Origin of the sequence: Gordonia gummivorans, from assembly GCF_022513585.1 — a bacterium.
Taxonomy (GTDB): domain Bacteria; phylum Actinomycetota; class Actinomycetes; order Mycobacteriales; family Mycobacteriaceae; genus Gordonia.
In genome coordinates, this window is sequence record NZ_JAKWBF010000005.1 from 1 (window position 1) to 198,981 (window position 198,981).

Sequence of the window (198,981 nt, forward strand, 5' to 3'; positions counted from 1 at the left end):
GTTTGCGGGGAGGACACCAAGGTTAGGGGAAGAGTTTCTTCCCCTACCTTCTTCGAGACGCTCCGGTGGATCGATGGTTCGTCTGCCGGGTCGGATCGCCGGGACGATCGGCCTCGTCTGAAACGGTCTTCCTGGCGTGCATCCGAGGGAAATGTGCCCTCGGTGGCTCCTCACGGAGACCGTTCCGGACGGCCTCACTCTTCCCGCCTCCACGATCGCCGACGACGTCGGCGGGTGGGTCGATGTTGCAACCAGGGCGATTTCAAGGGTGGGCAGCGCAATGATGTGGTCCGACACTACTCGTCGGACCACATCCGCGGGGGTTGGCGATCGCCTGCGCCCCGACCACATGAAAGGCACCTGGTGTCACTGCAATTCCACTGGTTCCTGCCCACGTACGGAGACTCGCGCAATCTGATCGCCGGTGGTCACGGCAGTCAGATGTCGGGAGACCGGCGGGCGGATCTCCGCTATCTCAAGCAGTTGGCGGGAGCGGCCGAGATCAACGGCTTCGAGGCCGTGCTCACCCCGGCCGGATTGTGGTGTGAGGACGCGTGGCTCACGACGGCGGCCTTGATCGACGCGACCGAGACACTCAAGTTCCTGGTGGCCTTCCGGCCGGGACTGCTCAGTCCGACGCTGGCCGCGCAGATGGCAGCGACGTTCCAGTGGCAGTCGGAGGGTCGCCTGCTGGTGAACGTCGTGACCGGTGGTGAGGCGAGTGAGCAGCGGGCGTTCGGCGACTTCCTCACCAAGAACGCGCGTTACGAGCGGTGCGGCGAGTTCCTCGACATCGTCCGCAAGCTGTGGACGTCACCCGAGCCGGTCGACGTCGTCGGGAAATACCTGCGGGTCGAGAACGCTCAGCTCGGCCGGCAACCCGATCCGGCGCCGGAGGTGTTCTTCGGTGGGTCGTCGCCTGCGGCAGGCGATGTGGCGGCCAAGTTCGCCGACGTCTACCTGACCTGGGGTGAGCGGCCAGATGCAGTGGCCGACAAGATCTCCTGGATCGACGGCCTCGCCGCGGCACAGGAACGACGCGTCCGGCATGGCATCCGGTTCCATGTGATCGCACGGGAGACCACTGAGCAGGCGTGGGCCGAGGCGGAGCGGTTGCTCACCGCGCTCGACCCGGAAACCGTCGCCAATGCGCAGCGCAATCTCGCGCAGTCGGAGTCCGAGGGTCAGCGTCGTATGTCCGAATTGCACGGTCGGGGATCGAATTTCGACGGATCCCGCGATCCGCGGTCGCTCCAGATTCATCCCGGCGTGTGGTCGGGTGTCGGCTTGGTCCGTGGAGGTGCGGGTACTGCGCTCGTCGGGTCGTACGCGGAGGTCGCCGATCTCATCGCGGAGTATGCAAATCTCGGACTCGAACACTTTGTGCTGTCCGGATATCCGCATCTCGAAGAGGCCTACCACTTCGGTGAAGGTGTGCGTCCTGCTCTTGCCCGTCTGGGGCTCATCGAGTCCGACGATCGTGGCCGCGAGGCCGTTCGCGGCGCATTCCTGCCGACCCTGCAAGCCGCTTCTTCCTGATCACAGCTGTTCTGCCCCAAGCTCTTCTGAACCAGCGCCAACCGAGAGGTAAATCATGTCCACCGAATCGATCGCCGACGAGATCAAGTTCGCCTACTGGGTACCCAACGTCAGTGGCGGCCTGGTCACCAGCACCATCGAACAGCGCACCAGCTGGGACTATGACTACAACGTGAAGCTCGCGCAGACCGCGGAGAACAACGGCTTCGAGTACGCACTGTCGCAGGTGCGCTACGAGGCGAGCTACGGTGCGGAATTCCAGCACGAATCAACGAGTTTCAGTCTTGCCTTGCTGTTGGCGACGCAGCGACTGAAGGTGATTGCCGCCGTGCACCCGGGTCTCTGGCATCCGGCGGTACTGGCCAAGCTCGGCGCCACCGCAGACCACCTGTCGAATGGCCGGTTTGCCATCAACGTGGTGTCGGGCTGGTTCAAAGACGAATTCACCCACCTCGGTGAGCCGTGGCTCGAACACGACGAACGTTACCGTCGCAGTGCGGAATTCCTCGAGGTGATCCGCAAGATCTGGACCGAGGACAACGTCGACTTCCGCGGCGACTTCTACCGCATCCACGACTTCACGCTCAAGCCCAAGCCGCTCAACACCCCCGAACGGCCCAATCCTGAACTTTTCCAGGGTGGTAACTCGACGGCGGCCCGTAGCAACGGTGGACGTTTCTCCGACTGGTACTTCTCCAACGGCAAAGATTTCGACGGCGTCACCGAGCAACTCGACGACCTGCGTGCGGTCGCTCGGGCGCACAGTCGCGAGGTGAAGTTCGGACTCAACGGCTTCATCATCGCCCGCGACACCGAAGCCGAGGCTCGGGACACCCTGCGGGAGATCGTCGAGAAGGCGAATCGTCCTGCGGTGGAGGGCTTCCGCGATGCCGTGCAGCAGGCCGGCAACTCGACCGGAAACAAGACGGGAATGTGGGCGGACTCGACCTTCGAGGATCTCGTCCAGTACAACGACGGTTTCCGCACCCAGTTGATCGGTACGCCAGAGCAGGTGGCCGAGCGGATCGTCGCCTACAAGCGTCTCGGCGTAGACCTGATCCTGGGTGGATTCCTGCACTTCCAGGAGGAGATCGAGTACTTCGGTGAGCGGGTGCTTCCGCTGGTCCGCGAACTGGAGGCAGCGCAGGAGCCCGCGGGGGTCGCGTGACCCGGGTGAGTTCGGCAGCCCGGATCGCCACGGCACGCGAGGCCGTGGCGATCGCGCGGGAGCTGGCAACCGAGTTCTCGGCAGGTGCCGCGCAACGGGATGCGCAGCGCCGGTTGCCTTTCGAGGAGATCGAGCAACTGTCATCGACGGGCCTGCTCGCGGTGACAGTGCCGCATCGCTTCGGTGGCGCCGACCTCCCACCCAGCGTCGTGGCAGAGCTGACCGCGATCATCGCGGCCGCCGACCCGAGCATCGCGCAGATCCCGCACAGTCACTTCGTGTATCTGAATCTGCTCCGTCTTGGTGCGTCCGACGATCTGCAGAAGCGGATCTTCGGCACGGTGCTCGACGGCGGCCGGGTGGCCAACGCGCAGTCCGAACGTGGCGGCAGGACCATCGCCGACATCTCGACGCGCCTGACGCCCACCGGCGGAGGGTTCTCACTCGACGGGGACAAGTTCTACGCAACCGGATCGCTGTTCGCCGACACCCTCGCCGTGCTGGCCCGTCTCGAGGTTGAGACCGACGATCATGCGCCGGGCGAATACGTGGCGTTCATTCCGGCGGACGCGGACGGGGTGGAACTCGTCGACGACTGGAATGGCATGGGGCAGCGCACCACCGGCTCCGGCACGGTGCGGCTGCGCGGTGTTCACGTCGGCGCCGACGATCTCGTGGCCCGGGCTCCCGCGGTGTCGGGGGCGACGGGCTATGGCGCCTTCGCGCAGTTGCTGCACGTCGCAATCGACACCGGAATCGCCCGCGGTGCGCTCGACGCGGCGGCCGAATTCGTTCGCAGCACGTCGCGTCCGTGGTTCGAGGCAGGAGTCGAACGCGCCGTCGATGATCCGCTCCTGGTGCAGCGGTTCGGCGAACTCGGCGTCGACGTTGCGAGTGCCGAGGCGACGCTCGCCGCAGCCGGCCGGAGCGTCGACCGCGCAACAGGATTCGGGGATCCCGACGACATCGAACCCGACGCGGATCCGGTGGCGGAGGCGTCGATCGCCGTCGCGGCCGCGAAGGTGGTTGCCGACCGGGTTGCGAACAGCGTGACGTCGGCTCTGTTCGAGGTGAGTGGTACACGCAGTGCGGGTGCGGACCTCAACCTGAATCGGTTCTGGCGTGACGCCCGTACTCACACCCTGCATGACCCGGTGCGGTGGAAATACCAGCACATCGGCCGATACGTGCTGCGCGACGAGAAACCACCGCTGCACGGCGTCATCTGAGGCCTGGTCATCCAAGCGTAGGACGGGGCCGAAGCCAATCGGTCGAGGGACAGACGGTGTCGGTGCCGGCGCTTATGCTTCTCGATATGGCAGAGAGTCGGGTGGACACCCAGTTCGGGCCGTATCGGCTCGATGAACTGCTCGGCCGTGGCGGCATGGGTGAGGTGTATCGCGCCTACGACACGTCCAAGGACCGGGTCGTCGCGCTCAAGCTGCTGAAATCCGGTCTGGCGCATGACGGCGTCTATCAGGAGCGGTTCCGGCGCGAATCGCATGCCGCGGCAAAGCTCGGTGAGCCCCACGTCATCCCGATCCACGACTGGGGCGAGATCGACGGGGTCCTGTTCATCGACATGCGCCTGGTGGAGGGCGAGGATCTTCGCGCCCTGCTACGTCGTGAAGGGGAGCTGTCGCCGGAGCGCTCGGTCCAGATCATCGAACAGGTCGCTGCGGCGCTCGACGCCGCGCACCGGCACGGACTCGTCCACCGCGACATCAAACCCGAGAACATCCTGATCGCGGAGAACGACTTCGCCTACCTGGTCGATTTCGGCATCGCCCACGCCGCCGAGGACACGCATCTCACGCAGGCCGGCACGGCGATCGGATCGATCGCCTACATGGCCCCGGAGCTCTTCGACGCGAGTTCGGTCAGCGCATCCAGCGACATCTACGGACTGACGTGCGTGCTGTTCGAATGCCTCACGGGTCGGGTGCCGCATCCCGCCAACACGGTCAGTGCCGCCATCAAAGCTGCCGTCCTGTCGCCACCACCGTCGCCCAGCGCGGTCAACGGCGCCGTCCCGCAGGCGTTCGACGCGGTCATCAGCCGAGGTCTCGACCCCGACCCGGACCGACGGTATCCGACGGCCAAAGAGCTGGCGGCCGCGGCGCGTGCCGCGTTGACCGGTGGCGACGTCGAGGCCACTGTGACTCCGAACGGCGAGAGTGAGACCAACATCATCCGCCGCGCCCCCAAGACGGTGATCGGCGCGCCGGTCAACCTGGCGAAGCCGGCCGATTACCCGCCCACCCAGGTGTCGAGCACCGGCCCGCAGGGGCCTGACGGAACCCGGAATCTCGGTGGTCCCCCACAGTTCTCGGGACCCCAGCAACATTCGGGACCACAGCAGTATTCAGGCCCCCAGCAGTACTCAGAGCCGCAATACTATTCGGGTCCCCAGCAGTACTCGGCTCCACCACCGAATTACCCTCCGCCGCAGGTCTATCCGGCCGGCTACCCGCCGTCGGAGCAACGCTCGACCGCCATTCCCGTGTTGATCGGCGTGATCGCCGCCGTCCTCATCGGCCTGCTGGCGCTCGGTGGGTATTGGCTGGCGACCCAGGGCAACGATTCGTCGTCGAAGAACGCGGACGCCGAGCGGTCCACGGTCACCCAGACAGTGTCGGCGCCGGAGACGCAGGAGACGACCACTGCGCCCACGACGACGGGACCGGCAGCGCCACCACCGGGGTCGGCTCCCTGCGACGCGACGGTCGGTATCGAAGCGGGAACGCCGACTACGTGTGGGTTCGCGTTCAACGTGCGAGACGCGTACCTTGCGTCGGGCCCAAAGGGGACCGGGAGAGTGGTCATTGCGTCCAGCCCGACGACGGGGCTGACGTATTCGATGTCCTGTGTGCCGGAATCGGGCATCGTCGTCTGCCGGGGTGGCAACAATGCGGTGGTGCACATCTACTGATGGCGATTCTCAGGCACACCCGTTTCGCACCCGTCGTCGCGCTGTTTGCTGCCACCGCGCTGGTGGCCGGCTGCGCCACATCGTCGGACTCCGCTGACCAGGCACCGGTCACCGTGACGGTCACCTCGACGGGCAAGGCGTACCCCGGCGGGTACGGCAAGTCGTCGTCGGCAGCGCCGCCGACCGTGTCCCGAGCCGGCAACTACCGCGCGCTGGCAGCCGGTTTCGCACGGGTCGCCGGGCAGACGGGTAACACGGTCGGGATCGCCATCGCCCCGGTCGGCGGAAAGGCCGTCACAGCGCTCACACTCGGTGACAAACACTCGCGCGTTGCCTGGTCGACCATCAAGGTGCCGCTGGCCGTCGCGGCAGAGCGCGAGAACGGCCAGAGCGCGGCCGAGACCGCGGCGATCGTCAACTCGGACAACGCGTCGGCCGAAGCGCTGTGGGCATCCCTGGGTTCGTCGACCGAAGCCGCCCGCGCCGTCACCGGTGTTCTGCGGGAGGGTGGCGACACCACGACTGTGGTGCCCTCGGAGCAGCGTCGCGCCGGGTTCACGATCTTCGGCCAGACCGTGTGGCCCTTACCGGCAGCGGCCACGTTCACCGCGCACCTGCCATGCATGCCCGGGACCGAACATGTGGTCTCGCTGATGGGTCAGGTTGCGGGCAACCAGCAGTGGGGTGTCGAGATCATGCGCACGCCGACGTCCACCGCTGTCAAAGGCGGATGGGGGCCGGGGGAGAGCGGCGGGTACCTCGTGCGTCAGATCGGTCTGATCACCCACCGCGACGGCACACAGACGGCGGTCGCGATGAGCGCGGTCGGGTCGTCGATGGGGGACGGAATCGCTGCGCTGAACTCGATCGGTAACTGGCTGAACCGCAATGTGGCGCGGCTACCGCGGGGCCGATGCGCAGGCTGATTCGAGCGGTGGCGGTCGCCGGTTTGGTGGTGGTGATCGGGGCGTGCAGCACGACCGACCCACCCGGTCCGACGAGCCCGCCGTACCGTGCCACCTCGGCGTATGCTTCCGCGAGCGCATCCTCGACGCCGTCCGCCGCGCCCTGCGACCGTACCGTCGTCGCGCTCGACCCGGGCCACAATCCGGTCACGGTCGACGGCTTCGATCCGGTGACCGGCGTCCGGCAGGTCGACTACCCGAACGGAGCCGAGGATCGGGATGTGTTCCTGGTGGCGCAGCGGGTGCGTGCCGCGCTGAGCGGCGTCGGATATCGCGTGGTCCTGCTCAAGCGCTCGGTCCGCGAGAACGTCACCTACCGGCAGCGGGTCGAGCGAGCGCAGGCGGCCGGTGCCGACATCGCCGTGAGTATCCACACCAGTCCGGGCGTCAATGCGGTGTTCCCGCAACGCGTCGGGCTCTATCGCGAGGGAACCGGCGCCGACGGTGAGCATCTGCGGGTGGTGTTCACCAACCGCGCCACCGCCGTGCGGTCCCAGCGATACGCGCGGCTGATCGCGGCCCGCCGAACCGCGATAGAAGGCCACCCGGTTGCGGTGACGGACAACGACTTCGGTGGACGCGCACCGTTGTGGTCGGGCAACATCCCGGTGATAGCCCTGATCGCCGACGACACACCGTGGGTCTACAACGAATTCGGCACAGCGGGTGCCGGCGGGTCCATCGCAGTCCCGAGGAGCCGTCTCGAGGACTACGCGCGTGGCCTGACCGCCGGGGTTCGGGCTGCCGTGCCGGTCTGCGCGGTGTCGCGATGAGGTCCCGATTGGGTCTCGCCGGGTGGCGAAACCCTGGATAGCCACTACTCTCATGTGTCTGCTGTGGCTAAAGGGGCTCATGTGATTAGAGTGAAACGTCTGTTCATCACGACCACCGTCGTCGCCTCATGTCTGATGGCCGGCGCGGGCTCGGCCTTCGCGGCGCCGGGCATCGCCGGTCTGCCTCTGCCGGAGCCGCTTGCGCGACTCCTCGCCCCGCCCGTGCCCGTCGAGAAGAAGCTGTCGAAGGGCTTTGGCGGCCTGCAGAAGTCGATGCGAAAGACGATGCCGGGACAGATCGGAATCGCGGTCGTCCCGGTCGGTAGCGACAAGGCAATCTCGTTGGGGCCGTTGAAGACCGGTCGCGCGTGGTCGACGTTGAAGGTGCCGGTGTCGCTGGCGGCGCAGCGGCAGAACGGAACCGCGGTCGCTGCCATGGAGAACAAGGCGATCACCTTCTCCGACAACGACGCCGCCGGGAAACTGTGGGGATCGCTCGGCGGTGGAGTTGCCTCCGTGAAGGCCGTCACCGGCATCCTTCGGGAAGGCCATGATCTGCGTACCCGCGTCTCGTCGGAGGCCGACGCCCCGCCGTCGTACCCCGGCTACACCCAGTGGGCCCTGGTCGACCAGGCGCGGTTCGGCGCCCACCTGCCCTGCATGGCGGGCAGCGAGCAGATCATCCGGTTGATGAGCTCGGTCGCACCGAATCAGCAGTGGGGGGTCGCGAAGGTGGGCCGATCGGCCGGTGCAGTGAGCGCGGTCAAGGGTGGCTGGGGGCCTGCCACCTCCAAGTCGCCCGGCTACCTGGTGCGTCAACTCGGCATCATCTCGACCACCCGGGGGCAGTTCGCCGTTTCGTTGGCCGCCGTACCCAAGAGCGGCAAGTTCAGTGACGGCGCCAAGATGCTCAACCGGATGGGCGCGTGGTTGGGCAAGTACCTTGCCGAACTACCTGCGGGTCGGTGCTGACCTGAAGAGTTCGGGACAACCCGCTGGCCGTTGGAAATCTGTACCTGTGAGGCCGGCCAAGTACACAGTGCACTTGGTGGGGTTGGCAGGTACATCTTTCCAACGGGTCGGGAGCGTCGGTTGGTAAGACGGCAATGTCGTCGCACCAGGGCTAATGGGGGCTGTCGCGGCTAAGCCGGCGGGAGGGGCCGCTCGTACCCCAGCTGGCGGGAAGTGGACTCTTTTCATCGACAGCTCACTCCGGCAGTGAATGGCGTCCGGTGGGGCGGGGTGCCGGTGGTGGCGTCGGTCGCGGTGCTGACGTCGGGGTCGCTCGCGGCTTCGCCGTAGGCCGCGACGGTGCCGGCGTCGGAGACTGGGCAGCCGACCCCATCGGACGGACGAGTGCGGCTGCGATCGCCGTGGTGAGCGGCACCGACAAGGCAATCGCGATACCGCCGACGAACGACCGTGCGAGTTCGACGGCGACGACGTCGGTGGTCAGCAGAGACCCGAGCGGCTGCTGTGCCACCGAGAACAACAGCAGGAGTGGGAGCGCGCTGCCCGCGTACGCGAAGACCAGGGTGTAGACGGTGCTGGCGATGTGATCGCGCCCGACGCGCATCGCCGCGCGGAAGGTGGCCAGCCGTGTCGGCTCGCCGGCGGCCGCCAACTCGAACGCCGCCGACGCCTGGGTGATGGTGACGTCGTTGAGCACACCGAGAGTGCCGATGATGAAGCCGGCGAGCAACAGACCACTGATCGAGATGCCGCCCTGATAGACCTGCAGGTTGGTGGTCTGGTCTCCCGAGAGGCCGGTCAGGTTCATCGTCCTGATTGCCAGCCAGCTCAGCACCCCGGCCAGGACCAGCGACGTCAGCGTGCCGAGCAGCGCCGAAGATGTGCGCAGACTCACGCCGTGCGCGAGGTAGAGCACGACGAACAGGATCGCCGCCGACGACACGACCGCCACCGCGACCGGCGAAGACCCGGCGAGGATCGCAGGCAACGTGAACACTCCGAGCACGAGGAACGCGAACGCGAGCCCTAACACCGACCGGAACCCACGCCACGCGGCGACCAGCACGATCGCGGCGACGAACAGCAGCGCCCAGATCAGCGTCGCACGTCCGCGTTGGAAGTCGAAGAAGGTGTAGCGGTCACCGCCGTCGGGTCCGGGGACCGTGGACAGCCGGATGTCGTCGCCGTCGTGCAGCGTCGGCTGACCGGCTTGCGGATCATCGAGCGCACCGGGAGCGACCGCCACCGAGTCGGGTCCCGAACCGGTCTGTGCACGGTTCGTCGGCACCTCCAGGACGGTGTACTTCCCCTTGTCGGAGCCGGAATCGAGCCGGACGGTGTGCAGGATGCACGGGCCGTTCTCGACCGGGTTCACCGGAACATCGGCGGTGTCGAGGACCGTGCCGGCCACCGAATTCAGACAATCCGCACGGATGTGATCGACGACCTCGCCGTCGACTGTATGGATGGATCCGCCGTCGGCCGCCCGGAACTGCGGAGGAATCGGATGTGCTGAATCCGAGGGCCACAGCACGACCGTGCCGATCACGACGGCCAGCCCGATGACGCCCAGCGCCCCGATCACCAGCCACTTGGCGTACGGCGACAAGACATGCGAGATGTCGGAGAGGTGACCGTGGCCGTGCGAATGTCCGATATGCGAATGCCCGGTACCGCTCGAGGCGGTACCGGGCTTCGCGGCTGTCGCGGGTGCAACTGCGCCGTCGTTGTCCGAGTTGCTACTCGATCTCGACCATTTCACTTCGACACCCTATGCGCATGGCGGTATCGAGTTCCATAGGGCGGGATTTCTACAGCGGCAGCAGAATGTTCTTGACCGAGGGATCGGTGCGCAGGAAGTCCTGGACGGCAGGATCTTTGAACGCCGCGACGAGCTTCTTGATGTTCTCGGTGTCCTTCCACTTGGTGCCGATGGTGAGCTGACCGGCAAACTCGTCCGGGGCGGGCGGCGCGAAGATCTGCTTGTTGATGTCGATGTCTGCCGCCAGGTAGTACTCGGTGTATCCGACGGCCGCGTCGAGGTCGGCGAGTGACCGCGACTGTGCCGCGAAATCGAGCAGTTTGAACTGCAGGCCGCGCGGATTGTTCGCGATGTCGTCCTGCGTGGCCTGCCACTTGTTGATGCCCGGCTTCAGTGTGATCAAACCGGCCCGCTCGAGCAGCCACAGACCCTGCGCCTCGTTGGCCGGGTCGGAGTAGAGCGACACGGTCGCGCCCTGCGGCAGATCGGCCGGACTGCGGTAACGGTCCGACCAGATGCCGAAGCCCCAACGGAACACCGGAGTGGCTGCCTCCAACCCGAAGTCGGGGTTGGCGGCCAGCACCTGACCCAGCCACAGCTTGTGCTGATAGATGGTGCCGGCGACCTCCCCGTCGCTGACGGCTCGGTTGAGCGTGGTGGAGTCCGACAGCCCCTTGAACGCCACCTTGATGCCGTACTTCGGCGCGACGTTGGTGGCAATGTAGTTGACGAGCGCCTCTTCGGCGGCGTTGCCCTCGGCGGTGACCACAATCAGTGTGGCGCCGGCAGTTTCGTTGGCGGACGTCTCTTCTGGGCCAAAGAATCGCCACCCGATGACACCGAGAACGACCACCGCGACCACCACCAACGCGGTGATCAGCGGCCAGCGACGACGCTTGGCGATCTCGATATCCGACCCGCCGGGCGGTGCGGGCGTAGGGGTTTCTATCCCGGAGTCGGTTGAACTGGACATGGGGGTGCCTTTCGAGGGAGGGGGGTTGAATCGATTGCCGCTCAGCGATTGACGCGGCGGGACTTCTCCGGCGTGAGGCTGCGCACCAGCGCGTCGCCGACGATCTGGATGAGTGCGACGGTGATGACCAGGACGATGATCGTGGCGACCATGACGGCGTGGTCGAATCGTTGGTAGCCGTAGGTGACGGCGACATAGCCGAGACCGCCGGCGCCAATCGTGCCGGCGATGGTGGAGTACTCGATCATCGCGATCGTGTTGATCGTCAGGCCGCCGATGATGTTGGGCAGGGCTTCGGGAATCTGTGCGGTCCAGATGATCTGGGTGTTGGACCCGCCGGATGCCTTGGCGACGTCGACCACCGACGACGGCACCGCCCGCAGCGAGTTCTCCACGATCCTGGTGAAGAACGCGATCCCCGCGATCGACATCGGAACGACGGCCGCGGCGATCCCGATGTTGGTACCGGTGACGAATCGTGTGAACGGGATGATCGCGGTCATCAGCACGAGGAACGGCAGCGACCGTCCGATGCTGATCACCCACGACAGCGGTGTGTGCAGTCCACGATTCTCGAAAAGCCCGCCGGGGGCGAGGTTGTGGATGAGAGCTCCGAGTGGAACCCCGACCACGAGCACGACGATCATCACGATGCTGACCATCAGGACGGTGTCGACGAACGCGGGGATCAGTAGATCGGGAATCTCGTTGACCGGGACCGTGATTGCGGCGAGATCGAGGCGCGTCACGCAGCGACCTCCACCTGATGCCGATCGAGCACGCGCGCGGTGATGCCGAGTTCCTGGGCGGATCCGACGAACGATGCGGCGTGACCGATGGGAACCGACACGGTCAGGTCGCCGAAGGACACACCGTCGACGGTCTGAACCGACGCACCGAGTACGGCGATCGGAATGCCGAGGTTTCCGCCTATTCGGGTGAGCCAGTCGGCGGGCACGGTGGCAGAGTTGTAGATCACCGAGATCGCCGACTGTCCCGACGCCGTGTCGGCGCTCGGTCCACGTGGTCGAAGTGATTGTCCGAGTGGAGATTCGGGATCGAGAACGAGGTCGGCGACGCGACCGCGCTCGACGAGACTGCCACCATCGAGACGCCCCACCGTGTCGGCGACGCGGACGATGGTGTCCATCTCGTGGGTGATGAACACTACCGCGAGACCGAGGTCGTCGCGGACCTCGGTGAGCAGCCGGAGGAAGGTGTCGGTGGCAGCCGGATCCAGACCAGAGGTCGCCTCGTCGGACAGGAGGACCGATGGTTTCAGCGCGAGTGCGCGGGCGATGCCGACTCGTTGGCGCTGACCGCCGGACAACTGATGGGGATAGAGTCCGGCCTTGTCGGCGAGCCCGACGCGATCGAGCAGTTCGGCAACGCGTTGCTTGGTGGAAACCTTGGTGGCCCCGAGGTATTCGAGTGGCAGTGCGACGTTGTCGGCCGCGGTGCGTCGCGAGAGCAGGCTGGCCGACTGAAACACTGTGCCGATACGACGCCGGGCGTCGCGCAACTGCGTCGACCCCAGCGACGACAGATCTTCGCCGTTGACGATGACCTGCCCCGAGGTCGGCCGTTCGAGCAGGTTCAAACAACGGGCGAGGGTGCTCTTGCCTGCACCGGACGGTCCGACGACCGCAAAGATCTCGCCCTGTTCGACCCGGAAGTCGACCCGGTCGAGCACGGTGCTCGGATTCGTCGACCCGACGCCGAACACCTTGGTGAGCTCGACCGCCTCGATCATCGGACGCCCCCGGTCACGAGACGGGCGGCCGTGCGTGCCGAGTCGTCGATCGTCGAACCCGTACCACCCGGCCGGAAGGTTGAGCCGCGATGGTTGTCGGGGAGCAGATCACCGCGCCCGAACAGCTTGTGCCGCAGGGTTCCTGGAACGTACGCGCGGTCGTACACGCCGCGTCGCTCCAGTGCGGGTACCACGTGGGTGACGATGTCCTCGAACGAGCCCGGCGTGACCGCGTAGGCGACGTTGAACCCGTCGACGTCGGTCTCGTCGACCCAATCCTGCAGTGCTTGCGCCACTTCGTCGCCCGAGCCGATCAGGACCGGACCCATCCCGCCGATGCCACCCCAGGCCGCGATGTCGCGGACCCGCCATTCCTCGCCGCTGTCGGTGGCCTGGCTGAATGCGGCGACGGCAGACTGGATGGCGTTGCTGTGGACGTTGCCGATCGGTTCGTCGATGTCGTAGGTGGACAGATCGATTCCCATCCAGCCGGACATGAACACCAGCGAACCCTCCTCGCTCGCATACGACTGGTACTCCTGCGCCTTCACGCGCGCGGCTTCCGGGGTCGAGTCGGTGATGATCGTCAGCAGTGTGTAGATGCGGGCGTCGTACGGGTCGCGTCCCGCGCGCACGAGTTCTTCGCGCACTTTGGCCACGGTGTCGCGCAGAATCGCCTTGGTGGGGGCCGCCACGAATATGGCCTCGGCGTTCTCGGCAGCAAAGCGTCGGCCGCGTGGCGATGCGCCGGCCTGGTAGATGACCGGGGAGCCCTGCGGTGACGGCTCGGCGAGGTGAATGCCGGGAACCGTGAAATGTGTTCCGCGATGGCCGATGTGGTGGACCTTGTCCGGGTCGGCGAAGATGCCGTTCGCTCGGTCGCGCCGGACGGCGTCGCGCTCCCAGGAGCCTTCCCACAGCTTGTACAGCACAGTGAGGTACTCGTCGGCCTGGTCGTAGCGGCTGTCGTGTTCGGGCTGGTCGTCGGCGCCCATGTTGCGTGCCGCGGCGGGCAGATATCCGGTGACGACGTTCCAGCCGATCCGGCCCCTGGTGAGGTGGTCGAGGGTCGAGAGTCGACGCGCGAACGGGTACGGGTGCTCGAAGCCGGTTCCGGTGGTGATGCCGAATCCGAGGTGCTCGGTGGCATGCGCCATCGCCGAGACCAGCAGGAGTGGATCGTTGACCGGGATCTGCGCACCCTGGCGGATGGCAGCCTCGTCGGTGCCCGCGTACGCGTCGTACGTCCCGAGCACGTCGGCGATGAACAGGCCGTCGAATCCGCCGCCCTCGAGGAGCTGGGCCAGGTTCACCCAGTAGTCGATGGTGTTGTACTCCCAGGACCGATCGGCCGGGTGACGCCACAGTCCGGGTGACTGGTGCGCAACGCAATTCATGTCGAAGGCGTTGAGACGGATCGGGCGTGGTGATATCGGTGCAGGCACTCGGACGATGATGCAGACCGATGTCGGCGGCGGCCATCGTTGTACGCAGCGCGAGCGTAAATCGTCCGCCCGCGTGAGGCCGATCCGAGTCCGTGCTGGTGGGAATCCGGCTAGCCTCGACGTATGCGCTCCGCGGACATACTCCTTGATTCACTGAGCCGAGTCGCCGAGAACGTGCACGCCGTCGTCGACGACATCGCCGTCGATGTGCTCAATCGCGCGCCCGGCGACGATGCCAACACGATCGCCTGGCTGGTCTGGCACCTCACGCGAGTCCAAGACGCACAGGTCGCCGATGTCGCCGGCACCGACGAGGTCTGGGTGGCCGACGGTTGGGCCGACAGGTTCGCGTTGCCGTTCCCCGTCGGCGAGACCGGTTACGGCCAGTCGGCGGCCGACGTCGCACGCGTGGTGGTCGACGACCCGTCATTGCTCACCGGCTATTACGACGCCACCCACCGCGCATCCGCGGATTATCTTGCGGGCCTGTCGGATTCCGATCTCGATCGGGTTGTCGACACCAACTGGGAGCCGCCGGTGACCCTGGGCGTCCGGTTGGTGAGCGTCATCGACGACGACGCACAGCACATCGGACAGGCCGCGTATCTGAAGGGCTTGTTCTCCTGACCAGTGCGCTCGGCCTGGGTGTCCCTCCGCTCCCTGTGCCACCCACCGCTCCCTTGGGTCCCCTCCGCTCCCTGAGGTGCGAGGAGCGCAGCGACGAGCCTCGAAGGGCCCGCTCATGAGAGGATCGGATGTGTGACGGATGAGCAGCAGAAGCGCGAATCGCGGACGGCGATCTGATGGTCACCGTCGTCATCGCCTTCGCGATGAACATCCTCGTCGCCGTTGCCAAATCGATTGCCGCAGTGCTCACGGGCTCGGCGTCGATGGTGGCCGAGGCCGCACATTCGTGGGCGGACGCGGGTAACGAGATCTTCCTGCTCATCGCCGAGCGACGAGGCGCCCGCGGGCGCGACCGTAAGCATCCCTTCGGGCACGGTCGAGAGACCTACATCTGGGCGATGTTCGCGGCGTTCGGTTTGTTCACCGTCGGCGCGGTGGTCTCGATCATGCACGGCATCACGTCGCTCGCCGATCCAGAGCCCGACACCGATTACCTCGTCGGCTATATCGTGCTGGCGATTTCTGCTGTGCTGGAGGGGGTTTCGTTTGCGCAGTCGGTCCGCCAGGCGAAGGCTGGCGGCAACCGCTTCTCGATGTCGCCGTTGCGGTTTCTCAACCGGACCTCCGACACGACGTTGCGCGCGGTGTTCGCCGAAGATGCGGCCGCCCTCGTCGGCCTGGCGATCGCCGCTCTCGGCATGGCCTTGCACGAGATCACCGGATCTGCGGTCTGGGATGCGTTGGGTTCCATCCTCGTCGGATGCCTCCTGGCCTACATTGCGGTGTTCTTGATCAGGCGAAACAGCGAGTTCCTGGTGGGGCAGGTGGCGTTGCCGTCGGTGCGCGACGACATGTTGCGGCGCCTGCGCGAGCACGCCGCCATCGATCGCATCACCTACTTGCATGCCGAATACGTGGGTCCGATGCAGTTCTATCTGGTTGCTGCCGTCGACATCGTCGGCGACATGGCCGAGCACGAACTGGCCGTCGCGCTGCGCAGCCTCGAGGCTGAGCTCGAGCAAGACGAGGTCATCGTCGAAGCGGTCCTGACGCTGTCCACGCCCGACGAACAGTCGTTGTAGGCCACCACCACTGCCGACGAGCGTAGGTTGAAGTCGTGGACCTCCGCATCTTCACCGAACCCCAGCAAGGCGCGACCTACGACGATCTTCTTCGCGTGGCACGCGCGACCGAGGAACTCGGCTTCGACGCCTTCTTCCGTTCCGACCACTACCTGGCCATGGGCTCCGACGGGCTGCCGGGACCGACCGATGCGTGGCTGACGTTGGCCGGACTGGCCCGTGAGACGTCGCGAATCCGGCTCGGCACCCTGGTCTCCTCGGCCACGTTCCGTCATCCCGGCCAGTTGGCGATCGAGGTCGCGCAGGTCGACCAGATGAGCGAGGGCAGAGTCGAATTGGGTTTGGGTGCAGGCTGGTTCGAGCGGGAGCATGCTGCCTACGGCATTCCCTTCCCATCGATGGGGGACCGCTTCGACCGTCTCGAGGAGAGCTTCGAGATAGTCACCGGACTGTGGGAAACCCCCGAGGGACGCACCTTCGATTACGAGGGCGCGCACTACCGGCTGACGAACTCGCCTGCACTGCCCAAACCGGTGCAGCGGCCGCGGCCCCCGATCATCGTCGGCGGCAGCGGCAAACGCCGAACTCCCGCCCTGGCCGCTCGCTTCGCCGACGAGTTCAATGTGGTCTTCGCGCCGGTCGACGAGGCGAACGCGCAGATCGGCCGGGTGCGCGCCGCCTGCGCGAAGTCGGGGCGACGGCCGGAGACTATCCGATTCTCCGCTGCGCTCGTGCTGTGCTGCGGAGCCGACGACGCGGAGTTCGGGCGCCGTGCCGATGCCATTGGACGCGCCCCCGATGAGCTCCGCGAGAACGGTGCCGCCGGCACTCCCGACGAGGTCGTCGCGACCATCGAACGGTATCGGGAGCTGGGCGTCGACCGGGTCTACCTGCAGACTCTCGATCTCGACGACCTCGACCATCTCGAACTGGTGGCGGCCAAGGTCGCCCCGCAGTTGGGCTGACGGGAGGCGCGCTCAGCGGTCGAAGGCGGCGTGCATCTCCCAGAACAGGATCTCCGCACCGGCATCGGTGCCGACCGTGAGTGGGCCTTCGTCGGTGGTGCGCACCGCGTCGCCCTCGTCGAGGGTAGCGCCGTCGGGCAGCTCCACGGCACCGCGCGCAACGTAGAGGTGACCGTACTCGGCCGCGGGTAGCACACACGACGTGCCCGCATGAAGACGGGCAACATGAAGTACCACAAAGGGATTGGCGATCGATAGGGCAGGACCGGACGCGTCGGTGGCGAGGCCGGACACCACCGTCACGAGGTCTCCGGATGCCAGGTCGGCGCTGAAATCCTTTTCGGCGTAACCGGGTTCGAGGCCGGCGCGTTCCGGGGCGACCCACATCTGGACGACCCGTAACGGCGCATCTTCCGACCTCGACGCCGGATTGCCCTCGGCGTGACTGATCCCGCGACCCGCCGTCATCCGCTGCACCACTCCGGGCGTCAGATCGCCTTCGTTGCCCGTTGAATCGCGGTGGTGCAGTGTGCCGTCGAGCACCCACGTGACGATCTCGGTGTCGCGATGGTGGTGAACGTCCAATCCCTCGCCGGCGTCGACGCGGTCGTCGTTGTGGACCATCAGAACCCCGTGCGCATTGCCCACGAGGTCGAAGTTCCCGGTCGCCGGGAACGACTGCCACGACTCGAGCCACTCGTTGCGCCAGTGATGGCGGTCCGCCGCTCGGACGACCTTGCGCGTCATGGATCTCCTCATTCACCTGGTGTCGCGTGCCACGTAGTTCGTCGACTCGGTCTCGTGTCCCATCGTTGATGGATAGTGTCCAATCATGGCCGATAGAGGTACACAGGATTCGACGACCCGCCAGCCGGAACGCCAGCGCATCCGCAAGCTTGCGCAGGCGGCGCTGAATGCGGACGTCACCGTCGAACAGCTCACCACGATCATCGACGACATGGGCGAGACCATCGACGGCATCGGCGACACGATGACGGGGATGAACTCCACCATCGAGAAACTCGACGCCACGTTGACCCGGATGTCGGGGACCCTCGATCAGGTCGACGCCACCGTCGATCGGATGGCGGATGTGGTTGCGCGGCTCGAGAGCATCGTTGCCCGTGTGGAGGCGATCGTCGAGATCGGGGAGATCGCCGCTCGGCCGCTCGGCGCGATCGAATCGGCCGGACGCTCGGTGATCTCGCGCCTCGGGCTAGGGTGATCGACATGGAGACAAGGACATTCACGGGTGGTCACGGCGAGCTGATCCAGTACGACCTGTACCGGCCGGACGGTGATGCGCGTGGCACGTTGGTCATTGCGCACGGCCTGGCCGAGCATGGTGCCCGATATACGCACGTCGTCGACCGACTCGTCGCGGCCGGTTTCGTGGTCGCCGTGCCCGACCATGTCGGGCACGGCCGGTCGGGCGGCAAGCGCCTGCGGGTGCGCGGGTTCGCCGACTTCACCGACGATCTGGACACGGTGATCGACCAGGTGACGACGCCCGACGCGCCCACTTTCCTCCTCGGGCACAGCATGGGTGGCGCCATCGCGCTCGACTACGCCCTCGACCACCAGGACAAACTCGACGGGCTCGTGCTCTCCGGTGCTGCCGTGGTTCCCGGCGACGACCTGGCGCCCGCGGCGATCAAGGTGGCAAAGATACTGGGGCGCGTCGCGCCGTGGATGCCGACCACCGCGCTCGACTCGGCGAGCATCTCGAAGGACCCCGCGGTGGTTGCCGCCTACGATGCGGATCCGCTGGTTCCTCGTGGCCGTATCCCGGCAGGTCTCGCCGGCGCCCTGCTGTCGACGATGCAGACCTTCCCGGATCGTCTACCGTCGCTTCATCTTCCACTATTGGTGTTGCACGGCAGTGCCGATGCGCTGACCGCGCCGGCCGGCAGCGAGATGGTCGACCGTCTGGCGGGATCGGCCGACAAGAAACTCGTCATCTACGACGGCCTCTACCACGAGATCTTCAACGAGCCGGAGCAGGACATCGTGATCGGCGACGTGGTCGAGTGGCTCGAGGCGCGAGCGCCGATCGCATCCCCACCCGCCGACACCGCTCCGTGATTCGGCGTTTCCTCCCCGCCGCTGAGGCGCCCACCGCTCCCTGACGTGCGAGGAGCGCAAGCGAGCCCCCCCCCTCCGCTCCCTGAGGTGCGAGGAGCGCAAGCGAGCCCCCCTCCGCTCCCTGAGGTGCGAGCGAAGCGAGCCTCGAAGGGTCCTGGTGAGACGACAATGTCATCTCACCAGGCCTTCGAGGCTCTCGGCTGGCGCCTCGAGCACCTCAGGCAGCGGCTCTGATGTAGGGGTGGCAGAGGTAGGCGTCAGTTCAGCGGCGGCGGAGGCGGCGTCGTCTCGGTGGTGGTCGGCGCCTCGGTCGCCGACGGCGTGTCGAGCGGCTCGGGCGTCGGGTCGACGGCTTCCGGTTGCGTCTCCACGGCCTCCGGCGTCTGCGTGGTCTCGGCGGTCGCCGGGGGTTGCGTGCTGGTCTCGACCGGGGTCGGGACCTCGGTGCCGGCGACCTCGTTCGGTGTCACGACACCGTCCGGGGTCCGCGCGCCGGGGGTTGCCGCTCCCGGATCGTCGGTGGTGCTCTCCGGCGAGTCCTCGGTCGTGGCGGCGTCGGTGGTCTCCGATTCAGCGGCCGCGAGGATGGCGGGATCGAGAACCGGTGGCGTCGCCGCCGCCCGCTTTGCCGCGACCGTCGCCTGGGCAGTGCCTTCCGGCTCGGGGGTGCCCTGCGCCGACACCAACTGGGTCTTGGCGGTGACCGGCGGGTTGTTGCGCAGCGCCTCGAGAACGTGCGGTTTGCCGTCGGCGAGCGCCCGACCCCAGTTCTCCCACGTGTGACCACCATAGTTGGGCAGCGAGATCACCGACGCGCCGCTCTGCGAGGCCTGCATCTGGAAGAGCACCGTGGACACCGCGGACAGGATCTCCAGGGCGATCGCGCTGATCTGGTCCTGCTGCGAGAGTTTCCGCATCTCACTGTTGGTCAGGAAGCCGTTGCCTGACGAGATGATCAGGACCTGACCGTTCTCCTTGAGCTTGCCGATGTTCTTGGACGGATCGTTCTCCGCCCACCGCTGGCTACCGGGTGTGCCCCACATGTTGAGGATGCCGTTGGTGTAGTTGGACACCATGGTCTGGGAGGCGAGGACGCCGGCGTAACCGATCGGGTTGTCGGTCTGGTAGTAGCCGGACATCGCCTGGACGACCTTGAACTGTTCGGGGTGCTTCTCGGCCAGCGTGACGGCCGGACCGCCAGACATCGAAAGTCCCACGATCGCATTGTTGTTGGGGCTGACCCCGAAGTTCTCCTGCAGGTAGGCAGGCAGTTCGTCGGTGAGGAAGGTTTCCTGCTTGATGGTCTTGTTCTCGTTGCCCGCACCGGCATCCCAGTCGGTGTAGAACGACGACGCGCCGCCGACCGGCATGACCAGGGTGGTGTCGGTGCTGCGGTCGTAGACCTTGGCCGCCTGGACGTCGGTCGTCCACGCCGAGCGCTGCTCGTTGGCACGCATGCCGTCGAGCAGGTAGATGCCCTGGTTGCTGCCGTTGGAGGCGCGGATCTGCACGATGACGTACTTGTTCTGCGACTTCGACCAGACCTTGCAGTTCTGCACGTAGTTGCCGGACTTGTCCCACGTGCATCCGGGCCGAAGAACCTCGGGATGCCCCGAGAGCGCGCGGGCCGGATTGCTCGCGGCAAACAGGCCGCTGGCCGCGAAGAGCGCCATGGTGACGATTGCGACCGCCGACACCCCACTGATCAGTCGCTGGCGCGGAGTCAGGCGGGGTCGTCGGCTGGTGGATCCCGAACCTTCCGACGCGGCGTCGGCCGGGGCGTCGTCGACGGAAATGAAGTCATCGGTGTTGTCGAGATGGGACGACATGGAACTCCTGTCATACGCAGCACCGAGAAGCGTGCCGGGATGACTGGAATGTCGTTCGATGGGTATACGGACGTTACAGCGCCCCGGTCGGATGACCGGGGCGCTGCAATCGGGGGAGGGCGATCAGGCGCTGTAGCCCAGCAACGACTTCACTTCGAGGAACTCGTCGAAGGCGTAGTCGCCCCACTCACGGCCGTTTCCGCTCTTCTTGTAGCCGCCGAACGGGGCGACCGGGTCGACCTGGGCGCCGTTGAGTGAGATCGATCCGGCGCGGATCTGCGAACCGATACGACGCACCTCGTCGACGTCGGCACCGGACACGTAGCCGGCGAGTCCGTACTCGGTGTCGTTGGCGATCTTGAGCGCTTCGTCGATCGAGTCGTAGCCGATGACCACCAGAACCGGACCGAACACCTCGGTGCGGGCGATCTCCATGTCGTTGGTGACGTTGGTGAACACCGTCGGCTGCACGTAGTAACCGGTCGGCAGGCCCTCGGGACGGCCGGGACCACCGATGGCGGGCTCGGCGCCGTCGGCGATGGCGCGCTCGATCAGACCCTGGATCTTGTCGAACTGGGCTTCGGAGACCACTGGGCCGAGCATCACGCCGCCGGTGGGGTCGCCGACGGTGAAGTTGGGTGCGGCCGCCTTGGCGATCTCGGTGACCTCGGCGACGCGGGCCGACGGAACGAGCATGCGGCTCGGCGCATTACACGACTGGCCGGAGTTCAGGAACATGGTGGCGATGCCGCCGGCAACGTTCTCGGCGAACTTGTCGTCGTCGAGGATGATGTTGGGGCTCTTGCCGCCGAGTTCCTGCGCCACCCGCTTGACCGACGGTGCGGCGCTCTTGGCGACCTCGATGCCGGCCCGGGTGGACCCGGTGAACGAGATCATGTCGATGCCCGGGTGACTGGCCAGCGCGGTGCCCACGCCGGGGCCGTCGCCGTTCACCAGGTTGAAGACACCGGCGGGAACGCCTGCGGCGTCGAAGATCTCGGCGACGATCGCGGCACTGAACGGCGCCACCTCCGAGGGCTTGAGCACCATGGTGCAGCCCGTGGCCAACGCCGGTGCGACCTTGCACATCACCTGGTTGAGCGGCCAGTTCCACGGGGTGATGAACCCGCACACCCCGACCGGCTCCTTGACGATGCGGTGCGCACCGCGTTCGGCGCTGAACGCGAACTCGGGGAGCGCAGCAGCCGCGGTCATCAGGTGGCCGAGCCCGATCGGCACCTGGGCAGCGTTGGTCAGACCGGTCGGCGATCCCATCTCCTCGGTCACGGCTGCGGCGAGGTCACCCATCCGGTTCTGGTATTCGGCGATGATCGCGTTCAGCACGTCCACACGCTCGTCGACGGTGGACTGGCCCCACGTGACAAAGGCACGTCGTGCGGCGTCGACCGCCGCGTCGACGTCGGCGGCACTGCCGAGCGCGACGTGTCCGGCCGCCTTCTCGGTCGCGGGGTTGATGACGTCGATGATGTTGAGCTCCGCCGGCTCGACCCACTGACCGTCGATGTAGAACTTGGTGATTTCCCGCATGGTGCCTCCGTGTTGATTGGCGCATTTGCGCATGACGTAGTGCGCAAAGTGGTGACAGATGTTGTCTGTTTCACAGTCTAGCCATCTTGGCCGTTGCGGATTCTCATATCGCGACGAGCGGGTGACCGAGGCTGTTCTACAGTCGGGGGATGATCCTCATCGTCGTGAAATGGCCCATCAAACCCGAGCACGCGGATCGCTGGCCGGAACTGTCGGCGGAGTTCACCGCCGCGACCCGAGCCGAACCGGGCAACAAATGGTTCGACTGGTCACGCAGCCTCGACGACCCGACCACCTACGTCCTGGTCGAAGCTTTCGAGGACGACGCCGCCGAGGCACACGTGACCTCCGACCACTTCCGCAAGGCGCAGGCCGACCTGCCCCAATACCTGGTGCGCACACCCGACATCATCAACGCGACGATCGACGCCGACGAGTGGTCGACGCTGGGGGAGTTTCCCGTCGAGTAGCGTCTCAGGCCTTGGTCGACACGACCGCGTCGCCCGAGTCTGTTCTCGCGTCGGTCGCAGGGGATTCCGCGATGCCGAGTGCCTCGCCCTCGACGTCGACGTTGGGCAGAATCCGGTCCAGCCAGCGCGGCAGCCACCAGGCCTTGTCGCCGAGCAGCGTCAGCACGGCCGGCATCAGCGTCATCCGCACGACGAACGCGTCGAAGAAAACCGCGGCGGCAAGCGCGAAGCCCATCACCTTGATGAACGCCATGTCCTGGAGCATGAACGCGGCGAAGACCGAGATCATGATCGCCGCGGCGGCACCGACCACACGCGCGCCATGCCGATAGCCGACGATTACGGCCTGTTTCGCATCGGCGCCATGGACATAGGCCTCGCGCATACGTGTCACCAGGAACACCTGGTAGTCCATGGCCAGGCCGAACACGATGCCGATCATGATGATGGGCAGAAACGACACCACGGGCTGCGGGTTGTTGATGATCCCCAGCGCGCCGTCGGTGAACAGCGCCACCGTGACGCCGAAGGTGGCGGCGACACTGAGCAAGAATCCGAGCGCAGCGGTGAGCGGTACCAGGATCGAGCGGAACACGATGATCAACAGGATGAACGCGAGTCCGACGACGACGAGGAGGTAGGGCACCAAGGACTCGGACAGTCGGTCGGACACGTCGAGTTCGATCGCGGTCTGCCCGGTGACGCCGTAGCTGATCCCGGTGGTGCGCTGGACGGTCGATTCCATGGAACGTAGCGTCCCGACCAGGTCGTGGGTCGCCTCATCGTCGGATGCGTGGGTCGGTAGGACGCTGATGACCGCGGTGTCGCGGGACTGGTTGAGACCGTCGGCGCCGATCCAGACGTTCGAGACTCCGTCGACCTTCTTGAGGTCCTCGACGAGGCTGTTGAACGTGCGCACGCGCTCGGTCTGGTCCTCGATGTTGCGGCCGTCGGCGACCACCACGAGCGGTCCGTTGTATCCGGGGCCGAACTTCTCCGACACCAGGTCGTAGGCCTGACGCTGCGTGGTGGACGGGTCGGCGGTGCCGTTGTTGGGCAACGCGAGTTTCAGTCCGGCCATCGGGATGGCCAGGAGCAGCATGACGACGACGATCCCGCCGGTGACCAGGCGCGGATGGTCGACGACGCGACGCACCCATCGCTGACCGTTGTGTACGCGCGCAGGGTCGTGCGGCCCCACATCGGGGGCGTTGAGGAACGGTAGTTGTCCCGCAAAGGCTTTGGAGCCGAACAGTCCGAGGATGGCCGGGAGCAACGTCAGCGCGACCAGCACGGCGACGACCACGGTTCCGGCCGCCGCGATACCCATGGCGGTCAGGAACGGGATGTTGACGATGGCGAGTGCCGCCAGTGCGATCACCACCGTGCTGCCGGCGAAGACGACGGCCGAGCCGGCGGTGCCCACCGCTCGACCGGCTGCGTCGGCTCGGTCCACGGTGCGATGCATTTCGTGACGGTAGCGGGACACGATGAACAGCGCGTAGTCGATTCCGACGGCGAGCCCGATCATCGTGGCCAGCATCGGGGTCTCTTTGCTGAGGTCGAAGAAATACGTACCGACCGAAACCCCGAGCATGCCGATGGCGACGCCGACGATCGCGGTCACGATGGGCATGCCCCACGCGACCAGCGACGCGAAGGTGAGGATGAGAATGATTGCGCCAACCGCGATTCCGATGAGTTCGGACGTCATGCCGAGCTCGTGCGATTCGATCGCCGAACCCGACATCTCGACGGTGAGTCCGCTCTTGCGGGCGTCGTCGGCGACCTTCTCGATCGCGTCCTTGGTCGCCGGGGTGAGGTCGTCGGCGGTGTCGACGGCGAAGGATGCGCCGAACTGTGCGGCCGTCGCGTCGGCGGTGATCGGTGAGGTCGCCTGCGCGTCGGCGGCGGCCTGCTCGGCGGACTTTCCGAACACCTGCTGCTCGAACCCCTCGATCATGGTGCGTGCCTTGCCAGGATCTTGCGCGGTGCCGAACGTCACGAACGGACTCTGCACCGAATCCGGGTTCTTCACCTGCTCCATACCGCGCAGCGAGGTCACCATCTGATTGATGGCTTCCTGGTACCGCGCCTCAGTGAGGGTCGAACCCTGCGGCGCGGCAACCACATACGTGACGTCGACGCCCTCGCCGAACTTGGGTTTGTCCGGGAACCGCTCGACCATCAGGTTCTGTGCGCGCTCCGACGGGATACCCGGGATGGAGAACGACTCCGACGTCGGCTTGGCGAGGAGATTGGCGCCGATGCCGAAGGCGATGAGGACCAGGATCCAGATCGCGATGGTCTTGAACCGGTTGGCGTACGACCATCGCCCCACCTTGTAAAGAAAGGTTGCCACGTTCCTAGAGCTCCTTCGGTCGGGAAATCATCGGGCGGGAAATCGGTTGGGCCATACCGGCTTGCACCTGATCCAGTGCAGCGTCGAGCACTGTGCGGACTTTGTCGGGATCGTTGACGTCGTCGCCCTGGGCGCGCGCCACCCAAAACTCGAGAGCTACTCGGGTTGTCGCGATCGCGTTGTGCAGCACCAGATGTGGGTACAGCTCGTTGCCATCTTGTCCGCGCTGGGTGAACAGCGCCTCGACGCGCGCGTCGATCTGGCCGATGAGGTCGACGTGCTGCGAGTGCGCGGCAACGATCGGTTCGGAGTCCAGCAACCGGAGCAGCGTCACGAACTCGGCGGGCTTTCCGAGGTCGGGGGAGGTGGCGACGTCCACCAGCGCACTGCGAACGGCACTCCAGAACGACTCGTCGAGCGGCTGCGACTCGATGCGGTCGACGATGGAATCGAACAACGCCGCAGCAAAGAAGACCAGAGCGTCTTCCTTGCCGCTGAAGTAGTTGTGAAAGGTGCGCACCGACACGCCGGCCTCGGCTGCGACGGTGTCGATGGTGACGCGGTCGATCCCGTCACGGGTGGCCAGGCGAAGTACCGCGCTGGCGAGGGCGAGCCGAGTAGCCGCCTTCTTCGTTTCGCGCAGGCCTGTCGAGTGCATAGAGCCCACGGTACTGAAGTTGCAGATCTCTGCAAGATTGCAGACGAATGCAAGTTTGCGATTCTGGTCACAGTTGCCCATGGAGGGTGACCGGTGCGACGCACCTGAGTACTCGCTTATCCGAAGCGTTCGGTGACCAGCCTTCTGACCTGGGTAAACACGGTACTGTGCCCGCAAAATCTCGGGGAAGAAGTTTCTTCCCCGAGGTTCACAGTCGTCCCCTACAAATTTCTGGGGGAAGACACCAAGGGTCGGGGACGAAGTTTCTTCCCCGACTTTTGTGGGCGCATGTTCCTGGCGTCGCCGGTCGGCGGAACGCGGCGACCGGCAATCGGTGACTGAGATCGGGCCCGTCAGCGTCCGCTTCCGGGACATGCCCGGAGGACCATCGTCAGGGGCCCGATCCTGGCCACCGGCCCGACCTCCAACACTGGCCGGCGGCTTGCGATCCTCCTCGCTCGGCCAGGGCGAGGTCCACCACAGAAGGCCGACGCGGTTGAGAGTTCAGTGCACGCTGCTGAGAATGGCGAGTACGACACCGACGATGGTGAGGATGCCGACGATCACGGCCATCGCGATCGCCAGGCGACGACGTCCGTGCCTCGCCGCATTGATACCCACGCCGATGCAGATGAGGATCACGGCGGAGTAGAGCGAGATGCTCAGGGTGAGCAGGGCGGCGGAGGAACTGGATGAGTCGGCCTGGGCGAGAACGGTGCCGGTGATCATCCTTCGAGTACATCACCTCGACGTATCTGGCCGTTTCCTGGGTGGATTGTCAGCAGATTGGTGGTCTTGGTCTTGGTCTGCTCTCAGTGTTCGAGATCACTGTGGACGCGGTGAACACCGAGAACTGGCACTCCGATGGCTATCCCGCACAGCCACATTCCCCGCAGCCGCACTCGTCCGGGTGGTACCCGGGCTCGCAAGCACCTGGCGGATACGCGCCCACTTATGCCCAGCCGCAACCAGAACCGCAGCCCGGGCCACCGACGCGTCGTCGACGAACCGTGACCGCTCCGATCATGGCGACGGCACTCATCGCCGGGCTGCTCGGCGGCGCTGTCGGCGTCGGGGGCAGTCTGCTCGTCGACCGGTCGGACAACGTTGCGGCACCGCTGCTCACCTCCGTGCCGGCCGGCAACAACCCGGCCGACCAGCAACCGGGATCGACAACCTATGCGGCGCAAGTGGCTTCGAAGTTCACCGCCGACATCAAGGTCGCCGGAAGCCAGGGGACCGCCGTCGGCAGCGGGGTCGCAAGACGGTCATGTGCTGACCAACAATCACGTCGTCGATGGTGTCGGGAACAGCGGACGCATCCAGGTGACCACGTCGGACGGTAAGACGTTCGCGGCGTCGGTGACGGGAACGTCTCCGTCCTACGACCTTGCGGTGATCAAGCTGCAGGACGCAAGCGGGTTGACGCCTGCCGCTCTGGGCGAGTCCTCGGGCGTGAAGGTCGGCCAACAAGTTGTCGCCGTCGGATCGCCGGAGAACCTCTCCAACACCGTGACGTCGGGGATCGTCAGTGCGTTGTCGCGCACCGTGACAGCCGGTGACGGCAGTGGCGGCCCGGTCGCGGTCTACAACGGTCTGCAGACCGACACCGCGATCAACCCCGGCAATTCCGGTGGACCACTGGTGAATCTGAGCGGCCAGGTGATCGGCGTGAACTCGGCCGTCAACACCGGTCAGGCGGCATCGGGCGGCGTGCAGGCCTTTGGACTCGGCTTTGCAATACCGGTGGACGTTGCCAAGCGAGTCGCGAACGAGATTCTGCAGCAGGGACACTCGACCAAGCCGGTGCTCGGTGTGTCGGGCTCGATCGGCGGCGACTCCTCGGACCAGGGGGCGCGAGTGGCCTCCGTCCAGTCCGGCGGCCCGGCTGACTCGGCAGGCATTCGGCAGGGCGACGTCGTGACCAAGATCGGTGACGCCACCATCGGTGGCTATGCAGATCTGATGGCCCAGACGTTGACGCACACACCCGGCGATACAGTGCCGGTGACCGTCGAATCGAACGGTCGCACCCGGACCGTGAACGTCACACTGGGTTCGGTGGTCGATCAGGAACAGACCGTCGTGCGCGAATCCGATGATGGCTCAGGTGAATAGGGGATCGTCGACTGCCGAACAGAAACCGTACATGCGGCCAGAAACCGCGGTCCTGGTCGGAAACCCCTGGTGCGCAGCGGGTTTCTAGCCAGACACGCGGCTTCTGGGTTCGCGACTCGCTGGCGCGCACTCGGACGAGGGCGGTCGTCCGGCCACCCCAGGTCGGAGTGTCGCTCACCGACCTCCTCGGATCAGCGACCCACCCGCCGACGTCGTCGGCAATCGTGGAGGCGGGAAGAGTGAGGCCGTCCGGAACGGTCTCCGTGAGGAGCCACCGAGGGCACATTTCCCTCGGAGGCACTTCAGCACGACCGTTTCGGACACGAGGTCGACCGGCCGGCCATCTGGCCCGCCAGGAGCGCCGATCGATCCGCCGGCGCGCACAGATGGCAGCATCGTTGGGGACGAAAAACGCTGTAGCAGAAGGTGCCCGCCAGGCGACACCTTCTGCTACGACGTTGGCTGGGCGGCCCGACACCTGGCGCGGACAAGCACCGACAGAGGTTTCAGCTTGCTCCGTTATCCGACGCAAATTGAAACGCTTCGGTGCGAGTGTTCACCCACTGGCCGGACGCTGCGGACATGGCGATCGCATTTGCCCAGGTCGGCGGCCCGGTCACGTAGCTCTTCGAGTCAGCGACTCACCGTCGGCGTTGCCGACGATCATGGAGGCGGGAAGAGCGCGGCCTCGTCGCAGAAACCGCATTGGTCGCCAGAAACCGCTGGTGCGCCTCGGGTTTCTGACCAGACACGCGGTTTCTGAAACCACGACGCGCCTCGGGTCGGTGAAGCGGCCGCCACGGACCACCCATCACAGGGACCTCACTTGTGGTCAGGGACCGTCGGCAGTTCCGAAGGTCTCTGACCAGATATGAGGTCCCTGTCGACGCGCGGTCCTCGCGGCCGCGACGCCACGTAACCCCAGGTCACGACGCTGGTCACTTAACTCTTCGGATCAGCCACCGAACAACAGGTACAACCCACCGAAGGTGTAGGCGACCATCACGACGATGAGTCCGAGCTGGCCGGTCAGTTGGTGTCCCTTGGGGAGGATGCGCAACGAGCGGTCATGCGCGGCAATGACACCCAATACATGGCCGCACAGGACGAACAGCACCTTCATGGTCGCCAACGCGCCCTGATGTTCCGAAAGAACGTAGGACACGGTGAGATTGGAGATACCCAGAACGTTCCAGCCCGCGTCGGCCGGGTCGGCGAGCAGGATCAGGGTGGCCTGTCCCTTCTCGACCAGATACGACAGGTAGTGAGCGAAGATGTAGCCGACCACGATCGGCACGATCGAATGGATCAGCTGCCCGGGCAACAGGCGCCGCTGCGCCCGGGTCATACCGCCGACCATCTGCGTGGAAACCCAATAGCTCAGCGCCACGATCAACACAGCGCACGCGAGGCCGACGGTCCGCCACAACTGGGGTGCACCGCTGTCCTCGACGAACCTGCCCCATCCCGGGAAGGCGTTGAAACTGTCGAAGGCAGTGGAGCCCAGCAAGACTGCCACAACCGTCACGATGCCGGGTCCGGGGACGAGGCCGCCGAGCGCATCGAGCGGATTGCGCCAGGCCAGGCGGCCGTCGGGCCCGCGCCCGACGATGGCCAGGTGGGAGATCAGCGTGCTGTACACCTCGAACGGGTCGGCGGCTGCACACCATTCGCGCCCGAAGACCACGGCACCGACGAGAACCACGGCGACATAACACAGCAGCCATGCGCGTACGGCCCACACCTCGCCGTTGCTGCTGCATGCCAGCTCCAGCCAGGCGAACGCGAACAGGCCCAGTGCGCCGGGCCACACCCCGACCCACGCGGGTAGCCGGACCAGCGGAGACCGATCCCGAAACACCCAGCGGTGCAACGTTCGCCACGGTGACAGGACCCGCCAGAACGGACCCAACAGCAGGGATGCGGGAACCAGACCCACCCACACGAGCACGTAGAGAAAACCGGATAGCGGATTGCGACTCGGCTCCGACGATCCGGCGAAGGCCGCGATCGCCACCCAGCCGACCAGCGCGACGGCCAGCATCCGCAGGACACCTCGGACACGCGCATCGTCCGACACCGCGGCAAGCACCGCGGGTAGCCGTGATCCGACGCGCTCCGGGTCGAGGCGTGGGGTCTTCCACACCAGAATCGTGATGACGAACGAAAACGTCAGTGCCCACGCGCCGCCGATGAGCGCGTACGTGAACGGAATGGGCAGGTCCGTCGAACCGCCGATCCCGTGGGCGACAACAAGATTCACTGGCGCGGCCACCAAGGTCCGGTCAGCGGACCTGCAGAGTTGCGACGGTCACGTCGGCCTCGTGCAGTTCGATCGCCACCGACCCCGGCACGGTGACGGTGAACTCGAAGCGCTCACGCTGCGCTCCCGCCGTCACCTCGAAGCTGTGCTCGGGCGTCGAATGAACGTGAACCTCGTCGGCGGCGTCACTGGTGACGTACAGAACGATGGGTGTGCCGACCGTCGCTTCGATCCGGGCATTGCGCGGGGTGACCGTGCCGTTGGCGATCGTGATGTCGATGGTTGTCGCGGTGTCCGCGGACGGCGGAGGTGACACCATCGACACCCCGGACGGCGTAGCGGCGGTACTGCTCGCGCCTGCACTCTCGTCGGTGCCACCGCATCCGGCCAGGCCGACGGCAACGACCGCCGCACCCAAGGCTGCGGTCCACCGAATCATCCTGTGCGACATCGCGTCGTGCGTCATGAATCTCCTTTGGTCACATCGTCGTCATCGGGATTGCCTTCGGATGCCTGGCCGTTTTCCGGTGTGGTGGATTCGTCTTCCAGTGCCTCATGTGCCATCGCTTCCTCCAGCGCCTCGGCGCGGCGGTCGCGGATCACGATGACCAGGATGACGATGACGATGATCGCCACCGGCAGAAGTGCCGGAATCGCCAGCAGGACCGAGTGATCGGCCAGATAGATCGTTTGTGCGGCCGACGTCACCGGGTGTGTCCGGTGGTGTGCCGGGCGCGGGGCGCCGACTGGCCCCCGTCGTCGGCACGCGGGTCGGCCGACTCGCCGTCGACCTCGGCCATCTGCTCGCGCCGTGCCCGGTTGACGCGCACCGCGCCCCAACCCAGCAACCAGATGAAGGCGAGCGTGCAGGCGAGCACCACAAGCGACGCCATGCCGAACGCCAGAGCCGACGCGTCGGCCTTGCGCTCGCGCTGCAGAATCGAGAGTTCCTGCTGGAAGGGATAGGGCTGTCCGGACGCTGCCACGACCTCGGTGGCGTCGATGCCAGGATCCGCGGGCAGGAAGAGTGGTACCGCACCCATCTCCTTGCCATTCTGGACCCGCAGCAACGTCTTCCACGTTCCGCCGACGGGGAATGGTTTGGTGGTCTCGTAGGTGGTCGGACCCACCTTGCGCAGGGTGTCGATGTGCAGACCACGCAATTCGCTTTCACCGCCCTGCCATGCCATGACCTGTACCCACTCGGCGTCGTCGGGGATCTCGCGACTGAGCTCGATGGTGGCGGTGCGCATGGTGTTGCCGTCGTCCTCGGCGGCATCGGCAAAGGTGACAGTGGCTGTGAGATCCGGTGTGTGATAGGTCAATCCGTTGGCTGTCACGATGGCGGCGATCGCCACGAAGCCGACCATGATGCCGCGTCGGATCGCGGGACGGGGGAGTTCTTCTCCGCGGACCGCCACCACGAACAATGCGGCGACCAGGCCGGAAATGGTGGCCGACGGAATTGCCATCAACAGTGCCTCGGTGTTGAAACCGTGATTCCACGGAATCGGGAACACGGCATTGACCCAGATGCGCTCGAGGAAGAAGCCGAGGGTTCCGGCCAGCACGCCGGCGACGGTTCCGAACAGCAGGCGCCGATGCACGAGCGGTGTGAGAGCGAGGATCTCGACGATGATGGCGATTCCGAGATACAGCGGGAACACGCTGTGTGGTGCTTCCGCGGGTACCCAGACGATCCAGGCGATGACCTCGCGGATGATCGCGGCGGCGAGCACTGCGAAGAGTGCTGCGCCCCGTCCGGCGAGCAGTCGGGCGATCACGAGTGCGAAGACGCCGGCGGCCAGCATCAGGGTGGGATGGAAGACGGCCCGGAACTGCTGGACACCGAAGTCGAACTCCACCTGGTACACCGACATGCCGATGACGAGGCCCGCGGCCATCATCGCCCGCCCGAACCAGACCATGAAGCTGCCGCGGCCGGGTGGTCGGCCGTCTTCCCCGACGAGTTCGCCGTCGGCGTCGCGGTGGAGCTTGGGTGCCGCTGCGCCTTCCCAGTCCAGGATGATGATCGCGAGCAGCGACAGTCCGGCGCCGCCGATGAGCATGAGATGCGTCGGGCCCCAGAGCGTGACGTCCTGGCCGAAGATGCGATGCCAGACGTCATCGAGCGGGAAGCCGATGAGCGCGTAGAGGCCTGCGGTGGCAATCAGAATGCCGCCGGTGGGCGCGTACCAGGTGCGGGTGATCTTGACCGGGATGCGCCCCGACTGTGAGCCGGGCGGAGTCCCTTCTTCTTCGCGCGGCAGGATCATCGCGAGTACGCCGCCGATGAAGAGGAAGAACAGGCCGAACAGGATGAAGTAGTGCGCGGGGTTCGCGAGCGGACCCGAGTCGCGCCCGCGTCCGATGTGAAGACTGACATCCCAGATGAACCCGAACATCGCGGTGATGATCGTCGTGGTGAACAGCAGGCTCGGCAGGGCCACCCACGGGGGCCGCCGGAACAGGCGCCCGGCGAATTCGGCAAAGGTCTGTAGCCACGTGATCTTGCGGGTGCGGTGCAGATAGGCGATGAGGCCGAGGCCGGCCGAGATGACGCCGGCGATGGCGGTCATGAGTGCAACTTGATCGAGCGCCGCGCCGCCGCCCTCATCCGCGGCGAGCAGGAGTCCCGGATGCACGACGACAGTGTCCATCAGGTCACAATGCCTGGTTCACCCATATTGTGTCAATAGTCGTTGATATGGTTTCTGGTGCTCAGGTCGCCCGTGTCAACGCGACCACTGCGATCGTCCTGGTGACCTTGTCCTGGTAGGTCTGATAGTCGAAGACATCGTCGATGAGTTTGCGCCAGACGGCATCGCGCTCGGCGCCGGTGATCTCGGCGCCGGTGACCGGAATCGTGTTGCCGTCCAGGGTGATCGACGCCGGAGTAGCCGCCTTGAGGTTCAGCCACCAGCCGGGCTGCCAGTCGGCGCCACCGTTGGAGGCGACGACGATCCATCGCTCACCGTCGACCATGTACATCAGGGGAGTGATCCGGGTCTTGCCGCTCTTGCGTCCGGTGGTGGTGAGCAGGAGCAGATCGGCGCCGCGGAATCGCTTGGGGCGAAGCTTGGTCACGACAGCGTTGACCGCGCGATTGAGGGTGACGAACAGCCGCCGTTTCATGCCGGAAGGATAGTCCGCGCGCGCGATGCGTGGTTCAGCTGACCGATACCGCGGTGTGCGACGCCGCGTCCGCCAGGATCTTGTGGAGATTCCAGACCGGTCGGTGCGACTCGAACTGGGTCTCGTAGGGAACCTTCATGGTGGCGACGAGGTTGCCGAATCGGTTGTTCACCCAATCCTGGTAGCGGGGCAGGAGTTCGGTGGTCACGTAACGCCAGCGCAGGTCGAACTTCGACCAATCCCAATTGGCGATAGGGGTTTTCACGCTCAGCGTGCGGCCGTCGGCCATCTTTGCCCGGTAGGTGAACGGGATGAAGTTCCGCAGAGCGGGCACACCCGCGATCGACGGTGAGCCGGCGAGCGTCATGGCATAGGTCAATGCCGCGCCGACACCATCGGCCTTGCGGTAGTTGCGGACGTTGTCGAATTGCCAACCGACGACGTTGAATTGCTCACGTCGCAGCAGGGTGGCATTGCCCTGGGAGACCAGCTTCGGATTGCCCGAGGCGATGTCGCGCCAGGCGTTGAGGACGCCGGCGTCGATGAGTCCCGCGTTGTAGAACTCGGTGACACCCTTTAGGCCGTCGCGAGTGAACGCAACGTGCAGAGGCATCAGGTCGGAGAAGATGGCCTTCTGCATGACCAGGATCTGCTTGGAGAACCACTGCAGGTCGTTGGGGGTGATCTTGTCGGCGCCGTAGGCCAGCGTCTGCAGGCCCTTCGGGAAGATCCCGATGAACTGCTTGCCTGCGACCGACGTCGTCGCCTCGATGATCTGCGCAGCCAGCGGCTGCAGGCCTCGGATGGCATAGATGTCGCCCATCATGACGACGTCGGCGATGCCGCCACCGAAGTCCGCCCCGACGAGTCCGGCCATACCCGACCACTGCAGGTTGCGGTGCGCGATCTGGAAGTTCTCGTAGTACCGGTAGGACTTGATCATGTTGCCGCGCATGGCGTGGAAGCCCTTGTCGGGGTCCCAGGTTGCGAGGTCGATCCCGGCCGTGGAGGTGGCCTGTACGAGCCGGTACTGGAACAGCAACGCCCCATAACGCTGCGGCGCAACGCCACTGGCCCGAGCCTCGCCGACGAGACGGGTCAGCTGCGCGAGATCGGTGGGCAGTGCCTTGTTGACCCCGCCGGCGTCGTGGTCGGCGAACCGGTTGGTCAGCGGGAGGTCGAGATAGCGCTCGAAGGTCGACGCCGTCGCCGGCGCTGAGCTCAGAGCGAGGCCACTGATCGCGCACACGAATGCAACAGCCAGGCCAAGGAGTCGGGTGCGCACGTGAATACCTCGGTTTCTCGGAAGTACGAGGAAACGTGCGGCGACGAGACGCGAATCGCTTTCCGCGACACAGCCCCCCGACTGTCTTGTCGTCAGGTGCTCCTCGAGGAACATTTGACGGGTTTGAAAGCTACCGTCGGGTCAGGAGCTCGTCAAAAGGCGACGGAGTGCGCGGAGTATCCATGTTCGAGCAGGTGGGGGGCTGTTTTCGGGTCGATGGCCGCGCGTGCGGCAGGAAAATGTGATGAGACGCACACGCTTATTCGTCTCATTGGTCGGATTGTGGAGGTTCCGCGGCCCGGGCGGGTCGTGCGCGCTCGGGAGGTGCCGCGCCGTGGGAGATGGCCGATGCGGCGTGAACGCCGGCCGCGGCGTCGACCAAGATCTGAACAGCGGTGCTATCTCGCACTCGGGCAATGGCTTTGGAGGCCGTTGAAGGATTCATGGTTCCACTGTCCAGCCACTGCGCCCCGAACAACAGTGGCACCAATGCCTACTATCGATAAGATAGTGACATGCATGATGTGGCGATCCTCGCCTACGGCGGCATGTCTGGTTTCGAGGCCGGTATCGCGGCCGAGATCTTTGGTATGGCGGAGCTCTCCCGACCGTTCGCGGAGGGGATTCCAAGACCCTGGTATCGCGCCTTCTTCTGTGCGGCCGAAGGGCAGGTCGACATGATCGGGGGTGCCACGCTCACGGTGAGTCACGGTCTCGATGACCTGTCGCGGGCCGACACGATCGTCGTGCCGAGCGTGGCCGACGTCTTCGCATCGCCCTCAGGCGATGCGGTCGAGGCCGTGCGCGCGGCCGCCGAGAACGGTGCACGGCTCGTGTCCATCTGCTCTGGCGCGTTCCTGCTGGCCGAGGCCGGTGTGCTCGACGGGCGGCAGGCGACGACGCACTGGATCTACGCCGAGGAACTCGGTCGCCGATACCCGCGCGTCGATGTGGACCCGCGGCCGCTGTACGTCGACGCCGGAAACGTGTTCACCAGTGCGGGCTGTGCCGCGGGCCTTGATCTCTGTGTCCATATCGTGCGGCTCGATCGAGGTCCTCGGGTGGCGAATGATGTGGCACGACGCCTGGTCATCGCGCCGCATCGTTCGGGTGGGCAAGCCCAGTACGTCGAGACGCCGACCGGCGTCGCCGAGCGCGACGGCGTGATCGCCGCCAGCATGGCGTGGGCGCTGGACAACCTGGACCGGCCGATCGGTCTCGATGAACTCGCCGGCGTCGCGCATCTCTCTCGGCGTAGCTACCTTCGGCAGTTCGCCGCGGAAACGGGTACCACTCCCATCAGATGGCTTATCGGGCAGCGAATCTCGGCCAGTCTTGCGCTCCTCGAGGACGGTGGCACGCCGATCGAGGAGATCGCCACGAGCGTCGGGTTCGGTTCGGCGGTGACGTTCCGTCACCACTTCACGAGAACCATGCACACGACGCCGAGCGAGTATCGGGCGTCGTTTCGCATGGTGTGACGGCAGGAAGTGGAAAACCTACCGCATGGTTTGTAAAAACCTACCGGATGGTTTATTCTTGCGAAGTGAGTCCTGCCGAGCCGTCCACCGCCAAAGGCGCCGCGACGCGTGCGCACCTGCTGACCGTCGCTGCGTCCGAGTTCGCGGAAAACGGCTACGAGGCAACCAAATTCAGTGCTCTGATCGCGGCTTCAGGGCTCACCAAAGGTGCGTTCTACTTCTATTTCTCGTCCAAGGCGGAACTCGCTCGCGCGGTGATCGACCACCAGGAGCAACTGTGGATCGACGTGGTCGAGCGTCGCGTGCTGGCTCAAGAGACACCGATCGCCCAACTCATGGAGGTGCTGCCTGCCATGCTCGAACACCTCGAGAGTGATCCTGGGGCGTGGAGTGTGATTCGACTGGTGCGTGAACTCGGCGACTCGGGAAGTCCCCATAAGCCGATCGAAACGTGGATCACGCTGATCGCCAACATCATCCGCGATGGACAGACCGCCGGACAGATGCGTGCCGACATCGACGCGACCGCATTGGCGACTGTCCTGGTGGGCGCGTTCGACGGCATCAAGACACTTGTGGACGCCGGCGCGACCGAGCAGCGCGACCACGACCTTGCCCACTACACCGAAGTTCTCATGTCGTTGGCCGCAGGCGGGCTCGACATCAACCTCGACGACATCAACCCGACAGGACCGAACCATGAATCATCGTGACTCCACCGTTCTCATCACCGGCGCCAGCTCCGGCATCGGCAAGGACTTCGCCGAGACCCTCGCGGCCCAGGGGGCCAACCTGATTCTGACCGCGCGCAGTGTGGACAAGCTCGACGCCCTGGCGGGCGATCTGCGTGCCCGGCACAGTATCCGGACCGACGTGATCGGCGCTGACCTGTCCGTACCGGGCGCGGCGGCCGAACTCGTCGGGGAGATCGACAAGCGCGGTCTCGACGTCGACTTCCTCATCAACAACGCGGGATTCGGCACTCACGGTGATCTTGCCGATGCCGACCCAACCCGAATCAGCAGCGAGGTCGCGCTCAACGTCGCCGCACTGACCGACCTCACGACCGCCTATCTGCAGCTGATGACTGCGCGAGGTTCGGGCGCGATCATCAACGTCGCGAGTACGGCCGCATTTCAGCCGGTGCCGCACATGGCCGTCTACGCCGCGACAAAGGCTTACGTCCTCTCCTTGAGCGAGGCGCTGTGGTGGGAAGCCCGCCGCAATGGTGTGCGGGTGCTCGCGCTCTGCCCGGGTGCCACGGACACCGAGTTCTTCGACGTCGTCGGCTCCGACGATGCCGCGGTCGGCGCCCGACGCACCACTCGTCAGGTCGTCGACACGGCCCTCGATGCGCTCGCTGCGGGGAAGCCGAGCGTGGTCGATGGGCTGCTGAACAAGGTGAGCGCCAATTCTCCCCGATTCGCACCCCGGCGAATGGTGCTCGCGATCGCCGAGCGAGCGGTACGTCCGCGCGGGTAGGCCGCTCGGCGCGGCTTGACGCGCAAGTGTGCCCCCAGTCGGACTCGAACCGACACTGTGCCGATTTTAAGTCGGCTGCCTCTGCCTATTGGGCTATGGGGGCTCGCCGTACAGCATGTCATCTGTTCGACGGAAACTCGTTGACCGGTCTAACTTACTGCTGATAACTTAACGCCGGAAAGTGTCCGACAACTCTCGGGGGAGTTCTATGTTGGTCCGGATGACCAGATCGATCATCGCAATGCCACGGCGCGTCCTGCTGGTGGCGGTGGTGTTGCTCGCGCTGTGTGGCGTCTACGGCATCGGGGCTGCGCAGCATCTGCTTTCCGGTGGGTACAGCGATCCCAATTCGGAATCCACGCAGGCGGAAAAGGTTCTCGACGAGACGTTCAATCGGGGTGGCGTGCAGGTCGTCGTCAAGCTCGACGGTCCGGCCGGGATGAACATGGCGACCGATCCCGCAGCGCGGGCGGTCGGCGGCGACATCGTCCGCGAGCTTTCGGCCACAGAGTATGTGCAGCAACCGATTCTGGCGGTGTGGACGAGTCCGAGCTTGTCGTCGTCGCTGGTGAGTCGGGACGGGTCGTCGGCGCTGATCATCGCAACGCTCAGTGGCGGTGAGGAACTGGCGCCCGCCCATGCGGAGGAGATCGAAGCCAAGCTTTCCGGTGAGCGGCAGGGGATTTCGATCCGGGTCGGTGGCCAGGGGTTGGTCTTCAGCCAGGTCAACGAGCAGACGTCCAAGGACCTCGCGGTTGCCGAGGGGATCGCGATCCCGATCAGTTTCCTCGTGCTCATCGTGATCTTCGGCGGAGCGGTCGCCGCCGCGCTCCCGGTGATCATCGGCATCGTGTCCATCGTTGCGACCTTCGCATTGCTGCGGTTCATCGCGGTGTTCGCCGACGTATCCATCTTCGCGCTGAACCTCACCACCGCACTGGGTCTCGCGCTCGCGATCGACTACACCCTGCTCTTGGTGACCCGATATCGGGAAGAGGTCGCCGGAGGAATGAATCGCGACGACGCGATCATCCGCACGTTTGCGACCGCCGGGCGCACGGTCGCGTTCTCCGCTGTGACGGTGGCGCTGTCGCTGTCGGCACTGGCGATCTTCCCGATGTACTTCCTACGTTCCTTCGCCTACGCCGGGCTCGGGGTGGTCTTGGTGGCGGTGCTGGCGGCCCTGGTGTTGACACCGGCGATCCTCATGCTGCTCGGCGATCGGATCGATGCGGCCGACGTTCGGAAACCGTTGCGGCGCTTGTTCGGTCGGCCGGAACCCGTGATCAAGGCCGCCGAGGACACCTGGTGGTATCGCGCGGTGCAATGGGTGCTGCGGCACGCGTTGCCCGTGGCGGCGGTGACCACGGCGTTCCTCCTGGTTCTCGGCGCGCCCTTCCTGTCCATCAGTTTCGGGTTTCCCGACGACCGCGTGCTGCCGCCGAGCGCCAGCGCGCACGCGATCCAGCAAGAGATCCGTGAGGACTTCGAACACGACCTTTCCTCGACGGTCACCATCGTCGCTTCCGGTGCGGTCGATCCTGCTCAACTCGGCGATTACACCCGTACGCTCTCGACCGTCGACGACGTCGGTTCGGCATCGTCGTCGGCCGGCACCTTCATCGAGGGCAAACAGGTGAGTCCGGGGAACCCCGCAGACACCAAGGGTGACGTGCACATCGTGACCGTTGCCACCGATCGTGAGCCGATGTCCGACGCCGGTCTCGACCAACTCGAAAGCCTGCGCGACGTGCCGGTGCCCGCGGGCGTCGAGGTCAAGTTCGCCGGCGTTGCCGCCGCAAACGACGACACGGTGAGTTCGATCTACGCGCACTTACCCTGGGTTCTCGCGGTGATCGCGATCGCGACGTTCATCCTGCTGTTCCTGTTCACCGGCAGCGTGGTCATGCCACTGAAGGCATTGGTGCTCAACATCTTGTCGCTGTCGGCGACGTTCGGTGCGATGGTGTGGTTCTTCCAGGACGGGCATCTCGACGCGCTGGGCACCACCGCGACCGGCTATCTGGTCGCCACGATGCCGGTCCTGATGTTCTGCATCGCCTTCGGCCTGTCGATGGACTACGAGGTATTCCTTCTCGGCCGTATTCGTGAGGAGTGGTTACGGTCCGACGGAACCCGCGCCGCCAACGACCACGCAGTTGCCCTCGGCCTGGCCAAGACCGGTCGCGTGATCACCGCCGCCGCGCTGCTGATGAGCATCGTGTTCGCCGGGATCGCGGCCTCCGAGGTGTCGTTCATGCGTATGTTCGGAGTGGGTTTGACGCTGGCCGTACTGATGGACGCGACTTTGATCCGCATGTTGCTCGTGCCGGCATTCATGCGGCTGCTCGGCCGGGCGAACTGGTGGGCTCCCGGCCCGTTGCGGCGACTCCACGATCGGTTTGGGCTATCGGAGGAATCTCCCGTCGGTGATGATTCGGAGGTGTCCAGTGACCACACGGCGAGCCCGGTCACCCCGCGGATCCGGTGAGATCCTCGCCGAGGAGATCATCGAGGCCGCCAGCGATCTCCTCGTCGAACACGACGACGAGACGGCAGTGTCGATCCGCGCGGTGGCGAACCGGGTCGGTGTCACACCACCGTCGATCTACCTGCACTTTGCCGACAAGGACGCACTGCTCGACGCCGTCTGCGCACGCTATTTCGAGCACCTCGACGCCGAGATGGCGGTCGCCTCCGAGGGCATCGCCGATCCACTCGAGAACGCGCTTGCGCAGGGGTTGGCGTACGTGCGGTTCGCGCTGGCGACGCCCGTGCTGTACCGGGTTGCGTTCCGCAGGCCTCCGGACAGTGGCGAACGCCTCAAGGTCGACGACGTCCTCGCCGCGTCGGCCTACGCGCGATTTCGGAGCACGGTGGCGGCGATGGCCGACGAAGGCATTTGTGCCGCGGCCGACATCGACAACGTCGTCCTCGAACTCTGGGCCGTGGCCCACGGTATCGCGTCGCTGATGATCGCCAAACCCGGTCTGCCGTGGGGCCGTGATCTCCGGCATGCCGAGAACGTCCTGCGTTCGGTGGGTCTGGGTCGGGCGACGCTGACCAGGCTCGGCGAACGCGCCGACCACGACACCGCGCGGGCGTGGTTTGCGGCTCGGGACGTCCGGAGCGAGTCGTCGAACGACAACATGGTCAAGAGAAGGTAAAGTCGCGGGGGAACGGTGCTCGTTTGCGGAACCCGCACGCAGTCGCCGTCGTTGTCACCACAGATATCCGCAACGAATCAGATATCCGTAACGTAAGGAGCGCTTCGTGCGAGAGAGTAGCAATCCGGTGATGCGCGGGGTGGTCCGCGACAATCAGACCGGGTACGCGGGCTTCGGGACCGGCATGGCCGGCGCCGGACAGGCCGCGATGTTCAACCAGTACGGACAGCAGGTCGATCAGCAAGGACGGCCGGTCGACCCGTACACCCAGCCGGCGCCGCCGAGCACTCGCCAGCTCACCATCGACGACGTCGTCACCAAGACCGCCATCACCCTGGCAGTGCTGACGATCTCGGCGATCGCCACGTACTTCCTCGTCGACCAGAACACCGCACTCGCGACGCCCATGATGGCGCTCGGCGGGATCGTCGGCTTCGTTCTCGTACTGGTCGCATCGTTCGGGCGCAAGCAGGACAACCCGGCGATCGTGCTGGCCTACGCCGTCTTCGAAGGCCTCTTCGTCGGTGCCATCTCGTTCGTGTTCGCCGAATTCATGGTTGGGGATTCCGTCTCGGCGGGTGCGCTGATCGGGCAGGCCGTGCTCGGCACCTTCGGTGTCTTCTTCGGAATGCTCGTCGTCTACAAGGTCGGCGCCATCCGCGTCACTCCAAGGTTCACGCGCATGCTGTTCGCCGGAATGATCGGCGTGATCGTGCTGATGCTCGGCAACCTCGTGATCGGCCTGTTCAACGGTGGTGAGGGTTTTGGTCTCCGTAACGGTGGCCCGCTGGCGATCGTCTTCTCGCTCGTCTGCATCGCGCTCGCGGCGTTCAGCTTCCTGCTCGACTTCGACGCCGCCGATCGCCTCATCCGCGCCGGTGCGCCGTCGCGCGCCGCGTGGGGTGTGGCACTGGGCCTCACCGTCACCCTGGTCTGGCTCTACATCGAGATCCTGCGCCTGCTGAGTTACTTCAACTCCGACTAGTCGCAGCAATGACCACGACGAGGGCCTCGCACCAATGGGTGCGAGGCCTTCGTCGTTGGTGCGGCGGACACTTCCCGCTCAAGGGGGTGCTGGTGACATCTGCTCGCGTGTCTCCCACCTGCGCGCGATGCATTGCGAGGAAATGGGAGAAACGCGAGCACCTGCGTCGTCGAGCCCGCGACCATCGATCGGCGCGTTCCGCGGAACGCGCCACGCGCTCGTGGCGCCCGCAGAAAATAGGGGAAGAAACTTCGTCCCCTACTCTCAGAGTCCTCCCCTAGAAACTTCTGGGGGAGGACTCTGAACCTAGGGGAGGAAAACTCTTCCCCTAGATTCTGCGAGCACGACGCTGACGTATTTGCCCAGGTCAGCGGGCTAATCTCCGAATCTTCGGGTCAGCTGAGCCGCTCGAGCACCATCGCCATGCCCTGTCCGCCACCGACGCACATCGACTCGATGCCGAAGGTCTTGTCGTGGGTCTGCAGGTTGTTGAGCAGGGTCGTGGTGATGCGGGCGCCGGTCATGCCGAACGGGTGGCCGAGGGCGATGGCACCGCCGGAGACATTGAGCTTGTCGTGGTCGATGCCGAGTGCGTCGGCCGAGCCGAGCACCTGCACGGCGAACGCCTCATTGATCTCGACGAGATCGATGTCGGAGATCGACATGCCCGAGACGCGCAGCACCTTGCGGATCGCCTCGATCGGTCCGAGGCCCATGATCTCCGGAGACAGGCCGGTGGCCGCTGTGGCGACGACTCGCGCGAGGGGCGTCAGACCGAGTTCCTTGGCCTTGGTGTCACTCATGATCACCAGTGCGGCGGCGCCGTCGTTGAGCGGGCATGCGTTTCCGGCGGTAATGGTGCCATCCGGACGGAAGACCGGCTTGAGCTGCGACACCTTCTCGTAGGTGGTGCCCGCGCGCGGACCGTCGTCGGTGGTCACGAGCGTGCCGTCGGGCAGGGTGACCGCGTCGATCTCGCGCTCGAAGAAGCCCGCCGTGATGGCGTCCTCCGCGCGGTTCTGACTGAGCACGCCCCAGCGGTCCTGGTCTTCGCGAGAGATGCCCGTGGAACTCGCCACATTCTCGGCGGTCTGGCCCATCGCGATGTAGACATCGGGGATCAGGCCGTCCGCGCGCGGGTCGGTCCACGCCGGAGCGCCACCCTCGGCGGCTTTCGCAGTCCGGGCCTGCGCCTCGTCGAACACCGGGTTCTTGGAGTTCGGTGCGCCGTCGGCGCCGCCCGAGATCCCGAAGCTCGAGACGCTCTCCACGCCGCCGGAGATCAGCACGTCGGCCTCGCCGGCCTTGATGGCATGTAGAGCCATGCGCGTGGTCTGCAACGACGACGAACAGTAGCGGTTCACGCTGACACCGGGGATGTGGTCGTAGCCGAGTTCGACGGCGATCACACGGGCGATGTTGTACCCGCCCTGGCCGCCGGGTTGTCCGATGCCCCAATGGATGTCCTCGATGTCGGCAGGGTCGAGTTCGGGGACCTTGGCGAGCGCGGCGGCGACCATCTGGCGGGAGAGTTCGTCGGGGCGGACGTCCTTGAGCGACCCCTTCCCGGCGCGGCCGATCGGGGAGCGGGCATGGGCAACGATCACGGCTTCAGGCATGAGCCCAAGCTACACCTGCCTACCAAGCGGGTGCTTGGTCAGGGCTGCTCAAGAGACACCGATAGCGCGCCGCACCCGATTGATGAGTCGATTCTGCTCGGCGGCCTCCGACACCTCCGGAGGTTCGGGCAGCGGAGCCGGCCCCCATTCGCCGATGGCGGCCAGCACCTCGGGCAACAGGATGTCGGCGGCCAGCGCGTAACCCGCTGCGGACGGGTGATATTGGTCGGGGGAGAACATGTGCTCCGGTTTGGCGAGGAACTCCTTGGCCATGACGTCGGCCATGGGTACCGGACGGCCTCCCGCCGAACGCACGGCACCGCGCTGGGCGGCCGCCAACCGCAGACCCCACCGGCGCAACACCGTGCGAAGCGGCTGGGGTATCGCGGTGATGACGCCGAAGTCGGGGCAGGTCCCCACGACCACCGCGGCGCCGCCGGCGACGAGCATCCGTACCGCCTCGCCGAGCCGCTGGGCCGACGAGCGGATGCCGTTGGTCGCGGTCACGTCGTTGGCGCCCACGAGGATGACCGCGATATCCGGCCGGTCGCCGGCGATGTGCATCGCCTCCACCTGCGCGGCAAGCCCGCGCGACGTGGCGCCGACGATCGCCTTGTTGCTGTACCGGATCGTTCGCCCGGTCTCCGCCGAGACCCGGCGGGCGAGGATCACGCCAGGTGTTTCGTCGGCGGTGTCGGCGCCGAGTCCTGCCGCTGTGGAGTCACCGAAGACGGTGAGGTGGAGGTCGACGGGGTGGTCGCGCCGATAGGGCACGGGCCCGGTGCCGTCGGGGTAGTAGATCCCGTCGCCGTCGGGTGCATTGTCGGTGCGGTGCGGAATGGTCGTCCGGGCGGCGGCAGCCTGATAGTGCAGAAAGTTGTAGAACGCCCATGACGCACCGGCGCTCGCTGCCGCGGCGGCCACGGTGGCGCCGATGTCACGGAGTCGGTTGTCGGTCGCACCATCACCCACGTCGGACACGGCCCACAGTCTAATCGTCGGGCATGGGACGATGGACGCATGCGCATTGCCAATCACGTCGTTGATCTGGTGGGCAACACCCCGCTGGTCAAACTCAACTCGGTGACCACGCCCGGATCGGGTCTCGTCGCCGCCAAGGTCGAGTACCTCAATCCCGGTGGAAGCAGCAAGGATCGCATCGCCGTCCGCATGGTCGACGCGGCCGAGCGCTCCGGCGAGCTGAAGCCCGGCGGGACCATCGTGGAGCCGACGTCGGGTAACACCGGTGTCGGACTCGCCCTGGTGGCGCAACAGCGCGGCTACAAGTGCGTGTTCGTGTGCCCCGACAAGGTCGGCGAGGACAAGCGCAACGTCCTGCGCGCGTACGGCGCCGAGGTCGTGGTCTGCCCGACCGCCGTCGAGCCGTCACACCCCGACAGCTACTACAGCGTCTCAGACCGCCTGACTCGCGAGATCGAGGGCGCATGGAAGCCCAACCAGTACGCGAATCCGGCGGGTCCGCAGAGTCACTACGAGACCACCGGCCCGGAGATCTGGAACGACACCGACGGCAAGATCACCCACTTTGTGGCGGGGGTCGGAACCGGCGGGACCATCACGGGCACCGGTCGCTACCTCAAAGAGGTGTCGGGCGGCGCGGTGAAGGTGGTGGGCGTCGACCCGGAGGGTTCGGTGTACTCGGGTGGAACCGGTCGCCCGTACCTCGTCGAAGGCGTCGGTGAGGACTTCTGGCCGGACGCTTACGACCCGAGCGTGCCCGACGAGATCATCGCGGTGAGTGACGCCGACTCCTTCGACATGACGCGCCGACTCGCCCGCGAGGAGGGACTGCTGGTGGGCGGGTCCTGCGGGATGGCCGCGGTGGCCGCCCTGCAGGTGGCGCAGCGCGAGGGGCCCGACGCGGTGGTCGTGGTGCTGCTGCCCGACGGCGGCCGTGGCTACATGGCCAAGATCTTCAACGACGAGTGGATGAGCAGCTACGGATTCCTGCGCACGCCCCTCGACGGGAAGACCAAGGAGTCGCTGGTGGGCGACGTCCTGCGGGGCAAGACCGGCGCGCTACCGGACCTCGTGCACACCCACCCGCAGGAGACACTGCGCGACGCCATCGAGATCCTGCGCGAGTACGGCGTCTCCCAGATGCCGGTGGTCGGGGCCGAGCCGCCGGTGATGGCGGGCGAGGTTGCCGGTGCGGTCACCGAACGGGATCTGCTCAGCGCGGTGTTCGAAGGACGAGCGAGCCTCGCCGACCCGGTGTCGGCGCACATGGGCGAACCGTTCCCGTTGATCGGGTCCGGCGAGCCGGTGTCGGCGGCGACCAAGGCGCTGAGCGAATCCGACGCCCTCATGGTGGTCGAAGAAGGCAAACCCATCGGCGTCATCACCCGCCACGACCTGCTGGCCTTTGTCAGCACCCACCCCATCGTCGGTTAGGAGCATCGAGTGAGTGAGAAGCGCAGCGCTGCGGATTCTGTTCGCTGGCAAGGCTTTTCGACCAGAGCAATCCACGCCGGGTACGACCCGGATCCGCAGACCGGCGCGGTCAACGTGCCGATCTACGCGAGTTCGACCTTCGCCCAGGACGGGGTCGGCGGGCTGCGCGACGGATTCGAATACGGCCGCACCGGCAACCCCACCAGGCGTGCTCTCGAAGCCAATCTCGCGGCGCTCGAACATGGAACCTACGGTCGCGCTTTCGGATCCGGCATGGCGGCCACCGATACACTGCTCCGCTCGACGCTGCGTCCCGGTGACCATCTCGTCATCCCGAACGATGCGTACGGCGGAACGTTCCGACTCATCGACAAGGTGTTCAGCCAGTGGGGGATCAGCTATTCGGTTGCCCCGGTCACCGACGTCGACGCGGTGCGCGCGGCGGTCCGACCGGAAACCAAACTCGTCTGGACCGAGACCCCGACCAACCCGCTGCTGAACGTGGGCGACATCGAGGCGCTGGCCGGGGTGGCGCACGACGCGGGCGCGAAACTGGTGGTGGACAACACGTTTGCCTCGCCCTACCTGCAGCAGCCGTTGTTGCTGGGTGCCGACGTCGTACTCCATTCCACCACCAAGTACCTCGGCGGACACTCCGACGTGGTCGGGGGTGCCCTGATCACGGACTCCGAGGAACTCGACGAGGCGTTCGCGTTCCTGCAGAACGGCGCCGGTGCGGTACCCGGCCCGTTCGACGGATACCTGACCATGCGCGGCATCAAAACCCTTGCGGTGCGTATGGATCGGCACTGCGACAACGCCGAGAAGGTCGTCGACTACCTGTCGTCGCACGACAAGATCGAGAGCGTCCTCTATCCGGGGCTGTCGACACACCCCGGCCACGGGGCCGCGAGTAAGCAGATGAAGCGTTACGGCGGCATGGTGTCGGTGCTCGTGAAGGGCGGCATCGAGCCGGCCAAGGAGTTCTGCGCGCGCACCGAGGTTTTCACGCTTGCCGAATCGCTCGGCGGGATCGAGTCGCTGATCGAGCATCCGGGTGCGATGACGCACGCATCGACCGCGGGCTCGCTGCTCGAGGTGCCGGCGAATCTGGTTCGCCTGTCGGTGGGCATCGAGGACATCGACGACATCCTCGGTGATCTCGACAACGCACTGGCCTGAAATCCGAAGGCGCCGATGCTGATCACCCGCACTGACATCGACGACGCGGTGGCGGCGCTCGCCCCGGTGATGCGTCGAACCCCGTTGGTCGCCTCGCGGGTGCTCTCGGAGCGCTCGGGCTGCGAGGTGTGGCTCAAGTGCGAGAATCTGCAGCGCACCGGCTCCTTCAAACCACGCGGCGCCTACTTGCGGATCTCGCGACTCGCGCCCGACGAGCGGGCCCGTGGTGTGGTCGCGGCCAGTGCGGGCAACCACGCGCAGGGTGTTGCGTGGTCGGCGACGGAACTCGGCATCCCGTCGCGCGTCTACATGCCGACCGGCGCGTCACTACCCAAGATCGCGGCCACCAAAGCCTATGGCGCCGAGGTGGTTCTGGAGGGTTCGACCGTCGACGAGGCGCTCGTCGCGGCCAAGCGGTATGCCCAGGAGACCGGCGCCGCGCTGATCCACCCGTTCGACCACCCCGACATCGTCACCGGGCAGGCGACCGTGGGTGCGGAGATCCTGCAACAGATGCCCGATGTGTCGGCGGTGGTGGTGCCGCTCGGCGGTGGCGGGCTGCTCGCCGGAGTGGCCGCGGCCATCAAAGTGCAGCGTCCCGAGGTGAAGGTGATCGGGGTGCAGGCGGCGGACGCCGCGGCATGGCCCCGATCGATCCAGCAGAATCGTCCGGTCGCGGCGGAGTCGATGAACACGATGGCCGACGGTATCGCCGTCGCGATGCCCGGAGAGGTGCCGTTCGAGCACGTGACGGCGTACGTGGACTCGGTCGTCACGGTCAGCGAGGACATGCTGAGCACGGCACTCCTCACGATTCTCGAACGTGCCAAACTCGTCGTCGAACCCGCGGGTGCAGCAGGTGTCGCGGCGATGATGGCACCGGAGTTGGCCGACCTCTCCGGGAAGGTCTGTGTCGTCGTGTCCGGCGGCAACATCGACCCGCTCCTGCTCACCCACGTGACCACGCACGGACTCACCGCGGCTGGGCGCTACCTGACGGTCACCGCGACCATCTCCGACCGTCCCGGCGGGCTGATCGCCTTCCTGGAGTTGCTGCGCGACCATGGGGCCAGCGTGCTCGACGTCGTGCACTCCCGCGTCGCCGACGATCTGTATCTCGACGAGGTGCAGGTGACGGTCAGCGTCGAGACACGCGGGCACGACCATCAGCGCGAGTTGCGAGCGGCGCTGGCCGACGCCGGTTTCCTACGAGGGTGAACCGTCGGGTCCGTTTGGGGCCGGGGGCTTGCGGGTCGGATTAGTCTGGATTGGTAGCCCGGGTCGAAGGTCCCGGGCCGACCGAGGGACACCGATGGTCGAGTTCGATCCGCTGTCGACACAGCGCGACGTCAGCCCCGACGCCGCCGCAGAGTTGATTGCGGCCGGATTCGGCGACCCGATGCTGATCGGCCGCGGCGGATTCGGCGCCGTATACCGCGCGGAGCAGCCGGGACTCGAGCGCACCGTCGCGATCAAGATCCTCACCGATCACCTCGACGAGGCGAGTCTGGAACGCTTCTTCCGCGAGCAGCGGGCGATGGGGCGGCTGTCGGGGCATCCGAACATCGTGAACATCCTCGAGATCGGTTCGACGCCGAGCGGCATGCCGTTCATCGTGATGCCGTATCACCCGCACGATTCGCTCGACGCGCACATCCGCAAACATGGCCCGCTCGCCTGGCCGGATGTGATGCGTCTCGGAATCAAGATCGCGGGCGCCCTCGAGACGGCGCATCGGGCCGACATTCTGCACCGCGACATCAAGCCCGGCAACATCTTGCTCACCGAGTACGGCGAACCGCAGCTGACCGACTTCGGTATCGCTCGGATCGTGGGCGGGTTCGAGACCGGCGCCGACATGGTCACCGGGTCGCCCGCGTTCACCTCACCCGAATTGCTGGTCGGCGATGCGCCGAGCGTCGCGTCGGATCTGTACGGCCTCGGCGCGACCCTCTTCTGCGCGCTCACCGGACATGCCGCGTTCGAGCGGCGCAGCGGTGAACGGGTGGTGGCGCAGTTCCTGCGGATCGCCAGTGAACCGGTGCCCGATCTCCGTGGCGGCGACATTCCCGACGAGGTGTCGCGCGCCGTCGAACACGCGATGGAGCGCGAGCCGGCCGAACGTCCCGAGAGCGCGGCAGCCTACGGCGAGGAACTGCAGGACATCGTGACGCGGTGCGGTCAGGCGCCCGTCGAGATGGCGCTGCCCACCCGTAAGCCCGCGGAAACGCTCGGCGGGACGCCGGGGCGACGATCGGGGGCGACGACCGCGCCGCCCACCCCGGCGACCAAGTTCCGGCCGCCGTTGCGGCCGCGCGCGCAGGTGGCGCGAGAACGCCTGATGGACATCCTGAGCGCCGGCGAACGCCGCCGCCTCATCCTGATCCACGGCCCGGCCGGGTATGGGAAGACGACCGTCGCCGCACAGTGGGCGGAACGGCGTCACGGTGAGGGCGTGCACGTGGCGTGGCTGACCGTCGACGACGACGACAACAATTCGTCGTGGTTCACCACCCACCTGATCGAGGCGATCCGGCGGGTCGATCCCGAGGTCACCGCCGACCTCGACGACGTGCTCGAAGACCACCGGGAGCGTGCCGATCTCCACGCCCTGACCACCCTGATCGACACCATCCACGAGCGGGGCGAGGTGATCCTCGTCGTCGTCGACGACTGGCATCGGGTCACCGATCCGGCCGCTCTTGCCGCAATGGAGTTCCTGCTCGACCACGGATGCCATCATCTTCAACTGCTCATCACCAGCAGATCGAGGACGGGTCTGCCGATCAGCCGCATGCGGGTTTCCGACGAACTCGTCGAGATCGACATCGCGGAACTGTGTTTCGACGCCGACGAGGCGCGCACCTTCCTGGTCGATGTGGCCGGACTGGACCTCGAGAGCCGCGACATCACCGAGTTGTGGAATTCCACCGACGGCTGGGTCGCGGCGCTGCAGCTGGCGTGTCTGTCGTTGCGCGGCAACGATTCACCGGCCGAACTGATCGCCAACATCTCCGGTCGCCATCGGGCGATCGGTGACTTCCTTGCCGAAAACGTCTTGGGCACACTGCCGCCCGATATCCTGCGGTTCCTCCTGACGACGTCGGTGCCCGACCACATCTGCGCCGGCTTGGCGTCGGCCCTGTCCGGACAAACCCGCGGGCAGGCCCTCCTCGAGGACATCGAGTCGCGAGACCTGTTCCTGCGCAGGACAGATCCCGACGGCGACTGGTTCCGCTACCACCCGCTGTTCCTGGAGTTCCTGCGCCGTCGACTCGAGCGCGACGATCCGGATGCGGTGACCGGTCTGCATGTCCGTGCGTCGGAGTGGTTCGGCGATCACGACATGCTCGCCGAAGCCGTCGATCACGCTCTGTCGGCAGGGGATACCCGGCGCGCGGTGGAACTCGTCGAAGCCGATGGCCGGACCCTGCTGGAGCATTCGCAGATGTCGACGGTGCTCGGTCTCATCGACAAACTGCCACCGAGTGTGGTGGTCACCAGTCCGCGGCTGCAACTGACGGTTGCGTGGTCGAATGTGCTTCTGCACCACACTGATCGGGCGCGCGCGGCCATCGACCGGGTCAATGCGGGGCTTGATGCCGTTGCCGATGATCAGCCCCGAATGGCCCGAATGCGGATCGAGGCCGACGTCGCACTCGCGTGTACCGACGCCACCGCAGATCGCGTCGACCGCATCGACGGCCTGATCGCCGAGTGCCTGTCCCGGCCGGAATCGTTGCCTCCCTTCGTGGTGTCGTCGGCCGCCGACGTGGCGACGATGACCGCGACGCTGCGCCTCGACTTCGACGAGGCGCATCGGATGCAGGCATGGGCTGCGCCGTTTCATGAGCAGAACACGGGAGCATATGCCGTGATGTACGGTCATGCGCTCGACGGCCTCGCCTTCATCGAGGAACTCGAACTCGACTTTGCGGAGCGAAGCCTGCGCAGCGCACTGCAGGTGTCGTTGCGTCCGGGCGTCGGTCGAACGCAGGCGTATCGTCTGGCCGCTGGACTGCTGGCCCAATTGCTCTATCAGAGAGGCGCTTCCGAGGAAGCGAGCGGGCTGCTGGAAGAGAGTCTCATCTTGGAGCCGGACGAGGGGATCATCGACATGATCCGAGCGCGGTACGTCACCGCCGCGCGACTTGCCGTTGCGCAAGGCGACCTCGACGCCGGGGCCCGATTCCTCGAGGACGCCGGTGCGGTTGCCGATCGTCTCGGTGCCCGACGACTCCGCGCCTACGTCGAGAGTGAACTGGTCGCGCTCGAGGTGCCAACCCGGCGTGCTCTGGCACCACGCGTCGACTTCGAGCATCGCGACTCCACTGCCACCGGCTGGTTTCAGATCGTCGCGCAAGCCGAGGAAGAGGCAGCGATCCGCCTGCTGCTCAAGGACTCCCGTGATCCCGAGCTCGCGTGCCGGTGGGCCGAGAGTGGGTCGAGCGCCTCACCGGCACTCGGCGTCGACGCGCTCTCTTGCAGGCCAGGCGACTACTGGCTCTCTGCCTCGCCGCCGCAGAACGCTCCGACGACGCCGCTCACGAGGTGGCCCTCGTGTTGCGAACCTGCGACGACGCCGGGATGGTCCGGTTTGCCGCCGACGGTGGCGGCGGGATCGCCGAGGTGGTCGACGCCGCGCGGTCGGCCGCCGGCGGGCACCTGTAGTCGCTTCCGCTCGCTCACGTGCAGCCTCGAAGCCCCTCCCGCTGCTGAGGTGCAGCCTCGAAGCCCCCTCCCGCTGCTGAGGTGCAGCCTCGAAGCCCCCTCCCGCTGGCTGAGGTGTGAGGAGCGCAAGCGACGAGCCTCGAAGACTGGTGAGACGACATCGCTGTCTCACCATGCCCCTTCGAGGCTCGCAAGCTCGCACCTCAGGGAGCGGTGGGAGGCTCGCAAGCTCGCACTTCAGCAGGGAGCGGTGGGAGTGATGAGCCGGAAACTCAGGTCTGCGGGGAAAGGTTCGCGAAGTGCCGGAGCGTGTCCGTTTCGACCGTCTTGAACACCTTCGACGCGGTCGGTCCGGAGAATGCGTTCACCAGCTTCGCCGAGCTGCCCAGCTCTATGCCGAACAGCCACACGAGGCGAGCGCCGACGTCGGCCGGAGCGACCTGGGTGAGTTCGCCGAATCGTCGCACCCCGGGCGCCGACATGGTCGTGGCGTAGAAGGCGTTGCGGTAATTGCCCGTTGACGCATCCTCGTCCCACACGAAGAAGTGTTCGGACAGCCCGGCTCCGGGAAGGGCTGCCTTGCGGGTGGTTCCGACACCGTAGGGAGCGGGCGACGTGAACTCGATCGACTTGATCGCCCGGCACCAGTCGAGAGTGTTCTGCCGGGTGAGCTCCGACCACGCTCGGGCGGGCGTCACCGGCAGATTGACGTCGATGCGGTAGGTGATCGGCGCGTCGTCGAAGAATGCGACGTCGGCGACGGGCTCGAGTTGATAGCTGCGCGGCATGCGTCCATTCATACACGCCAGGGCGGGGGAGGTTCCGCGTTGGCGCTAATCTTGCTGGGTGTATCCGACCACCAGCCACACAGTGATCGGCCTGCTCGGGCCGGTCGCTGTGGGTGCGGTGGATGGCGGTCCCGAGGGCTTGGCGCCGGTCCCTGGTGTTCGCGCACGCCGACTGCTGGTCGCCCTGGCGTTGGCCGGCGGTCGCATCCGTTCCGCGGAACGGTTGATAGCCGATGTCTGGGGCGACAAACCGCCCAAATCGCCGGTGTCGGCGCTGCACACGCAGATCTCTCGGTTGCGGCCACTCTTGGGCGACGGCCGGTTGGAAGGTGTCGGCAACGGGTACCGCATCGCCGATTGCCGTGCCGATCTCGACATCGTCGCCGAGCTCGCGCAGTCACCCGACCCGGCGGATCTCGATGCGGCACTGGCGTGGTGGCGGGGCGTTCCCGGCGACGATCTGGGCGACGACGGCGAGGCGGACCTCGATGCCGAGCTGCGGACACGGGCCGGCCGGGTCCGCGATGTGCTCGAGCAGCGTCGGACCACGTTGGCGTTGGCCGACGGTGATTACGCACTGGCACGCGAGCTGGCCGACAAGCGTTGCGCCGCTGACTCGTTGGATGAACCCGCGCACGTCGATCTGATGCGCGCGCTGGCCGGTGAGGGGCGGGTACCCGAAGCGCTCGCCGTCTTCGCGAGACTGCGTCGGGCACTGTCCGAGCAACTCGGTGTGGACCCCGGACCCGAGATCGCCACGCTGAACGCGGAACTGGTCGCGGCCGAGACCCCCGCCCCGAAGCCACTGCGCCGTGGCCGCAGCGTCGGGCTGAGCACCGAGGTATCGGAACTCATCGGGCGCGACGACGACATCGCCACCATCGTCGGGCTGCTCGGCCGGTATCGACTCGTCACCGTTCAAGGCCCGGGTGGAGTCGGCAAAACCCGTGTCGCCCAACGGGTCGGCCGCACCGTGGCCGAGGGGGGCCGTCCCGTCTTCTACGTGCCGCTCGCCCCGATCCGCAACGACGACGACGTGGTCGCGGCGATCGCGACCACCCTGGGCGTGGGAGAGACCGAGCTCGGCGGTGGCGGCCGTCCGCGGCTGGCTGTGGGTGATCTGGCCGGCCGGCTCGTCGACGCGGTACGCGGCCAGCGGGCGGTGGTGATCCTCGACAACTGTGAACAGGTCATCGACGCTTGTGCCCGCGTCGTCGCCGATCTCCTTGCCGCAGAACCGGAACTGTCGATACTGACCACCAGTCGCTCGCCGCTGATGCTGGCGGCCGAGCGGATCTATCTCCTCCCCGTGCTCGATGTCGGGGAGGGCGGATCCGCCGTCGAACTCTTCGAGCGTCGGGCTCAGGCCATTCGTCCGGACGCGCGGCTGTCCCGACGCGACGTGTCCGAATTGTGCGGACATCTCGACGGATTGCCGCTCGCAATCGAACTCGCCGCTGCCCGTGTGCGGACGATGAGCGTTTCCGAGATATCGGAAGGCCTCACCGAACGTTTCGCCCTGTTGCGAGGTACGGACCGAACCGCGCCCGACCGGCACCGCACTCTCTACGCCGTCATCGAGTGGAGCTGGGATCTCCTGGATTCCGACGCGCAGTCGGCGATGCGTCGTCTGTGCCGGCTCCCCGGCGGATTCACCGTGGATACGGCGTCAACAATGCTGCGGCAGGACGGTTTTCGCCTGGTCGACGTGCTGGCCGCACTGGTGAACCAATCACTGCTGACGGTGGTCGAAACCGATGGGAACATCCGCTACCGGATGCTGGAGATGGTGCGCGAATTCGGGGAGCAGAAGCTTGTCGCGGCCGAATCGGATGCCGTGGATCGCTCGATGTGGCGCTGGGCGCGCCGCTTTGCGGTCGAGGTGGAGAAACTGCACGCGCGTCGCGTCGACGAGCAACTGTTCGACCGGATCGCCGCCGACGTCGAGAACCTCGTCTGGGTGTTGCGCGGCTGTGCCGAAGCGGTTCACGCTGGGCCGCCTGATCGGGCCGCCGAGGCGGTGGACACCATGGTCACGGTCTTCCCGGTGCTCGGCGGATTCTGGATGGCGCGCGGCTTGCACGGTGAGGTGATGACCTGGGGTGGGCGGCTGATGGCCGTGTTGCCACCTCCACCAACCGATCCCGACGACGACACGCGTCGCAGGTGGCAGGCCACGGTGCTCGCCTCGATGGCGCATCTGATGATGCGGCGTAACCTGCGCGGCGTGGCCACCGGCCGCTACTATCTGCGCCGGCTGCATCGGCCGCAGCGCAACTACGAGGAGCCGACCGAACTGATGTCGGCGTGGGTGCTGAGCCCCAATATGTTTGCGGCCGTGCGCTATATGGTCCGGGCGGCGCGATCTGAGACGGATCAGGTGCGGGTCGTCGCGTTGTCGGCGCTGATGAACGGACACGAGAACTTCGGTGATCTCGGCCGTGCACTGTCTGACGGACTCGCGCTGCGTGAACTCGCAAAGGGACAACACAACACCTGGATGTCGGCGATGACGCAGACCTCGATCGCCGGCATCTACGCGCAGCAGGCATTGTGGTCGTCGGGAATCCCTTTTTATCGCGAGGCGATCGAGGCGCTGTCGCGACTGGGGGCCCGCGACGACGAGTTGCAGGCACGATCGGCGCTGGTGGCCGCCCTGGTCGCGGATGGGCGTCTCGACGAAGCCGCCGCCGAACTTGCAGTCGTCGCCGATGGTTGGCGACCGGGCGATCCCGACCCGCAGGGCAATCCGGAGGTCGTCGGCGGAATGATGATCGGTGCGGCGGAACTCGAATTGGCGCGCGGCAACGTCGAATCCGCACGAGTCGCCTACGCGCAGGCTGTCCGGCTGATCGACCGTGACCACCCGTTCGGCGCGGAGGATCCCGGCATGGTGATGCTCATCGGGGCCGCGATGATCGGACTGATGCGTGCCGGTGACGGCCAATGTGCAGGCGAGTATGTGAGTGTGCTCGCCGACGGTCTGCACTCGATGTACGGCCCGCTGGGCTGGTTCGACCGGCCGCAGGCCGGTGCGTCGGCCATGGCCATCGGGTACGTGCTTGCTCGCACGGAGCCCACGTCGGCCGACGGTCCGCGACTGCTCGCGCTCTCGGCGGTTCTCGGTGCGCGACAAGACTATGCGTCGCTGCACCACGTGCACACACAGCTGGCCGAGGTCTCCGGACTGTCGTCGGATCAGTGGGCCGACCTGTCGGACGAGATACGAACGATGTCGCGACGCCAGGCGCTGGACGAGGTCCGAGCGATCCTGGCGTCGCGACGGAGTGCGCAAGCCCGATCAGATCAGGTGTTGCGCATGTAGGCACGCACGGCCAGCGGCGCGAACACCGCGGTGATCACGGCAGCACCGACGAGCGCCCACACCACGTGCATACCGGCATGACCGGTGGCGGTGAGTTCGCGGACAGCGGTCACGATGTGGCTGATCGGGTTGATGTTCACAAACGTCTGCAACCAGCCGGGCATGGTGTCCACCGGCACGAAGGCGTTGGACATGAAGGTGAGCGGGAACAGGATCAGCATCGAGATTCCCTGTACGGCAGAGGCTTTGCTCATCACGCAGCCCATGAGGGCGAAGATCCAGGAGATCGCGAAGCTGCACACGATCACCAGCACAGCTGCAGCGATGGTGCCCCAGAAGTCGGGCCGCCAGCCCATGATGATGCCCATGACGATGGTCAGTGTGGTGGCGATCAGGTAGCGGATCATGTCCGCCAGCAGCGCCCCGGCCAGTGGGCTGATCCGGGCAATCGGTAGCGAGCGGAAGCGGTCGAACACGCCCTTGTCCATGTCTTCGCGCAACTGGGTGCCGGTCACGATCGAGGTGGTGATCACGGTCTGCACGAGGATGCCGGGAATGATGACGGGCAGATAGTCGTGGACGCTACCGCTGATGGCGCCACCGAAGATGTAGGTGAACATCAGGGTGAAGATGATCGGCTGCAGCGTGACGTCGAACAGTTGCTCTGGATTGTGGCGGATCTTCAGGACTCCGCGATAGGCCATCGAAAGTGATTGGCGCACAGCCTCGGTGAGGCTGACCGAGGTCTTGGTCTCGGTGCGTGCGGGTCGCGTGGTGATCGCGCGGGGCGCGGGCGAGCGGGTGATCGTGGTCATCGGGCCACCTCATCGGAATCGTCGGTGTCGGCCGGCTGGCCGGTGATGGTGAGGAACACCTCGTCGAGACTCGGCTTCTGCACCGTGATCTCGTCGATGGCGATGTTGTTCTCGCGCAGGGCGATCAGGACGTCGGGCACCAGGTCGGAACGATGCAGCCCGACGGTGATGCGGGCTGCCTCCGGGGACAGTGTGGGTTGTTCACCGAGAACCTGCTCGGTGATCTCACAGACCCGTGCCGCGTCGGACTTGTCGACGGGGGTGAGTTGCAGCGTGCTCGCGCCGATCGATTGCTTGAGTTCGTCGGCAGTGCCGTCGGCGATCACGACGCCGTGGTCGATGACCGCGATGCGATCGGCGAGCTGGTCTGCCTCGTCGAGGTACTGGGTGGTGAGCAACACGGTGGACCCGCGAGCGACGAGGTCGCGGATGGTGTCCCACATCTGGGCGCGTGTTCGGGGATCGAGGCCGGTGGTGGGCTCGTCGAGGAACAGCAGTGGGGGAGTGTCGATGAGGCTGGCGGCCAGATCGAGGCGTCGTCGCATGCCGCCGGAGAAGTTCTTCAATGGCCGGTCGGCTGCCTCGGTGAGCGCGAACTGTTCGAGCAGTTCCTCGGATCGCGCACGAGCCGCGGGGCGGGAGAAGCCGAGCAGCCGGGCGAAGAGGACGAGGTTCTGCGTCGCGGTGAGGTCTTCGTCGACCGACGCATACTGCCCGGTGACGCCGACGAGCGAACGCACCGCGACGGGTTCGCGGACGATGTCGTGGCCGAAGACCGTGGCCGTGCCGGCATCCGGTCGTAGGAGGGTGGCGAGCATGCTCACCGTGGTGGTCTTCCCGGCTCCGTTGGGGCCGAGCACGCCGTACACCGATCCGGTGGGTACGGCCAGATCCACGCCGTTGACGGCGCGGGTCGATCCGAAGTGCTTGACCAGGCCGTGTGCGTCGATCGCCAGGTCACCGGAGGTGCCGGCCGACGTCTGCACAGGCAGGTCGGTACTCGTGGTTGTTGTCATGCCACCACGATGACCGATGCCGCTGTCGTGGCGCTTGCGTCGCCTTGCGTCGGCTGTCAGCAGCTGTATTGCCTGATCAGGCGGCTACGGTTCCCGACGGTGCGCTGTGTGGGAGGTCGGCGGCGTAACGGACGACAGCGGCAACCGTGCCGAGTCGTTGTTCGGTGATCGCGATGGCTTCGGCGAGCTGGTTGGGGTCGTCGACGTCGGCGACCAGCGCGACGGTGTATCCGTTGTTGCCGAGCATGAACGGAACCACTTGCGAGTAGTGGGCGCTGACGACGGCCAGCGGGGCTTGCGCGGCGAACAGCGTGCGCGCGTGGTCGGCGACGGAGGCATCGTCGTCGAGGACCACCAGTGTCACATCGGGGCGGGGGTTGCGGATTCTTCTCATGTTCCGAGGATGAACCCGCAGGTTACGGACGGTCTTGGGCGAGGCTGTGCATTCGCTGTGGGTGGCGCGAGCGTGCCTGTGGAATTTGCGGCGGCGTCAGGCCGACGCCGACCTACGGTTGCGCGCATGGGAAACCGACATAGCGCACGATCGCATTCGACTCGACGGTCACGTCTGTGGCTGGCCGGCGCCCTGCCGCGGATACATGACGAGCTGGGCGAGGCGTACTTTGCGTTAGCCTACGAGTACTTGCAGTACCTGCACATTCTCGAGCAACGCCTCTTCGATCTGGAATTCGAGATCGAGGACCTCGAGGATTCCGGCTCGGGCCCGGGTGACAGCGAGTTCGACAGGGCGGTGCAGAAACACGCCGACGACGAGGATCTCCAGCGGCTGCTCAGCGGCACCTTTGTGCATGCCCTCCGTGCGGTGGACGTGTTGAAGGACTTGGCGCCGGTCTGGGTGCCCGCCGCAGTGAATGACGTACTCGCCTCCCTCGAGGTCGACGCCGACGATGCACGGGGCCTGGCACAGGTCGGTGCGACAGGAATGGTCGTCTTCGACAAGTCCCCGATGAGGATGCGCGAGGTGTTGCCGTCGGGTCCGCAGATGCCGGAGGTCGACGTCGACGGCGTGCTGTGGTGGACCAAGCGGGCCGCCACCGACGTCGTGCCTGCCAGGTTGGTGCTGGCGCCGCTCACTCGTAGTCGCGATCTGCAATGGTTGCGCGGCGACGGTTGGAAGCCCTCGACCTTGACGGAAGTGACCTGCTTCGACGTCACCGCATCCGCCGAGGCAGGCGTCGACGCCAACCTGCTGCCCTGTGTCGCATTGCTGGCCAAGATCGGACTCGCGCAGCAGCACAACGCGATTCGTGTCGTTGACGGGTCGATGCGCATTTCCCACGCCGCGTAGTCGGACTCGGAATAGACTCGCTGACATCGTCGACGTCGGGAGGCACGATGCGTTCAGCGAGGGTCCGTCACGTGATCGTGGTGATATCCGCGATGGTATTGCCGCTGGTGGGTGGAGCGGTCGCGGTGACTCCGACGTCGGCACAGGCCGCGGTCCGCACGCCGGCCGCCGGCTACGGCTTCTCGCAAGGTGCGGCAACGCTGTTTCTCGGTGCTGCCGATCTCGAGCGTGAATTGGCAGCGGTGTCGAAGACCGACGCGCAGTGGCTGCGGGTGATGGTCGACTGGCGGACCGTCGAACGGGTCCGCGGCCGCTACGACTGGACCATGCCGGATCGGGTCATCGGTGCCGCGCGGCGACACCATCTGAAGGTGCTGTCCATCGTGCTGACCGTGCCGACGTGGGCACGCCAGGGCGGCGCGCTCGGGTCCATCTACGCTCCACCGTCGAATCCGGCGAGACTCGGCGACTTCATGAAGGCGTTCATCAAGCGCTATCCCGACGTCACACGGCACGAGATCTGGAACGAACCGAACCTCCCGATCTTCTGGGGGCTCCAACCCGCGAACCCCGCGCAATACACGGCACTGCTCAAGGCCGCTTACCGGGCGATCAAGTCGGTTCAGCCGTCGTCGACGGTGGTGGCCGCAGGATTGAGTCCGGCCGCTGGTGCCGTCGACTTCGTTCGCCGGATGTATGCGGCAGGTGCCAGAGGCTATTTCGACGCTGCCGCGATGCATCCCTATGTGTTCCCGAAGGGCATCGGGGCCGCACCGAACGGGTGGACTGAGACGCGCCAGATTCGTGCGGTGATGGTCGCGAACGGCGACGGCGCCAAGAAGATCTGGCTGACCGAGATGGGCGCCCCCACCAAGCCGGTTGCTCTCGGGTCGCGGACGCCGCCACCCGGATTCGGATCGAATGAGATGGTCTCCCAACGCGAGCAGGCCACCCAGATCGTCGACGTGCTCCGGGCGGCCGCGGTGTCGGGCTATTGCGGTCCGGCGTTCATCTACTCGGTCCGGGACTCGGGAACCTCGACCAACAACCGTGAAGACAACTTCGGTGCACTGCTGACCAACAACTGGCGGCCCAAGTACACGGCGTCCGTGCTGGCGCGGTGAGCGAGTGAGGTATACCGGAATCCCCTCGGCGCTCGAGTATCTGGGGCTCTGAACGACGAGGGGATCCGATGCGTCCGGGCTACTTGTCCTTCTTCTTCGGCTGGTTGAGTAGCTGGATGAACGGTCCTGCGTTGGCAATTGCTGCGCCGATGCCGCCGATCGCGGTTCCGGCCAGTGATGCGCCGGCTCCGAGTAGCAGCGCGCCGCCGATGCAACCGGCCAGCGGTCCGGCGCCGAACAGTAGTACAGCGGGAGCCGACACCACCCCGGCCGCGACGGCGCCCAGTATGCAGCCGACGGTCAAACCCGAAGCCGCACCGATGTATCCACCGATGGCGGCGCTCAAGGTGATGTTGTCGCGAACCCCGGACACGGCTGCCTGTAGATCGGCCTTGTGCTTCACGGGCTGGAAGCGAGAAAGTGCTGGGCTCGTGTCGAGCCGAAGGGTTGCGTTCTTGGCGGTGACCTGTGCGACGACCGGATGTGCATAGTCGTCGACCGCCACGATCAGTGGAACGGTCTCGACGACGCGTCCGGACCGGTTGTGCAGGCGCAGTTGGCCATTCGACTGCGACAGCGTCCCGTTGTCGGTGGCGACCACGACATTCTGGCCGTGACGTGTGACATTCCAGTGCGTGGCATCCTCCGTTCTTGGTGCTGCGTGCGTGGTCCCGCTGGCGACGCCCATGGCTGCGATCACCAAGGTGGCAATGGCCACGAATCTGTTGAGCTTCATCGGATGTGTTTTCCCCCTGAGCTTTCCGGCCGAGTGGCGCGATTGTGGTGGCGCTCAAGTTAGGGCGGGAATCCCAGCGGCGGCAAGGGGGAAAATGGCACGGGCGTTCGGAGTGCGGAAACTTCCGATCACCGAGGTTCAGATGTCACCGCGCAGGCACCCGGTGATCTCGTCGACCTTGGCTCCCGTGGTGGGCGCGAACTGTGTGTCGTCGAATCGTGGCTCACCGTCGACCGTGAGATCGTATTGCGCCAGCTGATCGCGCACAGGGGATTTCATCTCGGCGAAGACAAGGGTGATGTTGTTGCTGCGAAGATAATCATCGAGTTCGACGAGCTCGTCGACCGCGGTGGCGTCGATCTCGGTGATCGGTTCGGCCGCGAGGATCACGGTGTGTACCTCACGCCCTTCCTGTTGGCTCTGCACCACCTCGGAGCGCACGTAATCGTCGAACATGCCGCCGTTGGCGAAGAACAGCGGTGCGTCGAACCGGAGGATCAGCACGCCGGGAATGCGTTGCGCCGTCGGGTTGCGGGTGACGTCGTGGTAGCCACGCAGACCGGGCACCCGGCCGAGTTCGGTGCGATAGGGGCGCCACGCGAGGTTGACGAAGGCGATGAAGGACAGGCCGATCGCGACCAGGATACCGTCGAGCACACCGAGGGCGGCGACACCGACGAAGGCTGCCACGGACAGGATTCCCTCGACCCGGTTGACCCGGAACAGGTAAACAACCCCGCGAATGTCGATGAGCGAGAACACCGCCGAGATCACCACGGCGGCAAGAGCAGATGATGGCAGGTATGCGGTCACGCCTGGTGCCGCGAGGATGAACGCCACGATCAGCAGTGCGCCGAACAGTGGTGCGACCTGACTCTTGGCGCCCGCCTGCTCGGCGACCGGCGTCCTCGACGACGACGCGGAGATCGCGAAGCCGCTCAGGAATCCGCTGGCCACGTTGGCCACACCGATCGCGGCCATCTCCTGACTACCGTTCACGTTCTGTCCGGCCCGGGCCGCGAAAGTCCTTGACAGGACACTGGTGTCGGCGAACGCGATCAGGGCGATTCCGACCGCGGGCACGATGAGGTCGACGACGTCGTTCAGCGTGATTCCGCCGAGAGCCGGTGTCGGCAGTCCGCGCGGCATGGCGCCGGCCACCGACAGGTCGTCTTCCCAGCCGAAGGCCCACACCGCGATGATCGCCCCGACCACCGCGATGAGCACACCCGGAATTGTCTTGCGCCACTGTTTGAGTCCCAAGATGACGGCGAGGCAGATGACGCCGATCGCGGTGGCCAGCCAGTCGATCTCGCCGTTCGCGATGCCCTTCACGATGTTCACGGCCTCGTCGACGATCGATTCTCCGTCGACGCTGAAGCCGAGCAGCTTGGGTAGCTGACTGAGCAGAACGACGAGGGCGATGCCGTTGAGGTAGCCGATCCGGATGGGTTTGGACAGCAGGTCGGTGACGAAGCCGAGCTTCAGCAGGCCGCCGATGATGAGGATGACGCCGACCTCGATGGCCAGCACTCCGGCCAGTGCGATGCGCTCGGAGTCGAGGGCGGCAAGCGGGATGATCGCGGCCGCGATGATCGGGGCGAGCGACGAGTCGGGTCCGAGGACGAGGATGCGCGAGGGTCCGACGATCGCGTAGGCGATCAGCGGGATGATCGTCGCATAGAGGCCGGTCACGGGCGGGAGTCCTGCGACCTCCGCGTAGCCCATGCCGGCAGGGATCAGCAGCGCGGTGAGAACCGCTCCGGCAACAAGATCGCCCCGCAGGTAGCCGCGTTCATAAGTGAGCAGGGTCTGCACCCCGGGGAGCAGCGAGAGCTTGCCGCCGATGCGAGCTGTGTCGGGCATGCAGGGATTATGCCAACAAGGCAGTGGCCGTCGTGGGAGGACCTGTTCCGACACCGCACACAGAGAACTCCCACATACACATGAGATCTCGTGTGTATGTGGGAGTTCTGTGTGTCTTGCCGTGACCCGTGTCGACGGGTCAGCGATCAGCCGTGGTAGGGCTCCGCGCTGACGAGGGTCACCTTGATGGTCGCGCCGGACGGCACGGTGTACTCGCGCGTCTCGCCGACCTTGGCGTCGATGAGCGCCGAACCCAGCGGCGAGCTGGGCGAGTAGGTTTCCAGGTTGCCGCCCTGTGCACCTTCTTCGCGGGTGGCGATGAGGAAGGTCTCGGTGTCCTTCTCGTCACCGTCGTAGTAGACGGTCACGACGGAGCCGGGGAGCGCGACACCCGACTGGGTCGGGGCCTCGCCCACCTTGGCGTTGTTCAGTAGTTCTTGCAGCTGGCGGATGCGGGCCTCTTGCTGGCCCTGCTCTTCGCGAGCGGCGTGGTAGCCGCCGTTCTCCTTGAGGTCGCCTTCTTCGCGACGCTCGTTGATCTCTGCGGCAATGACCGGACGGTTGGCGATCAAAGAGTCGAGCTCGCTCTTGAGGCGGTCGTGCGACTCTTGGGTCAGCCAGGTCACCTGGGTGTCGGTCATCGGTCACTCCTTATGTGTTGTCCGCGCCCGGGCTCGATTCTCGACCCGGGCATGTGGACTGCTCGGCGCGCGTGGAGCACGCTCTAAATGCAGCAACACGACCCCTCGCGGAGCCGTGTATCAGTACAGGGTACCAGCCGATGAGAGCTAAGGCACATCGTCACCGTCGGCCGACGCCGATCGGAGCGCTTCTTGATAGGTCGGCTCGGCCCGTTTCAGCCACCCGACAACGAGGTAGGTCACCGGCATCACGATCAGCTCGACCAGGGTCTTCCAGAGGAATCCGATGACCGTGTAGTTGATGAAATCGCCCCAGGTCGAAATGCCCAGGGCCGACGCCGCGATCGAACAGAACACCAGCGTGTCGGCGAACTCGCCGACCACCGTCGAGCCGATCAGACGAGCCCAGAGACGGCGTTCACCTGCGCGTTCCTTCATCTTGACCAGTACGAACGAGTTCAGGAACTCGCCGACCACGTACCCGGCCAGACCCGCGAGCAAGAACTGGGGGACCACCCCGGCCACTCGCTCGAAGGCTTCCTGGCCGTCGTAGAAACCGGCCGCGGGCAGGTGAATGGTCAGCCAGAAGCACAGGGAGGCGAGGATCAGCACGGCGAAACCGGCGAAGATGGTGCGACGCATCGCCCGGAATCCGTAGACCTCGCTGATCACGTCGCCGAGGACGTAGGCGAGCGGGAAAAGGAAGAACGCGCCGTCGGTGACCAGGCCATTCAGGTGAATGGGACCGAGATCGAAATGCAACCAGTCCTCGAACAGCAGTACACCTTTGGTGCCGGTGATGTTGCTGATCAGCATGACGCCGACGAACAGCGCGACGAGCAGTGGGTAGTACGGGCTCGAGATCGACGCGAACGCCGCGCGCCCACGTGACTGCGGCCGATCGTCGGTCGTCATGCGTCCGTCTCGGACAGGTATGCCGGGATGTCGGTGGTGCAGCCGAAGACCTCGCCGATGACGGGTGGCGCAGAAGTCTTCACCTCAACACGTACGCCCTGCTGCTTGTCGGTGCCGGGGCCGATGAGAACCTCGCGTCGGCCGGTCTCGCTGCCGTCCTTGGATCGCCCGCGCACCACGCAGGCGGCCGGACGACTGGGATCGGACCTGGTCAGCGTGAACTGGACCGCAACAGTGGAGGAGTCGAGGAGCTCGTAGCCGGTGCCCTCGCCCTTGACCTCTTCGTCGGCGAACTTTGTGTAGCCGAGGGCAGCGAGACCGACTCCGGCCACGACGACGAGAACAGATAGTCCGATGAACCAACGCCGGCGGCTCCGGGGGTCGCCGGAGGGCTCCGGGTAGGTGGCGCGAGGTCCGCTCCGCGGAGTCTGCGCGGTGCCCCCGTCCGAACTGTTCACGCGTCAATACCTACCATGGGTGGAGTAGCGACCCGAAGGTGAGGAACCGTGACCGAATCCCAGCCAGGCGGCCCCGGCGCCGGGGCGTTCCGTCTGATGGCGGTCCATGCGCACCCGGACGACGAGTCCAGCAAGGGTGCGGCGACGACGGCGCGGTATGCGGCCGAAGGCAACGAGGTGTTGGTTGTCACACTCACCGGCGGCGAACGCGGCGACATCCTCAATCCGGCGATGGATCGTCCGGGCATCAAGGAACGGATGACCGAGGTCCGCCGCGAGGAGATGGCGAAGGCCGCTGCGGCGCTCGGCGTCGAACAGACATGGCTCGGGTTCGTCGACTCGGGTCTGCCCGAGGGCGATCCGCCCCCGCCCGTGCCGGAAGGGTCGTTCGCGGCCATTCCACTCGAGGTCGGCACCGAGGCGCTCGTCCGTGTGGTCCGCGAGTTCCGCCCGCACGTCATGATCACCTACGACGAGCACGGCGGCTATCCGCACCCCGACCACATCCGATGTCACGAGGTGTCGGTCGCGGCGTACGAGCAATCCGGGGACCCCGACGCGTTCCCGGGTACCGGCGCGCCGTGGACGGTCTCGAAGCTGTACTACACACACGGATTCATCCGCGACCGGATGGTGTTGTTCTCCGACGAGTTCGAGCGGCACGGCCAGGAGAGCCCGTTCACGGAGTGGCTCAGCAAATGGGATCGGCGTCGCGGTGACCTCATGGGCCGGGTCACCACCCAGGTGGAATGCGGCAAGTACTTCCCGCAGCGCGACGACGCCCTGCGTGCGCACGCGACACAGATCGACCCCAACGGTGTGTTCTTCGCCGTGCCACTGGAGTGGCAGCAACGGCTGTGGCCGACCGAGGAGTTCGAACTCGCGCAGACCAGAGTGAAGACCTCGATCCCCGAGACAGACCTCTTCACCGGAATCGAGACGGCATGAGTGTGATGACGACGGTGACTGTGCTTGCAGCGCAGCAAGAGCCGCAAGGTCCCGAGTTCGGCAAGGCGTCCCCGCTCGGACTCCTGATCATCCTCGTGCTGCTCATCGCCACCGCTTTCCTGATCTGGTCGATGAACAAGCAACTCAAGAAGCTGCCGAAGACCTTCGACACCGAACATCCCGAGGCCGACCAGGCCTTCGACGAGGGGACGGACACGCGTTCGGCAGTCGTGACGGACATCGAAACCCATTCCGACACCGCTGCGGCTGCCGATGAACGGAAATCCGCCGACACCTGACGGCGCGCGCAACCGGCTGAGCGCGTCGTCGAGTCCGTACCTCCGTCAGCACGCGAACAACCCTGTCCACTGGTTCGAGTGGGACGACGCCGCGCTCGACGAAGCCCGTCGGCGCGACGTCCCGATCCTGTTGTCGGTCGGATACGCGGCATGCCACTGGTGTCACGTGATGGCGCATGAGTCCTTCGAGGACGACGCCACCGCAACCCAGATGAACGCCGAGTTCGTGTGTGTCAAGGTCGACCGCGAGGAACGCCCCGACATCGACGCCATCTACATGAGCGCTACCGTCGCGATGACCGGTCAGGGCGGCTGGCCGATGACGTGTTTCCTGACGCCGGCCGGCGAACCCTTCTACGCCGGGACGTATTTCCCTTCGGCGCCGCGGTCGGGTATGCCGTCGTTCCGTCAGGTGATGGCCGCGGTCACCGAGGCCTGGACGGATCGGCGCGCCGAGATCGACGCGATGGCCGACAAGGTGCGCGAGCACGTCGAGGCCAACGCAGGAGCGCTGCCGCCGGGAACACTGCCGATAGATGAGCGGCTGCTGGCGCATGCCGTGACCGCGGTGCTCGACGACGAGGACCGTGCGGCAGGCGGTTTCGGCGGTGCGCCGAAGTTTCCGCCGTCGGCGTTGCTCGAGGGGCTGATCCGGCACAGCGAGCACACCGGAGATTCGGTGGCCATCGACGCGGCGGTCCGGACCTGTGCCGCGATGGCTCGCGGAGGTATCTACGACCAGATCGCCGGTGGATTCGCCCGATACGCTGTCGACAAGGACTGGGTGATACCGCATTTCGAGAAGATGCTGTACGACAACGCGCAGTTGCTGCGTGCCTATGCACATCTCGCGCGTCGCACAAGTGACCCGTTCATGCGGCGAGTGACCGCTGAGATCGTCGACTTCTTGGACCAGGACCTGCGTGTCGGTGGCGGCTTCGCGTCGTCGCTGGACGCCGATACCGCTGGGGTGGAGGGTTCGACGTATGTGTGGACGCCCAGCCAGCTCGTCGAAGTCCTCGGCGAGGACGATGGACGCTGGGCCGCAGAGCTTTTCGTGGTCACCGAAGCCGGCACCTTCGAACACGGGACCTCGACGCTGCAGCTGCCGTCCGAACCCGACGACCTCGACAGGTTCGATTCTGTCCGTCAACGGCTTCGGGTGGCCCGCGCGGCTCGCACGCAGCCGGCGCGCGACGACAAGGTGGTCACCGCCTGGAACGCGATGGCGATCACGGCTCTCGCCGAGGCCGGTGCCGGGCTCGGCGAACGGCAGTGGATCGACCATGCCGTCTGGTGTGCGGAACAGATTGTCGCCACCCATGTGGTCGACGGCGCCGTCCGTCGGTCGTCGCTCGGAGGGGTGGTCGGGGTGCCGTCGGGTGGTCTCGACGACCATGCCGCATTGGCCACCGCGCTGCTGACCCTGTTCACGGTGACGGGCGATCAGCGTTGGCGCACAACCGGTCTGACCATTCTGGACCGAGCGGTCGACGTCTTTGCCGATCCGGCGGAGCCCGGTTCCTGGTTCGACGCGGCGGGGGAGGGGCTGATCACTCGGCCGCGCGATCCGGTCGACGGCGCCACGCCGTCGGGTGCGTCGCTGATGGCGGAGGCGTTGCAGATCGCAGTGCCGCTGGCCGACGCCGGCGATGCCGGTCGTTACGCCGAGTTGCTCGAGCACACGCTGTCGCGGGGCGCCATCTTGCTCGTGAAACTGCCCCGGTCGGCCGGACATTGGCTCGCCGTGGCACAGGCGCGGGTCGCCGGTCCGATCCAGATCGCGGTCGCGCAGGTGCGCGACTCGGACGGGCGGATGACGCGACGAGCCCGTGAGATTGCTCCCGGTGGTGCGGTGATCGTTGCCGGACAGCGTGATTCGCAGACGCTACTGCAGGATCGCGGACCGGTCGACGGCCACGACGCGGCTTACGTGTGCCGTGGGCAGGTGTGCGGACTGCCGCTGACCGAACCGGAAGCGTTGACGGAGAACGTGATCAGAGGGCGGTAGTCGAGAGGCTCGCGCCCTCGGGTCCGACGAGGTGTGTCATGCGTCGGTCCCCGGCGACGTCGGCCAGCATCGCCGTGCCGGCCGGCCGAAGATCGATGTTGGCGCCCTGGGCGATCGGCCAACCCAGGAAGCGGCAGATGAACGATCGCGAGAGGTGTCCGTGCGACACGATCACCACATCGGAGGTCTCGAGCCGCGCGTCGACCACCCGCACGGCCTCGTCGACACGCTGCGTCATCTGTTGCACCGATTCACCTTGTGGCGCACCACTTGTCCAGATCGCCCAGCCGGGATCGTGGTCGGCGTGGATCTGGACGCGCGTCAGCCCCTCGTAGTCTCCGTAGTCCCACTCGGCCACCAGATCGGACACCTCGTCGGCCACCAGACCCGCGAGTTCCGCGGTGCGCTGCGCACGTCGTCGTGGCGAGACGATGACGTAGGGATCGAACATCCCGAGCCGGTCGGTGACACCCTGCAGCGCCGCGGCATCATGTTCGCCCTTCGCCGTGAGCGCGATGTCGGTCCGTCCGGTGTGGCGGTCGCTCAGTGACCATTCGGTCTGGCCGTGCCGGATCAGCAGGACGCGACGGTGGGTACGTGTGGACGCGGTCATTTCGTCAGCGTAGTCCCGGTTCAGCGGCGGCTCAGTACCTCGCCGAAACGATCGGCCATCCAGTCGATCTCTTCGTGGGTGATGACCAACGGCGGTGCCAGACGCAGCGTCGAGCCGTGGGTGTCCTTGGCGAGCACACCGCGTTGCGCCAGGTTGAGGCAGAACTCCTTGCCGCTGCCCAACTCCGGGTCGATGTCGATCCCGGCCCACAGACCGAGTCCGCGGACGGTAATCACCCCGTGGCCGATGAACGCGCGAAGCCGAGTGTGCATGTGGTCGCCGAGTTCGGCGGCGCGGGCCTGCCAGCTGCCATCGGCGAGCATGTCGACCACGGTGTGACCGACCGCGGCGGCGAGCGGGTTGCCGCCGAACGTCGAACCGTGCTGGCCCGGGTGCAGGACGCCGAGGATGTCGCGGTCGGCGACCACGGCCGACACCGGCAGCACGCCGCCGCCGAGAGCCTTGCCGAGGGTGTAGACGTCGGGGACCACACCCCAGTGCTCGCACGCGAAGGTGGTGCCGGTGCGTCCGAGTCCGGACTGGATCTCGTCGGCGATCATCAAGACGTTGCGGTCGGTGCACAGGGCGCGCACGCGGGGCAGGTAGTCGGCGGGCGGCACGATGATGCCGGCCTCGCCCTGGATCGGTTCGACGAGCACGGCGACCGTGTCGTCGGTGATCGCGGCCGCCAGTGACTCCACGTCACCGAACGGCACCCGCACGAATCCTGGTGTGTAGGGACCGAATCCGGCGCGCGCCTCCTCGTCGTCGCTGAAGCTGATGATGGTGGTGGTGCGACCGTGGAAGTTGCCGCCCGCGACGATGATCTGCGCACGACCGTCGGCGACGCCCTTGACGTCGTAACCCCACTTGCGGGCCACCTTGATCGCGGATTCCACCGCCTCCGCACCGGTGTTCATCGGCAGCACCATCTCTTTGCCGCAGAGGTCGGCGAGGGCGGCGCAGAACGGCTCGAGTTGGTCGGACATGAAGGCGCGGCTGGTGAGTGTCACGCGGCTGAGTTGGTCGATGGCAGACGCGACGATCCGGGGATGACGGTGTCCGAAATTGACTGCCGAGTACGCACCGAGGCAGTCGAGGTAGCGGCGTCCGTCGACGTCGGTGATCCACGCACCTTCGGCCGTCGCCGCGGTGACGGGCAGCGGCGAATAGTTGTGCGCCACGTGCGGTTCGGCGCCGTGGGGTTCGGGGGAGTGGGGTTTGGGGGCGGTGGTCTCTTTCATGGCTCTCAATTCCAGTGTGCAGCATTTGACCCCGCCGCCACCCTTGAGCAACTCGGAAAGGTCGAGAGTGATCGGTTCGTAACCGGCTTGACGCAGTTGCGATTCCAGCTGCGGTGCCCGATCGGTCATGATCACGTGCTTGCCGTCGGAGACGAGGTTGAGCCCGAGGACCTCGGCGTCGGCTGCGGTCGCGATGATCGCGTCCGGGAAGAGTTCGTCGAGCAGGGCGCGCGACGCGTCGGAGAAGGCGCCGGGGTAGTAGGCGATGGTGTTCTCGTCGAGCACCCCGAGTGCGGTGTCGAGGTGATAGAACCGCGGATCGACGAGGTCGAGGGTGATCACGGGCAGCCCGGTGACCGCGGCGACCTCGGCGTGGGTGTCGCGGTGCGTGCGGAACCCGGTGCCGGCGAGGATACGGTCGCCGACGACGAGGAAGTCGCCCTCGCCCTCCTGGATGCCGTCGGTGCGGTGGACCGGGCCGAATCCGGCGGTGTGGAACCAGTCGGCGTAGTGGTCGCCTTCGGCTGCACGTTCAGGGAAGGCGAAGCGTGCGGCGATCGCCTTGCCGTCGATGACGAGACCGCCGTTGGCGGCGTAGACCATGTCCGGCAGGCCGGGTTGCGGCTCGACCAGATGCACGGTGTGGCCCAGGGCTTGGTAGGTGTCGAGCAACGTCTGCCACTGCGCGAGCGCGCGCTGGGCGTCGACCGGAACGCTGGGATCCATCCACGGGTTGATCGCGTAACTGACCTCGAAGTGTGCGGGCGGGGTCATCGCATAGGTGCGGGTGCGGTGGGCTCGTACGAACGGCGCGGCGAAGGAAGGGGTCGTCAACGTCATTTTTCGAGGGTATCGTCGGGTGCTGACGCAATCAATCGCCATAGATTGCTCTCATGTTTAACGAATAGCCGAACCAACAGTGTAGAGGATCGATACATTGCGTGCGCTCGATGATTTGGACGACAAGGTGCTCGCTTGCCTCGCGCGGGACGCGCGGGCGACCTACGCGGAGGTGGGTGCCGAGGTCGGCTTGTCGGCCCCCGCGGTGAAGCGACGGGTGGACCGACTCCTCGACGACGGCGTCATCAAAGGCTTCACCACGGTGATCGATCCAGCGGCGATGCAGTGGACAACCGAGGCCTACGTGCAGGTGTTCTGTCGCGGGAACATCTCGCCCGATGACCTGCGCGCGGCCTGGGAGCCGATCCATGAGGTGGTGAGTGCCGCGACCATCACCGGCACGGCCGACGCGATCCTGCGCATCATGGCGCGCGACGTCCACCACCTCGAGCAAGCGTTGGAGCGCATCCGGCAGGCCAGTCCGGTCGATCGGACCGAGTCGATCATCGTCCTGAGTCAGTTACTCGAACGAGGGCATCCGTAGGGGTGGTGTTCGGTGTGCTAGCGTGGTCGCCGTGATCAGCAACGTGCGCGCCTATTGGCGCTTCTTTATCGAGGCTCCGGTCGAGCCTGCGATGAAGCGCTGATTGCTGCACGCACACAACACCGGAGCCCCGAGCAGTGACCGAGAGGTCGCTGCTTTTGTCATTTCAGGGGTTCCGGCCACATCTGGGCGTGCCCCGCAGAAATCGCAGGGCATGACCATGAAAGGCACATCGAAGTGACCACACTCCCGGAACTCACCCCGGTCGGCGAATCGACTTCCGACCGGCGCATCACCGCATTCCGGCCGATTCCTTCACCGGACACCATCCGCACCGAACTGCCGCTGACCGCGCGGCGGGCGATCGCGGTCCAGCGCGACCGCGACGAGATCGCCGACATTCTCGCCGGCCGCGACGACCGACTGCTCGTCGTCGTCGGACCGTGCTCGGTGCACGATCCGATCGCCGCCATCGACTACGCACGCCGGCTTGCCCCACTCGCCGACGCCTACGCCGACCGCCTCAAGATCGTGATGCGCGTGTACTTCGAGAAGCCGCGCACCACCGTCGGCTGGAAGGGTCTCATCAACGACCCCGGCATGGACGGGTCGTTCGACGTGGAGCGCGGGCTGCGCACGGCACGATCGTTGCTGCTCGACATCATCGATCTCGGGTTGCCCGTCGGCTGCGAATTCCTCGAGCCCACCAGCCCGCAGTACATCGCCGACGCGGTGGCCTGGGGCGCGATCGGCGCCCGGACCACCGAGTCGCAGGTGCACCGTCAGCTCGCATCCGGGCTGTCGATGCCCATCGGCTTCAAGAACGGCACCGACGGCAACGTCCAGGTCGCCATCGACGGTGTGAAAGCCGCTGCGGCACAGCATGTCTTCTTCGGCGTCGACGACTTCGGCAACGGTGCGGTGGTGGAGACCGCAGGCAACGAGGACTGCCACATCATCCTGCGCGGCGGCACCGGTGGACCGAACTTCGACACCGACTCCATCGCCACGGCAACCACAGCACTGGAGAAGGCGGGACTGCCCGCACGCGTGATGATCGACTGCAGCCACGCCAATTCGGGCAAAGACCATGTCCGTCAGGCGGAGGTGGCGACCGAGATCGCCGCGTCGGTCCGCGCCAGGCGGGAGCAGGGGTTGGGGTCGCAGATCAGCGGCGTGATGCTGGAGAGCTTCCTGGAGCCGGGTGCACAGTCGCCGGACGCGCGGCCGCTCACCTACGGCCAGTCGGTCACCGACAAGTGCATGGGCTGGGAGGCCAGCGCCGACGTGCTGGCGGCGTTCGCGCGGGTCTGAGCTCCATCCGCTACCTGAGTCTGGGATCCGTGGAAGCACCTTGAGGGGTGCGCCCCAGCAACCCACGCCGGCCCATCTCCGCTCCCTGAGGTGCTCGAGGCTCGTCGCCAGCGCTCCTCGCTCAGGCAGCGGAGGGAGGGGCTTCGGGGCTCGCAGGCTCAGCCAGCGACGGTGGGCTCGCAGCCCGGCGGGAGGGTGGCCTCCGAAGAACTCAGACCACGTCGACGTCGGACCTGCGCGTCGGAATGGTGATGAGCGCGCGACGATACAGACGTGCACCCGGATCGGCGACGGTGTCGGTCACGCGCATCTCGCATTCCCAGCGGTCGGGCCGGACTCGGTTCAGCAGGTAGCCGCGCTGTGCGTTGCCGAACCGAACATGTGGTGAGGCCGCCTTGAGGCGCCGATCATTGTCGTCGCTGTCCTCGCCGTCGCCGCCCGACGAGATAGACGTGCCCGCGAGCTCGACACCGACGACCGGTGACTCGGTGCGATAGTCGGACCGCAGATCGGCGACGACGTTGCGATGGATGTCGCCGGCCAGCGACACGAGACCGGTGACGTCGCGTCGGTGCGCGCCGTCGAGGATGCGCGTCCGGGCGGGTTCGTATCCGCTCCAGCCGTCCATGCTGACTGCGCGCGTGGTGCCATCGAGCCGGGCTAGGTCTGCCATCGGAAGTTGTTGTGCGATCACGTTCCATCGGCGCCGAGGTTGCGCGAGACCGTCGAGCAGCCACTGTTCCTGTGCGGAACCGAGCATGGTGCGTGTCGGGTCGGCGGTGCGAGCGTCCTGTGCCGTGTCGCGATCGCCGTTGACCTGGTCGCTGCGATGGCTGCGGGTGTCGAGCAGATGGAACTGCGCGAGATCGCCAAAGGTGAAGCGGCGGTAGGCGCGCATGTCGACACCGGGCCGGCGGGCCGAGATGCGCGTCGGGGTGTTCTCCCACCATGCGCGCAATCCGGCCGCCCGCCGAATCACGAAGTCGCGCATCGCTGTTCCGTCGGCTGGGACGTCGCCCGCCCAGTTGTCGGCCACCTCGTGGTCGTCGAATCCCATGATGAACGGCGAAACCCGGTGGGCCTCCTGCAGATCGGCGTCGGCGCGGTACAGCGCGTAACGATCTCGGTAGTCGTCGATCGACGTCGCGGCGCGAAACGCCGAGCGTGGGCGTGGATCACCACGACGCGGTCCGCGGGCCGGTGGTGGCGTCTCGTATATGTAGTCACCAAGGTGGAAGACCACGTCCGGAGCGTGCGCGGCGAGGTCTCGGTAGGCGACGAAGTAGCCCTCACCCCAGTTCTGGCAGGACGCGACGGCCACCGTGAGAAGACGGGGCTGCGCGCTGGCCGCAGGAGCCGTGCGAGTGCGTCCGATCACCGAGATGTCGCCCAACGCCCGGAACCGGTAGAAGTACTCGGTCGAGGGTTGGAGCCCACGCAGATCGATGTGCACGGAGTGGCCACCGTCGGCTGTTGCAATCGTGGTGCCGCGCCGAATGACTCGACGCATCGTCTCGTCGGTGGCGACCTCCCAGTCGACGTTCACCGGTACACCGCACATGCCGCCGCCGCGAGCCATCGGGTCGACGGCAAGACGCGTCCACAGCACGACCCCGTCCGGCAGCGGGTCGCCGGACGCAACACCCAGGGTGAACAGCGCATCGTCGGGTCCGGGAGGGGGTCGCATGGAGTCCGCTTCGGCCGAACACAGACTCGAGCTGAACGCGAGGCCGACGGCGAGGGCCGACCAGTTGAGGAACCGTCGGCGCGTCAGTCCGTCGATGTGCGCGTCGCGAAGCGGAGGTCCGGCCACGCGCACAGAACAGCAGGCCAGCCTGTCCAGACATTGACCTCAGATGGACGCGTCGGTGAGAACGAGGTGAACCGGGCAGTGATTCCGTCCGCGGATGATCGTTCAGGCGAAAATAACCAGCCAGACGGCGATGTAGTGCAGTAGTGCGGCGACTGCCGTGCAGACGTGGAACACCTCGTGATGGCCGAAGGTCGAGGGCCACGGGTTGGGCCAGCGGAGGGCGTAGAGGATGCCGCCGATGCTGTAGAGCGCCCCGCCTACTGCCAGCAGGACGATGATCGCGACACCACACTGCGCGATCAGCGCCGGTGCGACGGCGATGATCACCCATCCGAGCAGGATGTAGAGCGTCACTCCCAGCCAGCGCGGCGACGACGGCCAGAGCAGTTTGAGCACCACCCCGGCAACGGCACCCGTCCACACGATGCCCAGAACCCACCAGCGTGCGGGGGACGGCAGGCCCATCGCGCAGAAGGGTGTGTAGGTACCCGCGATGAACAGGAAGATCATCGAGTGATCGGCGCGTTTCATGCGGATTTGCGCGCGCACGGTCTTCCACGGGATGCGGTGATAGGACGCACTCACCGCGAACACGCCGAACACCGTGATCGCGTACACCGCGCAGGCCGCAGCCGCGACCGCACCGCGCGCCATGGCGGCACCGATGACGACGGCGATGCCCGCGACCGCGGCGACGTAGGCCGAGTAGTGATGGATCACGCCTCGGAGTCGGGGCCGGTCGGGGATCGACGGCAACGGTGGGATGATGGTGCTCACGCAACCTACGGTAGCGTAAGTTACTGGCGAGATCGAGGCGCGTAAGGTGTGCCACGTGACACCGAGGACCCGACGATGAAGCTGCTGCCGGACCGGTTGCGGCGCCCGGTGCTCAGCGTCTATGAACGCCGGCTGATCCAGTTGATGGATGGGACGCGCATCCCTCATCATGTGGCGATCATCTGCGACGGAAACCGTCGGTGGGCCCGGGAGGCGGGTTTCGAGGACGTCAGCCACGGCCATCGGGTGGGTGCGCAGCGCATCGCCGACATGCTCGGATGGTGCGCGGACCTCGGCATCGGAGCAGTCACCATCTATCTCTTGTCCACCGAGAATCTGAGTCGAGCATCCGAGGAGCTCGACGCACTGATGGAGATCGTGCCCGACATCGTCGACGAGATCTCCGCCCCGGACGGCCAGTGGCGGGTCCGCATCGTCGGCACCCTGGATCAGTTGCCCGCGCCGGTGGCCGACCGTCTGCGCGCGGCGTCGGATCGGACTGCCGGACGTGACGGCATGAATGTCAATGTCGCGGTCGGGTACGGGGGCCGGCAGGAGATCGTCGACGCGGTGCGTGCGCTCCTCGAGGAACGGCTCGAGCAGGGCGCCTCGCCGGCCGAGATGATCGACGCGGTCACCGTGGAGGCTATCGACGCGAACCTCTACACCAAGGGGCAGCCGGATCCGGATCTGGTGATCCGGACCTCTGGTGAGCAGCGGCTGTCGGGCTTTCTGCTGTGGCAGAGCGCCTATTCGGAGATCTGGTTCACCGACGCGTACTGGCCGGAGTTCCGTCGGGTCGACTTCTTGCGAGCCCTGCGCGACTTCTCCGCACGGAACCGTCGCTTCGGCAAATAGTGTCGGGCGCCAGACACCAGTGCTAAATTAGAACACGTTCTAATTTGCGCCGCGTCGAAGGAGTCCGTTGATGCACACCCAGATCTGCGACGAACTCGGAATCGAGTTCCCGATCTTCGCATTTACCCATTGCCGAGACGTGGTGGTCGCGGTCAGCAAGGCAGGCGGATTCGGCGTCCTGGGGGCTGTCGGTTTCACGCCGGAACAACTCGAGATCGAACTCAACTGGATCGACGAGCACATCGGCGACCATCCCTACGGCGTCGACATCGTCATCCCCAACAAATACGAGGGCATGGACGCCGAGATGTCGGCCGACGATCTCACCACGATGCTCCAGTCGATGGTGCCGGAGCAGACGCTCGACTTCGGTCGAAAGTTGTTGCGCGACCACGGTGTTCCACTCGACGAGGACAACGACAACTCGCTGCAGTTGCTCGGCTGGACCGAGGCCACCGCGACCCCGCAGGTGGAGATCGCGCTGCAGCATCCCAAGGTGAGTCTGATCGCCAACGCGCTCGGCACGCCTCCGGTGGACATGATCGGCAAGATCCACGACGCCGGACGCAAGGTGGCCGCGCTGTGCGGCTCGCCGAAGCAGGCGCGTAAGCACGCCGACGCCGGGGTGGACATCATCATCGCGCAGGGCGGCGAGGGTGGTGGCCACTGCGGAGAGGTCGGGTCGATCGTGCTGTGGCCGCAGGTGGTCAAAGAGGTTGCGCCCGTGCCGGTTCTGGCCGCCGGTGGGATCGGCAGCGGTCAGCAGATCGCCGCGGCGCTTGCCCTCGGTGCGCAGGGCGCGTGGAGCGGATCGCAGTGGCTGATGGTCGAAGAGGCCGAGAACACGCCGGTCCAGCAGGCGGCCTACATCAACGCCGGCAGTCGCGACACCGTGCGCAGTCGGTCGTTCACCGGCAAGCCGTGCCGAATGCTTCGCAACGACTGGACCGAGGCCTGGGAGAACCCGGAGAATCCGGATCCGCTCGGAATGCCGTTGCAGTACATGGTCTCCGGCATGGCGGTGGCCGCCACGCACAAGTACCCGGACGAGAGCATCGACGTCGCCTTCAACCCGGTCGGCCAGGTCGTCGGACAGTTCCAGAAGGTGGAGCGGACGGCGGCGGTCATCGAGCGGTGGGTGCAGGAATACATCGACGCGACAAGCGCTTTGGAGACGCTCGCCAGTTCGGTGTGAGCGAGGGGCCCTCGAACCTCAGCTCAGGGACTGGCTGGGACTGGTCGGATCAGGCGCGTCAACGCATCGAGGCCGGCGTCGAAGGCCGATGCCGCGGGGGTGCCGAAGCCCACGGCGATGCCGCCCTGTGGTAGCGGCTCCGCGTCGGCGTGGCGAAACAGGTCGAGTCCGAACACGGCGATGCCGTCGGCGTGTGCCCGCGCAACCACGGTGGGCTCGTCATCCCGCGGCACCGGAATGAGGACGTGCAATCCTGCTGCGATACCCGGGATCTCGATGCCGATGGACGCCAGTCGATCGGTCAGCTGGTCGCGTCGTCGTCGATGAACCTGTCGGCTTCGTCGGATGTGGCGATCGTAGGTTCCCGACGTGATCATCTCGGCGAGCACGAGTTGATCGACGATGCTCGCGTCGGGCTCGCGGGCGCCCTTGGCCGTGGTCACCGGATCGATCAGGTGCGACGGCAGGACCAGCCACCCGGCTCGCACCGCGGGCGAGAGGCTCTTGGAGACCGACCCGGTGTAGATGACGACGTCAGGAGCCAGGCCCTGTAGGGCGCCGACCGGGTCACGGTCGTACCGGAGTTCGCCGTCGTAGTCGTCTTCGACGATCAGTGCACCGGTGCGTCGCGCCCACTCCACCAACCGCATTCGGCGTTCGGGGTGCAGGGCGACCCCGGTCGGGTATTGATGGCTCGGCGTCACCAGAACGGCGGTGGGGGCCGCGCGCTCCACATCGTCGACCAGCAGTCCGTTGTCGTCGATCCTGATCGGGACGATGTCGGCACCCCCACGCACCAATGCGTCACGGTGGAACGGAAGTCCATAGGCCTCCACGGCCACACGTGGTCCGAGTACGGTGCGCGCCAACAGTTCCAGCGATGCCTGGACGGCGGTCATCAACACGATCGACTCCGCTGTTGTGCGGACCCCGCGAGCGCGAGCGAGATACGTGCGCAGCGCTTCCCGCAGTTCGGGTCGTCCGCCGGGATGAGACGGTGCGAAGGCGCTGTCGGGCGCTCTGGTCAGGGCGTGTCGGGTCGCGTTGATCCAGTCGGCACGCGGAAACAGCCCGGCGTTGGGTTGGCCCATCGAGAAGTCGTGGCGTACCTGGGCCATGGCCTGCGCTTGCGGCGCTCGTGGCTCTACGCCCGGAAGTCCTTCTGCGACAACGCCGGATGCCACTCGTGTGCCCGACCCTCGACGGGCGGTGAGCCATCCCTCGGCGATGAGTTCGGTGTACACGGCGGACACGGTGTTGCGGGCCAACCCCAGGTCCGCGGCCAGGGATCGGTAGGGCGGCAGCAGGGAACCGGGTGGTAACTGCCCGGTCGAGATAGCGTGGCGCAGTGCTGCGGCCAGCGTGTGCCGTCGCTGCGAGCCGCGGCCGCGAGGATTCCCGTCCGGGTCGGGCTGAAGGTCGAGGTACAGGTCGGTTCCCAGGCGACGCGCGACCGAATCCCACGGATCGGTGTCGGGAGAGTTCTCAGAATTGACCCGCATATCTGCCATCGAATTGCACCACCTTTCTGGTGCAATTCTGCCCTACTGTGGACGTTGTCGAACCACCACGAACGGAGATGAGATGAAGGCAGTTGTGTTCGGGGCGACGGGCACGCTCGGCTCGGCGCTCACGCAACGATTGAGCGACAACGGTGTCGACGTGGTGTCGGCGTCGCGGGCATCTGGCGTGGATGCCTATCGCGGAGAAGGATTGGACGCGGCGATTGCGGGAGCAGACGTGGTGGTGGACTGCCTCAACGTCACGACCATGAAGGCGAAAGAGGCTGTCGACTTCTTCACGACCGCTGCGGGCAACGTGGGTCGCGCAGCAGCGGCAGCGGGAGCGCCCGTTGTGTGCCTGTCGATCGTCAACGCGTCCGACCCGGCGGTGAATCGCAAGTTCGGTTACTACCAGGGGAAAGCCGCGCAGGAGGAGGCCTACGCCAGCGTCGTGGCGCCCGAGAACCTGACCATCGTGAAATCGGTGCAATGGTACGAACTCGCCGAACAGTTGCTGGGCATGATGCGGCTCGGGCCGATCGCTGCGGTGCCGCACATGCGCGCTCGGCCGGCCGCCGCCGCCGATGTCGCGTCGGTACTCGCCGACGTCGTCGCGGCAGCGCAGCACAAGCCCGCCGATGGCGTAATCGAGGTGGCCGGTCCGCAGGTTCTCGACCTGGTCGATGTCGCGAAAGCCATTGCGCGACAGAAGGGGTCACCCAAGTGGGTGGTCGGGATCCGCTTCGGTGGTGCCGCCATCCGGGACGGTGGGCTGGTGCCGTCCGCGCCGGACATCGTGACACCGACCGGCCTCGACGACTGGCTGGCCGAAAGATCCGGTCCTGCCGCGACCGTGGAGAACCGGCGATGAGCACCGCCACGCGGCCGGCGACCCGGATGTGGATTCCGCCGGGCTCGACGAGCGTTCGCCGGACCGGCGCGGGTCACAGCTTCCGCAGCCGCACCCGATTGATCGAATGATCGACGTCCTTGCGCAGCACCAGGGATGCCCGGGGTCGGGTCGGGAGGATGTTCTCGATCAGATTGGGGCGGTTGATGGAAAGCCAGAGATCGCGTGCGGCCGCCGTCGCCTGGTCGTCGGTGAGGGACGCGTAGGCGTGGAAATGTGAGTTGGGATCGGCGAACGACGTGGTTCGCATCTTCAGGAATCTCGACACGTACCACTGTTCGATGTCGTCCATCTTGGCGTCGACGTAGATGGAGAAGTCGAACAGGTCCGACACCATCAGCGTGGGACCGGTCTGTAAGACGTTGAGTCCCTCCAGGATCAGGATGTCGGGCTGGCGCACGTAGTGGTAGACGTCGGGCACGATGTCGTAGGCGATGTGGGAATAGACGGGAGCGGTCACCTCGCGTGCGCCGGACTTCACCTCGGTGACGAACCGCAGCAGTGCACGCCGATCGTAGGATTCTGGAAAACCCTTGCGATGCATGATTCCTCGGCGTTCCAGAACCGACGTCGGCAACAGGAAGCCGTCGGTGGTCACCAAGTCCACCTTGGGGTGGGAATCCCATCGGGCGAGCAGGGCGGCGAGGACGCGGGCGGTGGTCGATTTGCCGACCGCCACGCTGCCCGCGATGCCGATCACGAAGGGGACCTGCCGGGAGTGCTGCCGTTCGCCGAGGAACGTCGACGTGGCGGCGAACAACCGCTGCCGGGCGGCGATCTGTAGGTGGATGAGACGCGAGAGCGGTAGATAGACGTCGGCGACCTCGTCGAGGTCGATCTGTTCACCGAGGCCGACGAGTTCGGCGAGCTCGTACTCGTTGAGCACCATCGGCATCGATTGCCGCAGGTCACGCCACTGCTTGCGATCGAGTTCCAGATACAGACTGGGATCGCGATCGGAGGTGTGGCGCGCCATCAGAAGCGACTTCCGGTCACCGTGGGGGGCTCGGACCTGGTCGTCATGCGCTACAGCCTATTAGTGTCACCTCACGGTCGCGTAGCCTGCCTCCCATGTCCTCATTGGTCGCCGACTACCTGCGCTTGGGCCTGGCTTTCGACCGCCTCGAAGAGGGATTCGTCGACGCCTACACCGGCGACCCCGCGATCCTTGCCGAGGTGGCGGGTGCGCCGACGCCCGAGCCTGCGGCGCTGGCACGGCGCGCACGTGACCTGCGTGCTGAGTTGCCCGCCGGCCTCGACTCCGATCGGGCTGCCTTTGTCGGTGCTCATCTGCGGGCGCTCGAGTGCTCGGCTCGCACATTCGCGGGCGAGCAGATCGGGTTCGTCGACGAGGTCCGTGCCTACTTCGACGTCGACATCGCGATGGGCGACGAGGAGACCTACCGTCGCGCACACGTCGAGCTCGGCGAGGCGCTCGGTGTCGCCGATGCCGAGGGCGACCGACTCACCGGCGCGTACACGGCTTATCGCAAGGCCGACGAGATCGGCCCAGAGAAGGTCGACGAGTGCGTGCGGGCGTTCAGCGGAGCGTTGCGGGAGAAGGTGCGTGATGCATATCCGTTGCCGGACAACGAGATCGTCGAGTTCGAGGTGGTCACCGACAAGCCGTGGTCGGGGTTCAACTACTACCTCGGCGACTATCGCTCCCGGGTGGCCATCAATGTCGATCTCACCCAGCACATGTCGAACCTGCCGCACCTGATCGCGCACGAGGCCTATCCCGGCCACCACACCGAGCATTGCCGGAAGGAACAGTTCCTCGTCGAGCAGAGCGGTCAGAACGAGCAGTGCATCTTCCTGGTCAACACACCGCAATGCCTGATGGCCGAGGGCCTCGCCGACCACGCTCTCGGAGCCATCGTCGGTCCGGACTGGGGGATGTGGGCGCAGGAGATCTACGCCGATCTGGGTCTGCGATTCGACGGTGAACGTGCGCAACGGGTTTCGCGGGCAGCGGGCGGCCTGCTCGGGGTTCGGCAGGACGCGGCCCTGCTGCTGCATGATCGGCACGCCGACCACGACAGCGTCGTCGCGTATCTGCGGCGATGGCTGCTCGCCCCCGAGGAACGGGCGCGCCAGATGCTGCGGTTCCTCACTTCACCGCTGTGGCGTGCCTACATCTCCACCTACGTCGAGGGCTATCGGCTGCTCGACCAATGGCTCGACGCCGATCCGGCCGGCGACCGCGCTGCCCGTTTCGGCCGGCTCCTCGACGAACCCCTGATCCCGGCGTCCTTGCGCGCGGAACTGACCCAATAGACTGTCCGGCATGACCGCGAACTCTGAGTCCGTGAACTCCCAATCGCTCGCCGATCTCGACCCCGACGTGGCCGCCGCCATGAACGGTGAGCTGAGTCGCCAGCGCGACACCCTGGAGATGATCGCGTCGGAGAATTTCGTGCCGCGTGCCGTGTTGCAGGCGCAGGGCAGTGTGCTGACCAACAAGTACGCCGAGGGTTACCCGGGTCGCCGCTACTACGGCGGGTGTGAGTACGTCGACGTGGTCGAGGACATCGCCCGCAACCGCGCCAAGGAGCTGTTCGGCGCCGACTTCGCGAATGTGCAGCCGCATTCGGGCGCGCAGGCCAACGCCGCCGTGCTGGCCGCGTTGATGGAACCGGGGGAGACGCTGCTCGGCCTCGACCTCGCGCACGGCGGGCACCTCACCCACGGCATGCGGCTGAACTTCTCGGGCAAGCTCTACGAGAACGCCTTCTACGGCGTCAGCAAAGAGGACTTCCGCGTCGACATGGACGAGGTGCGCAAGATCGCCCTCGACACCCGGCCCAAGGTGATCGTCGCCGGCTGGTCGGCGTATCCGCGCACCCTCGACTTCGAGGCGTTCCGCTCGATCGCCGACGAGGTCGGCGCCTACCTCTGGACCGATATGGCGCACTTCGCCGGACTGGTGGCCGCCGGCCTGCATCCGTCTCCGGTCCCGCACTCCGACGTCGTGTCCTCGACCGTCCACAAGACACTCGGCGGGCCGCGGTCGGGCATCATCCTGGCCAAGCAGGAGTGGGCCAAGAAGCTCAACTCGGCGGTGTTCCCCGGCCAGCAGGGCGGCCCGCTGATGCACGTCATCGCGGCCAAGGCCGTCGCCCTGAAGATCGCCGGCACCGACGAGTTCAAGAAACGTCAGCAGCGCACGCTGTCGGGCGCCAAGATCCTGGCCGAGCGGCTGACCGGTGAGGACGTGTCCAAGGCGGGCGTGTCCGTGCTGACCGGCGGTACCGACGTCCACCTGGTGCTCGTCGACCTGCGCAACAGCTCGCTCGACGGTCAACAGGCCGAGGACCTGCTGCATCAGGTGGGCATCACCGTCAATCGCAACGCGGTGCCGTTCGACCCGCGCCCGCCGATGGTCACCTCGGGTCTGCGCATCGGTACGCCCGCACTCGCCACCCGCGGATTCGGCGACGAACAGTTCACCGAGGTCGCCGACATCATCGCCACCGCGTTGGCAGCAGGGGAGTCGGCGGATGTCGCAACGCTGCGTGGTCGGGTGTCGCAGCTGGCGCTGGACTTCCCGCTCTACGACGGTCTCGAGCAGTGGGGACTGATGAGCGGGTCCTGACCCGGAATTGCTCCCGCCCCGCACGCGTCCGTATCCTTGCACCGATGAACGCCTTGGATGAAGACGACCTGATCATCGCGCTCGAGAAGGCCCTTCCCGAGATCGCGGAAGACCACCAGGCGGCAGCCACGCCGTGGAGCCCGCACGACTGGGTGCCGTGGGACGACGGCCGCAACTTCGCGTTCCTCGGCGGTGACGACTGGGATCCGTCGCAGGCGACGCTGTCCGACGAGGCACGTGCCGGATCGCTGGCCCTGCTGCTGACCAAGGACAACCTGCCGTCCTACCACCGGGTGCTGGCCAAGCATTTCCCGGCGTTCTCGGACTGGCGGCAGCTGGTCGGTGTGTGGACCGCCGAGGACAACCGGCACGCGATCGTGCTGCGCGACTACCTGGTGGTCAAGCGCGCGATCGATCCGGTGGACTCCGAGGAGCGTCGCCGTGAGCACGTGACCAAGGGCTACCGGCAGAACACCGCCGCAGAGGGCGAATTGGGTCCGCTCGACGTCCTGGCCATGATGGCCGTCCACGAGAACCAGTGTGTGCACTTCATCAAGCGGCTCTCCGCTGTCGTCGGCGACGACGTCTACCAGCAGATCCTCACGAAGATCTCCAACGACGACCGCGTGCAGGGCGAGACGTTTGCCGCATTCCTGAATGCCGGACTGGTGGCCGACCAGGACACCACCGTCCTCGCCCTCGACAAGGCGCTCGCCCGCAACGAGGCGATCGGTAGCGACATCGACGATTTCGAGCCCGAATGGGCGCTCATCTCCGACTACGAGAACGCCGACACCAGGCAGGCCACCGCCGCCACGATCGTCGACGCGATCAAGCTGGAGAGCGTGCACGGACTGGGTGACGACGCCGAGGCCGCGCGGCAGCGGATTCTCGCACTCGCCGGCCGCGGGTGAACCTCGACTGAACTACTGAAGCGATTCGGCGCCACCGGGGGCGAAGAAAACCCTGGTGGCGCCGATTTGCGTCCCTGTGAAAAAGATACGTCCGGTTAACGCACAATTCACGCCGACACCCCCGTGTCGGCGCGCCGCGCCGACCGTACGCGCGTACGTTGACGAGTGACGGGCCGCGGGGAAGCGGTTCGTCCGGGAGGTTCAATTCGTGGTTTGCACCAGCAGCACGAGGGGGCCGGCCCCGGTCCTCGTCCACCTCGGCTGACGCCGAGGACCGCAGACACTGGACCGACCGGTCGACCTAACAGGTTTGTGCGGGCGCCGCACAAACGTAGGAGCCCACGTGACCACACGCACCTACGTCCTCGACACCTCCGTCTTGCTGTCCGACCCCTGGGCGGTCATGCGCTTCGCCGAGCACCATGTGGTTCTGCCACTGGTGGTCATCGGCGAACTCGAGGGCAAACGTCACCATCACGAGCTCGGCTGGTTTGCGCGCGAATCCTTGCGCATGCTCGATGACCTGCGATTGGCCCACGGTCGCCTCGATGTCCCGATTCCGATCGGCGACGACGGCGGCACGCTGCAGGTGGAGCTGAACCACACCGATCCCGCGGTGCTGCCGGCCGGTTTCCGTACGGAGACCAACGACTCACGCATTCTGGCGTGTGCGCTCAACCTGCGTGCCGAGGGCCGCGACGTCACGCTGGTCTCCAAGGACACCCCGTTGCGCGTGAAGGCGGGTGCTGTCGGCCTGGCCGCCGACGAGTATCACGCCCAGGACGTGGTGGTCTCCGGTTGGTCGGGCATGACCGAACTCGACGTCAACTCCACGGTGATCGATACGCTGTTCGCCGACGGCGTGGTGGATCTCGATGCCGCACGGGAACTGCCGTGCCACACCGGAATCCGACTTCTCGGACATGGCTCGTCGAGTGCGCTCGGACGGGTGACGGCCGAGAAGCGCGTCCAGCTGGTGCGTGGTGACCGAGAGGCCTTCGGACTGCACGGCCGTTCCGCGGAGCAGCGCGTCGCTCTCGATCTGTTGCTCGACGAGAGTGTGGGCATCGTGTCGCTCGGCGGCAAGGCCGGCACCGGCAAGTCGGCGCTGGCATTGTGCGCGGGACTCGAAGCGGTGCTCGAGCGTCGTACGCAGCGCAAGGTCGTCGTCTTCCGTCCGCTGTATGCGGTCGGCGGCCAGCAACTCGGCTACCTGCCGGGCAGCGAGGCCGACAAGATGGGCCCGTGGGCGCAGGCGGTCTTCGACACCCTCGAAGGCCTTGCGTCTCCCGAGGTCATCGAGGAGGTCCTGGCGCGCGGCATGCTGGAAGTGTTGCCGCTCACGCACATTCGTGGCCGGTCGTTGCACGACTCGTTCGTGATCGTCGACGAGGCGCAGTCGCTGGAACGCAATGTGCTGCTGACGGTCCTGTCGCGCCTGGGTACGGGGTCACGGGTGGTGCTCACCCACGACGTCGCGCAGCGCGACAACCTGCGCGTCGGGCGGCACGACGGTGTGGCCGCCGTGATCGAAAAGCTCAAGGGTCACCCGCTTTTCGCGCATGTCACCCTCACCCGCAGCGAGCGGTCGCCGATCGCGGCGCTGGTCACCGAGATGCTCGAGGAATTTGGGCCGGGCGCACCGGGAGCGTAGCGAGCGGGCGCCATTCAGGCTCAGCGCACCGGGAGCGTAGCGAGCGGGCGCCATTCAGGCTCAGCGCACCGGGAGCGTAGCGAGCGGGCGCGATCGAGCTGAGCCTGCGTGATCAGGCCGGGGTGCATTCGAAGAGGTTGAGCTTGTAGGTGCTCACCATGGGTGTCCACCCGATGGCCTTCAGTCCGTAGCGGTACAACGGGGGCCAGGTACGGGCGACGTCGGGTTGCGGCTGCGCGAAGGTGCGTGATTCGAGTAGCCGCAACCCGCACGACTCGAGAGTGCTCGGGTCGTCGCACACCCATTTCATCCGTGCCGCAACGGCTTTGAACACCGGATTGCGATCCTGCGTGCTCATCATGGCCTTGCCGCCGGTGTCGATGGCGAGTTTGCTGCCGGCGAATGCGCGTGCGATCGAGGACAGGACGGCGGTCACCTCGTCGGCGTCGAAGTAGAGCAGGACCGCTTCGCTGAGCAGGAACACCAGTCCGTCGTTCGCGGATACTGTTGTGTGCCAGTCGGTGTCGAATATGGACCCGGCGAGCATCGTGTACCGGTCGGAGTCGGAGAAGAATTTTCGACGCAGTGCCATGGTGTCGTCGACGTCGAGGTCGAACCAGCGCACGCGTCCGTTGTCGAGTCGTTGGAATCGCGTCGACAGACCGCACCCGAGATCGACGACCCTGCCGTCGGGATGCTCGGCGAGAAAGTCCCGGACGTACTGATCGAAGATCGACGCCCGTGTCACCGAACCGCCGAGCGACGGTCCGCGGAACTTGGCGAAGTCGTAGTCGATGGCGTCGACGAGTTCGGCGGCCTTGCGATCGTGCAGCACGCTGTTCTTCTTGCCGGCGTCGAGCGCCCGACCGTAGAGGGGGATGAGGAGAGTTTCTTGGATGTCGCCGAGTGCGACCGGTTCGCCCATGCCCGACAGCGTACTTAGGGTTACCTAATTCAGCTAGGTCCGCTTGACCCTATCCAAACCGCACCGTGACCGTCGCGTGACTCACGGCCACTTGCGCACTGGCACACTGATGTGGTGCGAAAGTTACTGATGAGGCGAATGAGACTGTTGGTGCTGATGGTGATTGCGGTGCTTGCCGCCTTCGCGGTCGGTGCCGGCCAGTCCGTTGCTGCGCCGGGAACGACGACCACGCCGCCGCCGAGCCCCGGGCCGACCGGGCAGACCCCTGGCCTGGGCATTCCCATTCTCGACGGGCTGCTGAACATGTTGGCCGGTGGGCTCGGATCCACCGAGGGCAACGGCGCGAATGGCGACTCCAACCAGCTGATTGTGGTGAGCGCCCCCAAGGAGGCAGACACGACGGCCACGTTGACCGCCTTCGAACGTGGCTCCGACAAGAGCTGGAAGCCGGTCATCGGCCCGACCAAGGCCTTCCTGGGATCGCTCGGCATGGGAGAGCCCAAGGACAACGTCTACCGGACGCCGAAAGGCAACTTCGCTCTCGACCAGGCATTCGGACGTCAGGTCAACCCCGGCACCAAGATGCCGTACTTCAAGACCGACGCCCAGGACTGGTGGGACTCCAACATGAAGTCGCCGACCTACAACACCCATGTGCGGTCGGTGAACGGGCCGGGCGGCGACAGCGAGAACCTGTACAAGGTCGGCGCGATGTACGACTACGCGGTCAACATCGCACACAACCCGCAGCGGACTCCCGGCAAGGCGTCGGCGATCTTCCTGCACGTCACCGACAATCAGCCGACGATGGGTTGCGTAGCCATTGAACGCGAGATGATGAAGAAGACGCTCGTGTGGCTGGACCCGGCGAAGAAGCCGCGCATCGTCATCGGCGTCAACGAGAAGGCGCCGTCGGGCAATTCGACGACGCCGGCACCCGGTGGCGACCTCCTCACCGGTCTGCTGACCCAGCTGATGAACCTCGTCCCGGCGCTATTGGGAGCCGGAGCGGGCAGTCTCAACTGACCTGCTCCCGCCGGCTGATCACCCCCGCTGCCTGAGGTGCGAGGAGAGCTAGCGACGAGCCTCGAAGGCCTGGTGAGACAACAATGTCCTCTCACCAGGGGCTTCGAGGCTCGCAGGCTCGCACCTCAGCCATCGGTAGGGTGACTCAGGGAGCGGAACTTGGCTTGCGCAGAACGGTGACCGCGAAGTCCGCCTCTGGGTGCCACGCGCGCAGGTCCCAGGTGGCAAACCGATGCTCGACGCGGAGCCCCGCGTCGGCCACTGCCGCGTCGAAATCGGCGAGGGCGAGTGTGCGATTGGTATGGAAGCCGACCACGATGACCCCGTCTGGCGTCAGGTGTCGGGCGAGCGCACGCAGGACGTCGGCTTCGGTGCGGGGAGCGACGAACACCATCACGTTGCCGGCGCAGACGATCGCGTCGAAGGGTTCGGTGATGCCGTGCTCGCCGAGGTCGAGACGGGCGAGATCGGCGACGATCCACTGCGGACCCGGATGGTCTGCTTGGGCGGCCGCGATCAGTTCGGGGTCGACGTCGACACCAACCACCCGATGTCCGGCGTCGTGCAGATACGCGCCCACCCGGCCCGGGCCGCAACCGGCGTCGAGGATGTGCGCGCCTCGCGGCACCATCGCGTCGATCAGTCGGGCCTCCCCGGCGAGATCGGCGCCCTCGGCGGCCATCGTGCGGAATCGGTCGATGTACCACTCGCTGTGGCCGGGTTTGGTGTCGGTGAACCACCGCGGCGTCGACGTCATGGCGCACTCCGCTTGAGTTCGAAACATGCTGCGCGACAACCGCCGAAGTCGTCGCGCACCGGGGTCATCATGTCCACCTGTTGACGAGCTTGATCGATCACAGGGGTGTCCGGGTCGAGCACCGACAGGTACTTCTCATGCGCGGCCAGTGAGGCCACCGCCGCATCGACGTGCTCTCCGACGTCGACGCCGTGCGTCGGATGTGGTCCGTTCTCGAACAGCCATGCGGGCCGCAGCGTGGGATCGAGGGCGTCGTAGGCATCGAGCACGGCGGCCGAGAACTCCATGTGGTCGCGCTGGTTGGGCGCACCCGGAGCCCACTCCGGGCCACCGTACAGCGACAGGATCACTTGCGGTGCAACATCTTCGATGCACTGGGTGATTCGTTGCCGCAACTCGGGGGTGTTGCGGATGTCGCTGTCCGGAAAGCCCCAGAACTCTACGACGCCGACTCCGACGATCGCCGCCGATGCCCGCTGCTCGGCCTCGCGCAGCGGGCCGGCCTCGGCCGGTGGCATGCCCTCGATACCTTGTTCCCCGCTGGACGCGAGGGCATAGACCACGCGTTTGCCCTCCGACGTCCAGCGATCGACGGCCGCGGCCATGCCGTACTCCGGGTCGTCGGGGTGGGCGACGAGGACCAATGCCGTCTGCCAGTCCGTCGGAAAGCTCTCCATTGTGTGGAGTATGTCAGCGTTCGCGGTCGAGGTTGGCCATCTTCAGGACGTCGAGACGCTTGTCGAGTTCTTCCTCGGAGAGCTTCTCGCCGATGAGGCCGCGGTCGATGACGGTCTGGCGGATGGTCTTGCCCTCCTTGAGGGCCTGCTTGGCCACGGCTGCCGCTTCCTCGTAGCCGATCGCGGAGTTCAGCGGCGTGACGATCGACGGTGAACTCTCGGCCAGGGTGCGCAGACGCTCTTCGTTGGCGCCGAGTCCGGTGATGCAGCGGTCGGCGAACAGGCGAGACACGTTGGCCAGCAGCTTGATCGACTCCAGCACGTTGCGCGCCATCATCGGGATGTAGACGTTGAGCTCGAACGCGCCGTTGCCGCCACCCCAGGTGACCGCGGCATCGTTGCCGATGACCTGTGCTGCGACCTGGGTAACGGCTTCGGGGAGAACCGGATTGACCTTGCCTGGCATGATCGACGAGCCAGGCTGCAGGTCGGGCAGGTGGATCTCGCCGAGGCCGGTGAGCGGACCCGAACCCATCCAGCGCACGTCGTTGGCGATCTTGGTGAGGGACACCGCAACGGTTTTCAGCTGTCCGGACAGTTCGACGAGGCCGTCGCGCGCGGCCTGTGCCTCGAAGTTGTCCTTGGCCAACGACAACGCGTCGACGTCGGTCAGCTGGACCAGGGCGGCCACCACCTTGGTGCCGAAGCCGGCCGGTGCGTTGAGGCCGGTGCCGACCGCGGTGCCGCCGATCGGAAGCTCGCCGACGCGCGGCAGGGTCGCGGTGAGCCGCTCGACACCTGCTTCGACCTGGCGGGCGTAGCCACCGAACTCCTGGCCGAGGGTGACCGGCACCGCATCCATGAGGTGTGTGCGGCCGCTCTTGACCACCTCGCGCCATTCGGTTGCCTTGCCCAGCAAAGCAAGTCGGAGGTGATCGAGAGCCGGGATCAAGTCGGTGACGGTCGCCTCGGTCGCCGCGACGTGAGTGGCGGTGGGAAAGGTGTCGTTGGAGGACTGCGACATGTTGACATGGTCGTTGGGGTGGACCTCGACCCCGGCTGCCTTGGCGATCGACGCAATGACCTCGTTGGCGTTCATGTTGGAGCTGGTCCCGGACCCGGTCTGGAACACATCGATCGGGAACTGGTCGTCGTGCTGACCGTCGGCGATCTCCTTGGCCGCGGCGATGATCGCGTCGGCCTTGTCGGCGTCGAGCAAGCCCAGATCCTTGTTCACCTGGGCACAGGCCGCCTTGAGCAAGCCCATCGCCCGGATCTGCGTGCGCTCCAGTGGCCGGTGGCTGATGGGGAAGTTCTCCACTGCACGCTGGGTCTGTGCGCGCCAGAGGGCGTCGACCGGCACTTTGACCTCGCCCATGGTGTCGTGCTCGATGCGGTATTGCTGCTCGGTCATGGTGCGCTGGTCCTCCGAAGGTCGCGAACAAGTAAGGGTCTCCTTATGACCGTACTCCGTGGCATATGGTGACCTGTCAGTGCCGTAGATCTACGCCATCATGTGGCGTGGATCTACGGCACAAGTGATCAGCGGGAACCGAAGTTGTCCACAGATGTCCTCGGAGGGCGCTATTCCGCCGAATGCCCGGCGACACTGTGCGATGTGCCGGCACCGTCGAAACCGCCAGATCGCAAGCGGCTGGAGAACCTGCTCCGTGCGCAGGATGGCGTCATCGCTCGCCGGCAGGTTGCCGAGTGCGGATTCACAGATCCATATATCCGGCGCAAAGTTCGTCGTCGCGAATGGGCACCCGTGTACTCGGGCACATTTGTCAATCACACCGGGCCGATGACCTGGCAGCAGCGGGCGTGGGGTGCGGTGCTCGACGCACACCCGGCCGCGCTCAGTCATGCGTCGGCAATGCGCGATCCCGGTCAGTTCGACGACGGGCTGATCCACATCACGGTCGACCGTCAACGTCGCGTCACCCGACGACCTGGCATCGTCGTCCACTACGGATCACGGCTGGACGAGAAGGTGCTGTGGCACGCGCATCCGCCACGGTTCCGTCCTGAAGAGGCGGTGTTGGACATCGCCGAGGCGGCGTCGTCGGAGTTTCGCGTGATCGCCTGCTTGTCGGACGCAGTGCAGGCACGCAGGACGACCGTCGATCGATTGCTGGCCGCGATGAGCAGACGGCCACGGATGCGCAGGCGTGCGCTCGTGGAGGGGGTACTCGCGGATGTCCGCGACGGGACGTGCTCGGTTCTCGAACACGGTTATGTTCTGAGAGTCGAACGTGCGCATGGTCTTCCGAATCCCCAGCGGCAAGCACCGACAGGCGTTGGACGCCGCGGATTCCGCGACGTCGACTACCCCGAGTGGGGTCTCGTCGTGGAATTGGACGGCCGAGCCGATCACGACGGCCCCGCCGCACGGGACCGCGACTTGGAGCGGGACCTCGATGCGGCCGTGAATGCCGACCGTCTCACCCTGCGGATCGGCTGGGGGCAGGTCTATGACCGCCCGTGTTCGACCGCCCGCAAGGTGGCCCGTGCCCTGAGCAACCGTGGGTGGACAGGTGCAGTAACTCAATGCCCTTCATGCCCTACAGTGCCGTAGATCTCAGTCATCTGATGACTCGGATCTACGGCGTTGCTTCACCGCTCCTTTGACCGAATCCGCACTCCGCCCAGCGGGACAGTGACTGCGCCACCGGGGTCGGTGAAGAAGTCGTTGCCCTTGTCGTCGACGACGATGAAGGCGGGGAAGTTCTCCACCTCGATCTTCCACACCGCCTCCATACCCAGCTCGGGGTACTCGATGACCTCCTGGCTCTTGATGCAATCGAGCGCGAGGCGGGCGGCGGGGCCGCCGATCGAACCGAGGTAGAAGCCGCCGTGACTGTCGCAGGCGTTGGTCACTTGCTTGGAGCGATTGCCCTTGGCGAGCATCACCATCGAGCCGCCCGCAGCCTGGAACTGCTCGACGTAGGAGTCCATGCGGCCGGCGGTGGTGGGTCCGAACGATCCGGACGCCATGCCTTCGGGTGTCTTCGCGGGGCCCGCGTAGTAGACGGGGTGGTCGCGCAGGTAGTCCGGCATCGGCTCACCGGCGTCGAGGCGTTCCTTGATCTTGGCGTGGGCAATGTCGCGGGCGACGACCAGCGGGCCGGTCAGCGACAGTCGAGTCTTGACCGGGTGCTTCGACAGTTCGGCGAGGATCTCCGGCATCGGACGGTTCAGGTCGATGTCGACGACCGCGCCGCCCTCGATGTCCTCGGCGACGCCCGCGTCGGGCATGTAATGCGCGGGGTCGGTCTCCAGCTGCTCCAGGAAGACACCGTCCGCGGTGATCTTGCCGAGGGCCTGACGGTCCGCGGAACACGAGACCGCGATGGCCACCGGGCACGACGCGCCGTGCCGGGGGAGGCGTACGACGCGGACGTCGTGGCAGAAGTACTTCCCGCCGAACTGCGCCCCGATGCCGAAGGACTGGGTCAGCTTGAAGACCTCCTCCTCCAGCTCTTTGTCGCGGAACCCGTGCGCCGACATCGAACCCTCGGTCGGCAAGGTGTCGAGGTAGTGGGCCGACGCGTACTTGGCTGTCTTCAAGGCGAATTCGGCCGAGGTGCCGCCGATCACCACGGCGAGGTGGTACGGCGGGCACGCCGCAGTGCCGAGTGAGCGGATCTTCTCGTCGAGAAACTCCAAGAGCCGCTTGGGATTCAGGATCGCCTTCGTCTCCTGGAACAGGAACGACTTGTTGGCCGAACCGCCGCCCTTGGCCATGAAGAGGAACTTGTACTCCGGGCCCTTCGGTCCCTGCTGGGTGGAGTAGATCTCCACTTGCGCAGGCAGATTGGTGCCGGTGTTCTTCTCGTCGTACGTCGTGAGCGGCGCCAGCTGCGAGTATCGGAGGTTCAGCTTGGTGTAGGCGTCGTAGACTCCGCGCGAAATCCACTCGCCGTCGTCGGCGCCGGTCAGCACGCCCTCGGATTTCTTGCCCATCACGATGGCGGTGCCGGTGTCCTGGCACATCGGCAGCACACCGCCGGCCGAGATGTTGACGTTCTTGAGAAGGTCGAGCGCGACGAAGCGATCGTTGCCCGACGACTCCGGGTCGTCGATGATCTTGCGCAATTGCGCGAGGTGGGCCGGCCGCAGGTAGTGGCTGATGTCGTGCATTGCCTCCGCGGTCAGCTTCTGCAGTGCTTGCGGCTCGACCTTCAGGAACTTCTGGCCGTCGACCTCGAAGGTCGACACACCGTCGGTCGTGATCAGGCGATAGGGCGTGTCATCGGCGCCGGAGGGCAGCAAATCGGCATAGCGGAACTCCGGAGCAAGGGCTGGTTTGCTCACCAGGAAATCGTATCGCCGCGTCGTGCGGCGCTCCTGGTGAGCCCAGGCTCACTAAATCGGGTCAGAGATCGAGGCGTGCGTACTCGCGCAACTTGGTGGTCTGGTGTACGGCCTCGATGCGGCGGATGGTGCCGGACTTGGACCGCATGACCAGCGAACGGGTGGTGGCGCCGCCGGGACGGTAGGTCACGCCGCGCAGCATGTCGCCGTTGGTGACGCCGGTCGCGCAGAAGAAGGAGTTCTCACCGGCCACCAGGTCGTCGTTGGTGAGGACGCGGTTGAGGTCGTGTCCGGCGTCGATGGCCTTCTGGCGCTCGGCGTCGTCCTTCGGCCACAGCTTGCCCTGGATCTCGCCGCCCATGCACTTCATCGCGACGGCGGTGATGATGCCCTCGGGGGTGCCGCCGACGCCCATCAGCATGTCGACGGTCGAGTAGTCGCCGGCCGCTGCGATGGCCCCCGCGACGTCGCCATCGGAGATGAGGCGGATCTTGGCACCGGCCTGCCGGATCTCGCCGATCAGGTCGGCGTGGCGCGGGCGGTCGAGCACGACGACGGTCATGTCGGCGACGTCGATGCCCTTGGCCTTGGCGACCGAGTTGACGTTCCACTCGATGGATTCGTCGATGTTGATGGCGCCCTTGGCTTCCGGTCCGACGGCGATCTTGTCCATGTAGAAGACGGCGGACGGGTCGTACATGGTGCCGCGCTCGCTGACCGCGATGACGGCGATCGAGTTCGGGCGGCCTTCGGCCATCAGGGTGGTGCCGTCGATCGGATCGACCGCCACGTCGCAGTCGGGTCCGTCGCCGTCGCCGACCTCTTCGCCGTTGAACAGCATCGGGGCCTCGTCCTTCTCACCCTCGCCGATCACGACGACACCGCGCATCGATACGGTGGAGAGGAGCTCGCGCATCGCGTCGACCGCTGCGCCGTCGCCACCCTTCTTGTCGCCGCGGCCCACCCAGCGCCCGGCCGCGAGGGCCGCCGCCTCGGTCACCCGAACCAATTCCATGGCGAGGTTGCGATCTGGTGCCTGATTGGTGCTCGTGGACATGTACTCGACTCCTCGGCGTCGGCGACGGTGCTCTGGTTCCCATCCTTGCATGTCACGCCGGACGTTCGGTCGGCGACCCCGCCGAGGTCAGAGGTGTCGGCCGCAGTGGGATTTGCCTCAGTGGGATACTCGGGGCATGGCACAGAAACCGCGGTATCTGACCAGCGGCAAGGACATGATCTGGTCGCTGATCCCGCTGCTGGCGATCTGCGCGTTCGTCGCGATCGTCTCCGGCAACTGCTCGGTGGGGCTCACCGGCCGCGCCGACGACGACCGTACGCAGGCCTTCGACGTGGAGCACGCGCTCAAGGCCGACGCGGCGGACATGCCGTTCCCGATTCGTCTGCCGGTCATGCCGTCGTCGTGGAAGCCCAATTCTGGTTCGGCGCCGTCGGTCGACGGGCATCGTGTCAGCACGGCCGGATGGGTGAGCGCCAACGGTGCCTATGTGCAGTTGACCCAAAGCGATGCATCCGAGGAGTCCCTGATCGGCTACTTGCGCGGCGACGAGGGCTACGACGCCGTGACCGCGGGTGGCACCCGGGAAGTCGCCGGTCGCACCTGGGTGACGTACTCGACGGGCGAGAAGAAGAAGTTCTGGATCACCGATCTCGGTGACGTGCGGATCGCGGTGCTCTCGCGTGGCTCCGACGCGGACATGGAGCAACTGGCGACCGCGACCCTCACGCAACAGCCGCTTCCGCGTCGCGGGTAGCGATACCTGCACATGAATGGCCACATCTGCGGTGACCCCGCGCACATCTGTCGTTCGAATGACCCGAATTCGAGTAGTGCGCTACTCGTGAGGTAGTGGCTCCGGATCCATAGCGTTTCCTATCAAGGAGGCGCGCCATGATGAATGACTCGAGATGGATCGGAGTGCTCTGGCTGCGCGGGGTCCAGGTGGCCGCTCTCATGGTGGTGGTGATCGCGGCAGTGGTGCCGTTCGCCCCCGCCGAAGGCCACGGCCTCACCCCAGACCTGACGAATGTCACCATCGACCCGATGGTGACGGCGATACCGGTCCGGGTAGCGGTGACCGAGCGGCCGGCTGGAAGCGTCGCTGTTCCGCCAGATTGCGCGCGATGCCGGGCCGCGGCCGCCGTGTTGTGGATGACCGACGCGGGGCAGCGGGCGGCACTGAGCTGAGGTCAGTCCTCTTCGGGATCGCCCTGGGACAGAACGGCTTCGATGCGTTCCCGTGCGCCGCTGAGGTGGTGTTCGCAACGCGTGGCCAAGGCCTCGCCGCGTTCCCACAGGGCCAGCGACTCGTCGAGATCGAGTCCACCGTGTTCGAGGGTGGCGACGATTTCGGCGAGTTCGTCGCGTGCCTGTTCGTAGCCGAGTTGTTCGACCGGGACGCGTTCGTCGTCGGGGCTGCTCACGAATCGTCTCCCTTGTTCGAGTTCTTTCCGTCGGCGGGCCCGTTCACGGTTGCCCGTGCAGCGCCGGTGGCGACGCGGATCCGCAGTTTCGCGCCGGGCGGCATGTCTGTCGCATCGGTGACGATCTGCGGGGCCGAACCGGCGGGCACGTCGGTGCGCTGCACCACCGCGTATCCGCGGGCGAGTGTCTGTGCCGGTCCCAGTGTGCCGAGTTGTGCCGACAGGTGGTCGACGCGGCGGTCCTGCATATCGATTAGCCGGCCGATGTCGCGCCGCAGAGCGCGACGCAGGTCGCCAACACCTGCGGCCTCGGCATCGATCAGCGTGTGCGGGCGTGCCAGCACCGGCCGGGCGCGCAGGCCTTCGACGATGTGGGTTTCGCGGCGCACCCAGTTGCGCAGGGCGTGCGCGCTGCGTCGGCGCAACGTGGCGATTGCGGCGAGCTCGGCGTCGACGTCGGGCACCACGCGTTTGGCGGCGTCGGTGGGGGTCGCGGCCCGCACATCGGCGACGAGGTCGAGGAGCGGGGCGTCGGGCTCGTGGCCGATCGCGGAGATCACCGGGGTGGTGCAGGCGGCGACCGCGCGCAGCAGCGCCTCGTCGGAGAACGGCAGCAGGTCTTCGACGCTGCCGCCGCCGCGGGCGATGATGATGACCTCGACGTCGGGGTGCTCGTCGAGAGCGGAGAGCTGGCCGAGGATGGCCGCGACGGCGGTCGGGCCCTGGACTGGTGCGTCGCGGATCTCGAAGCGGACCGCCGACCAACGCTGCGTCGCCACCGCCACGACATCCCGTCCGGCTGCGCTGGCACGGCCGGTGATGAGGCCAATGCTCTTGGGTAAGAAGGGAAGTGGCCGTTTGAGCCGACGGTCGAAGAGGCCTTCGGCGGCCAGGAGTTGCCGCAGACGTTCGATCCGGAGCAGGAGTTGGCCGATGCCGACCGGTCGGATGTCGCTGACGCGCAGCGAGATGGTGCCGCGTCCGGTGTAGTAGCTCGGGCGGCCCAGGACGACGACGTGACTCCCGTCGGTCAGCGGAACTTCGGTGCGCGCCAACAGATCCGGACTGCAGGTGACGGAGATGGAGATGTCGGCGGCCGGGTCGCGCAGGGTCATGAAGGCGGTTCGGGTGCCGGGACGCCGACTGATCTGGGTGACCTGCCCCTCGACCCAGATCTGGCCGAGCCGGTGAATCCAGTCGGCGATCTTGGTGTTGACGGTCCGAACCGGCCAGGGGTGCTCGGCGCTGTTCGGCGAGGAGGTCACGTGGTGGAGTGACGCTTGTTCTGCGCGGCGATCCGGTTGTCGAGCATCGTCACGAAGGGCGCGCGATTGCGGTTGGCCTTCTCGTAGTCGATGAGCGCTTGGAGGTCGTCGGAACTCACCGAGCGCAGCTTGGCACGCAGCTGCGCGAGGGTGAGGCCGTCGTACTCGATGTACTCGACGACCTCGGGTGCCGACTTACCTGCTGCTGCGGGCTTCTTCGCGGGCTCGGGTGTGGAACTGATCACATCGTCGGGTGCGGAGCTGTACAGCGCGAACCGGCCGGCGGCGGGTGCGTCACCATCCGGCGATGTGGCGGATTCATCGGTCGCGGGCTCGGGGGTGGTCGGCTCGGCCGGCTTCTTGGTGGGCGTCTTCTTTGCCGGGGTCTTTTTCGCGGGCTTCTCCGCAGCGGGTTTGGGTTTGGCCGGTTTGGTCTCGATGGGCGTCGCGGTCTGTGCGGTGAGGGCGTCGTCCTCGTCGAAATGCGCCCATGCAGGCTGTTCGTCGGGCTTGTCGAAGAGCATCTCGAGAGCGGCGTCGCCCTTGATGGCCAGCTCGGCTATGTTCTGTTGCGCGCGCATGCCCGCCTGCAGCGTCTGGCTGACCGCCGTCATCGGCAGGGTCACCAGCAGCGTGGGCAGTTTGCGGGTCTCCTCGATGGCCGTGACGATCAGTCCAGCGGCGATACGGGCCGGGTACGGTGCGCGAACCATGCCAACACTCTGCCATCACATCAGCGTGCATCCAACATGTGTATCCAACCGCGGGGCGTTCAGCCCGTACCCTGGAATCTATGAGTGATTCGAAGCGTGTTCTGCTCGCCGAGCCGCGCGGCTATTGCGCCGGGGTCGACCGTGCGGTGGAGACCGTGGAACGTGCACTCGACAAGCACGGCGCGCCCGTCTACGTCCGCAAGGAGATCGTGCACAACCGCCACGTGGTGGAAACCCTGAGCGACCGGGGTGCGATCTTCGTGAGCGAAACCGACGAGGTGCCCGAGGGCGCCATCGTGGTGTTCTCCGCGCACGGCGTGTCCCCGGAAGTGCACAAGACCGCAGCTCAGCGCAGCCTCAAGACGATCGACGCGACCTGCCCGCTGGTCACCAAGGTGCACCAGGAGGCCAAGCGATTCGCCCGTGACGACTACGACATCCTGCTCATCGGCCACGAGGGCCACGAGGAGGTCGAGGGCACTGCGGGCGAGGCGCCCGAGCACATCCAGCTCGTCGACGGCCCGGACAGCGTCGAGAAGGTGTCGGTGCGCGACGAGTCCAAGGTGATCTGGCTGTCGCAGACCACCCTGTCGGTCGATGAGACGATGGAGACGGTCAAGCGGCTGCGCGAGAAGTTCCCGCTGCTCGCCGATCCGCCCAGCGACGACATCTGTTACGCCACCCAGAACCGCCAGGTCGCGGTGAAGGCGATGGCGCCGCACTGCGAACTGGTCATCGTCGTCGGTTCCAAGAACTCGTCGAACTCGGTGCGCCTGGTGGAGGTCGCCGTGCAGAACGGCGCCCAGGCCGGCTACCTCGTCGACTACGCGCGTGAGATCGACGAGGCGTGGCTCGACGGTGTGACCACCGTGGGCGTGACATCAGGCGCATCGGTGCCCGAGGTACTGGTGCGTGGAGTGCTCGACTACCTGGCCGAACGTGGCTACGACTCCGTCGAGACCATCAACACCGCCAACGAGACCCTCACCTTCGCGCTGCCCCGCGAGTTGCGACCGGCGCGTACCGCGCGCTGAGTCTCCGCCCTCCGCCGGCTCAGGTACGGAGCACCGACCCTCCGCTGGCAGGCTGCGTTCCCCCCAGGTCAGAGCGCTGGTCATAAGACTCTTCGGAACAGCGTCCCACCCGCCGACGTCGTCGGCGATCGTGGAAGCGGGAAGAGCCAAGGTCGCCGAAGCGGTCTTCCGCAGCCCGATGGCGCCTCGGACTGCAGCGTTTCCGCAGTTCAGGAGGCCGAAGGGAGTACTTCTTCGCGTCAGAATTCGTCCGGATCGAGTCGTTTGATGCGTCGGTGCGGGAAGGCGATCGCCAGTACGGCAGCGATGACGATCCCGCAGACTCCGACGCCCGCGATCGCCACATTGCGGGCCGTGTGGTCGGGCGCCGGTGCCACCTGCGGCGCCGCGATGGGCGCGGGCGCATTCGGATCGGGTTCGCCCGCAGGAAGATCGGCGGTGAGCGCGGCGAGCGGATCGATGACCCCGTGGCCGATCTGCTGGTCGTGTCCGGTGCCAGGGGCGTGCGCGGTACGGATGATCCGATCCATCACCTGGCGGGCGGACAGTTGCGGGTATCGCGCGCGGATCAGCGCGGCGGTCCCGGCCACGTATGGTGTGGCAAAACTGGTGCCGGTCAACGGGATCGGGCCGTTCTGTGTTCGCTGGGCAGACACCAGCCTCGACGATCCGCGGGCGCTGTCGAGGCTGACGATCTCGGTGCCGGGCGCCGCCACCGACACCCACGGGCCGTTCAGACTGTTGGAGACCGGTGCGCCCGTGGCGGCGTCGGCCGAAGCGACCGCGAGAACCAATGGGGAGAACCAAGCGGGCGCGGCCACCGTGGTGACCGATCCCCAGCCCCGCTGATCGTCGGCGGCGGGCGGTGGATTCTGCGGCGTGCAGGCGCCATTGGACTCGACGTTGCCGGCGGCGACCACGACCACCACGTCGTGGTCGTAGGCGTATTTGACCGCCGCACCCAGGGCGGGATCGTCGAGTTGGTCTGCCGTCGGCGCGCAGGCCACCTGCGAGATGTTGATGATCGTCGCATCGAGATCCACCGCGCGGACGATGGCGTGCGCCAAGGTGCGGAGCGTTCCGAAACCGGCACCCACACCGGGATTCTTGTCGTCGCCGCGCCGATCCTTGGCCGCAAATGCGCCGCTCGACTGTCGGATGGCGATGATCGTCGCTGCCGGAGCGACACCCGAGAAGGCGTCGGTGCTACTCGGACGCCCGGCGATGATGCCGGCGACGAGCGTGCCGTGGGCGTCGCAGTCGTCGAGTCCGGTGCCGGTCGACACGTAGTCGCCGCCAGCGATCACGCGCCCGAGGCGAGGGTGCGGGGTCACCCCGGTGTCGATCACCGCGATCCGCTGCCCGGCACCGCGGCTGAACCGCCACAGCGCAGGGAGATTCATCATCGCCTGTGCCGGACTGGGTTTGAGGTATCCGCGCGTGGAGATCGCGGTGGTGCACAGGTGACTTTGTCTGGTGGCCTCGGGCGGGGCGACGGGGGCCGAGCGGATGAGGGACCGCGGGTTGATCGTCGGTGGGGTGATGGCCGCCGCGGGAATCGCGACCGACGCGAGGAGGGCCGATGCGAAGAGGGTTGGGGCGATCAGCGCCACCAGACCTGTCCCGCTTCGCCGCCGCCGATGAGCCATCGTCTACAGCTCCCGGACCATGCGGTAGAGGTCGAGTATCCACAGGAGCAGCGGCACGATGGCGGTGACGAGCACGTACTCCAGGACCTCGGCGCCGCGGCGCATGACGGGGGAGAACGCGATCTTCGGTGCGATCACCCCGAACACGATCGATGCCGCGAGCACCAGGACGGCGAGCGTGAAACCCACCACCGGCCACCGGTCGTCACCGAAGGCGAGTCCGGCGATCACGGCGATCACGGTGACAGCACCGCCGATGATCAGGGTTGCCGCCTGAATGAGATCGGTGTGTGAGCGGCCGCGCAGGCACAGCACCGCGCCGATGATGAACGCGAAAACGGTCGTCTTTGCGTTGAATCCGGTGTACGGGGCTGCCGCGAGGATCGCGGCGCAGGTGGTGACGGCGGTGACCCCGACGATGATTCCCGTCAGATACGCGTTCGCCACATACGACCGGCTCTCGAGTGCATCGGCCTTGGGTAACGCCATCGCGCCGATCGCGCCGATGCCCTCGATCGCCGGCCGCGGCTCGAGGTCGTCGACGTCGATGGGGGCGCCGGCCGTCGGCACCGGCGGCAGCGGCAACTTGGCGAGCACGATGGTGGCCCGTGGAGCGAGCGCGAGTACCAGGAGACCGACGGCGGCCACCACCGCAGCGACGTCGGCCACCGACGCCTCGATCAGGACTCGTGCTCCACATCCGAGCAATCCGAGAAGCGCGACGCTCGTGACGGCACTGTGCGTTGCGGGTCCGGTGCCGGTGACCCGGTAGGAGACCACCGCCGCAGCGAGCGTCATCGCGAAGCCCAAAGTCAGGTGCGCCGCACCGAACTGGCCCGGTGTGATGAGCATGCCGGTGACGCAGACCGCCGGCATCGCACACAGCGAGAGGATCGTCGACGTCGCTGTGTCCCGGTAGTACCTCGACACGATGGTGGCAGCGGTGATCAATGTGATCGCCAGCAACCCGCCGAGCCCGGCGACCCACAGGGTGCCGTCGGTGCGGCGGACCGAACCCAGGGCCACCGATCCGGCGACCGCCGCGACAATCGCAAGCCCGTAGCCCACGTGGCGCGCCGATGCTGCCGACCAACTGACGAACCGGGACTCGTTGAGGCGAGCCACCGCGTCGACCACATCGTCGAACAACACCGGCGACTCGCCCGTCCGTGTCGATGTCAGTAGCAGCAGATCACCGTCACGTATTCCAGACTCGGACAGGGATCGATTGAGGGCCAACGGGTTCTGACCCACCAGAGCGAGGGTCCAGCGGTTCTGCCGGTCGTGGGGACGGCCCCCGGCCGAAGCCTCGGAGTCCGGATGGTCGGGGTCGCGCCGCGCGGGGTTGCGCGACTCGATCTGCGCGACGAGGTCACCCATCAGGGCGGCAATCGGGACGGCGGCAGGCAACGCCACATCCAGCTGGGTGTTGCCACCCAGTACCGATACCCGGACGAGCGCGGGTTCGATCGCCAGGTGTGTGTCCACAGGCGTCATCAGGTGATCCTCCCCGAACAGTTGAACCGCTAACATAGCCAACCTCGGCGCAGTCCACTGCGGAGAATGCACAAGCTGGGGACGATGCACATGCGGGGTTGCTGGATCGGCAGGGGGAGGCGTGATGGTGACGACGACCGAGGGGTTCGTTCGACGACCCCGCATCACGCCGCCACGAACTCCGGGCGGAGAAGTCAACATCCAGGCCCCACCGGACGTTCCGCGCGTCGTGCCCGGCAGTCTCCTGGTCAAGCTGTTGCCGGTGGTCATGATCGTGGCCGTGGTCGGCATGCTCGCGCTGATGTTCGTCACCGGCGGACGCAACATCCTGTCCAACCCGCTGTTCATGATGTTTCCGCTCATGATGGTGATGTCGATGTTCGGGATGTTCGCTGCCGGTGGACGCGGTGGTCCGAAACGCGCGGCCGAACTCAACGAGGAACGCAAAGACTATTTCCGCTACCTCGGTCAGATGCGCGCGCAGGTGCTCGAGACGGTCGACAAGCAGCGCGCAGCACTCAGTTGGAGTCACCCCGACCCGACGGTACTGCCGAGTGTGGTCGGGACCCGACGAATGTGGGAGCGCCGGCCCAACGACGCCGACTTCGTGCACGCCCGGGTCGGCGTGGGGTCGCAGCGGCTCGCGACGCGGCTGATGGCACCCGAGACCGGTCCTCTCGAGGACATCGAGCCGGTCTCGATGGTCGCGCTCCGCCGTTTCGTTCGCACGCACTCGGTGGTGCATCGGCTACCCACGGCCATCTCGCTGCGGGGCTTTCCCGCGGTGAACATCGAAGGAGCGCGACAGGAGACACGAACCCTGGTCCGCGCGATGCTCCTCGAACTGTGCGTCTTCCACGGCCCGGATCACCTGCGAGTGGGCATCGTGACCGGCGATCCGGCGGGGGAGGTGTGGGACTGGGCGAAATGGCTACCGCACGTTGCACATCCGACCCTGCGCGATGGTGTCGGAGCGGCGCGGATGGTCTATCCGTCGTTGGTCGACCTGGAGAACGCGTTGGCGGCCGACCTGCTCGAGCGCGGCAGGTTCAGCCGGTCGGCGCCCCCGTCGGCCGGGCGGGCGCACCTGGTGGTGATCATCGACGACGGCTATGTGACCGGCGACGAGCGGCTGATCAACGACGCCGGGACGGAGGGCGTCACCGTCATCGACCTCACCGCCCCTGACGACGGTCTGGCCGCGCGACGGGGCTTGCAACTGGTCGCTCGTGACGGTCGCGTCGCCGCACGGAGTGCATTCGGCGTCGAGGAGTTCGCCGACATGGACTCGATGAGCGGCGAGGAGGCCGAAGCCATCGCGCGTCGGCTCGCGCGGTACCGCTTGGCGACCGCCGCCACGATGGCCAATCTCGAGTCGGAGGTAACCTCGACCGACCCGGGTCTCCCAGCGCTGCTGGGGATTTCCGATGCATCGCGATTCGACCCGAACATCGGCTGGCGGGGACGATCTGGTCGCGAGCGTCTGCGCGTACCCATCGGCTATACGCCGGCCGGGACGACGGTGGAACTCGACATCAAGGAGAGCGCACACGGCGGCATGGGGCCGCACGGATTGTGTATCGGCGCAACCGGTTCGGGTAAGTCGGAGTTTCTGCGCACCCTGGTGCTGGCGATGCTGGCCACCCATTCGCCATCCGAACTCAACCTGGTACTCGTCGACTTCAAGGGCGGCGCAACCTTCCTCGGGCTCGAGTCCGCACCGCACGTGGCAGCGATCATCACCAACCTCGAGCAGGAACTCTCGATGGTGGACCGGATGAAGGATGCTCTCTCGGGCGAAATGAACCGCCGCCAGGAGATCCTGCGCGCGGCAGGCAACTTCGCCAATGTCACCGACTACGAGCGCGCCCGCGCGTCGGGTGTGCGGCTGAAGCCGCTGCCCGCGCTGTTCATCGTTGTCGACGAATTCTCTGAACTCCTCTCGCAGAAGCCGGATTTCGCCGAGCTGTTCGTCGCCATCGGCCGGTTGGGACGGTCGTTGCACATCCACCTGCTGCTGGCGTCACAACGACTCGAAGAGGGCAAGCTGCGCGGCCTCGATTCGCATCTGTCTTACCGCATCGGGTTGAAGACCTTCTCCGCCAACGAGTCCCGCACGGTGTTGGGAGTACCCGACGCCTACCACCTGCCGAGCGTGCCGGGTTCGGCGTACCTCAAGTGCGATTCGTCGGAGCCGTTGCGATTCAACACCTCCTACGTGTCCGGCCCGTATCATCCGCCCGTCTCGGCGGATGCCGCCTCCGAACCGGCCCCGGCGTCTTCCGTGCCGCAGGGTCACCTCAAGGTGTTCACGGCACTGCCCGTGCCCTGCGACGATATGTCACCGCCGGGAGCGGGCCGCATGTCACCGACCGAGTCGCTGCTCGATCGCGCGGCAAGTCTTCTCGACGAAGAGCCGCCCGCTGGGTTGTCTGCGGTGGCGGTACCGAGTCTGCTGGAGACCCTGGTAGGCCGGATGGCGGGCAGCGGGCCGCCCGCACATGAGGTGTGGCTGCCTCCGCTCGACGAATCGCCGACCATCGACCAACTCCTCGGTCCGCGCGATTGGACTCGGCCTGCGGCGGTGGGGAATCTGGCGCTGCCGGTCGGCATCGTCGACCGGCCTTACGAACAACGACGCGACCAGTACGTCATCGATGTGTCCGGCGCCGCCGGAAACGTCGCGGTCGTCGGTGGGCCACAGTCGGGCAAATCGACAACGCTGCGCGCGCTCATCATGTCGGCGGCGGCGTCGCATACGCCGGAGCAGGTTCAGTTCTACTGCTTGGACTTCGGTGGTGGCAGTCTCGCCGGTATCGCGGGACTGCCGCACGTCGGCTCCGTGGCTACGCGCGGCGACATGGATGCGGTACGACGCACGGTCGCCGAGGTGGCTGCGATCGTCCGGGCTCGTGAGCTTCTGTTCGCGCGGTTGGGAATCGAGTCGATGCGCGACTATCGCACTCGGCGCGCCGAGTGGTTCGCGACCGGGCTCCTCGATCCGGCCGATCCGCTCGCCGAGGACCGATTTGGTGACGTCTTCCTCGTCTTCGACGGAATCGGGGTGCTGCGCAACGAATTCGAGTCCCTCGAAGACCAGATCAACGTGATTGTCGCCCAGGGTCTGTCCTACGGCGTGCACATCATCGTGTCCGCGTCGCGATGGGCCGAGGTGCGTCCGGCGATGCGTGATCTCATCGGCAGCCGACTCGAGTTGCGTCTCGGTGATCCGATGGACTCCGAAATGGGCCGTCGGGCTGCGCAATTGGTGCCACAGAACCGGCCAGGGCGCGGGCTCACCGCGCAAGAGTTGCACATGCTGATGGCCCTGCCGCGGCTCGACGGTGTCTCGACGGCCGAGTCCTTGCCCGCCGGGGTGGCCCAGGCCGTGGAGAAACTGTGTGCGGCCTATCCGGCACGCGCGGCGATGCCGGTCCGCAAACTCGGTACCGAGATCGGCGCCGAGGTGGTGGTTGCTGCGGTCGAGTCCGCGGGAATCACGCTGCGTCCCAACCAGGTTGCCATCGGTGTGGGGGAGCTCGTGCTCGCCCCGGTGGTGTTGGATTTCGGAACCCAGCCGCATTTCATGGCGTTCGCCGACGTCGAACACGGCAAGACGAATCTCCTGCGAACCATCGTGACGGGTCTCGTCGCGGGTGCGACACCCGACCAGGCGCGGATCGTGTTCGTCGACTATCGACGCACCATGCTCGGCGTCATCGACGGTGATCATCTGGCCGGCTACGCGAGTTCGGCCGAGCGGGCGGCAGTGATGATGCAGCAATTGGCCGGCTATCTGTCCGAGCGGCTGCCGCCGGAGGATCTGACGGTCCAGCAACTGCGCGAGCGTAATTGGTACGAGGGCCCGGACGTGTACGTCGTCATCGACGACTACGACATGGTCGCCACTGCGTCGGGCAACCCGATGCTGGCCCTCGTCGACCTCGCTGCGCATGCCCGCGACATCGGCCTGCATATCGTGCTCGCCCGACGGTCCGGTGGAGCGGGGCGGGCTCTGTTCGACCCGCTGATCGCGCGGCTCAAGGATCTGTCGTCCGATGTGCTGTTGATGAGCGGGGACCGGGACGAGGGGTACATCATCGGCCGGGCCCGGATGCAGAACCTCATTCCTGGCCGCGGCGAACTCATTTCGCGCAGCCGGCCACAGGAGATGATCCAGATCGCGTATACGGCGCCGGTCGAATGAGTCACGTGATGACGCAGGCGATACCCGGGAAGAGGGTTGCCGATCCGTCCGTCGTGATCGACCTCGGCTACGGTCGGGTCACCTCGTCGAGGACACCGGGTGCGGTGCTTGCCGACGTCGGTCAGATCCTCGATGCGGTCGACTCACCCACCGTGCGTACGGCTTCCGGAACCATGCCCGTCCGTCAGGCATGGCGGATGGTGTTTCACCAACTCGGACCTGCGATCGGCGGAGTGGACTCGGCTGCGCCCCTGATCGTCGGGCATCCGAGTACGTGGGGTCCGCGCCGGGCGTCGGTGCTGTCGGAGGTCGGTGCCTATGGCCGTGTCGTATCTCTCGTGCCGCGAGCGATTCTGATCGCGCGAAGTCACTGCGACCCAGCCGTCCGCAGGTGCGCGGTGGTCGAGACCACGCACGTGCCGCACCCGATTGTCGACCCGGTCCGGCCGCCGAAGCCGGCCTGGGATGTGGCGATCCTGCGCCGCGCAAGTTCCGGGTGGATGGTTGAGCGCAGTGCGGTGCTCGACCCTGCCGATGGGCAGGCCGGCGTGATGTCGATCATCGACGACGCGGTCGAGGCCGTGTTCGTCGATGGTGCCGACCCGGCCGATGTGGATGCCGCGGTCGAAGTCGTCACCGCGCATGCCGTTGCGGGGCGGGTCGTACCGGCCGAGCCTCGCCTGGTGCTGCGCTACGGCGCACGGACGGGAGGGGCCGCTCGTCCGCACTCCGATGCGGCCGAGCCGGCGCTCGCGGTTCCGGCACGATCGACCCGTCCTCGCACGGCGATCCTCGTGGCGGCAGCGGTGGTTGCAGTGCTCGCCGCGGCAGGTGTGGTGGCGGTGGGTATGGCGTCGCACCGCGAGCAGACGCGGGAGGTGGAACCAGGGTCGGTGGTCGTTGGGCGCACCACCCTGACGGTGCCCGGAGGTTGGCGGCAGACCGCGCAACCCACCCCGAGCGGCACACGCGCCGACCCGTCCACGTCGCGGACCTTGTTCGTGTCGGCCGAGGACGGGCGGCGAATTCTCCTCATCCAGACGCGCGTGCGGAGCGATTCGACGCTGTCCTCGGTGGCGACCAGCCTGGGTAACCGGATGCGGCAGCGCGGCGACGACGTGGTGACCGAGTTCTCGCCGTCGACGCGATTCGCCGGACGCGACGTCATCAGCTACCGCGAGGAGCCTGCGTCGGGAAGCGCGATCCGCTGGTACGTCATCGTCGACGACGGGCTGCAGGTGTCCATCGGCTGTCAGCCGGGCAACGCGGCCGAACCCGTCGACACCGAATGCGAGCAAGCGGTGCGGAGCGCGGTGATCGCGCCGCGGTGAGAACGCATCACTCGAACGGGCAGTGCTGTCCGTCGGTGAACCCAGTCCGCGCCCTGAGGGACGTCACGCGGCCGTCGGTGTCAAAAACCGCAGCAACGTAGCGTCCCGTGCTGGGCTCGAGGAAGAAATCTGCGGTCCCGTCGACCGACGACGTACGGCAGGTGCCCCTGGGGTAGCCGGCGTACGCCTGTCTGACGTCTGCGCGTGACGAACCGAGTTGCACGCCCTTGTCGGTGGCGAACCAGTCGAAGGCTGCGATCGTGCCATCGGGGTCAGCCCTGACCTGAGCGCTGTACTGATTGGAGTTCTGCGGGCGGAAGAAGAACAGTTGGGTTCCGGGTGGGTAGAGGCCCTGAGTGACCACCGTCTTGCTGACGTAGGTGTTCGGAATCTTCGACGACGGATCGCCGATGTACACCCCGCCTGCACCGCCGAAGGTCAGCAGGCTGGTGGGGCTCAGTGTCACCGAATCGTTCGTCGGCTCAGCGCGGCTCCCTTGGCAGATGTCCACCACGAAGTCCGAGGTGGCCAGTCCCGCGCGTGACGACGCGCGGCGCACCGAGCGGTATGTCCAGACGTCGTTGCACCAGCCGAGATCCGTGGCGAGCAACCAATCCGGAGTCTTCGGCTCGTCCGGCCCGTTCTGTTGACTGCTCCCTACGCCGATCGCTTCCGGCCCGCCCCACGACTCCCACACGATGTCGCTGATGGTGCTCGACGCGGTCGATGCGAACGAGATGCCGTTCGGTCTCTCTGTGCCGAAGCCAACCGCGTACTGCTCGTAGTTCGCCCGGCCCAGCACGGGAGGAGTCGCCGGCGCCTTGCTCGGCAGGCAGTGGCACAGCACCACCGACCGGACGGTACCGTCCGCGATCGCGTCGGCCCCGGAATAGCCGATCTGGTAAGCGGTTCCGGCCGCCTCGTCTGCGACAAAGACTGCCGTGTGGTCGCTGTCGGAGCGAGGTTGCCCGTACAGCTCGACCGCCCGCGACCCCGCGCTGCCGGCTGTCACACCGTCGATCGTGACGCCCGACGCGCCAGGCGGATTCCCGGGCGCGATCTCGACCAGCGTCCCACTCGCGTCGAACACGTAGGTGCAGTTCTCCCACACGATGATCGTGCGGTCGCCGTCTCGGGTGCCGGTGCGCGGGAAGCCCGGCACCTTGCCGGCGACGGTGTCGATTGAGTCGCCGATCGTGGCCTGTCCCTGGCCGTTGGGCGACAACCTCGACCGTGCGGCCTGCGCGTTCTGCGCGGCTGCCAGACGCGCAGTCATTTGTGCGGCGTTGTCGGCGGTCAGGAATACTCCGCCGCCCTGTTGGGCCACACACTGCAGCGACGGTGCGTCGGTCTTGAATCCGACGGCGCTGATCGTGACGTTCGGATGTTGCGTGCGAATGGCTTGGGCGGTCGCGCACGGATCGGGCTGACAGTTGGACTCGCCGTCGGACACCAGGACCATTGACGATGCGGTGTCGGGCAGCAACTTCGCCGCCTCGGTGAGGGCATCGCCGATTGGCGTGAAGCCCTGCGGGGTGAGTGCGCCCAGGGCGGCGTCGACCGACGACGGTTCGACCTTGCCCATCGGGACCACGACCCGCACGTCCCGGCAGCCCTGAGCTTGCGTGGTCGTCTTCGCCGACTGCTGCGAGCCGAACACGACGACGCCCGCCTCGGTCCCCGGCGGCAGCGAACCGACGAGAGCCTTGACCGCCGCGCGTGCGGCGGTCCACCGCGGACCTGGCGCGTCCTCTATCAGCATCGACTCCGACGCATCGACCACGACGACTGTCGGTACCGCGGCCGGCGCCACCACGTCGCCCGACTCGGGCGAGCTCTCGCCATCGATCGACGAGCACGCGCTGAACACCAGCGTCGCCAAAACGAAGGGGACCAACCATCGCCAGGTTGTCGACATGCGCGAAGTCTAGGAATCCGTTGACCGGGACGCAGCGCGATGCGGCCGATACAACTGTTCGGACGACAGATCCGTCAGCCGCCCCGACTTGCTGCTAGTGGCGTCGAGCCATTCCGCTCCCTGAGGCGCCGCCCTGAGGAGCGAGCATGCGAGCGTCTCGAAGGGTGCCCGAGGCGCTGGCCGAGGGCCTCGAAGGGCAAGCAACCCAACAGCATTGGCGACCACGAGAGCCTACGGCCAGGTGATGATGGTTTTGCCGGTGGTGGCGTGTCGCCAGATGACTGCGCGTCCTTCGGCCAACGTGGGTATCCAGATGTCGAGGTGTTTGAACTGGTGGCAGGGGATGCAGAGTGGGATGAGGTCGTCGGTGATCGTCCAGCCGCCGGCCATCGGGTCGGCGTGGTTGTAGGGCCGTACGTGGTCGAGTTGGCATTCGGCCACGGGTCGGCCGCAGTAGGGTCCGCGGCAGTGGTGATCAGTCAGCGCGATGGCGCGCCGCTGCGCGTCTGTTGGTTCGTAGTCCAACGCCCCGACCGGGGGTACAGGTAGCCCACCGTGTCCGGTGGGGTCGATCGGCTTCGGGTTCGGCGGGCGAGACAACACACGGATCGCGCCGGAACTGTCGCTGCTGCTGTCGAGGTGGGCGGGCACGTGGATACGCCCGGCCTTGCGGGGTCGTCCGGCGCGCAGCATCGTGATGCGCCCGTGCGGGTCGGGGTCGGTGGGATCGGTGCGATGCATGAACCGTTGGGCTTCGCGGTACATGCCGGTCCAGGTGGCGTCGGTGGCGAGTGCGCGGGCGTGGGCTGGGTCGATGACGCCGTAGCCGGGGACGAAGGGCACCATCTCCCCGGTCAGACCGGCCAGGGTGGGCGCATCGGTCACAACGACGACGGCAGCTTTGGTCGGTACCAGCGCTGTGGAGGGTTTCGCGGGCGCAGCGTCCGGCTTTGCAGCGACGTCAGCATCAATATCGATGTCGGTGACGTCGTCGGCGGGTTCGGGTTCGGGGTGAGGCTTCTGGTTCGCGCGCGCACCGCAGGTGTCTGACCCGCATTGGCACTCCAACTCGGTACGGCCGCGGGTGATGGCCACCAGCGCATCGGCACGTTGTTGACCGGGCAGGCGCGGGTCGTCGGCGCAGAGGTAGTGGTTGATCAGTCCGGTGATCCGGGATTGCAGGTAGCGGGCGTCGCCGAGTCCGAGGGTGGCTGAGATGGCGACCTGCCCGTACGGGGCTTTGGAGAAGCGGACGTCTTGGTAGCGTTCGGCGAACTCTTCCCGCACCTCGGCCGCCGCCAAGGGGTCCAGCGCGATCACCAGTTCATCCAACTTGTCCGAGAGCACCGCATTCGTCGACGCATCGGCCGCCAGGATCAGGGCGGCCTCCTCAGCAGCCGCCCGTTGCTCAGCATCCACGCCGCACACCGCGTGCGCGACCAGCGATGCCCGTGATTCGGACAGATCCCCGGCGAGGAACGCTGCCCGTACTTGCGGGAGGTCTTGCAGCAAAGCGCCGAGGGTCATCCACCGGCCGGCCGTCGCCGGGGGGACGGCGAAATGCAGGGAGACTTCGCGCAGGGCGGCTTTGTCGGGTATGCGTTTGCGATACCGGTCCGAATCGGCGGCCTGCACGCGGTCGAACACTTTGCGGCCCAGGTGGTAGGCGGCCAGGATTTTGCGGGCCATCACCTCGAACTCGATCCGGGTGAACGCCGAAGCTGCTGTGGCCAGGTCGGTTTCACCCGCGTCGGCCAGGGTGGCCTCGCTGGTGTCCCGCCCCGGTTCGAACATGTGTTCACTATCGCATGGGGGTACGACAAGAATTGTTCGGCGGAGTTCGGGGTGTGAGTTATCCACAGTGATCTCGACACGACGCCTCGCCCAGGGGCTCGGAGTCGGCTCGATCAGCGTGACCGGGCTCGGTGTCGGCTCGATCAGCGTGACGAGGCCGGCGGTGGGCTCGACCAGCGTGGGGCGGCGGGGGTGGCAGCGCCTCGGCCGATAGGGGCCGGCCGCGTTTTGACCCCGGACCTGGCGCTCCCGTACTCTGGATCGCTGGTGCGTGGCACCTGTTCACCTTGTGTGCGCAGGTAACAGCAGCTCCGGGTCCCCGCTGGTCGCCGGAATCCCTGCCGCCGATGCGCCCGACCAGTAGCAAACGACAACAAGAGTTGAGGACAACTGTGCCCACCTACACCCCGAAGGCCGGTGACATCACGCACGCGTGGCATGTCATCGACGCCACCGACGTGGTGCTCGGCCGCCTCGCCGTGCAGAGCGCGAACCTGCTCCGCGGCAAGCACAAGCCGACCTACGCGCCGCACATCGACGGCGGCGACTTCGTCGTCATCATCAACGCCGAGAAGGTTGTGCTGACCAGCAACAAGGCCGAGCGCAAGCTGAACTACACCCACTCCGGACATCCCGGTGGGCTCAAGTCCCGCACCACAGCCGAGCTCCTCGAGTCGCACCCCGAGCGGGTCGTCGAGAAGGCCATCAAGGGCATGCTGCCCTCGAACAAGCTCGGCCGTGCCATCGCTTCCAAGCTGAAGGTGTACGCCGGCCCGAACCATCCCCACGCGGCCCAGCGCCCCGTCCCCTTCGAGATCAAGCAGGTGGCCCAGTGACCAACGAGAACATCAGCGACGAGGCCGTGGAGGCCGCCGTGGAGAATGCAGCCGAGGCTCAGGCCGAAGCCGGTGACAACACCGCTGCCGCCGAGACCGCCGTCGAGCAGGCCGTGGAGAGCGTCGAGGCTGTGGAAGCCGCTTCCGACGACTACGACACCGCCGCCCCGGCCGCCGAGGTTGTGGCCGATCGCGGACCGGTCGTCATCGACCGCCCGATCCAGACCGTCGGCCGCCGCAAGGAGGCCGTCGTCCGCGTGCGTCTCATGCCCGGCACCGGTCAGTTCAGCCTCAACGGTGGACGTTCGCTCGAGCAGTACTTCCCCAACAAGGTTCACCAGCAGCTGATCAAGGCTCCGCTGGTCACCGTCGAGCGCACCGAGTCCTTCGACATCTACGCCAAGCTCGTCGGCGGCGGCCCCTCGGGCCAGGCCGGCGCGCTGCGGCTCGCGATCGCACGTGCCCTCATCGAGGTCACCCCGGAGGATCGCCCGGCACTGAAGAAGGCCGGCTTCCTCACTCGCGACCCGCGTGCGGTGGAGCGCAAGAAGTACGGCCTGAAGAAGGCCCGCAAGGCGTCGCAGTACTCCAAGCGCTGATCTTGGCACGCCTTTTCGGAACCGACGGCGTCCGGGGCCTGGCCAACGCGGAGCTCACACCCGAGCTCGCGTTGCGCCTGGCCTCGGCCGCCGCGGTCGTTTTCGAGGAAGACTCGCAAGCACCCACCACCCGCCCCCGGGCAGTGGTGGGCCGCGACCCGCGCGCATCCGGCGAGATGCTCGAGGCGGCGGTGTGCGCCGGCCTCGCCGCGACCGGCGTCGACGCCATCCGCGTGGGTGTTGTACCCACGCCTGCGGTGGCCTTCCTGACCGCGGACTACCGCGCCGACTTCGGCGTGATGATCTCCGCCTCGCACAACCCGATGCCCGACAACGGGATCAAGTTCTTCTCCGGCGGCGGACACAAGCTCGACGACGCGGTCGAGGACCGGATCGAGGCCGCCATGGCCGACGAGTTCATCCGGCCCATCGGAGCCGCGGTCGGTCGGATCGTCGACGCGCCGGATGCCGGTGAACGCTACGGCCGTCACCTCGCGGCCGCGATCAAGCAGCCGCTCGACGGGCTGACCCTCGTGGTCGACTGTGCGCACGGCGCCGCATCGACGCTGGGACCGCAGATCTACGAGGCCGCCGGCGCCACCGTCATCGCGATCCACGCCGAACCCGACGGCATCAACATCAACGAGGACTGCGGCTCCACCCACATGGACAAGCTGCAGGCCGCTGTGCTCGAACACGGCGCCGACCTCGGCCTGGCCCACGACGGTGACGCCGACCGCTGCCTCGCCGTGGACTCCACCGGCGCACTCGTCGACGGCGACGTCATCATGGCGATCCTCGCGACCGCGCTGCGCGAGCGAAACCAATTGCGCGACAACGTTCTCGTCGCCACCGTGATGAGCAACCTCGGTCTGCACATCGCGATGCGCGAGTCCGGGATCGAGTTGCGGACCACGGCGGTCGGCGACCGCTACGTGCTCGAGGAACTTCGTCGCGGCGGCTACTCCCTCGGCGGTGAGCAGTCGGGGCACATCGTGATCCCGGAGTTCGGCACCACCGGCGACGGCATCCTGACCGGCTTGCTACTTGCCGAACGCATCGCCGTCACCGGTAAGCGTCTCGCCGATCTCGCGAGTATCGTCACGGTGCTCCCGCAGGAGCTCATCAACGTCCGAGTTGGCGACAAACACGCTGTGGCGCAGTCGCAATCGGTGAAGCAGGCAGTCGTGGCCGCCGAGGTGGAACTCGGCGACACCGGACGGGTTCTGCTCCGTCCGTCGGGCACCGAACAACTCGTGCGGGTGATGGTCGAGGCGGCCAGCGCCGACGCCGCGCACTCGGTTGCGCGTCGGATCGCCGACGTCGTGGAGACCGCAGGCGGATGAGCGCTCCCCAGGCGGTCCTGTTCGACTTCTCCGGCACCCTGTTCCGGTTCGAGGCCCGCGACGACTGGTTCGACGGGCTGCACGACGAGCACGGCGACCCGCTGCACGTCGACACCCAGGCCGAACTGATCCGGAAGATGACGCAGCCGGTCGGCGTTCCCGACACCATCACCGGTGACGACCGAATCGCCTGGGAAAACCGGGATCTCGATCCCGCACAGCATCGCCGCGCCTATCTGGCGATGCTCGGACAGTCGGGTCTCACCGTTCCCGAGCACGCGGTGTCGCTGTACGAGCGGGTCCTCGATCCCGACTCGTGGGTGCCGTTCGACGACACGGTCGCCGTCCTGCAGGGGTTGTCCGCCGCCGGAATCCCGGTGGGCGTCGTCAGCAACATCGCTTTCGATCTGCGCCGGGTGCTACGCAAATACGGAGTGTTCGAACTCGTCAGCACGTACGCGCTGTCCTACGAAGTCGGTGCGATCAAACCGGATTCGGCAATTTTCGAAGCGGCACTCGACGCTATCGGCGTCGAACCGAAACACGCCCTGATGGTCGGCGACAGCGACGTCGCCGACGGTGGTTCCGTCGAACTCGGTTGCGCGTTCGCGCTCGTGCACGACGTCTCGCCGGCGCAGCGGCCGACCGCATTGCTCGATGCCGTGCGCGCGCACGGTATCGAGATCGGCTGAAGCCGCAGTCTCGCTGGTCGTGCGTTCCGCGACTCTCTTCCGCTGCCTGAGGTGCGACGAGCGCAGCGAGGAGCGTCGAAGGCCTGGTGAGCGGACATCGTTGTCTCACCAGGCCTTCGAGGCTCGTCGCTAGCGCTCCTTGCACCTCAGGCAGCGGTTGTTTGTTGCTCGTCGCACCTCAGGCAGCGGTTGTTTGTTGCTCGTCGCACCTCAGGCAGCGGTATGGGATAACCCAGCAATCGCTGAGATCAGAAGTTGCCCTTGGCCGCCCAGCCGCCGTCGACGGGGTAGATCTCGCCGGTGAGGAAATCGCCCTCGCGCATCAGGTAGGCGACCATCGACGCGATCTCCGACGGCCGGCCGAGCCGACGGACGATGTGCGCGTTGGCATTTGCCTGGCGCATCTCCTCGGTGATGTCGGCGAGGATGGGGGTGTCGATGGTGCCGGGGGCGATCGCGTTGATGAGCACGTTGTGCGGACCGTACTCGTAGGCGGCCTGCTTGGTGAGGCCGATGACGCCGCCCTTGGCGGCGGAATACGAAGCGAGATTGGGTAATCCGCGCAGCGCGGCCATCGACGAGATGTTCACGATGCGACCACCGCCGCCCTCGATCATGTTCGGGATCACCGCGCGCATACCGAGCCACACGCCCTTGAGGTCGGTGCCGACGACGTTGTCCCAGGCCTCCTCGGTGAGCCCGACCACCGAGTCCTCGCTGATCATGTTGACCACGCCCGCGACATTGGCCAGGCAATCGACCCGACCGTGCCGGTCGATGATGTCGGCCACCGACGACGCCCAGTCGTCGGCGACCCGGACGTCCAGTCGGATCGCCTCGGCGGAACCCCCGGCCTCGGCGATCTCCTTAAGGGTGACCTCGCAGTCCTGCAGGTCGGCGGCGGCGACGTGCGCGCCGTCGGCGGCGAGGCGGATGGCGGTGGCCTGTCCGATGCCCTGATGGGCTCCGGTGACGATGGCGATCTTTCCGTTGAGAGACATGTGTTCTCGATACCTTTCGTTGACTATGGGTGGTGGACGATCAGGGTTGTTCGGCGAGCAGGTCGGCAAAGCGCTCGATGGCGGCAGCGCGTCGGGTCGGGACGTGTTCGGACGGAACCTGCTGTGGGGGAGGGGAATACGCCTTCAAGTACTGGCGTGCCACGCTGTCACGATGCACCTCGTCGGGTCCGTCGTAGAGACGTGCGGCGCGAGCGGCCCGATACATGAACTCCAATGGCAGGTCGGCGCTGTAGCCGAGGGAACCGTGGACCTGGACCGCGCGATCGATGACGTCGTGCAGGATGCGGGCGCCGAAGAACTTGATGAGGGCGATGTCCTTGCGTGCGTTGGACGTACCCTCTTCGTCGATGCGCCACGCGGCGTGCAGGGTCATCAGGCGCAGGGCCTGAATCTCGGCGGCCGAATCAGCGATCCAGTTGCGGACCGTCTGCTTGTCGGCGAGCACCGAGCCATGCGCCGATCGGTAGGTTGCGCGCTCGCACATCATGTCGAAGGCACGGCAGGCTTGGCCGATCCAGCGCATGCAGTGGTGAATCCGGCCCGGCCCCAACCGGATCTGCGCCACCACGAAGCCCTCACCGCGGCCACCGAGCATCGCTTCCTGCCCGACCTTCACGTCGCGCAGGCGCACCTCACAGTGGGAGCCGTACGTGTTGTCGCGGGGACGCGGATTCTCGATCGAACCGATGTCGCGGACCACCTCGAGGCCCGGGGCGTCGATCGGGATGATGAACTGCGATGCGCGGCGGTGCCGGTCGGCGTCCGGATCGGTCACCGCCACCACGATCATGAAGTCGGCGGTGCTGGCGTTGCTGATGAACCACTTGTGGCCGTTGAGCGTCCACTGCTCACCGTCCCAGGTGGCGGTGGTGGTGAGATTGGTGGGATCGGCGCCCGCGTTGCCCGGCTCGGTCAGGGCGAAGGCCGAGTACATCTCGCCGGCCAGTAGCGGGTCGAGCCAGCGGCGACGCTGCTCGTCGGTGCCCACCGCGGCCAGGATCTCGGCGTTGCCGGAATCAGGTGCCTGACAGCCGAATACGAGCGGACCGTACGGACTCGCACCCAGGATCTCCTGCATGAGACCCAGCTTCACCTGTCCATAGCCCTGGCCGCCGAGCTCGGGGTCGAGGTGGGCCGCCCAGAGTTCTTGTGCGCGCACCTCCTCCTGCAGTGGGGCAATGGCGCGCAGCAGCGTCGGCCAGTCGAGATCGAGGACCTCGAGTGGGAAGATCTCGGCGCGGACGAAATCCCGCATCCAGTCGAGCTTCTTCTGAAATTCGGGTTCGGTGGAAAAGTCCCAGGCCATTCTGGTGTGCTCCGTTCAGTGAGAAAGAGGTTGGGGGGACGGGTTGGGTTCGATGGATCAGCCGACGATGCGGTGTGCTCGGTCGAAGAGTCCATTGGCGTAGCGGCGCAGCCGTTCTCCGACGTCACGACCGGCTGCACCGGCACACGATCGGGCGTAGGTGCCCTCGAGGATGATGCCGATCTTGAAGCACGCCAGGACGGTGTACCAGTCGATCGCGCTGAGGTCGCGGTCGGACTGCGCGGCATACCGCTCGAGCATCGAGGCTCGGCTGGGCAGGTCGCCGGTGGCGCCGAGGGCGCTCTCGTAGAGATCGGACTCGCCGTCGTACTCCGGCCAGATCGCCGACAGCATGCCGACATCGAGCAACGGATCGCCGATGGTGGCCATCTCCCAGTCGACGATCGCGGCCACCTCGGGGCGTTCCATCGCGTACATGACGTTGGCGATGTGGTAGTCGCCGTGCAGGATTCCGGGCCGGCTGGCACCGGGCCGGTTGTCGTCGAGCCACGACGCCAGCTTCCCGACGTCGCCGAACTCCGGTCCTGGGTACCCGGGAGTGTCTGCATAGCGGTCGAATTCGCCGAGCCAGCGCGGGACCTGGCGCTCGAGGAAGCCGTCCGGCCGGCCGAAATCGTCAAGGCCGACATCAGTGTGGTCGACGGCGGCGAGTGCGGCGAGGGCATCGACGAGCGCGAAGCCCATCACGCGACGCCCCGCGGGTGCCGCGGCATACGCGGCCGGCAGGTGCGTCGCCGCGTTGAACCCGTCCACCGGCTCCATCAGATAGAACACCGCGCCGAGGATCTCCTCGTCGGTGCTGCCGGCGATGAATCGAGCGTGCGGCACCGCGGTGTCGGCCAGGGCGGCCAACAGGCGCATCTCGCGAGAAATGGCCGAGTTCGACCCGGGCCTCAGATGCAGCGGGCCGCGCCGCAACACGAACTCGGTGTCACCGCGGGAGAACCGGACCATGATGTTCTGCGTGCCCCCGCCGATGGGGGCCGGATCAGTGATCGCGCCGTCCGGTAAGCCCTCACGCTCCATCCAGTCGCTCAGCGCGGCGAGATCGACGCCGGCGATCGCTTCGCTGGTGGGGGTCGTGGGCATGTCTCCACGCTATGAGCGCACGCCATTGAGTGGAACCGTCGAGTTGAGGTGGCGTTGTGGAGAACTACAAACCGAACCGACGTCACTCACCCGAGAGTTCGAGCACCTGAAAGGCCATCTTCGCCGACAACAGGCTGTCGAGACTGGTCGGATCCTGTCGACAGATCTCTCGGATCCGGCCGAGCCGATAGCGAATCGTGTTCTCGTGCACGTCCAATGCCTGGGCAGTGGCCTGCACCTTGCCGTCGGCTGCGACAAACGCGCGCCACGTCGCCAGCAGGGTGCCGTCGTCATGATCGCGCACGGCCGCGACGTAGGAGTGCGCGAAGTGCAGCGCTTCCTTGACGTGTCCACTGCTGACGACGACGCGGAAGAGTCCCAGGTCGTCGAGGCTGACCACGCGGGTGCCCCAGTCGAATGAGCGTGCGATGGAACCGATGTCGCGCAGTTCGCGATGGGCGTGGGGGAAGTCGGTGGGCACCCGGCAGACACCGGAGATGACGGTTGTGCCGAGCGACAATTGGCCGGCGAGACGATCGGCGATCGTCGAAACGTCGGTGCGGATCGCGTCCACGTCGGGATTGTCGTGGGAGAGGCGCACCATCACGATCACCGCGCCCGGCAGCCGCACTGCGGGTGGCGCGGGGATCGACATCACCGCCGAGAAGGTGCGGGTGACCAGCGACTGAATCGCCGACGCCGACATCTGACCCTGCGCGTCGTCGACCGTGAAGCGCACCAGCACATGCGGATTGGTGAGGTCGATGCCGAACTGCGGACCGCGTCGAACCAGATGTTCCTTGTCTCGGCCGCTGCGCAGGAGGTCGGAGAGGTAGTCGTCGCGGGCCTGACCCTCGGTCTCGATCTGCCGGCGTTCGGAGAGCATCTGCAGCGCGAGCACGGTCGCGCCGCGTTCGGCGATGTTGGCGTCGATCGATTCCAGGCTGCGACCGACCTCGACGATCCCGAGGAAGCCACTCGGTTTGCCCTCGATGACCATGCGGCACATGAGATGCCGACGACCCAAACCCACGGCGAGCTGGGCGGGGACCACGGCCGACGGGGTGTTCACACTCAGCTCGGCGAGCGTCGCCCGTACCGACGCGGTGTTGCGGACCTTGGCGCTGATGATCGGTGGCGCATCCATTCTCAGCGCTTCCGGTGCCGCCCAGGCGAGTACGTCGAAGTCGTTGTTGTAGAGCACCACGGGTTTTGCCGACAGTTCGCTGAGCAGGCCGACGACGCGCCCGATGTTGGCGCCCTCGAGGACCGCGTTGGTCAGCCGTTTGTGGACGTCGGCGAGATAGGCGAGAGTCGAGTTGTTGCGGGCGATCTCGGCAGCCTGGCGCCGAAGCCGGGTGTTGAGCATGGCCTGGCTGATGAACAGCGCCGACAGTCGCGCGAACAACGTCGCGAGCTCGATGTCGTCTGCGGTGAACTCGTGATCGCGGCCGCGGCTGTCGACGAAGATCACGCCGATGACCTCGTCGTCGAACACGAGCGGAACACCGAGCATGGCGCGGACATCCCAGTGCGCCATGGTCCGGTGATGGGGCCGCGGATCGTTGAGGGCGTCGCGGATCACCACCGGCTGGCGGGTGGTGATGACCTCCTGGCTGAAGCGGTCGCCGTCGAACCCGGATTCCTGGCGTTTGACCGCCTGGGTGATGTCACCGGCCTCCTGGCAATAGCCGGCGGCGCCGCGATACCGACCGTTGCCGTGGCGCAGGTAGACCGAGCACCGCGTCACCCCGAGCAGGGCGCACAGCCGTCGGCCCACCAGGGTCAGCAGGTCCTCGAGTTTCGCGTCGGTGATCGCCTCGGTGGTGACCTGGGCGAACGCCGCGATGACCTCGCGCTCCCGGCTGACCAGGGTCGACGGGGGATCAGCGGAGACGGTCATCCTCACCTCGAACGTGAAACGGTGTGCTGCTGATCACACTAGCAGCGGTTTTCAGGCACCGGTGACGGCCTGCGCCTCGAGTACGTGCCCCATGCGTTCCTGTTTGGTCCGCAGGTAGCGCACGTTGTGCGGTGTCGTGACGGTGGGTAGCCCGACGCGTCCCACGATCTCGAGGTCGAAACCGTCGAGCCCGCCGTACTTCGCGGGGTTGTTGGTGATCAGACGCAATCGACGGGCTCCGAGATCGGCGAGAATGGCGGCCCCGACGCCGTAGCTGCGGGAGTCCACCGGCAGTCCCAGCGCGGTGTTGGCGTCGACGGTGTCGAGCCCCTGCTCCTGCAGCGCGTAGGCACGGATCTTGTGTGCGAGCCCGATCCCGCGACCCTCGTGTCCGCGCAGGTAGACCACCGCGCCGCAGCCTTCTTCGGCGATCGCGGCGAGGGCCTGCTCGAGCTGTGACCCGCAGTCGCAGCGCAGGGATCCGAGGATGTCACCGGTGAGGCATTCGCTGTGGACCCGCACCAGGGCTCCGCGGTCGGTGTGGCTGGCTGCGGCGAGGTCGCCCATCACCAACGCGAGGTGCTCGGTGCCGTCGAGTTCGCTGCGGTAGGCGACGGCCCGGAAGTCGCCGAATACCGTCGGCATGGTGGCCGAGGCGACCTGATGCACCAGCGATGTCGATGTACTGCGGTGATGGACCAGGTCGGCGATCCGCAGGACCGGGAGGTCGTGCGCCGCGGCGAAGGCGAGCAGGTCGTCGCCGCACCGCATGGTGCCGTCGTCGGCGACGATCTCACCGATCACGCCGACGTCTCCGACACCGGCCATCGTGACCAGGTCGACGGCCGCCTCGGTGTGGCCGGCGCGGGTGAGGACGCCGCCCTCGCGAGCACGGAGCGGGAAGACGTGACCGGGGCGCCGCAGGTCGGCCGGGCGGGTGGTGGGGTCGGCGAGCGCACGCACGGTGGCCGCCCGATCGGCCGCCGACACTCCGGTACCGGTGTCGACGTGGTCGACGGTGATGGTGAATGCGGTGCCGTGCGCGTCGGTGTTGTGGGTGACCATCTGCGGCAGGTCGAGTGCACGCGCTCGTTCGTCGGTCATGGGTGCGCAGATGATCCCGGTGGTGTGACGCACCATGAACGCCATCGCCTCGTCGGTGACCAACGACGCCGCACCGATCAGGTCGCCCTCGTTCTCGCGGTCGGCGTCGTCGATGACGACGGCGAGACCACCCGCGGCGATGGCTGCGACGGCGTGCGACACGGCCTCGGCGGGCCCGATGGCGGCGGTCATGACGCGATCTCCAGCGCGCGATGTGTACCGAAGATCCGCGCGTGATAGGTCAGCGGGTCGGCGGACGTGTGCCCGGTGGCGACGACATTGCCGAGGGCGATGACGTGATCGCCACCATCGACCAGGGATTCGGATGTGCAGGCGAGCCAGCCCGACGACCCGGTGAGCCGCGGTAGGCCCGCGTCTGCGGTCCAGTCGACGCCGTCGAACTTGTCGGCGCCCTTGCGGGCGAACTGCAGTGCGACGTCGGCCTGCTGGTGGGCCAGGACATTGACGCCGAACGTGCCTGTCTCGCGGATGATTGCGAGCAGATCGGAGCCGCGGTCCAGGGATACGAGCACCATCGGCGGAGTCATCGACAGTGAGGTGAACGCACTCACCGTGGTGCCGTGCGGTCGTTCGCCGTCGAATGCGGTGACGACGGCGACGGGGGTGCAGACCCGCGACATCACCTCACGGAACTCGGGTACGACGCCATCGGCGATTGGATCGCTCACTGTGAACTCCTGGAAGATCTGTGGGTTGGGGGGCCGTGGCGCCGGCGCGGATGGGCGGCACCGGCGCCACGGTTGCCTGGTGGGCGGTCGGGCGTTACACGCCGACCGGTGTTTTGGCGGTCATCTTGTGCACTTCGGGAACCACCTTCTCGCCGAACAACTTCAGGCTCTTCTCGGCCTCGGCGAGTGGGAGTCCGCCGAAGGAGAACGCCGCGTTGGGCAGGAAGTCGCCGATCAACTCGTGCCGGTGGGCGTACTTCTCGACGATCTGCTCGGGCGTGCCGTAGACGTTGGCCTCCACATACGCGTCGGCCGCAGCTTCCATGCCCGCCTCACGGATCATGTCGGCGCCTGCCTGATAGGTCTCGTAGCCCGGTGTCTCGCGCCAGTGCTTGCCGGCGAAGTCGTAGTGCTTGATCACCGACAGGAAGTACCGGTTGATGTGCTCGTAGGCGAGGCGTCGGGCTTCTTCCTCGTCCTCGTGGCAGATCACGAAGTCCTGGATGACCGGCGGGCCGGGTTCGGTGCCCTGGGCATCGCGGAACAGTTGCTTCCAGCCGTTGATCTGCTCGGCATGCTTCTCGAACGGGAACTGCATGAAGGTCATCATCTGCACGCCCATGTCGGCCACGATCGGCACCGAATCCGGCGACATGGCGGCGGCGAAAAGCCTTCCGTCCCAACTGGTCGTCGGGTTGGGACGCGGGCGGACCTCGACCTCGACCTGCGGGAAGTTCGGTCCCTCACTGGAGACGAGACCGGTGCGGATGCCGCGCATCACGACGTCGGCGCCCTCGTTGAAGCGCGAGCGTGCGTCCTCCATGGGGATGCCGAAGGTCTCGTACTCCATCTTGGCCAGTCCGCGGCCCATGCCGAGAAGCACACGGCCACCCGACATCTGGTCGAGCATGACGGCCTTCTCGACCACCCGCAGCGGATCGTTCCACGGCAGGATGACCGCGCCGAGGCCCAGCTTCACCCGTGAGGTGCGGCCGGCGAGATACGACAGGATCGCGAAGTTGTCGGGGCACATCGAGTAGTCGTCGAAGTGGTGCTCGGCCGACCAGACCGAATCGAATCCGACCTTCTCGGCGAGCACGCCGAGTTCGAGGTCGTGGCGGAAGACCTCTTCGTCGCTGATGTTCTCGTGATAGTTCTGGAAGACCAGAAGAATGCCGACGTCCATGTGGGGCTCCTTTGAGGGTTGAGAGGTGAATGTGATTGGGGGAGTTGTGGTCAGGGTGCGAGGAAGACGGCGCGGGTGTGCTCGGTGTCGAGGAACTCCTTGACCGTCTCGATCTTGCCGTCGCGTACCACGAAGACGAAGTGGTAGAGGTTGTTGTAGACGCGACCGTTGGTCATCTCCGAATACGACTCGGTCTCGACCGCGACGCGCTCGCCTTCGGCGGTGAACGCCAACGGGGTGAGCCGGATGGCACCGGTGGTGGTGGCGGTGGACAAGCTCGACAGCATCTCGCCGAACGCCTGCTTGTCCTTGGTGCCGGAGATCCCGTCGATGGTGCCGCCCACCCACCAGGTCGCGGTGGGGGACAGGTAGGAGAGAATTCCCTCCACATCGCCTGTCGAGAACACCTCCATGAAATCGGCGACGAGCTCCTTGTTCTGCTGCTCGAGACTGACGTTCGCGGTACTGGTTGCCACCGGTTACTCCTTCTGTGGTGTCAGCGAGTGCTGAATTCGTTTGCAGTACAGACGCTATGGAAAAGTGTGGTCTGCGTCACCGGCCGAGTTGGGAGCTGTTGTGGGTTGCCACAACAGGCCTCAGCGCGCACCACCGCTGAAGGAGTTCAGCAGACCGCCGTCGACCGGCACGGTGGCGCCGTACATGTAGGTGGCACCTGCGACATCGACGATGACCTGCGCGATCTCCTCGGGTTTTCCGGTTCGGCCGGCCGGGATGGACGACACGATGCGGGCGCGTGCCCGTTCGGACAGACCCGACGTCATGTCGGTATCCACAAAACCCGGCACGACGAGATTGACCCGGATGTTGCGCGGGGCCAGTTCCGCGGCGAGAACCTGCGTCATGCCGGACAATCCGGCCTTCGCGGATCCGTAGGCCACGTCGCCGGGGAAGCCGCGCAGGCCTACGACTGCACCGACATTGACGATGGCGGAGCCGGATTCGAGAAGCGGGACGGCCGCTCGGGACATCTCGAAAGCGCCGGTGAGATTGGTGGCCAGCACCAGATCCCAGGATTCGCGGGTGAGGTCGTCGATCCGGCCGCCGCGGTGGACGCCGGCGACATTGATCAGCGCGTGCGCGGAACCGTATTCCTCGGCAACGGTTTTCATCGCGCGCCCGACCGAGTCGGAGTCGGTGACGTCGGTCTTGATCTCCATCACCCGCTGCGGATGGGTGAAGGGCGAGGTGGCCACCCCTCTCGCGAGCGAGATGACGTGATCACCCTGTGCGGTCACCCGTTCCACCACCGCGCGGCCGATTCCGCGGGACCCGCCGGTGACGATCCAGACCAGGGGCCGGGTGTTTGCCGGTTGCGTGCTCATGCTTTCAGGAACTCCTGCAGCTCGGTGAGATAGCGGTCGCGGTCCTGCAGGAACGGCGCATGTCCGCAGCCCTCAAAGGTGACGAGCCGTGCGTTCACGGCCAACTCGACGGCGGCCTGCGCGCCGGAGTACGGGACAAAGGCGTCGTCGGTGCCGTGCAGCGACAGGATAGGGGCGGTGATCGCGGCGAGCTCCTTGCGGAGGTCGATGCGCGCGAGGTCGCGCAGGGAGTTGTCGCCGAGGGGTCCCATCTCCATGAACATGCCCCAGATCCAGTTCAGGACATCGTCACTCGGTGGTTCGGAGAACACGGCCTGTGCCACACCGCGGAAGGTGTCGGCCCGATTGGCAGCAGCACTGGCGAGGACCTGCTCGACGTCGTCGACGGTGCCGCCGTGCGGCCAGTCGTCGGTCGCGGTGTAGCGCGGCGACGCGCCGCCGGTGAGGACGAGTCCACCTGCGCGGTCGCCGAGTTTCGCGACGGCAGCAGTCGCCACGGCACCTCCGAACGACCATCCGTTGATCACCGGCGCTTGAAGCGACAGGTGGTCGACCACGGCAACCACGTCGGCGGCGTCGCTGTCGATCGAGACGTCGTCGAAGTCCTTGTCGGACTTACCGCATGCCCGCAGATCGATGAGCACGACCTCGTGGCCGGCGGCGCGCAGTGCCGGCGCGACGGTGTCCCAGCATCGGGTGTTGGCGCCCCAGCCGTGCAACAGGACCACTGCGCGGCCAGTGCCGGTGTGGTGTTCGAAATAGATGCGGCGGTCGTTCTCAACGGCGAGATAGCTCATGGTGTTCTCCTTCTTGATGGGATTCGAGGTCGAGCAGTTCGGCGGTGGACAGATCGTCAAAGATACTGTTGCCGTGCGATTTAGGGGTATGGTCCCGCAGGCTTCGGGGCAGGAGCGCGGGTGCGTCGGCGAAGACGGGCATGACGTGTTCGGCGAGGAGTTCCATCGACTCGACGACGTGCTCGTGGGCCATGCCGCCGAACTTCATCCAGCAGATCAGGTGATCGAGTCCGGTCTCTTCACGCAGGATCTCGATCTCGCGAACGAGTCCGGCCGGGTCACCGAGGTAGCAGACGCCGCCCTCGCGGAGGCCGTCGAGACTCATCGCTCCCTCGCCGGCGCTGGCGGCGAGTTCGGCGTACCGCTCGTAGCCGACGGCGTCGGAGCCCTGGGGGATCGCCGACATGACGGTGTCGAAATACCAGCGCAACGGCTCGCGAGCACGTTCGACGGCGGTCTGCTCGTCGCGTGCCAGGTGGATCTGCCAGTTCATCGGGAAGTCGATGGCGGTGGGTTCACATCCGTGGTCGAGCAGGGCGCGTTTGGTGCGAACCACAAAGCCGTTGAGTTCGGGCAGCGTCATCAGGGTGGGGGTGACGAGGAGGTTGTGTCCGTCGTCGGCGAGCAGATCGAAGGTCTCCGGCGAGATCGACGCGATGTAGATGGGAGGTGCAGGACGCTGGAGGACGCCGGGGCGGCAGTCGGCCTCGACGATCTGAAAGTGCTTGCCGATGAACGTGTACGGTTCCCCGACCGGTTTGGTCCACAGGCCGCTGATGATCTGCAGCGCCTCGGCGAACACCTCCCGGCTGACGTCGCGACGATCCTGCGCGCCCATGGCCCGGAACTCGTGTGGCTGATAGCCGCGTCCGACTCCGAGGTCGAGGCGGCCGCCCGAGAGCACGTCGACCATCGCGTAGTCCTCGGCGATGCGCACCGGCCAGTTGAAGGTCAGGTTGCTGACCGCGATGCCGATGCGCATGCGTTCGGTGCGCTCGGCGATGGCTGCGGCGGCGATCTGCGGCGACGGCATGGACCCGTAGTCGCTGCCATGGTGTTCGGCGAGCCACACCTCGTGAAAGCCCAGTTCCTCCGCGATCTCGACCTGCGCAAGCATCTCGTCGTAGGCCCGGCGGAAATCGCGGTCGGGGGTCTCGAGCACGTAGAACACGCTGAACTTCATGCCCGATCCCTTCCGTTCTCGATGTGATACCTGACACGTTAGGAATCGGCGGCCGCCACCGGTACCGGCTCCGCTGCGCCGTTTGTGGGTTCCCACAAAGGTGGGTCGGCCGACACCCGCTCACGGAGGGTGCGCTTGTCGAGTTTCCCGACGCTCGTGCGGGGCAATGCGTCGACGACGACGATGTGGTCGGGAATCCACCACCGGGGCAGCCGTTCGCGAAGGTCGGCGTACAGAGCCTCGATGTCGGATGGGGCGTCCCCGGCGCCGACGACGAAGGCGACGGGCCGCTCCTGCCAGCGAGGATGCGTCATCGCCACCACGGCGGCCTCGGCGACCGCCGGATGGGCGAGCAACTGTTCCTCCAATGCGACCGAGCTGATCCACTCACCGCCGCTCTTGATCAGGTCCTTCGCCCGGTCGACGATCTCGAGGTAGCCGCGGGAGTCGATGGTGCCGATGTCGCCCGTCCGCAACCAGCCGTCGACGAAGCGATCCGGGTGCGGGTCGCCGAAGTACTCGGTGGCGACCCAGGGCCCGCGGATGAGGACCTCGCCACGGCTGACGCCGTCGTGCGGGGCGTCGGACCCGTCGTCGGCGAGCAGGCGCCACCGCAGTCCGGGCAGTAGGCGCCCCTGTTTACGGATGTAGTCGGCGCGCGCCGCGGAGTCGTCGTCGGCGACCGAGGCGGGCGGTCGAGAGAAGGTGGCCATCGGGGAGATCTCCGTCATTCCCCAGCCCTGGAAGGCCGGCACGCCCAGTCGTTCCTCGATGTCGCGGATCAGCCCGGTGCTCGGTGTCGAGCCGCCGAGTACGAGTGCTCGCAGTGAGGTGAGGTCGATGTGCTCACGAATGGCATGGGCGACGAGGTCGACCGCGACGGTCGGCACCATGCCGGTGTAGGTGACCTGGTGTCTTTCGATGATGGCAGCGATGTCGGCGGGAGCGGGATGCGGACCCGGCAGAACCTGATCGGCGCCGGACATCAACGCCGCGAACGGAACTCCCCAGGCGTTGGCGTGGAACATCGGCACCACGAGCAGCACGCGATCACGCTCGCTGATCGCGTGACCGTCGGCCAGACAAGCGGCAAAGGTGTGGAGGTACAACGATTTGTGGCGATATCCAACGCCTTTCGGCGATCCGGTGGTGCCGGAGGTGTAGCAGAGCGCGGCCAGGTCGTCGTCGCGGCGGGGAACCGGCTGCGTCAGAGGTGGGTTCGTGGCGATCAGGTCCTCGTACTCGCCGTCATCAAGGGAGACCACGGGCATGTCCGGACGGCGCCGTCGCGCCTCCGACAGCAGGTGCTCCAGCGAAGGATCGGCAAAGACGAGCGTGTCGTCGGCGTGGTCGACGATGTAGGCGATCTCGTCGGCCTCGAGGCGGATGTTGATCGTGTGGAGGACCGCGCCGGCGAGCGGGATCGCGAGGTAGAGCTCCAAGTGCCGGTGGTGATTCCAGGCCAGGGTGCCCACCCGGTCGCCCGGGCGGACACCACGTGCGACGAGGGCGGCGGCCAACCGCAGAACCCGGTCGGAGTAGGTGCGGTAGTCGTAGCGCATCGTCTCGACACCGTCGACGTGGTCGATGATGAGCTTGTCGCCGAACATCTCTCGCGCCCGAAAGAGAAAGTCGGTGATCACCAGTGGCGCGGCGTCGGTCATGCGAGCACCTCGGCCGGCTCGGGATCGGCGAGCCGGGCGCGAACGCGTGGGATGACCTCGGTGGCAAGGAGTTCGACGCGCGCACTACCGGATTCCACCGACTCACCGGGCAACTGCGCCCAGAAATGGACGTCGACGATCTCCGGTGTGGCACGCAGCAATTCGCTGATCTCGGAGACCGCGGTGTCGGCATCCCACAACGTGTACGACCCGGCCTCGACGAGTTGTGCGGGATCGGTGAACTGGGGGATGGGACCGAACGCACCCATCTCGATGTATTGGTTGATCTGGTAGAGCGCATGCTTGCCGATGCGGGCCCACTCCCGCTCCGGATCGTCGGCGATGATCGCCCACTGGCCCGCGTAGATCCGGGCCTCGGAACGAGGCTTGCCGAGCTTGTCGACCGCCGCGAGATACGACGCGTGGTGTGCGTTCTGGGTGCTCAGGAACCCGTCGCCGATGCGTGCCGCGCGCTCGATGGCGGGATCGGCCATCGCACCCACCAGCAGCGCCGGGACGGATTCCGGCGTCGGCGTCACCGGCAGAGCAGGTTTGCTCAGGCGGCGGCCCGCAAACGGCTCATCCGATCCCGACCAGCAGTTCCGGATGATGCCGACGCCCTCTTCGAGGAGGCTCGGTCGATTGCGCAGGCTGCGACCGAAGGCGGCGAACTCCGGCTCCCAATAGCCCTGCCCGACGCCGAGGTCGAACCGTCCGCCGGTCAGTAGCGACAGCGTGGCGGCGTCCTCGGCCAACCGGATCGGGTTGTGCAGGGGCGACACGATCAGATTGGTGCCGATCCGCAGTCGGCTGGTGCGCTCGCCGATCGCCCCGGCGATGACGAACGGCGAGGGCGTGTAGCCGTCGGCCATGAAGTGGTGCTCGGTCAGCCACACCGAATCGATTCCCAGCGATTCGGCCCACACCATCTGGTCGAGCGCCTCTCGATACAGGGTAGAGAAGCTTCTCGGTGGGGTGCCGTTGGTGTCGCCGGCCGGATTGCGGAAGTCGTACCAGAGTCCGAAGTGTGTGCTCATGCCACGACTGTGGCCGCGATCACAGGGGGAAGGAAAGGTCCGGGTGTCCTGCGGCTTGTCGGAAAACCCAAATCCGGGAGAGAATGCCCGTGACCGGAACCACAATCGGGGCGTCTGCGTCCAAGTCTTTGGATGCGTGTGGAAGGGGACCGATCAATGAACCGTGTGAAAGTCGACTCCGACGAGGTGTCCGACGTGGCGGCGTTCTATCGGCGCACGTCGCTGGTGGTCGGTGCGGTCTCGCAGGATCTCGCCGCGCACGAGTTCGGCACCTGGGCGCGCGAACACGGTGACCAGATCGACGACGCGCGACGCGCCGACACCACACCGCACCCAGACGCCGAGCTGATGAGAACCCTCGCGGCCCGCTATGCAGCGATGAGCGCCGCCGTCTCCGATCGGTTGGGCCGACAGTCGCAAGCCGCTGCGGAACTGGCGGACGCGCTCACCGCCGGCACCTCGAAGCTGGTCGCCGGTGATGCGGCCGCAGCGGCCATGATCCCTACCGGTGGACAGCCGTGAGGGAGTCTCGTGATTCGCTCGCGGCGTTGCGCGCCGACGCGCGAGCCGGCGTGCACCAGCTGCTCGAGTTCGCGGCCATCGGCCGCACGTTGGGTGTGTCGGTGCCATCGGATGCCGACATCAATGCACGTCTGGCCACCGCCGACCGATTCGACATCGCGGCGTTGTCGGCGGACAGCCGCAGACTGCTGGCTGCTGACCGCGCGGTGTCCGAGCACCTGCATCGCCTTCCCGAACAGCAGATTCGGCTCGATCGCGGATGGCACGGCTCCACCGCGAACGATGCGATCGTCGCCGTGATCAACCATCAGCGTCGGGCAGAGTCCGATCTCCACGTGTTACGCACCCTCAGCGACGCGACCTCGGCGGCAGCAGCGGGGATCGACCGTCTGCTTCGGACCTTTCTCCTCACCATCGCGCGTGTCGCCGAGCCGACCATCGCCGGATGCCCGGTCGCCGACCTGCCGGGCGCGGTCCTGACCGGTCGGGTACCGCTGGATCTCGTCGTCGCCGACATCGCATCCCGATTCCAGCTGTTCACCACGGCGGCCGACGCGGCGTCTCGCGGAGTGGTGCAGATTCTCGAACTTCTCAACAAGGCGACCGCCGGCCTCGACGACGAGTCCTACCCCGAACCCGCCGGTGGCCGACCCGACGTGGTGCGGACCCGCAGCGACATCACCCATGTCGAGGACCAGACGTTGCCGAGCGTCGAGATCTCTCAGCACGACGTCCCGGTGGGTGACGTTCCAGCGGGCAACAGCGTTCAGGGCAGCAGCGTGCAGAGCGGCGGTGTTCAGGGCGGCACTGTTCCGGGATCGGCCGAGCGAGTGATCGTCGATGGCGAACCCGGCCCGGGTGGGCGGCACACGCCCGCCGACGTGCCACTGCGGTTGGGTGGTGCTGCAACCACGTCGTCGACCAGCCGGCAAGCTCAGCCCGACGCGACCGCCTCAGACGGCGACCTGGCGCTGGCGGGTGATCAGTGAATCTTTCCGACCAGATCGAGCAGGTTGCGCGAGCCGCGACCGCCGAGGTCGCCGCCGCGTCGCGAACCTTCTCGCTCGCGCAGCAGGATCTCGCGAAGGAGTATGCGGCGCAGCGCAGTTCCGATGTGGGGGCACAGGCTGTCCGCGCCGGACTCGAGGAGCAGGCCGACGCCGCGGACGCCCTTCCCGGGATCATGCTGCCCGCCGATGTCGCCGACTCGAGTCCCCATCTGCCACCTGGCGACGCATGACCACATAGGCTGTCTGCTGTGCCAGGCAAGAAGCGCAAGCCATCGCAGTCGCCCGCGCAATTGATGTCGCGCCTGTCGCGGCGGGGCCCGCATCGTGTGCTCCGCGGTGACCTCGGAATCGTCGGGGTGGCGGGCCAAGTGTTCACACCTGACGAGGGCCGTCGGCTGCCCGCGATCGCCTTCGGGCACGGCTGGCTGGCCGGTTCGGCCCGCTACCGCGATCTGATACACCATCTCGCGTCGTGGGGGATCGTGGTCGCCGTCCCAGAAGGCCAAGGTGGTCTCCTCGCCTCCGACGTGGGTCTCGCGGCCGATCTGCGTTCGACGCTCGCGATCGTGTCGAACGTGCCGCTCGGCCTCGGCAAGGTGACCGTCGATCCGGCACGCATCGGCCTCGCCGGGCACGGTTTCGGAGCGTCGGCCGCCGTCATCGCAGCGTCCGACCAGCAGCTCCTCGGTCAGGCGCCACCACCCGTCCGGGGTGTCGCGGCACTGTTTCCGGCCCCGACGACCGGGGAACTCGTCCCCGCCGCACGTTTGGTCACCGCGCCAGGTGTGATCGTCGCCGGTTCCGGTGAGATCGACACGGTCGGCGTCAACGCGCTGCCGCTCGCCGAGGTCTACGGGCAGGCCAGTGGTGAGGACGACACCTCTGCCGATGTGGTGTTGCGCACGCTGCCCGGCGCCACCGCGCGCGGTCTTCTCGAGCGACGGACGCTGAAATCGCTGATCGGCGGCCACGGCGCCGACCCGAAGACCCACCAGTTTGTACGTGCACTGTGCACCGGATTCTTCCTGCACACCCTCACCGACGACCCTGAGTATCAGGCGTTTGTCGATCCCGACGCGGCGCTGGGGAAATCGGTGGTCGTCGACCTCGCCGACCCCCCGCCCGAGCCCTTGGACAAGGTGTCGAGGCTGCTCGGGGCAAAGCCGCGCAAGCGTCATCCGCTCGCACGTGTCGCCGCGGCCGCTCTCGCACGCCCCGAAGGGCCCGCTCGGTCGGCCTGATCCACCCGCCGCACAGGTACCCTGACTACCTATGTGTGGAATCGTCGGATACGTGGGGCAGCGCGACGCCCTGGACATCGTCGTCGAAGCGCTGCGGCGAATGGAATACCGGGGCTACGACTCGGCCGGAGTGGCCATCCTCGATGGTCAGGGCCATACGGCGATCCAGAAGCGCGCCGGCCGGCTGGAGAACCTCGACAAGCAGATCGCGACCGTGGGACGCGAGTCTCTGACCGGAACCACCGGGATGGGGCACACGCGGTGGGCGACGCATGGCAAGCCCACCGACCGCAACGCCCATCCCCATGCGAGCAGCGACGGCAAGATCGCCGTGGTCCACAACGGGATCATCGAGAACTACGCGGTGTTGCGTGCCGAACTCGAGGAAACCGGGATCGAGTTCACCTCGGACACCGACACCGAGACCGCGGTGCACCTCATCGAACGCGAGTATGCGACCGGTGCCGCCGCCGGTGACTTCGTCGACAGTGCCTATGCCGCGCTGCGCCGGTTGGAGGGCGCATTCACGCTGGTCTTCACCCATTCCGATCACCCGGGTACCATCGTCGCGGCCCGTCGGTCGACGCCGCTCGTCGTCGGCGTCGGTGACGGCGAGATGTTCGTCGGGTCGGACGTGACCGCGTTTATCGAGCACACCCGCAATGCGGTCGAGCTGGGGCAGGACGAGGTGGTGGTCATCACCGCCGACACCTACGAGATCACCGACTTCGACGGCAACCCGCGCGTCGGCAAGCCGTTCCACATCGATTGGGATCTCGCTGCCGCGGAGAAGAGCGGTTACGACTTCTTCATGCTCAAGGAGATCGCCGAGCAGCCGCGCGCGATCGCCGACACCCTGCTCGGGCACCTCGAGGGCGGTCGAATCGTGCTCGACGAGCAGCGCCTCACCGATCAGGACCTGCGCGACGTCGACAAGGTGTTCGTCGTCGCCTGCGGTACCGCCTATCACGCCGGAATGCTCGCCAAATATGCGATCGAGCACTGGACTCGACTCCCCGTCGAGGTGGAGCTGGCCAGCGAGTTCCGCTACCGCGACCCGGTGCTCGACCGCTCGACGCTTGTCGTCGCGATCTCGCAGTCCGGGGAGACGGCCGACACGCTCGAAGCGGTACGCCACGCCAAGGATCAGAAGGCGCGCGTGCTGGCCATCTGCAACACCAACGGTGCGCAGATCCCCCGCGAATCCGACGCGGTGCTCTACACCCACGCCGGACCGGAGATCGGTGTGGCCTCCACCAAGTGCTTCCTCGCGCAGATCGCGGCCGCCTATCTGGTCGGTCTGGCGCTGGCGCAGGCCCGCGGCACCAAGTACGCCGACGAGGTGGCCCGCGAATTCGCCGCGATGGAGGCGATGACCGACGCGGTGGCCGAAGTGCTCAAGACGATGGAACCGGTCCGTGACCTCGCCCGATCGCTGGCTCACCACAACACGGTGCTGTTCATCGGTCGCCACGTCGGCTACCCGGTGGCGCTCGAGGGCGCACTGAAGCTCAAGGAACTCGCGTACATGCACGCCGAGGGCTTTGCCGCCGGTGAACTCAAGCACGGTCCGATCGCCCTCATCGAGGACGAGTTGCCCGTCATCACGGTGATGCCGTCGGCGGATGGTCGTGCCGTGCTGCACTCCAAGATGGTCAGCAACATCCGGGAGATCCAGGCCCGTGGCGCGCGAACCATCGTCATCGCCGAACCCGACGACGCTGCCGCGCGGGCCGTCGCCGACGACTTCATCCCGATCCCCAAGGTGCCCACGCTGCTGCAGCCGCTGGTGACCACGGTGCCGTTGCAGGTGTTCGCGGCCAGCGTCGCCCAGGCCCGCGGCTACGACGTCGACAAGCCGCGCAACCTGGCCAAGTCGGTCACCGTCGAATAGATTGCGGCCCAAGGGTTTGCGATGCCGACGCGATACCTGACCGCGGACCAGATCCGGGCGGCCGAGCGGGTCACCGGGGACCTGCTGACCAGTGGCACATTGATGCGCCGTGCGTCGGCGGGTGTCGCGCATGTGGTGGCGGGCGAACTCGACCGCATGGGCGGCTGTTATGGCCGGCGCGTCGGCATTGTTGTCGGCGCAGGCGACAACGGTGGCGACGCACTGTATGCGGGATCGTTCTTGGCGCGGCGTGGAGTGGCTTGCACGGCAGTGCTTCTCGCGCCCGACAAGGCCCATGCCGGTGGGCTTGCAGCGTTCCGGCGGGCCGGCGGGCGGGTGGTCGACGCGTTGTCGCGCGACCTCGATGTGGTGATCGACGGCGTCGTCGGCATCGGTGGTCGAGGGCCGTTGCGTGCCAACGCCGTTGAAGCGTTTGCGGCGGTTGGTTCGCAGGCAACGACGGTGGCCGTCGACCTGCCGTCGGGCGTCGACGCCGACACCGGCGAGGTGCACGACCCCGCCGTGCGTGCGGACATCACCGTGACGTTCGGCGTTGTACGGAACGCGCATCTGTTGGCGGCGACGCAGTGCGGGCGGGTCGAGGTCATCGACATCGGCATCGCCGCAGGTGCCGGCGATGGGGCCGGCCTGTGGTCGTTGTCGGATGACGAGGTCGGTTCTGCGTGGCCGGTTCCCGGGCCGGCCGACGACAAATACACCCAAGGCGTGGTCGGGATCATCGCCGGTTCGCACCGCTATCCTGGCGCGGCGATCCTCTGCAGCGGCGCCGCGGTGACCGCGACGTCGGGCATGACCCGGTATGTCGGGTCGGCGCACGCGGAGGTGGTGTCGCATTTCCCGGAGGTCGTCGCGGCGCCGGAACTCGCCGACGCCGGACGTGTCCAGGCATGGGTGATCGGGCCCGGCGGGGGTACCGATGATGCTGCGCTCGAGGTGTTGCGTGAGGTGTTGGCCACCAATTTGCCGGTGCTTGTCGACGCGGACGGGTTGACGCTGGTCGCCGGGCATCCGGAACTGGTGGAGGGACGCGACGCGCCTACGTTGCTGACCCCGCATGCGGGTGAGTTCGCACGGCTCGCGGGTTCGGAAGTGGGCTCGGATCGGCTCGCCGCAGTCACCGATCTCGCTCGACGCTGGGGTGTGACCGTGCTGCTGAAGGGTCGGATCACGCTGGTCGCCGACCGGGATGGCGGCGTGGCCGGCAACGACGCCGGCGCTTCGTGGGCAGCGACTGCGGGCGCGGGCGACGTGTTGTCCGGGATCGCCGGTGCGTTGCTGGCTGCAGGTCTCGATCCGCAGCTGGCCGGAGCGTGCGCGGCCCGCGTGCATGCCCGCGCCGCACAGCTGGCAAGCCGAGGAGCGCCGATCGGGGCGTCGAACCTGCTCGCCGCGGTACGACCGGCGATCCGGGAGTTGCTCGGTACGGATTGACCGCCACACTCCGGAGTGCTCAGAGCACGACGAGCAGCACGCCCGCGGTGAACAGCACGCCGAAGGCGACGAGGGTGGTTGCGGCTCCTACTTCGGTGGAACTGGGTTGGCGCGACCCGGGTTGGCAGCATTGGCACACCGCAATGCTCAGGGCGGCCACGGACACCACACACCCGATCACGGTGGTGATCACGCCACCGCTGGCCACGGCCCGGAAGCGGTCGTATTGTGCCTGTTCAGCTGGAGTCATGGACCAGTCCGGTGCGGTGAGTGCGGCGCCGGCATCGACCAGGTACGCCAGTAGTCCACCGCCGGCAGCCAGCGCCAGACCGAGAATCGTCACGGCGATGGCCACCCACGTGACGGTCAGGTGAGTTCGCGTGGAGAGCAGGCGGAATCCGGGCGGGCGAACGGGCGAGGACACGCGTGGGTAGGCGTCACTGCTGGGATGCATGCATCCATTGGACATTGCCGCACGCATCCGGCGAATCGGTAGATCTACTCATCCCTCCCACCGGGCCGCAACTTTCGGACGGTGGTGGGCCGCGCAAACATCGATCGAAAGAATGTTTGAATTCCGTCGAGTTTCCCGATCCTTGTCCGCGCGGCACTGTGAACTCCGGCGAACGCATTGAAGAGCACTCGCCGACATCTGGGACAATGGTCGGCGATGACTTCATCTGCCCTGGCTGCGACCGTCGACCTCGACGCGATCGCTCACAACGTCACTGTCCTGCGCCAGACGTCTGGCACCGACGTATTGGCGGTGGTGAAGGCCGACGCGTACGGCCACGGTGCGGTCCCGGTCGCACGGGCAGCTCTGGCGGCGGGCGCGGCCGAGCTCGGCGTCGCCCATATCGACGAGGCACTCGCGCTGCGCGCTGCCGGGATCGACGCCCACATCACCTCGTGGCTCCACACGCCGGGTGCCGATTTTGCCGGCGCGATCGACGCGGGGATCGACATCGCGCTGTCGTCACGGCGCCAGCTCGACGCGGTGATTGCCGCGGCACGAGAGTCGGGGCGGGCGGCGACCGTCACGGCCAAGGTCGACACCGGACTCAACCGCAGCGGCGTCGCTTCCGACGAGTGGGACGACTTCGCCGTCGCCCTGGCGAAGGCCGACGCCGAAGGTGCGGTCGCACTGCGAGCCGCGATGTGTCATCTCGTGCGCGGCGATGAGCCCGATCACCTGCTCAACTCGGAGCAAGCCTCGCGTCTCGATGCCGCGGTGGCCGATCTGCGCCGGCTCGGAGCAGGTCCCGAAGTTGTCCATATCGCGAATTCACCTGCGGCGCTGACACGTCCGGACCTCGCGCGCGACCTGGTGCGGCCCGGTATCGCTCTGTACGGCCGAACGCCGGTGCCCGAGCGTGGCGAGTTCGGTCTCATCCCGGCGATGACCGTGTCGGCGGAGATCGCGCTGGTCAAGAACGTTGCTGCGGGGCAAGGGGTCTCGTACAGCCATACATGGATTGCGCCGCGCGACACCGTGGTTGCGGTGGTGCCCGTCGGATACGCCGACGGCGTGCCGCGGCTCTTGTCCGGAAGACTGCGGGTGCGGATCGGGGAGCGCGACTTCGCCGGCGTCGGTCGGGTGTGCATGGACCAGTTCGTCATCGACCTCGGACCCGACGGTGGCGGCGTCGCCGAGGGTGACCGCGCCGAGTTGTTCGGGACCGGTGCCGGTGGCGGTCCCACAGCCAGGGAGTGGGCCGATGCCATCGGGACCATCGACTACGAAATCGTGTCCCGCATCGGTAACCGCGTGAACCGGGTGTACGTGGGCGGCCCGAAACAGGCGGAACAGGTGGGGCAGTGACAGTGGACAATTCGCAGCGGATCGGTTGGCTGGCAGGTGTCGCCGGGGTGGCCGGCCTCGGTGGCGTCGCCGCGGCGGGTGCAGCCCGTAACCTCGCCCGTAAACGCGTGGCCGGCAAGGTGGATCCGTACGCCGACGTCGATTTCACCACTATCTACGCCGACGCGGCGAGCACGGTGGAGACCGACGATGGTCTCGAACTCGCTGTTCGCACTGTCGATCTCGGTGGGGTGGCCGATGGTGCGACTCCCGAGTTGACCGTGATCTTTGTCCATGGATTCAGTCTGCGGATGGCATCGTGGCATTTTCAGCGTCTGCAGCTCGCCGAAGAATGGGCCGATCGGGACTACCGCCTGGTCTTCTTCGATCACCGCGGCCACGGCAAGAGCGACCCGGCACCCGACGACACCTGCACCATCGCCCAACTCGGCGACGATGTGGCAGCGGTCATCCGTGCCACCGCACCGGTGGGACATGTTGTGCTGGTCGGACATTCGATGGGTGGCATGTCTCTGATGGGACTTGCGCGCAGGCATTCGCATCTGTTCACCCACGACGGACCGGTGGCCGGAGTGGGCCTGGTCGCGACCGCGTCGCGTGGTGTCACCGAGGCCGGCCTCGGTGAGGGATTGGGCAACCCGATCGTCGACGCGTTCCGGCTGTCGGTGCGTCGCGCGCCGCGTCTCGTACAGGCCGGGCGAGGAGTGACCCGAGCAGCGTTGGAGCCGGTGTTGGTGGCCGCGAGTTTCGGGCCAACCTTCTTCAGCCCCAAGGCTGGTCGGGCGGTGGAGAAGATGATCCAGAACACGCCGATCGACACCATCGTCAACTTCTTGAACGCGCTCGAGACGCACGACGAGACAACCGCCCTTCCGGTCATCGCGCAGGTGCCGACGACGGTGGTCTGCGGAGACCGGGATCGGCTGACGCCGCTGGAGAATTCGGTCCGCATGTACTCGGAGTTCGGATTGGACTCGCGCCTCGTGGTGGTCAAGGGCGCCGGGCACATGGTGCAGATGGAGCAGCCGCGTCTGGTCACCGACGCCGTCGTCGATCTCGTCGATCGTGCACGGGTGGCCCTGCCGGCGCCGCGATCGAAGTGGTGGAAGCGAATTCGCGTATGACCCCCGGCAGTACGAGTCCCGACAGTACAAGTCCCGACCGCCGGTCCAGCGGTGCACGCGCACTGCCGACCGTGACCGACACCGAGGCCTTCGGCAGCGAGATCGCCGCAGAATTGCGCGCAGGTGATCTGGTGATCCTCGACGGGCCGCTCGGTGCCGGGAAGACCGCGCTCGCACGGGGAATCGGTGCCGGGTTGGGCGTGGTCGGCCGGGTCAGTTCGCCGACGTTCATCATCGCCCGCGAGCATCGGCCCGGGGATTCCGGCCGGCCGGGCATGGTGCACGTCGACGCCTATCGACTCGGTGGACTCGACGAACTCGATGCCCTCGACCTCGATACCGATCTCGAGGACACCGTGGTGGTGGTCGAATGGGGTGAGGGCGTCGCGGAGCGGCTCGCCGATCACCACCTGTTGGTGCGGCTGCGGCGAGACCCGGACACCGATGTGCGGCAAGTGGAATGGGAGTGGGTGACCAGTGAGTGACCACAGGGAGGCCGATGGTCTTGCTGGAACCACCGTGCTCGCCATCGACACGGCGACCGACTCGGTGGTCACCGGAGTGGCGGTTCTGCGACCCGGCGGCACGGTCGACGTGCTGGCCGAGCATGCCGTCGCCGACCATCGGAGACATGCCGAACTGCTGACGACCTTGATGTCGGACTCACTTGACGAGTCGGGGGTCACCCGAGACCAGATCGGTGCGGTCGTCGTCGGCTGCGGGCCGGGACCGTTCACCGGACTGCGCGTGGGCATGGCCACCGGGTCGGCCTTCGCCGACGCGCTCGGCATTCCCGCGTACGGTGTGTGCTCACTGGATGCCGTTGCAGTACAACGTGATCCGCATCAGTCGTCGGTGGTCGTGGTGACCGACGCCCGACGCCGCGAACTGTATTGGGCGCGCTACCTCGACGGCCTTCGGGTGCAGGGTCCGGAGGTGATGGCACCGTCCGCGGTCCTCGAGGCTCTCGACGGGATCGACGTCGACGTGGCATTCGGCTCGCCCGCCCACGCCGAACTGATCGGGTTGCCTGTGGGTTCGGTGCGGGTGCCGTCGGTGGCCGGGCTGGTGCAGACCGCGGCCGACGCCATCTGGTCGTCCACACCGCCGGAGCCGCTGGTGCCGCTCTACCTGCGTCGCCCGGACGCCGTGGAACGCAAGGTGTCCCAGGCGAACAAGGTCGGTTCATGACCGCCCCGGAAGCGATCATCGACGGACTCACCTATGCCGACATTCCGCGCTGCGCGGCGCTGGAGAAGCAGATGTTCGCCGAGGACTCACCCTGGCCGGCAACGGCATTCCGAGCCGAGCTGAATGCGCCGTACAACACCTACTTCGCCGCGCGCGAGGAGGTCGGCGGGGAGGTCGTCGGGTACGCGGGGATTTCCACCCTCGGCGGGTCCGGCGAGTACGAGTGCGAGATCCACACGATCGCCGTGGCACCGGAACGACGCGGGACCGGGTTGGGCCGGGCATTGCTGCAGGCGATGCTGGTGGTCGCCGACGCCTGCGACGCGCCGGTGTACCTCGAGGTGCGGACCGACAACGACGTCGCCATCACGATGTACTCGCGCCACGGCTTCGCCACGTCGGGTATCCGCCGCAACTACTATCAGCCGTCCGGAGCGGACGCGTACACGATGATTCGTCCGCCGGTATCCGGCCGGCCGCTCGATCCGGAGGAGGGACCCGCATGAGCGCCGACCGTGAACTGATCGACCGCGGACTGATCGACCGCGGACTGATCGTGATGGGCGTCGAGAGTTCCTGCGACGAAACGGGTGTCGGGATCGTGCGGTGGACCCCGGCCGACGGTGAAGCGCCCGGCCACGCCACGCTACTCGCCGACGAAGTGGCCTCCAGCGTCGACGAGCACGCGCGGTTCGGTGGTGTGGTCCCGGAGATCGCGTCGCGGGCGCACCTCGAAGCGATCGTGCCGACGATGCAACGGGCAAGGGAGGCAGCAGGTATCGACCGCCCGGATGCGATCGCGGTGACGATCGGCCCGGGGCTGGCGGGTGCGCTGCTCGTGGGAGTGGCCGCAGCCAAGGCGTATGCACTGGCATGGGATGTGCCGCTCTACGCGATGAATCACCTCGGGGGTCACGTCGCGGTGGACACCCTCGAGCACGGACCGATGCCCGAATGCGTTGCGCTGCTGGTCTCCGGCGGACATACCCACCTGCTTCACGTCACCGATCTCGGCAAGCCGATCGTCGAACTCGGTACAACGGTCGACGACGCGGCGGGGGAGGCATTCGACAAGGTCGCCCGCCTGCTCGGCCTCGGTTTCCCGGGCGGCCCGGCGCTCGATCTCGCTGCGCGCGAGGGTGATCCACGTGCGATCGACTTCCCCCGCGGCATGACCGGCCCTCGCGACGCGCGGTACGACTTCTCGTTCAGCGGCCTCAAGACCGCGGTCGCGCGTTACGTCGAGAAATGCGATCGAGACGGGGTTGCGCGTCCGGTCGCCGACATCGCCGCATCGTTCCAGGAGGCCGTGGCCGACGTGCTCACCATGAAGGCGATTCGTGCGTGCACCGATCTCGGCGTCGAGACACTGGTCCTCGGCGGCGGCGCCACGGCCAACTCGCGCATCCGCTCGCTCGCGCAGGAGCGCTGCACCGCGGCCGGCATCACGCTGAGGGTGCCCAAGCCGCGCCTGTGCACCGACAACGGCGTCATGATCGCGACGCTCGGCGCCCATGTCATCGCCGGTGGCGCACAACCGTCGCCACTCACCGTCGCCACCGACCCGGGATTGTCGGTTCAGCTCAGTCAGCTCTGATCTCCGTGCGCGCGTCGCTTCGGGGTTGACACGCGGCCTCGCTAGAACGATCATTCTAGGTACGTGACCAGGTAAACCACCCGGAGGTGGCAATCATGTGGATTGCGCTGATCGTCGGAATCGTCATCGGATTGGCAGTCGCCATGTCAGCTCGCAGGCTGCTGCTGTGGGCGTTGGCGCGCAAACTCCGACACGGAGTGGCCTGCCTCGCCCAGGGTGACATTGGTCCGCTGGCGGCCGGGTATCACGAGGATGCGGTGCTCTACTTCCATGAGGGTGACCACCGCTGGCGCGGCCGTTACGAGGGCAGGGCTGCCATCGAGGGATTCTTGCTCGACTTCGTGGACGCCGGCCTCGCCGGAGACATCTGCTCCATCGTCGTCGGCGGTGCGCCGTGGTCGATGACCATCGCCATCAGATTCGACGACGCGGCGGTCCTCGACGGCGAGCAGATCTACACCAACCGTTCCGTACTGTGGGCGCGGGCACGCTGGGGCAAGATCGTCGAGCAGCGTGATTTCTACGAAGACAGCCAGCGTCTGATCGAACTGGACCGGCGGCTACCCGTTGGTGGCTGACCGGCCTGACGCCGCGGCCCGGATCATCTGAGGACATCCGCCGGACAGGTCGGCGAGGATCGCTCGCTGGGTGGGACGCGCTGCGCAGTAGCGTGTTTCGCCTTCGGCGGTCAGTTCGGCGAAGACGGATCGACGATCGTTGGCGCACATGCTGCGCTCCACCAATCCGTCCTTCTCCAAGCGGGCCACCACACGCGACAGTGCGCTCTGGCTGAGGTGGACGTTGTCGGCGAGGTCGCTCATCCGGCGCTTGTGATCGCTTGCGGCCCAGAGTAGTTCGAGGACTTCGAATTCGCTCGAAGTCAATCCGTGCCCCGCCTGAAGCTCTCGATCGAGGGCGCACAGCACGCGGTGGTAGCTCACGGAGAGGTCATGCCAGGCCGCCGCGAGATCGTCGTGCGTGGCAGCGTCCTTGCTCATGGCCGCATGCTAGCGCCGTCGGACGGTAAATGCAACCGCAATAAATGTGAGCGCAATTAATGTAGAAGCATCTAATGCATGTGCATATAGTTTCCTGCATGGCACACACAACAACCGAAGTGGTCATCAGCGATCGGCAGCGACTGCCGAAGGCGGGGGATGACGCCCCCACACACATCACCAGCGGCTCCGGATGGTCGGGACGAACGTGGCTACTCCTGGTCGTCCTGGCCGGAGCACTGTTCCTCGACGGACTCGACATCTCCATGGTCGGAGTGGCCTTGCCGTCCATCGGTGCGGATCTGGGTATGGCGCAATCGGAACTGCAGTGGATCGTCAGTGCGTACGTGCTCGGATATGGGGGCCTTCTGCTGCTCGGCGGCCGGGCCAGCGACCTCTTCGGCCGCCGTCGTGTGTTCCTCACCGCGCTCGCGGTGTTCGGCGTCGCGTCGGTGGTGAGTGCCGTCGTCGACGTCAACGCGCTCGTCATCGGGTTGCGCTTCGTCAAGGGCATCGCGGCGGCTTTCACGGTTCCGGCCGGTCTGTCGATCATCACGACCACGTTCGCCGAGGGGCCTGCGCGCAACCGCGCACTGTCCATCTACACCGTCTGCGGCGCCAGCGGCTTCTCTCTCGGCCTCGTGTTCGGTGGCCTGCTCACCGAGTTGTCCTGGCGCGCAACCCTGTTGTTCCCCGGGCCGGTGGCATTGCTGCTGCTCTTCGCGGGACTGCGGGTGATCCCGGCCGTCCGACGCAGGCCGGTCGACTGGGCACATTTCGACGTCGCCGGCGCAACGACGAGCACCGCGGCCTTGTTGTTGCTGGTGCTCGGGGTGGTGCGCGCGCCCGAGGTGGGCTGGGCGGCGCCGGCAACCCTTGCGGTGTTCGGTGCGGCCGCAGCGTCGTCGGTCGCCTTCGTCGTCATCGAGCGTCGGCATCGGCATCCGCTGCTGCGACTGGGCATCCTGCGTTCGGTGACCCTCGTCCACGCGAATCTGTCGGGGGCGCTCATGTTCGGCGGGTATGTCGCATTCCAGTTCGTGGTGACCCTCTACCTGCAGGACACGCTCGGCTGGTCGCCGCTCATGATGGCCCTGGGTTTCCTGCCCGCGGGTCTCATCGTGGCCGCCAGTGCCGTCAAGATGGATCGCGTACTCGACCGAGTTCCGACGCCGGTGCTCATGATCGGCGGATTCGCGGCCTTCCTCGGCGGCTACCTCTGGTTCGCGCGGACGGAACCGGGCATGGGCTTTGCCGAGTTCCTCTTGCCCACCATCGTCCTGCTGGGAATCGGGTTCGCGTTGACGTTTCCGTCGGTCAACGCGCAGGGCACGGCCGGGGTGGCCGACGACGAGCAGGGCCTCGCGTCCGGGCTGGTCAATACGAGCGTTCAGGTCGGTGGGGCGGTGATGCTCGCCGTGGTCACTGCGATCCTCACGGCATCGGAGCAACCGGCCGGGTCGGGCGGTCTGCCCGGCGGGATGACGACGGCGATCTGGTTGGTCAGCGCCCTGTCGGTGATCGGATTGGTGGGAGCGCTGGGTGTGTCCTGGCGGACGCGCCGATCCGCTCGAGCGATTCCGCTGCCGGCGAACACTTGATTTGCAGCCGTCGCCCTTGAGTGCTGGCACTCGCATGTATAGAGTGCTAGGTGGCACTGAACAAGCCTCGGCACCCGCGACGACGAGGTTTTTCCAGGGCCATGAACGTGCAGATTCTTTCTCAGTACGAAAGTTGAGGACTCACATCGTGGCGAGCGTGAACATCAAGCCGCTTGAGGACAAGATCCTGGTGCAGGCCGTAGAGGCCGAGACGACCACCGCGTCGGGTCTGGTCATTCCGGACACCGCCAAGGAGAAGCCGCAGGAAGGCACCGTCATCGCGGTCGGCGAGGGTCGGGTGACCGAGCAGGGCAACCGCGTCCCCGTCGACGTCAAGGAAGGTGACACCGTCATCTACAGCAAGTACGGGGGCACCGAGATCAAGTACGCCGGCGAGGAGTACCTGATCCTGTCGGCACGTGACGTGCTGGCTGTCATCGGCAAGTAAGACCCGCGAGAACATCGCGAGTCCCACCCGCCCCGGCGGCCCGTTTCACGGGCGCCGGGGCGGGTGTGTTCGGCCCCTACATTCGTTTCTTCATTTCACGAAAGTGACTCATGCCCAAACAGATTGAATTCGACGAGAACGCGCGGCGCGCGCTCGAGCGCGGCATCAACCAGCTCGCCGACACCGTCAAGGTGACCCTGGGCCCGCGTGGCCGCCACGTCGTCCTCGCCAAGTCCTTCGGTGGCCCCAACGTCACCAACGACGGCGTCACCATCGCCCGCGACATCGACCTCGAGGATCCGTTCGAGAACCTCGGTGCGCAGCTGGTGAAGTCGGTCGCCACCAAGACCAATGACGTCGCCGGTGACGGAACCACCACCGCGACCGTGCTCGCCCAGGCCATGGTTCGGGCGGGTCTGCGCAACGTCGCGGCCGGCGCCAATCCGATCGCGCTCGGTGCGGGCATCGGCAAGGCCGCCGACGCGCTCGGCGAGGCGCTGCTGGCCGCCGCCACCCCGGTCGACGGCGAGAAGGCCATCGGTCAGGTCGCGACCGTGTCGTCACGTGACGAAGAGGTCGGCGAGATGGTCGGCAAGGCGATGACCGTCGTCGGAACCGACGGTGTGGTCACCGTCGAGGAAGGCTCGGGACTGCAGACCGATCTCGAGATCACCGAGGGCGTGCAGTTCGACAAGGGCTTCCTGTCGCCGTACTTCGTCACCGACCCCGACAGCCAGGAAGCGGTCCTCGAGGACACCCTGATCCTGCTGTACCGCGACAAGATCAGCTCGCTGCCCGACTTCCTGCCGCTGTTGGAGAAGGTCGTCGAGGCCGGGAAGTCGCTGCTGATCGTCGCCGAGGACGTCGAGGGCGAGCCGCTGTCGACGCTCGTGGTCAACTCGATCCGCAAGACCATTCGTGCCGTTGCGGTCAAGGCGCCGTTCTTCGGTGACCGCCGTAAGGCGTTCCTGGAAGACCTCGCCGTGGTCACCGGTGCGACCGTGGTGACCTCCGACGTGGGCCTGAGCCTGTCGACGGTGGGACTCGAGGTGTTGGGCTCGGCCCGTCGCGTCGTGGTCACCAAGGACGCCACCACCATCATCGAGGGTGCCGGCACCAAGGAGGCCATCGCCGATCGTGCTGCGCAGCTGCGACGTGAGGTCGAGCAGAGCGATTCCGACTGGGATCGGGAGAAGCTCGCAGAGCGCCTCGCCAAGCTTGCGGGCGGCGTCGCGGTGATCCGCGTCGGTGCAGCCACCGAGACCGCGCTCAAGGAGCGCAAGCACCGCGTCGAAGATGCGGTCGCAGCGGCCAAGGCCGCGGTCGAGGAAGGCATCATTCCCGGTGGCGGTTCGGCGATCGTGCAGGCCGCGGCCGGGCTCGACGCCCTCGCGGCCGAGTTGCCCGACGAAGAGGCCCTCGGTGTGCGCGTTGTTCGCGACGCCGCACGGGCGCCGCTGTTCTGGATCGCCGCCAACGCTGGTCTCGACGGCGCCGTGGTGGTCGAGAAGGTCGCCGCCGCCGACAAGGGGCAGGGCTTCAACGCTGCGACGCTGACCTACGGCGATCTCGTCGCCGAGGGCATCATCGATCCGGTCAAGGTCACCCGGTCCGCGGTGGTCAACGCCGCGTCGGTGGCGCGGATGGTGCTGACCACCGAAACCGCTGTCACCGATCAGCCGGCCGACGCCGGAGCCCACGCCGGGCACGGGCACGCCCACTGACGGTTCCCGCTGGAACGACAATCGGGGGCTCCCGCTCGAGAAGAGCGGGAGCCCCCCGATTCGTCTGTGTTCAGCGGGTCAGCTGGCGATCCGGCGGCCGACGCCACGCTTCATGAGGATGCTGCGTTCGGATTCCGACAGTCCACCCCAGATGCCGTAGGGCTCGGCGACCGCCAATGCGTGCTCGCGGCACTGCGCGATGACAGGGCATTGGTGGCACATCTCCTTGGCGCGCCGCTCACGCTGCGCACGGGCCCGGCCACGCTCGCCGTCGGGATGGAAGAACATCGCCGAGTCGACACCGCGACAGAGACCCTGCATCTGCCAGTCCCAGATATCTGCGTTCGGGCCGGGGAGATGATTGGGCTGGGGCATGGCAGCTACTCCTAGGTCGGTCGTCAATTTCCTAACGCAAGGCACACATTAAGCGGGCCTGAGAAACGCAGTCAATACCGCCAAAACCCCTGCTAACCAGGGTAAGAATCTCGTGTTTGTTAACGGCTGGTTAGGTAAGCGGACCGCGATACCACATCGTTCCGGTACCGGAAACGCCACCCGTGATACCTACGCGGACAGGCACTGTGACCTGCGAATAGTGGTTCTGAGAACGATTCGGAGCGGTCGCAGGGTGATGTTGCACCGTGTGTGGGCGATTGTGTTTGATTTACCCATACGAAACCTACGGATAATCTGCTGGTGATGTGGCGTTGGAATTAACGTTTGTGACCGTTCGTTAAATTCATGCAAACCCAAATTGAACGTGGTGAGCCAGAACACTTCTCCAGGGGGAAACATCACATCTGAACTGCGCGGACGGGGCTCCGATGACGGATACGAGAACTGGCGCGATGCCGTACATGCCGGGGGACAGGGCGATGTCGCCGACGCCCTCACCCGCCTGCACCGCATCCAGGCACGACCCGACTGTCCGGACGACCTGCGTTCGCTGTGTTGGAGTACCGCGGCGTCACTGTATCGACAAGCAGGCCGACACGCGGCCGCGACGACGTTGGACGGACGAGCCGCCGGTGCTGCAGTTTCTATGACCGGCGACTCGAATCGCTGGCCGCGTGCGGCCTTGGCCGACGCGCTGATCGGCCTGGCAGCCGACAATCTCGGCCTCCTGCGCTTCGGTGCCTCGCGACGGCTGCTCGACCGCGCACGCGTCGTGCTCGCCGACGTCGGCGCTCGCGACCCCGCACAGTGGAGCGCCGACGACTGGGACGACGGTGGCCGGGGGTGGTTACGCATGCTGTGGGTGCGGTCGGAGCTGGCCATGTACAGCGGCGACGGGCAGACCGCAGTCGAGTTCGCCCAGAATGCGGTCGAGACCGTCGCAGGTGTCGATTCGGGGCCGACTACCCGCCACCGCATCAAGACAGACCTCATCGCCGCAGCAGCCCAGGCGTCGGTCGGAAACAGTACGGGCGCAGCCGAGGTGGCCCGAATCCTTGCCCGCCGGGCAGCCGACGAAGGACTGTTACCTCTGCAGTGGGCCGCGTCGTCGTTGCTCCAGGGTGTCGGCGCGGCGTCGACTACCGAGCGTGACCTGCACGTTCAACTCGAAACCACGCTCCGACGCAAGGGCATGCCGTTCACGTCGGCTAAGGATCGCTAAGGTAAACGAGGGCTTGCCGCGGGTCGATCGCGACTGTAGGTGTGCGGGGGGTCTTATCAGGACCGGTGAGTTCGGTCAACCGACATGTAACACGGGGATTCCTACTGACGATGAAGCTGACAGGTGGTGAGTTGGACGACGCTGTCCGTGCCGCAGGGCAAGGGGACAGGGTCGCGCTCACGTCAGTTCTCGAAAGTGTGCAGGATCCCATTCTGCGCTACTGCCGAGGGCGAATTGGAGTCGGAGAACGCCATTTGTTCTCCGCCGATGACATAGCGCAGGAGGCGTTGATGGCGGTGATGACCGCGTTGCCCAGGTACCAGGACCAGGGTAAGCCGTTCATGGCCTTCGTCTACGGCATCGCGTCGCACAAGGTGGCCGACGCACTGCGAGTGGCGGGGCGGGTGAAGGCCGATCCGGTTGATGCGGTGCCCGAGGTCACCAACGTCACCGGCGGGCCAGAACAGCTCGCACTCGACGCCGACGCCAGCAGACGGATGCGGGCACTGCTCGACATCCTCCCGGAGAAGCAGCGTGAAGTGCTGGTGCTGCGCTTGGTGGTCGGGATGTCCGCCGAGGAAACCGCAGCAGCGGTGGGAAGTACGCCCGGGGCGGTTCGGGTCGCCCAGCACCGGGCATTGGCAAAGCTGAAGAACGAGTTGAACAGGACAGGAGGGTCAAATGAACGACGCGCATGACTGGCGTCATCGCCGGGCGAACACCGGCAATGACCCCCTGCCCGACAATCACGGCGGCCCGACCGGGCCGGTCGACTGGCCCCGCGACGGGGCTGACGGCGAGCCGGTCGACATCTCGCAGGTCGCCTTCGACGACCAGTTCATCGACGCGTTGTCGCGCGACGTACCGGTGGAGACCCGTGACGACGAGGAGTACCAACTCGCCGCGCTGCTGTCGGACTGGCGCCACGGGATCGTGGACCAGCCGGCACCGGAGTTGCCGACAGTCGACGAGGTCGAACGCGCCATCGCCGCCACCGAGCGTGCGAGTCGGGGTAAGCGGATGGTCCGCCATCTCCGCGTGATCTCGGGTGCTGCCGCGATCGTCATCGTGGCTGCCGCAGGTCTCACCGTGCTGTCGGAGGGTTCGCAGCCCGGAGATCCGTTGTGGCCGGTCAAGAAGGTCGTATTTGCACAGGCCGCATCCGAGACCCAAGCCGCTCATGACGTGCGGTCGAATCTCGAGCAGGCCGAAGCGGCGATGGCCATCGGCGACACTTCGGCCGCGGCGAGCTATATCGCCAAGGCGGAGAGCCAGATGGGGCCGATGCGTAAGGGCGACACGCGAGATCAGATGAACGATTGGATCTCCCGTTTGCGTGCGGGCACTGCGAAATCCGCGAGCCCGACCGGCAGTCCGTCGACGACCGGCCCGGGCTCGGTGACCACGTCACCGGGTGATGACTCGACCACGGTCGATCCGCGTACGCGGACCGGAACCGACGCCCGAACGACTCCTCCGGAATCGACCAATCCGCGCACCGACACCACGACACCGGGGACGACGCCGCCGACAACACCGCGCGGCGACACACCGACCACGACCAACCCGCCCGGACCCGGACCGTCCAACCCGCCGGGACCCGGACCGACGAATCCACCGGAAACGACGCGACCGACGGTCGTCCCGACCACGACCTTCACGACGGCGGTGCCGCTACCACCGCCGTCGTCGACGTTGCAGAGCACGCCGGCCGATGTCCCCGACGAGCCGGTTCCGACGATCACGACGACCACCACCACGGCGGTTCCGTCGCGCTGAGGCTTCTTCCGCCGGCTGAGGGTAGCTCCGGAAGCGCAGGGGCTTCTTCGGGTCAGCGATCCTCGTCGAGGTGATTGCGCGCGTCCGCATACCCGCGGCAGTAGTCCCACGTCACGTAGGCGTCGGGGCGTGGGTCGACGGCGGGCTCGTGTGGACGGACCGTGCCGTCGATCAGGAGCTGAAGAAGGTTGGCGCGCAGCATGTCCCAGTCGTGGTAGTGGTCCTCGTGGCAGTCGTCACAGACCACCACCAGGCCACGGACCCCGCGATGGGCCAGGAGTGCTTCGTAGACGGCGAGATCGGCGAGGTCCTCTTCGACAGCGAGTCGCTCGCTCTCGTCGAGCGGGATGCCCGGCTCCACAGAGTCGAGAGCCGAGGCGGGATCGCTCGGATCGTCGGCAAACGGGTCCGGCGGAAGGCCGGGTGGAAGGTGGTCGCGCACACAACCACCGTAGCCGATGGTGCGGCACGCGCGCCGTATCCCTACACACCACCTGTCTGCGTCGGGCGAACGCTTCCGCGAGCACCGCACCGGGGTGGGCAATACCGATTGGCCAGAGTCGATACCATGGACAGATGACGCATGTTCGTACCGGTGGAGACGATCCCGGCAAGGTCGCGATGCTCGGCCTGACCTTCGATGACGTCCTGTTGCTGCCCTCGGCCTCCGACGTGATCCCGAGCGAGGTGGACACCTCCTCGCGAGTGACCAAGAACATCTCCCTCCGTGTGCCGCTGGTGAGTTCGGCGATGGACACCGTGACCGAGGCGCGGATGGCAATCGCCATGGCCCGCGCGGGCGGTATGGGTGTCCTGCATCGCAATCTGTCGATCGAGGATCAGGCCGGCCAGGTGGAGACGGTGAAGCGGTCGGAGGCCGGGATGGTCACCGACCCGGTCACCTGCTCGCCGACCAACACGCTCGCCGAGGTCGACTCGATGTGTGCGCGGTATCGCATCTCCGGCCTGCCGGTGGTGGACGATCGCGGTGAGCTGGTGGGCATCATCACCAACCGCGACATGCGCTTCGAGGTCGATCAGGATCGTCCGGTTTCCGAAGTGATGACCAAGGCGCCGCTCATCACCGCGCACGAGGGTGTTTCGGCGGAAGCCGCGTTGGGTCTCCTGCGGCGCAACAAGGTGGAGAAGCTGCCGATCGTCGACGGCAACGGCCGGCTGACCGGTCTCATCACCGTCAAGGATTTCGTGAAGACCGAACAGCATCCGCTGGCCACCAAGGACGCCGACGGTCGACTGCTGGTCGGCGCCGCCGTGGGTACCGGCGATCCGCAGTGGGAGCGGGCCATGGCACTGGCCGACGCGGGTGCCGACGTCATCATCGTCGACACCGCACACGCCCACAACCGCCTCGTGCTCGACATGGTCGCCAAACTCAAGGCCGAGGTCGGTGACCGCGTCGACGTCGTGGGCGGCAATGTCGCGACCCGCGAGGCCGCACAGGCTCTCATCGATGCCGGTGCCGACGCGGTGAAAGTCGGTGTCGGACCGGGCTCCATCTGCACCACCCGCGTGGTCGCTGGTGTCGGTGCACCACAGATCACCGCGATCCTCGAAGCCGTCACGGTGTGCAAGCAGGCCGACGTCCCGGTCATCGCCGACGGCGGTCTGCAGTACTCGGGCGACATCGCCAAGGCGCTCGCCGCCGGCGCGTCGACCGCCATGCTCGGCTCGCTGCTGGCCGGTACCGCCGAGGCTCCGGGCGATCTGATCCTGGTGAACGGCAAGCAGTTCAAGAGTTACCGCGGCATGGGTTCGCTGGGTGCGATGCAGGGACGCGGGCAGGGCAAGTCGTATTCGAAGGACCGCTACTTCCAGGACGACGTCCTCAAGGAAGAGAAGCTGGTGCCCGAAGGCATTGAGGGCCGGGTGCCGTTCCGTGGCCCGCTCACGCAGGTCATCCATCAGCTCGTCGGTGGGCTGCGGGCGGCGATGGGATACACCGGGTCGACGTCGATCACCGATCTCCAGCAGGCGCGCTTCGTGCAGATCACCGCGGCCGGCCTCAAGGAGTCGCATCCGCACGACATCACATTGACCGCAGAGGCACCCAACTACTATTCCCGCTGAGTGAAGCGGACAGCAGAAAGGCGCACCGGTGCGTGATCTCGTCGAATTCGGTATGGGCAGAACCGCCCGACGGACCTACGAGCTGGATGACATCAGCATCGTGCCGTCACGGCGAACCCGATCGTCCAAGGATGTGTCGACGGCATGGCAGATCGATGCCTACCGGTTCGAGGCGCCTATCCTGAGCCATCCCACCGACGCGCTCGTCTCCCCGCAGATGGCCGTGGAGCTGGGCAAGCTCGGTGCCCTCGGCGTCATCAACGGCGAGGGACTGTGGGCTCGGCATCGCGACGTCGACGCCAAGATCGCCGAACTGGTCAAGATCGCGGCCGAGGACCCGGATCCCTATGCGGCCGTGCGGCATCTGCAGAAGTTGCATGCAGCGCCACTGGACAGTGGACTGCTCGCCGAGGCGGTGTCGCAGGTCCGTGAGGCCGGTGTGACCACGGCGGTGCGGGTCAGTCCGCAACATGCGCCCGAGCTGACGCCCGCGTTGTTGGCTGCGGGCGTGGAGATCCTCGTCGTGCACGGCACCATCATCTCGGCCGAGCATGTGGCGCAGGTGGATTCGGAGGGCGCGACGCGAGAACCGTTGAACCTCAAGACCTTCATCGCCGACCTCGACATCCCGGTGATCGCGGGCGGCGTCCACGATCACCGCACCGCATTGCATCTGATGCGGACCGGCGCGGCAGGCGTGATCGTCGGCTACGGTTCGGCCACCGGCGCGACCACGACCGGTGAGGTTCTCGGAATCGGAGTACCCATGGCCACAGCGATCGCCGACGCCGCCGCGGCCCGCCGGGACTACCTCGACGAGACCGGCGGCAGGTACGTCCATGTGATCGCCGACGGCGACATTCACACCTCCGGTGACCTGATCAAGGCGATCGCGTGCGGAGCGGACGCCGCAGTGCTGGGGACGCCGCTGGCCGCGAGTGCGTCGGCCCCTGGTCGTGGCTGGTACTGGCCGTCGGCGGCAGCGCATCCGGATACCCCGCGTGGTGCTTTGCTCCAGGTGGCGATCGATGAGGATCGGCCCACGCTCGACCGGGTGCTCACCGGTCCATCCGACGACCCGTTCGGAGAGTTGAACCTGGTGGGCGCGCTGCGACGGGCCATGGCCAAGGCCGGATACTGCGATCTCAAGGAGTTCCAGAAGGTGGGCCTCTCGGTCCACCGGTGACCCGCGTCACGCTATGTGACAATGTGCGTTAGTATGGTTGCTCATGGCAGCCCCATGTGATTTCGACGTGCTCATCATCGGTTCCGGATTCGGCGGGAGCGTGAGTGCGCTGCGCCTGGTGGAAAAGGGATACCGGGTCGGTGTCATCGAGGCCGGCCGGCGCTTTGAGGACGAGGAATTCGCGAAGACCAGCTGGCGCCTGCACAAGTGGCTGTGGGCGCCGAAGCTGGGCCTCTACGGCATTCAGCGGATACATGCGCTGAAGGACGTCATGATCATGGCGGGTGCGGGCGTAGGTGGCGGGTCGCTCAACTACGCGAACACCCTGTACAAGCCGCCGACCCCGTTCTTCACCGATCCGCAGTGGAACCACATCACCGATTGGGAGGACGAGCTCACTCCCTACTACGACCAGGCACGACGCATGCTGGGTGTGGTGACCAATCCGACCTTCACCGAGTCCGATCGGGTGATGAAAGAGGTCGCCACGGAGATGGGTGTCGCCGACACCTTCACCTCGACGCCGGTCGGCGTGTTCTTCGGTGCCAAGACCGGCCTCGACGGCGAGCCGGGCGAGACCGTGGCCGATCCGTACTTCGGCGGTGTGGGACCGGCGCGCACGGCCTGCACCGAATGCGGCGCGTGCATGACAGGGTGTCGGGTCGGCGCCAAGAACACCCTGATGAAGAACTACCTGGGACTCGCCGAACGTCGTGGGGCCACCATCATCGCGCGCACCACCGTCGACTCGCTCGAGCAGAAGACCGACGGCACATGGTCGGTGGGCACGCACGGGTCGTCGTCATGGGGTCCGCTGGGTCGTCGGGCCCGCGTCTACACCGCGGGGCAGGTGATCGTCGCGGCCGGCACCTTCAATACGCAGCGATTGATGCATCACGCGAAACATACGACGCTGCCGGGGATCTCGGACGCGATGGGCGAGCTGACGAGGACCAACTCGGAGTCGATCCTTGGTGCGATGGCCGGGAAATTCGATCCCGCACACGACTATTCGCGCGGCGTGGCGATCACGTCGTCCTTCCATCCGGAATCCAACACCCACATCGAGCCGGTGCGTTATGGCAAGGGCTCCAACGCGATCGCTTACCTACAGACGGCGCTGACCGACGGCGGATCCCCGGCGAACCGGTTCGGGCAGTTCCTCCGGCAGGTCATCCGGAATCCGTTCTTGCTGGTGCGACTCCTGGTGGTACGCAAGTGGAGCCAACGCACGGTGATCGCACTGGTCATGCAGAACAACAACAACTCGCTGACCACCTTCGTGCGCAAGCGTGGACCGTTGCGCTACATCACGTCCAAGCAAGGCATCGGCGAACCCAATCCGACCTGGATCCCCAAGGGCAACGAGGCCACTCGACGGATCGCGGGCAAGCTGCCGAACGGACTCGCCGGCGGCACGTGGGGAGACATCGTGAACATGCCGCTCACCGCGCACTACCTCGGCGGCTGCGCCATCTCCGACGACCCGAAAGCCGGTGTCATCGACCCGTATCACCGCGTGTGGAACTATCCGACCCTGCACGTCACCGACGGCGCGTCGATCTCGGCGAACCTCGGTGTCAACCCGTCCCTGACGATCTGCGCGCAGGCCGAGCGTGCGATGGCGTTGTGGCCCAACAAGGGCGAGAATGACCAGCGTCCCGCACAGGGCCGTCCGTACGAGCGGATCAGTCCATGCGCTCCCACGGCGCCGGTGGTGCCGGAATCCGCGCCCGGAGCGCTGCGCTTGCCGATTACTCCGGTCGAGCGGATCGTGCACACCAGCTGATCGCATGACCCGCGATTCTGATCCGAAGAGGTCGGTGACTAGCGCTCTGAACTGCGCGTAAGCGTCCACCACCCCACCGCTCTCTGAGGTGCCCGAGGCGCCGGCCGAGGGATGCCTCGAAGGGCAGGCGAACGGGCCACGTCAGCGAGGCGCCGGACCACTGAAAGTAGGGGAAGGTTCTTCCCCTACTTTCTGCCCCTGCTTGTTGAGTCGTCCGCGAGAAAATTCGCGGGGAGGACTCCAGGGGTAGGGGACGAGTTTCTTCCCCTATTTTTCGTGGATCATCGTTGCCGCGCCGCGCTCCACGGCCCTCTTCCCGCCTCCACGATCGCCGCCGCAGGCGGCGGGTGGGTCGCTGACTCGAGGAACTCGGTGACCGACCCGCTGACCCGTACGTTCCGCTCCCTGAGGTGCTCGAGGCGCTAGCCGAGAGCCTCGAAGGGCATGGCGAGACAGGGTAATTCGGCGACCAAGCAGCAGCGGTCACCAGGCCTTCGAGGCTCTTCGACTTCGAGACGCTCCCATGCTCGTACCTCGCACGGGGCTCCTCAGCCCGGCGGCTAGCGCTCGTCGCACCTCAGGCAGCGGAGGGAACTCAGTCGGCGGACGATGTGCGGTCAGCCGGTGTGGGGCAGCATGTTCCCTCGGCCAATCAGTCCAAACCGCGTGCGGTGAGCGTGTCGGCGAACCCCTCGGCGGTTCGCAACGCCGCGATCACGATGGGTGCGAACAGGATTCGTGCACCCGGTCGTAGGCCGCGCGCCTGCCGTGCTTCGTCCACCTCGCGGATGATCTCGACCATCATCGGGATGGCCCGGATCGTCAGTGCCAGGGCCATCGCGATGTGGTCGACCGGAACCCCGATGCGGCGCATCGGTTTCAGCACGGCGACGATGGTGTCGAGCATGTCTGTCGTGCGGGTGGTCAACGTGACCACCGCTGCCAACGCCACCGACAAGACCAAAACTCCGCAGACCACTACCGCCCGTTGCCAATCGGTGAACACCCACTGGAAGGCGAAGATGAACAGCGTGATCCACCGCATCGGTCGGAGCTGACGCCACGCGGTGACAGGTCCGAGGCCGGCCAGCGCGTACACCACGGCCACTGCCGCTGCGGCGATCCCCAACGCCGCGGGGGAGCGTACCCACACCGACATCGCGACGATCCCCACACCCAGCCCGAGTAGCTTGACGCCCGGCGCAAGGCGGTGCAGCAGGGTGTTTCCCGGGCGGTAGACGCCCAACGCGCTCACGACATCATCCGGCGGTAAGCGGCGATCGCGGCGGCGGGCACATCGTCGGCCACCACCCGGCCGTCGTCGAGCACGATGACCCGGTCGAAGTCGTCGACGAGGTCGAGGTCGTGGGTCACCACGATCAGTCGTTCGTCGAGCGTGGTGAACACCTCACGCAACATCCGGCTGTTGCGCAGGTCGAGCAGCGTCGTCGGTTCGTCGGCGACGATGATGCGGGGTTCGGTCACGAAGATCGACGCCAGCGCGAGGAGTTGCTTCTGTCCTCCGGACAACCGTGCGGCCGGATGGTCGGCGTGATCGGCCAGTCCGAAACGGTCGAGGACGGCGCGAGCCCGCTGTGTCCGTTCGGCTTTCGTGAGTTCGGTGCGCCGCAACGACAGTTCGATGTCCTCGATGACGGTCGGCATGATGATCTGCCGGTCGGGGTCGGAGAAGATGAATCCGACCTCGCGTCGGACGCGACGTTTGTGTTTGGCCGCGTCGATCCCGTTGACCGTGACCGTGCCGGTGTCGGGGGTGACGAGAGCGTTGATCATCCGGGCGAGCGTCGACTTGCCGCTGCCGTTGGCGCCGACCATCCCGATGCGTTGTTCGCCCAGCGTGAGTGAAACATCGCGCAGCACAACCCGGTCGTCGTAGGCGTGGGTGACGTCGGCGATCTCGATCATGTGCTGGTGATCAGGGTTCCGGTGGTGAGGGCTTGCGGAGCCGAATCGGTTCGATCAGGCCAGGCCACCCGCGGTGCACCTGGGCGGCCACGAGAGCGGTTATGACCGCCTTGATGACGTCGCCCGCCACATAGGGTCCGTTGGTGGTGATGGCCGCCCACCAGGTCAGGTATCCACGGATCACCAGCCAGGCCACACCGCACGCGTAGATCACCACCAGGCCACCGAGCAGGTTGATGAGAATGCCCCAGGTCACCCGATAGCGCGGTTTGCCGTCGCCCGACGGCGTCGACAGCATGACCGCGGTGAGCACGCCGATGACGATCACCCCGGGCAGGAAGCCCAGGAAGTAGCCGCCGCGGGCGGAGGCGAGCGACGCCTGACCATTGATGCCGCCGGCGAGAATCGGCAGTCCGGCGATCGCCAGCACCATGAAGATTCCCACCGCGAGGGTGCCCTTCTTCGGGCCGAGGATCGCACCGGCGAGCATCACGCCCATCGTCTGCAGCGTGATCGGCACACCGCCCGGCAGATTGATGGCACCCGGCAGTCCGAGCGCGGCGATCAGCGCCGCGAACACCGCTGCCTGCGTGATGTCGGTGACCGACAGGGACCAGGGATTGTGCCGTTTGTGCGGCTGGGTTCCGGAAGAAGCGTTGTCCATGACGATCTCGCAGTATTCCACCTCAAACCCGCGTCGCTGCGCTGGCCCGTCAATGAGATCTCCCGTCGAAACCCGCCGGGCACCCGCGCACCCAGGCACTGACCGGTTCGCCACTACACTTTCTTCCGTGACGGATTCTGCTGCTCAGGGCTTCTTCGACGGATCGCGGTTCGACGGGCCGCGACCGGTTCTGGTCGTCGACTTCGGCGCGCAATACGCGCAGCTGATCGCACGACGGGTGCGGGAGGCCCGGATCTACTCCGAGGTCATCGCCCACGACGCCGGACTGGCCGACTTCACCGCCAAGGACCCGGTCGCGATCATCCTGTCGGGTGGTCCGGCGTCGGTGTATGCCGACAACGCACCGGGGCTCGACCCGCAGGTCTTCGAGCTCGGCATTCCGGTGTTCGGCATCTGCTACGGATTCCAGTCGATGGCGCGCCAGCTGGGGGGCGAGGTCGCCAACACCGGTGGTCGCGAGTTCGGCCGCACCACGCTCACCTTGAACGGGGAGGGCATTCTGCATCAGGGCCTGTCGGACACCCAGCCGGTGTGGATGAGCCACAACGACGCGGTGCAGGTCGCCCCCGAGGGATTCGTGGTGACCGGCTCGACGCCGGGCGCACCGGTCGCCGCCTTCGAATGCGTGGAACGTCGCATGGCGGGCGTCCAGTACCACCCCGAGGTGCTGCACACCCCGCACGGCCAGCAGATCCTCACCCGATTCCTCTACGAGATCGCCGGACTCGAGGCCACCTGGACCCCGGCCAACATCGCCGACACCCTTATCGACGCGGTGTCCGACCAGATCGGCGACGGCCTCGCCATCTGCGGACTTTCCGGTGGCGTGGATTCGGCGGTGGCCGCAGCCCTCGTACAGCGCGCCATCGGCGACCGGCTCACGTGTGTCTTCGTCGACCACGGACTCCTGCGAGCCGGTGAGCGCGAGCAGGTCCAGCACGACTTCGTCGGCGCCACAGGAGCCAAGCTGGTCACGGTCGACGCGGCAGAGACGTTCCTCGATGAACTCGCCGGCGTCAGCGACCCGGAGACCAAACGCAAGATCATCGGCCGCGAGTTCATCCGGTCCTTCGAGGGCGCGGTGAGCGAGGTTCTGGGCGATCACGCCGACGATGGCCAGAAGGTCGAGTTCCTCGTGCAGGGCACGCTGTACCCGGACGTCGTCGAGTCCGGTGGTGGCAGCGGTGCCGCGAACATCAAGAGCCACCACAACGTCGGCGGACTGCCGGAAGATCTCGAGTTCGACCTCGTCGAACCGCTTCGGCTGCTGTTCAAGGACGAGGTCCGCGCGGTGGGCCGTGAGCTGGGCCTACCCGAGGACATCGTTGCGCGGCAGCCGTTCCCCGGCCCGGGTCTGGCGATCCGCATCGTCGGCGAGGTCACCGCTGACCGGCTCGCCATGTTGCGCAAGGCCGACCTGATCGCCCGCGAAGAACTGACCGCAGCCGGCCTCGACACACAGATCTGGCAGTGTCCGGTGGTCCTGCTCGCCGACGTGCGGAGTGTGGGCGTCCAGGGCGACGGCCGCACCTACGGGCACCCGATCGTGCTGCGCCCGGTGTCGAGCGAGGACGCGATGACCGCCGACTGGACCCGGGTGCCCTTCGAGGTGCTCGAAGTGATCTCCACCCGCATCACCAACGAGGTGCCCGACGTCAACCGCGTCGTCCTCGACGTCACGAGCAAACCCCCGGGCACCATCGAGTGGGAGTGAGGGTTCTGCTCAACGCTGCGATCGCGCACCGGTGACGATCAGGAGCAACCCGACCACCAGCCCGACCCCGACAGCCAGCCAGCCGAGATTCGACGCGTCGGGGAAGGTCGGTCCGTCCGCGATGCCCCACACCGCGACGCCGAGCGCGAGCAGTCCGAAGAGCACCAGCCCTGGCGAACGGTGCCGCTCGATGGCCGACGTCTGATCTGTGTCACTCATCGCACAACCTCCACTTTGCCCATACCGCTGTGGGCGTCGATCGTGAGTACCGGACCGGCGGTGCCGTCACCGCCGCCGTCCAGGCCTTCCGGACAGTGATAGTCGCCGAGTCCGGTGCTGCATTCCGCGCGAACGTTCATGTCGGGGCCCACCTTCACGGTGATCTCGCCCATGCCGCTGCGCAGTTCGACGCTCCGGTCGGAGGTCAGTTCGACCTCGCGCAAGTCCAGCACCATGGCGCCCATGCCGAGCGTGTATTCGGGCTTGATGTCGTTCTCCGTCAACGGTTTCCAATCGCGGTCGCCCACGCCGCCCTCCGGGAAGCCGGAGAACCCGGCGGCGGCTGTTGTGACGACCGTGGCGACGCCGAGGATGATCGCGATCGGTACGAGTCCGGTGCTGTGTCGTCCGGAACTGCGACGTCGAAGACCCGCGTAGATCAGACCGGCACCGACGACGGCCAGCGCGAGGGACAGCACACGTCCGGGGGTGAACCAGTCGATGCCCGCCTGATGGGCGGCGGTCCCGGCTGCCCCCACGATGACTGCGATGCCCAACACGACGAGGGTGAGCGGTGAACGGCGGTCGCGGGGAGGCTCGTAGACCGGCGTCGCCGGCTCGGGAAGATCCCACGCGAAGCTGGCGGCGCCCAACGGATCCCAGGCCGGGGGTGTGGTTGTCGTCGGTTCGAGGACGGCGGTCGGGTTGTCGGTGGTGTCGCTCCGCGGGGCAGGCGTGGGCGGGTGCTCTCCGGGGTTCATCATGGCGCGTGGTATCCATCTCTCGAAGTGGTCGGAAGCACCGAAGTTGGGTGCGGCGGTGTTGGCAGGGGAAGTGAGGGCGCCGGGTTGGGTGTCGACCGACGTTCCCGGCGGCGGGGTGGGAGTGCGGAGGTACAGCAGCCACCAGCCGACGAGCATCAGGATGGCGCCGACCAGGCCACCCGAACCCCAGGTCCGGTTGGGGCCGAAGGACGTGATGACCACGATGGCCAGTACGGCGAACAAGATGAATCGCGGGCCGTGCAGCTTGATCCGCGTCGACGGCCGACGACCCCGCGCGGCAGCCGCGCGCGCCTTGGCCGCACCCGGCATGGCGATCCACGCGGCCAGATACAGCAGCAGTCCGCTGCCGCCGAAGAACGCGGCGACCACAAACGCCACCTTGACCAGCGTCGGGTCCACCCGATAGCGCGCTGCGATGCCGCTGCACACACCCGCGATCGTGCGCGGGTCGTCGGGCCGCACCGGACGCGTCGCCCACAGGTCGGTGACCTGCTGCTGGAGATCCTTGGTGTCCATGACGACCATCGTGGGCCGTGGGAGCCTCCCGATGCATCGGGTATGACCCTGAGTTCTGCCCGGAATCCCGGGATCGGATCCGGGATCGACCCTGATGTCGAACCGGTGCCCGCGTGCCAGTATCGGAAGGGTGAGTGACGTGGAGGTCGACGCTGCGCCGAGACTGGTGCGACGCGACGGTGGGCGGGTGATCGCCGGTGTTGCCGGTGGCATCGCCGACCATCTCGGCGTGGACGCCTTCCGCGTCCGCATCGTGTTCGTGGTGCTGGCGGCACTCGCGGGCGCAGGTGTGGTCGCCTATGGACTGCTCTGGTTCTTCTGCCCGCCCGGCGACGACACGACGCCACCGCCGCCGGGGGTGCGCCGACAGTCGCTTGGCCTGGCGTTGATCGGCCTGGTGGCCATGGCGGTGGTGGGGTTCGCCGCGTCGGGCACCCCGGCCGCCTACTTGGTTCCGTTCGTGTTCATCGCGATCGGCGCCAGCCTGGTATGGCGCGAATTCGACACCTCCCGAACCGCGCCACGCACACCGATACTCACCTGGACCCGGTTGATCGGCGGTGTGGTCCTGGTCATCGGTGGTCTTGTGGTGGTGGTCCTGGCGGGCAACCGCAGCTTCGGTGGGCTCAACACAACGATCCTCGCCGTGGTGGCCACCCTGATCGGTGTGGTGCTGTTGACGGTCCCTCTGTGGATGCGGATGTGGCGCGCGCTCAACGAGGAGCGCGCCGCCCGCATTCGCAACGCCGAGCGTGAGGAGATCGCGTCGCACCTGCACGACTCCGTGCTGCAGACGTTGGCGCTCATCCAGAAGCAGGCCGGCAAGCCGGAGGCGGTCGCCCGTCTGGCGCGCAGCCAGGAAAGAGAGCTGCGTGCATGGCTTTTCGGTGATCCGGCCCATCGCAACGATTCGCTGGCCGCCGCACTGCGCGGAGTCGGCGCGGAAGTTGAGGACGCCTACGGGATCGAGGTCGAGGTGGTGACGGTCGGCGATCTGCGTCCGGAGGAGACCGCCGACGCCAAGCGGTGGGCAGCGTTGGTCGGGGCGACGCGGGAGGCACTGGTCAACGCGGCCAAGCACTCTGGGGAGCGGACGGTCGACGTGTACTGCGAGATCACCGAACCCGAGGTGGAGGTCTTCATCCGCGACCGTGGCGCTGGTTTCGACCCCGACGCGGTCGCCGACGACCGGCAGGGCATCGCGCGGTCGATCCGCGCTCGCATCGAACGCGCCGAGGGAACTGTGCGCATCGATTCGACGCCCGGCCGGGGTACCAACGTGCGGCTGGTGGTGCCACGCCTCGACGCGGGCGTCGAACACGAGAAAGATACGGGTGGACAACCGGATCAGGAGGACGGGCACACACGATGAGCGACGTGGCTGGACAAGTGGAATCCCAAGATCGAGTGTGCGGTGTCTACCTGGTCGACGACCACGCCGTGTTCCGGTCCGGGGTGCGTGCCGAACTGGCGGGTGAGTCGGGTCTGCGGGTGGTCGGGGAAGCGGGCACGGTCGCCGAGGCCGTCGCCGGGATCGCCGCGACGACACCGGATGTGGTGCTCCTCGATGTGCACATGCCGTCCGGCGGCGGTGTCGCCGTGCTGCGCTCCGTCGTCGACGCGATGGGTTCCGACGCCCCGGTCTTCTTGGCACTCAGCGTGTCCGACGCAGCCGAGGATGTGATCGCGACAATCCGTGCGGGCGCCCGCGGCTACGTGACCAAGACGATCAGCGGTGCGGAACTGGCCGACGCGGTACGCCGGGTGGCCGACGGCGACGCGGTCTTCAGTCCGCGTCTCGCCGGCTTCGTGCTGGATTCGTTCACCGGTAAGTCGAGTGCGCCTGAACCGCCGCTGGATCCGGAGTTGGATTCGCTGACCCGACGCGAACTCGAGGTGCTGCGGCTGCTTGCGCGTGGCTATACGTATCGGGAGATCGCCGAAGAGCTGTTCATTTCGATCAAGACGGTGGAAACCCACGCCTCCAACGTGTTACGCAAGACGCAGCAATCCAACCGCAACGCGCTGACCCGCTGGGCGGCGACGAGGCACATCGGCTGAACAGGTCGTCTGCGAGCTCAGCGCACTATGGCGATGATGAGTACCGCCGCGATGGCGAGGAGCACGAAGAAGCCGAAGATGGCGGCCGCGAGTGGCCCGCTCGACGACGACTTCCGAGGTGGCACAGGCGCATACACGCCCGGGTACGACGGTGGTGGCGCCGGCGGATAGGCCCCGCTGGGTGGCAGTGGCGGAGTGTGCGGTGACACGCCGCCGGAAGGTGCAGGCGTCGACATCGTCTGCGCGTAGGCTGCAGCATTGCGCACCGGGGTATTGTGGACCGGTGCGTGTGAGCCGGTGGGTGTGCGGGGTGGCATGGTGCTCGGCGGCAGGGTGTTCGAGGACTGCGCCCAGATCGGAACGCCGCCACCTGGTTTCGCGAGCTTTCCGGTCAGCACCTGCTGCGTGGTCCGGTGGTTGCCGGCGGCCACTCCGGCGAGCAGGTCGCGTGCCTGTTCCATCGTCGGTCGCCGGGTGGGGCTCGGTTCGAGCAGTCTGAGCAGAACCGGCTGCAGCGCACCGGCTTTGGTCATGGGATTGATTCTGGCCCGGGCCACGCGGTGCAGGAGTACCAGCGAGTTCTCGTCGATACCGAACGGCGGCTGCCCCTCGATCATCGTGTACACGGTGGCTCCGAGCGAGTACACGTCCGACGGCTCGCCGGGTTCGGTACCGCGTGCGACCTCCGGGGCGAAGTAGGCCGGCGTGCCGGTGATGACGCCCGCCTGGGTGAGGGTCACGTCGTCCTTGGCGCGGGAGATGCCGAAGTCGGTGATCTTGACCAGTCCGGCGTTGCGTGCGCCGGTGGCGATGAGGATGTTGCCGGGCTTGATGTCGCGGTGCACGATCCCCGCGGCGTGCGCCTCGGCCATCGCGTCGGCCACCTGGGCGCCGATCTGCGCGGCCTCCTGTACATCCAGAGTGGTTGTGGCATGCAGGATCTGGGCGACACTGCGCGATGGGAGGTACTCCATCACCAGCCACGGTTCACCACGGTCGAGGGCGACGTCGTGCATCGCGATGGCGTTGCGGTGGGAGAGCTTCGCGGCGATGCGGCCTTCGCGCATCGCGCGCTGACGGATGTTGTCGGCCGACTCCTCGGTGAGCCCCTCGGTGGAGACGACCTGTTTGACCGCGACCTCGCGGTCGAGGAGCTGGTCGCGCGCCAGCCATACCGTGCCCATTCCGCCGCCGCCGATGCGCGACAGCAGGCGATATCGTCCGGCCACCAGGTACTGCGGACCTGGCATGCGACGATTGGTGGACTCGGTGGACATAGGGCGATGATAGCGGCCGGGCCGGGTGCGCATGCCCTGGCCGGTGTGCCGCGCTTGACAGCGGCGTCGCACGTATGTTCGACTCGCGCTATGCGATGGTCGGATCAGTCGGTCGACGCCGACGACGGCGCATTTCCCGGGTTTGCCCGATCGGGTCTTGTCCGCTCGGTGCAGACACCGGAATTCGAGGGCATCACCTTCCACGAGGTGCTCGCCAAGAGCGCGCTCAATCGTGTTCCGGAGGCGTCGCATCTGCCATTTCACTTCACCGTGAACACTTTTCGGGGTTGTACGCACGCGTGTCGCTACTGCTTCGCGCGACCGACCCATGAGTATCTCGATCTGGATGCCGGTCGAGACTTCGACAGCCAGGTGGTGGTGAAACTGAACGTCGCAGCGGTGCTGCGGCGGGAGTTGCGCCGTCGGTCGTGGACGCGGGAGGTGGTGGCGCTCGGCACCAACACCGACCCCTACCAGCGGGCCGAGGGGCGCTACCGTTTGATGCCCGGGGTGATCACGGCGCTCGCGGAGTCGCGCACCCCGTTCTCGATCCTCACCAAGGGCACCTTGCTGCGCCGCGATCTGCCACTGCTGCGGCAAGCTGCCGGGCAGGTGTCGGTGAGCATCGGCATTTCGCTGGCATTCTTCGACGCCGACCTGCAGAAGCAGATCGAGCCGGGAACGCCGTCGCCCGCGGCGCGGCTCGCCCTCATCCGCGAGGCTGCCGACGCCGGATTCGCCCCGCACGTGATGGTCGCCCCGGTCATCCCGTATCTGACCGATTCGTCGTCGCATCTGGACGAGTTGCTGGGGGCGATCGGTGCGGCGGGAGCGTCCGGGGTGACGGCGTTCCCCATGCATCTGCGCGGCGCGACCAAGCCGTGGTTTCTCGAATGGCTGGCGGCCGAGCATCCGGCGCTGGTCCGCCGATACCGCGGACTGTACGGCCGTGGTGCCTACGTCACGCCGGAGTATTCGTCGTGGTTGCGTGAGCGGATGCGTCCGCTGGTGGTTCGGCACGGTCTGGCCGGTTCCGGCGGCATGCGCGGCGACGCGGCCGACGACGCCGATGCCACTCCGGTGGCGAGGCCCGAGTTGCAGCAGGCTCTGACGCTGTTCTGACGGCTGCGGTTGACGGTTGTCGGTGGCCGGTTCTACGATCGAATTATCGAAAACACGTTCGAGTGATCGATGGCGCGCACCTTCCCGGCTCGCTTGAGTACCACGCTGGATCTGGAGGGTGCAATGGATATGTCGTCGGTGTCGGATCGCTGCCGTCTCAACCGCTGTCTGAGGTGCGAGGAGCACAAGCGACGAGCCTCGAAGACCCGGCGTCGACATCTCACCCTCCTGCAGAAACTAGGGGAAGAAACTCTTCCCCTAGCCTTGGTTCCTTCCCCGAGAATTTTCTCGGGGAAGACACGAGAACCAGGGGACGAAGATTCTTCCCCTACTTTCAGTACGCGGTTGCTCGGCTACTCGACGATGTCGGTCACTGAACTCAAAGGTGCGACGCTGTGGTGAGCGGTACGCCGATTGCGGAGCTCCGCAAACGGATGGCGGCGATGTCCGGCCAACCGGATCAGCATGCGGTGGACGTCGCCGACCCGGTGGAGGGTGCGTTGCCGATGCCCTCGCCGTTGTCGGAAGTTCTGCCGCACAAAGGAATTGCCCGCGGAACGGTCGCCTGTCTGGATGGGATGAACTCGGTGTTGATCGCGGTGATCGCCGAGGTGACCCGCGCCGGTGGTCAGGTGGGGATCGTGGGGCTGCCCCGGCTGGGTCTGTTGTCCGCGGCGGAGATGGGCGCGGATCTGTCGAGAATCGCAACGGTGCCGTTGCCCGGCGCCGACCCCGTCGAGGTGGCGGCGGTTCTGCTCGACGGCATGGACCTGGTGGTGCTGGGCGCCGGTGGTCTCGATGTCGCGCCGTCGCGCAGTCGGGTGGTGATGGGCCGGGCGCGTAAACAGTCGTCGGTTCTGCTCGTGGTGGGTGGTAGGTGGCCGGGTGCGCAGACCCACATCGACACGGAGGTCCTCACCTATCGGCACAGCCCGGGTCTCGCCGACCCTGCCGATATCCGGTGCGGTTTCGGAAGAATCGGTGGGATGCGTTTGCGGATAACGGTTTCCGGACGTTCGCGTCGTCCGGAAACGGTGCTGGCTGATCTGGTGGCACGCCCACAGGGGGTGGAGATGGTGCAGGCCACCACGACACAACACGAACTGGCGGTGGCGAACTGATGCGGGTGCTGGCGCTGTGGTGTCCGGACTGGCCGGCGACGGCTGCTGCGGCCGAGGTCGATCTGCCACCGCAACACCCCATCGCGGTGTTGTCGGCCAACCGCGTGGTCGCCTGTTCGGCATCGGCCCGGACGATGGGCGTGCGTCGTGGCATGCGGAAACGACAGGCGCAGTCCGCATGTCCGGAGATGACGCTGGTGGCCGCGGACGAGAACCGGGACGGGCGGTTCTTCGAACCGGTCGCTGCGGTGGTGGCCGAGATCGTGCCCACCCTGGAAGTGCTGCGCCCGGGGCTCCTGGTGGTGCCCGGTGATCGCGCTGTCCGCTACTTCGGCGGTGAAGGGACCATGGCCGAGGAGGTGGTCGACGCGGTGTCGGCCTGCGGGGTCGAATCCCAGGTCGGTATCGCCGACGAACTGTTCACCGCGGTACTCGCGGCTCGGCGCGGACAGCAAGTCGAGCCGGGCGGGGACGGCCACTACCTCGCGAAGCTGCCCGTCGCGGATCTGGCAGTGGAGCCCAGCCTGAGCGATCCGACCCGGACCGAACTGGTGGATTTGTTGCGGCGCTTGGGAATATCCACCATCGGTGCGTTTGCCGCGTTGTCGGCCACCGACGTCGCATCACGCTTCTCCGCGGATGCGGTGGTTGCGCACCGGCTGGCCAATGCGCAACCGGGACGGGTGCCGTCGGGTCGCCGGGAATCGCTCGACGTGATCATCGAGCATGCCTGTGACCCGCCCGTCGACCGGGTCGATGCCGCGGCCTTCCTCGGTCGGCACCTGGCCGAGAAGTTGCATCGCCGTCTGCTCGATGCGTCGGTGGCCTGTACTCGACTGGCCATTGAGGCGACAACTGAACGTGGACAGCGGCATTCGCGAACCTGGCGATGTGCGCAGCCGTTGACTCCGGATGCGACCGCGGATCGTATCCGATGGCAGTTGGAAGGCTGGCTGACCGGTGGTCGTGGTCGGAGCGCGGCCGACCGGCCTGATTCGCCGATCGCCGCTCTGCGGCTGGAACCGGTGGAACTCGTGGATGCCGGTGCCCTCCAATATGATCTCGGTGGCGGTGACGCGGAGGCCGACGAACGGGCCCGCCGATCCCTGGTGCGCATTCAGGGCATCCTCGGTGGTGATGCGGTCAAGGTTCCGGTGCTCAGCGGGGGCAGGGGACCGGCGGAACGGATCACCATGGTGACCCTGGGAGATGAGCGGGTGCCGAGCCGGGATCCGAACGCGCCGTGGCCTGGTCGGCTCCCGCAACCCGCCCCCGCGGTTCTGGCGGAGACCGAGATTCTCGTGCTGGATGCTGTCGGACAACCGGTTTCGGTGACCGGACGGGGAGCATTCACCGCGGAGCCGGCCACGGTGCGGCTCGTTCGGATCGGCCGGCATCCGGCCGGCCGCGGCGCAGCCTGGGAACTGTGCTGGTGGGCCGGCCCATGGCCGAGCGGAACCGACGAGGCCGGCATCACCGCCCGTGCTCAGGTCCTGCTCGACGATTCCCGGGCGCTGTTGCTCTGCTACCGTTCCGGCGGCTGGGTCGTCGAGGGGGTCTACGAGTAGCCCGCGATCAGGTGGGTCAACTCCGCGACTTGCCCAGTGCGGCATCGGATTCGCCGAACATCAGATACTCCTGATGCAGAACACGCGTCGTCAGTGCGGGTGTCAGGCGCCGTCCGATCTCGGCGATGGTGCCGAGCGTCGAGTTGATGTGTTGGGGTCGTCGGAGGATGCCGTCGAGTACCCGGCTCGCGGCCTTGTCGACGTTCCAGGTGCCCGGCTGATTGTCGTAGGCTTCGGTCGGCGCGATCATCCGGGTTTGCACCAGCGGCAGCCGCACATTGGTGAAGCTCACGTGATCGGACAGGGTTTCGGTCCCGGTGACATCGCTGAACGCCTCCAGCGCAGCCTTTGACGCGGCGTACGCACCGAAGCGGGGCCCGCGAGACTGCACGGCAATCGACGTCACATTGACGATGTGCCCGGACTGCCGCGCGACCATGTGCGGCAGCAATTCCAGGATCAGGTTCACCGCACCGAAGTAGTTCACGGCCATCACGCGTTGGTAGTCGTGCAGCCGGTCCACCGAGTTCAGCGTTGCCCGGCGAATCGAACGGCCCGCGTTGTTCACCAGCACGTCGACGTGATCATGTTCGGCGAGAATCGTTTTGACGAGCGCGTTGACTGCCTCGGAGTCGGTGATGTCGCATTGGTAGGCCACCACCCGGCCCGGTGGAATACCCTTCTTGCTCGCGGTGGCGTTGAGTTCGGCGACCGCGGAATCGAGTTCGTCGGCGCCGCGGGCGACGATGAACACATTGGCCCCACGTGCGACGCACATCCGTGCGGTGGACTTGCCGATGCCGGTGGAGCCGCCGGTGATGAGCACGTTCTTGCCCACAAGTGGTCCGCGCGGGTCGGTGCGGCGGTTGCGGCGCGGGTCGAGGTTCTTGGCCCAGTAGCGCCACAATCGCGGGCCGTAGTCGTCGAGGTCGGGCTGGCAGATGCCGTGCTCGTGCAGGACCGACGCGGTGTGCTCGGATCTAAAGTCGACGGGCAACGACATCGTGTCGAGAATCGCGGGCGGAATGCCCTGCTGGGCGGCCACCAGGTCACGTCCCACTCGCAGCGGACCGACGCCCGACAGCGCGATCGCGGGTTCGACGAAGCGATTCGGGATGACGTTGAATCCCTTGGGCGCGTTCAATCCTGGCGCGATCGCGTTGTACATGTCGGTGATGGTGCGACGCTGCGGATCGCTGAGATGGAAGACGAGTCCACTCCGATCCGGTTCGACGTCGAGGAGCGCCACGATCGCGTTCACGACGTAGTCGACCGGCACCATGTTGATCATGCCCAGGTCCGGCATCGGGAGTCGCAGCGCCGACGGCAGTCGGCCGAGCAGCGCGAGTTGGCCGAAGAAGTAGTACGGCCCGTCGATCTTGTCCATCTCGCCGGTCCGGGAGTCCCCGACCACCACCGACGGGCGAAACACGCGCCAGCGCAGACCTTCTCGTTCCCGGATGACGCGTTCGGCCTCGAACTTGGTGCGGTGATAGGGCGACGGGAATCCTTGGCAGGTGTCGAAGTCGTCCTCGGTGTAGACCCCGCGGTGATCTCCGGCGACGGCGATCGACGAAATGTGATGGCACAAAGCGTCATGTGCGACAGCGAAGTCCGCGACACGCGACGTGCCCTCCACGTTGGCGGCATGCTGGGAGTCGGCGTCGGCTGCCATGTCGTAGATAGCGCCCAGATGCACGACGTGGTCGATGTCGGTGATGCTCGTCGCATCGATTCCGAGGCCGGGGGCGGTGAGATCGCCGACCACGAGTGTGACGCGGTCGGAGCCGGGCAGGTCGGCGAGCATCTCGGTGAATCGCGACTGCGATGCCTCACGAACCAGTGCGTGGATGGTGGCGGTGCTGTCGACGGTCAGTATGCGCTCGATGACGCGGCGGCCGATGAATCCGCTGCCACCGGTGATGAAGTAGTTCGGCATGTGGGGTGTCCATCTCTGTCGAAGCTGGATCTGTCTGTCACTCAGGGTGACACTTACATTGGCCGATGGCAATGTGCCGAAATCATCGACTCTGCCATCAGTCGAGTTATGCTCAAGTCATATGACTCACGGTCGGGGAGTGGTCGCGAACCCACAGTACGTCGTTCATCGATAAGGGGGTCAGTGATGCGTGGTCGGCGCCAGCCACAGGCCCACGGTTGCGTCGACGAGGGTTTCGCAATGGTGCGACCAGGCACCGGCTCGTCGGCCGGACGTGATGTCGGGGTCGTCGAGGGAGCGCTCGAATTCGGCAAGCGTGTAGACCGTCATGTGCTGGCTCATCGTGATGCGTGCGCTGAGAATGGTGTCCGACAGGGTGGGCAGCGCAGCGAAGAACCCCTGCAGCGCGTCGGTCAGGGCGGTCGACTCGTCGACGGAGGCGTACAGCAGTGGCGTGGTGGCCGGGTTGGCGTCGACGTGCGCGCAGAAGCGAGCGTAATGCGACGGTTCGCCGAGATTGCCGAGGTACTCCATCTCCGGGCGGACCAGGCACCGAATCCAATCGCGAATGGAGGGTCGCGCGGGCAGTCGGTCGAGTTCGCGGAGCCGGCACTCTTCGATCTTCGAGTTGTGATTCCGCAGAATCGCGCTGATCAGGCCAGTTCGGTCGCCGAAATGGTGGCCGACGGCGTAGTTGTTCCGCTGGCCCGCAGCCTTGCTGATCTGCCTGCTGGATACCGCGTCGATGCCGTGCAGTGCGTAGAGACGCTCGGCAGTCGTCCGCAGGAGCGCACGGGTGGCCGCTGTCTGCTCGCTCCGCGTTGCCACCACAAATCACATGATGCCTCATGTTTGGCCGCCGCCTCGTGTGACATGCGCCCGACCTCGCAGGAAGGTACGCCGTGAAACGCAGCCTGGATGACCTGGAGATGCTGGTACGGCACAGCGTCTCGCAGGTGCTCTCCATCCCGCCGAGTGCCTTCGATCCCGCCACGGCGCTCGCCGATTACGGTCTGGATTCGATCGGGATGCTGGACCTGATCGTTCAGCTGGAAGAGGATCTCGGGATCCGGCTGAGGTATCGCGATCGGAACCTACTGCAGACCGTCAATGGGATCGTCGAGCACATCAGGGCGTCTGAGCAGGCCCTCGTCGTGCGATTCGACTCGCTGATTCGGCATCGCCTCTAAGGCGTGTCTCCCTTGCAATCCTAAGTCACTTGACTTATGGATTGGGACGTATCACTATCAAGTGGCGCCGATCACCACGTGGGGGGTGATCGGCCTTCATCACGTCTCACGGGTGGGGTTGATGGGTGAATTGCGCGTCGTGACTCCGAGAACGGCACTGCGTTCAGGTTTCGCTGGTGATGGGTGCCAACCAGATGCCGACGAGCGCGTCGACGAAGATATCCACCTGCTCACGAACCTCCAGTGGGGAACCAGCGGTGTCGTTGAGCGTGCGTTCGACGTCGGCGAGCGAGTGCAGCAGCAGGTGCCGGGTGAACGCGCTCCGTGCGTCGAGCACGTCGGTGGGCATCATCGGCAACACGCGGTACAGGCCGGCCACCGTCTCGGCGAGAGGCTTCGAGTCGACGACACCCGCGTGCAGGACGAGTTCGGAGACAGTCGGGTCGGTCGTCACCTGCACGCAGAAGCGCGCGAAATGGCAGGGCACGCCGAGCGCGTACAGGTACTCGACGTGGGGGGCGACCATGCATCGCAGCCAGTCGCGCAGATCGCTGATGTAGCCGAGCGAAGTGAGTGCGGCGCTGCGATATTCGTCGAGTCGCCGATTGTGCACAGTGAGGATTTCCCGGATCAGCTCCACGTGGCTGCCGAAGTGGATGCCGACCGCATAGTTGTTGCCGAGCCCGGCCTCTTTGCTGATCTGGCGATTCGACACCGCGGAGATGCCGTGCTCGGCGTACAGCCGCTCCGCCGCGCACAGCAGGCGCGCTCGTGTTTCGCCCTGGCCGCCGGCCTCGGTCTGCTCATCCGACACAGGGTTCGATGATGCCTCATTTCGTTCGTCCCACAGTCAAGACCACGAAAGGTGGTTTCGGTGCGTAGAAGTTCTTCGGTTCGGACGCGGTGGCGCGCAGGGGTCGTCGCTGTTGCGGCCGGTGTCGTGGTGGTCGCCTCGGGGCTGGGCCCGGCGCGGGTGTCGACCATCGCGTCGGCGGTGCCCACGTGTGCCGGTACACACTTCGTTGCGTCCTGGGCGATGAGCCCGACCGACTCGGTGACGCCGGTCGACGCGTCGGCCGGACCGGTGCCGATGGTGGTGAGCAATCAGACGTTCCGCATGATCGTGACTCCACACCTCGGCGGCGAGGTGCTGCGGGTGCGATTGACCAACCGTTTCGGGTCGTCGCCGATCACGTTCGGTCGGACGACCGTCGCGACCCAACTCCGCGGTGCGCGCGTGAGCACGCCGGTGGCCGTCCACTTCGGCGGCAAGAACTCGGTGACCGTTCCCGCGGGTGCAGATGTGGTCAGTGACCCCGTGGTATTCAGGGTGCGCGCGTTTGTGCCGCTGGCCGTGAGTATTCACGTACCGGGCACGATGGGCCCGCCGACCAAGCATTGGAACGCCAACGCGACATCGTTCTACACCGGTGCCGGTGCAGGTGATGCGACCGGCCGAACGAGTGCGGCCGGCTACACGTCGACCACCAAGTCGTGGTTCTATGTCAACGCGCTCGATGTGCGAGCTCCGGCGTCAACGAGATCTATTGTGGCCTTTGGGGATTCGATTACCGACGGATTCGTGGGTGCCACCCCGCTGTCGGTGCCCGCCGATCCCAACGCGGCGGACCGGCAGGGGCGCTACCCGGATGGCCTCCAGCGTCGGCTGATCGGGGCGAGCATCCCGATCTCGGTGGTCAACGCGGGCATCGGCAGCAATCGTCTCCTCACGAGTGGCGAACCGCTGCTGCTGGGGTCGCGCGGGTTGTCGAGATTCCGGCGTGACGCTCTCGAACAGAGCGGCGTCGCCGGCGTGCTGCTACTCGAAGGCATCAACGATGTGGGCTTGCCACCGTTCGCGAATGCCGATGGCATGATCGCCGGCTACCGCGACGCGATCGGCCAGGCGCATCGTGCCGGCGTGAAGATCTGGCTGGGCACCATCAAACCCGCCTCGAACGCGCTGGTCGACGGGGTGCTGCTCAATCCGCAGAGTGAACACCATCGGCAGCAGATCAATGCCTGGATCCGTGGGCAGCGATCGGCCGACGGTGTGGTCGACTTCGACGCGGCGACGCGAGATCCGGCGAATCCTTCGGTGCTGCGGAGTGAGTTCGCGAGTCCCGACAACCTGCACCCGAGCCTGGCGGGCTATCGGGCGATGGCCCACGCGGTCGATCTGCCGATGCTCGCCACCGCGTCGTCGCCGCGCTGCTGAAGGAAGTGTCATGGTCACTCCCGAGGTGTCTCGTCCGCCGCTGGTCGACGACATGCTGCGATTCGCGTTGCATTGGCTGCCGTACGGCGGCGGTAGCGCCGGCGACATTCTGGTGGAGTTCGGCATCTCCGAATGCGAGTTCTTCCGTCGCGTGTTGCGTGTGGTGCGCGAATCGGAGCCGCCGCCGGCGTGCAGTGTGGCCACCTGGCGGCAACTGGGACTGTTGTGCGTGGCGAGAATCGGTCGGGAGCACGACTAGGACCCCATCGTCTATCGAAAATATGTTCGATACACTGGTTGGGTGGGCTGGGATCAAGGTCCTCCGACCTGGTCGGAGATGGAACGGGTACTGTCGGGGCGCGCTCGCGGACATGGGCGTCCGGGGGAGGCGTTCGGCCCCGGTGACAACTCCGGCGACGGTAACGACAGTCCGGCGTGGTCGCGCAAACGTGGGAAATACCAGCCCGACCCGGTGGCCCGCATCGCATCGTCGGTGCCGTATGCCGAGTTGCATGCGCACAGTGCCTACAGCTTTCTCGATGGCGCGTCGATGCCGGAGGAGATGGTCACCGAGGCGCAGCGGCTGGATCTGCGTGCCCTGTCCATCACCGACCACGACGGCTTCTACGGACTCGTCCGCTTTGCCGAGGCAGCAAGGGAATTCGGGATGCCGACGGTGTTCGGCTCCGAATTGTCGCTGGAACCCGACGTCGCCCGGACCGGGCACAACGACCCGCCCGGCGAGCATCTGCTGGTGCTCGCCCGCGACAGCGAGGGATACCGCCGATTGTCGAGGACGATCGCGGCCGCGCACATGGTCGCGGGGGAGAAGGGGTTGCTTCGGTACAACCGCGACGCACTGCCCGCTGCGGCCGGTGGTCACTGGCTGATCCTCAGCGGCTGTCGCAAGGGCGCGGTGCGCCGTGCTCTCGACCGGGGCGGTGCGTCGGCGGCCGAGGCTGCGCTAAGCGATCTGGTGCAACGCTTCGGACGCGATGACGTGGCCGTGGAACTGACCGCGGCCGGGCTGCCCGACGACGACGATCGCAACGCGGTGCTCGCCGGCCTCGCGCGGCGGGTCGGGGTGACGACGGTGGCCACCACCGGCGCGCACTTCGCTGGTCCGCGGCGCCGGAAGCTGGCGATGGCCATGGCGGCAGCGCGTGCGCGCACCGACATCGAGACCATCGCCGGCTGGATGCCGGGTGTCGCGGGTGCGCATCTGCGCAGTGGCGACGAGATGGCCCGTCTGCTCCCGGCCCACCGTGACGCCATCGACAATGCGGTCGGGCTGGCCGCCGACTGCGCCTTCGAACTGGGATTGATCGCGCCGGAGCTACCGCCGTTCGACGTCCCGGACGGACACACCGAGATCAGCTGGCTGCGAGAGATGACGATGACCCGGGCTCGTCGCAGATACGGCACCCCGACCGAGCATCCACAGGCGTATCGGCAGATCGAACACGAACTGGCCATCATCGAGACGCTCACCTTTCCCGGCTACTTCCTCGTCGTCGCCGACATCGTCGACTTCTGCAAGGACAACGACATCCTGTGTCAGGGTCGGGGGAGTGCCGCGAACTCTGCCGTCTGTTACGCACTGGGCATCACCAACGTCGATCCGGTGGCCAACAAGTTGCTGTTCGAACGGTTCCTCTCACCGGAGCGCGACGGGCCTCCCGACATCGACGTCGACATCGAGTCCGACCGTCGTGAAGAGGCCATCCAGTATGTGTACCGGCGCTACGGCCGTGATTTCAGCGCCCAGGTGGCCAATGTCATCACCTACCGGGGTAAATCGGCGATCCGGGACATGGCGCGCGCGCTCGGATATGGCACCGGCCAGCAGGATGCGTGGAGCCGGACGCCACAGGATGCCCCCGACGATGTGACGGAACTGGCCGGTGAGATCCTCGGTATGCCAAGGCATCTGGGCATCCATTCCGGTGGCATGGTGATCTGCGACCGTCCGATCGCCGACGTGTGTCCCACCGAGTGGGCTCGGATGGAGAATCGCAGCGTCCTGCAATGGGACAAGGATGATTGCGCCGCGATCGGGCTGGTGAAATTCGATCTGCTCGGACTGGGCATGCTGTCGGCTCTGCACTATGCGATCGATCTGCTCGCCGAACACAAGGGCATCGAGGTCGATCTTGCCAAGCTGGACCTGACCGAACCCGCCGTGTACGAAATGCTTTGTCGCGCAGACTCTGTCGGGGTGTTTCAGGTGGAGTCACGTGCCCAGATGGCCACGCTCCCGCGGCTGCGTCCACGCACCTTCTACGACCTGGTGGTGGAGGTGGCACTCATCCGCCCCGGCCCCATCCAGGGCGGCTCGGTGCACCCATACATCCGGCGGCGCAACGGACTTGAGAAACCCGCCGTCGAGCATCCGTCGATGAACAAGGCGCTCGAGCGCACTCTCGGGGTACCGCTCTTTCAGGAGCAGCTCATGCAGTTGGCGGTCGACGTCGCGGGGTTCGACGCCGCGGGGGCCGACCAGTTGCGTCGGGCGATGGGTTCCAAACGCTCGCCGGAGCGGATGGAACAGCTCCGCAGACGGTTCTACGACGGTATGCGAGAATTACACGGCATCACCGGCGACGTCGCCGACCGCGTCTATGAGAAGATGGCCGCCTTCGCCAATTTCGGCTTCCCGGAGAGTCATTCGCAGAGTTTCGCATCGCTCGTCTTCTATTCGTCGTGGTTCAAGTTGCACCATCCGGCGGCGTTCTGCGCGGCGTTGCTGCGGGCGCAGCCGATGGGGTTCTACTCGCCGCAAACACTGGTCGCCGACGCGCGACGGCACGGCGTGACGGTGCACCGTCCGGACATCAACCTCTCGCTGCCCTACGCGACGCTGGAGAATCAGGGGCTCGAGGTGCGTCTGGGACTCGACGGTGTGCGTGGTGTGGGCACCGAGGTGGCCGAACGCATAGTCGCCGGGCGGACGGCTGGTCCCTACCGCGACATCACCGATGTGTCGCGGCGGGCAGAGCTGACGACGCGGGAGCTCGAAGGGCTGGCCGGTGCAGGTGCTTTCGACGTCTTCGGGGTCAGCAGACGTCAGGCGTTGTGGGAGGCGGGCGCCGCCGCAACGGTGCGCGACGATCAGCTGCCGCTGGCCTCGGCTGCGGCGACGCCCACACTGCCCGGTTTGTCCGATATCGAACTGGCTGCGACCGATGCATGGGCGACCGGGATCACACCGACGTCGTATCCGACCCAGTTCCTACGCCCGCGACTCGCGGCGATGGGAGTGATCGCCGCCGAGAGGCTATTGTCTGTACCGGACGGTTCTCGCGTCGTGGTCGGTGGTGCAGTGACACATCGGCAGCGACCGGCAACCGCTTCGGGTGTCACGTTCATCAATCTCGAGGACGAGACCGGGATGGTCAACGTGGTCTGTTCGGTGGGCCTGTGGGCCAGATATCGTGAGCTGGCGCAGTCCGCGTCGGCGTTACTCGTCCGCGGCAAGGTGCAAAATGCGGAGGGTGCAGTAACTGTGGTTGCAGATCGACTGCAGCGCATGGATCTTCGTGTGGGGACGAGGTCCAGGGATTGGCACTGAAAGGGGAGTTATGCCGCAGCAGGTGGTGGTGACGGTGAAGCCGAACAGCCGCAAGGGGCCGCTGGTGGAGACCGGGCCTGACGGATCGGTCACCATCTACGTCCGCGAACCGGCCCTGGAGGGCCGGGCGAACAAGGCTGTGGCGGAGTTGCTCGCCAAGCACCTCGGCGTACCCAAGACCAAGGTCGCACTGGTGGGCGGCGCAACCGCCCGCACCAAGCGCTTCCGTGTTGGCTGAGTGTCAATCACGCTCTCGATCAACAGAATTCACTCTGGGGTTGCCCGGAGTTCAGATCGCTCCGCGAAAGCCGTGCTGACGCCAGGCCTCGTATATCGCGATGCTCGCCGCGTTGGCGAGGTTGTGGGAGCGGCGTCCGGCCAGCATGGGGATCCGCACGCGATCGGTGATCTCCGGCTCGGCGAGGACCTCGTCGGGTAGGCCGGTGGGTTCGGGGCCGAACAGCAGGACGTCGCCGGGTGCGTAGTCGACATCGGTGTGGAAGCGTTCGGCATGTGCGGTGAAGGCGAACACGCGTTCCGGCTTCAGTGTGGTCCACGCCGTGATCAGATTGGGATGCACTGTCACCGTGGCCATCTCGTGATAGTCGAGCCCGGCCCGCTTGACCTGGGCGTCGGTCATCGTGAATCCGAGCGGCTCGATCAGATGCAGCTCGCACCCGGTGTTGGCGGCCAACCGGATGGCATTGCCCGTGTTCGGCGGGATGCACGGCTGATAGAACATGATGCGGAACAAGCGGGCCATCCTTTGTGTCGAGCGTGTACCGGTGAATCTACGTCTCTCCGCCGGCCGAGATGCGCGGAGCCCTCCTCCCGCTGGCTGAGCCTGGATAAATCTGGGCCCAAAACTTCCGCTGCCTGAGGTGCGACGAGCGCTAGCGAGGAGCCTCGAAGGCCTGGTGACCGTCGCTATCTGGCCGCCCAATTAACCTGTCTCACCACGACCCCTCGAGGCTCGCAAGCTCGCACCTCAGGGAGCGGTAGGAGCCCGCACCGGTAGTGGCTGTCATGCCGAGTGGCCCCGCCGAAGGTTCGACGGGGCCACACGAAGGAGAGAGATGCGGGTGTCAGAAGAGCGTCACTGCCAGGTCCAGATCCACCGGCGGTTGCGCGAATCGTAGCGGCGCACACGGCGACGACGACGGTTCGGCTGCTGGGGCTGACGGTTGTTGTTCTTCGGCTGGGGAGTCGGCATTGACTGGCCTTTCTCGTTGGGGAGTTCCTCGATCGGGAACTCGCTGACACCAACGACTTTGCGCTCTGAAGCTGCCAAGGCCATCGACGCATTCTGGGAGGTCGCTGAGCGTTAGGGGCCAAGCGTGGTGTTCGCCCCGCACAGCACGACACACAGCGTCGAATCCGCTTGTGGCCGAACCTGTCCGGTCATGATCGCGGCGACCGACGAGGCCGTGCCGTGTTCGACGAGGATGCGGTGGTCGCGCCACAGTTGCGCACGTGCGGCGATGATGTCGTCGTCGGTGACGATGACGCTGGACACCTGCCGGTTGCCGGACACCAGATCCCAGCAGATGTCGCCCACCTCGGTGGCGCCGAGGGAATCGGCGGCGACGCTGTCGAGTTCCGTCGGTACCGGCACTCCCGCAGCGAGTGCCTGATGCAGGCACGACGCCCCGACCGGCTCGACCCCGATCACCCGGTCGCCGGGCCGTAGGGCTGCTGTCAGACCCGCGAGCAGCCCGCCGCCGCCGACGCAGGCGACGGTGGTGACCGGACCGTCGAGGTCGTCGGCGATCTCGAGTTCGATGGTGCCGGCACCGGCGACGATGTCGGGAAGGTCGTAGGCATGGAGTCTGAGTGCGCCGCGATCGTCTGCCATCGCGTGCGCGGCCTCGGCGGCCTGCGCATACCGATCGCCGACGAGGTGCACGTCCGCGCCGAGAGCACGCAGCGTGTCGACCTTGACCTGCGGAGCGGTGACGGGCACGACGACCGTGCACGACGCGCCGACCAGCCGCGCTGCCCAGGCCGCCCCGATCGCGGCGTTGCCACCCGAGGCGACCACCACACCGGCCGACGACAGCAAGCCCGATTCGCGGGCAGCGAGAACGGCGTTGAGACTCCCGCGAGCCTTGAAGGATCCGCCGAGCTGCAGATACTCGAGCTTGAACGCCACCTCGACCGAGCCGTTGACGGTCTCCATCGGCGCTCGGAGAATCGGTGTCCGACGCAGCCGGCCCTCGATCCGCAACCGAGCCGCCATCACTGCTCCGAGGTTGACTGCCACCCGTCCGACCATAGTGCTTCGCTCGGGGTGGAAGAATGTCCGGCGTGACTGCGATACGACTCGATGGCAAGACCACCCGCGACGAGATCTTTGCCGATCTGTCCGAACGGGTCGACAAGCTGCGGGCCGCAGGCGTGTTCCCCGGGCTGGGGACGGTCCTGGTCGGCAATGATCCCGGGTCACAGTCGTACGTGAAGGGCAAGCACGCCGACTGCGCGCGGATCGGCGTCGAATCGATCCGCAAGGACCTGCCGGAGGATGCCACCACCGACGAGCTCAACGCGGCGATCGACGAGCTCAACGCCGATCCCACGTGCACCGGATACATCGTGCAGCTGCCACTGCCGCGTCATCTCGATGAGAACGCCGCCCTCGAGCGCATCGATCCCGAGAAGGACGCCGACGGCCTGCACCCCATCAATCTGGGCCGCCTGGTTCTCGGTAAGGAGTCGACGCTGCCGTGCACTCCGCGTGGCGTGATCCACCTGCTGCGCCGCTACGACATCCCGATCGCCGGCGCACGCGTGACGGTCGTCGGCCGCGGAGTGACCATCGGTCGGCCGATCGGTCTGCTACTGACCCGGCGCAGTGAGAATGCGACGGTGACGCTCTGCCATACGGGAACCCGCGACCTGGCCGCCGAGGTGTCGCGGGCCGACATCGTGATCGCCGCGGCAGGTGTCGGCCACCTCATCACCGCCGACATGGTCAAACCGGGTGCCGCAGTGATCGACGTGGGCGTCAGCCGCACCGACGCCGGCCTGGTGGGTGACGTCCACCCCGACGTCTGGGAGGTCGCCGGATTCGTCTCCCCGAATCCCGGTGGCGTGGGACCGCTGACCCGCGCATTCCTCCTCGTCAACGTCGTGGAACGGGCCGAGGCGATCCTCGCCGGGCAGGGGACAGGCCGGCGATGAGCGCCCGGACGGACCCCCGCGTCGAGCAGCTACGGCATGCGCGGCGGATTCGTTCGTATCTCATCCAGATTCCGTACCTGCTCGTCATGGCAGGCGTGGTTGCTGCGGCATTGCTCGTCCTGTTCGACCGCTGGCGGCGAGGGTCTTTTGTCTTCGGCGCAGCATTGCTGGTCGGTGCCGTACTGCGGGCTCTTATCCCGTCGTCGCGGGCCGGATTGCTGCAGGTTCGCGGTAAACCTTTCGACGTCGTGGCCATGGCAAGTGTGGGCGGTCTCATGCTCTGGCTGGCCACGTCGATCGACTCGTTGGGCACGAATTGATTACAATAGATACCTGAGCGTGACCTTGGGGTGTGTTCCGGTCGCGCGACCAGGCATTATCCGCGTGCTGTCGCCGAGTTCGACGACCGACAGGATCCGCGGTGAGCGCAACCGACCACCAGGGGAGCAGTATCACTTCGCCAACGAGCCGAGACCCGGACTTGATCGGCGCATCGACGTCGATGGGCGTCTCTGCGGGTAGTGGCATGATTCACGTCGTCCTGGTCACGCACGACGACGTGGGTCGCAGCGAGGTCGAGTCACGAGTCATCGACGTCGACGAGAGCGACGGCCTCGACACCGCCGGCCGCGTGAACGCCGGCGTCGATCTGATGCTCGCCGCGGCGCGCGACGCGGAACTGCGGGTGGGCCCGATCGGTGTGACCGCCCGGACAGGCAGCCAACGACGCCGCCTGCGCTCACGTGGCAGCGGAAAGCGTCGACAGGTTCGCTTGGTTCCCGAAGAGGAGTCGACGGTGGCCTATCTGTCCGAAACCGGGCAGATCGACCGTTTCGGCTCGGTGGTGGTGGTCGACGCCGGGGACACCGGGATGTCCATGTACACCGTCGACCCTCACAACGGCCGCGTGTCGGGCCTGTCGCGCTCCGAGGTGATGAGCGGTCGGAAACTCGACCGGGCGCTCGCCGACGCGGTGTCTGATGGCGCTGCGGGGACCGAGGTGCCGCGCGGTCGGGTCGGCCGGAGTGCGCTGTTGAGCGCGTGCCGCACGGCCAAAGAGGAAATCGTTTACGGCTCAGCCGAACCCGGGGCGTCGTCGGTGACACTTGCCGACGGCTCAGGGCGACTGTCGTTGTCGGCGTCGACGGTGGAACGTACTGCCACGCCCATGGTCGACAAGGCGCGAAAGGTGTTGGGCAAATACATCTCCGACGCAGCCTTGAACGGGGGCGCGCCCGAGGCGGTCGTCCTCGTCGGTGGTCTGGCGAACCTGCCGGTCATCAAGGGGATGGCCGACGACTCCGGCCTCGAGGTCATCCGGCCGGCGTCGCCAGAGCTGGCCTCGGCGACGGGCGCCGCGCTCCTCGCGCAATACAACCGGGTCGGCGTCGCTCGGCTGGCGTTCATCGGCGGTCGCCGAGATCGCGAATGGCTGTCCACCACACCACTTGCCGTGGCAGGCGCGATTCTCGCAGCTGCCATGATGACGATCTACGCGGTGAGTTCGTCGCTCACCGGAAACAATGTGCCCGAGCCGACGCCGCTACCCGCGACGTCCTCGGTCGTCAGCCGACCCGTGGGGACCTCGATGCCGGCGACCACCGAGCGCACACTGACCACGACCACCACCCTGCCGACGACGTTCGTGCCGGTGCCCCCGCCGACCTACACCCAACCCGGGGTGACCGACCCGCCGGGCTGGGCTACCACCGAGCTGACGCAGGCCACCACACAGTCGACCACCACGCGCACGTTGTCGCCGTTCCCGTTGCCCTCGTTGCCATTTCCGCCGAACAGTACCCCGCCGACCATACCGCCGGGCCTGCTCCCGCCGGGGATTCTGCCCCAGACGACCAAGACGCCGCCCCCTCCGCCGGTGTCGCCGCTGCGTCAGGCGCCGAGTCGATCGGCGACGCCTCCTACCGGGCCGACCACACCGAGTACCACTCCCGCGCGCTGAGTTTCCCTTCCGCCGGCTATGTACGAGCGTCGAGGCCGCCCGCCGCCGCTGCTGGCGCTTTCTATCGCTGCCTGAGGTGCGACGAGCGCTAGCGAGGACCTCGAAGGCCTGGTGACCGTCGCTCCTTGGTCGTCGAAGCGCTCTGTCTCACTTGCCCTTCGAGGCTCTCGGCTAGCGCCTCGAGCACCTCAGGGAGCGGAAGGGCCCCTCACCTCTCAGGCGGTCGGCTCAGATGCGCGCGAGGTTCACCGTCTGCTTGAGCAGGTCGCTGATAGCGTCGAACTCGGTGAGGAAGCCGTCGTGCCCCTTGTCGGAGCGGAGGACCTGCAGCCCGCCGACGCAGTTGCCGAGTTCCTCGGCGAGTTCGACCTGTAACCGCAACGGGTACAGGCGATCTGAGTCGATGCCGCCGACAATGGTCGGCACCTGACACGAGTTGAGCGCTGCCGTGACGCCACCGCGTCCGCGTCCGACGTCGTGGTGGTTGAGTACTTCGCTGAGGACGACGTAGCTGCCCGGATCGAATCGTTCCTTGAGCTTCTCGGCTTGGTGCTCGAGATAGCTCTGCATCGCGTAACGTCCACCCTCCAATGGGTTTTCGTCGCCCTGAGGTGCATTCGCGAACCGCTCGTCGAGTTCCACCTCGCTGCGGTAGGTGAGATGTGCGATGCGCCGCGCGATACCCATGCCGGTCAACGGCTGTGCACCGGTGGCGTGGTAGTCACCGCCCTGCCAGTTCGGGTCGGCCTTGATGGCGGCGATTTGTGTTGTCTGCGTGCCGATCTGGTCGGCGGTGGCTCGTGCACCGACGGCGAGCACCAGTGCGCTGCGCACTCTGTCGGGGTATTCGATTGCCCACTCGAGAGCCCGCGCACCTCCCATCGAACCGCCGAGAACCGCTCCGACGCTGCGGATTCCGAGTCGGTCCATGAGTGCGACCTCGGCCCTGACCTGGTCGAGCACGCTGATCTGGGGGAAGCGCGAACCCCACGGAACCCCGTCGGCGTCGAGCGATGCGGGACCGGTGGATCCACGGCAGCCGCCGAGGACGTTGGCCGAGATCACGCACCACTCGTCGGTGTCGATGGCGCAGCCGGGGCCGATCAGTCCGTCCCACCATCCGGGGGAGGCGTGATGTGCGTCGGCCGGGCCGGTGACATGCGAATCACCGGTCAGTGCATGCAAAGTGAGGATGACGTTGTCGCGCGACGGCGACAACGTCCCCCAGCGTTGGAACGCCAGGGTGACGTTGTCGATCTGCTCGCCGCTGTCCAGCGGTATCGACCCGACCGGGACACTGATCAGCTGCCCGTCTGGGGCGTTCTCCCAGTCGGGCTGATCGGCTTGTTCCGTCCGCCGGTCGATGCTCACCGACACCGCTGTCACACTCCTGTCTGTCGTTACTTCGCTGCCGCGAATCCGGTTTCGAGGTCGGCGAGGATGTCGTCGATACCCTCGATGCCGACCGCGAGCCGCACGAGGCCCGGGGTGACGCCGGCGGCCAGTTGTTCGTCGGGGACGAGTTGGCTGTGCGTCGTCGACGCCGGATGGATGACCAGCGAACGCACGTCGCCGATGTTGGCGACGTGGCTGTGCAATGTCAGCGCGTCGACGAACTTCTTGCCCGCGTCGACGCCGCCGGCGATCTCGAAGCCGATGATCGCGCCCTGGCCCTTGGGGAGCAGCTTCTGGCCGCGCTCGTACCAGGCCGAGCTGGTCAGGCCGGCGTAGGCGACCGACTCGACCTGCGCGTGGTCGTTGAGGAACTCCGCCACGCGCTGGGCGTTGGCCACGTGCCGCTCGATGCGCAGGCTCAGCGTCTCGAGTCCCTGCGCGAGCAGGAAGGCGTTGAACGGCGAGATGGCCGCACCGGTGTCACGCAACCACTGCACGCGTGCCTTGAGTGCGTAGGCGGGCGCGCCCAGGTCGGCGAACACGGCGCCGTGGTAGCTGGGGTCGGGGGTGGTGAAGCCGGGGAACAGGTCCTGACCGTCGCGCTGCACGCGCCAGTCGAAGGTGCCGCCGTCGACGATCACGCCACCGATCGCGGTGCCGTGGCCGCCGATGTACTTGGTGGCCGAGTGCACCACGATGTCGGCGCCGTGGGCGAGCGGGTTCAGCAGGTACGGCGTGGCAACGGTGTTGTCGACGATGAGGGGCAGTCCGTTGCGGTGGGCGACCTCGGAAATACCTTCGACGTCGAGGATTTCGTTGTTCGGGTTGGAGATGGTCTCACCGAACAGTGCGCGGGTGTTGTCGCGGATGGCGGCCTGCCACGAGTCGAGATCCTCGGGATCGTCGACGAAGCTCACCTCGATGCCCAGCTTGGGCAGGGTGTAGTGGAAGAGGTTGTAGGTGCCGCCGTACAGACGCGGGCTCGACACCACGTGTCCGCCGGTCTCCACGATGTTGAGGATCGCGTAGGTCTCGGCGGCCTGACCCGACGCCAGCAGCAGAGCTGCGACGCCACCCTCGAGAGCGGCAATCCGCTGCTCGACGGCATCCTGCGTCGGATTCATGATGCGCGTGTAGATGTTGCCGGGTTCGGCGAGGCCGAAGAGGTTGGCGGCGTGGGTGGTGTCGTTGAACGTGTAAGACGTGGTCTGGTAGATCGGCAGTGCGCGTGCGTTGGTCGCCGGGTCGGGACCCTGGCCGGCGTGGATCTGCTTGGTCTCGAAGCTCCAGTTGTCCGCTGGATTCTGGCCGTCGTTGGCTACGTCAGACATGGGGGAATGATCTCTTTCTACGGTCGGCAGGGAATTGACCCTGTTGGGGTCCGACCTTCGGACCCGCGCTTGCCGGGGAGTCGCTTTCGCGGTCCCACAACCCGGTCATCACCCGGAGCACCCCACCGCGGTTGGAGGGTTGCCGATCAGCGAGCCGGGGCTTGGCGCTGATGCTCATGACCTGGCGTCAAGGATATAACACGCGGATCTGTCCGAGAGAACCCTCCTGCTCGGGGTGGGTTGAACCTTGGAGGGCTGTAGTCCGACCGGGTGAACAGTGTGAATCTGCATCCCAAAAGCCCAGTTCGAGATCGTTAGCTTTGCTACTTATATTTCCTGTTTCGCGATCGCGGATCTAATATCTTCTCAGCCCCGGGTATCGGCAGACAGCCCCCAGTCTTTCGTCCCGGGTTGGACGAAAGACTGAAACTAATGTCTGATCGGCCCGTCGCCGCCGCCGGATCCCCCTCATCCAACTTCTCTGTCTCGCACCGATCGGCCGTCGTGCTGGTTGCGCTCGTATCCGCGCTTGCGGTGGTGATTGCGTACTGCTTGCCGGGCGGTGTCGCGTATGCAGAGGAAACGACCAAGAATGGCTACGACTGCAGCAAGGCTGGCGCAGTGGTTGTTGTTGGCGGGACGAATGATCCCGATGCGAAGGGGCTCGTCGGGGTCACGCAGCGATACACCGGCGTCGGCCCTGACGGTAAGCCGGACACTGCGGATGACGACACGCGATACAAAGGCGTCGACGACGAAGGCAATCCCAAAGACTACGAGATAATTTATGCGGACTACCCGACGACGCTGTGGCCGCTTGGCGCCGCTGGCTACGACGACAGTGTGAGTCAGGGTGAAGCGGCGACCAGGTCTGCGGTCGCGAGCTATCAGAGTTCGTGTGGTTCGGGCAAACCTGTGGTCGTGACGGGCTACTCGCAAGGTGCTCGTGTCGCGGGAGACGTGTTGTCTCAGATTGGCCAAGCCGACGCGAACAATAAGAAGGTTCAGGGCGTCCTCGTCGACAAAGATGGCAATTACATCAATGAGGCCGGCGAGCGAGTAGCTGAGCCCGTGTATGTCGACATCGAAGCGGATCAGATTTCGGGTGAGTTGTATTCCGATCCCCGGCAAGCGGGCAACAAAGAGGGTCGGGGTATCGAGCTGTCGTTGATCGGCGTCATCCCCGGTCTCACGATGCAAGGCTCGCGCGGCACCGACGATGAGGATTCGGGCTTCGGGACGCTCGACGGGCGAGTCACGTCGGTCTGCGTCGACGGTGATCCGATCTGCGACCTGCCCGATCCGCTGTATGACCCCATCGGCGCGATCGACGGCCTGCTTGGCTACTTCACCAAGCATGGGCTGTACCCGTACCAGATGTTCCGAGACCCGGACCTTGGGGAAAACGGTGTCTGGACGTCAGGGCGCACAGTTGTCTGCGAAGACCACATCTGCCGAGTCTCCGCCAACTCTGCGTTGGTCGAACTGCTCCAGCAGGGCGCAGACGCTATCGGGCTGAGCGCGCTCACCGTCCCCGATTTCCTGAAGGGCCGTCCGACCCTCGACATCCCGTTCGGTCTGGAACTCGCGCACTTCGGTGATCTCACTCGACTCGTGGGCGGCCTACTGCCGCCACTGCCGAAGCTTGGCTACGGTGCGTACTTGCCCAGCCTGTTCGTCGTCACCGACATCATCGACGGCATCGTGGGTCTGCAGCCTGCGCTGATCAAGCGTGGCGTCGAAGAGTTCGCGAAGAGCGTGGTGAGCATCGCGCTATATCCCGTGAACGTCGTCCGCTACTGGTCGGGGCTCGACATCGTCGCGCCGACGCCGTATATCGAGCCGCCAAATCACACTGCGAACACACTGCAGGTGACTAACGCGGTCAACGCCTTGTACAGCCTGGCTGACACATCCGGAGAGCCAGTGGACGATGAAGCTGCCGACGAGGGGCAGCAGGTGACTGCGCTTCGCCAAACAACGCCTGACGAGTCTGTCGTGCCCCCTGCCGGCGATGACACTGGCAACCCGCCGAATGGCGACGACGAGGGCGCAAAGAAGAACGATCCTGTTGTTCCGCAATCGAACCAGCCGGTGGTCAATCCCACTCCCGGCCCCGAAGGCAACGGTGAGGGCGACCCAGGCGCCCCGGACCCCGAGAACCAGAACCCTGGCACGCCAGGACCCGGCAATGAGAACGCCGGTAACCCGGGCGGGCAGACACCTCCCGCTGGCGAGGGCGGCGAGCCGGACGGCGAGGCGGGTGCCGATCCCGATCAGAACGTCACCGACAACGATGGCGGCGACAAGAAGGACGGCGAGAAGAAGGACGGCGAGAAGAAGAACGACGGCAACACACCGTCCGGCAACGGCAACGCGCCTTCTGGCGGCGACGACTCAGACGACAGCTGAGAAGTAGAAACACAAGGTCGGAGGACCGCATGACAACCAGATCAGCAACGATCGTCGTGCTGTTGACAGCAATGCTCGCCGCTCTGCTCACGACTGCGTCGGCTCAGGCTCGTCCGAGCGACGCGTGCGCCGGGAAGGGGCTCGTCGTCGTGGTCAACGGCACCAACGACGACCCGCCGCCCGACACGACGCCCGCGGTGGCGCGCTATCAGCGCATGGGATATCGCGCTCACACGTTGGTCTATCCGGCGACCATCTGGCCGCTGGGGGCGTCGTCCTACGACGACAACGTGCGGCTGGCCGTGCCGCGTCTGGCCCGGTTGCTCGATTGGTGGGTGCGCGCCTGCCCTTCCAAACCTCTTGCGCTGGTGGCTTTCTCGCAGGGATCGCGCATCGTCGGCGATGTGGTTTCTGCTGCCGGTAACGCACGTCCGATCCAGACGCCGAAGGGTCCGGTGACACTCAGGCTCCCGGCCGACAAACTGCGCGTCGAACTGTACGCAGACCCCCGCCGTGACCCGGTTCCCGGTGTGAAGGGTGCCGGCGTGGAGACCCTGTTCCCGAACACGACGGTGTACAACGGCCTCACCATGACCGGTTCTCGTCCCGGCGGGTTTGGGCGACTCACAAGCCGCGTAGTCGAAGTCTGCATCGTCGGAGACCCCATCTGTGACTCGGTGCGTCCACCAGACAACGCGCTGATCCCGACGCTCGTGCTGAGTGTGTTCCGATTCAGCCTGCGTCACACCCGCTACGGACCCGACGCCGACCAGCCGATGGCCAGCGACCCATGGAGGCACGCCACCAACGGCACCTGGATGGCTCCACCGCCCAGAATCGGCTGACGAGCGCACGGTCAACGTGTGAAGGAATTCACGCGTGGTCGGGGAATCGTGCGGGCTGTGCGCGTCGTTGGCTTGGAGCATGTCTCAGATCGCCCCCGGTCAGCAAACCCTCGATCAGCGCTCGCAGAGCCCGGTAGCAGCCGACACCTCGTCGACCGTGCGTCGGTGGGCGATCATCGCGCTCGCGCTGGGTGGCTTCGGGATCGGCACCACCGAGTTCGTGGCCATGGGGCTGCTGCCCAACATCGCCGAGTCGCTCGAGGTCAGCGAACCCACCGCCGGCTACGTCATCTCCGCCTACGCGCTCGGCGTCGTCGTGGGTGCGCCTCTGATCGCGGCACTGACCGCACGCATGTCGCGTCGCACGCTGCTGATCGCCCTGATGACCGCCTTCACCGTCGGAAACCTGGCGACCGTGTTGGCACCCAGCTACGGCCTACTGATCGTCGCCCGATTCGTGGCGGGACTACCGCACGGCGCCTACTTCGGAGTCGCCGCGCTCGTCGCTGCACACCTTGCCGGCCCCCGACACCGCGCCAAGGCGGTCGGGCAGGTGATGCTCGGACTCTCGGTCGCCAACGTCCTCGGCGTTCCCGCTGCGACGTGGCTGGGCGAGACCTTCGGGTGGCGTAGTGCTTTCGCCATCGTGGTGGTGATCGGGCTAGCCACGATCGCGGCGTTGGTCCGCAGCCTGCCGTCGTTGAGCGACATGCGGGTCACCAATCCGATGACCGAACTCGGCGCCCTGTGTCGCGCGCAGGTGTGGTTCACGCTGGCGATCGGCATCGTCGGATTCGGCGGCATGTTCGCCTTCTACAGCTATCTCAACTCCACGCTGACCACGTTGACCGGGCTGTCGGTGTCGCTCGTGCCGCTCGCGTTGATGCTGTTCGGCATCGGCATGATCGTCGGCAACGTCCTCGGTGGCGCCGCCGCCGACCGTAACGTCACCCTCAGCATTCTCGGTGGTCTGATCATGACCGCGGTCGCGCTCGGACTGTTCGCGGCGTTGGCCCAGAATCCTTGGGCTGCACTCATATTGACCTTCGTCGTCGGTGTGTCCGCAACCGCGATGATCCCGGCGCTGCAGACGCGCCTGATGGACGTCGCCGACGACGCGCAGACTCTCGCAGCCGCACTGAATCACTCGGCGCTCAACATCGCCAACGCGGCGGGCGCCTTCCTCGGCGGAGTGGTGATCGGGGCAGGCTACGGCTACCGCGCGCCGTCGGTGCTCGGCGTGTTCCTCGCGATCGCGGGGATGCTCGTGCTGGGTCTGGCGCTGCTACAAGCGCGCTTCTCGAGTGGCCGTCAGCCGACAGTCGGCGGGGTCGCGACCGACTTGGAGATGTAGAGCGGCTCACCGAGACGCTCGAGCAGTTCGAGTTGGGTCTCCAAGTAGTCGATGTGATGTTCCTCGTCCTTGAGGATCTCCTCGAACAGCTTGGCGCTGGTGATGTCGCCCTTGTCGCGGCACATCTTGATGCCCGGCTTGAGCCTCTCGACCACCTCGATCTCGATCGCGAGGTCCGACTCGAACTGTTCCTTGAGTGTCTGGCCGATCCGCAGCGGAAGCAGCTTCTGGTAGTTCGGCAGCCCCTCCAGGAAGAGGATGCGGTCGGTCAGGATCTCGGCGTGCGTCATCTCCTCGATGGATTCGGCACGTGTCGTCGACGCCAGTTCGGTCAGGCCCCAGTTGGCCTGCATCTTGGCGTGCAAGAAGTACTGGTTGATAGCAGTCAGTTCGCTGGTGAGTTGCTCGTTGAGCAACGCAATGACCTCGTCATCGCCACGCATGGCAGCCTCCGTTCGCCCAGGGGTGTGGAACGAACGTAACACGCCAAAATCCCTCACGCCGCTGATCGCGTGAAGGTGTGAAATCCGTTGTGCCGTATTGAGGTTAGGCTGCGCTGGTTGTGGACATCCTTTCGCCGAGAATCGCGTTCAGCTTGTCGATGCAAGTGCCGCATCCTTCGCCTGCTCCGCATCGCTCGCCGATCGCGTCGGCTGTGATGGCGCCGTCATCGACGTGCTGATGAACCTCGTCGACGGTGACTGCGCGGCAAATGCAAACGAACATGGGAACTCACTTCGGGGCTGGGTTAGGAAAGGGTTGCATAATTTCTGGCTTTCCACAAGGGTTGCCTTACCTATTGCAGTCCTGACCGGCGTCCTGTCGGTGGCCACCCGTAGGCTCGGTCACCGTGTCGATCACGATTTCCACCGTCAATGTCAACGGCATCCGCGCCGCGATGAAACAGCGGTCGGAGGCCAATCGCGGCCTGTCCGCGTGGCTTGCCGAGACCGAGTCCGATGTCGTCCTGCTGCAGGAGATCCGTGCGTCCGAGGATCAGGCGCTCGATGTGCTGGCGCCGATGCTCGAGCAGGGCTGGCAGCTCGTCATGACTGAGTCGGTGGTGAAGGGCCACGCCGGTGTCGGGGTGCTCACACGCGGCGCGCCGGCCGCCGTCCGGGTCGGGTTCGGCAGCGACGAATTCGACGCGACAGGCCGCTACCTCGAAGTCGACCTCGACACCCCCATCGGACCTCTCACGGCGGCGAGTCTGTACCTTCCCAAGGGCGCCGCACTGACGTCGGACCCCAAGGACATCGCCAAGCACGACGAGAAGGTCCGCTTCATGACGGATTTCGCCGATCATCTGGGCCGGCTGGTGCGTCGCCGACGCCACGTCGTGGTCGGCGGCGACTGGAACATCGCCCATGCCGAGGCAGACATCAAGAACTGGAAGGGCAACCTCAAGAACCCGGGTTTCCTTCCGCACGAACGGGAATGGGTCGGCAATCTACTCGCCGCCGGCTGGCATGACGTGATGCGCGAGCTGTATCCCGACGACGCCGGCCCGTACTCGTGGTGGTCGTGGCGGGGCAAGGCGTTCGACAACGACTCCGGGTGGCGCATCGACTACCCGCTGGCCAACAAGTCCTTGGCGTCGCGGGCCGTGAAGGGTGCGGTGGACCGTGCCGCCGCCTACGACCTGCGGTGGTCCGACCATGCACCGGTCACCGTGAAATTCGAGTGACACCGTCTGAGAGACTGGACCCATGACCAGCGATTCCGTTGATTCGACGCCGCGGCGCCGGGTGCTCTCCGGCATTCAGCCGACCAGTGATTCCTTCCATCTGGGGAATTACCTGGGCGCGGTGAAGCAGTGGGTCGAGTTGCAGGAGGAGTTCGACGCCTTCTACTTCATCCCGGACATGCACGCGATCACCGTTCCGCAGGACCCCGCGCAGCTGCGGGAACGGACTCGCGTCAGCGTCGCACAGCTCTTGGCGGTCGGCGTCGATCCGGGCAGGGCGACGATCTACGTGCAATCCCACGTACCGGAGATCGCACAACTCACCTGGGTCCTGTCGTGCATCACCGGGTTCGGTGAGGCCAGCCGGATGACGCAGTTCAAGGACAAGTCCGCCAAGCAGGGAACCGAAGCTGCCGGCGTCGGCCTGTTCACGTACCCGATCCTGCAGGCGGCCGACATCCTGGCATTCCAGGTCGATCAGGTGCCGGTCGGTGAGGATCAGCGCCAGCACCTCGAGCTCACCCGCGATCTGGCACAACGTTTCAACAAGCGATTCGGCAAGGCTTTCCGCGTACCCGAGGTCTCCATCGTCAAAGAGTTCGCCAAGATCTACGACCTGCAGAACCCGACGGCCAAGATGAGCAAGTCCGCCGACACCGACAAGGGCTTGATCAAACTTCTGGACGATCCGAAGGCATCGGCCAAGAAGATTCGCTCGGCCGTGACCGACACCGGGTCGGAGGTGACGTTTGATCCTCAGGAGAAGCCGGGCGTCAGCAACCTGCTCACCATCCAATCGGCATTGTCGGGCGTCGGCGTCGACGACCTCGTCGCAAAGTACGAGGGCAAGCGTTACGGCGATCTCAAGGTCGACACCGCCGAGGTGCTCGCCGAGTTCGTCACCCCGCTGCGTGGCCGGGTGTCGGAGATCCTGGCCGACGAGACCTACCTCGACGGCATCCTCGCGCAGGGCGCTGCCCGTGCGCGTGAAGTGGCTTCCCGGACGCTGGCCGACGTGTATGACAAAGTGGGGTTCCTGGCCCCGAACGCGCGGTGAGCATCTAGCAGGCGGTGACCGCCGCGGGTCGGGGGATAGCGGGACAGTGCAGCACCGACCCGGAAGGCGGCACCGATGACGTCATCGATCGAGTCCCCAGCGAAGGCCCAACACGCCGAGAAGTCGCAACCGGCTGAGAAGTCCGAGCCATCGCTGGTCGACAAAGCCAAAGCCGCCTTTGCGGCGGCTCGGAAGCGGTGGCCGTGGATCGAGCATCTCGTCGCGACCGTCGAGCGGTACAACGATCGACGCGGCAACGTCTACGCCGTCGCGATCAGTTTCAACGGCATCCTCGCCCTCGTCCCGATCACGATGGTGGTGTTCGCTCTCGCCGCCGTTGTACTGGTCAACCAGCCCGAGTTGCTCGAGCGACTTCAGGACGCGGTGGTCGATGCCGTTCCGGGCAAGGCCGGCGACCAGGTGAACGACGTCATCAACTCGGCCATCGACTCCCGGGCTACCGTCGGCATCGTCGGCCTGATCGGCGCCGCGTTCACCGGCATCGGATGGATTTCCGGTGTGCGCGTGGCGTTCACGGAGATGTACGGAGGCCGTGTCGAACGCAACGCAGTGATGTCCAAGGTGTGGGACCTGCTCACCTTCGTTCTGCTCGGACTCGCGTTCGCCGCGACCATGGCACTGACCACGCTCGGCAACAGTGGGCTGACGACGAAGGTGTTGTCGTGGGTGGGGCTCGACGACGCGTCGTGGGCACCCACCGTGGTGCGGGGGGTCTCGATCCTGGTGTCGGTGTTCGCGTCGTGGCTGCTGTTCACCTTCATCCTCGCACGACTTCCGTTGGTGCCGTTGCCCTTTGTCAACGCGATGAAAGCAGGTCTGGTCACCGCCATCGCCTTCGAGATCGTGAAATCCCTTGGCGGCCTCTACCTCAAATCGGTCCTGAGTAGCCCCGCCGGTGTCGCGTTCGGCCCGATCCTCGGCGTCATGGTCTTCGCCTACCTCGCCTCGCGGATCGTTCTGTACGCCTCGGCGTGGTGCGCGACCGACCCGATCAACAGCGAGTTCCAGGTCGACGAGGAAGAAGAGACCCTGCCGCCGGTGGTGATTTCCCCGACCACACAGGTCAATCCGGTCCCGAAGCCCGGCGTGATCGCGGCTGCGGTCGGCGCGGGAGCGGCGGCGAGTGCGGTGCTCGGGTGGATCATGCGACGTGACTGAGCACGTGCGTCAGCGCTTCGACCCGAAGAATCGGAGACCGAGTAGGAGCAGGACAACCGCCGCGAGCGCGGCGACGAGTCCGATGAGGACTTGCACGGAGGTCGAACCCGTGCTGTCCGACGACGGACCGGCGCGCTGCGTCACCTCGGGTCGGGCGGCCGGGGTCGACGCGGCCGGGGCAGGTGTCGCCTCGACGAGCAAGCCCACCGACACGGTGGGCGCTGCGCGAAAACCATAGTCGAGCAAGGACTTCGCCTGATCCCAGTACATGCTGCCGCCCACCGACAGGCCGTACATCTGCACGATGACCAGTGTGCGCCCGTTGCGTTGCACCGCCCCGACAAAGGTCTTCAACGCATCGTCGGTGTAGCCGGTCTTGCCGCCCAGCGCGCCTGGATAACCTTCGAGGAGAAGGTGATTGGTGGTGTACATGTCGTAGGCGGGGTGGGGCTTGTCGCCGGGGATGTCGGGCCGAGGTGGGTATCCGGGGAACCGGTAGGTCGGCTTGGCGATCATCTCGCGAAAGGTGTTGTTCCGCATGGCTTGCCGATACAGCAGGGCCAAATCGTAGGGGGAGGTCGACATGCCGGCAGCATCGAGGCCCGACGGGCTCGCCGCCCGTGTGTCGTGTGCGCCCAGTGACGCGGCCAACTCGTTCATCTTCGTCAGCGCCTGCTCACGTCCACCGAGTGATCGGGCCAGTGCGTTTGCGCAATCGTTCCCGGACACCATGAGCAGTCCGGTGACCAGGTCGCGCGTGGTGTAGTGACCGCCGGGGCCCATCCCGCACGAATCGCCCTCGGTACTCCAGTCCTCGACCGTCGGCTCGACCACGGCGTCGAGGTCGAGGTCACGCAGGGCGACGAGTGCGAGCAGCACCTTGATGGTCGACGCCGGACGGTAGCGGCCGTGCGGGTCTTTGGCGGCGATGACGTGACCGGATTCGAGGTCGGCGACGAGCCATCCGGCCGACGTCAGCCCGGGCGGGACGGGCCCCGCGGCCGGGTCGGCGACCAGCCCGCATCCGGCGAGCCGTTCGCCTCCGACAGCGGGCTTGGGTACGGGCAGCGGCGGCGGGGTGGTGGCGCCGGGCTGTACGACCTCCGAAGCGTCGACCGCAGGTGGCGTCTTCACCTTGTGTGGGCAGTGGTCGCTTACCGGCGTGGGCGGTGCGGCATGGGCCGAGCCCGGGAGAACTCCCGGCACGGCGATGGCGGCGACCAGCCCGGTCACCGCAACAATTCGCTTCGCGCGATGCGTCCACCCCGACTTCATCGCCGAGGACGTTACCAGCGATGGTGCCGGAGGTCACAGCGACGCGAGGAGTCAGAGCAGCGTGTATGCCTCGGTGAGAACCGACCGCAGGATCTGTTCCATCTCGTCGAACTCTGCCTGTCCGGCGATCAGCGGTGGCGCGAGCTGAACCACCGGGTCGCCGCGGTCATCGGCCCGACAGTAGAGGCCCGCGTCGAACAGCGCGCTGGACAGGAAACCACGCAGGATGCGCTCGGATTCGGCTGCGTTGAAGCTCTCCCTGGTGGTCTTGTCCTTGACGAGTTCGATGGCGTGGAAGAAGCCCTCACCACGCACATCGCCGACGATCGGCAGGTCGTGCAGCTTCTCGAGCGTCGCACGGAATGCGGGTGCCTGCGTCTTCACATGATCGTTGAGCCCCTCGCGTTCGAAGATGTCGAGGTTGGCGAGCGCGACCGCGGCGGACACCGGATGGCCACCGAAGGTGTATCCGTGGGGGAAGGTCGTCGACCCGTCGTTGAACGGCTCGAACAGTCGATCACTCGCGATCATCGCGCCGATCGGTGAGTACCCCGAGGTCATGCCTTTCGCGCAGGTGATGATGTCGGGTACGTAACCGAAGTCGTCGCACGCAAACATCGATCCGATCCGTCCGAACGCGCAGATCACCTCGTCGGAGACCAGCAACACGTCGTACTCGTCGCAGATCTCGCGAACCCGTTCGAAGTAGCCCGGCGGTGGCGGGAAACAGCCACCGGCGTTCTGCACCGGTTCCAGGAACACCGCGGCGACGGTGTCGGGTCCCTCGAACTCGATCGCCTCGGCGATGCGATCGGCCGCCCAGCGACCGAACTTCTTCGGGTCGGCGGCGAGTTCGTCGGTGGGGGCGCGGTAGATGTTGGTGTTGGGAACCCGGAAACCACCCGGGGTCAGGGGCTCGAACATCTGCTTGAGCGCGGGCACGCCGGTGATGGCCAGTGCGCCCTGCGGGGTGCCGTGATAGGCGACCGCGCGCGAGATCACCTTGTGCTTGAGGGGTTTGCCGCTCAGCTTGAAGTACTGTTTGGCCAGCTTCCAGGCCGATTCCACGGCTTCGCCGCCGCCGGTGGTGAAGAACACCCGGTTGAGGTCGCCGGGCGCATACGCGGCGAGGCGTTCGGCGAGCTCGATGGCGGGTGGGGTCGCGTACGACCAGAGCGGGAAGAATGCCAGTTCCCGAGCCTGAGCGGCGGCAGCCTGCGCAAGTTCCTCGCGGCCGTGTCCGACCTGTACGACGAACAGGCCGGCCAGTCCGTCGAGGTAGCTGCGGCCGCGATCGTCGAAGATCCGGACGCCCTCGCCGCGCGTGATCACCGGCGGTGCGATTCCTTCGCCGTGCCGGGCGAAGTGGCCCCACAGGTGGGCGGCGCTGCGCTCACCGAGTGACTGATGTGTTGCTGCGGTCATCGGGTTCCCCAATTGTATTGCTGTTTGACGAGTTTCAGGTAGACGAGGGTCTCGGTGCTGGTGACCCCGGGGTGGGCGCGGACCTTCTGGTTCAGGATGGTCAGCAGGTGGTCGTCGTCTTCGCAGACCACCTCGATCAAGATGTCGAACGAACCGGCCGTGAGGACGACGTAGTCGATCTCCGCGTGTTCGGCCAGTGCCGTCGCGACGGCCTGAGTGTCGCCCGCGCACCGGATTCCGATGAGGGCCTGGCGGGCGAATCCGAGCTTCAGCGGGTCGGTGACGGCCACGATCTGCAGAAGTCCGGAGTCGCTGAGTTTCTGGACCCGGTTGCGGACGGCAGCCTCGGACAGCCCGATCTCCTTGCCGATGGAGGCATACGAGCTGCGCCCGTCGGCCTGCAGCAACTCGATGATGCGCTTGGCAGTGTCGTCCAAGGGCGTGTTGGTTGTCTCGGCCACAGCTCTACCGTGACGGATTTCGTGGTTTGGCGCAACTTTCACCGACGATTTCATCCGAAAATCTTGCCCTAATGTGTCGAATACGCAGAGAGCCGGGTAGAATCGCGCACGTGCTGAGGACGAAGGCGTGCTGGATTGCGGGTGAGTCGGTCGAGGGATCGGGTGAACGCCACGTCGTTGTCGATCCTGCCACCGACACGCCGGTCGCGGAACTACGGCTTGCCACGATCGCCGAGGTCGACGCCGCAGTCGCCGCCGCGAGGCTCGCGCAGAAGTCATGGGGGACAACGACACCGGCGGAGCGGTCGAGTGTTCTCGCCGCCTTCGCCGATGCGATCGACGCCGCGGCGGAGGATCTTGCGCAGGAGGAAGTGGCGCAGACCGGCAAGGCAGTTCGGCTTGCCCGCGAGTTCGACGTGCCCGGCAGTGTGGACAACGCCCGCTTCTTCGCCGGGGCGGCGCGCAATCTCGAGGGGAAGGCCACCGCGGAGTACTCGCCAGACCACACGTCGTCGATCCGGCGTGAACCGATGGGCGTGGTCGGGTCCATCACGCCGTGGAACTATCCGCTGCAGATGGCTGTCTGGAAGGTCTTGCCCGCGCTCGCCGCCGGTTGTGCGGTGGTCCTCAAGCCTGCCGAGTTGACGCCCCTCACCACGCTGACCCTGGCCCGGCTGGCCACTGAGTCGGGCCTGCCCGACGGCGTGTTCAACGTCGTCGTCGGCACCGGCATCGAGGTGGGCGCGGAACTCGCGGGACATCGGGGCGTGGACATGGTCACCTTCACGGGGTCGACCGGGGTGGGCCGAGCGGTCATGTCGCAGGCGGCGGCCAACGGTACCCGTGTCCAACTCGAACTCGGCGGCAAGGCGCCGTTCGTGGTCTTCGACGATGCCGACCTCGACGCTGCCGTGCAGGGCGCGGTGGCCGGGTCGCTGATCAATGCCGGACAGGATTGCACGGCCGCCACCCGAGCGATTGTCGCGCCCGAACTCTACGACGATTTCGTGGCAGGGGTCGCCGACGTGATGTCGTCGGTGGTGATGGGCGATCCGCGCTCGGCTGCAACCGATCTCGGCTCACTGGTCTCCCGGGCGCATCGGGACAAGGTCGCCGGGATGGTCGATCGTGCCCGCGCTGCGGGGGCACGGATCGTCGTCGGCGGCGAGGTACCCGCCGGACCCGGGGCGTTTTACCCACCCACCCTCGTCGCCGATGTCGACGAGCATTCGGAGATCTATCGAGACGAGGTCTTCGGTCCGGTGTTGACCGTTTCGTCGTTCACCGACGACGACGATGCCATCCGCCGGGCCAACGACACGGTGTACGGGCTCGCGGCCTCGGCGTGGACCAGGGACGTCTACCGGGCCGGGCGAGCGTCTCGAGAGATCCATGCGGGCTGCGTGTGGATCAACGACCACATTCCCATCATCAGCGAGATGCCGCACGGCGGCGTGGGGGCCTCCGGCTTCGGCAAAGACATGTCGACCTACTCACTCGATGAGTACCTCGCCATCAAGCACGTCATGAGCGATATCACCGGCAAAGCCGAAAAGAACTGGCACAGGACGGTTTTCGCAGACCCCACGAGGACCAGCTGATGACCTGGGCCGCCACTGCCGGACCCGAAGCGATCGAGATGGTCGCGCAGGCGTCCTCGGCCCCGTTTTGGCTCGATCGCCCCGATCGCCCCGCTGCACGCCCCCGTCTGACCGGCATGGTGGATGCGGATCTGCTGGTGGTCGGAGGTGGATTCACCGGTTTGTGGACCGCGGTCACCGCGGCCGAACGTGATCCCGGACGCCGCGTCGTGCTGGTGGAGCGCGACCGGATCGCCGAACACGCATCCGGCCGCAACGGCGGATTCTGCTCGGCAAGCCTCACCCACGGGATCGGCAACGGGCTCACCCGCTTTCCCGACGAGATGACCCGCCTGAGCCAACTCGGCAGTGCGACACTCGACGAGATCGAAGCGGCTCTGGACAGACTCGGCATCGACGCCGACGCCGAGCGGACCGGCGAACTCGACATCGCGAACTTCGACTGGCAGATCGAGGACCTCGCCGAGATGGCCGACCAGGCAACACTTCTGGGTCAGCAACTGTCTCTGCTCGACGAGTCTGACGCGCGCGAGCGGGTCCATTCGCCGATGGTCCGCGGCGCAGCCTTCGACCCCGAGGTGATCATGCTCGATCCGGCGAAGCTCGCCTGGGGTCTGGCCCGGGCCGCCGAACGCCTCGGCGTGCAGATCTTCGAGGGCACCGAGGTCACCGCACTCGCCGACGACGCTGGTCGGATGCGGGCCGACACTGCCTTCGGCTCCGTCGCGGCCGACAAAGTGGTGCTGGCCACCTCCGCGAGTCCGTCACTCGTCCGTCGTCTGCGCCTGTACACGGTGCCGGTGTGGGACTACGCACTGATGACCGAACCGCTGAGCGCCGATCAGCGGGCCTCGCTCGGCTGGGCCGGACGCGAGGGTCTGGCCGACAGTGGGCCGCGCTTTCACTACTTTCGGCTCACCGCAGACGACCGCATCTTGTTCGGCGGTTGGGATGCCCTGTATCACTTCGGATCTGGTCGGTCGAGGCGCCACGAGTACGACGCCGGAGAGTTCGCGCTGCTCGCCGAGCACCTACTCCAGTTCTTCCCGCAACTCGCAGGCGTCAAGGCCACGCACACCTGGGGCGGCGTCATCGACACCAGTTCCCGGTTCTGCGCGTTCTGGGATCGGTCTTACGGCGGTCGGGTTGTCACCGCAGTGGGATTCACCGGGCTCGGTGTCGGTGCCTCGCACTTCGCGGCGGCCTCCGCGCTCGACTTGGTGGACGGTCTCGACACCGAACGTACCCGGCTGAAGATGGTGCGCTCCAAGCCGATTCCGTTCCCACCCGAGCCGTTGCGCTGGCTGGGCATCACGGTCACCCGACATCAGCTCGCGCGCAGCGAGCGGCGCGCGGGCGCCCGGGGGCTGTGGCTGACGGCGATGGACAAGGTCGGACTCGGCTTCGACAGCTGATCCGAAGAGTTAGGTGACCAATGCTCTGAACTGGGAAAATGTGTCAGCGTCGGGCTCACTGAAAGTAGACGGGGAAGAACTTCTTCCCCGGGGTTCGTAGTCGTCCGCTAGAAAGTCGGAATTTGTCAACCTGCCTGAGACAGGTCCTTGATTGGGTCTTTTCTCGGTTTGTGTGGTTTGTGGTTGATCCCGACGATCGCGGGGACCACGGATGCTTTCGGTGATTGCCGGAAGCGTTCGGGGTGGGCGGCGTGGGCCTGGTCCAGCAGGGCCTGGCGGCGTGCTTGGACCTCGACGAAAC

The 198,981-nt window shown here is 66.4% G+C and carries 176 protein-coding genes, 1 tRNA gene, 1 pseudogene and 1 riboswitch; of the genes and pseudogenes, 94 read left to right on the forward strand and 84 right to left on the reverse strand.

Annotated features, from left to right (window positions below):
* Positions 1-363: 363 nt before the first annotated feature.
* From MKW15_RS05320 to MKW15_RS05350, 7 genes are all read left to right on the forward strand, one after another.
* On the forward strand, positions 364-1,539 hold the full coding sequence (locus MKW15_RS05320; protein ID WP_240856546.1) for an LLM class flavin-dependent oxidoreductase: 1,176 nt from the start codon (positions 364-366) through the stop codon (positions 1,537-1,539).
* 55 nt (positions 1,540-1,594) lie between these two features.
* The gene (sfnG, locus tag MKW15_RS05325; RefSeq protein WP_240856547.1) at positions 1,595-2,707 is read left to right on the forward strand and encodes a dimethylsulfone monooxygenase SfnG; all 1,113 of its coding nucleotides are present in this window, start codon (positions 1,595-1,597) and stop codon (positions 2,705-2,707) included.
* On the forward strand, positions 2,704-3,936 hold the full coding sequence (locus MKW15_RS05330) for an SfnB family sulfur acquisition oxidoreductase (protein WP_240856548.1): 1,233 nt from the start codon (positions 2,704-2,706) through the stop codon (positions 3,934-3,936). The genes sfnG and MKW15_RS05330 overlap by 4 nt, the downstream gene beginning before the upstream one ends.
* Before the next feature lie 86 nt (positions 3,937-4,022).
* Positions 4,023-5,639: a serine/threonine-protein kinase gene (locus MKW15_RS05335; RefSeq protein WP_240856549.1), complete on the forward strand. Its 1,617-nt coding sequence runs from the start codon at positions 4,023-4,025 to the stop codon at positions 5,637-5,639.
* Positions 5,639-6,565 (forward strand): serine hydrolase, encoded by a 927-nt coding sequence (locus tag MKW15_RS05340; RefSeq protein WP_240856550.1) that lies wholly within the window; start codon positions 5,639-5,641, stop codon positions 6,563-6,565. Before MKW15_RS05335 ends, MKW15_RS05340 begins: the two co-directional genes overlap by 1 nt.
* A complete protein-coding gene (locus MKW15_RS05345; RefSeq protein ID WP_240856551.1) occupies positions 6,553-7,377 on the forward strand; it encodes an N-acetylmuramoyl-L-alanine amidase in 825 nt (274 codons plus the stop codon). Before MKW15_RS05340 ends, MKW15_RS05345 begins: the two co-directional genes overlap by 13 nt.
* Positions 7,378-7,512: 135 nt before the next feature.
* The gene (locus MKW15_RS05350; protein WP_240856704.1) at positions 7,513-8,349 is read left to right on the forward strand and encodes a hypothetical protein; all 837 of its coding nucleotides are present in this window, start codon (positions 7,513-7,515) and stop codon (positions 8,347-8,349) included.
* A 235-nt stretch (positions 8,350-8,584) separates the two neighbouring features.
* On the opposite strand, the gene MKW15_RS05355 is transcribed toward MKW15_RS05350, so the two are convergent.
* The 5 genes from MKW15_RS05355 to MKW15_RS05375 all read right to left on the reverse strand — a co-directional run bounded on the left by MKW15_RS05355 (position 8,585) and on the right by MKW15_RS05375 (position 14,234).
* Positions 8,585-10,006 (reverse strand): YibE/F family protein, encoded by a 1,422-nt coding sequence (locus MKW15_RS05355; RefSeq protein WP_240856705.1) that lies wholly within the window; start codon positions 10,004-10,006, stop codon positions 8,585-8,587.
* Between the two features lie 154 nt (positions 10,007-10,160).
* Positions 10,161-11,084, reverse strand: coding sequence for a MetQ/NlpA family ABC transporter substrate-binding protein (locus MKW15_RS05360; protein WP_240856552.1), 924 nt, complete (start codon positions 11,082-11,084; stop codon positions 10,161-10,163).
* 41 nt (positions 11,085-11,125) lie between these two features.
* Positions 11,126-11,833, reverse strand: a complete 708-nt coding sequence (locus MKW15_RS05365) for a methionine ABC transporter permease (RefSeq protein ID WP_240856553.1) — start codon at positions 11,831-11,833, stop codon at positions 11,126-11,128.
* Positions 11,830-12,837 carry a methionine ABC transporter ATP-binding protein gene (locus tag MKW15_RS05370; protein WP_240856554.1) on the reverse strand — a complete coding sequence of 336 codons (1,008 nt, stop codon included), beginning with the start codon at positions 12,835-12,837 and terminating at the stop codon, positions 11,830-11,832. The genes MKW15_RS05365 and MKW15_RS05370 overlap by 4 nt, the downstream gene beginning before the upstream one ends.
* Entirely contained in the window at positions 12,834-14,234 is a 1,401-nt protein-coding gene (locus MKW15_RS05375) for an LLM class flavin-dependent oxidoreductase (RefSeq protein WP_240856706.1), read from the reverse strand. Before MKW15_RS05375 ends, MKW15_RS05370 begins: the two co-directional genes overlap by 4 nt.
* Positions 14,235-14,405: 171 nt before the next feature.
* On the opposite strand from MKW15_RS05375, the gene MKW15_RS05380 reads away from it, so the two are divergent.
* The 3 genes from MKW15_RS05380 to MKW15_RS05390 all read left to right on the forward strand — a co-directional run bounded on the left by MKW15_RS05380 (position 14,406) and on the right by MKW15_RS05390 (position 16,956).
* Positions 14,406-14,909 (forward strand): mycothiol transferase, encoded by a 504-nt coding sequence (locus tag MKW15_RS05380; RefSeq protein ID WP_240856555.1) that lies wholly within the window; start codon positions 14,406-14,408, stop codon positions 14,907-14,909.
* A gap of 176 nt (positions 14,910-15,085) precedes the next feature.
* Entirely contained in the window at positions 15,086-15,991 is a 906-nt protein-coding gene (locus tag MKW15_RS05385) for a cation diffusion facilitator family transporter (protein ID WP_240856556.1), read from the forward strand.
* Positions 15,992-16,026: 35 nt separating this feature from the next.
* A complete protein-coding gene (locus tag MKW15_RS05390; RefSeq protein WP_240856557.1) occupies positions 16,027-16,956 on the forward strand; it encodes an LLM class F420-dependent oxidoreductase in 930 nt (309 codons plus the stop codon).
* Between the two features lie 12 nt (positions 16,957-16,968).
* On the opposite strand, the gene MKW15_RS05395 is transcribed toward MKW15_RS05390, so the two are convergent.
* Positions 16,969-17,703, reverse strand: coding sequence for a pirin family protein (locus MKW15_RS05395; RefSeq protein ID WP_240856558.1), 735 nt, complete (start codon positions 17,701-17,703; stop codon positions 16,969-16,971).
* Positions 17,704-17,788: 85 nt separating this feature from the next.
* On the opposite strand from MKW15_RS05395, the gene MKW15_RS05400 reads away from it, so the two are divergent.
* The gene (locus MKW15_RS05400) at positions 17,789-18,181 is read left to right on the forward strand and encodes a hypothetical protein (protein WP_240856559.1); all 393 of its coding nucleotides are present in this window, start codon (positions 17,789-17,791) and stop codon (positions 18,179-18,181) included.
* Between the two features lie 5 nt (positions 18,182-18,186).
* The gene (locus tag MKW15_RS05405; RefSeq protein ID WP_240856560.1) at positions 18,187-19,041 is read left to right on the forward strand and encodes an alpha/beta hydrolase; all 855 of its coding nucleotides are present in this window, start codon (positions 18,187-18,189) and stop codon (positions 19,039-19,041) included.
* A gap of 257 nt (positions 19,042-19,298) precedes the next feature.
* Here the strand turns inward: MKW15_RS05405 and MKW15_RS05410 are convergent, their stop codons facing one another.
* Together MKW15_RS05410 and MKW15_RS05415 are read right to left on the reverse strand one after the other, a co-directional pair.
* Positions 19,299-20,870: an alpha/beta hydrolase gene (locus tag MKW15_RS05410; RefSeq protein WP_240856561.1), complete on the reverse strand. Its 1,572-nt coding sequence runs from the start codon at positions 20,868-20,870 to the stop codon at positions 19,299-19,301.
* A 123-nt stretch (positions 20,871-20,993) separates the two neighbouring features.
* On the reverse strand, positions 20,994-22,418 hold the full coding sequence (locus tag MKW15_RS05415) for an aldehyde dehydrogenase family protein (RefSeq protein WP_240856562.1): 1,425 nt from the start codon (positions 22,416-22,418) through the stop codon (positions 20,994-20,996).
* 149 nt (positions 22,419-22,567) lie between these two features.
* Here MKW15_RS05415 and MKW15_RS05420 point away from each other — a divergent pair, with 149 nt between their 5' ends.
* Positions 22,568-22,888: a putative quinol monooxygenase gene (locus MKW15_RS05420; protein WP_240856563.1), complete on the forward strand. Its 321-nt coding sequence runs from the start codon at positions 22,568-22,570 to the stop codon at positions 22,886-22,888.
* Positions 22,889-22,892: 4 nt separating this feature from the next.
* Here the strand turns inward: MKW15_RS05420 and MKW15_RS05425 are convergent, their stop codons facing one another.
* From MKW15_RS05425 to MKW15_RS05435, 3 genes are all read right to left on the reverse strand, one after another.
* A complete protein-coding gene (locus MKW15_RS05425) occupies positions 22,893-25,250 on the reverse strand; it encodes an MMPL family transporter (RefSeq protein ID WP_240856564.1) in 2,358 nt (785 codons plus the stop codon).
* Positions 25,251-25,254: 4 nt separating this feature from the next.
* The gene (locus MKW15_RS05430; RefSeq protein WP_240856565.1) at positions 25,255-25,908 is read right to left on the reverse strand and encodes a TetR/AcrR family transcriptional regulator; all 654 of its coding nucleotides are present in this window, start codon (positions 25,906-25,908) and stop codon (positions 25,255-25,257) included.
* A 504-nt stretch (positions 25,909-26,412) separates the two neighbouring features.
* Positions 26,413-26,637, reverse strand: a complete 225-nt coding sequence (locus tag MKW15_RS05435) for a hypothetical protein (RefSeq protein WP_240856566.1) — start codon at positions 26,635-26,637, stop codon at positions 26,413-26,415.
* A gap of 296 nt (positions 26,638-26,933) precedes the next feature.
* On the opposite strand from MKW15_RS05435, the pseudogene MKW15_RS05440 reads away from it, so the two are divergent.
* Positions 26,934-28,026 (forward strand): annotated as a pseudogene (locus MKW15_RS05440) (S1C family serine protease).
* 955 nt (positions 28,027-28,981) lie between these two features.
* Here MKW15_RS05440 and MKW15_RS05445 read toward each other — a convergent pair.
* The 6 genes from MKW15_RS05445 to MKW15_RS05470 all read right to left on the reverse strand — a co-directional run bounded on the left by MKW15_RS05445 (position 28,982) and on the right by MKW15_RS05470 (position 34,715).
* On the reverse strand, positions 28,982-30,289 hold the full coding sequence (locus MKW15_RS05445; protein ID WP_240856707.1) for a hypothetical protein: 1,308 nt from the start codon (positions 30,287-30,289) through the stop codon (positions 28,982-28,984).
* Positions 30,290-30,311: 22 nt separating this feature from the next.
* The gene (locus tag MKW15_RS05450; protein WP_240856567.1) at positions 30,312-30,755 is read right to left on the reverse strand and encodes a hypothetical protein; all 444 of its coding nucleotides are present in this window, start codon (positions 30,753-30,755) and stop codon (positions 30,312-30,314) included.
* The gene (locus MKW15_RS05455; RefSeq protein WP_240856568.1) at positions 30,752-30,997 is read right to left on the reverse strand and encodes a hypothetical protein; all 246 of its coding nucleotides are present in this window, start codon (positions 30,995-30,997) and stop codon (positions 30,752-30,754) included. Before MKW15_RS05455 ends, MKW15_RS05450 begins: the two co-directional genes overlap by 4 nt.
* Positions 30,994-32,949, reverse strand: coding sequence for a hypothetical protein (locus MKW15_RS05460; protein WP_240856569.1), 1,956 nt, complete (start codon positions 32,947-32,949; stop codon positions 30,994-30,996). The genes MKW15_RS05455 and MKW15_RS05460 overlap by 4 nt, the downstream gene beginning before the upstream one ends.
* Positions 32,950-33,010: 61 nt before the next feature.
* The gene (locus MKW15_RS05465) at positions 33,011-33,424 is read right to left on the reverse strand and encodes a nitroreductase/quinone reductase family protein (protein WP_240856570.1); all 414 of its coding nucleotides are present in this window, start codon (positions 33,422-33,424) and stop codon (positions 33,011-33,013) included.
* 34 nt (positions 33,425-33,458) lie between these two features.
* Positions 33,459-34,715 (reverse strand): hypothetical protein, encoded by a 1,257-nt coding sequence (locus MKW15_RS05470; RefSeq protein WP_374246549.1) that lies wholly within the window; start codon positions 34,713-34,715, stop codon positions 33,459-33,461.
* Between the two features lie 509 nt (positions 34,716-35,224).
* Here MKW15_RS05470 and MKW15_RS05475 point away from each other — a divergent pair.
* From MKW15_RS05475 to MKW15_RS05485, 3 genes are all read left to right on the forward strand, one after another.
* Positions 35,225-36,190, forward strand: a complete 966-nt coding sequence (locus MKW15_RS05475) for a helix-turn-helix domain-containing protein (RefSeq protein WP_240856572.1) — start codon at positions 35,225-35,227, stop codon at positions 36,188-36,190.
* A 65-nt stretch (positions 36,191-36,255) separates the two neighbouring features.
* Complete coding sequence (locus MKW15_RS05480) at positions 36,256-36,903, forward strand: TetR/AcrR family transcriptional regulator (protein ID WP_240856573.1); 648 nt, start codon at positions 36,256-36,258, stop codon at positions 36,901-36,903.
* A complete protein-coding gene (locus MKW15_RS05485; protein WP_240856574.1) occupies positions 36,890-37,672 on the forward strand; it encodes an SDR family NAD(P)-dependent oxidoreductase in 783 nt (260 codons plus the stop codon). Before MKW15_RS05480 ends, MKW15_RS05485 begins: the two co-directional genes overlap by 14 nt.
* A 29-nt stretch (positions 37,673-37,701) precedes the next feature.
* On the opposite strand, the gene MKW15_RS05490 is transcribed toward MKW15_RS05485, so the two are convergent.
* A tRNA-Leu gene (locus MKW15_RS05490) sits at positions 37,702-37,775 on the reverse strand.
* A gap of 105 nt (positions 37,776-37,880) precedes the next feature.
* On the opposite strand from MKW15_RS05490, the gene MKW15_RS05495 reads away from it, so the two are divergent.
* From MKW15_RS05495 to MKW15_RS05505, 3 genes are all read left to right on the forward strand, one after another.
* On the forward strand, positions 37,881-40,163 hold the full coding sequence (locus tag MKW15_RS05495) for an MMPL family transporter (protein ID WP_240856575.1): 2,283 nt from the start codon (positions 37,881-37,883) through the stop codon (positions 40,161-40,163).
* The gene (locus MKW15_RS05500; RefSeq protein ID WP_240856708.1) at positions 40,105-40,839 is read left to right on the forward strand and encodes a TetR/AcrR family transcriptional regulator; all 735 of its coding nucleotides are present in this window, start codon (positions 40,105-40,107) and stop codon (positions 40,837-40,839) included. The genes MKW15_RS05495 and MKW15_RS05500 overlap by 59 nt, the downstream gene beginning before the upstream one ends.
* Positions 40,840-40,945: 106 nt before the next feature.
* The gene (locus tag MKW15_RS05505; protein ID WP_240856576.1) at positions 40,946-41,824 is read left to right on the forward strand and encodes a Bax inhibitor-1/YccA family protein; all 879 of its coding nucleotides are present in this window, start codon (positions 40,946-40,948) and stop codon (positions 41,822-41,824) included.
* 395 nt (positions 41,825-42,219) lie between these two features.
* Here MKW15_RS05505 and MKW15_RS05510 read toward each other — a convergent pair whose 3' ends face one another.
* Both MKW15_RS05510 and MKW15_RS05515 read right to left on the reverse strand, forming a co-directional pair.
* Positions 42,220-43,443: an acetyl-CoA C-acetyltransferase gene (locus MKW15_RS05510; RefSeq protein ID WP_240856577.1), complete on the reverse strand. Its 1,224-nt coding sequence runs from the start codon at positions 43,441-43,443 to the stop codon at positions 42,220-42,222.
* A gap of 48 nt (positions 43,444-43,491) precedes the next feature.
* Complete coding sequence (locus MKW15_RS05515; RefSeq protein WP_240856578.1) at positions 43,492-44,424, reverse strand: SGNH/GDSL hydrolase family protein; 933 nt, start codon at positions 44,422-44,424, stop codon at positions 43,492-43,494.
* Between the two features lie 39 nt (positions 44,425-44,463).
* Here MKW15_RS05515 and MKW15_RS05520 point away from each other — a divergent pair, with 39 nt between their 5' ends.
* The 4 genes from MKW15_RS05520 to MKW15_RS05535 all read left to right on the forward strand — a co-directional run bounded on the left by MKW15_RS05520 (position 44,464) and on the right by MKW15_RS05535 (position 52,042).
* A complete protein-coding gene (locus MKW15_RS05520) occupies positions 44,464-45,858 on the forward strand; it encodes a cystathionine beta-synthase (protein ID WP_240856579.1) in 1,395 nt (464 codons plus the stop codon).
* A 9-nt stretch (positions 45,859-45,867) separates the two neighbouring features.
* Positions 45,868-47,040: a cystathionine gamma-synthase gene (locus MKW15_RS05525; protein ID WP_240856580.1), complete on the forward strand. Its 1,173-nt coding sequence runs from the start codon at positions 45,868-45,870 to the stop codon at positions 47,038-47,040.
* A 15-nt stretch (positions 47,041-47,055) separates the two neighbouring features.
* On the forward strand, positions 47,056-48,258 hold the full coding sequence (gene ilvA, locus MKW15_RS05530; RefSeq protein ID WP_240856581.1) for a threonine ammonia-lyase: 1,203 nt from the start codon (positions 47,056-47,058) through the stop codon (positions 48,256-48,258).
* A 94-nt stretch (positions 48,259-48,352) separates the two neighbouring features.
* On the forward strand, positions 48,353-52,042 hold the full coding sequence (locus MKW15_RS05535; protein ID WP_308221015.1) for a protein kinase domain-containing protein: 3,690 nt from the start codon (positions 48,353-48,355) through the stop codon (positions 52,040-52,042).
* On the opposite strand, the gene MKW15_RS05540 is transcribed toward MKW15_RS05535, so the two are convergent.
* Positions 51,984-52,499 carry an SRPBCC family protein gene (locus tag MKW15_RS05540; protein WP_240856582.1) on the reverse strand — a complete coding sequence of 172 codons (516 nt, stop codon included), beginning with the start codon at positions 52,497-52,499 and terminating at the stop codon, positions 51,984-51,986. The two genes, MKW15_RS05535 and MKW15_RS05540, sit on opposite strands and share 59 nt — an antisense overlap.
* Positions 52,500-52,557: 58 nt before the next feature.
* On the opposite strand from MKW15_RS05540, the gene MKW15_RS05545 reads away from it, so the two are divergent.
* A complete protein-coding gene (locus MKW15_RS05545; RefSeq protein WP_240856583.1) occupies positions 52,558-55,824 on the forward strand; it encodes a BTAD domain-containing putative transcriptional regulator in 3,267 nt (1,088 codons plus the stop codon).
* Here MKW15_RS05545 and MKW15_RS05550 read toward each other — a convergent pair.
* The 3 genes from MKW15_RS05550 to MKW15_RS05560 form a co-directional block, all read right to left on the reverse strand.
* Entirely contained in the window at positions 55,806-56,639 is an 834-nt protein-coding gene (locus tag MKW15_RS05550; protein WP_240856584.1) for an ABC transporter permease, read from the reverse strand. The genes MKW15_RS05545 and MKW15_RS05550 overlap by 19 nt on opposite strands.
* Complete coding sequence (locus MKW15_RS05555) at positions 56,636-57,655, reverse strand: ATP-binding cassette domain-containing protein (RefSeq protein ID WP_240856585.1); 1,020 nt, start codon at positions 57,653-57,655, stop codon at positions 56,636-56,638. The genes MKW15_RS05550 and MKW15_RS05555 overlap by 4 nt, the downstream gene beginning before the upstream one ends.
* A gap of 76 nt (positions 57,656-57,731) precedes the next feature.
* Entirely contained in the window at positions 57,732-58,049 is a 318-nt protein-coding gene (locus tag MKW15_RS05560) for a hypothetical protein (protein ID WP_240856586.1), read from the reverse strand.
* Between the two features lie 126 nt (positions 58,050-58,175).
* On the opposite strand from MKW15_RS05560, the gene MKW15_RS05565 reads away from it, so the two are divergent.
* Positions 58,176-58,964 (forward strand): hypothetical protein, encoded by a 789-nt coding sequence (locus MKW15_RS05565; RefSeq protein ID WP_240856587.1) that lies wholly within the window; start codon positions 58,176-58,178, stop codon positions 58,962-58,964.
* Between the two features lie 47 nt (positions 58,965-59,011).
* Positions 59,012-60,088: a hypothetical protein gene (locus MKW15_RS05570; RefSeq protein ID WP_240856588.1), complete on the forward strand. Its 1,077-nt coding sequence runs from the start codon at positions 59,012-59,014 to the stop codon at positions 60,086-60,088.
* A 79-nt stretch (positions 60,089-60,167) separates the two neighbouring features.
* Here the strand turns inward: MKW15_RS05570 and MKW15_RS05575 are convergent, their stop codons facing one another.
* The 5 genes from MKW15_RS05575 to MKW15_RS05595 all read right to left on the reverse strand — a co-directional run bounded on the left by MKW15_RS05575 (position 60,168) and on the right by MKW15_RS05595 (position 64,704).
* Positions 60,168-60,824 carry a hypothetical protein gene (locus tag MKW15_RS05575; RefSeq protein ID WP_240856589.1) on the reverse strand — a complete coding sequence of 219 codons (657 nt, stop codon included), beginning with the start codon at positions 60,822-60,824 and terminating at the stop codon, positions 60,168-60,170.
* A 138-nt stretch (positions 60,825-60,962) separates the two neighbouring features.
* The gene (locus tag MKW15_RS05580; RefSeq protein ID WP_240856590.1) at positions 60,963-62,690 is read right to left on the reverse strand and encodes a SulP family inorganic anion transporter; all 1,728 of its coding nucleotides are present in this window, start codon (positions 62,688-62,690) and stop codon (positions 60,963-60,965) included.
* A 146-nt stretch (positions 62,691-62,836) separates the two neighbouring features.
* The gene (gene greA / locus MKW15_RS05585) at positions 62,837-63,331 is read right to left on the reverse strand and encodes a transcription elongation factor GreA (protein WP_240856591.1); all 495 of its coding nucleotides are present in this window, start codon (positions 63,329-63,331) and stop codon (positions 62,837-62,839) included.
* A gap of 147 nt (positions 63,332-63,478) precedes the next feature.
* Entirely contained in the window at positions 63,479-64,246 is a 768-nt protein-coding gene (locus MKW15_RS05590; RefSeq protein WP_240856592.1) for a queuosine precursor transporter, read from the reverse strand.
* Positions 64,243-64,704, reverse strand: coding sequence for a DUF4307 domain-containing protein (locus tag MKW15_RS05595; protein WP_240856593.1), 462 nt, complete (start codon positions 64,702-64,704; stop codon positions 64,243-64,245). The genes MKW15_RS05590 and MKW15_RS05595 overlap by 4 nt, the downstream gene beginning before the upstream one ends.
* A 48-nt stretch (positions 64,705-64,752) precedes the next feature.
* Between MKW15_RS05595 and mca the strand changes: the two genes are divergently transcribed.
* Genes mca through MKW15_RS05610 form a run of 3 tightly spaced genes read left to right on the forward strand, consistent with a single transcriptional unit; the run spans position 64,753 to position 67,962 of the window.
* Positions 64,753-65,652 (forward strand): mycothiol conjugate amidase Mca, encoded by a 900-nt coding sequence (gene mca, locus MKW15_RS05600; RefSeq protein WP_240856594.1) that lies wholly within the window; start codon positions 64,753-64,755, stop codon positions 65,650-65,652.
* On the forward strand, positions 65,649-65,951 hold the full coding sequence (locus tag MKW15_RS05605; protein ID WP_374246463.1) for a hypothetical protein: 303 nt from the start codon (positions 65,649-65,651) through the stop codon (positions 65,949-65,951). Before mca ends, MKW15_RS05605 begins: the two co-directional genes overlap by 4 nt.
* A complete protein-coding gene (locus MKW15_RS05610) occupies positions 65,926-67,962 on the forward strand; it encodes a thioredoxin domain-containing protein (protein WP_240856595.1) in 2,037 nt (678 codons plus the stop codon). Before MKW15_RS05605 ends, MKW15_RS05610 begins: the two co-directional genes overlap by 26 nt.
* On the opposite strand, the gene MKW15_RS05615 is transcribed toward MKW15_RS05610, so the two are convergent.
* On the reverse strand, positions 67,949-68,575 hold the full coding sequence (locus MKW15_RS05615; protein WP_240856596.1) for a histidine phosphatase family protein: 627 nt from the start codon (positions 68,573-68,575) through the stop codon (positions 67,949-67,951). The two genes, MKW15_RS05610 and MKW15_RS05615, sit on opposite strands and share 14 nt — an antisense overlap.
* Positions 68,576-68,595: 20 nt before the next feature.
* The gene (gene rocD / locus MKW15_RS24395) at positions 68,596-70,659 is read right to left on the reverse strand and encodes an ornithine--oxo-acid transaminase (protein ID WP_276614647.1); all 2,064 of its coding nucleotides are present in this window, start codon (positions 70,657-70,659) and stop codon (positions 68,596-68,598) included.
* A gap of 97 nt (positions 70,660-70,756) precedes the next feature.
* Between rocD and MKW15_RS05630 the strand changes: the two genes are divergently transcribed.
* Positions 70,757-71,203, forward strand: a complete 447-nt coding sequence (locus MKW15_RS05630) for an Lrp/AsnC family transcriptional regulator (protein ID WP_240856597.1) — start codon at positions 70,757-70,759, stop codon at positions 71,201-71,203.
* Positions 71,204-71,440: 237 nt separating this feature from the next.
* Positions 71,441-72,517 carry a 3-deoxy-7-phosphoheptulonate synthase gene (locus tag MKW15_RS05635; protein ID WP_240856598.1) on the forward strand — a complete coding sequence of 359 codons (1,077 nt, stop codon included), beginning with the start codon at positions 71,441-71,443 and terminating at the stop codon, positions 72,515-72,517.
* Between the two features lie 211 nt (positions 72,518-72,728).
* On the opposite strand, the gene MKW15_RS05640 is transcribed toward MKW15_RS05635, so the two are convergent.
* Both MKW15_RS05640 and trhA read right to left on the reverse strand, forming a co-directional pair.
* Positions 72,729-74,330 carry an alkaline phosphatase D family protein gene (locus tag MKW15_RS05640; RefSeq protein WP_374246471.1) on the reverse strand — a complete coding sequence of 534 codons (1,602 nt, stop codon included), beginning with the start codon at positions 74,328-74,330 and terminating at the stop codon, positions 72,729-72,731.
* A gap of 102 nt (positions 74,331-74,432) precedes the next feature.
* A complete protein-coding gene (trhA, locus tag MKW15_RS05645) occupies positions 74,433-75,107 on the reverse strand; it encodes a PAQR family membrane homeostasis protein TrhA (protein ID WP_240856599.1) in 675 nt (224 codons plus the stop codon).
* A gap of 75 nt (positions 75,108-75,182) precedes the next feature.
* Between trhA and MKW15_RS05650 the strand changes: the two genes are divergently transcribed.
* Together MKW15_RS05650 and MKW15_RS05655 are read left to right on the forward strand one after the other, a co-directional pair.
* Positions 75,183-75,965, forward strand: a complete 783-nt coding sequence (locus MKW15_RS05650) for an isoprenyl transferase (RefSeq protein WP_240856712.1) — start codon at positions 75,183-75,185, stop codon at positions 75,963-75,965.
* Between the two features lie 70 nt (positions 75,966-76,035).
* The gene (locus MKW15_RS05655) at positions 76,036-77,160 is read left to right on the forward strand and encodes a nitronate monooxygenase (protein ID WP_240856600.1); all 1,125 of its coding nucleotides are present in this window, start codon (positions 76,036-76,038) and stop codon (positions 77,158-77,160) included.
* A gap of 23 nt (positions 77,161-77,183) precedes the next feature.
* Here MKW15_RS05655 and pdxR read toward each other — a convergent pair whose 3' ends face one another.
* Entirely contained in the window at positions 77,184-78,671 is a 1,488-nt protein-coding gene (pdxR, locus tag MKW15_RS05660; RefSeq protein ID WP_240856601.1) for a MocR-like pyridoxine biosynthesis transcription factor PdxR, read from the reverse strand.
* A 73-nt stretch (positions 78,672-78,744) separates the two neighbouring features.
* Between pdxR and MKW15_RS05665 the strand changes: the two genes are divergently transcribed.
* Positions 78,745-79,533: an SDR family oxidoreductase gene (locus MKW15_RS05665; RefSeq protein ID WP_240856602.1), complete on the forward strand. Its 789-nt coding sequence runs from the start codon at positions 78,745-78,747 to the stop codon at positions 79,531-79,533.
* A 73-nt stretch (positions 79,534-79,606) separates the two neighbouring features.
* Here the strand turns inward: MKW15_RS05665 and coaA are convergent, their stop codons facing one another.
* Complete coding sequence (gene coaA, locus MKW15_RS05670; RefSeq protein WP_240856603.1) at positions 79,607-80,548, reverse strand: type I pantothenate kinase; 942 nt, start codon at positions 80,546-80,548, stop codon at positions 79,607-79,609.
* 95 nt (positions 80,549-80,643) lie between these two features.
* Here coaA and MKW15_RS05675 point away from each other — a divergent pair, with 95 nt between their 5' ends.
* From MKW15_RS05675 to MKW15_RS05690, 4 genes are all read left to right on the forward strand, one after another.
* Positions 80,644-81,852: a DUF885 domain-containing protein gene (locus MKW15_RS05675; protein ID WP_240856604.1), complete on the forward strand. Its 1,209-nt coding sequence runs from the start codon at positions 80,644-80,646 to the stop codon at positions 81,850-81,852.
* 10 nt (positions 81,853-81,862) lie between these two features.
* Positions 81,863-83,170 (forward strand): serine hydroxymethyltransferase, encoded by a 1,308-nt coding sequence (glyA, locus tag MKW15_RS05680; RefSeq protein ID WP_240856605.1) that lies wholly within the window; start codon positions 81,863-81,865, stop codon positions 83,168-83,170.
* A 44-nt stretch (positions 83,171-83,214) separates the two neighbouring features.
* Positions 83,215-84,084 carry an acyl-ACP desaturase gene (locus MKW15_RS05685; protein WP_240856606.1) on the forward strand — a complete coding sequence of 290 codons (870 nt, stop codon included), beginning with the start codon at positions 83,215-83,217 and terminating at the stop codon, positions 84,082-84,084.
* Positions 84,085-84,427: 343 nt separating this feature from the next.
* The gene (locus MKW15_RS05690; RefSeq protein WP_240856607.1) at positions 84,428-85,738 is read left to right on the forward strand and encodes a PhoH family protein; all 1,311 of its coding nucleotides are present in this window, start codon (positions 84,428-84,430) and stop codon (positions 85,736-85,738) included.
* 112 nt (positions 85,739-85,850) lie between these two features.
* Here the strand turns inward: MKW15_RS05690 and MKW15_RS05695 are convergent, their stop codons facing one another.
* Positions 85,851-86,663, reverse strand: a complete 813-nt coding sequence (locus tag MKW15_RS05695) for a class I SAM-dependent methyltransferase (RefSeq protein WP_240856608.1) — start codon at positions 86,661-86,663, stop codon at positions 85,851-85,853.
* A 138-nt stretch (positions 86,664-86,801) separates the two neighbouring features.
* Here MKW15_RS05695 and MKW15_RS05700 point away from each other — a divergent pair, with 138 nt between their 5' ends.
* Complete coding sequence (locus tag MKW15_RS05700) at positions 86,802-87,689, forward strand: L,D-transpeptidase family protein (protein WP_240856609.1); 888 nt, start codon at positions 86,802-86,804, stop codon at positions 87,687-87,689.
* A gap of 145 nt (positions 87,690-87,834) precedes the next feature.
* Here MKW15_RS05700 and MKW15_RS05705 read toward each other — a convergent pair whose 3' ends face one another.
* Genes MKW15_RS05705 through MKW15_RS05715 form a run of 3 tightly spaced genes read right to left on the reverse strand, consistent with a single transcriptional unit; the run spans position 87,835 to position 90,537 of the window.
* Positions 87,835-88,446: a class I SAM-dependent methyltransferase gene (locus tag MKW15_RS05705; RefSeq protein ID WP_240856610.1), complete on the reverse strand. Its 612-nt coding sequence runs from the start codon at positions 88,444-88,446 to the stop codon at positions 87,835-87,837.
* The gene (locus MKW15_RS05710) at positions 88,443-89,123 is read right to left on the reverse strand and encodes a PIG-L deacetylase family protein (RefSeq protein ID WP_240856611.1); all 681 of its coding nucleotides are present in this window, start codon (positions 89,121-89,123) and stop codon (positions 88,443-88,445) included. The genes MKW15_RS05705 and MKW15_RS05710 overlap by 4 nt, the downstream gene beginning before the upstream one ends.
* Before the next feature lie 13 nt (positions 89,124-89,136).
* Positions 89,137-90,537 carry a class II fumarate hydratase gene (locus tag MKW15_RS05715; RefSeq protein ID WP_240856612.1) on the reverse strand — a complete coding sequence of 467 codons (1,401 nt, stop codon included), beginning with the start codon at positions 90,535-90,537 and terminating at the stop codon, positions 89,137-89,139.
* A gap of 204 nt (positions 90,538-90,741) precedes the next feature.
* On the opposite strand from MKW15_RS05715, the gene MKW15_RS05720 reads away from it, so the two are divergent.
* On the forward strand, positions 90,742-91,701 hold the full coding sequence (locus MKW15_RS05720; RefSeq protein ID WP_240856613.1) for a hypothetical protein: 960 nt from the start codon (positions 90,742-90,744) through the stop codon (positions 91,699-91,701).
* 38 nt (positions 91,702-91,739) lie between these two features.
* On the opposite strand, the gene MKW15_RS05725 is transcribed toward MKW15_RS05720, so the two are convergent.
* Positions 91,740-93,440: a fumarate hydratase gene (locus MKW15_RS05725; RefSeq protein ID WP_240856614.1), complete on the reverse strand. Its 1,701-nt coding sequence runs from the start codon at positions 93,438-93,440 to the stop codon at positions 91,740-91,742.
* A 61-nt stretch (positions 93,441-93,501) separates the two neighbouring features.
* Positions 93,502-94,497: a class II fructose-bisphosphatase gene (gene glpX, locus MKW15_RS05730; RefSeq protein ID WP_240856615.1), complete on the reverse strand. Its 996-nt coding sequence runs from the start codon at positions 94,495-94,497 to the stop codon at positions 93,502-93,504.
* A gap of 136 nt (positions 94,498-94,633) precedes the next feature.
* On the opposite strand from glpX, the gene MKW15_RS05735 reads away from it, so the two are divergent.
* Positions 94,634-95,212 (forward strand): DUF4245 domain-containing protein, encoded by a 579-nt coding sequence (locus MKW15_RS05735; protein WP_240856616.1) that lies wholly within the window; start codon positions 94,634-94,636, stop codon positions 95,210-95,212.
* Positions 95,213-95,349: 137 nt separating this feature from the next.
* Positions 95,350-95,646: a hypothetical protein gene (locus MKW15_RS05740; RefSeq protein WP_240856617.1), complete on the forward strand. Its 297-nt coding sequence runs from the start codon at positions 95,350-95,352 to the stop codon at positions 95,644-95,646.
* A 2-nt stretch (positions 95,647-95,648) separates the two neighbouring features.
* On the opposite strand, the gene MKW15_RS05745 is transcribed toward MKW15_RS05740, so the two are convergent.
* The 3 genes from MKW15_RS05745 to MKW15_RS05755 are packed head-to-tail and all read right to left on the reverse strand — an operon-like array spanning position 95,649 to position 97,860.
* Complete coding sequence (locus MKW15_RS05745; protein ID WP_240856618.1) at positions 95,649-95,882, reverse strand: exodeoxyribonuclease VII small subunit; 234 nt, start codon at positions 95,880-95,882, stop codon at positions 95,649-95,651.
* Positions 95,879-97,147 (reverse strand): exodeoxyribonuclease VII large subunit, encoded by a 1,269-nt coding sequence (xseA, locus tag MKW15_RS05750; RefSeq protein ID WP_240856619.1) that lies wholly within the window; start codon positions 97,145-97,147, stop codon positions 95,879-95,881. Before xseA ends, MKW15_RS05745 begins: the two co-directional genes overlap by 4 nt.
* Positions 97,144-97,860, reverse strand: a complete 717-nt coding sequence (locus tag MKW15_RS05755) for a lipid droplet-associated protein (protein WP_240856620.1) — start codon at positions 97,858-97,860, stop codon at positions 97,144-97,146. Before MKW15_RS05755 ends, xseA begins: the two co-directional genes overlap by 4 nt.
* An 80-nt stretch (positions 97,861-97,940) precedes the next feature.
* On the opposite strand from MKW15_RS05755, the gene MKW15_RS05760 reads away from it, so the two are divergent.
* Positions 97,941-98,894 carry a 4-hydroxy-3-methylbut-2-enyl diphosphate reductase gene (locus tag MKW15_RS05760; RefSeq protein ID WP_240856621.1) on the forward strand — a complete coding sequence of 318 codons (954 nt, stop codon included), beginning with the start codon at positions 97,941-97,943 and terminating at the stop codon, positions 98,892-98,894.
* Between the two features lie 239 nt (positions 98,895-99,133).
* On the opposite strand, the gene mycP is transcribed toward MKW15_RS05760, so the two are convergent.
* On the reverse strand, positions 99,134-100,543 hold the full coding sequence (gene mycP / locus MKW15_RS05765) for a type VII secretion-associated serine protease mycosin (RefSeq protein ID WP_240856622.1): 1,410 nt from the start codon (positions 100,541-100,543) through the stop codon (positions 99,134-99,136).
* 3 nt (positions 100,544-100,546) lie between these two features.
* Positions 100,547-102,040, reverse strand: coding sequence for a type VII secretion integral membrane protein EccD (gene eccD, locus MKW15_RS05770; RefSeq protein WP_240856623.1), 1,494 nt, complete (start codon positions 102,038-102,040; stop codon positions 100,547-100,549).
* Between the two features lie 124 nt (positions 102,041-102,164).
* Between eccD and eccCa the strand changes: the two genes are divergently transcribed.
* Complete coding sequence (gene eccCa, locus MKW15_RS05775) at positions 102,165-106,247, forward strand: type VII secretion protein EccCa (protein ID WP_240856624.1); 4,083 nt, start codon at positions 102,165-102,167, stop codon at positions 106,245-106,247.
* 8 nt (positions 106,248-106,255) lie between these two features.
* Entirely contained in the window at positions 106,256-107,578 is a 1,323-nt protein-coding gene (locus MKW15_RS05780) for a type VII secretion-associated protein (RefSeq protein WP_240856625.1), read from the forward strand.
* 7 nt (positions 107,579-107,585) lie between these two features.
* Here MKW15_RS05780 and MKW15_RS05785 read toward each other — a convergent pair whose 3' ends face one another.
* Both MKW15_RS05785 and MKW15_RS05790 read right to left on the reverse strand, forming a co-directional pair.
* Positions 107,586-109,496 carry a vWA domain-containing protein gene (locus MKW15_RS05785; protein WP_240856626.1) on the reverse strand — a complete coding sequence of 637 codons (1,911 nt, stop codon included), beginning with the start codon at positions 109,494-109,496 and terminating at the stop codon, positions 107,586-107,588.
* A gap of 231 nt (positions 109,497-109,727) precedes the next feature.
* Complete coding sequence (locus MKW15_RS05790) at positions 109,728-111,290, reverse strand: HNH endonuclease signature motif containing protein (RefSeq protein ID WP_240856627.1); 1,563 nt, start codon at positions 111,288-111,290, stop codon at positions 109,728-109,730.
* Between the two features lie 392 nt (positions 111,291-111,682).
* Between MKW15_RS05790 and rplM the strand changes: the two genes are divergently transcribed.
* The 4 genes from rplM to MKW15_RS05810 are packed head-to-tail and all read left to right on the forward strand — an operon-like array spanning position 111,683 to position 114,763.
* Positions 111,683-112,126, forward strand: a complete 444-nt coding sequence (gene rplM / locus MKW15_RS05795; RefSeq protein ID WP_240856628.1) for a 50S ribosomal protein L13 — start codon at positions 111,683-111,685, stop codon at positions 112,124-112,126.
* On the forward strand, positions 112,123-112,725 hold the full coding sequence (gene rpsI / locus MKW15_RS05800; protein WP_240856629.1) for a 30S ribosomal protein S9: 603 nt from the start codon (positions 112,123-112,125) through the stop codon (positions 112,723-112,725). The genes rplM and rpsI overlap by 4 nt, the downstream gene beginning before the upstream one ends.
* A 2-nt stretch (positions 112,726-112,727) precedes the next feature.
* Positions 112,728-114,071: a phosphoglucosamine mutase gene (glmM, locus tag MKW15_RS05805; protein WP_240856630.1), complete on the forward strand. Its 1,344-nt coding sequence runs from the start codon at positions 112,728-112,730 to the stop codon at positions 114,069-114,071.
* Positions 114,068-114,763, forward strand: a complete 696-nt coding sequence (locus MKW15_RS05810) for an HAD family hydrolase (protein WP_240856631.1) — start codon at positions 114,068-114,070, stop codon at positions 114,761-114,763. The genes glmM and MKW15_RS05810 overlap by 4 nt, the downstream gene beginning before the upstream one ends.
* Before the next feature lie 248 nt (positions 114,764-115,011).
* Here MKW15_RS05810 and MKW15_RS05815 read toward each other — a convergent pair whose 3' ends face one another.
* The 13 genes from MKW15_RS05815 to MKW15_RS05875 form a co-directional block, all read right to left on the reverse strand.
* Positions 115,012-115,764, reverse strand: a complete 753-nt coding sequence (locus MKW15_RS05815; RefSeq protein ID WP_240856632.1) for an SDR family NAD(P)-dependent oxidoreductase — start codon at positions 115,762-115,764, stop codon at positions 115,012-115,014.
* Positions 115,765-115,804: 40 nt separating this feature from the next.
* A complete protein-coding gene (locus MKW15_RS05820; protein WP_240856633.1) occupies positions 115,805-117,091 on the reverse strand; it encodes an acyl-CoA dehydrogenase family protein in 1,287 nt (428 codons plus the stop codon).
* A 57-nt stretch (positions 117,092-117,148) separates the two neighbouring features.
* Complete coding sequence (locus MKW15_RS05825; RefSeq protein ID WP_240856634.1) at positions 117,149-118,201, reverse strand: phosphotransferase family protein; 1,053 nt, start codon at positions 118,199-118,201, stop codon at positions 117,149-117,151.
* A gap of 82 nt (positions 118,202-118,283) precedes the next feature.
* A complete protein-coding gene (locus MKW15_RS05830) occupies positions 118,284-120,104 on the reverse strand; it encodes a helix-turn-helix domain-containing protein (protein WP_240856635.1) in 1,821 nt (606 codons plus the stop codon).
* Positions 120,105-120,155: 51 nt separating this feature from the next.
* Positions 120,156-121,400 (reverse strand): bifunctional 3,4-dihydroxy-2-butanone-4-phosphate synthase/GTP cyclohydrolase II, encoded by a 1,245-nt coding sequence (locus MKW15_RS05835; protein WP_240856636.1) that lies wholly within the window; start codon positions 121,398-121,400, stop codon positions 120,156-120,158.
* The gene (locus tag MKW15_RS05840) at positions 121,397-121,849 is read right to left on the reverse strand and encodes a flavin reductase family protein (protein WP_276614663.1); all 453 of its coding nucleotides are present in this window, start codon (positions 121,847-121,849) and stop codon (positions 121,397-121,399) included. Before MKW15_RS05840 ends, MKW15_RS05835 begins: the two co-directional genes overlap by 4 nt.
* Before the next feature lie 142 nt (positions 121,850-121,991).
* Positions 121,992-123,083: an LLM class flavin-dependent oxidoreductase gene (locus MKW15_RS05845; RefSeq protein WP_240856638.1), complete on the reverse strand. Its 1,092-nt coding sequence runs from the start codon at positions 123,081-123,083 to the stop codon at positions 121,992-121,994.
* A gap of 50 nt (positions 123,084-123,133) precedes the next feature.
* Positions 123,134-123,559: a nuclear transport factor 2 family protein gene (locus MKW15_RS05850; RefSeq protein ID WP_240856639.1), complete on the reverse strand. Its 426-nt coding sequence runs from the start codon at positions 123,557-123,559 to the stop codon at positions 123,134-123,136.
* A gap of 120 nt (positions 123,560-123,679) precedes the next feature.
* Positions 123,680-124,426, reverse strand: a complete 747-nt coding sequence (locus tag MKW15_RS05855) for an SDR family oxidoreductase (protein ID WP_240856640.1) — start codon at positions 124,424-124,426, stop codon at positions 123,680-123,682.
* Entirely contained in the window at positions 124,423-125,223 is an 801-nt protein-coding gene (locus tag MKW15_RS05860) for an alpha/beta fold hydrolase (protein ID WP_240856641.1), read from the reverse strand. The genes MKW15_RS05855 and MKW15_RS05860 overlap by 4 nt, the downstream gene beginning before the upstream one ends.
* Entirely contained in the window at positions 125,204-126,406 is a 1,203-nt protein-coding gene (locus MKW15_RS05865) for an LLM class flavin-dependent oxidoreductase (RefSeq protein ID WP_240856642.1), read from the reverse strand. The genes MKW15_RS05860 and MKW15_RS05865 overlap by 20 nt, the downstream gene beginning before the upstream one ends.
* Positions 126,407-126,444: 38 nt before the next feature.
* A complete protein-coding gene (locus MKW15_RS05870) occupies positions 126,445-128,070 on the reverse strand; it encodes a long-chain-fatty-acid--CoA ligase (RefSeq protein ID WP_240856643.1) in 1,626 nt (541 codons plus the stop codon).
* Positions 128,067-129,107, reverse strand: a complete 1,041-nt coding sequence (locus MKW15_RS05875) for an LLM class flavin-dependent oxidoreductase (RefSeq protein ID WP_240856644.1) — start codon at positions 129,105-129,107, stop codon at positions 128,067-128,069. The genes MKW15_RS05870 and MKW15_RS05875 overlap by 4 nt, the downstream gene beginning before the upstream one ends.
* A gap of 156 nt (positions 129,108-129,263) precedes the next feature.
* On the opposite strand from MKW15_RS05875, the gene MKW15_RS05880 reads away from it, so the two are divergent.
* From MKW15_RS05880 to MKW15_RS05905, 6 genes are read left to right on the forward strand one after another with little or no spacing between them, the layout of a single operon-like run.
* Positions 129,264-129,629: a hypothetical protein gene (locus tag MKW15_RS05880; protein ID WP_240856645.1), complete on the forward strand. Its 366-nt coding sequence runs from the start codon at positions 129,264-129,266 to the stop codon at positions 129,627-129,629.
* On the forward strand, positions 129,626-130,618 hold the full coding sequence (locus MKW15_RS05885; RefSeq protein ID WP_240856646.1) for a hypothetical protein: 993 nt from the start codon (positions 129,626-129,628) through the stop codon (positions 130,616-130,618). The genes MKW15_RS05880 and MKW15_RS05885 overlap by 4 nt, the downstream gene beginning before the upstream one ends.
* The gene (locus MKW15_RS05890; protein WP_240856647.1) at positions 130,615-130,869 is read left to right on the forward strand and encodes a hypothetical protein; all 255 of its coding nucleotides are present in this window, start codon (positions 130,615-130,617) and stop codon (positions 130,867-130,869) included. Before MKW15_RS05885 ends, MKW15_RS05890 begins: the two co-directional genes overlap by 4 nt.
* Before the next feature lie 18 nt (positions 130,870-130,887).
* Complete coding sequence (locus MKW15_RS05895) at positions 130,888-131,880, forward strand: dienelactone hydrolase family protein (protein ID WP_240856648.1); 993 nt, start codon at positions 130,888-130,890, stop codon at positions 131,878-131,880.
* 31 nt (positions 131,881-131,911) lie between these two features.
* The gene (glmS, locus tag MKW15_RS05900) at positions 131,912-133,774 is read left to right on the forward strand and encodes a glutamine--fructose-6-phosphate transaminase (isomerizing) (RefSeq protein ID WP_240856649.1); all 1,863 of its coding nucleotides are present in this window, start codon (positions 131,912-131,914) and stop codon (positions 133,772-133,774) included.
* A 21-nt stretch (positions 133,775-133,795) separates the two neighbouring features.
* Positions 133,796-135,226 carry an NAD(P)H-hydrate dehydratase gene (locus tag MKW15_RS05905; protein ID WP_240856650.1) on the forward strand — a complete coding sequence of 477 codons (1,431 nt, stop codon included), beginning with the start codon at positions 133,796-133,798 and terminating at the stop codon, positions 135,224-135,226.
* A gap of 19 nt (positions 135,227-135,245) precedes the next feature.
* Here the strand turns inward: MKW15_RS05905 and MKW15_RS05910 are convergent, their stop codons facing one another.
* On the reverse strand, positions 135,246-135,680 hold the full coding sequence (locus MKW15_RS05910) for a hypothetical protein (protein WP_240856651.1): 435 nt from the start codon (positions 135,678-135,680) through the stop codon (positions 135,246-135,248).
* Between the two features lie 216 nt (positions 135,681-135,896).
* On the opposite strand from MKW15_RS05910, the gene alr reads away from it, so the two are divergent.
* From alr to MKW15_RS05945, 7 genes are all read left to right on the forward strand, one after another.
* Entirely contained in the window at positions 135,897-137,048 is a 1,152-nt protein-coding gene (alr, locus tag MKW15_RS05915; protein WP_240856652.1) for an alanine racemase, read from the forward strand.
* Between the two features lie 2 nt (positions 137,049-137,050).
* Positions 137,051-138,172: an alpha/beta fold hydrolase gene (locus MKW15_RS05920; RefSeq protein WP_240856713.1), complete on the forward strand. Its 1,122-nt coding sequence runs from the start codon at positions 137,051-137,053 to the stop codon at positions 138,170-138,172.
* Positions 138,169-138,657, forward strand: coding sequence for a tRNA (adenosine(37)-N6)-threonylcarbamoyltransferase complex ATPase subunit type 1 TsaE (tsaE, locus tag MKW15_RS05925; RefSeq protein ID WP_240856653.1), 489 nt, complete (start codon positions 138,169-138,171; stop codon positions 138,655-138,657). The genes MKW15_RS05920 and tsaE overlap by 4 nt, the downstream gene beginning before the upstream one ends.
* Complete coding sequence (gene tsaB, locus MKW15_RS05930) at positions 138,650-139,363, forward strand: tRNA (adenosine(37)-N6)-threonylcarbamoyltransferase complex dimerization subunit type 1 TsaB (RefSeq protein WP_240856654.1); 714 nt, start codon at positions 138,650-138,652, stop codon at positions 139,361-139,363. Before tsaE ends, tsaB begins: the two co-directional genes overlap by 8 nt.
* Positions 139,360-139,869, forward strand: coding sequence for a ribosomal protein S18-alanine N-acetyltransferase (rimI, locus tag MKW15_RS05935; protein ID WP_240856655.1), 510 nt, complete (start codon positions 139,360-139,362; stop codon positions 139,867-139,869). Before tsaB ends, rimI begins: the two co-directional genes overlap by 4 nt.
* A gap of 44 nt (positions 139,870-139,913) precedes the next feature.
* Positions 139,914-140,960 carry a tRNA (adenosine(37)-N6)-threonylcarbamoyltransferase complex transferase subunit TsaD gene (tsaD, locus tag MKW15_RS05940; protein ID WP_240856714.1) on the forward strand — a complete coding sequence of 349 codons (1,047 nt, stop codon included), beginning with the start codon at positions 139,914-139,916 and terminating at the stop codon, positions 140,958-140,960.
* 95 nt (positions 140,961-141,055) lie between these two features.
* Positions 141,056-141,538 (forward strand): nuclear transport factor 2 family protein, encoded by a 483-nt coding sequence (locus tag MKW15_RS05945; RefSeq protein ID WP_240856656.1) that lies wholly within the window; start codon positions 141,056-141,058, stop codon positions 141,536-141,538.
* Here MKW15_RS05945 and MKW15_RS05950 read toward each other — a convergent pair.
* Positions 141,521-141,958, reverse strand: a complete 438-nt coding sequence (locus MKW15_RS05950) for a MarR family winged helix-turn-helix transcriptional regulator (RefSeq protein WP_240856657.1) — start codon at positions 141,956-141,958, stop codon at positions 141,521-141,523. The two genes, MKW15_RS05945 and MKW15_RS05950, sit on opposite strands and share 18 nt — an antisense overlap.
* Positions 141,959-142,056: 98 nt before the next feature.
* Here MKW15_RS05950 and MKW15_RS05955 point away from each other — a divergent pair, with 98 nt between their 5' ends.
* The 3 genes from MKW15_RS05955 to groL all read left to right on the forward strand — a co-directional run bounded on the left by MKW15_RS05955 (position 142,057) and on the right by groL (position 145,731).
* Positions 142,057-143,559: an MFS transporter gene (locus MKW15_RS05955; RefSeq protein ID WP_240856658.1), complete on the forward strand. Its 1,503-nt coding sequence runs from the start codon at positions 142,057-142,059 to the stop codon at positions 143,557-143,559.
* Between the two features lie 148 nt (positions 143,560-143,707).
* Positions 143,708-144,007, forward strand: a complete 300-nt coding sequence (gene groES / locus MKW15_RS05960) for a co-chaperone GroES (protein WP_006334733.1) — start codon at positions 143,708-143,710, stop codon at positions 144,005-144,007.
* Positions 144,008-144,117: 110 nt separating this feature from the next.
* Complete coding sequence (gene groL, locus MKW15_RS05965) at positions 144,118-145,731, forward strand: chaperonin GroEL (protein WP_240856659.1); 1,614 nt, start codon at positions 144,118-144,120, stop codon at positions 145,729-145,731.
* Between the two features lie 78 nt (positions 145,732-145,809).
* Here the strand turns inward: groL and MKW15_RS05970 are convergent, their stop codons facing one another.
* Positions 145,810-146,106 carry a WhiB family transcriptional regulator gene (locus MKW15_RS05970; RefSeq protein ID WP_240856660.1) on the reverse strand — a complete coding sequence of 99 codons (297 nt, stop codon included), beginning with the start codon at positions 146,104-146,106 and terminating at the stop codon, positions 145,810-145,812.
* A 388-nt stretch (positions 146,107-146,494) separates the two neighbouring features.
* Between MKW15_RS05970 and MKW15_RS05975 the strand changes: the two genes are divergently transcribed.
* The 3 genes from MKW15_RS05975 to MKW15_RS05985 all read left to right on the forward strand — a co-directional run bounded on the left by MKW15_RS05975 (position 146,495) and on the right by MKW15_RS05985 (position 149,128).
* Entirely contained in the window at positions 146,495-147,349 is an 855-nt protein-coding gene (locus MKW15_RS05975; RefSeq protein ID WP_240856661.1) for a hypothetical protein, read from the forward strand.
* 110 nt (positions 147,350-147,459) lie between these two features.
* Positions 147,460-148,047: a sigma-70 family RNA polymerase sigma factor gene (locus MKW15_RS05980; RefSeq protein ID WP_240856662.1), complete on the forward strand. Its 588-nt coding sequence runs from the start codon at positions 147,460-147,462 to the stop codon at positions 148,045-148,047.
* The gene (locus tag MKW15_RS05985; RefSeq protein WP_240856663.1) at positions 148,031-149,128 is read left to right on the forward strand and encodes an anti-sigma-D factor RsdA; all 1,098 of its coding nucleotides are present in this window, start codon (positions 148,031-148,033) and stop codon (positions 149,126-149,128) included. Before MKW15_RS05980 ends, MKW15_RS05985 begins: the two co-directional genes overlap by 17 nt.
* 52 nt (positions 149,129-149,180) lie before the next feature.
* Here MKW15_RS05985 and MKW15_RS05990 read toward each other — a convergent pair whose 3' ends face one another.
* Positions 149,181-149,570 (reverse strand): DUF5319 domain-containing protein, encoded by a 390-nt coding sequence (locus MKW15_RS05990; protein WP_240856664.1) that lies wholly within the window; start codon positions 149,568-149,570, stop codon positions 149,181-149,183.
* 134 nt (positions 149,571-149,704) lie between these two features.
* Here MKW15_RS05990 and guaB point away from each other — a divergent pair, with 134 nt between their 5' ends.
* The 3 genes from guaB to MKW15_RS06005 are packed head-to-tail and all read left to right on the forward strand — an operon-like array spanning position 149,705 to position 154,191.
* Positions 149,705-151,216 carry an IMP dehydrogenase gene (guaB, locus tag MKW15_RS05995; protein ID WP_240856665.1) on the forward strand — a complete coding sequence of 504 codons (1,512 nt, stop codon included), beginning with the start codon at positions 149,705-149,707 and terminating at the stop codon, positions 151,214-151,216.
* 28 nt (positions 151,217-151,244) lie between these two features.
* Entirely contained in the window at positions 151,245-152,402 is a 1,158-nt protein-coding gene (locus MKW15_RS06000; protein ID WP_240856666.1) for a GuaB3 family IMP dehydrogenase-related protein, read from the forward strand.
* A 43-nt stretch (positions 152,403-152,445) separates the two neighbouring features.
* Positions 152,446-154,191, forward strand: a complete 1,746-nt coding sequence (locus MKW15_RS06005) for a GMC family oxidoreductase N-terminal domain-containing protein (RefSeq protein WP_240856667.1) — start codon at positions 152,446-152,448, stop codon at positions 154,189-154,191.
* Between the two features lie 652 nt (positions 154,192-154,843).
* Here MKW15_RS06005 and MKW15_RS06010 read toward each other — a convergent pair.
* The 3 genes from MKW15_RS06010 to MKW15_RS06020 are packed head-to-tail and all read right to left on the reverse strand — an operon-like array spanning position 154,844 to position 156,781.
* The gene (locus tag MKW15_RS06010) at positions 154,844-155,446 is read right to left on the reverse strand and encodes an energy-coupling factor transporter transmembrane component T family protein (protein ID WP_240856668.1); all 603 of its coding nucleotides are present in this window, start codon (positions 155,444-155,446) and stop codon (positions 154,844-154,846) included.
* The gene (locus MKW15_RS06015) at positions 155,443-156,117 is read right to left on the reverse strand and encodes an energy-coupling factor ABC transporter ATP-binding protein (RefSeq protein ID WP_240856669.1); all 675 of its coding nucleotides are present in this window, start codon (positions 156,115-156,117) and stop codon (positions 155,443-155,445) included. Before MKW15_RS06015 ends, MKW15_RS06010 begins: the two co-directional genes overlap by 4 nt.
* Positions 156,118-156,127: 10 nt before the next feature.
* Complete coding sequence (locus tag MKW15_RS06020) at positions 156,128-156,781, reverse strand: biotin transporter BioY (protein WP_240856670.1); 654 nt, start codon at positions 156,779-156,781, stop codon at positions 156,128-156,130.
* A gap of 127 nt (positions 156,782-156,908) precedes the next feature.
* Between MKW15_RS06020 and guaA the strand changes: the two genes are divergently transcribed.
* Positions 156,909-158,516 carry a glutamine-hydrolyzing GMP synthase gene (gene guaA, locus MKW15_RS06025; protein WP_240856671.1) on the forward strand — a complete coding sequence of 536 codons (1,608 nt, stop codon included), beginning with the start codon at positions 156,909-156,911 and terminating at the stop codon, positions 158,514-158,516.
* Between the two features lie 9 nt (positions 158,517-158,525).
* Here guaA and MKW15_RS06030 read toward each other — a convergent pair whose 3' ends face one another.
* Together MKW15_RS06030 and MKW15_RS06035 are read right to left on the reverse strand one after the other, a co-directional pair.
* Positions 158,526-158,735 (reverse strand): hypothetical protein, encoded by a 210-nt coding sequence (locus MKW15_RS06030; protein WP_240856672.1) that lies wholly within the window; start codon positions 158,733-158,735, stop codon positions 158,526-158,528.
* Positions 158,732-160,045 carry a PspC domain-containing protein gene (locus MKW15_RS06035; protein ID WP_240856673.1) on the reverse strand — a complete coding sequence of 438 codons (1,314 nt, stop codon included), beginning with the start codon at positions 160,043-160,045 and terminating at the stop codon, positions 158,732-158,734. Before MKW15_RS06035 ends, MKW15_RS06030 begins: the two co-directional genes overlap by 4 nt.
* 85 nt (positions 160,046-160,130) lie before the next feature.
* Between MKW15_RS06035 and MKW15_RS06040 the strand changes: the two genes are divergently transcribed.
* Both MKW15_RS06040 and MKW15_RS06045 read left to right on the forward strand, forming a co-directional pair.
* Positions 160,131-161,408: a PspC domain-containing protein gene (locus MKW15_RS06040; protein WP_374246533.1), complete on the forward strand. Its 1,278-nt coding sequence runs from the start codon at positions 160,131-160,133 to the stop codon at positions 161,406-161,408.
* The gene (locus tag MKW15_RS06045) at positions 161,405-162,097 is read left to right on the forward strand and encodes a response regulator (protein ID WP_276614650.1); all 693 of its coding nucleotides are present in this window, start codon (positions 161,405-161,407) and stop codon (positions 162,095-162,097) included. Before MKW15_RS06040 ends, MKW15_RS06045 begins: the two co-directional genes overlap by 4 nt.
* A gap of 17 nt (positions 162,098-162,114) precedes the next feature.
* On the opposite strand, the gene MKW15_RS06050 is transcribed toward MKW15_RS06045, so the two are convergent.
* Positions 162,115-163,374, reverse strand: a complete 1,260-nt coding sequence (locus MKW15_RS06050; protein WP_240856674.1) for a serine/threonine-protein kinase — start codon at positions 163,372-163,374, stop codon at positions 162,115-162,117.
* Positions 163,375-163,464: 90 nt separating this feature from the next.
* On the opposite strand from MKW15_RS06050, the gene MKW15_RS06055 reads away from it, so the two are divergent.
* The 3 genes from MKW15_RS06055 to MKW15_RS06065 all read left to right on the forward strand — a co-directional run bounded on the left by MKW15_RS06055 (position 163,465) and on the right by MKW15_RS06065 (position 167,185).
* Positions 163,465-164,496 (forward strand): Rv2578c family radical SAM protein, encoded by a 1,032-nt coding sequence (locus tag MKW15_RS06055; RefSeq protein WP_240856675.1) that lies wholly within the window; start codon positions 163,465-163,467, stop codon positions 164,494-164,496.
* 434 nt (positions 164,497-164,930) lie between these two features.
* Positions 164,931-165,617: a hypothetical protein gene (locus tag MKW15_RS06060; RefSeq protein WP_240856717.1), complete on the forward strand. Its 687-nt coding sequence runs from the start codon at positions 164,931-164,933 to the stop codon at positions 165,615-165,617.
* Positions 165,617-167,185, forward strand: coding sequence for a DNA polymerase Y family protein (locus MKW15_RS06065; RefSeq protein WP_240856676.1), 1,569 nt, complete (start codon positions 165,617-165,619; stop codon positions 167,183-167,185). The genes MKW15_RS06060 and MKW15_RS06065 overlap by 1 nt, the downstream gene beginning before the upstream one ends.
* Before the next feature lie 16 nt (positions 167,186-167,201).
* Here MKW15_RS06065 and MKW15_RS06070 read toward each other — a convergent pair whose 3' ends face one another.
* Both MKW15_RS06070 and MKW15_RS06075 read right to left on the reverse strand, forming a co-directional pair.
* Complete coding sequence (locus MKW15_RS06070) at positions 167,202-169,124, reverse strand: SDR family oxidoreductase (protein ID WP_240856677.1); 1,923 nt, start codon at positions 169,122-169,124, stop codon at positions 167,202-167,204.
* A 180-nt stretch (positions 169,125-169,304) separates the two neighbouring features.
* Entirely contained in the window at positions 169,305-169,952 is a 648-nt protein-coding gene (locus MKW15_RS06075; RefSeq protein ID WP_308221016.1) for a TetR family transcriptional regulator, read from the reverse strand.
* 74 nt (positions 169,953-170,026) lie between these two features.
* Here MKW15_RS06075 and MKW15_RS06080 point away from each other — a divergent pair, with 74 nt between their 5' ends.
* The gene (locus MKW15_RS06080) at positions 170,027-170,314 is read left to right on the forward strand and encodes an acyl carrier protein (RefSeq protein WP_240856679.1); all 288 of its coding nucleotides are present in this window, start codon (positions 170,027-170,029) and stop codon (positions 170,312-170,314) included.
* A 163-nt stretch (positions 170,315-170,477) separates the two neighbouring features.
* On the opposite strand, the gene MKW15_RS06085 is transcribed toward MKW15_RS06080, so the two are convergent.
* On the reverse strand, positions 170,478-171,128 hold the full coding sequence (locus MKW15_RS06085; protein WP_240856680.1) for a TetR/AcrR family transcriptional regulator: 651 nt from the start codon (positions 171,126-171,128) through the stop codon (positions 170,478-170,480).
* A 60-nt stretch (positions 171,129-171,188) separates the two neighbouring features.
* On the opposite strand from MKW15_RS06085, the gene MKW15_RS06090 reads away from it, so the two are divergent.
* The 4 genes from MKW15_RS06090 to MKW15_RS06105 are packed head-to-tail and all read left to right on the forward strand — an operon-like array spanning position 171,189 to position 176,341.
* Positions 171,189-172,532 (forward strand): GDSL-type esterase/lipase family protein, encoded by a 1,344-nt coding sequence (locus MKW15_RS06090; protein WP_240856681.1) that lies wholly within the window; start codon positions 171,189-171,191, stop codon positions 172,530-172,532.
* A 10-nt stretch (positions 172,533-172,542) separates the two neighbouring features.
* Positions 172,543-172,791 (forward strand): hypothetical protein, encoded by a 249-nt coding sequence (locus MKW15_RS06095; RefSeq protein ID WP_240856682.1) that lies wholly within the window; start codon positions 172,543-172,545, stop codon positions 172,789-172,791.
* A gap of 42 nt (positions 172,792-172,833) precedes the next feature.
* Positions 172,834-176,103, forward strand: coding sequence for an error-prone DNA polymerase (locus MKW15_RS06100; protein ID WP_240856683.1), 3,270 nt, complete (start codon positions 172,834-172,836; stop codon positions 176,101-176,103).
* Between the two features lie 10 nt (positions 176,104-176,113).
* A complete protein-coding gene (locus tag MKW15_RS06105) occupies positions 176,114-176,341 on the forward strand; it encodes a DUF167 domain-containing protein (RefSeq protein ID WP_240856684.1) in 228 nt (75 codons plus the stop codon).
* A 51-nt stretch (positions 176,342-176,392) separates the two neighbouring features.
* Here the strand turns inward: MKW15_RS06105 and MKW15_RS06110 are convergent, their stop codons facing one another.
* The 3 genes from MKW15_RS06110 to MKW15_RS06120 form a co-directional block, all read right to left on the reverse strand.
* Entirely contained in the window at positions 176,393-176,857 is a 465-nt protein-coding gene (locus MKW15_RS06110; protein WP_240856718.1) for a tRNA (cytidine(34)-2'-O)-methyltransferase, read from the reverse strand.
* A 342-nt stretch (positions 176,858-177,199) separates the two neighbouring features.
* Complete coding sequence (locus MKW15_RS06115) at positions 177,200-177,400, reverse strand: hypothetical protein (RefSeq protein ID WP_240856685.1); 201 nt, start codon at positions 177,398-177,400, stop codon at positions 177,200-177,202.
* Between the two features lie 27 nt (positions 177,401-177,427).
* Positions 177,428-178,378 carry a serine/threonine dehydratase gene (locus MKW15_RS06120; protein ID WP_374246540.1) on the reverse strand — a complete coding sequence of 317 codons (951 nt, stop codon included), beginning with the start codon at positions 178,376-178,378 and terminating at the stop codon, positions 177,428-177,430.
* Positions 178,379-178,410: 32 nt separating this feature from the next.
* On the opposite strand from MKW15_RS06120, the gene MKW15_RS06125 reads away from it, so the two are divergent.
* The 3 genes from MKW15_RS06125 (at position 178,411) to MKW15_RS06135 (ending at position 181,243) form a co-directional block, all read left to right on the forward strand.
* Entirely contained in the window at positions 178,411-179,283 is an 873-nt protein-coding gene (locus MKW15_RS06125) for a bifunctional methylenetetrahydrofolate dehydrogenase/methenyltetrahydrofolate cyclohydrolase (protein WP_240856686.1), read from the forward strand.
* Positions 179,280-179,603: a DUF3017 domain-containing protein gene (locus MKW15_RS06130; RefSeq protein WP_240856687.1), complete on the forward strand. Its 324-nt coding sequence runs from the start codon at positions 179,280-179,282 to the stop codon at positions 179,601-179,603. The genes MKW15_RS06125 and MKW15_RS06130 overlap by 4 nt, the downstream gene beginning before the upstream one ends.
* A gap of 101 nt (positions 179,604-179,704) precedes the next feature.
* Positions 179,705-181,243 (forward strand): Hsp70 family protein, encoded by a 1,539-nt coding sequence (locus tag MKW15_RS06135; protein WP_240856688.1) that lies wholly within the window; start codon positions 179,705-179,707, stop codon positions 181,241-181,243.
* A gap of 228 nt (positions 181,244-181,471) precedes the next feature.
* On the opposite strand, the gene metX is transcribed toward MKW15_RS06135, so the two are convergent.
* The gene (gene metX / locus MKW15_RS06140; protein ID WP_240856689.1) at positions 181,472-182,620 is read right to left on the reverse strand and encodes a homoserine O-acetyltransferase MetX; all 1,149 of its coding nucleotides are present in this window, start codon (positions 182,618-182,620) and stop codon (positions 181,472-181,474) included.
* A 23-nt stretch (positions 182,621-182,643) separates the two neighbouring features.
* Entirely contained in the window at positions 182,644-183,969 is a 1,326-nt protein-coding gene (locus MKW15_RS06145; protein WP_240856690.1) for a bifunctional o-acetylhomoserine/o-acetylserine sulfhydrylase, read from the reverse strand.
* Positions 183,970-184,029: 60 nt separating this feature from the next.
* A riboswitch (SAM riboswitch) is annotated at positions 184,030-184,151 on the reverse strand.
* 250 nt (positions 184,152-184,401) lie between these two features.
* Here MKW15_RS06145 and MKW15_RS06150 point away from each other — a divergent pair.
* The 3 genes from MKW15_RS06150 (at position 184,402) to MKW15_RS06160 (ending at position 188,580) form a co-directional block, all read left to right on the forward strand.
* A complete protein-coding gene (locus MKW15_RS06150) occupies positions 184,402-186,381 on the forward strand; it encodes a cutinase family protein (RefSeq protein WP_240856691.1) in 1,980 nt (659 codons plus the stop codon).
* 29 nt (positions 186,382-186,410) lie between these two features.
* On the forward strand, positions 186,411-187,226 hold the full coding sequence (locus MKW15_RS06155; RefSeq protein ID WP_240856692.1) for a hypothetical protein: 816 nt from the start codon (positions 186,411-186,413) through the stop codon (positions 187,224-187,226).
* Between the two features lie 79 nt (positions 187,227-187,305).
* A complete protein-coding gene (locus tag MKW15_RS06160) occupies positions 187,306-188,580 on the forward strand; it encodes an MFS transporter (protein ID WP_240856693.1) in 1,275 nt (424 codons plus the stop codon).
* Here the strand turns inward: MKW15_RS06160 and bfr are convergent.
* Together bfr and MKW15_RS06170 are read right to left on the reverse strand one after the other, a co-directional pair.
* Entirely contained in the window at positions 188,538-189,023 is a 486-nt protein-coding gene (gene bfr, locus MKW15_RS06165; protein WP_240856694.1) for a bacterioferritin, read from the reverse strand. The genes MKW15_RS06160 and bfr overlap by 43 nt on opposite strands.
* Before the next feature lie 103 nt (positions 189,024-189,126).
* Complete coding sequence (locus MKW15_RS06170) at positions 189,127-189,306, reverse strand: (2Fe-2S)-binding protein (RefSeq protein WP_240856695.1); 180 nt, start codon at positions 189,304-189,306, stop codon at positions 189,127-189,129.
* Between the two features lie 124 nt (positions 189,307-189,430).
* On the opposite strand from MKW15_RS06170, the gene MKW15_RS06175 reads away from it, so the two are divergent.
* The 3 genes from MKW15_RS06175 (at position 189,431) to MKW15_RS06185 (ending at position 192,503) form a co-directional block, all read left to right on the forward strand.
* Positions 189,431-190,267, forward strand: coding sequence for an exodeoxyribonuclease III (locus MKW15_RS06175; protein ID WP_240856696.1), 837 nt, complete (start codon positions 189,431-189,433; stop codon positions 190,265-190,267).
* A 22-nt stretch (positions 190,268-190,289) separates the two neighbouring features.
* Positions 190,290-191,324: a tryptophan--tRNA ligase gene (gene trpS, locus MKW15_RS06180; RefSeq protein ID WP_240856697.1), complete on the forward strand. Its 1,035-nt coding sequence runs from the start codon at positions 190,290-190,292 to the stop codon at positions 191,322-191,324.
* A 75-nt stretch (positions 191,325-191,399) separates the two neighbouring features.
* A complete protein-coding gene (locus tag MKW15_RS06185) occupies positions 191,400-192,503 on the forward strand; it encodes a YhjD/YihY/BrkB family envelope integrity protein (RefSeq protein WP_240856698.1) in 1,104 nt (367 codons plus the stop codon).
* A 9-nt stretch (positions 192,504-192,512) separates the two neighbouring features.
* On the opposite strand, the gene MKW15_RS06190 is transcribed toward MKW15_RS06185, so the two are convergent.
* Genes MKW15_RS06190 through MKW15_RS06200 form a run of 3 tightly spaced genes read right to left on the reverse strand, consistent with a single transcriptional unit; the run spans position 192,513 to position 195,664 of the window.
* Entirely contained in the window at positions 192,513-193,778 is a 1,266-nt protein-coding gene (locus MKW15_RS06190) for a D-alanyl-D-alanine carboxypeptidase family protein (RefSeq protein ID WP_240856699.1), read from the reverse strand.
* Between the two features lie 51 nt (positions 193,779-193,829).
* The gene (locus MKW15_RS06195; protein ID WP_240856700.1) at positions 193,830-195,203 is read right to left on the reverse strand and encodes an aspartate aminotransferase family protein; all 1,374 of its coding nucleotides are present in this window, start codon (positions 195,201-195,203) and stop codon (positions 193,830-193,832) included.
* The gene (locus MKW15_RS06200; protein WP_240856701.1) at positions 195,200-195,664 is read right to left on the reverse strand and encodes an Lrp/AsnC family transcriptional regulator; all 465 of its coding nucleotides are present in this window, start codon (positions 195,662-195,664) and stop codon (positions 195,200-195,202) included. The genes MKW15_RS06195 and MKW15_RS06200 overlap by 4 nt, the downstream gene beginning before the upstream one ends.
* A 134-nt stretch (positions 195,665-195,798) precedes the next feature.
* Here MKW15_RS06200 and MKW15_RS06205 point away from each other — a divergent pair, with 134 nt between their 5' ends.
* The gene (locus MKW15_RS06205) at positions 195,799-197,265 is read left to right on the forward strand and encodes an aminobutyraldehyde dehydrogenase (protein WP_374246553.1); all 1,467 of its coding nucleotides are present in this window, start codon (positions 195,799-195,801) and stop codon (positions 197,263-197,265) included.
* Entirely contained in the window at positions 197,265-198,680 is a 1,416-nt protein-coding gene (locus tag MKW15_RS06210; RefSeq protein ID WP_240856703.1) for an NAD(P)/FAD-dependent oxidoreductase, read from the forward strand. The genes MKW15_RS06205 and MKW15_RS06210 overlap by 1 nt, the downstream gene beginning before the upstream one ends.
* Positions 198,681-198,981 lie beyond the last annotated feature (301 nt).

Excerpts from the sequence above, each read along its gene's own strand:
- sfnG (WP_240856547.1), top strand. The coding sequence starts at position 1,595 with ATGTCCACCGAATCGATCGCCGACGAGATCAAGTTCGCCTACTGGGTA.
- MKW15_RS05335 (WP_240856549.1), top strand. The coding sequence starts at position 4,023 with ATGGCAGAGAGTCGGGTGGACACCCAGTTCGGGCCGTATCGGCTCGAT.
- MKW15_RS05340 (WP_240856550.1), top strand. The coding sequence starts at position 5,639 with ATGGCGATTCTCAGGCACACCCGTTTCGCACCCGTCGTCGCGCTGTTT.
- MKW15_RS05345 (WP_240856551.1), top strand. The coding sequence starts at position 6,553 with ATGCGCAGGCTGATTCGAGCGGTGGCGGTCGCCGGTTTGGTGGTGGTG.
- MKW15_RS05350 (WP_240856704.1), top strand. The coding sequence starts at position 7,513 with ATGGCCGGCGCGGGCTCGGCCTTCGCGGCGCCGGGCATCGCCGGTCTG.
- MKW15_RS05360 (WP_240856552.1), bottom strand. The coding sequence starts at position 11,084 with ATGTCCAGTTCAACCGACTCCGGGATAGAAACCCCTACGCCCGCACCG.
- MKW15_RS05370 (WP_240856554.1), bottom strand. The coding sequence starts at position 12,837 with ATGATCGAGGCGGTCGAGCTCACCAAGGTGTTCGGCGTCGGGTCGACG.
- MKW15_RS05375 (WP_240856706.1), bottom strand. The coding sequence starts at position 14,234 with ATGAATTGCGTTGCGCACCAGTCACCCGGACTGTGGCGTCACCCGGCC.
- MKW15_RS05380 (WP_240856555.1), top strand. The coding sequence starts at position 14,406 with ATGCGCTCCGCGGACATACTCCTTGATTCACTGAGCCGAGTCGCCGAG.
- MKW15_RS05385 (WP_240856556.1), top strand. The coding sequence starts at position 15,086 with ATGGTCACCGTCGTCATCGCCTTCGCGATGAACATCCTCGTCGCCGTT.
- MKW15_RS05395 (WP_240856558.1), bottom strand. The coding sequence starts at position 17,703 with ATGACGCGCAAGGTCGTCCGAGCGGCGGACCGCCATCACTGGCGCAAC.
- MKW15_RS05400 (WP_240856559.1), top strand. The coding sequence starts at position 17,789 with ATGGCCGATAGAGGTACACAGGATTCGACGACCCGCCAGCCGGAACGC.
- MKW15_RS05405 (WP_240856560.1), top strand. The coding sequence starts at position 18,187 with ATGGAGACAAGGACATTCACGGGTGGTCACGGCGAGCTGATCCAGTAC.
- MKW15_RS05410 (WP_240856561.1), bottom strand. The coding sequence starts at position 20,870 with ATGTCGTCCCATCTCGACAACACCGATGACTTCATTTCCGTCGACGAC.
- MKW15_RS05415 (WP_240856562.1), bottom strand. The coding sequence starts at position 22,418 with ATGCGGGAAATCACCAAGTTCTACATCGACGGTCAGTGGGTCGAGCCG.
- MKW15_RS05420 (WP_240856563.1), top strand. The coding sequence starts at position 22,568 with ATGATCCTCATCGTCGTGAAATGGCCCATCAAACCCGAGCACGCGGAT.
- MKW15_RS05430 (WP_240856565.1), bottom strand. The coding sequence starts at position 25,908 with ATGCACTCGACAGGCCTGCGCGAAACGAAGAAGGCGGCTACTCGGCTC.
- MKW15_RS05435 (WP_240856566.1), bottom strand. The coding sequence starts at position 26,637 with ATGATCACCGGCACCGTTCTCGCCCAGGCCGACTCATCCAGTTCCTCC.
- MKW15_RS05450 (WP_240856567.1), bottom strand. The coding sequence starts at position 30,755 with ATGACGCACGACGCGATGTCGCACAGGATGATTCGGTGGACCGCAGCC.
- MKW15_RS05460 (WP_240856569.1), bottom strand. The coding sequence starts at position 32,949 with ATGGACACTGTCGTCGTGCATCCGGGACTCCTGCTCGCCGCGGATGAG.
- MKW15_RS05465 (WP_240856570.1), bottom strand. The coding sequence starts at position 33,424 with ATGAAACGGCGGCTGTTCGTCACCCTCAATCGCGCGGTCAACGCTGTC.
- MKW15_RS05475 (WP_240856572.1), top strand. The coding sequence starts at position 35,225 with ATGCATGATGTGGCGATCCTCGCCTACGGCGGCATGTCTGGTTTCGAG.
- MKW15_RS05485 (WP_240856574.1), top strand. The coding sequence starts at position 36,890 with ATGAATCATCGTGACTCCACCGTTCTCATCACCGGCGCCAGCTCCGGC.
- MKW15_RS05495 (WP_240856575.1), top strand. The coding sequence starts at position 37,881 with ATGTTGGTCCGGATGACCAGATCGATCATCGCAATGCCACGGCGCGTC.
- MKW15_RS05500 (WP_240856708.1), top strand. The coding sequence starts at position 40,105 with ATGATTCGGAGGTGTCCAGTGACCACACGGCGAGCCCGGTCACCCCGC.
- MKW15_RS05510 (WP_240856577.1), bottom strand. The coding sequence starts at position 43,443 with ATGCCTGAAGCCGTGATCGTTGCCCATGCCCGCTCCCCGATCGGCCGC.
- MKW15_RS05520 (WP_240856579.1), top strand. The coding sequence starts at position 44,464 with ATGCGCATTGCCAATCACGTCGTTGATCTGGTGGGCAACACCCCGCTG.
- ilvA (WP_240856581.1), top strand. The coding sequence starts at position 47,056 with ATGCTGATCACCCGCACTGACATCGACGACGCGGTGGCGGCGCTCGCC.
- MKW15_RS05535 (WP_308221015.1), top strand. The coding sequence starts at position 48,353 with ATGGTCGAGTTCGATCCGCTGTCGACACAGCGCGACGTCAGCCCCGAC.
- MKW15_RS05540 (WP_240856582.1), bottom strand. The coding sequence starts at position 52,499 with ATGCCGCGCAGCTATCAACTCGAGCCCGTCGCCGACGTCGCATTCTTC.
- MKW15_RS05550 (WP_240856584.1), bottom strand. The coding sequence starts at position 56,639 with ATGACCACGATCACCCGCTCGCCCGCGCCCCGCGCGATCACCACGCGA.
- MKW15_RS05555 (WP_240856585.1), bottom strand. The coding sequence starts at position 57,655 with ATGACAACAACCACGAGTACCGACCTGCCTGTGCAGACGTCGGCCGGC.
- MKW15_RS05560 (WP_240856586.1), bottom strand. The coding sequence starts at position 58,049 with ATGAGAAGAATCCGCAACCCCCGCCCCGATGTGACACTGGTGGTCCTC.
- MKW15_RS05565 (WP_240856587.1), top strand. The coding sequence starts at position 58,176 with ATGGGAAACCGACATAGCGCACGATCGCATTCGACTCGACGGTCACGT.
- MKW15_RS05570 (WP_240856588.1), top strand. The coding sequence starts at position 59,012 with ATGCGTTCAGCGAGGGTCCGTCACGTGATCGTGGTGATATCCGCGATG.
- MKW15_RS05575 (WP_240856589.1), bottom strand. The coding sequence starts at position 60,824 with ATGAAGCTCAACAGATTCGTGGCCATTGCCACCTTGGTGATCGCAGCC.
- MKW15_RS05580 (WP_240856590.1), bottom strand. The coding sequence starts at position 62,690 with ATGCCCGACACAGCTCGCATCGGCGGCAAGCTCTCGCTGCTCCCCGGG.
- greA (WP_240856591.1), bottom strand. The coding sequence starts at position 63,331 with ATGACCGACACCCAGGTGACCTGGCTGACCCAAGAGTCGCACGACCGC.
- MKW15_RS05590 (WP_240856592.1), bottom strand. The coding sequence starts at position 64,246 with ATGACGACCGACGATCGGCCGCAGTCACGTGGGCGCGCGGCGTTCGCG.
- MKW15_RS05605 (WP_374246463.1), top strand. The coding sequence starts at position 65,649 with ATGAGTGTGATGACGACGGTGACTGTGCTTGCAGCGCAGCAAGAGCCG.
- MKW15_RS05610 (WP_240856595.1), top strand. The coding sequence starts at position 65,926 with ATGAACGGAAATCCGCCGACACCTGACGGCGCGCGCAACCGGCTGAGC.
- MKW15_RS05615 (WP_240856596.1), bottom strand. The coding sequence starts at position 68,575 with ATGACCGCGTCCACACGTACCCACCGTCGCGTCCTGCTGATCCGGCAC.
- rocD (WP_276614647.1), bottom strand. The coding sequence starts at position 70,659 with ATGACGTTGACGACCCCTTCCTTCGCCGCGCCGTTCGTACGAGCCCAC.
- MKW15_RS05650 (WP_240856712.1), top strand. The coding sequence starts at position 75,183 with ATGAAGCTGCTGCCGGACCGGTTGCGGCGCCCGGTGCTCAGCGTCTAT.
- MKW15_RS05655 (WP_240856600.1), top strand. The coding sequence starts at position 76,036 with ATGCACACCCAGATCTGCGACGAACTCGGAATCGAGTTCCCGATCTTC.
- pdxR (WP_240856601.1), bottom strand. The coding sequence starts at position 78,671 with ATGGCAGATATGCGGGTCAATTCTGAGAACTCTCCCGACACCGATCCG.
- MKW15_RS05665 (WP_240856602.1), top strand. The coding sequence starts at position 78,745 with ATGAAGGCAGTTGTGTTCGGGGCGACGGGCACGCTCGGCTCGGCGCTC.
- coaA (WP_240856603.1), bottom strand. The coding sequence starts at position 80,548 with ATGGCGCGCCACACCTCCGATCGCGATCCCAGTCTGTATCTGGAACTC.
- MKW15_RS05675 (WP_240856604.1), top strand. The coding sequence starts at position 80,644 with ATGTCCTCATTGGTCGCCGACTACCTGCGCTTGGGCCTGGCTTTCGAC.
- glyA (WP_240856605.1), top strand. The coding sequence starts at position 81,863 with ATGACCGCGAACTCTGAGTCCGTGAACTCCCAATCGCTCGCCGATCTC.
- MKW15_RS05685 (WP_240856606.1), top strand. The coding sequence starts at position 83,215 with ATGAACGCCTTGGATGAAGACGACCTGATCATCGCGCTCGAGAAGGCC.
- MKW15_RS05695 (WP_240856608.1), bottom strand. The coding sequence starts at position 86,663 with ATGGGCGAACCGGTCGCACTCGGCGACATCCAAGAAACTCTCCTCATC.
- MKW15_RS05700 (WP_240856609.1), top strand. The coding sequence starts at position 86,802 with ATGAGACTGTTGGTGCTGATGGTGATTGCGGTGCTTGCCGCCTTCGCG.
- MKW15_RS05705 (WP_240856610.1), bottom strand. The coding sequence starts at position 88,446 with ATGACGTCGACGCCGCGGTGGTTCACCGACACCAAACCCGGCCACAGC.
- MKW15_RS05710 (WP_240856611.1), bottom strand. The coding sequence starts at position 89,123 with ATGGAGAGCTTTCCGACGGACTGGCAGACGGCATTGGTCCTCGTCGCC.
- MKW15_RS05715 (WP_240856612.1), bottom strand. The coding sequence starts at position 90,537 with ATGACCGAGCAGCAATACCGCATCGAGCACGACACCATGGGCGAGGTC.
- glpX (WP_240856615.1), bottom strand. The coding sequence starts at position 94,497 with ATGTCCACGAGCACCAATCAGGCACCAGATCGCAACCTCGCCATGGAA.
- MKW15_RS05735 (WP_240856616.1), top strand. The coding sequence starts at position 94,634 with ATGGCACAGAAACCGCGGTATCTGACCAGCGGCAAGGACATGATCTGG.
- MKW15_RS05740 (WP_240856617.1), top strand. The coding sequence starts at position 95,350 with ATGATGAATGACTCGAGATGGATCGGAGTGCTCTGGCTGCGCGGGGTC.
- MKW15_RS05755 (WP_240856620.1), bottom strand. The coding sequence starts at position 97,860 with ATGGTTCGCGCACCGTACCCGGCCCGTATCGCCGCTGGACTGATCGTC.
- MKW15_RS05760 (WP_240856621.1), top strand. The coding sequence starts at position 97,941 with ATGAGTGATTCGAAGCGTGTTCTGCTCGCCGAGCCGCGCGGCTATTGC.
- mycP (WP_240856622.1), bottom strand. The coding sequence starts at position 100,543 with ATGGCTCATCGGCGGCGGCGAAGCGGGACAGGTCTGGTGGCGCTGATC.
- eccD (WP_240856623.1), bottom strand. The coding sequence starts at position 102,040 with ATGACGCCTGTGGACACACACCTGGCGATCGAACCCGCGCTCGTCCGG.
- eccCa (WP_240856624.1), top strand. The coding sequence starts at position 102,165 with ATGGTGACGACGACCGAGGGGTTCGTTCGACGACCCCGCATCACGCCG.
- MKW15_RS05780 (WP_240856625.1), top strand. The coding sequence starts at position 106,256 with ATGACGCAGGCGATACCCGGGAAGAGGGTTGCCGATCCGTCCGTCGTG.
- MKW15_RS05785 (WP_240856626.1), bottom strand. The coding sequence starts at position 109,496 with ATGTCGACAACCTGGCGATGGTTGGTCCCCTTCGTTTTGGCGACGCTG.
- MKW15_RS05790 (WP_240856627.1), bottom strand. The coding sequence starts at position 111,290 with ATGTTCGAACCGGGGCGGGACACCAGCGAGGCCACCCTGGCCGACGCG.
- MKW15_RS05810 (WP_240856631.1), top strand. The coding sequence starts at position 114,068 with ATGAGCGCTCCCCAGGCGGTCCTGTTCGACTTCTCCGGCACCCTGTTC.
- MKW15_RS05815 (WP_240856632.1), bottom strand. The coding sequence starts at position 115,764 with ATGTCTCTCAACGGAAAGATCGCCATCGTCACCGGAGCCCATCAGGGC.
- MKW15_RS05820 (WP_240856633.1), bottom strand. The coding sequence starts at position 117,091 with ATGGCCTGGGACTTTTCCACCGAACCCGAATTTCAGAAGAAGCTCGAC.
- MKW15_RS05825 (WP_240856634.1), bottom strand. The coding sequence starts at position 118,201 with ATGCCCACGACCCCCACCAGCGAAGCGATCGCCGGCGTCGATCTCGCC.
- MKW15_RS05830 (WP_240856635.1), bottom strand. The coding sequence starts at position 120,104 with ATGACCGTCTCCGCTGATCCCCCGTCGACCCTGGTCAGCCGGGAGCGC.
- MKW15_RS05835 (WP_240856636.1), bottom strand. The coding sequence starts at position 121,400 with ATGACCGCCGCCATCGGGCCCGCCGAGGCCGTGTCGCACGCCGTCGCA.
- MKW15_RS05840 (WP_276614663.1), bottom strand. The coding sequence starts at position 121,849 with ATGTCGCGGGTCTGCACCCCCGTCGCCGTCGTCACCGCATTCGACGGC.
- MKW15_RS05845 (WP_240856638.1), bottom strand. The coding sequence starts at position 123,083 with ATGGACGTCGGCATTCTTCTGGTCTTCCAGAACTATCACGAGAACATC.
- MKW15_RS05855 (WP_240856640.1), bottom strand. The coding sequence starts at position 124,426 with ATGAGCACGCAACCGGCAAACACCCGGCCCCTGGTCTGGATCGTCACC.
- MKW15_RS05860 (WP_240856641.1), bottom strand. The coding sequence starts at position 125,223 with ATGAGCTATCTCGCCGTTGAGAACGACCGCCGCATCTATTTCGAACAC.
- MKW15_RS05865 (WP_240856642.1), bottom strand. The coding sequence starts at position 126,406 with ATGAAGTTCAGCGTGTTCTACGTGCTCGAGACCCCCGACCGCGATTTC.
- MKW15_RS05870 (WP_240856643.1), bottom strand. The coding sequence starts at position 128,070 with ATGACCGACGCCGCGCCACTGGTGATCACCGACTTTCTCTTTCGGGCG.
- MKW15_RS05875 (WP_240856644.1), bottom strand. The coding sequence starts at position 129,107 with ATGAGCACACACTTCGGACTCTGGTACGACTTCCGCAATCCGGCCGGC.
- MKW15_RS05880 (WP_240856645.1), top strand. The coding sequence starts at position 129,264 with ATGAACCGTGTGAAAGTCGACTCCGACGAGGTGTCCGACGTGGCGGCG.
- glmS (WP_240856649.1), top strand. The coding sequence starts at position 131,912 with ATGTGTGGAATCGTCGGATACGTGGGGCAGCGCGACGCCCTGGACATC.
- MKW15_RS05905 (WP_240856650.1), top strand. The coding sequence starts at position 133,796 with ATGCCGACGCGATACCTGACCGCGGACCAGATCCGGGCGGCCGAGCGG.
- MKW15_RS05910 (WP_240856651.1), bottom strand. The coding sequence starts at position 135,680 with ATGCATCCCAGCAGTGACGCCTACCCACGCGTGTCCTCGCCCGTTCGC.
- alr (WP_240856652.1), top strand. The coding sequence starts at position 135,897 with ATGACTTCATCTGCCCTGGCTGCGACCGTCGACCTCGACGCGATCGCT.
- tsaE (WP_240856653.1), top strand. The coding sequence starts at position 138,169 with ATGACCCCCGGCAGTACGAGTCCCGACAGTACAAGTCCCGACCGCCGG.
- rimI (WP_240856655.1), top strand. The coding sequence starts at position 139,360 with ATGACCGCCCCGGAAGCGATCATCGACGGACTCACCTATGCCGACATT.
- MKW15_RS05945 (WP_240856656.1), top strand. The coding sequence starts at position 141,056 with ATGTGGATTGCGCTGATCGTCGGAATCGTCATCGGATTGGCAGTCGCC.
- MKW15_RS05950 (WP_240856657.1), bottom strand. The coding sequence starts at position 141,958 with ATGAGCAAGGACGCTGCCACGCACGACGATCTCGCGGCGGCCTGGCAT.
- MKW15_RS05955 (WP_240856658.1), top strand. The coding sequence starts at position 142,057 with ATGGCACACACAACAACCGAAGTGGTCATCAGCGATCGGCAGCGACTG.
- groL (WP_240856659.1), top strand. The coding sequence starts at position 144,118 with ATGCCCAAACAGATTGAATTCGACGAGAACGCGCGGCGCGCGCTCGAG.
- MKW15_RS05970 (WP_240856660.1), bottom strand. The coding sequence starts at position 146,106 with ATGCCCCAGCCCAATCATCTCCCCGGCCCGAACGCAGATATCTGGGAC.
- MKW15_RS05980 (WP_240856662.1), top strand. The coding sequence starts at position 147,460 with ATGAAGCTGACAGGTGGTGAGTTGGACGACGCTGTCCGTGCCGCAGGG.
- MKW15_RS05985 (WP_240856663.1), top strand. The coding sequence starts at position 148,031 with ATGAACGACGCGCATGACTGGCGTCATCGCCGGGCGAACACCGGCAAT.
- guaB (WP_240856665.1), top strand. The coding sequence starts at position 149,705 with ATGACGCATGTTCGTACCGGTGGAGACGATCCCGGCAAGGTCGCGATG.
- MKW15_RS06005 (WP_240856667.1), top strand. The coding sequence starts at position 152,446 with ATGGCAGCCCCATGTGATTTCGACGTGCTCATCATCGGTTCCGGATTC.
- MKW15_RS06015 (WP_240856669.1), bottom strand. The coding sequence starts at position 156,117 with ATGATCGAGATCGCCGACGTCACCCACGCCTACGACGACCGGGTTGTG.
- MKW15_RS06020 (WP_240856670.1), bottom strand. The coding sequence starts at position 156,781 with ATGGACAACGCTTCTTCCGGAACCCAGCCGCACAAACGGCACAATCCC.
- MKW15_RS06030 (WP_240856672.1), bottom strand. The coding sequence starts at position 158,735 with ATGAGTGACACAGATCAGACGTCGGCCATCGAGCGGCACCGTTCGCCA.
- MKW15_RS06035 (WP_240856673.1), bottom strand. The coding sequence starts at position 160,045 with ATGGTCGTCATGGACACCAAGGATCTCCAGCAGCAGGTCACCGACCTG.
- MKW15_RS06040 (WP_374246533.1), top strand. The coding sequence starts at position 160,131 with ATGTCGAACCGGTGCCCGCGTGCCAGTATCGGAAGGGTGAGTGACGTG.
- MKW15_RS06045 (WP_276614650.1), top strand. The coding sequence starts at position 161,405 with ATGAGCGACGTGGCTGGACAAGTGGAATCCCAAGATCGAGTGTGCGGT.
- MKW15_RS06050 (WP_240856674.1), bottom strand. The coding sequence starts at position 163,374 with ATGTCCACCGAGTCCACCAATCGTCGCATGCCAGGTCCGCAGTACCTG.
- MKW15_RS06055 (WP_240856675.1), top strand. The coding sequence starts at position 163,465 with ATGCGATGGTCGGATCAGTCGGTCGACGCCGACGACGGCGCATTTCCC.
- MKW15_RS06060 (WP_240856717.1), top strand. The coding sequence starts at position 164,931 with ATGGCGGCGATGTCCGGCCAACCGGATCAGCATGCGGTGGACGTCGCC.
- MKW15_RS06065 (WP_240856676.1), top strand. The coding sequence starts at position 165,617 with ATGCGGGTGCTGGCGCTGTGGTGTCCGGACTGGCCGGCGACGGCTGCT.
- MKW15_RS06070 (WP_240856677.1), bottom strand. The coding sequence starts at position 169,124 with ATGCCGAACTACTTCATCACCGGTGGCAGCGGATTCATCGGCCGCCGC.
- MKW15_RS06095 (WP_240856682.1), top strand. The coding sequence starts at position 172,543 with ATGGTCACTCCCGAGGTGTCTCGTCCGCCGCTGGTCGACGACATGCTG.
- MKW15_RS06105 (WP_240856684.1), top strand. The coding sequence starts at position 176,114 with ATGCCGCAGCAGGTGGTGGTGACGGTGAAGCCGAACAGCCGCAAGGGG.
- MKW15_RS06115 (WP_240856685.1), bottom strand. The coding sequence starts at position 177,400 with ATGGCCTTGGCAGCTTCAGAGCGCAAAGTCGTTGGTGTCAGCGAGTTC.
- MKW15_RS06120 (WP_374246540.1), bottom strand. The coding sequence starts at position 178,378 with ATGGTCGGACGGGTGGCAGTCAACCTCGGAGCAGTGATGGCGGCTCGG.
- MKW15_RS06130 (WP_240856687.1), top strand. The coding sequence starts at position 179,280 with ATGAGCGCCCGGACGGACCCCCGCGTCGAGCAGCTACGGCATGCGCGG.
- MKW15_RS06145 (WP_240856690.1), bottom strand. The coding sequence starts at position 183,969 with ATGTCTGACGTAGCCAACGACGGCCAGAATCCAGCGGACAACTGGAGC.
- MKW15_RS06150 (WP_240856691.1), top strand. The coding sequence starts at position 184,402 with ATGTCTGATCGGCCCGTCGCCGCCGCCGGATCCCCCTCATCCAACTTC.
- MKW15_RS06155 (WP_240856692.1), top strand. The coding sequence starts at position 186,411 with ATGACAACCAGATCAGCAACGATCGTCGTGCTGTTGACAGCAATGCTC.
- MKW15_RS06160 (WP_240856693.1), top strand. The coding sequence starts at position 187,306 with ATGTCTCAGATCGCCCCCGGTCAGCAAACCCTCGATCAGCGCTCGCAG.
- bfr (WP_240856694.1), bottom strand. The coding sequence starts at position 189,023 with ATGCGTGGCGATGACGAGGTCATTGCGTTGCTCAACGAGCAACTCACC.
- MKW15_RS06170 (WP_240856695.1), bottom strand. The coding sequence starts at position 189,306 with ATGTTCGTTTGCATTTGCCGCGCAGTCACCGTCGACGAGGTTCATCAG.
- trpS (WP_240856697.1), top strand. The coding sequence starts at position 190,290 with ATGACCAGCGATTCCGTTGATTCGACGCCGCGGCGCCGGGTGCTCTCC.
- MKW15_RS06185 (WP_240856698.1), top strand. The coding sequence starts at position 191,400 with ATGACGTCATCGATCGAGTCCCCAGCGAAGGCCCAACACGCCGAGAAG.
- MKW15_RS06190 (WP_240856699.1), bottom strand. The coding sequence starts at position 193,778 with ATGAAGTCGGGGTGGACGCATCGCGCGAAGCGAATTGTTGCGGTGACC.
- MKW15_RS06195 (WP_240856700.1), bottom strand. The coding sequence starts at position 195,203 with ATGACCGCAGCAACACATCAGTCACTCGGTGAGCGCAGCGCCGCCCAC.
- MKW15_RS06210 (WP_240856703.1), top strand. The coding sequence starts at position 197,265 with ATGACCTGGGCCGCCACTGCCGGACCCGAAGCGATCGAGATGGTCGCG.